This is a genomic window from Oryzomicrobium sp. (assembly GCF_021287045.1).
In the GTDB taxonomy this organism is placed as follows: Bacteria; Pseudomonadota; Gammaproteobacteria; order Burkholderiales; family Rhodocyclaceae; genus Oryzomicrobium.
Genome location: NZ_JAJTBG010000003.1, coordinates 1 through 230,686, shown reverse-complemented (window position 1 = coordinate 230,686; position 230,686 = coordinate 1). Strand labels below are relative to the sequence as shown.

At 68.4% G+C, this 230,686-nt stretch carries 170 protein-coding genes and 2 tRNA genes; 76 read left to right on the top strand and 96 right to left on the bottom strand.

Translation table 11 applies throughout. The features are described 5' to 3' along the window. The first annotated feature begins 26 nt into the window (after positions 1-26). Positions 27-2,036 carry a sigma-54-dependent Fis family transcriptional regulator gene (locus tag LWW89_RS04600; protein ID WP_293261791.1) on the top strand — a complete coding sequence of 670 codons (2,010 nt, stop codon included), beginning with the start codon at positions 27-29 and terminating at the stop codon, positions 2,034-2,036. Positions 2,037-2,186: 150 nt separating this feature from the next. Here LWW89_RS04600 and LWW89_RS04595 read toward each other — a convergent pair. Together LWW89_RS04595 and LWW89_RS04590 are read right to left on the bottom strand one after the other, a co-directional pair. Then, positions 2,187-2,271, bottom strand: a tRNA-Leu gene (locus LWW89_RS04595). Positions 2,272-2,761: 490 nt separating this feature from the next. Then, positions 2,762-2,846: transfer RNA gene (locus LWW89_RS04590), tRNA-Leu, on the bottom strand. Between the two features lie 47 nt (positions 2,847-2,893). On the opposite strand from LWW89_RS04590, the gene rnr reads away from it, so the two are divergent. Then, on the top strand, positions 2,894-5,923 hold the full coding sequence (rnr, locus tag LWW89_RS04585) for a ribonuclease R (RefSeq protein ID WP_293261788.1): 3,030 nt from the start codon (positions 2,894-2,896) through the stop codon (positions 5,921-5,923). A gap of 95 nt (positions 5,924-6,018) precedes the next feature. Further along, positions 6,019-6,771, top strand: a complete 753-nt coding sequence (gene rlmB, locus LWW89_RS04580; protein ID WP_293261785.1) for a 23S rRNA (guanosine(2251)-2'-O)-methyltransferase RlmB — start codon at positions 6,019-6,021, stop codon at positions 6,769-6,771. A 98-nt stretch (positions 6,772-6,869) separates the two neighbouring features. Here the strand turns inward: rlmB and LWW89_RS04575 are convergent, their stop codons facing one another. From LWW89_RS04575 to LWW89_RS04560, 4 genes are all read right to left on the bottom strand, one after another. After that, positions 6,870-7,835 (bottom strand): EAL domain-containing protein, encoded by a 966-nt coding sequence (locus LWW89_RS04575; protein ID WP_293261783.1) that lies wholly within the window; start codon positions 7,833-7,835, stop codon positions 6,870-6,872. A 19-nt stretch (positions 7,836-7,854) separates the two neighbouring features. Continuing rightward, positions 7,855-8,874, bottom strand: coding sequence for a sulfate ABC transporter substrate-binding protein (locus LWW89_RS04570; protein WP_293261780.1), 1,020 nt, complete (start codon positions 8,872-8,874; stop codon positions 7,855-7,857). A gap of 154 nt (positions 8,875-9,028) precedes the next feature. Beyond that, the gene (locus tag LWW89_RS04565) at positions 9,029-9,286 is read right to left on the bottom strand and encodes a hypothetical protein (protein WP_293261777.1); all 258 of its coding nucleotides are present in this window, start codon (positions 9,284-9,286) and stop codon (positions 9,029-9,031) included. Between the two features lie 140 nt (positions 9,287-9,426). Next, positions 9,427-10,365 carry a DMT family transporter gene (locus LWW89_RS04560; protein ID WP_293261774.1) on the bottom strand — a complete coding sequence of 313 codons (939 nt, stop codon included), beginning with the start codon at positions 10,363-10,365 and terminating at the stop codon, positions 9,427-9,429. A 311-nt stretch (positions 10,366-10,676) separates the two neighbouring features. Between LWW89_RS04560 and upp the strand changes: the two genes are divergently transcribed. Both upp and LWW89_RS04550 read left to right on the top strand, forming a co-directional pair. After that, the gene (gene upp / locus LWW89_RS04555) at positions 10,677-11,306 is read left to right on the top strand and encodes a uracil phosphoribosyltransferase (protein WP_293261771.1); all 630 of its coding nucleotides are present in this window, start codon (positions 10,677-10,679) and stop codon (positions 11,304-11,306) included. Between the two features lie 165 nt (positions 11,307-11,471). After that, positions 11,472-12,104 carry a DUF4136 domain-containing protein gene (locus tag LWW89_RS04550; protein ID WP_293261768.1) on the top strand — a complete coding sequence of 211 codons (633 nt, stop codon included), beginning with the start codon at positions 11,472-11,474 and terminating at the stop codon, positions 12,102-12,104. Positions 12,105-12,208: 104 nt separating this feature from the next. Here the strand turns inward: LWW89_RS04550 and LWW89_RS04545 are convergent, their stop codons facing one another. The 8 genes from LWW89_RS04545 to LWW89_RS04510 form a co-directional block, all read right to left on the bottom strand. Beyond that, the gene (locus LWW89_RS04545; RefSeq protein WP_293261765.1) at positions 12,209-13,012 is read right to left on the bottom strand and encodes a MetQ/NlpA family ABC transporter substrate-binding protein; all 804 of its coding nucleotides are present in this window, start codon (positions 13,010-13,012) and stop codon (positions 12,209-12,211) included. Between the two features lie 72 nt (positions 13,013-13,084). Further along, positions 13,085-13,738 carry a methionine ABC transporter permease gene (locus LWW89_RS04540; RefSeq protein WP_293261762.1) on the bottom strand — a complete coding sequence of 218 codons (654 nt, stop codon included), beginning with the start codon at positions 13,736-13,738 and terminating at the stop codon, positions 13,085-13,087. Further along, entirely contained in the window at positions 13,728-14,792 is a 1,065-nt protein-coding gene (locus LWW89_RS04535; RefSeq protein WP_293261759.1) for a methionine ABC transporter ATP-binding protein, read from the bottom strand. Before LWW89_RS04535 ends, LWW89_RS04540 begins: the two co-directional genes overlap by 11 nt. A gap of 180 nt (positions 14,793-14,972) precedes the next feature. Further along, on the bottom strand, positions 14,973-16,307 hold the full coding sequence (locus LWW89_RS04530; RefSeq protein ID WP_293261756.1) for a GTP-binding protein: 1,335 nt from the start codon (positions 16,305-16,307) through the stop codon (positions 14,973-14,975). Beyond that, complete coding sequence (gene cysD, locus LWW89_RS04525; protein ID WP_293261753.1) at positions 16,307-17,215, bottom strand: sulfate adenylyltransferase subunit CysD; 909 nt, start codon at positions 17,213-17,215, stop codon at positions 16,307-16,309. The genes LWW89_RS04530 and cysD overlap by 1 nt, the downstream gene beginning before the upstream one ends. Before the next feature lie 69 nt (positions 17,216-17,284). Beyond that, the gene (locus LWW89_RS04520) at positions 17,285-18,025 is read right to left on the bottom strand and encodes a phosphoadenylyl-sulfate reductase (RefSeq protein ID WP_293261750.1); all 741 of its coding nucleotides are present in this window, start codon (positions 18,023-18,025) and stop codon (positions 17,285-17,287) included. A gap of 10 nt (positions 18,026-18,035) precedes the next feature. Beyond that, positions 18,036-18,644, bottom strand: coding sequence for a DUF934 domain-containing protein (locus LWW89_RS04515; RefSeq protein WP_293261747.1), 609 nt, complete (start codon positions 18,642-18,644; stop codon positions 18,036-18,038). Continuing rightward, positions 18,637-20,352, bottom strand: a complete 1,716-nt coding sequence (locus LWW89_RS04510; protein ID WP_293261744.1) for a nitrite/sulfite reductase — start codon at positions 20,350-20,352, stop codon at positions 18,637-18,639. Before LWW89_RS04510 ends, LWW89_RS04515 begins: the two co-directional genes overlap by 8 nt. A 116-nt stretch (positions 20,353-20,468) precedes the next feature. On the opposite strand from LWW89_RS04510, the gene cysB reads away from it, so the two are divergent. Continuing rightward, complete coding sequence (cysB, locus tag LWW89_RS04505; protein ID WP_293261741.1) at positions 20,469-21,410, top strand: HTH-type transcriptional regulator CysB; 942 nt, start codon at positions 20,469-20,471, stop codon at positions 21,408-21,410. Positions 21,411-21,611: 201 nt separating this feature from the next. Here cysB and LWW89_RS04500 read toward each other — a convergent pair whose 3' ends face one another. The 4 genes from LWW89_RS04500 to LWW89_RS04485 all read right to left on the bottom strand — a co-directional run bounded on the left by LWW89_RS04500 (position 21,612) and on the right by LWW89_RS04485 (position 24,429). Continuing rightward, positions 21,612-22,070 carry an NAD(P)H-dependent oxidoreductase gene (locus tag LWW89_RS04500; RefSeq protein WP_293261738.1) on the bottom strand — a complete coding sequence of 153 codons (459 nt, stop codon included), beginning with the start codon at positions 22,068-22,070 and terminating at the stop codon, positions 21,612-21,614. An 11-nt stretch (positions 22,071-22,081) separates the two neighbouring features. Continuing rightward, on the bottom strand, positions 22,082-22,921 hold the full coding sequence (locus LWW89_RS04495; RefSeq protein WP_293261735.1) for a M90 family metallopeptidase: 840 nt from the start codon (positions 22,919-22,921) through the stop codon (positions 22,082-22,084). A gap of 16 nt (positions 22,922-22,937) precedes the next feature. Continuing rightward, entirely contained in the window at positions 22,938-23,855 is a 918-nt protein-coding gene (locus tag LWW89_RS04490) for a DMT family transporter (RefSeq protein ID WP_293261732.1), read from the bottom strand. A 163-nt stretch (positions 23,856-24,018) separates the two neighbouring features. Continuing rightward, positions 24,019-24,429: a VOC family protein gene (locus LWW89_RS04485; protein ID WP_293261729.1), complete on the bottom strand. Its 411-nt coding sequence runs from the start codon at positions 24,427-24,429 to the stop codon at positions 24,019-24,021. 158 nt (positions 24,430-24,587) lie between these two features. On the opposite strand from LWW89_RS04485, the gene LWW89_RS04480 reads away from it, so the two are divergent. The 4 genes from LWW89_RS04480 (at position 24,588) to minE (ending at position 28,913) form a co-directional block, all read left to right on the top strand. Then, a complete protein-coding gene (locus LWW89_RS04480) occupies positions 24,588-26,792 on the top strand; it encodes a bifunctional (p)ppGpp synthetase/guanosine-3',5'-bis(diphosphate) 3'-pyrophosphohydrolase (RefSeq protein WP_293261726.1) in 2,205 nt (734 codons plus the stop codon). A 102-nt stretch (positions 26,793-26,894) separates the two neighbouring features. Further along, positions 26,895-27,767, top strand: coding sequence for a septum site-determining protein MinC (gene minC, locus LWW89_RS04475; RefSeq protein WP_293261723.1), 873 nt, complete (start codon positions 26,895-26,897; stop codon positions 27,765-27,767). A 61-nt stretch (positions 27,768-27,828) separates the two neighbouring features. After that, positions 27,829-28,641: a septum site-determining protein MinD gene (gene minD / locus LWW89_RS04470; protein ID WP_293261720.1), complete on the top strand. Its 813-nt coding sequence runs from the start codon at positions 27,829-27,831 to the stop codon at positions 28,639-28,641. A 2-nt stretch (positions 28,642-28,643) separates the two neighbouring features. Then, the gene (minE, locus tag LWW89_RS04465; RefSeq protein ID WP_293261717.1) at positions 28,644-28,913 is read left to right on the top strand and encodes a cell division topological specificity factor MinE; all 270 of its coding nucleotides are present in this window, start codon (positions 28,644-28,646) and stop codon (positions 28,911-28,913) included. 115 nt (positions 28,914-29,028) lie between these two features. On the opposite strand, the gene LWW89_RS04460 is transcribed toward minE, so the two are convergent. Both LWW89_RS04460 and ppk1 read right to left on the bottom strand, forming a co-directional pair. After that, a complete protein-coding gene (locus tag LWW89_RS04460) occupies positions 29,029-29,382 on the bottom strand; it encodes a cupin domain-containing protein (protein WP_293261714.1) in 354 nt (117 codons plus the stop codon). Between the two features lie 276 nt (positions 29,383-29,658). Then, the gene (ppk1, locus tag LWW89_RS04455; RefSeq protein WP_293261711.1) at positions 29,659-31,758 is read right to left on the bottom strand and encodes a polyphosphate kinase 1; all 2,100 of its coding nucleotides are present in this window, start codon (positions 31,756-31,758) and stop codon (positions 29,659-29,661) included. 251 nt (positions 31,759-32,009) lie between these two features. Between ppk1 and ppx the strand changes: the two genes are divergently transcribed. The 8 genes from ppx (at position 32,010) to LWW89_RS04415 (ending at position 40,387) form a co-directional block, all read left to right on the top strand. After that, positions 32,010-33,590, top strand: a complete 1,581-nt coding sequence (ppx, locus tag LWW89_RS04450) for an exopolyphosphatase (RefSeq protein WP_365780994.1) — start codon at positions 32,010-32,012, stop codon at positions 33,588-33,590. Continuing rightward, complete coding sequence (locus LWW89_RS04445) at positions 33,591-34,709, top strand: ABC transporter permease (RefSeq protein WP_293261705.1); 1,119 nt, start codon at positions 33,591-33,593, stop codon at positions 34,707-34,709. After that, positions 34,706-35,473: an ATP-binding cassette domain-containing protein gene (locus LWW89_RS04440; protein WP_293261702.1), complete on the top strand. Its 768-nt coding sequence runs from the start codon at positions 34,706-34,708 to the stop codon at positions 35,471-35,473. Before LWW89_RS04445 ends, LWW89_RS04440 begins: the two co-directional genes overlap by 4 nt. A 23-nt stretch (positions 35,474-35,496) precedes the next feature. Further along, positions 35,497-36,432 carry an MlaD family protein gene (locus LWW89_RS04435; RefSeq protein ID WP_293261699.1) on the top strand — a complete coding sequence of 312 codons (936 nt, stop codon included), beginning with the start codon at positions 35,497-35,499 and terminating at the stop codon, positions 36,430-36,432. 231 nt (positions 36,433-36,663) lie between these two features. Beyond that, complete coding sequence (locus LWW89_RS04430; RefSeq protein WP_293261696.1) at positions 36,664-37,155, top strand: ABC-type transport auxiliary lipoprotein family protein; 492 nt, start codon at positions 36,664-36,666, stop codon at positions 37,153-37,155. A 75-nt stretch (positions 37,156-37,230) separates the two neighbouring features. Further along, positions 37,231-38,871: an acyl-CoA synthetase gene (locus LWW89_RS04425; protein WP_293261693.1), complete on the top strand. Its 1,641-nt coding sequence runs from the start codon at positions 37,231-37,233 to the stop codon at positions 38,869-38,871. A gap of 98 nt (positions 38,872-38,969) precedes the next feature. Further along, positions 38,970-39,425, top strand: coding sequence for a hypothetical protein (locus tag LWW89_RS04420; protein WP_293261690.1), 456 nt, complete (start codon positions 38,970-38,972; stop codon positions 39,423-39,425). Between the two features lie 176 nt (positions 39,426-39,601). After that, on the top strand, positions 39,602-40,387 hold the full coding sequence (locus tag LWW89_RS04415; protein WP_293261687.1) for an enoyl-CoA hydratase: 786 nt from the start codon (positions 39,602-39,604) through the stop codon (positions 40,385-40,387). A 367-nt stretch (positions 40,388-40,754) separates the two neighbouring features. Here the strand turns inward: LWW89_RS04415 and LWW89_RS04410 are convergent, their stop codons facing one another. Further along, the gene (locus LWW89_RS04410) at positions 40,755-42,236 is read right to left on the bottom strand and encodes a DHA2 family efflux MFS transporter permease subunit (protein ID WP_293261684.1); all 1,482 of its coding nucleotides are present in this window, start codon (positions 42,234-42,236) and stop codon (positions 40,755-40,757) included. A 322-nt stretch (positions 42,237-42,558) separates the two neighbouring features. On the opposite strand from LWW89_RS04410, the gene LWW89_RS04405 reads away from it, so the two are divergent. Then, positions 42,559-42,996 (top strand): MarR family transcriptional regulator, encoded by a 438-nt coding sequence (locus LWW89_RS04405; RefSeq protein WP_293261681.1) that lies wholly within the window; start codon positions 42,559-42,561, stop codon positions 42,994-42,996. Positions 42,997-43,094: 98 nt separating this feature from the next. Here the strand turns inward: LWW89_RS04405 and LWW89_RS04400 are convergent, their stop codons facing one another. The 3 genes from LWW89_RS04400 to LWW89_RS04390 form a co-directional block, all read right to left on the bottom strand. Further along, on the bottom strand, positions 43,095-44,687 hold the full coding sequence (locus tag LWW89_RS04400; protein ID WP_293261677.1) for a PAS domain-containing methyl-accepting chemotaxis protein: 1,593 nt from the start codon (positions 44,685-44,687) through the stop codon (positions 43,095-43,097). A gap of 317 nt (positions 44,688-45,004) precedes the next feature. After that, positions 45,005-45,601, bottom strand: a complete 597-nt coding sequence (locus LWW89_RS04395; RefSeq protein ID WP_293261674.1) for a TIGR00730 family Rossman fold protein — start codon at positions 45,599-45,601, stop codon at positions 45,005-45,007. Then, positions 45,598-46,221, bottom strand: a complete 624-nt coding sequence (locus LWW89_RS04390) for a TetR/AcrR family transcriptional regulator (protein WP_293261671.1) — start codon at positions 46,219-46,221, stop codon at positions 45,598-45,600. Before LWW89_RS04390 ends, LWW89_RS04395 begins: the two co-directional genes overlap by 4 nt. Before the next feature lie 307 nt (positions 46,222-46,528). On the opposite strand from LWW89_RS04390, the gene LWW89_RS04385 reads away from it, so the two are divergent. The 5 genes from LWW89_RS04385 to LWW89_RS04365 all read left to right on the top strand — a co-directional run bounded on the left by LWW89_RS04385 (position 46,529) and on the right by LWW89_RS04365 (position 52,743). Then, positions 46,529-47,290 carry an electron transfer flavoprotein subunit beta/FixA family protein gene (locus tag LWW89_RS04385; protein WP_293261668.1) on the top strand — a complete coding sequence of 254 codons (762 nt, stop codon included), beginning with the start codon at positions 46,529-46,531 and terminating at the stop codon, positions 47,288-47,290. Further along, entirely contained in the window at positions 47,291-48,226 is a 936-nt protein-coding gene (locus tag LWW89_RS04380) for an FAD-binding protein (RefSeq protein ID WP_293261665.1), read from the top strand. A gap of 17 nt (positions 48,227-48,243) precedes the next feature. Beyond that, entirely contained in the window at positions 48,244-48,909 is a 666-nt protein-coding gene (locus LWW89_RS04375; protein WP_293261662.1) for an energy-coupling factor ABC transporter permease, read from the top strand. Positions 48,910-48,970: 61 nt separating this feature from the next. After that, positions 48,971-50,764 carry an acyl-CoA dehydrogenase gene (locus tag LWW89_RS04370; protein ID WP_293261660.1) on the top strand — a complete coding sequence of 598 codons (1,794 nt, stop codon included), beginning with the start codon at positions 48,971-48,973 and terminating at the stop codon, positions 50,762-50,764. 410 nt (positions 50,765-51,174) lie between these two features. Then, positions 51,175-52,743 carry a PAS domain-containing methyl-accepting chemotaxis protein gene (locus tag LWW89_RS04365; protein WP_293261657.1) on the top strand — a complete coding sequence of 523 codons (1,569 nt, stop codon included), beginning with the start codon at positions 51,175-51,177 and terminating at the stop codon, positions 52,741-52,743. Positions 52,744-52,806: 63 nt separating this feature from the next. Here LWW89_RS04365 and LWW89_RS04360 read toward each other — a convergent pair whose 3' ends face one another. Next, positions 52,807-55,221, bottom strand: a complete 2,415-nt coding sequence (locus LWW89_RS04360; protein WP_293261654.1) for an EAL domain-containing protein — start codon at positions 55,219-55,221, stop codon at positions 52,807-52,809. 500 nt (positions 55,222-55,721) lie between these two features. Here LWW89_RS04360 and LWW89_RS04355 point away from each other — a divergent pair, with 500 nt between their 5' ends. The 12 genes from LWW89_RS04355 to LWW89_RS04300 all read left to right on the top strand — a co-directional run bounded on the left by LWW89_RS04355 (position 55,722) and on the right by LWW89_RS04300 (position 67,495). Beyond that, positions 55,722-56,495: a ferredoxin--NADP reductase gene (locus LWW89_RS04355; protein WP_293261651.1), complete on the top strand. Its 774-nt coding sequence runs from the start codon at positions 55,722-55,724 to the stop codon at positions 56,493-56,495. A 209-nt stretch (positions 56,496-56,704) separates the two neighbouring features. Then, positions 56,705-57,706, top strand: coding sequence for a dialkylrecorsinol condensing enzyme (locus tag LWW89_RS04350; RefSeq protein ID WP_293261648.1), 1,002 nt, complete (start codon positions 56,705-56,707; stop codon positions 57,704-57,706). After that, complete coding sequence (locus tag LWW89_RS04345) at positions 57,696-58,829, top strand: beta-ketoacyl-ACP synthase III (RefSeq protein ID WP_293261645.1); 1,134 nt, start codon at positions 57,696-57,698, stop codon at positions 58,827-58,829. Before LWW89_RS04350 ends, LWW89_RS04345 begins: the two co-directional genes overlap by 11 nt. Then, positions 58,829-59,224 carry a hypothetical protein gene (locus LWW89_RS04340; RefSeq protein ID WP_293261642.1) on the top strand — a complete coding sequence of 132 codons (396 nt, stop codon included), beginning with the start codon at positions 58,829-58,831 and terminating at the stop codon, positions 59,222-59,224. The genes LWW89_RS04345 and LWW89_RS04340 overlap by 1 nt, the downstream gene beginning before the upstream one ends. Then, entirely contained in the window at positions 59,221-60,246 is a 1,026-nt protein-coding gene (locus LWW89_RS04335; protein WP_293261640.1) for a BtrH N-terminal domain-containing protein, read from the top strand. The genes LWW89_RS04340 and LWW89_RS04335 overlap by 4 nt, the downstream gene beginning before the upstream one ends. 20 nt (positions 60,247-60,266) lie before the next feature. Next, positions 60,267-61,196: an ABC transporter ATP-binding protein gene (locus LWW89_RS04330; RefSeq protein ID WP_293261637.1), complete on the top strand. Its 930-nt coding sequence runs from the start codon at positions 60,267-60,269 to the stop codon at positions 61,194-61,196. A gap of 1 nt (position 61,197) precedes the next feature. Continuing rightward, positions 61,198-62,379: an ABC transporter permease gene (locus tag LWW89_RS04325; RefSeq protein WP_293261634.1), complete on the top strand. Its 1,182-nt coding sequence runs from the start codon at positions 61,198-61,200 to the stop codon at positions 62,377-62,379. After that, positions 62,376-62,675 carry an acyl carrier protein gene (locus LWW89_RS04320; RefSeq protein WP_293261631.1) on the top strand — a complete coding sequence of 100 codons (300 nt, stop codon included), beginning with the start codon at positions 62,376-62,378 and terminating at the stop codon, positions 62,673-62,675. Before LWW89_RS04325 ends, LWW89_RS04320 begins: the two co-directional genes overlap by 4 nt. A 22-nt stretch (positions 62,676-62,697) precedes the next feature. Beyond that, positions 62,698-63,912, top strand: a complete 1,215-nt coding sequence (locus LWW89_RS04315; protein ID WP_293261628.1) for a beta-ketoacyl synthase N-terminal-like domain-containing protein — start codon at positions 62,698-62,700, stop codon at positions 63,910-63,912. After that, on the top strand, positions 63,909-64,661 hold the full coding sequence (locus LWW89_RS04310; RefSeq protein WP_293261625.1) for a hypothetical protein: 753 nt from the start codon (positions 63,909-63,911) through the stop codon (positions 64,659-64,661). Before LWW89_RS04315 ends, LWW89_RS04310 begins: the two co-directional genes overlap by 4 nt. Positions 64,662-64,933: 272 nt before the next feature. After that, complete coding sequence (locus LWW89_RS04305) at positions 64,934-65,410, top strand: SRPBCC family protein (protein ID WP_293261623.1); 477 nt, start codon at positions 64,934-64,936, stop codon at positions 65,408-65,410. Between the two features lie 417 nt (positions 65,411-65,827). Then, positions 65,828-67,495, top strand: coding sequence for an ATP-binding cassette domain-containing protein (locus LWW89_RS04300; RefSeq protein WP_293261622.1), 1,668 nt, complete (start codon positions 65,828-65,830; stop codon positions 67,493-67,495). Positions 67,496-67,837: 342 nt separating this feature from the next. Here LWW89_RS04300 and LWW89_RS04295 read toward each other — a convergent pair whose 3' ends face one another. Both LWW89_RS04295 and LWW89_RS04290 read right to left on the bottom strand, forming a co-directional pair. After that, positions 67,838-69,223, bottom strand: a complete 1,386-nt coding sequence (locus LWW89_RS04295; protein ID WP_293261619.1) for a carbohydrate porin — start codon at positions 69,221-69,223, stop codon at positions 67,838-67,840. A 94-nt stretch (positions 69,224-69,317) separates the two neighbouring features. Continuing rightward, on the bottom strand, positions 69,318-70,964 hold the full coding sequence (locus tag LWW89_RS04290; protein WP_293261616.1) for an electron transfer flavoprotein-ubiquinone oxidoreductase: 1,647 nt from the start codon (positions 70,962-70,964) through the stop codon (positions 69,318-69,320). Between the two features lie 206 nt (positions 70,965-71,170). On the opposite strand from LWW89_RS04290, the gene LWW89_RS04285 reads away from it, so the two are divergent. Continuing rightward, the gene (locus LWW89_RS04285; RefSeq protein ID WP_293261614.1) at positions 71,171-71,578 is read left to right on the top strand and encodes a thioesterase family protein; all 408 of its coding nucleotides are present in this window, start codon (positions 71,171-71,173) and stop codon (positions 71,576-71,578) included. A gap of 143 nt (positions 71,579-71,721) precedes the next feature. Continuing rightward, the gene (locus tag LWW89_RS04280; RefSeq protein ID WP_293261611.1) at positions 71,722-73,740 is read left to right on the top strand and encodes an acetoacetate--CoA ligase; all 2,019 of its coding nucleotides are present in this window, start codon (positions 71,722-71,724) and stop codon (positions 73,738-73,740) included. A 168-nt stretch (positions 73,741-73,908) separates the two neighbouring features. Here the strand turns inward: LWW89_RS04280 and LWW89_RS04275 are convergent, their stop codons facing one another. The 3 genes from LWW89_RS04275 to LWW89_RS04265 form a co-directional block, all read right to left on the bottom strand. Beyond that, complete coding sequence (locus tag LWW89_RS04275; protein WP_293261608.1) at positions 73,909-75,588, bottom strand: ATP-dependent helicase; 1,680 nt, start codon at positions 75,586-75,588, stop codon at positions 73,909-73,911. Continuing rightward, positions 75,585-77,519: an AAA family ATPase gene (locus LWW89_RS04270; RefSeq protein ID WP_293261605.1), complete on the bottom strand. Its 1,935-nt coding sequence runs from the start codon at positions 77,517-77,519 to the stop codon at positions 75,585-75,587. Before LWW89_RS04270 ends, LWW89_RS04275 begins: the two co-directional genes overlap by 4 nt. A 185-nt stretch (positions 77,520-77,704) precedes the next feature. Then, entirely contained in the window at positions 77,705-78,616 is a 912-nt protein-coding gene (locus LWW89_RS04265) for a LysR family transcriptional regulator (RefSeq protein WP_293261602.1), read from the bottom strand. 129 nt (positions 78,617-78,745) lie between these two features. Between LWW89_RS04265 and LWW89_RS04260 the strand changes: the two genes are divergently transcribed. Further along, the gene (locus LWW89_RS04260; protein ID WP_293261599.1) at positions 78,746-79,384 is read left to right on the top strand and encodes an NAD(P)-dependent oxidoreductase; all 639 of its coding nucleotides are present in this window, start codon (positions 78,746-78,748) and stop codon (positions 79,382-79,384) included. Positions 79,385-79,541: 157 nt separating this feature from the next. On the opposite strand, the gene LWW89_RS04255 is transcribed toward LWW89_RS04260, so the two are convergent. After that, entirely contained in the window at positions 79,542-80,426 is an 885-nt protein-coding gene (locus LWW89_RS04255; RefSeq protein ID WP_293261596.1) for a LysR substrate-binding domain-containing protein, read from the bottom strand. A 94-nt stretch (positions 80,427-80,520) separates the two neighbouring features. Between LWW89_RS04255 and LWW89_RS04250 the strand changes: the two genes are divergently transcribed. The 6 genes from LWW89_RS04250 to LWW89_RS04225 all read left to right on the top strand — a co-directional run bounded on the left by LWW89_RS04250 (position 80,521) and on the right by LWW89_RS04225 (position 85,416). Further along, the gene (locus tag LWW89_RS04250; protein WP_293261593.1) at positions 80,521-80,973 is read left to right on the top strand and encodes a DMT family transporter; all 453 of its coding nucleotides are present in this window, start codon (positions 80,521-80,523) and stop codon (positions 80,971-80,973) included. Positions 80,974-81,229: 256 nt separating this feature from the next. After that, positions 81,230-81,592 (top strand): arsenate reductase (glutaredoxin), encoded by a 363-nt coding sequence (gene arsC, locus LWW89_RS04245; RefSeq protein WP_293261590.1) that lies wholly within the window; start codon positions 81,230-81,232, stop codon positions 81,590-81,592. A 401-nt stretch (positions 81,593-81,993) separates the two neighbouring features. Continuing rightward, on the top strand, positions 81,994-82,917 hold the full coding sequence (locus LWW89_RS04240; RefSeq protein WP_293261587.1) for an EamA family transporter: 924 nt from the start codon (positions 81,994-81,996) through the stop codon (positions 82,915-82,917). 241 nt (positions 82,918-83,158) lie between these two features. Further along, the gene (locus tag LWW89_RS04235; protein WP_293261584.1) at positions 83,159-83,365 is read left to right on the top strand and encodes a dodecin; all 207 of its coding nucleotides are present in this window, start codon (positions 83,159-83,161) and stop codon (positions 83,363-83,365) included. 343 nt (positions 83,366-83,708) lie between these two features. After that, positions 83,709-84,443, top strand: a complete 735-nt coding sequence (locus LWW89_RS04230; protein ID WP_293261581.1) for a c-type cytochrome — start codon at positions 83,709-83,711, stop codon at positions 84,441-84,443. Between the two features lie 37 nt (positions 84,444-84,480). Beyond that, on the top strand, positions 84,481-85,416 hold the full coding sequence (locus tag LWW89_RS04225; RefSeq protein WP_293261566.1) for a c-type cytochrome: 936 nt from the start codon (positions 84,481-84,483) through the stop codon (positions 85,414-85,416). Between the two features lie 102 nt (positions 85,417-85,518). On the opposite strand, the gene LWW89_RS04220 is transcribed toward LWW89_RS04225, so the two are convergent. Continuing rightward, positions 85,519-85,980: an Lrp/AsnC family transcriptional regulator gene (locus LWW89_RS04220; protein WP_293261563.1), complete on the bottom strand. Its 462-nt coding sequence runs from the start codon at positions 85,978-85,980 to the stop codon at positions 85,519-85,521. Positions 85,981-86,145: 165 nt separating this feature from the next. Between LWW89_RS04220 and LWW89_RS04215 the strand changes: the two genes are divergently transcribed. The 3 genes from LWW89_RS04215 (at position 86,146) to LWW89_RS04205 (ending at position 91,327) form a co-directional block, all read left to right on the top strand. Continuing rightward, positions 86,146-89,742 (top strand): indolepyruvate ferredoxin oxidoreductase family protein, encoded by a 3,597-nt coding sequence (locus LWW89_RS04215; protein WP_293261560.1) that lies wholly within the window; start codon positions 86,146-86,148, stop codon positions 89,740-89,742. Between the two features lie 302 nt (positions 89,743-90,044). Continuing rightward, complete coding sequence (locus LWW89_RS04210) at positions 90,045-91,064, top strand: alpha/beta hydrolase (protein WP_293261557.1); 1,020 nt, start codon at positions 90,045-90,047, stop codon at positions 91,062-91,064. Then, positions 91,061-91,327 carry a hypothetical protein gene (locus LWW89_RS04205; RefSeq protein ID WP_293261555.1) on the top strand — a complete coding sequence of 89 codons (267 nt, stop codon included), beginning with the start codon at positions 91,061-91,063 and terminating at the stop codon, positions 91,325-91,327. Before LWW89_RS04210 ends, LWW89_RS04205 begins: the two co-directional genes overlap by 4 nt. Positions 91,328-91,374: 47 nt before the next feature. Here the strand turns inward: LWW89_RS04205 and LWW89_RS04200 are convergent, their stop codons facing one another. The 8 genes from LWW89_RS04200 to LWW89_RS04165 all read right to left on the bottom strand — a co-directional run bounded on the left by LWW89_RS04200 (position 91,375) and on the right by LWW89_RS04165 (position 106,508). Continuing rightward, positions 91,375-91,704: an SMR family transporter gene (locus LWW89_RS04200; RefSeq protein WP_293261552.1), complete on the bottom strand. Its 330-nt coding sequence runs from the start codon at positions 91,702-91,704 to the stop codon at positions 91,375-91,377. A gap of 26 nt (positions 91,705-91,730) precedes the next feature. Beyond that, positions 91,731-96,242, bottom strand: a complete 4,512-nt coding sequence (locus tag LWW89_RS04195; RefSeq protein WP_293261549.1) for a translocation/assembly module TamB domain-containing protein — start codon at positions 96,240-96,242, stop codon at positions 91,731-91,733. A gap of 52 nt (positions 96,243-96,294) precedes the next feature. Continuing rightward, positions 96,295-98,127, bottom strand: a complete 1,833-nt coding sequence (locus LWW89_RS04190) for an autotransporter assembly complex family protein (protein WP_293261546.1) — start codon at positions 98,125-98,127, stop codon at positions 96,295-96,297. Further along, positions 98,124-98,999 (bottom strand): DMT family transporter, encoded by an 876-nt coding sequence (locus tag LWW89_RS04185; RefSeq protein ID WP_293261543.1) that lies wholly within the window; start codon positions 98,997-98,999, stop codon positions 98,124-98,126. The genes LWW89_RS04190 and LWW89_RS04185 overlap by 4 nt, the downstream gene beginning before the upstream one ends. A gap of 41 nt (positions 99,000-99,040) precedes the next feature. Then, positions 99,041-100,633, bottom strand: coding sequence for an NAD(P)H-hydrate dehydratase (locus tag LWW89_RS04180; RefSeq protein ID WP_293261540.1), 1,593 nt, complete (start codon positions 100,631-100,633; stop codon positions 99,041-99,043). Between the two features lie 110 nt (positions 100,634-100,743). Then, positions 100,744-102,183: an efflux transporter outer membrane subunit gene (locus LWW89_RS04175; protein WP_293261537.1), complete on the bottom strand. Its 1,440-nt coding sequence runs from the start codon at positions 102,181-102,183 to the stop codon at positions 100,744-100,746. Then, complete coding sequence (locus LWW89_RS04170; protein ID WP_293261534.1) at positions 102,180-105,317, bottom strand: multidrug efflux RND transporter permease subunit; 3,138 nt, start codon at positions 105,315-105,317, stop codon at positions 102,180-102,182. Before LWW89_RS04170 ends, LWW89_RS04175 begins: the two co-directional genes overlap by 4 nt. Continuing rightward, a complete protein-coding gene (locus tag LWW89_RS04165) occupies positions 105,318-106,508 on the bottom strand; it encodes a MexX/AxyX family multidrug efflux RND transporter periplasmic adaptor subunit (protein WP_293261531.1) in 1,191 nt (396 codons plus the stop codon). A gap of 378 nt (positions 106,509-106,886) precedes the next feature. Here LWW89_RS04165 and LWW89_RS04160 point away from each other — a divergent pair, with 378 nt between their 5' ends. Next, positions 106,887-107,459, top strand: a complete 573-nt coding sequence (locus LWW89_RS04160; protein ID WP_293261528.1) for a TetR/AcrR family transcriptional regulator — start codon at positions 106,887-106,889, stop codon at positions 107,457-107,459. A gap of 10 nt (positions 107,460-107,469) precedes the next feature. On the opposite strand, the gene LWW89_RS04155 is transcribed toward LWW89_RS04160, so the two are convergent. The 3 genes from LWW89_RS04155 to LWW89_RS04145 form a co-directional block, all read right to left on the bottom strand. Next, positions 107,470-108,378 (bottom strand): histone deacetylase, encoded by a 909-nt coding sequence (locus LWW89_RS04155; protein ID WP_293262169.1) that lies wholly within the window; start codon positions 108,376-108,378, stop codon positions 107,470-107,472. Between the two features lie 46 nt (positions 108,379-108,424). Beyond that, a complete protein-coding gene (locus tag LWW89_RS04150) occupies positions 108,425-109,273 on the bottom strand; it encodes an alpha/beta hydrolase (RefSeq protein WP_293261525.1) in 849 nt (282 codons plus the stop codon). Positions 109,274-109,358: 85 nt separating this feature from the next. Further along, entirely contained in the window at positions 109,359-110,048 is a 690-nt protein-coding gene (locus LWW89_RS04145) for a response regulator transcription factor (RefSeq protein ID WP_293261522.1), read from the bottom strand. Positions 110,049-110,151: 103 nt separating this feature from the next. On the opposite strand from LWW89_RS04145, the gene LWW89_RS04140 reads away from it, so the two are divergent. Both LWW89_RS04140 and LWW89_RS04135 read left to right on the top strand, forming a co-directional pair. Beyond that, a complete protein-coding gene (locus tag LWW89_RS04140; RefSeq protein WP_293261519.1) occupies positions 110,152-112,158 on the top strand; it encodes a sensor histidine kinase in 2,007 nt (668 codons plus the stop codon). A 160-nt stretch (positions 112,159-112,318) separates the two neighbouring features. Next, a complete protein-coding gene (locus LWW89_RS04135) occupies positions 112,319-113,740 on the top strand; it encodes a diguanylate cyclase (RefSeq protein ID WP_293261516.1) in 1,422 nt (473 codons plus the stop codon). A gap of 94 nt (positions 113,741-113,834) precedes the next feature. Here the strand turns inward: LWW89_RS04135 and LWW89_RS04130 are convergent, their stop codons facing one another. After that, positions 113,835-114,320: a WbuC family cupin fold metalloprotein gene (locus tag LWW89_RS04130; RefSeq protein ID WP_293261513.1), complete on the bottom strand. Its 486-nt coding sequence runs from the start codon at positions 114,318-114,320 to the stop codon at positions 113,835-113,837. A gap of 304 nt (positions 114,321-114,624) precedes the next feature. Then, entirely contained in the window at positions 114,625-122,622 is a 7,998-nt protein-coding gene (locus LWW89_RS04125; protein ID WP_293261510.1) for an autotransporter-associated beta strand repeat-containing protein, read from the bottom strand. Between the two features lie 103 nt (positions 122,623-122,725). Between LWW89_RS04125 and LWW89_RS04120 the strand changes: the two genes are divergently transcribed. From LWW89_RS04120 to LWW89_RS04100, 5 genes are all read left to right on the top strand, one after another. Further along, entirely contained in the window at positions 122,726-123,706 is a 981-nt protein-coding gene (locus LWW89_RS04120; protein WP_293261507.1) for a helix-turn-helix domain-containing protein, read from the top strand. Between the two features lie 208 nt (positions 123,707-123,914). After that, positions 123,915-124,724 (top strand): GGDEF domain-containing protein, encoded by an 810-nt coding sequence (locus LWW89_RS04115; RefSeq protein ID WP_293261504.1) that lies wholly within the window; start codon positions 123,915-123,917, stop codon positions 124,722-124,724. Between the two features lie 235 nt (positions 124,725-124,959). Then, a complete protein-coding gene (gene purL / locus LWW89_RS04110; RefSeq protein WP_293261501.1) occupies positions 124,960-128,907 on the top strand; it encodes a phosphoribosylformylglycinamidine synthase in 3,948 nt (1,315 codons plus the stop codon). A 116-nt stretch (positions 128,908-129,023) separates the two neighbouring features. Beyond that, positions 129,024-130,277: a hypothetical protein gene (locus LWW89_RS04105; protein ID WP_293261498.1), complete on the top strand. Its 1,254-nt coding sequence runs from the start codon at positions 129,024-129,026 to the stop codon at positions 130,275-130,277. A gap of 93 nt (positions 130,278-130,370) precedes the next feature. Further along, positions 130,371-131,471 (top strand): phosphoserine transaminase, encoded by a 1,101-nt coding sequence (locus LWW89_RS04100; RefSeq protein ID WP_293261495.1) that lies wholly within the window; start codon positions 130,371-130,373, stop codon positions 131,469-131,471. 452 nt (positions 131,472-131,923) lie between these two features. Here the strand turns inward: LWW89_RS04100 and LWW89_RS04095 are convergent, their stop codons facing one another. Next, a complete protein-coding gene (locus LWW89_RS04095; RefSeq protein ID WP_293261492.1) occupies positions 131,924-134,017 on the bottom strand; it encodes a c-type cytochrome in 2,094 nt (697 codons plus the stop codon). A 338-nt stretch (positions 134,018-134,355) separates the two neighbouring features. Here LWW89_RS04095 and LWW89_RS04090 point away from each other — a divergent pair, with 338 nt between their 5' ends. Continuing rightward, positions 134,356-134,742: a YkgJ family cysteine cluster protein gene (locus LWW89_RS04090; RefSeq protein WP_293261489.1), complete on the top strand. Its 387-nt coding sequence runs from the start codon at positions 134,356-134,358 to the stop codon at positions 134,740-134,742. A gap of 133 nt (positions 134,743-134,875) precedes the next feature. Here the strand turns inward: LWW89_RS04090 and tal are convergent, their stop codons facing one another. After that, complete coding sequence (gene tal / locus LWW89_RS04085) at positions 134,876-135,934, bottom strand: transaldolase (RefSeq protein WP_293261486.1); 1,059 nt, start codon at positions 135,932-135,934, stop codon at positions 134,876-134,878. Between the two features lie 221 nt (positions 135,935-136,155). Here tal and LWW89_RS04080 point away from each other — a divergent pair, with 221 nt between their 5' ends. Beyond that, positions 136,156-136,374 (top strand): RNA-binding S4 domain-containing protein, encoded by a 219-nt coding sequence (locus LWW89_RS04080; protein ID WP_293261483.1) that lies wholly within the window; start codon positions 136,156-136,158, stop codon positions 136,372-136,374. 52 nt (positions 136,375-136,426) lie between these two features. Here LWW89_RS04080 and nfi read toward each other — a convergent pair whose 3' ends face one another. The 4 genes from nfi to lplT are packed head-to-tail and all read right to left on the bottom strand — an operon-like array spanning position 136,427 to position 141,965. Further along, positions 136,427-137,095 (bottom strand): deoxyribonuclease V, encoded by a 669-nt coding sequence (gene nfi, locus LWW89_RS04075; RefSeq protein WP_293261480.1) that lies wholly within the window; start codon positions 137,093-137,095, stop codon positions 136,427-136,429. A gap of 7 nt (positions 137,096-137,102) precedes the next feature. Continuing rightward, a complete protein-coding gene (locus LWW89_RS04070; protein ID WP_293261477.1) occupies positions 137,103-138,326 on the bottom strand; it encodes an alkaline phosphatase family protein in 1,224 nt (407 codons plus the stop codon). A 14-nt stretch (positions 138,327-138,340) separates the two neighbouring features. Continuing rightward, the gene (locus tag LWW89_RS04065; protein ID WP_293261474.1) at positions 138,341-140,659 is read right to left on the bottom strand and encodes a diguanylate cyclase; all 2,319 of its coding nucleotides are present in this window, start codon (positions 140,657-140,659) and stop codon (positions 138,341-138,343) included. 43 nt (positions 140,660-140,702) lie between these two features. Further along, positions 140,703-141,965, bottom strand: a complete 1,263-nt coding sequence (gene lplT, locus LWW89_RS04060) for a lysophospholipid transporter LplT (protein ID WP_293261471.1) — start codon at positions 141,963-141,965, stop codon at positions 140,703-140,705. A 236-nt stretch (positions 141,966-142,201) separates the two neighbouring features. Here lplT and alr point away from each other — a divergent pair, with 236 nt between their 5' ends. From alr to typA, 7 genes are all read left to right on the top strand, one after another. Then, positions 142,202-143,311: an alanine racemase gene (alr, locus tag LWW89_RS04055; protein WP_293261468.1), complete on the top strand. Its 1,110-nt coding sequence runs from the start codon at positions 142,202-142,204 to the stop codon at positions 143,309-143,311. Continuing rightward, positions 143,311-144,672 carry a DNA repair protein RadA gene (gene radA, locus LWW89_RS04050; RefSeq protein WP_293261465.1) on the top strand — a complete coding sequence of 454 codons (1,362 nt, stop codon included), beginning with the start codon at positions 143,311-143,313 and terminating at the stop codon, positions 144,670-144,672. Before alr ends, radA begins: the two co-directional genes overlap by 1 nt. A gap of 49 nt (positions 144,673-144,721) precedes the next feature. Continuing rightward, on the top strand, positions 144,722-147,220 hold the full coding sequence (locus LWW89_RS04045) for an FtsX-like permease family protein (RefSeq protein WP_293261462.1): 2,499 nt from the start codon (positions 144,722-144,724) through the stop codon (positions 147,218-147,220). A gap of 499 nt (positions 147,221-147,719) precedes the next feature. Continuing rightward, on the top strand, positions 147,720-149,879 hold the full coding sequence (locus LWW89_RS04040) for a YgiQ family radical SAM protein (protein ID WP_293262166.1): 2,160 nt from the start codon (positions 147,720-147,722) through the stop codon (positions 149,877-149,879). 86 nt (positions 149,880-149,965) lie between these two features. After that, the gene (locus LWW89_RS04035) at positions 149,966-150,397 is read left to right on the top strand and encodes a group II truncated hemoglobin (RefSeq protein WP_293261459.1); all 432 of its coding nucleotides are present in this window, start codon (positions 149,966-149,968) and stop codon (positions 150,395-150,397) included. Between the two features lie 90 nt (positions 150,398-150,487). Continuing rightward, positions 150,488-151,453: a DUF535 family protein gene (locus tag LWW89_RS04030; RefSeq protein ID WP_293261456.1), complete on the top strand. Its 966-nt coding sequence runs from the start codon at positions 150,488-150,490 to the stop codon at positions 151,451-151,453. 52 nt (positions 151,454-151,505) lie between these two features. Beyond that, positions 151,506-153,356 (top strand): translational GTPase TypA, encoded by a 1,851-nt coding sequence (gene typA, locus LWW89_RS04025; protein ID WP_293261453.1) that lies wholly within the window; start codon positions 151,506-151,508, stop codon positions 153,354-153,356. Positions 153,357-153,441: 85 nt separating this feature from the next. Here typA and LWW89_RS04020 read toward each other — a convergent pair whose 3' ends face one another. The 13 genes from LWW89_RS04020 to LWW89_RS03960 all read right to left on the bottom strand — a co-directional run bounded on the left by LWW89_RS04020 (position 153,442) and on the right by LWW89_RS03960 (position 178,683). Continuing rightward, positions 153,442-156,759 (bottom strand): EAL domain-containing protein, encoded by a 3,318-nt coding sequence (locus LWW89_RS04020; protein ID WP_293261450.1) that lies wholly within the window; start codon positions 156,757-156,759, stop codon positions 153,442-153,444. A gap of 221 nt (positions 156,760-156,980) precedes the next feature. Further along, on the bottom strand, positions 156,981-158,063 hold the full coding sequence (moaA, locus tag LWW89_RS04015; RefSeq protein WP_293261447.1) for a GTP 3',8-cyclase MoaA: 1,083 nt from the start codon (positions 158,061-158,063) through the stop codon (positions 156,981-156,983). Positions 158,064-158,234: 171 nt separating this feature from the next. Next, entirely contained in the window at positions 158,235-158,795 is a 561-nt protein-coding gene (gene efp, locus LWW89_RS04010) for an elongation factor P (RefSeq protein ID WP_293261444.1), read from the bottom strand. A gap of 39 nt (positions 158,796-158,834) precedes the next feature. Beyond that, on the bottom strand, positions 158,835-160,043 hold the full coding sequence (gene earP, locus LWW89_RS04005) for an elongation factor P maturation arginine rhamnosyltransferase EarP (protein ID WP_293261441.1): 1,209 nt from the start codon (positions 160,041-160,043) through the stop codon (positions 158,835-158,837). Positions 160,044-160,105: 62 nt separating this feature from the next. Further along, complete coding sequence (locus LWW89_RS04000; RefSeq protein ID WP_293262163.1) at positions 160,106-161,206, bottom strand: class I SAM-dependent methyltransferase; 1,101 nt, start codon at positions 161,204-161,206, stop codon at positions 160,106-160,108. A gap of 253 nt (positions 161,207-161,459) precedes the next feature. After that, a complete protein-coding gene (locus LWW89_RS03995) occupies positions 161,460-163,586 on the bottom strand; it encodes an HlyD family efflux transporter periplasmic adaptor subunit (RefSeq protein ID WP_293261438.1) in 2,127 nt (708 codons plus the stop codon). After that, the gene (locus LWW89_RS03990; RefSeq protein WP_293261435.1) at positions 163,583-165,187 is read right to left on the bottom strand and encodes an HlyD family efflux transporter periplasmic adaptor subunit; all 1,605 of its coding nucleotides are present in this window, start codon (positions 165,185-165,187) and stop codon (positions 163,583-163,585) included. Before LWW89_RS03990 ends, LWW89_RS03995 begins: the two co-directional genes overlap by 4 nt. A 13-nt stretch (positions 165,188-165,200) precedes the next feature. After that, positions 165,201-165,443 (bottom strand): hypothetical protein, encoded by a 243-nt coding sequence (locus LWW89_RS03985; RefSeq protein ID WP_293261432.1) that lies wholly within the window; start codon positions 165,441-165,443, stop codon positions 165,201-165,203. A 108-nt stretch (positions 165,444-165,551) separates the two neighbouring features. Further along, positions 165,552-173,012 (bottom strand): DUF4347 domain-containing protein, encoded by a 7,461-nt coding sequence (locus tag LWW89_RS03980; RefSeq protein ID WP_293261429.1) that lies wholly within the window; start codon positions 173,010-173,012, stop codon positions 165,552-165,554. 49 nt (positions 173,013-173,061) lie between these two features. Next, the gene (locus LWW89_RS03975) at positions 173,062-173,877 is read right to left on the bottom strand and encodes an efflux RND transporter periplasmic adaptor subunit (protein WP_293261426.1); all 816 of its coding nucleotides are present in this window, start codon (positions 173,875-173,877) and stop codon (positions 173,062-173,064) included. Next, positions 173,874-175,838 carry a TolC family protein gene (locus LWW89_RS03970; protein WP_293261423.1) on the bottom strand — a complete coding sequence of 655 codons (1,965 nt, stop codon included), beginning with the start codon at positions 175,836-175,838 and terminating at the stop codon, positions 173,874-173,876. Before LWW89_RS03970 ends, LWW89_RS03975 begins: the two co-directional genes overlap by 4 nt. A 206-nt stretch (positions 175,839-176,044) precedes the next feature. Next, positions 176,045-176,737 carry a response regulator transcription factor gene (locus LWW89_RS03965; RefSeq protein ID WP_293261420.1) on the bottom strand — a complete coding sequence of 231 codons (693 nt, stop codon included), beginning with the start codon at positions 176,735-176,737 and terminating at the stop codon, positions 176,045-176,047. Then, the gene (locus LWW89_RS03960) at positions 176,734-178,683 is read right to left on the bottom strand and encodes a sensor histidine kinase (protein ID WP_293261417.1); all 1,950 of its coding nucleotides are present in this window, start codon (positions 178,681-178,683) and stop codon (positions 176,734-176,736) included. The genes LWW89_RS03965 and LWW89_RS03960 overlap by 4 nt, the downstream gene beginning before the upstream one ends. A gap of 235 nt (positions 178,684-178,918) precedes the next feature. Here LWW89_RS03960 and lexA point away from each other — a divergent pair, with 235 nt between their 5' ends. The 3 genes from lexA to LWW89_RS03945 all read left to right on the top strand — a co-directional run bounded on the left by lexA (position 178,919) and on the right by LWW89_RS03945 (position 182,957). Beyond that, positions 178,919-179,539, top strand: a complete 621-nt coding sequence (gene lexA / locus LWW89_RS03955; RefSeq protein WP_293261414.1) for a transcriptional repressor LexA — start codon at positions 178,919-178,921, stop codon at positions 179,537-179,539. Positions 179,540-179,775: 236 nt separating this feature from the next. After that, positions 179,776-181,098 carry a hemolysin family protein gene (locus LWW89_RS03950; RefSeq protein ID WP_293261411.1) on the top strand — a complete coding sequence of 441 codons (1,323 nt, stop codon included), beginning with the start codon at positions 179,776-179,778 and terminating at the stop codon, positions 181,096-181,098. A gap of 509 nt (positions 181,099-181,607) precedes the next feature. Then, the gene (locus LWW89_RS03945; RefSeq protein WP_293261408.1) at positions 181,608-182,957 is read left to right on the top strand and encodes an MATE family efflux transporter; all 1,350 of its coding nucleotides are present in this window, start codon (positions 181,608-181,610) and stop codon (positions 182,955-182,957) included. 70 nt (positions 182,958-183,027) lie between these two features. On the opposite strand, the gene LWW89_RS03940 is transcribed toward LWW89_RS03945, so the two are convergent. Beyond that, on the bottom strand, positions 183,028-183,492 hold the full coding sequence (locus LWW89_RS03940) for an acyl-CoA thioesterase (protein ID WP_365780968.1): 465 nt from the start codon (positions 183,490-183,492) through the stop codon (positions 183,028-183,030). Positions 183,493-183,677: 185 nt separating this feature from the next. On the opposite strand from LWW89_RS03940, the gene LWW89_RS03935 reads away from it, so the two are divergent. Continuing rightward, a complete protein-coding gene (locus tag LWW89_RS03935; protein WP_293261402.1) occupies positions 183,678-184,313 on the top strand; it encodes a TetR/AcrR family transcriptional regulator in 636 nt (211 codons plus the stop codon). An 86-nt stretch (positions 184,314-184,399) separates the two neighbouring features. Here LWW89_RS03935 and LWW89_RS03930 read toward each other — a convergent pair whose 3' ends face one another. The 4 genes from LWW89_RS03930 to LWW89_RS03915 all read right to left on the bottom strand — a co-directional run bounded on the left by LWW89_RS03930 (position 184,400) and on the right by LWW89_RS03915 (position 188,891). Then, positions 184,400-185,602 (bottom strand): HPP family protein, encoded by a 1,203-nt coding sequence (locus LWW89_RS03930; RefSeq protein WP_293261399.1) that lies wholly within the window; start codon positions 185,600-185,602, stop codon positions 184,400-184,402. 205 nt (positions 185,603-185,807) lie between these two features. Next, positions 185,808-186,167: a cupin domain-containing protein gene (locus LWW89_RS03925; RefSeq protein ID WP_293261397.1), complete on the bottom strand. Its 360-nt coding sequence runs from the start codon at positions 186,165-186,167 to the stop codon at positions 185,808-185,810. A 420-nt stretch (positions 186,168-186,587) separates the two neighbouring features. Further along, positions 186,588-187,661, bottom strand: a complete 1,074-nt coding sequence (locus LWW89_RS03920) for an asparaginase (protein ID WP_293261394.1) — start codon at positions 187,659-187,661, stop codon at positions 186,588-186,590. Positions 187,662-187,766: 105 nt separating this feature from the next. Beyond that, positions 187,767-188,891 (bottom strand): tartrate dehydrogenase, encoded by a 1,125-nt coding sequence (locus tag LWW89_RS03915; protein WP_293261391.1) that lies wholly within the window; start codon positions 188,889-188,891, stop codon positions 187,767-187,769. A gap of 111 nt (positions 188,892-189,002) precedes the next feature. Here LWW89_RS03915 and LWW89_RS03910 point away from each other — a divergent pair, with 111 nt between their 5' ends. Both LWW89_RS03910 and LWW89_RS03905 read left to right on the top strand, forming a co-directional pair. Next, complete coding sequence (locus LWW89_RS03910; protein ID WP_293261388.1) at positions 189,003-189,911, top strand: LysR substrate-binding domain-containing protein; 909 nt, start codon at positions 189,003-189,005, stop codon at positions 189,909-189,911. 136 nt (positions 189,912-190,047) lie between these two features. Continuing rightward, complete coding sequence (locus LWW89_RS03905; RefSeq protein ID WP_293261385.1) at positions 190,048-190,425, top strand: hypothetical protein; 378 nt, start codon at positions 190,048-190,050, stop codon at positions 190,423-190,425. 142 nt (positions 190,426-190,567) lie between these two features. Here the strand turns inward: LWW89_RS03905 and cueR are convergent, their stop codons facing one another. The 7 genes from cueR to LWW89_RS03870 form a co-directional block, all read right to left on the bottom strand. Continuing rightward, positions 190,568-190,990, bottom strand: a complete 423-nt coding sequence (gene cueR, locus LWW89_RS03900) for a Cu(I)-responsive transcriptional regulator (protein WP_365780965.1) — start codon at positions 190,988-190,990, stop codon at positions 190,568-190,570. A gap of 8 nt (positions 190,991-190,998) precedes the next feature. Continuing rightward, entirely contained in the window at positions 190,999-193,524 is a 2,526-nt protein-coding gene (locus LWW89_RS03895; protein WP_293261383.1) for a heavy metal translocating P-type ATPase, read from the bottom strand. 86 nt (positions 193,525-193,610) lie between these two features. Next, positions 193,611-195,551 carry a GGDEF domain-containing protein gene (locus LWW89_RS03890; RefSeq protein ID WP_293261380.1) on the bottom strand — a complete coding sequence of 647 codons (1,941 nt, stop codon included), beginning with the start codon at positions 195,549-195,551 and terminating at the stop codon, positions 193,611-193,613. A gap of 175 nt (positions 195,552-195,726) precedes the next feature. Next, positions 195,727-196,506: a peptidylprolyl isomerase gene (locus tag LWW89_RS03885; protein ID WP_293261377.1), complete on the bottom strand. Its 780-nt coding sequence runs from the start codon at positions 196,504-196,506 to the stop codon at positions 195,727-195,729. A 90-nt stretch (positions 196,507-196,596) separates the two neighbouring features. Then, positions 196,597-196,881 carry a BolA family protein gene (locus tag LWW89_RS03880; protein ID WP_293261374.1) on the bottom strand — a complete coding sequence of 95 codons (285 nt, stop codon included), beginning with the start codon at positions 196,879-196,881 and terminating at the stop codon, positions 196,597-196,599. A gap of 10 nt (positions 196,882-196,891) precedes the next feature. Next, positions 196,892-197,194, bottom strand: coding sequence for a YciI family protein (locus LWW89_RS03875; protein WP_293262157.1), 303 nt, complete (start codon positions 197,192-197,194; stop codon positions 196,892-196,894). Next, a complete protein-coding gene (locus tag LWW89_RS03870; protein WP_293262154.1) occupies positions 197,194-197,775 on the bottom strand; it encodes a septation protein A in 582 nt (193 codons plus the stop codon). Before LWW89_RS03870 ends, LWW89_RS03875 begins: the two co-directional genes overlap by 1 nt. Positions 197,776-197,995: 220 nt before the next feature. On the opposite strand from LWW89_RS03870, the gene LWW89_RS03865 reads away from it, so the two are divergent. Next, the gene (locus tag LWW89_RS03865; protein ID WP_293261371.1) at positions 197,996-201,277 is read left to right on the top strand and encodes a PAS domain-containing hybrid sensor histidine kinase/response regulator; all 3,282 of its coding nucleotides are present in this window, start codon (positions 197,996-197,998) and stop codon (positions 201,275-201,277) included. A gap of 333 nt (positions 201,278-201,610) precedes the next feature. Here the strand turns inward: LWW89_RS03865 and LWW89_RS03860 are convergent, their stop codons facing one another. From LWW89_RS03860 to LWW89_RS03830, 7 genes are all read right to left on the bottom strand, one after another. Next, the gene (locus LWW89_RS03860) at positions 201,611-202,126 is read right to left on the bottom strand and encodes a DUF411 domain-containing protein (protein WP_293261368.1); all 516 of its coding nucleotides are present in this window, start codon (positions 202,124-202,126) and stop codon (positions 201,611-201,613) included. Positions 202,127-202,278: 152 nt separating this feature from the next. Continuing rightward, positions 202,279-204,546, bottom strand: coding sequence for a TonB-dependent receptor (locus LWW89_RS03855; RefSeq protein WP_293261365.1), 2,268 nt, complete (start codon positions 204,544-204,546; stop codon positions 202,279-202,281). Between the two features lie 294 nt (positions 204,547-204,840). After that, positions 204,841-205,230, bottom strand: coding sequence for a hypothetical protein (locus tag LWW89_RS03850; RefSeq protein WP_293261362.1), 390 nt, complete (start codon positions 205,228-205,230; stop codon positions 204,841-204,843). Positions 205,231-205,253: 23 nt separating this feature from the next. Further along, positions 205,254-208,385 carry an efflux RND transporter permease subunit gene (locus LWW89_RS03845; RefSeq protein ID WP_293261359.1) on the bottom strand — a complete coding sequence of 1,044 codons (3,132 nt, stop codon included), beginning with the start codon at positions 208,383-208,385 and terminating at the stop codon, positions 205,254-205,256. A 3-nt stretch (positions 208,386-208,388) separates the two neighbouring features. Further along, the gene (locus LWW89_RS03840) at positions 208,389-209,561 is read right to left on the bottom strand and encodes an efflux RND transporter periplasmic adaptor subunit (protein WP_293261356.1); all 1,173 of its coding nucleotides are present in this window, start codon (positions 209,559-209,561) and stop codon (positions 208,389-208,391) included. 8 nt (positions 209,562-209,569) lie between these two features. Then, positions 209,570-210,232, bottom strand: coding sequence for a hypothetical protein (locus tag LWW89_RS03835; protein WP_293261353.1), 663 nt, complete (start codon positions 210,230-210,232; stop codon positions 209,570-209,572). Next, positions 210,229-211,701: a TolC family protein gene (locus tag LWW89_RS03830; protein WP_293261350.1), complete on the bottom strand. Its 1,473-nt coding sequence runs from the start codon at positions 211,699-211,701 to the stop codon at positions 210,229-210,231. Before LWW89_RS03830 ends, LWW89_RS03835 begins: the two co-directional genes overlap by 4 nt. Positions 211,702-212,198: 497 nt before the next feature. Between LWW89_RS03830 and LWW89_RS03825 the strand changes: the two genes are divergently transcribed. Next, entirely contained in the window at positions 212,199-212,438 is a 240-nt protein-coding gene (locus LWW89_RS03825; RefSeq protein ID WP_293261347.1) for a hypothetical protein, read from the top strand. Between the two features lie 19 nt (positions 212,439-212,457). Here LWW89_RS03825 and LWW89_RS03820 read toward each other — a convergent pair whose 3' ends face one another. From LWW89_RS03820 to bioA, 13 genes are all read right to left on the bottom strand, one after another. After that, positions 212,458-213,108, bottom strand: coding sequence for a hypothetical protein (locus LWW89_RS03820; protein ID WP_293261344.1), 651 nt, complete (start codon positions 213,106-213,108; stop codon positions 212,458-212,460). A gap of 4 nt (positions 213,109-213,112) precedes the next feature. Then, positions 213,113-213,679, bottom strand: a complete 567-nt coding sequence (locus tag LWW89_RS03815; RefSeq protein ID WP_293261341.1) for an O-acetyl-ADP-ribose deacetylase — start codon at positions 213,677-213,679, stop codon at positions 213,113-213,115. 19 nt (positions 213,680-213,698) lie between these two features. Continuing rightward, complete coding sequence (locus LWW89_RS03810) at positions 213,699-214,007, bottom strand: hypothetical protein (protein WP_293261338.1); 309 nt, start codon at positions 214,005-214,007, stop codon at positions 213,699-213,701. An 82-nt stretch (positions 214,008-214,089) separates the two neighbouring features. Then, complete coding sequence (locus LWW89_RS03805; RefSeq protein ID WP_293261335.1) at positions 214,090-214,323, bottom strand: DUF2789 domain-containing protein; 234 nt, start codon at positions 214,321-214,323, stop codon at positions 214,090-214,092. A gap of 79 nt (positions 214,324-214,402) precedes the next feature. Then, positions 214,403-214,726 (bottom strand): DUF805 domain-containing protein, encoded by a 324-nt coding sequence (locus tag LWW89_RS03800; protein ID WP_293261332.1) that lies wholly within the window; start codon positions 214,724-214,726, stop codon positions 214,403-214,405. Between the two features lie 333 nt (positions 214,727-215,059). Continuing rightward, a complete protein-coding gene (locus LWW89_RS03795; protein ID WP_293261329.1) occupies positions 215,060-215,773 on the bottom strand; it encodes an ABC transporter ATP-binding protein in 714 nt (237 codons plus the stop codon). After that, positions 215,770-217,014 (bottom strand): FtsX-like permease family protein, encoded by a 1,245-nt coding sequence (locus LWW89_RS03790; RefSeq protein ID WP_293261326.1) that lies wholly within the window; start codon positions 217,012-217,014, stop codon positions 215,770-215,772. The genes LWW89_RS03795 and LWW89_RS03790 overlap by 4 nt, the downstream gene beginning before the upstream one ends. A 40-nt stretch (positions 217,015-217,054) precedes the next feature. After that, positions 217,055-218,314, bottom strand: coding sequence for an efflux RND transporter periplasmic adaptor subunit (locus tag LWW89_RS03785; protein ID WP_293261323.1), 1,260 nt, complete (start codon positions 218,312-218,314; stop codon positions 217,055-217,057). 18 nt (positions 218,315-218,332) lie between these two features. Beyond that, positions 218,333-219,040 carry a dethiobiotin synthase gene (gene bioD, locus LWW89_RS03780; RefSeq protein ID WP_293261320.1) on the bottom strand — a complete coding sequence of 236 codons (708 nt, stop codon included), beginning with the start codon at positions 219,038-219,040 and terminating at the stop codon, positions 218,333-218,335. A gap of 54 nt (positions 219,041-219,094) precedes the next feature. Further along, complete coding sequence (gene bioC, locus LWW89_RS03775) at positions 219,095-219,898, bottom strand: malonyl-ACP O-methyltransferase BioC (RefSeq protein ID WP_293261317.1); 804 nt, start codon at positions 219,896-219,898, stop codon at positions 219,095-219,097. After that, complete coding sequence (locus tag LWW89_RS03770) at positions 219,895-220,707, bottom strand: alpha/beta fold hydrolase (protein ID WP_293261314.1); 813 nt, start codon at positions 220,705-220,707, stop codon at positions 219,895-219,897. Before LWW89_RS03770 ends, bioC begins: the two co-directional genes overlap by 4 nt. Beyond that, positions 220,704-221,876, bottom strand: a complete 1,173-nt coding sequence (gene bioF, locus LWW89_RS03765) for an 8-amino-7-oxononanoate synthase (RefSeq protein WP_293261311.1) — start codon at positions 221,874-221,876, stop codon at positions 220,704-220,706. Before bioF ends, LWW89_RS03770 begins: the two co-directional genes overlap by 4 nt. Before the next feature lie 9 nt (positions 221,877-221,885). Then, positions 221,886-223,295: an adenosylmethionine--8-amino-7-oxononanoate transaminase gene (gene bioA, locus LWW89_RS03760; protein WP_293261308.1), complete on the bottom strand. Its 1,410-nt coding sequence runs from the start codon at positions 223,293-223,295 to the stop codon at positions 221,886-221,888. Positions 223,296-223,498: 203 nt separating this feature from the next. Here bioA and LWW89_RS03755 point away from each other — a divergent pair, with 203 nt between their 5' ends. The 3 genes from LWW89_RS03755 to LWW89_RS03745 form a co-directional block, all read left to right on the top strand. Further along, the gene (locus LWW89_RS03755) at positions 223,499-224,995 is read left to right on the top strand and encodes a methyl-accepting chemotaxis protein (RefSeq protein WP_293261305.1); all 1,497 of its coding nucleotides are present in this window, start codon (positions 223,499-223,501) and stop codon (positions 224,993-224,995) included. A 253-nt stretch (positions 224,996-225,248) separates the two neighbouring features. Next, complete coding sequence (locus LWW89_RS03750; RefSeq protein WP_293261302.1) at positions 225,249-226,997, top strand: ShlB/FhaC/HecB family hemolysin secretion/activation protein; 1,749 nt, start codon at positions 225,249-225,251, stop codon at positions 226,995-226,997. A gap of 19 nt (positions 226,998-227,016) precedes the next feature. After that, positions 227,017-230,686, top strand: a 3,670-nt coding sequence (locus tag LWW89_RS03745; RefSeq protein WP_293261299.1) for a filamentous hemagglutinin N-terminal domain-containing protein, incomplete at its 3' end; no start/stop codon positions are given.

Genomic DNA, 230,686 nt, shown 5'->3' with positions numbered 1-230,686 from the left:
GGCAGCAGAGAACAAGGAGGAGGGATATGCGGCAAGCTTTGGTTGCCGAGGATGCGCGTACCCTGCGCATCCTCAAGGCACGACAGTTGTTCTTCCAGCGTGGCGATCTGCCTGGCGAGCTCCTCAGTACCGAGGTGCTGCGCTCATGGCAGCGCTGTCATCGGTCCGGCATCGAGACTGCCGTCCGTGGTGTAGCCGCCGATCCGGTGGCAGAGCAGGTGCTCAAACAGGAGCAGGACCGTAGCCGGTCGCTGATCTCCTATGCCCTGCCCGTGATGGAGCACGTCTACGAGCACATCCACGATTCGGGCTGCGTGGTGGTCCTGGCCGACAGCAACGGCCTGCTGTTGCACAGCCTGGGCGACCCGGATTTCGTTTCCCAGGCCCAGCGCGTCGCCCTCCAGCCCGGTTCCTCCTGGGACGAGTCGGTGCGCGGCACCAACGCCATCGGCACCGCCCTGGTCGAGGAGCGCCCCCTGGAAGTGTTCGGGGCCGAGCACTTCCTCGACCACAACGGCTTTCTCACCTGTAGCTCGGCGCCCCTGCGCGACTCCTACGGCAGCGTCATCGGCGTGCTGGATATTTCGACCGATTTTCGCCGCTATCAGCCCCACACCTTCGGTCTGGTGCGCATGTCCGCCCAGATGGTGGAGCGCCGCCTGTTCGACTTCGAGCAGTCGCGCCAGATTCTGGTGTGCTTCCATTCCCGGGACGATTACCTGGGCACCCTCGGCGAAGGCGTGCTGGCGGTGAACGGCGACGGCTTCATTTCGGCCGTCAACGTCTCGGGCCTGGAGTTGCTCGGCTTGCGCCGCCAGGAGGTGATGAACCGGGATTTCTCGGTGATCTTCGAGGGCGTGCTGGGCCGGCTGGTGGATCAGGCGCGCCGCGAGCCGGAACGGCCTATCGCCCTGCGTACCCGGGAAGGCAAGACCTTCTATGTGCGGCTGCGCGGCAACCTGCCGGCCGTCGGCGCCGGCGGCCGGGTGATCGGTGTGGCGGAGGAACCGATCCGTCCGGTGCGGCTGCCCGAAGTGCAGCCCGCCGAGCCGGCGGAGATCACCCTGGAGTCCCTGTGCACCGGCGACCCGCGCATCCAGGCCGCGGTGGATCGGGCCCGCCGGGTGATCGGCCGGGACATCCCGATCCTCATCCAGGGCGAATCCGGCGCGGGCAAGGAGATTTTCGCCAAGGCCTTCCACAACAGCAGCCCGCGGCGCGACCGCCCCTTCGTGGCGCTCAACTGCGCTGCCATTCCGGAAAACCTGATCGAGTCCGAACTGTTCGGCTACCAGGGCGGCGCCTTCACCGGCGCGCGCAAGGAAGGGGCCGTGGGCAAGATCCAGCAAGCCCACGGTGGCACCCTGTTCCTCGACGAGATCGGCGACATGCCCCTGGCCCTCCAGGCCCGGCTGCTGCGGGTCCTCCAGGAGCGTTGCGTCACCCCCCTGGGCAGCGGCAAGACCATCCCGGTGGATATCGCCCTAGTCTGCGCCACCCACCGCCGCCTGCGCGACGAGGTGGCCCGGGGCGCCTTCCGCGAGGATCTCTATTTCCGCCTCAACGGCCTGAGCGTCACCCTGCCGCCCCTGCGCGAGCGGGCCGACCTGCGCCAGCTGGTGCACAACATCATCGGCGCCGAGGCCGAGGGCCGGGCGGTGCAGGTGTCCGAAAGCACCATGCGCCTGTTCGAGGCTTACCCTTGGCCGGGCAACATCCGGCAACTGACCAGCGTGCTGCGGGTCGCCCTGGCCCTGCTCGACGACGACGAGTCGGAAATCAACGAGTGCCACCTGCTCGAAGACCTGCTCGAAGCCGCGTCCGATGCGCCGATCGTCGCGCCGATGGCGGAAATGCCGGCCTCGGCCGCGATGGTCCGGCCCCTGATGCCGGGCGGCGAGATGGTGAGTCTGGAGGAGATGGAGCGCCAGGCGATTCAGCGCACCCTGGAAGCGGTGGGGGGCAACATCTCGGCGGCGGCGCGCAAGCTGGGCATCAGCCGCAACACCTTGTACCGCCGTCTGGGCCAGCTGTAATCCCCGGCTCGGCGTCTTTTCCGCCGAACGCAAACGGCCATGCCAGAATCGGCATGGCCGTTCGCTTTTTAGGACTTGGGATGGGCGTTGGGACGGGGTTAGGCCCGGAAATGAAAAAAGCCAGCTCGGGAGCTGGCTTTTTTCTACGATTGGTGCCCAGAAGAGGACTCGAACCTCCACGCCTCGCGGCGCTAGTACCTGAAACTAGTGCGTCTACCAATTCCGCCATCTGGGCGATGTGCGAACATCGAATAGGCGCGGATTATAGGGACTTCAGGCCGGGAACGCAAACGTTATTACGCGCCCGCCCTAACCAGGACAATCGGGCCGTGGTCCAGCCTTCGTGGGGATTCGCTGTCGACTCCCCATTTCTCCCGATGAGTCCGTTTTCTTGCACTTTCCGGCCCATTTTCACGGACGAGGCGCGGATCGGCCATTTTGGCGGTTCCGGGGTGTCGGGCCGAGCCATGGCCGGCGCCGGAACGGCCCGGGCGGGGATTTAACTGAAGACATGGCCCGGGGCTGGTATCATCTGCCTGCGTTGCCATGCCGACATGCTGGTACGCACCGATTTTCCGGCCTCCGTGCTGGCCGGCACCAAGGGTGCCGCTGCCGCGGGGGCCACCGCAAACCCAAGGATGCACTGGCTAGAACGTGATGGCGCTGAGAAACTGGCGACGCAGAAATGAAAAAAGCCAGCTCGGAAGCTGGCTTTTTTCTGCGATTGGTGCCCAGAAGAGGACTCGAACCTCCACGCCTCGCGGCGCTAGTACCTGAAACTAGTGCGTCTACCAATTCCGCCATCTGGGCGATGTGCGAACATCGAAGAAGGCCGGATTATAAGGACCCCCAAAAAAGTGTCAACACCCAAACTGTCGAAAGTGCGCCGCCGCGATCCGTTCTTCGAACGGGAGGTACAAAAGTATCCGTCGCCGCTGCCGTCCCGCGAATACATCACCCTGACCCTGGAAGAGCAGGGCCGTCCCGTCAGCGTCGAGCACCTGTGCACCCTGCTCGACATCGCCCCCTTCGAACGCGATCTGTTCGAGCGGCGCCTGCGCGCCATGGAGCGGGAGGGCGAGCTGCTGCGCAACCGCAAGGGCGCCCTGATCCTGCCCGAGAAGGTGGACCTGATCCCCGGCCGGGTGATCGGCCATCCGGACGGCTACGGTTTCCTCGTCACCGACGACCAGTCCGACGACCTGTACCTGGAACCCAAGCAGATGGACCGGGTGCTCCACGGCGACCGGGCCCTGGCCCGGGTCACCGGGGTGGACCGGCGCGGCCGCCGCGAAGGCGCCATCGTCGAGGTGCTGGAACGGGCCAATTCTCTGGTGGTAGGCCGGGTGTTCGAGGAGCACGGCGTGCGCTTCGTCGTCCCCGAGAACCGGCGCATCAACCAGAAGATTCTGCTCGCCCCGGAGGAAAAGGCCGAGGGCGCCAAAAAGGGCAAGAAGCGCGGGGCCGTGCCCGAGATCCGCACCGGCCAGGTGGTGGTGGTCGAGATCATCGAGCAGCCGACCCGCTACACCCAGCCCATCGGCCGGGTGAAAGAGGTGCTGGGCAACTACGCCGACCCGGGCATGGAAATCGAGATCGCCCTGCGCAAGCACGATCTGCCCTTCGATTTCTCGCCGGAAGCCGAGGCCGAGACCAAGGCCATCCCGGACACGGTGCGCAAGGTGGACACCGCCGGCCGCGAGGACCTGACTCATCTGCCCCTGGTGACCATCGACGGCGAGACCGCCCGGGACTTCGACGACGCGGTCTTTGCCGAAAAGGTCGGCCGGGGTTACCGCCTGGTGGTGGCTATCGCCGACGTCTCCCACTACGTCAAGCCGGGCATGGCCCTGGACCACGACGCCTTCTCCCGGGGCAACTCGGTGTACTTCCCGCGCCGGGTGATCCCGATGCTGCCGGAAAAGCTCTCCAACGGCCTGTGCTCCCTCAACCCCGACGTGATCCGCCTGTCCATGGTATGCGACATGCAGATCACCAGCGCCGGGCGGATCAAGGAGTACCGTTTCTACCCGGCGGTGTTCCGCTCCCGGGCCCGCCTCACCTACACCCAGGTGTGGAACTGGATTTCCGGCGCCGCGCAGCCCGAAGCCGACGCCCACGTGGCGGTCCTGCCCCACCTGCAGACCCTCTACAAGCTCTTCCAGGTGCTTTCCAAGGCCCGGGACCAGCGGGCGGCCATCGACTTCGAGACCACCGAGACCCAGATGGTCTTCAACGACCAGGGCAAGATCGACACCATCATCCCGGTCATCCGCAACGACGCCCACAAGCTGATCGAGGAATGCATGCTGGCGGCCAACGTCTGCGCCGCCAACTTCCTCGAAGAGCACAAGCAGACCTGCCTGTACCGGGTGCACCAGGGCCCGACGCCGGAAAAGCTCGAAGCCCTGCGCGACTTCCTCAAGGAATTCGGCCTGTCCATCGGCGGCGGCGATGCCCCGGGCGCCCGGGACTACGCCGAACTGCTCGACAAGGTGAAGGACCGGCCCGACGCGCCGCTGTTGCAGACGGTGATGCTGCGCTCCCTGCGCCAGGCCATCTACAGCCCGGACAACCTGGGCCACTTCGGCCTGGCCTACGAGGCCTACACCCACTTCACCTCGCCGATCCGCCGCTATCCGGACCTGCTGGTGCACCGGGCGATCAAGGCGGTGCTGGCCGGCCAGCGCTACAAGCCCGAGGGCTACCAGGACCTGATCCTGATTCCGGAAAAGCCCTTCAAGCGCAACGGCGCCCAGCAGCGCCCCGCCGAGGCCAAGACCGCCAAGGCACTGCCGGCGGAGACGCCCAAGGACAAGGACCACGCCAACTGGGAATCCATCGGCCTGCACTGCTCGGCCACCGAGCGCCGCGCCGACGAGGCCACCCGGGACGTGGAGAACTGGCTGAAGTGCTTCTACATGAAGGAGCGCATCGGCGAGGTGTTCGACGGCACCATCTCCACGGTGGTGCCCTTCGGCATCTTCGTCGCCCTGGACGAGGTGTACGTGGAAGGCCTGGTGCACGTCTCCGAACTGGGCGAGGACTACTTCCACCACGATCCGGTCAAGCACGCCATGGTCGGTGAGCGCAGCGGCGTTTCCTACCGCCTGGGCGGCCGGGTCAAGGTCAAGCTGGTGCGGGCCGATCTGGAAAGCGGCAAGGTGGACTTCGTCCTGGTCAAGGACGGGGCCGGCGGCCGGGCGGCCCGGCGCAACGAAGCCGCTCCTGCCCGTGACGAGGAGCGGCATGCCGCACCCGTTGCCCCCCGGGGCAAGGGCAGTGGCAAGGGAGGGAAGGGGGGCAAGGCGGCTCCGGTCGTTCGTGCGGAAGCGCGTGGCCCGGTCGCCAAGGCACGTCCGGCGTCCCGGCCCGCACCGCGCCCGGTGGCGGACGAGGATCGGCCCACTACCTATTTCGGCCCGCCCCAGGGCACGGCGTCCGGCGCAGGGGACACGATCCCGGCCGTTCCGGCGCGGCGGCGCAAGGCCCCGGTAGCCGCCCTGCTGGGCGGCGTCCCGCTGCCGCGGGTGGAAGAGGTTCCGGTACCGAGCGCCGCCAAGCGGAGCAAGGATGCCGAAGAGGGGAAACCCGCCAAGGCCAAGCCGGCCAAGCCAGCAACCGCAGCCGCCAAGAAACCTGCGGCAAAGGCCAAGGCCGACGGCAAGGCCAAGAAGGCTGCCCCCGCCCGGGCCAAGCCGGCTGGCAAGGTCAGCGCGAAGGCTGCCAAGCCCGCAAAATCCGTGACCAAGGCGGCACAGCCGGTTGCCAAGGCTGCAGTCCAGGCGACCCCCAAGGCGGCTCCGAAGGCCGCCCGCAAGACGGCGCCCAAAACCGCCGGCAAGGCTGCCGCTAAGCCGGCTGTGAAGCGCACCAAGGCCGGCTGATCGGACAGGTTGCCGGGCGGCGGCGGACGTTTCGCCGCCGCCGCCCGAACCGCTACAATCGCCGCCCTGTTTCCCCATTCCGCAAGGTAGACACCATGGCCGAAAGCCGCTCCCAGACCCGTTCCATCCACGGCTTTCACGCCATCATCGCCAAGCTGCGCCACGATCCGGAGGCGGTGAAGGAAATCTACCTGGATGCCCAGCGCCAGGACGCCCGGGCCAAGGACCTGCTGCGCCATGCCGAAACCCACGGGGTGCGGGTCATCCCGGTGGACGGCAAGCGCCTCGACGGCATGGCCCCCGGCGCCCGCCACCAGGGAGTGATCGCCCTGGTGGACGCCCGCATCCGCCACGTCACCCTGGACGACGTGCTCGACACCCTGGCCGAGCCGGCCCTGCTGCTGGTGCTGGATGGCATCACCGATCCGCGCAACCTGGGGGCCTGCCTGCGGGTGGCCGACGCGGTCGGCGCCCACGCCGTGGTGGCGCCCAAGGACCGGGCGGTGGGGCTTACCGACGTGGCGATCAAGGCCGCCTCCGGTGCCGCCGAAACCGTGCCCTACGTGGTGGTCACCAACCTGGCCCGCAGCCTGCGCGAGATGAAGGAGCGGGACATCTGGGTGGTGGGCACCGCCGGCGAAGCCACCTCCAACCTCTACGAGGCCGACTGGCCCGCCGCCACCGCCTGGGTGCTGGGGGCCGAAGGGGAGGGCCTGCGCCGCCTGACCCGGGAAACCTGCGACACCCTGGTGAGCATCCCTATGCTCGGCAGCGTCGAATCCCTCAACGTCTCGGTGGCCGCTGGGGTCTGCCTGTTCGAAGCCCGGCGCCGTCGCCTGGGCGCCTGAGCCGGCGACGGACGGTCCGCAAAACGCAAAGGCCCCTTTCGGGGCCTTTTTCGTTGGAGGTTTCGTTGAGGGGAAGAGGGAGGCGGCAAGAGGCAAACTCAGGCCGCCAGCTCCTTGGGCTGGGCCGGCGCGGTGCCGGCGTTGGCCGCCTCGCCGAGTTCGGCGAGCAGGGCCTTTAGGGTGTCCAGGGCGGCGCCCAGGGAGGCCCCGCCGTCTCCGTCGCCCTGGCGTAGCTGGGCCAGGGAGGCGGGTTTTCCAAACAGGTAGCCCTGCACCTGGTCGGCGCCGGCGGCGATGGCCAGCTCCAGGTGGCGCGGGGTTTCGATGCCCTCGCATACCGCCACCGCGCCGATGTCGTGGGCGATGGCCACCATGCGGCTGAGGATGCTGGCGTGGCGCCGGTCCTGCTCGGCGGCGTAGATCAGGGTGCCGTCGAGCTTGACGATGTCCGGCGACAGCCAGGCCAGGCGGTGCACGTTGGAGTGAGCGCGGCCGAAGTCGTCCAGGGCGATGCGGTAGCCCCGTTCGCGCCAGCCGGCGATGGCCCGGGCCAGGTGGGCCTCGTAGGATTTGCCGTCACCGCCGCTGCTGTCACCGGTTTCGACGATTTCCAGCACCACCTGGGCGGGGGACAACCCCAGGTGGCGCAGGATGGTTTCGAAGACTTGCCCGTGGCCGCCCTGGACCGCCAGCAGGTGCTGGGGATGGACGTTCAGGTGCAGGTCGCCCCGAGCCCCGTTGGCCAGGAAGTTGAGGGCGTGGAGGGTGCGCACCAGGCGATCCAGGTGCACCATCTCCTCGCTGCCTCCCGGCAGGGAGAACACGTCTTCCGGCGACAGGGGCGTGCCGTCCGGCCCGAAGGCGCGCAGCAGGGCCTCGTGGGCCACGCTGGCCCCGTCCCGCACCGAAATCAGGGGCTGGTAGCGGGATTCCAGGCGCAGGTCGGTGAACAGCCCCTCGACCTGCTGAGGGGTCACGTTCAGGGCCGGCTGGCCGGTGGGGCGGGCGAAGGCGTGGTCGTTGAAGTAGCGGACCACGTCGTGCAGGGCTTCCAGGGCGGTCATGGCGTTGCCTGGGCTCCCGTTAGCGGTTGCCGCCGACCAGGCGGTCGAAGGAGCCGCCGTCGGAGAAGTGGGCCTTGGTGGCCTTTTCCCAGCCGCCGAACACGTCGTTGATGGTGAACAGCTTGACCTTGGGGAACTGGCCGGCGTACTTGGCCGCCACCTTGGCATCCACCGGGCGGTAGTAGTGCTTGCCGGCGATGTCCTGGCCTTCCGGCGAGTACAGGTATTCCAGGTAGGCCTGGGCCACCTTGCGAGTGCCGTGCTTGTCCACGTTCTTGTCCACGAGCGACACCGGCGGCTCGGCCAGGATCGAGGTTTCCGGCGCCACGATGTCGAACTTGTCCTTGCCGATCTCCTTGGTGGCCAGCAGGGCCTCGTTCTCCCAGGCGAGCAGCACGTCGCCCAGGCCGCGTTCGACGAAGCTGATGGTGGCGCCCCGGGCGCCGGTGTCGAACACGGGCACGTTCTTGAGCAGGCGGCCGACGAATTCCTGGGCCTTGTCCTCGCTACCGTACTTCTTCAGGGCGTAGCCCCAGGCCGCCAGGTAGTTCCAGCGGGCGCCGCCGGAGGTCTTGGGGTTGGGGGTGATCACCGAGACGCCCGGCTTGGCCAGGTCTTCCCAGTCCTTGATGTTCTTCGGGTTGCCCTTGCGCACCAGGAATACGATGGTCGAGGTGTAGGGGCTGGCGTTGTGGGGCAGGCGCTTCTGCCAGTCGGCCGGCAGCAGCTTGGCCTTGGCGGCGATCTCGTCGATGTCGTAGGCCAGGGCCAGGGTGACCACGTCGGCTTCCAGGCCGTCGATCACCGAGCGGCCCTGCTTGCCGGAGCCGCCGTGGGACTGGCGGATGGTCACGTTGTCGCCGCTCTTGGCCTTCCAGTACTTGGCGAAGGCGCCGTTGTAGTCCTGGTACAGCTCCCGGGTCGGGTCGTAGGAAACGTTGAGCAGGTTAATGTCGGCCGCGTGGGCCGCGCCGAAGGCGGTGGAGAAGGCCAGGGCCAGGGTGCCGAGCAGGCGGGGCAGGGGTTTGGAGTACGCCATGGTGATCCTCGTGGTGTCGGATGATCGAAAGGGGATGGGCGTACTGTATCGACGGGGCTTTCTGCTGAAAAAGAATAAAATCCTGTAATTTTATTAATTATCGTAATAAGCGATTGGGCCAAAAAAAAGGGGCTCCGGAGAGCCCCTGCCGGGATCAGACGTTGGTCAGGACGGCCGTGATCATGATGCCCACCAAGCCCACCAGGGCCACCCAGGTGGCCTTGTAGACCCGGTCGGTGATGCGGCCGATGGCCCGCACTTCACGCAGCGGGCAGCGGTAGTCGCCGGGGCAATCGTCGAAGGGAGGGGCCGCTGTGCTCGCCGGGCGTTTGCTGGTGAGATGCAGTCTCAGGCATTCGAGGCAGGAGCTGGCTTCGGGAGCGAGCGGTGGACGAGAGTGCGGCGACGTCATGGTTTTTCCCCTTTGCAAAATTGGCCTGAAAAAGGCCTGGTTGCGTTATAGGAAAGGGAAATATTCCGGTGCAATTTAAGATTATGCAAACGAAATTTGTGCGCCGCGCGAAGGGGTACACGATAGGCACCTCGGCGTCATTAATGGCGCTGCGCCGAGCGGACGGCGCGCACGCCGAGCAATACGCCGCAAAGCAGCAAGGTTATGCCAGCTTTCTCGAAAAACGTCGGACCGCGCCCGGCGTACAGGTACAGATAGGCCAGGGCCGCCAGGGTCTCGAAGACGATCAGCTGGCCGGTGAGGGCGGGCGGCAATAGCTGGCTGGCCCGGTTCCACAGCAGGGTGCCGGCCCAGGAGGCGCCCAGTCCCAGCACCGCCATGCCGGCGACGTAGGCCGCCGGGTCGGCGCCGAAGATCCACCCGGCGGGCTGGACGGCCAGCAGCACGGCGAAGCCGGCCACCGCCAGGGGCAGGGTCGCCAGCCCCTGGGCGGTGGACCAGGTGGTGGGCGACAGGCGCGGATGGCGGCGCAGCCAGTCGGCGTTGGCCAGGGGATACCAGGTCCAGCAGGCCACCGCCCCCACGGCCAGGGCAAGGCCGGCGGCAAAGCCGTCCCCCGGAGCCGCGCCCGCCTCCTGGGCGTGGACCAGGGCCAATCCGGTGGCAATGGCCAGCAGCGGCGGCACCAGGCGCCGCCAGGGCAGGTCCGGCGAGGTCAGGTTGGCGCATACAGCGATGACCACCGGCAGGGTGCCGATCAGCAGGGTGGGCAGGGGGCCGCCGGCCTGTTGCAGGGCGGCGGCCAGGCAGCCGTAGTAGATGAAGTTGCCCACCAGGGTGAGGGCGACGGCCCGCTTCCAGTCGGCCCGGGTCAGGGCCGCCAGACGGGGACGGTCGGCGCCGGCCAGGAGCAGGGCCACCAGGCCGAAGGCCAGGTAGCGGCCCAGGGCCAGGGAGGCGGGGGCCACGTCGGCGAAGATCAGCGGGGCGACGAAGACCAGCCCCCAGAGCAGGCCGGCCCCCAGGGCGCACAGCACGCCCAGGGCGAGGGGATGGCGGACGGAGGCGGGGGAGGGCATGGCGGTCGGGCGCCGGGGGCGCAAAAGCCGGCATTATCCCCGCCGCGCAGCCCGGCCGGAACGGGGCGGGGAGAGGGCGCGGCCCCGAGGGGGATTGAAACCCCGCGCCAGTACTCGTTCTCCGGGCATGCGTTGTGGAAAACCACAAGGGGCGCGGCATCCGGCGCTGGCAGGCCGGAAAGGCGCGCTGGGCGCGGGGTTCGCAAGGGCTGGCGGATCGGAGGGCGGCATCGGGCGGTACGCCGCTATTTCGGCCGCCGCCGCGCCGGGCGATAATCGCGCCGTTCAATTTCCTTGCCGCCGAGACCGCCATGCCCTTCACCGTCGTCGACCACCCCCTCGTCCAGCACAAGATCGGTTTGCTGCGGGCCGCGGACATGAGCACCAAGAAATTCCGCGAGCTGACGGCGGAATTGGCCCGGCTGCTGGCCTACGAGGCGTGCCGCGACTTTCCCGTGGAGACGGTGACGGTGGACGGCTGGTGCGGCCCGGTGGAGGTGCAGCAGCTGAAGGGCAAGAAGGTCACCGTGGTGCCAATCCTGCGCGCCGGCCTGGGCATGCTCGACGGGGTGCTCGACCTGATGCCCAGTGCCCGGGTGAGCGTGGTGGGCATCGCCCGCAACGAGACAACACTGATGCCCGAGCCCTATTTCGAAAAGCTGGTGGGCAACCTGGAAGAGCGCATGGCCCTGATCATCGACCCGATGCTGGCCACCGGCGGCTCCCTCAACGCCACCATCGACATGCTCAAGCGCAAGGGCTGTCGCCAGATCCAGGCCCTGGTGCTGGTGGCGGCGCCGGAAGGGGTGAAGGCGGTAAGCGAGGCCCACCCGGACGTGTCGATCCACGCCGCTTCCCTGGACAGCCACCTCAACGCCGACGGCTACATCATCCCCGGCCTGGGGGACGCCGGCGACAAGCTGTTCGGTACCAAGCACTGACCGTGTCGCCCGGATAGCATCCGGGCGGGGTAGCTCGGCGGCGCCGTGGAGGTCGGCGGCGATCGCGCTGGAACGGCGGGGGCGGAGCCGGCGTCTTATTCTTGGAAAGCCGGCGCATCGCCGGAAGATAGCGGAAGATTGCCCATCCATGCTCAGGAGGTCGCCATGTCCCGCCTCGTCACCCTGTTCGTCCAACCCGCCGGCCTGCGCCGGATTCTGGGGCGGCTCGCCCTGCTGGCCGCACCCCTGCTGCTGGCGGCCTGCGCCAGCGGCCCCAACGTGCGCAGCGACTACGATCCCCAGACGGATTTCGCCCGCTACCACACCTTCGCCTTCTTCTCGCCGGCGGGAACCGACCGTTCCGGCTACAGCACCCTGCTGACCGACCGGCTGCGCCGCGCCGCCCGGGCCGAACTGGAGCGTCGCGGTTACGTGTACCGGGAAGCCTCCCCCGACCTGCTGGTGAACTTCAACGCCAAGCTGGAGGAAAAGTATGACGTGGTGCCGACCCCGGCGCCCATGGGCTATTACGGCTACCGGGGCGGTTACTACGGCTCCTGGCCGGGCTACGGCTGGGGTCAGGAGGTGATCCAGTACACCCAGGGTACCCTCAACGTGGACCTGGTGGACGCCCGGCGGCGCCAGCTGGTGTGGGAAGGCGTCGGCGTCGGCACGGTGGACGACATGGCCGCTGCGGTGTCCCAATCCTCCCTGGACAAGGCGGTGGCCGCCATCTTCGCCCGCTATCCCTTCGTCGCCGGCAGCGGCGACCGGGCGGCGCCGGCCGGCGGCAAGTAGGTCAGGCCGCACGGCCGTCATTCCCCAGCCTTGCCACAAAGCAAAACGCCCGGCATCAAGCCGGGCGTCGCCGTTTCAATGGGGCAGAACCCCTGGGGATGCGCTTACCAGGTGGTCAGCACGGAACCCTTGAACTCGGTGTCGATGAACTTCTTGATCTCGGCGCTGTGATAGACCTTGATCAGCTTGTGCACCCAGGCCGCGTCCTTGTTCTTCTCCTGCACCACGATCACGTTGGCGTAGGGGCCCTTGGCCGCTTCCATGGCGATGGCGTCCTTGGTCGGGTTGAGGCCGGCCGGCAGGGCGTAGTTGGTGTTGATGGTGGCGGCGTCCAGGTCGCCCAGGGTGCGCGGCAGCTGGGCGGCGTCGAGTTCCTTGAACTTCAACTTCTTGGGGTTCTCGGCGATGTCCAGGGGCGTGGCCTTGAGGCCCACGCCCGGCTTGATCTTGATCAGGCCCTGCTTTTCCAGCAGCAGCAGGCCGCGGCCGCCGTTGGTCGGGTCGTTGGGCACGCCGATGGTGGCGCCGTTGGCCAGCTCGGCCACGCTCTTCACCTTCTTGGAGTAGAGGCCCATGGGGAAGTTGACCGTGGTGGCCACCGACACCAGCTTGTAGCCCCGGGACTTCACCTGGTCGTCCAGGTAGGGCTGGTGCTGGTAGCTGTTGGCGTCCAGGTCGCCGGCGGCCAGGGCGGCGTTGGGCTGCACGTAGTCGGAGAATTCCACCACCTGGATCTTCAGGCCTTCCTTCTCGGCTAGCTTCTTGACCTGTTCCATCACCTGGGCGTGGGGTCCGGCGGTGACGCCGATCTTGTACACCTTGTCGTCGGCGTGGGCGGCCAGGCTGGTCAGGCTGGCTAGAGCGGTAGCGCCGACCAGCAGGGCGGCGAGGGTTTTGGCGATTTTCATGGGGACTCCTGTTGGCTAAGGGTCGGAAACAAGGGAAAAGGGCGATCCGGCGTCAGCGCTGATTAGCGGTGATCAGCGATGGTTCAGGCGCCGCGACAGCCAGTCGCCACAGGACTGGACCAGCTGGACGAAGACGATCAGCACCAGCACCACCATGCCCATCACCTCGGGCATGAAGCGCTGGTAGCCGTAGCGGATGCCCAGGTCGCCCAGGCCGCCGCCGCCGACGGCGCCGGCCATGGCGGAAAAGCCGATCAGGCTGACCAGCATGATGGTCAGGCCGTTGAGGATGCCAGGCAGGGATTCGGGCACCAGCACCTTGGTGATGATCTGCATCGGCGTGGCCCCCATGGCCTGGGCGGCCTCGATCAGGCCCCCGTCCACCTCGCGCAGGGCGCCTTCCACCAGGCGGCCGACGAAGGGGATGGCGGCGATGGCCAGGGGCACCACGGCGGCGGCGGTGCCGATGGAGGTGCCGGTGATCAGGCGGGTGAAGGGGATGATCGCCACCATCAGGATGATGAAGGGGGTGGAGCGCACCGCGTTCACCACCAGGCCCAGAATCTTGTTGAAGGCCGGCCGGGCCAGGATGTGGCCCGGGGCGGTGACGGCGAGCAGCAGCCCGAGGGGGATGCCGATCAGGGTGGCGATGCCGCCGGACAGGCCGACCATCACCAGGGTTTCGATGAATGAGTCCCAGAGCAGGGAAAGCAGTTCAGGCGACATTGACCACCTCCGTGCGGATGCCTTGTTGATCGAGCCAGGTCAGGGCGCCCTGGCGGTTGGCGACGTCGCCTTCGAGCAGCACCAGCAGGGAGCCGAAGGGCTCGCCCTGGATCTCGTCGATCTGGCCGTGCAGGATGTTCACATCCAGGCCGAACTGGCGGGTCAGGGCCGACATCAGGGGCGCGTCGGCCGAGGCGCCGGTGAAGAACAGCCGCACCACCTGGCCGCCCTTTTGCAGGTGCGGCTGGGCCAGCCGTTCGAGCAGGCCCTCGGGCAGTTCGTGGCCGATCACGTCGGCGATCAGGGTCTTGGTCATGGGCTGGGTGGGGGCGGTGAACACCTCGAACACCCGGCCCGATTCGACGATGCGGCCGTGGTCGAGCACTGCCACCCGGTCGCACAGGTCCTTGATCACCTGCATCTCGTGGGTGATCACCACGATGGTCAGCTTGAGGCGCTGGTTGATGTCGCGCAGCAGGGCCAGGATCGAGCGGGTCGTTTCCGGGTCCAGGGCCGACGTGGCTTCGTCGCAGAGCAGCACCTTGGGCCGGGAGGCCAGGGCCCGGGCGATGCCGACGCGCTGCTTCTGGCCGCCGGACAACTGGCTCGGGTAGCGGTCGCGCTGGGCGGCCAGGCCCACCAGTTCGAGCAGCGGGTCCACCCGGGCGGCGATCTCGGCCCGGGGGATGCCGGCCAGCTCCAGGGGCAGGGCGACGTTGGCGAAGACGGTGCGATTGGCCAGCAGGTTGAAGTGCTGGAAGATCATGCCGATCTCGCGCCGGGCGGCACGCAGCTCGGCGTCGGACAACGCGGTCAGGTCGCGGCCGGCGACGATCACCTGGCCGGCGCTGGGGCGTTCGAGCAGGTTGATGCAGCGGATCAGGGTCGATTTGCCGGCGCCGCTCTTGCCGATGATGCCGAAGATTTCGCCTTCGGCGATGGTCAGGTCGATGTTGCTCAGGGCTTCCACCGCGGCGCTGTCGCGGCTGGGCCCGGGGTAGCGCTTGGCGATCGCGTTGAGCGCGATCATGGGCGCGGTCTGGAGGTTCTCCATGATTCCCGTTGCTGTTCTTTGAATACTTGGATTGGCTCGATGGTGTCGCCAACGGCGGTGTTTCTTCCCACTACCGGCCGGGCCGGCGGTAGGGGCCTGCGGCAGAAAAGAATGCGGCCCGGCCGCTGGTGGGCGGCCGGGCCAAGGGGGCGATTATAGCGCTTCGGATGGGCGGGCGCCTCAGACCACCATGCCGGCGCCTACGGTGTCGAAGGTGGCCTCGTCGATGATGACGAAGGCCCCGGTGGCCCGGTTCTTCGCGTAGGAATCGCAGAACACCGGCTGGGCGAGGCGGAAGCTGACCCGGGCGATGTCGTTCATGGCCAGCTTTTCGGCGCCCTGCTGTTCCAGGGTGTTCACGTCCAGCTTGTAGGCGATCTCGCCCACCGCCGCCCGGGTGCTGCGGGTGGTGTGGCGGATGGTGTACTTGCGGCTGCGGTCGAGCGGCGTCTCGGCGAACCAGCAGACCATGGCGTCGAGCTGCTTGGTCACTTCCGGCACGGCCCCGTCGCCGTTGGCGGCGCTGGCGGTGCTGCCGTTGCTGCCGGCCTTGACCAGCATGTCGCCCCGGGACAGGTCGATCTCGTCTTCGAGCAGCAGGGTCACCGACTGGTCGGCCACCGCCGAGGTCAGGGGCTGGCCGCCGATGTGGATGGCCTTCACCTTGGTCTCGATCCAGGCCGGCAGGGCCAGGATGCGGTCGCCCACCTGGACGGTGCCCGACTCGATGCGGCCGCAGAAGCCGCGGTAGTCGTGCAGCTCCGGGTCGTCGGAGGCCTGGGGGCGGCACACCCACTGGATCGGGAAGCGGAACTGCTCGGCCTTGGCCGCCGCGTCGCCGTGGGCGCCCGGGGCGGTTTCCAGGAGTTCCAGCAGGGTCGGGCCCTCGTACCAGGCCAGGGCTTCGCCCCGGTCCACCACCATGTCGCCGTTGAGGGCGGACATGGGCACGAAGGTGACGTCGTGGGTGGTGTCGGACAGGCCCAGGCCGGCGGCGAAGTCCTGGAAATCGGCGCGGATGCGCTCGAACACAGCCTGGTCGTACTCCACCAGGTCCATCTTGTTCACCGCCACCACCAGGTGGCGGATGCCGAGCAGGTGGCACACCGCGGCGTGGCGGCGGGTCTGCACCGATAGGCCCTTGCGCGCATCCACCAGCAGGATCGCCAGGTCGGCGGTGGAGGCGGCGGTGACCATGTTGCGAGTGTACTGCTCATGGCCCGGGGCGTCGGCGATGATGTACTTGCGCGTGCCGGTGGAGAAGTAGCGGTAGGCTACGTCGATGGTGATGCCCTGCTCGCGCTCGGCGGAGAGGCCGTCGGTGAGCAGGGACAGATCGACGGCGGACAGGCCGCGGCGCTGGGAGGTGCGCTCGATCTGGGCCAGGGTGTCGGTGAGGATCGTCCGGGTGTCGAACAGCAGACGCCCGATCAGGGTGCTCTTGCCGTCGTCCACGCTGCCGCAGGTGAGAAAGCGCAGCAGGCCGTGGTCTTGAATGCGTTCCAGGGCAGCCATCAGAAATACCCTTCCTTCTTGCGTTGTTCCATGGAGGCCTCGCTGGTCTGGTCGTCCAGGCGGGTGGCGCCCCGTTCCGAGACGGCGGTGCTGGCGGTCTCGGCGATGATCTCGTCGATGGTGTCGGCGGTGGATTCCACCGGCGCGGTGCAGGGGATGTCGCCCACGGTGCGGAAGCGCACGTCGATTTCCTCCACCACGTCGCCGTCCTTGGCCGGGGTCAGGTCGGTGACCGGGGCCAGCAGGCCGTTCTTGCGCACGATCTGGCGCTTGTGGGTGAAGTAGATCGAGGGCAGCTCCAGACCTTCCCGGGCGATGTACTGCCACACGTCCAGCTCGGTCCAGTTGGAGATGGGGAAGGCGCGCATGTGCTCGCCCTTGCGCACCCGGGCGTTGTAGAGGTTCCACAGCTCGGGGCGCTGGTTCTTCGGGTCCCACTGGCCGAACTCGTCGCGGAAGCTGAACACCCGCTCCTTGGCCCGGGCCTTTTCCTCGTCGCGGCGGGCGCCGCCGATCAGGCAGTCGAAACCGAATTCCTCGACGGCTTCGAGCAGGGTCACGGACTGGAAGCGGTTGCGCGATTCCAGGGGCGACTTGAGCACGATGGTGCCCCGGGCGATGGAATCCTCCAGGCTGCGCACGATCAGCCGCTCGCCCAGCTCGGCGGCACGGCGGTCGCGGAAGGCGATCACTTCCGGGTAGTTGTGGGCGGTGTCGATGTGCAGCAGGGGGAAGGGGAACTTGCCGGGGCGGAAAGCCTTTTCCGCCAGGCGCAGCAGGCAGATCGAGTCCTTGCCCCCGGAGAACAGGAGGGCCGGGTTCTCGCACTGGCCGGCCACTTCCCGCAGGATGTGGATGGCTTCGGCTTCGAGCCAGTCCAGGTGGGAGAGGGTGACGCGGGTGGTCATGGGTGCACTCATCGCAATAATGAAATCGGTTCGTGGGGAGCGGTCGGCCAGATGGCAATCAGGCCTCAATCAGGCCTGCTTGACGTGGAGCCCGCACTCCTTGCTTTCGGGGTTTTCCCACCACCAGCGGCCGGCGCGCACGTCCTCGCCCGGGGTGATGCTGCGGGTGCAGGGAGCGCAGCCGATGCTCGGGTAGAAGCGGTCGTGGAGGGCGTTGTAGGGCACCTGGAAGTGGCGCAGATAGGCCCACACCTCGGCCTCGCTCCAGTCGGAAAGCGGGTTGTACTTGGGGATGCCCCGGTCGCTGTCGAAGTCTTCCACCGGCAGCTCGGCCCGGGTGGCGGACTGGGCGGCGCGCATGCCGGTGATCCAGGCCGCCTTGCCGGTCAGGGCCTGGTTGAGCGGCGCCACCTTGCGCGCGCCGCAACAGGCCTTGCGCGCTTCCACCGAATCGTAGAAGCCGTTGATGCCGAAGCGCACGACGAAGGTCTGCACGTCCGCCGCCTCGGGAAAGATCACGCTCACCGGGGTGTCCGGGTAGCGCTTGGCGGTCTCGGCCAGCAGGTCGTAGGTTTCCGCCGGCAGGCGGCCGGTGTCCAGGGTGAAGATGCCGATGGGCAGTCTGTCCTTGGCGATCAGGTCGGTGAGCACCATGTCCTCGGCGGACAGGCTGGAGGCCAGGGCGGCGCCGGCGCCATGCTTGGCGGCGATGCCGGCGAGTACGGCGCGCACCGCTTCGGCCTTGGCCAGGGCGCTTTGCAGCGCCTGGGGATTGTCGCCCTTGAGGACGGCGGGGTTGAAGTTGGCCATGGCGTAGCGCTCAGGAAGACTTGCCGGTGTCGAGGCTGGCATCGCCGCGATGCACCCGGCGGAACAGGGGGCGGGGGTCGTCCACCGCCCCGGCGTAGGTGAAGCTGAAGTCGTCGAAGGCCTTCAGGGCGTCGTTCAGATCCTTGCCTTCCTTGAGGGCGAAGGCGTCGATGCCGCAGCGGCGCATCAGGAAGAACTGGTCGCGCAGCACGTCGCCCACGGCGCGAATCTCGCCGCTCCAGCCGAGGCGGCGCAGCAGGGTGGCGCTGGTGTAGCCGCGGCCATCGACGAACTTGGGGAATTCCACGGCGATCAGGGCCAGGTGGGCGAAGTCGCCGGCCAGGGCTTCGGCCTCCTCGCCCGGGGCCAGGCTCACACCGAGCTTGCCGCCTTCGGCATTGCGGGCCAGCAGCTCGTCGCGGCGGGCCTGCCACACGGCCAGGGGGACGATCAGGTTGGGCGCATCGGCGACGGAGGGCAGGACGACGGTGGCGGCGCTCTCGCTGGTTTCCGGGGCGTCGGCGGAGACCGTCAGCACCAGCCGGGCGAAATCGTCGGCGACGATGGCCGGCGCCGGGGCGGAGCGAATGATCTGGGGGCGGCGGATCAGGTCAGGCATGGGTCGATTCCCGGGCGGCGGAGGTGTTGAGGGCGGCGGGGCGGCGGCCGGCATAGACCGCTTCCTTGAAGGGGGCGAGGCCGAGGCGCTCGAAGGTGTCGAGGAAGCGCTCGTCGTCGTGTCGCTGGGCCACGTAGGTGCGCACCAGGGTTTCCACCACCTCGGGCACTTCGGCGGCCGAGAAGGAGGGGCCGATCACCTTGCCCAGGGCGGTTTCCCGGCCCTTGACGCCGTCGGTGTGGCCGCCCAGGGTGACCTGGTACCACTCCTCGCCGTTCTTATCGACGCCGAGGATGCCGATGTGGCCCACGTGGTGGTGGCCGCAGGCGTTCATGCAGCCGGAGATGTTGAGGTCCAGGTCGCCGATGTCGAACAGGTAGTCCAGGTTGGAAAAACGCTCCTGGATGGCTGCGGCGATGGGGATCGACTTGGCGTTGGCCAGGGAGCAGTAGTCACCCCCGGGGCAGCAGATCAGGTCGGTAAGCAGGCCCACGGTGGGGGTGGATAGACCCTTGGCCTTGGCCGCTTCCCAGACTTCGGGCAGGGCGGAAACGGGCACGTCGGGCAGCACCAGGTTCTGCTCGTGGGAGACGCGCAGTTCGCCGAAGCTGAACTGGTCGGCCAATTCGGCCACGGCCTCCATCTGCTCCGAGGTGCAGTCCCCCGGCGGCTGGCGCGGGTCCTTCAGGGAGATGGTGACGGCGGCATAACCCGATTGCTTGTGCGGATGCACGTTGCGCGCCACCCAGCGGGCGAAGGCCGGGTTGGAGGCTTTCAAGGCCTCGATCCGGGCGTCGCTGGCCGGCAGGGCGGCGTAGTCCGGGGCGGTGAAGTGGCGGGCGATGCGCTCCAGCTCCTCGGCGCCGACCGTGCTCGGGCCGTCCTTGAGGTTGGCCCATTCTTCCAGCACTTCCTTGCGGAACTGCTCGGCGCCCAGGGCGTGCACCAGGATCTTGATGCGGGCCTTGTAGGGGTTGTCGCGGCGGCCGTAGGAGTTGTAGACGCGCAGGATGGCCTCGACGAAGGTGAGCAGGTGCTGCCAGGGCAGGAATTCCTCGATCACCTTGGCCAGGATCGGGGTGCGGCCCAGGCCGCCGCCCACCAGCACCTCGAAGCCGATCTCGCCGGCGGCGTTCTTCTTGATGTTGAGGCCGATGTCGTGGGCCAGGGTCACCGCCCGGTCCCGGGTGGAGCCGCTCACGGCGATCTTGAACTTGCGCGGCAGGAAGGCGAATTCGGGCTGGAAGGTGCTCCACTCGCGCAGCAGCTCGGCATAGGGGCGCGGGTCGGCGATCTCGTCCGGGTCGATGCCGGCGAAATGGCTGGTGGTGACGTTGCGCACGCAGTTGCCCGAGGTCTGGATGGCGTGCATTTCCACGTCCGCCAGCTTTTCCAGGATGTCCGGGGTGTCTTCCACCTTGGGCCAGTTGAGTTGCAGGTTGTGCCGGGTGGTGAAGTGGCCGTAGCCCCGGTCGTAGTCCCGGGCCACCTCGGCCAGCTTGCGCAACTGGGTGGACGACAGCAGGCCGTAGGGCACGGCGATGCGGAACATCGGCGCGTGGCGCTGGATGTACAGGCCGTTCTGCAAGCGCAGGGGGCGGAATTCGTCGTCGGTCAGTTCGCCGCTTTTCCAGCGCCGCACCTGGTCGCGGTACTGGGCGACCCGTTGGCGGAGGATGGCGTGATCGTATGCGTCGTAGCGGTACATGGAGGTTCCGTGCAGGCCTGCTAGTTGGGAGTGGCGCTATGGTAAGACCCGGTTATTGATTCAAAAAGAATATCCGGTTAGATTGTTATAGCGTTTTGTTATTTAAAGGAGTCGCCGTGAAGTTGCAGCAATTGCGCTATCTGGTGGAAGTGGCCCGGCGCGGGCTGAACGTTTCCGAAGCGGCGGAAGCCCTGTACACCTCCCAGCCCGGTGTCTCCAAGCAGATCAAGCTGCTGGAGGACGAGTTGGGCATCGTCGTCTTCGAACGCAGCGGCAAGCGCCTGGTGGGCGTCACCGAGCCGGGCAAGGCGGTGCTGGAAATCTCCAGCCGCATACTTAAAGAGGCGGACAATCTGAAACGGGTCGGCGCCGAGTACGCCGGGGGCGACTCCGGCAGCCTGACCATCGCCGCCACCCACACCCAGGCCCGCTACGCCCTGCCGGCGGTGGTCAAGCGCTTCGTGGACAAATACCCCAACGTGCGCTTGTCCCTGCACCAGGGCAGCCCGACCCAGATCGCCGAATGGGTGAGCAGCGGCGAGGCCGACATCGGCATCGCCACCGAGGCCATGGACCAGTATCCCCAACTGGTGATGCTGCCCTGCTACCAGTGGTCCCACGTGGTGATCGCCCCGGAAGGGCATCCCCTGCTGGCCGAGCCGTCCCTGACCCTGCAAGCCCTGGCCCGCTACCCCCTGATCACCTACGACCCGGCCTTCACCGGCCGTTCCCGCATCAACCGGGCCTTCGAGCGGGCCGGCATCACCCCCAACGTGGTGCTGGCGGCCATCGACGCCGACGTGATCAAGACCTACGTCGGCCTGGGGCTGGGGCTGGGGGTGATCGCCGCCATGGCCTTCGACGCCGAGCGGGATACAGGTCTCAAAGCGCTCGACGCCAGCCACCTGTTCGAGCGCAACACCACCCGCATCGGCCTGAAGCGCGGCACCTACCTGCGCCGCTTCGAATACGACTTCATCGAGTATTTCGCCCCGCAACTGACCCGCAAGGCCGTGGAAATGGCCATGGCCGGGGTGGGGGAGTCGTACCAGCTGTAAGCCGGGGGGGCGGCCGGGAGAGAACATGCGGGGAAATTAGCGCCCCGCGAAACCCCGCGCCCATGGCCGATCTTCAGCCATCGTGTTTCTACATCGAGTATTGGCGCCGCTTTCCAGGGTGATGCCGTGGAGGTCGGCCATGGGCGTGGGGTTTGGGGAAGCGGCCTGGATGGCCTCGATGGCGTTGAGCCCGATCCCGGGTCAGAACAGCCCCATCTCCAGCCCGGCGGCCAGCAGGCCGCCGATTTCCCGGCAGGCGTCCAGGTCGGCCGGGGTGGTGGGCTGGCGGGCGATGTGGCCGGGATGGACCGGCTTCCAGCCGTAGCCGGTGGCGATCCGCCCGACTTCGCGCAGGGCCCCCCGGCCGTCGTTGCCGCAGGCCACCAGCACTGCGTAGGGGCGGCCGGTGGTCTGGTTCTCCAGGGGGTAGAAGGTGCGGTCGAACAGATCCTTGATCTGGCCGGCCATGTAGCCGAAGTTCTCCGGAGTGCAGATCAGGTAGCCGTCGGCATTGCGCAGGTCGTCGGCGCCGGTGTCGGCGGCCCGTTGCAGCCGGGTATCCACCGTCGGCGCCGCCTCCCGGGCGCCGGCCAGGGCGGCCTGGGCCAGTTCCTCGGTGCGGCCGGACTGGGTGTGGTAGACGATCAGCAGCCGGGCCATGGCCGGACGCTTCAGCTGCCGCGGAAGGCCGGGGGCACCGCCGGGGCGCAGGCCGCCGGCCGGTCGGCGGCGAGCACCGATTCCGGGTAGGGCTGGCGGGCGGCCGGGTCCTGGCGGTAGAAGCGGGCCAGTTGGTCGTAGAGGGCCGGGTACTCGTCCCGGACCACGTCGGGCCACTCGAAGAAGGTTTCCGACACCACGGCGAAGAATTCGCCGGGATGCTCGGCCCCGTAGGGGTCGATCCAGGTTTCCTCGCCGGCATTGACCCGGTTCCAGAAATTCTCGTAGGCCGTGTCCAGCACCTCGATCCAGCGTTCCCGGTCCATGCCCGGGTGCAGGGGCGGCACCCCGTCGGGCTCGCCCTCGCGCATGTCGAGCTTGTGGGCGAATTCGTGGATGACCACGTTGTAGCCGTCGCCGGCCATCTGCACGTCGCGCCAGGACAGGATCAGGGGCCCGCCGGACCAGGCCTCGCCGGAGGCCACCTCGTCGTACTCGTGCACCACCCCGGTCTCGTCGGCGATCTGGCGCGGGATGACGAATTCGTCCGGATAGATCACCACGCCGCTCCAGTCCTTGTACCAGTGCAGCCCCAGGTTGAGCACGGGCAGGCAGCCCTGGGCCGCCACCGAGACGCAGATGGCGTCGGTCAACTCCAGACCGCCGGCGCCGGTGAACGACTTGTCGGCCAGGAACGCCTCGGCCAGCTGCTTCAGGTTGCCCAGTTCCTCCCGGTTGAGGGCGGCGAGAAAGGGCAGAGCGGCGACGGTGTCGCGCCACAGGGCCTCGGGGATGGCCGGCGGCGGGGCTGAACGGGTCAGCCCCAGGGCGGCGAGCAGGCGGCGGATCATGGTGCGGGCTTCCGGTTCACTTCAGCCGCGGCCCCAGGACGGTGGTCAGGTAGATGCCGGCGAAGATCAGGGCGATGCCGGCATAGTGGTAGAGGTGGGGCACCTCGCCGAGCAGCAGGGCCGAGAGCAGGGTGCCGAACACCGGCATCAGGTGAATGAACAGGCTGGCCTTGTTGGCGCCCACCTCGGCCACTCCCCGATTGTAGAAGACGTAGCCGAGAAAGCCGGGGAACACCGCCACGTAGGCGATGCCCGCCAATGAGCCGGCATGGACGTTGATATGGCGCCCTTCCGCCACCATCTCCCAGGCGTAGGCCGGGGCCAGTGCCAGCACGCCGACCACGGTCATGGCCGCCAGCATGAGCATGGGATCGACTCCGGCCGGGCGCCATTGCAGCCCCACCGTGTACACCGCCCAGACCAGCACGGCGGCGAGCATCCACAGGTCGCCCCGGTTGAGGGTCAGCCCCGCCAGCACATCCAGGTCGCCGCGGCAGATGATGGTGGCCGCGCCGACGAAGGACAGGGCCACGCCCAGCCCCTCGATGGGCCGCAGCCGCTTGCCGAGGAAGGCCCAGGACAGGGCGATGGTGGCGATGGGGATGAACGAGTTGAGCAGCACCCCGTTGGTGGCGGCGGTGTATTGCAGGGCGATGTAGGCGAAGGTGTTGTAGCAGCCCACGCCGAGAACGCCGAGGAGCACCACCGGCTTCCAGCCCTTCCTCAGGATCGGCCACTGGCTACGCAAGTGAGGCAGGGCCAGGGGCAGCACCAGCAGCAAGGCCAGGCTCCAGCGCCAGAAGGCCAGGGCGAAGGGCGGCACGTCGGCGCGGATGGCCCGGCCCAGCACCATGTTGCCGGACCAGAACAGGGCGGTGAGGGTGAGCAGCAGGTAGGGGTGGCGCAGCAGGTGCGCCCGGGACTCGGGGGCCATGGCGGTTTATTGGTTTTTCTGGGGCGGGCTCCGGCGTTGGCCTGACGGCTGCGCCGGGTTGGGGAAGGCGATTATGCCACCCGCGGCCGGGCCGTCGACAGCGCCGGCGGCGGTGTCCGGCTGGAGCGGCGGGAAAGGGAGGGGAATGGCGGAAGCGGTGCCCTTACTCGATCCAGACGAAGGGGTTGTGCGCCACTTCCCAGAGGAAGCCGTCCGGGTCGGCGAAGTAACCGCTGTAGCCGCCCCAGAACACTTCCTCGGCGGGCTTCACCAGTTTGGCGCCGGCTTTCACGGCGTGGGTCAGCACCTCGTCCACCTCGGCCCGGGTACGCAGGTTGTGGGCCAGGGTGAAGCCGGGAAAGGTCCCGGGCGCCGCCGGGCTGGGCGGCAGGCGGGCGTCCTCGGCCAGGGCGTCCCGGGGATAGAGGGCCAGCCACAGCCCGTTCAGGGCGAAGAAGGCGATGCCGTCCTGGCTTTCCGGGCGCAGGGTGAATCCCAGGCCGTCGCGGTAGAAGGCGCGGGAGCGTTCCAGGTCGGAAACGCCCAGGGTAATCAGGCTGATGCGGGGTTCCATAGGAGGCTCCGGATGAAATCGGCCTGCCACGGTAGGCCTTCCCCATGTCGCTGGCAAGGGCGTCGGGCCAGGGGGATTGCCCGCTCCGGCGCGGTTTTCAGCGTAATCTGCGCCGCAATCCCATGCCAGGTGGGGCAAGGCACCGTATAATTGTCACCATGGTTTCCGTCGCTCATTCCGTGGCCGCCCAGGCCGACTTCGATCAGACCCTCGCCACCCTGAGCGAGGGCCTCGGCCCCGAGGATGCCGAGCGGCTGCGCGCCGCCGCCCTGTTCGCCCAGGACGCCTATGGCGACGCCATCCTGGGCAGCGGCGAGGGGGTGTGGTCCCATGCCCTGGGGATGGCCCTGATCCTGGTGGGCCTCAAGCTCGATTGCGACAGCCGCGTCGCCGCCCTGCTGTTCGCCGCCCCCAGCCACCACGAGCACGGCCTAGTCCGCATCGAGAACGATTTCGGCAAGGAAGTGGTGCATCTGGTCAGCGGCATTTCCCGCCTCAACCGGCTGCGCCCCATCACCCGCGACTTCGTCGCCGACACCGAGGCCAACCCCAAGGAGGTGAAGGCCCAGGTCGAGGTGCTGCGCAAGATGCTCCTCTCCATGGTCGAGGACATCCGGGTGGTGCTGCTGCGCCTGGCCTCCCGCACCCAGACCCTGCGCTACTACGCCGCCCATCCCGAGGAACTGCGCGTCCACGTCGCCCGAGAGACCCTGGACCTGTACGCCCCCCTGGCCAACCGCCTGGGGGTGTGGGAGCTGAAGTGGGAACTTGAAGACCTGTCGTTCCGCTTCCTCCACCCGGACACCTACAAGAAGATCGCCAAGATGCTCGACGAGAAGCGCGTCGAGCGGGAGCAGTTCATCGCCGACGCCACCGAGCGGGTGAAGCGGGAAGTGGCGGCGGTGGGCGTGCAGGCCGAGGTCTACGGCCGGCCTAAGCACATCTATTCCATCTGGAACAAGATGCGCAAGAAGGACCTGGAGTTTTCCGAGGTCTACGACATCCGCGCCCTGCGCGTGATCGTCAACGAGGTCAAGGACTGCTACACGGTGCTAGGCATCGTGCACAACATCTGGACGCCGATCCCCAAGGAATTCGACGACTACATCTCCAACCCCAAGGGCAACTACTACCGCTCGCTGCACACCGCGGTGCGCTGCCCCGACGGGCGCAGCCTGGAAGTGCAGATCCGCACCTGGGAGATGCACCGCCACGCCGAGCTGGGCATCGCCGCCCACTGGCGCTACAAGGAAGGCAGCAAGCGCAGCGACGAGGGCTACGACGACAAGATCGCCTGGCTGCGCCAGCTGCTCACCTGGAAGGAAGAAGTCACCGACTCCTCCGACTGGGTCAAGCACTACAAGCAGGCCGCCCTGGACGACACCCTGTACGTGATGACCCCCCAGGGCAAGGTGGTGGATCTGCCCAAGGGCTCCACCCCGGTGGACTTCGCCTACCGGGTGCATACCGACCTGGGCCACCGCTGCCGCGGCGCCAAGGTCAACGGCGCCTTGGTGCCCCTCAACACCGCCTTGCAGACCGGCCAGCAGGTGGAGATCGTCGTCGCCAAGCAGGGCGGCCCGTCCCGGGACTGGCTCAACCCCAGCCTGGGCTACATCGCCACCAAGAGCGCCCGCACCAAGGTGCGCACCTGGTTCTCCAACCTGGCCCTGGAAGAAACCCTGGCCGAAGGCCGCACCATCATCGCCAAGGAGTTGCAGCGCCTGGGCGCCGGCGGGGCCAACCTGGAAGAACTGGCGGGCAAGCTCGGCTTCGCCAAGGCCGACGACCTGTACATTGCCGCCGCCCGGGGCGAGCTGGGCCTGCGCCTGTTCCAGGCCACCGTGCGCGGCCATGAGCCGCCCACGGACGAGCGCGCCGCCGAGCCGGCGCCGCGCAAGCGCAGCAAGGTCGATCCTGCCGACCGGGGCATCCTGATCGTCGGCGTGGACAAGCTGCTCACCCAGTTGGCCCGCTGCTGCAAGCCGGCGCCGCCGGACGAGATCGGCGGTTTCGTCACCCGGGGCAAGGGCGTGTCGATCCACCGCCACGACTGCCCCAACTTCGCCATGCTCTCGGCCCTGCACCCGGAACGGGTGATCGAGGTGGAGTGGGGCGGCCGGCCGGAAGGCATCTTCCCGGTGGACATCGTGGTGGACGCCCACGACCGCCAGGGCCTGCTGCGCGACATCTCGGACATCTTCGCCAAGGAGAAGATCAACGTCATCGGGGTGAACACTCTTTCCAAGCAGGGCAAGGCCCACATGGGGTTCACCGTGGAGATCGGCGAGCTGGCCCAGATGAAGCGGGTGCTCAAGCTGATCCACGACGTGGACGGCGTGGTCGGGGCGCGGCGCGGATGAGCGCGCGCCTGGCCGCCGTTCCGTCCCGCCCGGTGCTCCGCCCCCGGGGCTGCCGTCGCCAGCCTCTGCTAGACTTGCGCCTTTTTTAAGCCCTGGGCCCCGATGAAGTCCGCCCCCATCCTCGAATTCAAGGGTTCCACCCTGTCCCTGACGGTGCTCCACGCCGCCCTGGGCAGCGCCGACGCCGGCGCGGTGGAACGCACCCTGGCCGACCTGTGCGGTCCCGCCCCCGATTTCTTCAGCCACGATCCCACGGTGGTGGACCTGGCCGGCCTGGCGCCCGAGGCGCTGCCCGATTGGGACACCCTGCTGCCCCTGCTGCGCCGCCACCAGCTCACCCCGTTCGCCGTGCGCAACGCCTCTCCGGCCCAGGCCGAGGCCGCCCGGGCTGCCGGCCTGGTGATCGCCGAGGAGGTGGAAACCGCCGCCCGCCCGGCCCGCGCCAGCGATGCTGCGCCGGTGCCGGTGTCCGCGGATGAGCAGCTTCCTGCCGCCGTCGTTGAAGCCGATACCTCCGCCAACGCCATCGGCGACCTGTTCGCCGACGCGGTGCCGCCCGCGCCTGCCGCTGCGTCCGCGCCCGAACCCGTGGCGGCTCCGGTGCCGACTCCCGCCTTCACCGGCACCCTGGTGGTGGACCGGCCCCTGCGTTCGGGCCAGCAGGTCTATGCCCGGGGCGGCGACGTGATCGTGCTGGCCATGGTCAACCCGGGGGCCGAGGTGATCGCCGACGGCAACATCCACGTCTATGCGCCGCTGCGCGGCCGGGCCCTGGCCGGCGCCCTGGGCGATGCCGGGGCGCGCATCTTCACCACCTGTTTCGAAGCCGAGCTGGTCTCGATCGCCGGGGTCTACCGGACCTTCGAGCCCGGTTCGGAAAAAGCCCTCACCGGCCAGCCGGTCCAGGTTCGCCTCGACGGCGGCGCCGACGCGGCGCGCCAGCAGCTGCGGCTGGAGCCGCTCAACCTGCGCTGAGGCCGCCGCTTCCGCTGCATCCGAATCACTACCGAATCACTGATAAATCAGAAGGGGTCCCATGAAAATCATCGTCGTCACTTCCGGCAAGGGTGGTGTGGGCAAGACCACCACCAGCGCCGCCTTCGCGTCGGGCCTAGCGCTGCGCGGCTTCAAGACCGCGGTCATCGACTTCGACGTCGGCCTGCGCAATCTGGACCTGATCATGGGCTGCGAGCGCCGGGTGGTCTATGACCTGGTGAACGTGCTCAACGGCGAGGCCAACCTGTCCCAGGCCCTGATCAAGGACAAGCACGCCGAGAACCTCTTCATCCTGCCGGCCTCCCAGACCCGGGACAAGGACGCGCTGACCGAAGAGGGTGTGGAGAAGGTGCTCAAGGAGCTGGAGCACATGGGCTTCGACTACGCCGTGTGCGATTCCCCGGCCGGCATCGAGCGGGGCGCGGTGATGGCCCTGACCTTCGCCGACGAGGCGGTCGTGGTGACCAACCCGGAAGTGTCCTCGGTGCGCGACTCCGACCGCATCCTGGGCATCGTCCAGTCCAAGTCCCGCCGCGCCAAGGAAGGCAACGAGCCGGTCAAGGAGCACCTGCTGGTGACCCGCTACAGCCCGAAGCGCGTCGAGGACGGCGAGATGCTGTCCTACAAGGACGTGCAGGAACTGCTGCGCATCCCCCTGCTGGGCGTTACCCCCGAATCCGAGATCGTGCTTCAGGCGTCCAACCAGGGCACCCCGGCGATCCACATGGACGGTAGCGACGTGGCCGAAGCCTACAAGGACGTGGTGTCCCGCTTCCTCGGCGAGGACAAGCCCCTGCGCTTCGTCGACTATGAAAAGCCCGGCATCTTGAAGCGCATCTTCGGAGGGAAGTGACCATGTCGCTGCTTTCCATTCTGTTCGGCCAGAAGCCGAAATCCGCCTCGGTGGCCAAGGAGCGCCTGCAACTGATCATCGCCCGGGAACGCACCGACGCGTCCGCCGGCGCGCCGGACTTCCTGCCCAAGCTACAGCAGGAGCTGATCCAGGTTATCTCCAAGTACGTCTCGGTGAACCAGGAAGACATCAAGGTCTCCCTGGAAAAGCAGGGCAACTTCGAGGTGCTGGAAGTCAACATCGTGCTGCCGGACGTCGCCCAGGCCAAGTAAGCGGGGCAGCCTGCGCGCCAGCGCTGGCGCGGGGCTTGGCAGAAGCGTCATGAAAACGGGAAAGGGAGAACCTTTCCCGTTTTTCGTATCCGGACCCGTGCGGAGCCTGGTCCGTCTAGCGATTGACCAGGGGCGTGGGCTTCTGGGAAGAGACGAAGATCACCGCCTCGGACAGGGCCACCACGTCGTGTTCCTCCCCGGGACTGGTGTAGAGGTAGTCGCCGGTTTCGAGCGCCACCCCGTCGATGGCCACCCGCCCGTCGAGCACCAACACCTCCTCGCCGCCCAGGTGAAGGTGGCGGGGGAAATGGGCGCCCTGGGTCAGGCGCACCAGGGACGAGCGCCCGCCTTCCTCGTTGTGGCGGAACAGGCTGCGCTCGATGCCCGGGTAGTGGGTCGCCATCCATTCCCGCTCGCTTGCCTTGTTGATCAACATGGCGCTCTCCTCGCTGTCCAGGTTCGGGGGCATGCCGCATACCGCTGCCCGGCGGCTGCAATCGTTCGGGGCTTGCCAAGGCGGCATCTTGCCTCGCTGCCGATCATACCCCGCGCCGGCGGGGCGGGCCTTCCAGCTTCCCTGGAGGACGCGCGCGCCGATAGCGGCGCCGCGCAAAACGAAGGGGCGGCAGGGACGCCCGGTCTCATGCATCACCCGGCCCGGCGCCGGATTTGGGACTGGGTTGGCCGCCCTGGCGCCAGCCCCGGTGCGGCGCTCAGGGGGGGCGGGTGAGCAGGGCGCGCGCCCTCAGACCCCGCCCAGGGCCGCCATCAGCTCGTTTTGCGCCGACCGGGGCTTGGCCCGGCCCTGGCGCTTGCGGTGGTAGGTGCCGTTGGAATCCATCTCCCAGGCTTGCTGATTGTCCGCCAGGTACATGCGCAGGCCCTCGGCGATGACGCGCTTCTTGAGGCGCGGATCGCGCACCGGGAAGCACAGCTCGATGCGGCGGAAGAAGTTGCGCTCCATCCAGTCGGCGCTGGACAGGTAGACGTTTTCCTCGCCCTCGGCCCAGAAGTAGAAGATGCGGTGGTGTTCGAGCAGGCGGCCGATCACCGAGCGCACCCGGATGTTCTCGGACAGCCCCTTCACCCCCGGGCGCAGGGCGCACACGCCGCGCACGATCAGGTCGATGTCCACCCCGGCCTGGCTGGCCTCGTAGAGGGTGGCGATGGTTTCCGGCTCCAGCAGGGAGTTCATCTTGGCGATGATGCGGCCCTTGCCGCCGGCCTTGGCCACTTCGGTTTCCCGCTTGATCGCGGCGACCACGTTGGAATGCAGGGAGAAGGGCGCCTGCCACAGGTGATGCAGGGCCTGGGCGCGGCCGAGACCGGTGAGCTGCTTGAACACCTCTGACACGTCGGCCCCCATTTCCTCGTTGCTGGTGAGCAGGCCGAAGTCGGTGTACAGCCGGGCGGTGCGCGGGTGGTAGTTGCCGGTGCCCAGGTGCACGTAGCGACGCAGGCGGCTGCGGCCCGCGTCCTCGTCCCGTTCGCGGCGCACGATCATCAGCATCTTGGCGTGGGTCTTGTAGCCCACCACGCCGTAGACCACGTGGGCCCCCACCTCTTCGAGCTTGTTGGCCCAGTTGATGTTGGCCTCTTCGTCGAAGCGGGCCAGCAGTTCCACCACCGCGGTCACGTCCTTGCCGTTCTGGGCGGCGCGGATCAGGGCGTTCATCAGCACCGAGTCGGTGCCGGTGCGGTACACCGTCATCTTGATCGCCACCACCTGGGGATCGTCGGCGGCCTCTTCGAGCAACTGCACCACCGGGGCGAAGCTCTGGTAGGGGTGGTGCAGCAGGATGTCGCCCTCGCGCATGGCGGAAAACACGCTGCGCTTCTTCTGCAAGGCCTTGGGAAAGCCCGAGGCGAAGGCCGGGAACTTCAGGTCGGGGCGGTCCACCCAATCCGGCACCTGCATCAGGCGCACCAGGTTCACCGGGCCGTTGACCCGGTACAGGTCCTGGGGCTCCAGGGCGAACTGGTTGAGCAGGAATTCGGACATGGTGTCCGAGCAGCTGTCGGCCACCTCCAGGCGCACCCCGTCGCCGAAGTGGCGCTGGGGCAGCTCACCCTGAATCTTGGTGCGCAGGTTCTTGACCTCTTCCTCGTCCACGAACAGGTCGGAATTGCGGGTGACGCGGAACTGGTAGCAGCCGCGCACCGTCATGCCGGCGAACAGCTCGCCGACAAAGGCGTGCAGCACCGACGAGAGGAAGACGTAGCCGTACTCGCACCCGGCCAGCTCGGCGGGCAGGCGGATGACCCGGGGCAAGGCCCGGGGGGCCTGGACGATGGCCACGCCGGAATTGCGCCCGAAAGCGTCCCGGCCTTCCAGTTCCACGGCGAAGTTGAGGCTCTTGTTGAGGATGCGCGGGAAGGGGTGGGAGGGGTCGAGGCCGATCGGGGTGAGCACCGGCATCACCTCGCGGAAGAAGTAGTCCCGAATCCATTCCCGCTGGATGTCGGTCCAGGTGGTGCGGCGCAGGAAGCGGATGCCCTCGGCGTCCAGGGCCGGGAGGATCTCCTGGTTGAGCAGGGTGTACTGCTCGGCCACCATGCGGTGCGCCTCATGGCTCACCTGGCGGTACACCTCCCGGGGCGTCTTGCCGTCGGTGGTGCGGGTGGTGGAGCCGAGCTTGAGCTGTTCCTTGAGTCCGGCGACGCGGATTTCGAAGAACTCGTCCAGGTTCGAGGAGACGATGCACAGGAAGCGTAGCCGTTCGAGCAGGGGCATGCGGGCGTCTTCGGCCTGGGCCAGCACCCGGCGGTTGAAGGCGAGCAGCCCCAGTTCGCGGTTCAGGTAATTTTCCGGGGGAAAGCGGCGGGTCAAGGTCATGCGGTTCATGGCGTCGGGGGCTCTGTCGGCGGGCAGTATTCGGTGTTGGGGCGCCAAATTATGTTACAGGGTTGTTGCGCAAAGATGACAGGCGGAATTTTTTCACGGTATGGCTAAGATCTAGTACTGGCGCGGGGTTTGGCCCGGTAGTGCGAAGCGTTTGCAACCCCTTTTCCGCCGTGCCGGGGTGTTAGAATGCCCCGGTTTTCCATCCCGGCCTAGCGCCGCATCGTCGCCTCCCGCCCATCATGCAAAACGAATTGATTGCCGCTGTCGACCTCGGGTCCAACAGCTTTCGCCTCGAAGTCGGGCGGGTGGTGGATGACCAGATTTATACCCTGGATTCCCTCAAGGAGGCGGTCCGGCTGGCCTCGGGGCTGACTGCCGAGCGCTACATGGACGACGCCTCCCAGCGCCGTGCCTTGGACGCCCTGGCCAAGTTCGGCGAGCGCATCCGCGGCTTTCCGCCGGAAAAGGTCCGGGCCGTGGCCACCAACACCCTGCGGGTGGCCAAGAACGCCGGCGAATTCCTGCAACTGGCCGAGGCCGCCCTGGGCTTTCCCATCGAAATCATCGCCGGCCGCGAAGAGGCGCGCCTGATCTACATCGGCGCCGCCCACTCCCTGCCCCAGGTGGCCCACAAGCGACTGGTGGTGGACATCGGCGGCGGCTCCACCGAATTCATCATCGGCAAGCGCTTCGACCCCATGGCCATGGAATCCCTGTACATGGGCTGTGTCAGCTACACCGGGCGCTTCTTTCCGGACGGGCGCATCGACAAGAAGCGCTTCCGCGAGGCCGAGGTGGCCGCCGGCAAGGAAATCCAGACCATCGCCCACGACTACCTGCGCCAGGGCTGGAAAGAGGCCGTGGGCTCCTCCGGCTCGGCCCGGGCCATCGCCGACGTGCTGGAACTGAACGGCCTCAACCCGGGGGGCGCCATCGGCATTACCCGGGCCGGCATGGAGCGCATGAAGGCCCTGCTGATCAAGGCCGGTTCCCTGGAAGCCCTGGACCTGGAAGGCCTCAAGTCCGACCGCCTGCCGGTGATCCCGGGCGGCCTGGCGATCATGATGGCGGTGTTCCAGGAGCTGAACATCGAGCGCATGACCTACGCCGACGGCGCCCTGCGCCTGGGGGTGCTCTACGACCTGCTCGGCCGCTTCCACCACAGCGACATGCGCGACGCCACGGTCACCCAGTTCATGCGCCGCTACCAGGTCGATTCCGCCCAGGCGGGCCGGGTCGAGCAGGTGGCCCTGACCGTGTTCCGCGCCCTCACCCCGGGGCGGCTCGACACCCACCCGGTGGAGCACGTCAACGACGAGCACTTCCTGTGCTGGGCGGCCCGGCTGCACGAGCTGGGCCTGTCGGTGGCCCACAACGGCTACCACAAGCACGGCGCCTACATCCTCACCTTTGCCGACATGCCCGGCTTCTCCAAGAAGGAGCAGGCCCGCCTGGCCATGCTGGTGCTCGGCCACAAGGGCAAGTTGCAGAAGGTGGGGGCGCTGCCCTACGGCGACGTTAACTGGCTGATGGTCTTTGCCCTGCGCCTGGCCACCATCCTGATGCGCTCCCGGGAAAGCCACCCGCCCAGCGAATGGGGCGTGCGTGCTGGCGACAAGGGCTTCCTGCTCGAACTGCCCGGCGATTGGCTGGCCGCCAACCCGCTCACCGCTGCCGCCCTGGACGACGAGGCCGAGGCCTGGCGCGGCGTCGGCCTGACGTTCCGGCTCAAGCCCCGGGGACGGGGCGAGCGCAGCGGCAACGTGGTCGCCCTGCCGGGAGAGGGCGAGGCCCCCCGGGTCGTACCGGGCGCCTTTACCCAAGCCGCCTAAATGCCCGGCGGGGGACTGGTTCTCAAGGAAGAGGGCGGCCGCATCGTCCTGGCCGGCGACTGGACGCTGGCCAACCTGGTCCGCCAGCCCGTGCCCCGCAACGTCCTCGAAGCCCGCCTCGCCGATTTCGCCGCCCGCCGCCTGCCCTGGGACCTGACCGGGGTGGAGCGCCTCGACAGCGCCGCCGCCACCCTGGTGTGGCGGGCCTGGGGCCGGGCCTGGCCCGCCGAGGTGGCCCTCGGTGACGAGGAACGGGTGGCCTTCGCTCGGGCCGCGGCGGTGCCCGAGGCCCTGCCGCCGGCACCGCGCCGGCCTTTCGCCGAGGTGGAGGCCCTGGGCAACCAAGTGCTGCGCGCCGGGCGCAATTTCGTCGAACTCACCGAGTTGCTCGGCCGGCTCGTCCTGGATGCCGTGGGCCTGCTGCGCAACCCGCGCCGGATTCCCTTCCGCGAGTTTTCCGCCACCGTCTACAAGAGCGGTGCCCAGGCCCTGCCGGTGACGGCCCTGGTGGGCTTTCTCGTCGGCGTGGTGATCAGCTACCTGTCTGCCCTGCAACTGCGCAACTTCGGCGCCGAGCCCCTGATCGTCAACGTCATGGGTCTGGCCATCATCCGCGAGCTTGGCCCGGTGCTCGCCGCGGTGCTGGTGGCGGGGCGCTCCGGCTCGGCCATGACCGCCCAGATCGGCGTGATGCGGGTCACCGAGGAGATCGACGCCCTGACCACCATGGGCATTCCCGCCACCCTGCGCCTGGTGCTGCCCCGGGTGGCGGCCCTGACCCTGGCCATGCCGCTGCTGGTGGTGTGGACCTCGGCCATGGGCCTGCTCGGCGGCATGGTCTCGGCCCACCTGCAACTGGGGCTGACCTTCGACTTCCTGCTCCACGGCCTGGCCCGGGCGGTGCCGGTGCCCAACCTGTGGATCGCCCTGACCAAGGGCGCCGTGTTCGGCTTTCTCATCGCCCAGATCGCCTGCCACTTCGGCCTCAAGGTGCGGCCCAATACCGAGAGCCTGTCGGCCCGCACCACCAGTTCGGTGGTCACCGCCATCACCGTGGTGATCCTGGCCGACGCCATCTTCGCCCTGATCACCCGGGAAATCGGGATTCCCGCCCAATGAACGGCCCCTGCGACCCGACCCCGGCGGTGGCCCTGGACCAAGTGTGGTCCCGCTATGGCCGCCACGTCATCCACCAGGGCATTTCCCTGGAGGTGCCGCGGCGCAGCGTGTGCGCCATCGTCGGCGGCTCGGGCAGCGGTAAGACCACCCTGCTGCGCCAGATGGTCGGCCTGCTGCCGCCCTGGCAGGGCCAGGTGCGCCTGTTCGGCGCCGACCTGTACCGGGTGCCCGGGGACGAGCGCCGCGCCCTGAAGCGCCGCCTCGGCGTGCTCTTTCAGCAAGGGGCACTGTTTTCGGCCTTGTCGGTCTATGACAACATCGCTTTTCCGCTGCGCGAACTGAAGTGGTTCGACCCGGACCTAATCCGCGCCCTGGTGTTGCAGAAGCTGGCCCAGGTGGAGCTGGAACCGCGCCACGCCCACCTGATGCCGGCCGAATTGTCCGGCGGCATGGTCAAGCGCGTCGCCCTGGCCCGGGCCCTGGCCCTGGAGCCGGACCTGCTGGTGCTCGACGAGCCCACCTCGGGCCTGGACCCGGACCGCAGCCGCAGTTTCGTGCACTTGATCCGCTGCTTGCAGGAAGCCTTGCACTTCACCGTGGTGATGGTCACCCACGACGTCGAATCCCTCTCGGCTCTCGCCACCCAGGTGGCGGTGCTGGCCGACGGCCAGCTGGTGGCGGTAGGCTCCCCGGAAGCGGTGCGGCGCAGCGGCCACCCCTTCATCCAGGCCTTCTTTGCCGGCGCGCCTGCCCCTCAACCCTGACTTCCTGACGACGACTGCCTGCCGTGGAAAATCGTGCCCATGCCCTTCTTGCCGGCCTGTTCGTGATCCTGCTCGGGATCGCCGCGGCCTTTGCCTTCTGGTGGTTCGGCAACAAGCAGGAGAAGACCCGGGACTACGTGGTCGAGACCCGGGCCAACGTCACCGGCCTCAACCCCCAGGGCCAGGTGCGCTACCGGGGCATCCGGGTCGGCCGGGTGCAGGGCATCGACCTGGACCACCGCGATCCGGCGGTGATCCACATCCGCATCCGCATCCGCGACGACGTGCCGCTCACCCGCGGCACCACCGCCAAGCTCGGCTACCAGGGCATCACCGGCATTGCCTACGTGCAGCTCGAAGAATCGGGCAGCGACCCCACGCCCCTGGTGTCCACGGAACAGGCCCCGGCGGTGATCGCCATGAAGCCCTCCCTGGTGGATGAACTGGCCGATTCCGGCGCCGACGTGCTGCGCCAGGTACGCCAGCTGGTGACCAACCTCAACAAGCTCACCGACGACGACAACCGGGCGCGCATGGCCGCCACCCTGGACCACCTGGAAGCCGCCACCCGGGAACTGCAACCCACCCTGGCCGGCCTGCGCAGCGCCGTCTCGCCCGAGAACGTCGCCGCCCTGCAAAGCACCCTCAAGAACACCGCCGCCGCCACCCAAGAGGCCGCCGGCACCCTGCGCGAGGCCCAGCAGCTGGCGGTGCGCCTGCAATCCGTGGCCGAACGCCTCGACCGGGGCGTGGAAGAATCCGCCGGCAGCGGCTTTGGCGTGCTCTCGCCGCGCTGGGACGAACTGGCCGGCCAGGTGGCCACCGACGTGCGCCAGCTCAACCGGCTGCTCAAGCACCTGGAGCGCAATCCCCAGAGCCTGATCTTCGGCGCCCCACCGGCGGCGCCGGGTCCGGGCGAAGCCGGCTTTGCCGCGCCGGCCGGCGGCACGGCGCCCTGAGGGCCGCCGCTGGTGGCCGGGCTTGCAGGCCACTGAAGCGCTACAACGCTAACGCTGCACCATTTCGAGCGTCCCGACTTTACGAGGCCGTTTATGCCGTTAAAATTACCTTTCACCAAACCCCGCGCCAGTATTGGCTTTCCGGGCATCGTGCTCGGAATCCTTTTGCTGGCGGGCCTCTCCGGGTGTGCTACCCGAAACTCCGCGCCAGTCGCGGCGTTCGACCTGGGGGTGCCCGACGCCGGGGCGCTGCGCCCCTATCCCCTGGCGGTGGAGGTGCGCCTGCCGGGCTGGATGGACAGCGAGGCCATGACCTACCGGCTGGCCTTTGATGACGCCACCCGGCGCCGCGACTACGCCCAGAGCCGTTGGGCGGCGGCGCCATCCCAGTTGCTGGCGGCGCGGTTGCGGCGCCAGCTTGGCGCGGCGGGGCAGGGCGGTTGCCTGGTGCGGGTGGAGGTGGACCTGTTCGAGCAGACCTTCACGGCGCCGGACGCCAGCCAGGCCCGCCTGGCCGGGCGCCTGACGGTGCTCGACGCCCGCCGGCGCCTGGTGGCCGGCCGGGACGTGGCCTACGCGGTGCCGGCGCCCACGCCGGATGCCCGGGGCGGCGTGGCGGCCCAGGCCCAGGCGGCGGACGCCCTGTACCGGGATGCCGCCGTGCTGGTGGCCCGCCTCGACGGCGAAAACGGCGCGGTTTGCCGTGACGCAAGGACGAAGTAAGGAAGGGGCGGTATAGTTCGAAGCTCGCTTCGTAATTAAGTATTCAGAATCCAAATAGGGATCGAAGGATTGCGCATGGCTCAAAACATCTACGAAATCGGCCTGGAAAAGAATCAGGCCAACTACGTTCCGCTGACCCCGCTGACCTTCATCGCCCGTTCGGCGTACATCTACCCGGACCGGCTGTCGGTGATCCACGGCCAGCGCCGCTACACCTGGGGCCAGACCTTCGCCCGGGCCAAGCGCCTGGCCTCGGCGCTGGTCGCCCGGGGCATCAAGAAGGGCGACACCGTGGCGGTGATGCTCAACAACACCCCGGAGATGTACGAGTGCCACTTCGGCGTGCCCGTCACCGGCGCCGTGCTCAACACCCTGAACACCCGCCTCGACCCGGAAGCCGTGGCCTTCATGCTCAACCACGGCGAAGCCAAGATTCTCATCACCGACAAGGAATACTCCCACATCGTCAAGGGCGCCCTGGAAAAGCTCGGCCGCGCCATCACCGTGATCGACGTGGACGATCCTGAATACACCGGCCCGGGCGAGCGCCTCGGCGAGATCGACTACGAGGCCCTGCTGGCCGCCGGTAGCGAAGACTTCGCCTGGCGCGGTGCCGACGACGAGTGGGACGCCATCTCCCTCAACTACACCTCCGGCACCACCGGCAACCCCAAGGGCGTGGTCTACCACCACCGGGGCGCCTACCTCAACGCCGTGTCCAACATCGTCTCCTGGGGCATGCCGCCCCACTCGGTGTACCTGTGGACCCTGCCCATGTTCCACTGCAACGGCTGGTGCTTCCCCTGGACCATGGCCGCCAACGCCGGCACCAGCGTCTGCCTGCGCAAGGTGGATGCCAAGCTGATCCTGACCCTGATGCGCGAGCACAAGGTCACCCACTACTGCGGCGCCCCGATCGTGCACAGCATGATCGCCAACGCCCCGGCCGAATGGCGCGAAGGCATCACCCACGGCGTCTCCGGCCTGGTGGCCGCCGCCCCCCCGCCGGCCTCGATGATCGAGAGCATGGCCAAGATCGGCATCAACATCACCCACGTCTACGGCCTGACCGAAACCTATGGCCCGGCCTCGGTGTGCGCCAAGCATACCGAATGGGACGACCTGCCCCTGGCCGACCAGGTGACCCTCAACGGCCGCCAGGGCGTGCGCTACCACGGCCAGGAAGACGTCACCGTGCTCGACCCCGTCACCATGGCCCCGGTGCCCTGGGACGGCGAGACCATGGGCGAGATCATGTTCCGCGGCAACCTGGTGATGAAGGGCTACCTGAAGAACGAGAAGGCCACGGCCGAATCCTTCGCCGGCGGCTACTACCACACCGGCGACCTGGCGGTGATGCAGCCCGACGGCTACGTCAAGATCAAGGACCGCTCCAAGGACGTGATCATCTCCGGCGGCGAGAACATCTCGTCGATCGAGGTGGAAGACACCCTCTACAAGCACCCGGCGGTACTGGCCGCGGCGGTGGTCGCCACCCCCGACCCGAAGTGGGGCGAAGTGCCCTGCGCCTTCGTCGAACTGCGCGAAGGCAGCAACGCCACGGAAGAAGAGATGATCGAGTTCTGCCGTGAGCACATGGCCCGCTTCAAGGTGCCCAAGCGCGTCATCTTCGGCGCCCTGCCCAAAACCTCCACGGGCAAGATCCAGAAGTTCGTGCTGCGCGATCGGGCGAAGTCGACGGCGTCGTTTGAGTAAACGGTAGCGGCTTGCGAGTAGAAACGCCCCGGGTTTTATTCCCCGGGGCGTTTCATTTTTCTGATGTGCAAATTCTATTGTTGATTGCTGGATGCCTTATGGTTAATTGGCTCAGGTGGTTTTTGATTATTCCAGTAGTCGTTGTTGCTTGGGTGTGTGTTGTTTTTGTGGGTATGATTTCTTATGAATACCTTGATTGGGCTTTATGTCCTAAGGGGGGATTTGTTGGTGATTGTGGTTGTGGTTGTAATAGCCCCGGTTTTAGCGGGCGCTCCGTTATTGTTGATTTAATTCTTCCATTCTTCGCTGGGCTTTCGGCAATTGTGGTTGTTCTGTCGGCTGTTGCTGTCGCTCCATCGAGAAAGCGCTATGTTGCTTTAAGTGTAACTGCTGTAGGTATTCCATTGTCTCTTATTCTAAGTGATGGTGTTTCTGCTTATAGTGTGGCCGCTATTGCGGGGGGCTTTATTGCTACGATGGTGATTTTTGTTTGTGGTTACGCCATGCCAAAACGACTGTTCAATATAAATGAGTCATCTGGCGATAGTAAGTAGATTGGCTAGTGTGTTGTGCCGAGGGTTAGGGGGTGATGGGATTTACGATGATAAAAGAAGTATAATAAAAATTGTTTTTAAAAATGTTAAAGTTCTTTATTATTAGATGTGCCGGTTGCTATCAAGCCTAGATTTTGTAATTGAATTGATCAAGAAATTATTAAAGGAGACAAACCATGACCAACGCCCCCTACGTCCTGCGCCAAGACCGCCCCGACGGCCTGACTACGCTCACCCTCAACCGCGCTAGCCAGTTCAATGCCCTGTCCAAGGAAATGCTCGCCGCTTTACAAGCCGAGCTGGATGCCATCGGCCGGGACTCCAAGGTGCGGGTGGTGGTGATGGCCGGCGATGGCAAGGCCTTCTGCGCCGGGCACGATCTCAAGGAAATGCGTGCCAACCATGACAAGGCCTTCATGCAGGCCCTGTTCAAGGAGTGCACCAAGGTCATGATGACCGTGACCAAGCTGCCCCAGCCGGTGATCGCCCGGGTCCATGGCATCGCCACCGCGGCGGGGTGCCAGCTGGTGTCGATGTGCGACCTGGCGGTGGCGGCCGACGTGGCCAAGTTCGCCGTTTCGGGTATCAACGTGGGGCTGTTCTGCGCCACCCCGGGGGTGGGGCTGTCGCGCAACCTGGGGCGCAAGCAGGCCATGGAGATGCTGCTCACCGGGGAATTCATCTCGGCTGCCGAGGCCAAGGAACGGGGCCTGGTGAACCGGGTGGTGCCCCTGGAGCAGCTCGACGCCGAAATCGACAAGCTGGCCGCCAGCATCATCGCCAAGACCCCGGTGGCCGTGGCCGCCGGCAAGCAGGTGTTCTACCGCCAGCTGGAAATGGGCCTGGAGTCCGCCTACCAGCTGGCCGGCGAGGTGATGGCCTGCAACGCCATGGCCGAGGACGTGGCCGAGGGCATCGACGCCTTCATTGCCAAGCGTCCGGCGGTGTGGAAGGGCTGCTGATCCGGCGTTGACTGCCGGCGCTGCGGGGCCGCTTTCGAGCGGCTGCCCTAAACCCTAGGCCTGGCGGGGACTTTCACGGGGTATGCCTGGAGAGCCGCGCCAATCCTTGCGCTACGGGTAGGGTGCCTGGAGATCAAGCACTGGCGCGGCGTTCCGGCCAGGCCAAAAAAATACGACGTCGATTTTGCCCCGGGGCAACGCCTGGGGCTGGCGGGGCTGAGGGCGGGAGGGGATTCCGTGGGTTCAGGGGATTCCGGAGCAGCACCGGGCCGACAAACGACCGATGGCTGCCATTGGCTGACTCCGCTGACGCCGGCGGAGGGCTGACCCCGGCGCCCCGCCACGCTTCCTGCCCATGCCTTGCCGCTCACTCCGAAACGGTTTCGGGCTGGGCGGTTTTTGCTTTCATGCCCAGGGCGATCACGGTGGCCAGGACGAACAGCGCGCCGATGATCAGGAAGGCTTCGGCAAAGGCCTCGTGCTCGGCACCGTTGCCGCCGCCGAGCATCTGGCTGCGGGTCTCGACGAACACGGCCCCCAGGCTGATGCCCATGGTGCCGCCCACCTGGCGCACGCAGTTGGTCAGGCTGGAGCCTTGGGCCGTCTTGTCCTTGGGCAGGGTGCGCAGCGACCCGATGTTGAGGGCCGGCAGGGTCAGGGCCAGGCCGATGCGGCTGACCACGGCGGCTACCGTCAGGCCGGCGGCCAGCCAGGCCGGATGCTCGCCATAGGCCACGGCGAAGAACATGAAGAAGGCCAAGGCGAACAGGGCCATGCCGGCGGCGGTCTGGCGGTGGGTGGCGAGCTTGTTGGTCAGGTTGCCCGCCACCGGCATCATCAGGGCCAGGGCGATGCCGCTGGGCAGCAGCACCAGGCCGGCGGAGGTGGCGTTGAAGTGCAGCACGGTCTGCATGAACACCGGCAACAGGTAAGTGGAGCCGAACAGGCCCAGGCCGTAAGTGAAGGCCACCACGGTGCCGACGCGCAGCGGCCGGTCGCGGAAGATGCTGGCCTGGATGAGGGCGCCGGGCACGCGCCGCGAATGGCGGACGAACAGGGCCAGGGCCACCGTTGCAATGCCCACCCCGGCCACGGTCGGCAGGGAGGCGAAGCCGTGGGCGTGCAGGCCGCTGGCAGTCTGCAACAGGGCCAGGATGGCGGTGCCGAGCAGGCCCAGGCCCCACCAGTCGAAGCCATGGCGGGGCGGCAGGCCGGAGGGGGTATCCACGTCGCGCAGGGGCATCAGGAAGTGGCCCATGATCAGGGCCGGGATGCAGCCGGGCAGGACGATCAAAAAGATCGGCCGCCAGCCGAAGTGATCCACGAGAAAGCCCCCCAGCACCGGTGCCACCGCCGGGGCCAGGACGATGCCGAAGCCGAGCAGGCCCATGGCCCGGCCCTGGTCTTCGAGGGGGAAGGCGCGCAACACCATCAGGGTGGACATAGGTTGCAGCATGCCGGCGGCCAGCCCTTGCAGGATGCGCATCGCCACCACCACGCCGAAGGCCGGGCTTAGGGCGCCGCCGATGCTGCCGATGCCGAGGATCGCCAGGGCGCCGAGAAAGACGTGGCGGAAGCCGAAGCGGTCGATCAGCCAGGCCGTGGGCAGCATGGCCACGGTCATGGCCGCCATGTAGGCGGTCACCGCCCACTGCACCGCGTCGTGGCCCAGGCCGAAGTCGCGCATCAAGTGGGGCGTGGCCACGTTGAAGATGGTGGCCGACATGACGGACGCCACCATGCCCACGGACATGGCGATGAGCAGGCGCCATTTGTAGGCGTCGCCGTGGCGCTGGCGCAGGGCGGCCAGGGAGCGGGGATGGGGCGGCGGAGTGTGGGGAGCGTTCATGGACGGGAAGAGGGCGCCGGAGCGCGCTGGGGCCGAGTGCCGGCGATCCTTCCTTGCCGGGCTAATGCAAAGATGATAGGGTATCGGAGAAATAATTAGCAAGCTAATTATTGTGACGAAGTTTCAGGAGCGGTTGAGCGCGCAGTTTCGATTGCTGAGTGCCGATTGCCGCGACGAAACTTCACCTGCCCGTTCACCGCCCGATCCGGCGCTGCAACGCTTCGACGCCCACGCCCACGCCCACGCCCACGCCTGCGGCCGTGCCGTCCGGCGCCGCAATACCACATGCCCGGGCGCCATTCCCGTTCCGGAGAGAAGGAACATGGACAACCTGCCGCAACGTTTTGCCTTTCTGCTGCACCGCACCGCCGCCCTCTACCGCCAGGCCCTGGACCAGCGGCTCAAGCCCACCGGCCTGTCCCAGGCCACCTGGCGCACCTTGTTGATCCTGCGCAACCGGGCCGAGCCGATGAACCAGACCGAGCTGGCTGGGCGCCTGGCCATCGAGGGGCCGACCCTGGTGCGCCTGCTCGACCGCCTGGAAGGGCAGGGCTGGGTCGTCCGCAGCACCGATCCCAAGGACCGGCGCAGCAAGCTCCTGACCCTGACCGCCGAAGGATTGATCCTGACCGAAGGCTTGCAACAGGAACTCGATGCCTTCAGCCGGGACCTGCTCGCTGGCATCGACGAGGATGCCCTGGCCCAGGGCACCGAACTGCTCGACCGGGTGTTTCAGCTGCTCCAGTCGCGCAAGGGATAGGCGCCGGGCGTTCGGCCCGCGATCCCATCGCCGGCCGTTCGCTCTACCCATGAATGCAAAGGCCGCCCGCAGGCGGCCCGTGAGGACGCCGGGCGGAATCAGCCCAGCCGGCCTTCCAGGTGGCGCACCAGCTGGTATTGCTCGTCCGCGGTGCGGGTCAGAACCTCCACCGAGGCCCCCACCTTTTCCACGTCCTCCACCCCCTGTTCCAGGTTCTGGCGGAAACGCTCCAGGGTCTGGGCCACGTTCTCCGTCAGGCTGGCCTGCTGCTCCAGCATGGTGCGGATTTCCTCGCTGGCCCGGCGGGCCGATTCGCTGGCCTGGCGGATGGCGGCCAGGCTCTGGTCGCAGCGTTCGATCTGGCTGCCGCTCTGCTCGATCCGGGTGGCGGCTTCGTCCATGGTGTCCAGGGCGGCCTGGGATTCCCGGCCGATATCCACCAGGGTGGCGGCGATGTCGCCGGTGCAATCCCCGGTGCGTTCGGCCAGCTTGCGCACCTCGTCGGCCACCACGGCAAAGCCGCGCCCCGCCTCGCCGGCCCGGGCGGCCTCGATGCTGGCGTTGAGGGCGAGCAGATTGGTCTGGTCGGCGATCTCCCGGATGGTGTTGCTCAGGGAGCCGATCTGGCCCACCGACTGGCCCAGGCGTTCGAGCTGGCCGTGCAGGGAACCGACCACTGCCAGCACCTGGTGTGACAGGGTCCGGGTTTCGGCCATCTGTGCCTGGCCGTGGCCTACCTCGGCCAGGGCCTGTTCCGCCAGGCTGAAGCCGGTGCCGGCGTGGCCGGCGATGTCCGCCGAGGCCACCGCCAGTTGTTCCATGGAGGCGCTCACCGATTCCACGTGGCCGGCCTGTTCCCGGGCCGTGGTGGTGATGCACGCCATCTGGGCCTGGATCGAATGGGCTTCTTCTTCCACCTGCCGGCTATGGGCCAGCACGTCGGCGAAGATGGCGCGCAGATGCACCCGCAGGGATTGCAGGCGCATGGTCAGGCGGTTGAGCTTGAAGCGGTGCTGCGGCGCGAAGGCGGCGTTGAGCCGGCCCTCGCTCAGTTCCCGGATGATGGCGTTGGCCTGCTTGAGGGGCAGGCGCACGTTGCTCAACAGCCAGGCGGCAAAAGCCAGGGCGAGCAGGGTGTTGCCGGCCAGCACGGTGAGCAGCCAGGGGGCCGGCACCTGGGTGGCGGCCAGGGGCAGGGCGATCAAGGCCACGGAAAAGGCCAGCAGGGATTGCTTGATCGACAGGCGGTGGCGCTGCCGGGCGGTGGCGGGCAGGGTGGCCTGCTGGCGGCGCACGGCGTCGTAAAGGCTTTCCGCCGCCCGCACATTCTCGGCGGAAGGGCGGGAGCGCACCGACATGTAGCCGACGGCGTGGCCGTCCTCGGTGATGGGGGTGACGTAGGCGTCGACCCAGTAGTGGTCGCCGTTCTTGCAGCGGTTCTTGACCAGACCCCGCCAGGCCAGGCCGGCCTGGACGGTGCTCCACAGGTCGGCGAAGGCTTCCGGCGGCATGTCTGGGTGGCGCACCACGTTGTGGTTCTGGCCAATCAGTTCGGCGGCGGAAAAGCCGCTGATCTGCACGAAGGCATCGTTGGCGTAGGTGATGCGGCCTTTGGTGTCGGTCTTGGTGACGATCGGGCGCCCGGGGTCGAGCATGCGCTCGACCCCGGTGACGGGGAGGTTGGCCTTCATGGGGTGTTTGTCTCGCGGGGGGTGGGCGGAACGGCGCTGCTTGAGCGTGCCGCTGCTGTCCGGTCATTGCTGCCGGCTCTTATTTTTCAAGCATTTTTATTGATGTTTTCGACAGCTTTGAGGCTGATCTGAAATATCAATGAAATATTATACGCAACAAAATAAATTTGTCGCCATTTTCGCTATGGCGCCGCGCGGATGCTTGCGATCCGGCGGGGGTTACGTATAGAAAAACCGGACAGGTTTGGCCTTTGTTCCCGTTTCGTCCGCCACTGTCAGGGGCGGAATGCGCAGCTGGCGTCGGTTTTCGGCGAGATTCAGGCGAGATTGCGGCGCGAATACCATTTGTCGCCCGCTTCGGGCTGGTAGCTGGCGATCCGGTCGAGCAGGGCGGCCGGATCGGCGCTCACCTGGAGCAGGTCGCGCTGGTGCGGCTTGAGGAAGCGCTCATCCACCTGATGGTCGATGAACTTGAGCAGGTGGTCGTAGTAGCCGGCGGTATTGAGCAGGGCCACGGGCTTGGCGTGAAAGCCCAGTTGCAGCCAGGTCCACACCTCGAACAGCTCTTCCAGGGTGCCGATGCCGCCAGGCAGGGCGATGAAGGCGCCGGCCCGGTTGGCCATCTCCAGCTTGCGCTCGTGCATGTTGGCCACGGTGACCAGTTCGGTCAGCCCCAGGTGGGCCACTTCCTTGTCCACCAGGGCCTGGGGAATGATGCCCTCGACCCGGCCGCCGGCGGCCAGGGTGGTGTCGGCGACGATGCCCATCAGGCCGATGTTGCCACCGCCATAGACCAGGGTCAGGCTCCGCTCGGCCAGCAGGCGGCCCAGCTGCTGGGCGGCCTCGGCGTATTCGGGGCGGGTGCCGGTGTTGGAGCCGCAGTAGACGCAGACGTGGGTGAGGGGCGTGGTCATGATTGGGTGGCCGGAACGGCGTTGCCGGCGGGGAACGCCGGGGGGGTGGGGAGGGTGATGACGTCGGCGATCCAACTTTGCAGGCTGGGCACGTCGGCGTCGTATTGGTCGAACACCATCAGGCTCTGGCCGAAGACGTAGGCGTAGAGCAGCAGGCTGCGGCTCTTGGCTTCCTTTTCCGGCAGGCCGCATTCGATGAACAGGCGGCTGGCGCATTCGAGGCGCCAGCGGTCCACTTCTTCGACCACGGCGGCGGCTTCGGGATCGCGCCGGGCCCAGTCGCGGATCGCCAGCTCGATGTTCATCCCCTTGCGGCTGCGGGCCGCCGAGTACACCTCGATGACGTGGTAGATCTGGGGCAGGGTGCGGCCGGGAGCGGCGGTGGTCTGCTTGATGATGTCCTTGATCCGTCCTTCCTTCCACAGGGTGAGGACGGCGGAAAGCAGGTCCTGGCGGTCCTTGAAGTGCCAGTAGAAGCTGCCCTTGGTGACGCCGAAGGCTTTTGCCAGCACTTCCACGCGCAGGCCGTCCAGGCCCTTGTCGGCCAGGACGTCGAGGGCGGCGTGAATCCAGTCGCTGCGGTCCAGCGAGGTACGGGTTTTGACGCGTTCCTGGGGCATGGCGGGTCCCGAAAGTGTTGGGGGAGGGGGCAGCGCCGTGGCGGTGCGATGCGCTTGGCCGGCCTTGCGCCTGGAAACCCGGGCGGGACGACGGCTTGACGCGTTTTTTTCCATACGGTACCGTATGCGAATCCATACCGCAAGGTATGGGCTTATTGTCCGGGGTGCCCCATTCGCTGTCAAACCGCGGCGGGGCGGGCGCTGCGGAATGCTCCGCCCGGCGGCGGGGCATGCAAAGGGGCGTGCGCCGGCGTAGCATGTGCGCTCATGTTTCCCTCGGACAGAGGACACTTGTGAGGAGAAAGTCTTGAAGATCCTGGTACCAGTCAAGCGAGTGGTGGATTACAACGTCAAGGTGCGGGTCAAGAGCGACGGCACGGGCGTGGATATCGCCAACGTGAAAATGTCGATGAACCCCTTCGACGAAATCGCCGTTGAAGAAGCGGTACGGCTCAAGGAAGCCGGCATCGCCACCGAAGTGGTGGCCGTCTCCGCCGGCGCCGCCGCCTGCCAGGAAACCCTGCGCGCGGCCCTGGCCATCGGTGCCGACCGGGCGATCCTGATCGAAACCAGCGCCGAAGAAGCCGAGACCCTGCAGCCCCTGGCCGTGGCCAAGCTGCTCAAGGCCCTGGCCGACAAGGAACAGCCCCAACTGGTGATCTGCGGCAAGCAGGCCATCGACGACGACGCCAACCAGGTCGGTCAGATGCTCGCCGCCCTGGCCAACTGGCCGCAAGCCACCTTCGCCTCCAAGGTCGTGGTGGCCGGCGACAAGGCCACCGTGACCCGCGAAGTGGACGGCGGCCTGGAAACCCTGGAAGTCAGCCTGCCGGCGGTGATCTCCACCGACCTGCGCCTGAACGAGCCGCGCTACGCCACCCTGCCCAACATCATGAAGGCCAAGAAGAAGCCGCTCGACACCGTCAAGCCGGCCGACCTGGGCGTCGATGTGGCCCCCCGCCTGACCACCGTCAAGGTCGCCGAGCCGGCCAAGCGCCAAGCCGGCGTGATGGTGGCCGACGTGGCCCAGCTGGTGGAAAAGCTCAAGAACGAAGCGAAGGTGATCTAAATGGCCATTCTCGTTATTGCCGAACACGACAACGCCCAACTCAAGGCCGCCACCCGCAATGCGGTGACGGCTGCCGCCAAGATCGGCGGCGACATCCACGTGCTGGTAGCCGGTGCCGGTTGCGCCGCCGTGGCCGACCAGGCCGCCAAGCTGGCCGGCGTGGCCCAGGTGAAGCTGGCCGACGCCGCCCACTACGGCGACCAGACCGCCGAGAACCTGGCCGCCCTGATCGTCGACGTAGCCAAGGCCGGCGGCTACAGCCACGTGCTGGCCCCCGCCACCGCCAACGGCAAGAACGCCCTGCCGCGCGTTGCCGCCCTGCTCGACGTGGCCCAGATCTCCGACATCGTCGGTGTTGAAGGCGCCGACACCTTCGTCCGCCCGATCTACGCCGGCAACGCCCTGGCCACGGTCAAGTCCGCCGACGCGGTGAAGGTCATCACCGTCCGTACCACCGCCTTCGACGCTGCCGCCGACGGCGGTGCCGCCAGCGTGGCGCCGGTGGCCGCTGCTGCCGACTTCGGCAAGAGCAAGCTGGTGGGTCGCGAGATCACCAAGTCCGAGCGCCCCGAGCTGACCGCCGCCAAGGTGATCGTCTCCGGCGGCCGCGGCGTCGGCAACGGCGACAACTACAAGGCCCTGCTCGAGCCCCTGGCCGACAAGCTGGGCGCCGCCCTGGGCGCTTCCCGCGCCGCGGTGGACGCGGGCTTCGTGCCCAACGACTACCAGGTGGGCCAGACCGGCAAGATCGTCGCCCCCGAGCTGTACATCGCCGTCGGCATCTCCGGCGCGATCCAGCACTTGGCCGGCATGAAGGATTCCAAGGTGATCGTGGCGATCAACAAGGATCCGGAAGCGCCGATCTTCCAGGTGGCCGACTACGGTCTGGTGGCCGACCTCTTCGAGGCCGTGCCCCAGCTCACCGCCGCCCTCTGAGCGGCCCGCCCCCGGCCATGAACCTGCCGGACGGCCTTCTCGGCAGCGCCTGGATCGGCGCCGGCTGGGGGCTGTTCGCGCTGATTCTGGCCGGGGCGCTGCGCTGGGCGCCGTGGCGGCGTCTCACCGACGGTGGGTTGAGCAATGTCTGGCTCGGCTCCATCGTCGCCCTGACGCTGTTGTGGAGCCTCAAGGCCGGGGTGCTTCCCGGCCTGTCCCTGCACCTGCTCGGCGCCATGGTGTTCACCCTGGAGGTGGGGCCGAACCTGGCTTTCCTCGGGTTGACCGCGGTGCTGGCGGCGGTGACGCTCAACGGCAGTGCCGGGTGGGAGGCCTTCGGCCTCAATGCGCTGCTCATGGTGGCCCTGCCGGTGGGCCTCAGCTGGGGGCTGTTCCGGCTGGGGGACCGCTACCTGCCCAAAAACGTCTTCGTCTTCATCTTCGCCAACGGATTCTTCGGTTCGGCCCTGGTGGTGTTCCTCACCGGCCTGACCGTCCTGCTGGCCCTCGGCAGTGCGGGGCTCTACCCCTTCGGCACGCTGTTCGAGGATTACCTGCCGTACTTTTTGCTGCTTGGCTTTTCTGAGGGATGGCTGGCCGGGATGGTGGTGACCCTGATGGTGATCTACCGGCCCGAATGGGTGTCGCTGTTCGACGATGCCCAGTACCTGGCCAAAAAATAAAACAGAACGACCGTAGTTCGCTTGCTCAAATCAACGCATCCACCATTAAGGAGAGCTTTCCATGGCTGAATACATCGCCCCCCTTCGCGAAATGCAGTTCGTGATGCAGGAACTGGCCGGTCTGGAGCAGGTTGCCCAGCTGCCCGGCTGCGAAGAAGCGACCGCCGACCTGGCCGATGCCATCCTCGACGAAGCGTCCAAGTTCGCCGGCAATGTCCTGTCGCCCCTCAACTACAGCGGCGACCAGGAAGGCGCCAAATGGGCCAACAACGCCGTGACCATGCCGGCCGGCTTCAAGGCCGCCTACCAGCAGTTCGCCGAGAACGGCTGGACCGCCCTGGCCTGTGACCCCGAATTCGGCGGCCAGGGCCTGCCCAAGATCATCTCCACCCCGGTCAACGAGATGTGGAAGTCGGCCAACATGGCCTTCTCCCTGTGCCCCATGCTCACCCAGGGCGCCATCGAGGCCCTGCTGGTGGCCGGCTCCGACGAGCTCAAGCAGCGCTACGTGCCGAAGATGGTGACCGGCGAATGGACCGGCACCATGAACCTGACCGAGCCCAACGCCGGTTCCGACCTGGCCGCCGTGCGCACCCGCGCTGAGCCCCAGGGCAACGGCACCTACAAGGTGTTCGGCCAGAAGATCTTCATCACCTACGGCGACCACGACATGGTGTCCAACACCGTGCACCTGGTGCTGGCCCGCCTGCCCGACGCCCCCGAAGGCGTGAAGGGCATCTCCCTGTTCGTCGTGCCCAAGTTCATGGTCAACGCCGACGGCAGCCTGGGCGAGCGCAACGACGCCTACTGCGTGTCCATCGAGCACAAGCTCGGCATCCACGCCAGCCCCACCGCCGTGATGGCCTTCGGCGACAACGGCGGCGCCATCGGTTACCTGGTCGGCCAGGAAAACCGTGGTCTGGAATACATGTTCATCATGATGAACGCCGCCCGCTTCGCCGTGGGCATGGAAGGCGTGGCCCTGGCCGAGCGCGCCTACCAGCGCGCCCGCGACTACGCCAAGGAACGCATCCAGGGCACCGAGGTGGGTGTGCGCGGCGGTCCCAAGGTCGCCATCATCAAGCACCCGGACGTGCGCCGCATGCTCATGAACATGCGTTCCCAGACCGAGGCCATGCGCGCCCTGGCCTACGTGGTCGCCGCCGCCATGGATGCCGCCAAGCACCATCCGGACGAGGTCGAGCGGGCCAAGAACCAGGCCTTCGCCGACCTGATGATCCCAGTGGTCAAGGGCTGGAGCACCGAGCAGTCGATCGAGATCGCCTCCACCGGCGTGCAGGTGCACGGCGGCATGGGCTTCATCGAGGAAACCGGCGCCGCCCAGCACCTGCGCGATGCCCGCATCACCGCCATCTACGAAGGCACCACCGCCATCCAGGCCAACGACCTGATCGGCCGCAAGATGGCCCGGGAAGGCGGCGCCACCATGAAGGCCGTGCTCGGTCTGATGCAACAGACCCTGGGCAAGCTGGCCGAGGCCAAGGGCGAGCAGTTCGCTGTGATCCGTGCCCGCCTGGCCGACGGCGTTGCCGCCCTGGCCAAGGCCTCCGAGTACATGGTCGCCACCTACGGCAGCGACATCAAGGCGGCCCACGCCGGCTCGGTACCCTTCCTCAAGCTCACCGGCATCGTCGCCGGCGGCTGGCAGATGGCTCGGGCGGCCCTGATCGCCCAGGCCAAGATCGACGGCGGTGACGCCGATCCGTTCTACGCCGCCAAGGTCATCACCACCCGCTTCTACGCCGACCACATCCTCACCCAGGCCGACGGCCTGGCCGAGAGCATCGTGGCCGGCGCGAGCGGTACGATGGCCCTGGCCGAGGATCAGTTCTAAGCGATCCGCATCGCCCGGCAGTAATGTCTGGAAAGCCCCGGCACCGCAAGGTGCCGGGGCTTTTTCTTGCCCGTTCGCGGGCTGCCCGGAATGGTGCGCGCTATCGGTCAGTTTTCCGGAAGGTCTGTTTCAGGCTTGATTTTGCTCAAAAAATATTTGTAGGGCATGAACTCCAATGCCATTGGCTTGTCCATGACGGCACCAGGGAATTTCTCCTGGAATCGCGGCATGTGTCGGACCCGCAGGCGGCAATGACTGGCCCAGGTGGCAGCAGGAAGGCCATGAAGAGGCGAGAACGGTGGCGCGCAGTACCGGTGCAACGTCTGCCCGGGTCCCCAGAAAGATCGACCGCAACGGATCGACAACCACGCGGACTGATATGGGGGCTACGCATGAAGGTCAATTTACCCGTGACGGCTCATGAGCGTTTCCTTGAGCCGGGCAAGCCGATCGTCACCAAGACCGACCTGAAGGGGCGCATCACCTACGCCAACGCTTCATTCGTCAATATCAGCGGTTTCACCCGGGAAGAACTCCTGGGAGCCAGTCACAACATCGTGCGCCACCCGGACATGCCGCCGGAGGCCTTCGACGACCTGTGGAAGACCCTCAAGGCCGGGCTACCCTGGCGGGGCCTGGTGAAGAACCGCTGCAAGAACGGTGACTTCTACTGGGTCGAGGCCTACGTCACCCCCGTCACCGAAAACGGCGTGCCGGTGGGCTACATGTCAGTGCGCAATACCCCCAGGCGGGAAGAGGTGGCCAAGGCCGACGCCCTCTACTCGGCGATCCGGGGCAAGCAGAGCGCTTTTCCCGTCACCGCCAAGGTGGGGCGGAGCGTGCGCCCGGGGCGGCTGACCTGCGTCCTGAGCGTTCTCAGCGGGCTTTTCGCCCTGGCCGGGGGGTGGCTCGGCGGGTTTCCGGGCCTGGAGCTGGCGGTCGTGGCGGCGGTGCTGTTGGCCGGCCAGATGCTCTGGTTGCGCAGCAACGTCTTTGCGCCCATCCGCTGGGTGCGCCAGGGCATTCTCGCCATTGACGAGGGGCGTCTGCACGAGAGCCTGCTCCATGGCAACGACCGTCTGGGCCTCCAACTACAGCTCGAATCCTTACGCATCCACCTGCGCGCCATGTTTGCCGACGTGCTGCTTTCGTCCCAGGAAGTGGAGGCCCGGGCCGAGGCCCTGGATGCGGAGATGCAAAAGCTGGTGCAGAGCGCCAACGAGCAGAGCGCCAGCGTCGAGGAGATCGGCAGTGCCCTGGAGGAAATGAGCGTCTCCATTCAGGAAGTCTCCGAATTCACCCAGCAGAACGTGGCGGCCACCCAGCAGGCCCAGGAAATCGCCCAGCAGGGCAAGTCCAAGATGGGCCTGAGCATCGAGGGCACCCAGCGCATCGTGGATATCGTGGAACGGGCCCTGGGTGAAATGAACGGCATGCACCAGCATGTGGAGCGCATCGGCCACATCACCACCATCATCAAGGACATCGCCGAACAGACCAACCTGCTGGCCCTCAACGCCGCCATCGAGGCGGCCCGGGCCGGTGAGCATGGGCGGGGCTTCGCCGTGGTGGCGGACGAGGTGCGCAAGCTGTCGGAGCGCACCACCAGCAGCACCGCCGAGATTTCCACGGTGGTGAGCGAGATCACCCAGCGCTCCCACAGTGCGGTCCAGACCATGCAGAACACCGCGGCGGAAGTCACCACGGGCACGGCGGTGATCGAGGAAAGTAGCCGCAGTCTTGATTCCATCGTCATTGCCACCGACAAGTGCCTGGGCATGGCCGACGACGTTTCCCACATGCTCACCCAGCAGTCCCAGGCGTCCCACGACGTGGCGGTGAGCATGGAGCGGATCGCCCAGGCGGCCAACCAGAGCGTGGAATCCACCGACAACGTGGGGGGCGGGGTGCAGCGCCTGTATGCCACCGCCCGGGAACTGAAGGACCTGCTGCGGCACCTGGAGACCGCCCTGCAATAAACGGAATGCCCGGGGAGGCGCCTCCCCGGGCGCTGGCGGGGCGTTCGCCCGGCCGGGCAGCCTTCAGGCTGGCGCGGCCTCCCGACGCAGCAGGGCGGCCAGGGCGCCGATGTTGATGTCGGCCACCAGCGCCCCGTCGAAACGCCCCTGGCCGTCCGCCAGGGGCACGGCCAGGGTCAGGCAGAAATCCTCGCTGGCGGTGGACAGGTAGATGGGCGAGACGAAGGGCCGCCCGGTGTCCCGCACCTCGGCGAAATAGGCCTGGGCGGAGCGGTCGGCGCCCATGCCGCCGGCCTTGATGCGGCCGTACATCTCCGGATTGATCCAGTTGGGGTAGCGCTGCATGCCCGCGCCGTCCAACTCGAACACCATCTCGAAGTAGGGCGAGGTGCGGAAGGCCAGGTCCAGTGCATGGGGGTCCTTGCTCCGGGGCGCCTCCTCCAGGGCGCGGAGGGCTTCCAGGGCCGAGTCGGTCCAGTCGCGCAGGGCGGCGTGGGGGCTCTCCCGGTGCAGGGCGGGCGGGGTGCCGTCCACCACTACCACGCTGCCTTCGGCCACCTTGCCGATCTTCTTCAGGGCGGCGGCCCGCTCGGCGGCGGCCAGGGAACTGGGCAGGGGCGTTCCGTCCGGCCCCAGGCCGGTGACCACCGCCACCGACATGCTGGCGATCGGGTAGGCGCTGCCGTCCTCGGTGACGAAGTGGCCCCGGGCCACGTCGTCGTGGTCGTAGAGGTGGGCGGCGATGGCGTGGAACTGGCTCATGATGTCGAGCAGTTCCGGCACCAGGCCGGCGGGCATGCGTTCCTGGATGAGCACGAAATCATCGCCGCCGATGTGACCGAGCAGGCAATCCTTGCGCTGGCCGAAGCGGTAGCGCAGCAGCTCGGCCAGGGAGCGGATCATGGCGTCGCCGCGGATGAAGCCGTAGCGGTCGTTGTAGGCCTTGAAGTTGTCCAGGTCGATGTACACCAGGCACAGCTCCTGGCCCTGGGCTAGCCGGCTGTCCAGGGTCAGGCGCAGGCTGGGGCCGGTGGGCAGTTGGGAAAGCGGATGCAGGTTGTTGCCGTTCTCGCGCCGCGCCAGCAATTGGGCGATCAGGGTCATGGGGTGGATCATCCCCTGGTAGCGGCCGTCGGGCGAGGTCACCACCCAGGGATCGGCGTCCTTGCGGTCGTGGTACAGCACCCGGGCCAGGGCTGCCGAGGTGAGCCGGCTGGGCAGAGAGCGGGCCAGGGGCTCGGAGAGTTTGCCCAGGGTCTTGCTGGCATGGCTGGAGAGCACCCGGCCGCGCCGCACCAGGCCGATCGGCTGGGCGTCGTCGGTGACCACGGCCAGGGCCAGGGACGGGTTGTCGGCGAACAGGCGGCGCACCGCCTCCAGGGGCTCCTGAATCTCCACCGCCACCCCGGGGTCCATCAGGTCGGTGAGGGCGAAGCGGTCCTTGGCCCGGGACAGGCAGGATTCGTCGAGGCCCGGCAGGGGCGTCACCGCGGTGATGACTTCGGCCCGGGGCGGGGCGAAGTAGTAGCCCTGGGCGTAGCCGATGCCCATGTCGCGCACGAAGGTGATGTCCTCGGCCCGTTCCAGCCCCTCGGCGATGACCGTGGCCCCCAGGCGCTGGGCCATGGAGACGATGGCCTCCAGCAGTACCGAGCGCACCTTGCTGCCCTGGGCGCCGTGCACGATGGCCCGGTCCACCTTGATGAAGTCGGCGCGCACCGCCGCCAGGGTGGACAGGCCGTTGAAGCCCGAGCCCATGTCGTCCAGGGCGATGCGAAACCCCCGGGTGCGCAGGGCGTCGCAGCTTTGCGCCAGCATGGCCGGATCGGCCCGTTCCGATTCCACCACCTCGATCACCACTTGGCGCCGGTCGATGCCCAGATGCTCCAGGGATTCGGACAGGCTGTTCATCCAGCCCTGGTGCATCAGGTTGCGCGGCAGCACGTTGATGAACAGCAGCTTGTCGGCGGGGATGGCGCCGGCCTTGGCGGCCAAGGCCAGGCGCTGGCATTCCAGGTCCAGGTCCGCCTCCCGTTGCAGCTGGGCGGCCAGGCGAAAGGCATCGGCCCCCGAGAGCAGCCGGCCCTGGGGGTCCTGCAACCGGCACAGGGCCTCGAAGGCGAAGATCTCGCCGCCCTGGGCCAGATCCACCAGGGGCTGGAAGTGCATGCGGATGTAGGGGGCCAGATCCCCTTCCAACCAGGAATGAAGGCGCCGGGCATAGAGGGTGTTGAACGGCGTGATGCGCCCGAGCACGTCGCCGGGGGAGGTGGGCGGCGCTCCCGTGCCGTGGATCAGGGCGAAGGTCTGTTGCAGGATGTACTGGTTGGTCTCGGCGGCCAGGGTTTCCATCAGCCCGTCCAGGGAAGGAGCGTCGGGCAGAGTGAAGCGCCAGACGTGGGGGGCGGAATGTTCGGCCCCGAGGGCTTGCCAGAGGGGAGGGGCGTACTGGCCGTCGTATTTGAGCAGGAGGTGCATGGCGTGGTGTCGTGAGTGGGGCACCCTTGGTTTTGCAAGGGGCGTGCCATGGGAAATGCGGCATGGCTGATGGGCGCGCATGGCAGACCTGCGGCGGGATGCGGCCTTGTTTCTGCTGGGTTTTTTCGGGTTCTTGCCTGACGGCGGCCTGAAGCGGTGCTTCCGCCCCGGTTTGGTGCCGGAACTCGGGAACGCACCAGTTTGGCTTGCGCCGCTTCGGGTGAGGCGAGGCGCTGATGGGAGAGGGGGGCATTCGGCAACCGCCGTAACTCGGGGTTTTCGCGCCGCCGGACTGGGGTGGGGACTGGGAATACGCCGGTGGCAATTCCCTGATAAAAATCAATAAACCCCTGAAAAACCTTGGCGTTTACGGGGTTTTCTCTTTTAAGCTCAAAGGCTTGTGGAAAACCGGAGCAGCACGAGGTCAGCAAAAAGTGCTAGACTCGCTGCGAATTTTTCTCATTCGCCTGTATTTGCGGCTTGCTTATTCCTTTTTAGCCATGTCGAACATCTCCACCGAGCGCGTCCTGTCCGTCCATCACTGGAACGATACCCTCTTCAGCTTCACCACCACCCGCGATGCCGGCCTCCGCTTCGAGAACGGCCACTTCGTCATGATCGGCCTCCAGGTCGACGGCAAGCCGCTGATGCGGGCCTACAGCATCGTCAGCGCCAACTACGACGAGCACCTCGAATTCTTCTCCATCAAGGTCCCCAACGGCCCCCTGACCTCCCGCCTGCAACATCTCAAGGTCGGCGACGAAGTGCTGGTCAGCCGCAAGCCCACCGGCACCCTGATCATGGACAACCTGCTGCCAGGCAAGCACCTCTACCTGCTGTCCACCGGCACCGGCCTGGCCCCCTTCATGAGCATCATCAAGGACCCCCAGGTCTACGAGCGCTACGAGAAGGTCATCCTGGTGCACGGCGTGCGCTACGTGAGCGAACTGGCCTACGGCGACTTCATCGACGGCGACCTGCAGCAGAACGAGTTCTTCGGCGAGGAAGTGACCGAGAAGTTGATCTACTACCCCACCGTCACCCGCGAAGAGTTCCGCAACCAGGGCCGTATCACCGACCTGATCGAGACCGGCAAGCTGTTCGAGGACATCGGTCTGCCCCCCATGAACCTAGACGACGACCGGGTCATGCTGTGCGGCAGCCCCGCGATGCTCAAGGACCTGTGCGCCATGCTCGATTCCCGCGGCTTCGAGGAATCGCGCAACAACAACCCGGGCCACTACGTGATCGAGCGCGCCTTCGTCGAGAAGTAAGCGCCCCGGGCCGCGCCGGGTTGCCCTGGCAGCCGGCTGCGGCGCGAATGCCGGAAGTGCTGGCCGGACCGTCGTTTGCGCAGCTTTGATGCGTTTGCGAATGGTTCCCAAAGAGCCGGAAGACAAGCAGAAATGCTAGACTTCCGGCTCTTTTGCGTCGGCGTTCCCAAAATGCCGAAAAAATAACCTTTTCCCATCCTTCATTTTCCGTGGCCGCACTTCCGCCCCATGCTCCTGTCACTCGCCCCGGTCCGGGCGCCCCGCGCAAGCGGGTGCTGGTGGTGGAGTATTCTCAGAGCGGCCAGCTGTCGGCGATCACCCGGCAGATCGTGGCGCCCTTGCTGGAAAACGGCCGTATCGACGTTCATGTGGAAAAACTGCGTCCGGAAGCCGATTACCCGTTTCCCTGGCCGTTTTTCCGCTTTCTCGACGCTTTCCCCGAAAGCGCCCACCAGGTTCCCCCCCGGCTTGCTCCGCTCGGGCTCACCGGCGACGAGGATTTCGACCTGGTGATCCTGCCCTACCAGGTGTGGTTCCTGGCCCCGTCCTTGCCGATCCAAGGTTTTCTCGCCGATCCCCTGGCGGCCCGGCTGCTGGCCGGCAAGCCGGTGGTCACCGTGGTGGCCTGCCGCAACATGTGGCTGCTTGCCCAGGAGAAGATGAAGGCCCGCCTCGCCGCCCTGGGCGCCCGCCTGATCGATCATGTGGCTTTCACCGACCCGGGGCCGACCCTGGCCACCCTCGTTACCACGCCGCGCTGGATGCTCACCGGCCGGCGCGACGCCTGGCTGGGCCTGCCCCCTGCCGGCATCGACGCCGCCACCATCGCCGGGGCCGCCCGCTTCGGCCATGCCCTGGCCGAGGCCCTCGACCGGGATGGGGAGCAGGGCAGGGGGCCGCTGCTTGCCGGCCTGGGGGCGGTGACGGTCGATCCGCGCCTGCTTGCCAGCGAGAAGGTGGGCACCCGCAGCTTCTTCGTCTGGGGCAAACTGCTGCGCTGGATCGGCCCCCCGGGCGCGGCGCGGCGTGTGCCGGCCCTGGCCGCCTACGTGGCCTTCCTGATCGCGGCGATCATCGCCGTGGTGCCCCTCAGCCTGACTGTCCAGACCCTGTTGCGTCCCCTGCTGCGCCGCCGCCTGGGCGCCCTCAAAACCCATTTCGAGCAACCCTCCGGTTCCGGCCGGGAGCGCCTTTCCCTGTATGAGCACTGACGTCTTCATCACCCGCACCGCCGCCTACCTGCCGTTCGATCCGGTGTCCAACGACGAGATCGAGAAGGTGCTCGGCATGGTTGGCGGCAAGCCTTCCCGGGCCCGGCGCGTCGTCTTGCGTAGCAACGGCATCAAGAGCCGCCACTACGCCATCGACCGGGCCACCGGCGAGCCGGCCATGACCAATGCCCAGCTCACCGTGCGCGCCATCGAGGGCCTGGGCGACACGGGGCAGGTGGACGTGCTGGCCACCGGTACCACGCTGCCCGACCAGTTGATGCCCAACCACGGGGTGATGGTGCATGGCGAGCTGAAATGGCCGCGCCTGGAAGTGGTCTCCTGCGCCGGCATCTGCCTGGCCGGCACCGCCGCCCTCAAGCACGCCTGGCTGGCGATCCGCGCCGGCGAGGCGCGCCGTGCCGTGGCCACCGGCTCCGAGCTGGCCTCGCCCCTGCTGCGTGCCCAGCTGTTCGACGCCGAGGCCGAGCACAAGGTGGCGGCCCTGGAAGAGCGCCCCGAGCTGGCCTTCGAAAAGGATTTCCTGCGCTGGATGCTCTCCGACGGTGCCGGCGCCATGCTGTTGGAAAACCAGCCCCGGGGGCCCCTGTCCCTGCGCATCCACTGGATCGACCTGTCGTCGGCGGCCCACCAGCTGCCCGCCTGCATGTACGCCGGCGCCGACAAGACCGCCGACGGCGGCCTCAAGGGCTGGCTGCGCTATTCGGCGGATGCCTGGGGCGCCCAGTCGATCTTCGCCGTGAAGCAGGACGTGCGCCTGCTCAACGACAACATCGGCACCGCCACCTTCGCCGAGCCCCTGGCCGCCATCGCCGCCAAGCGCGGCCTGACGGCGGACGGCATCGACTGGTTCCTGCCCCACATGTCGTCCTGGTTCTTCGCCGACGAACTGGAGCGGCGCCTGGTCGAAATCGGCCTGCCGGTGCCCCGGGAGCGCTGGTTCACCAACCTGTCGGACAAAGGCAACACCGGCTCCGCCTCGCCCTACATCATGCTCGACGAGCTGTTCAAGAGCGGCCGCATCGAAAAGGGGCAGCGCATCCTCATGTACGTGCCGGAAAGCGGCCGCTTCTCCTGCGGTTTCGTGTACCTGGAAGCGGTCTGATGGAATTCGACCAGGTCCCCCAGGAAGGCAACCGCACCCACGCCGGGCTGCGCAAGGCCCTCTACGCCCGGGACGCCCAGGGGCGCATCGTCACCGCCCCGTCGCAAGGCTGGGAAGTAGAAGAGATCGTCACCCTCCAGGCGGTGGACGCCCTGCGCCAGCAGGCCGATGAGGCCCGGGCCAGGGTCGCCGCCGGGACGGCCTCGCCCCTGGAGTACTGGATGTACGCCCGGCGCATGGACCTGGCCCTGCTCGCCCAGGCCAGCGGCCTGTGGCGCTGGCGGGTGCGCCGCCACCTGCGCCCGGCGGTGTTCGCCCGCCTCAAGCCCGCCCTGCTGGCCCGCTACGCCGACGCCCTGGGCCTGACCGTGGACCAACTGACCCGCCTGCCATGAACGCCGCGCTGCCCACCTCCGCCGAATCTTCCGCAGAAACCTCCGCCGCCTTCCAGCACCGCCACGCCGCCCACTGCGAGAGCGGCGCCATCTCGACCCTGGTCAGCCACGCCGGCCTGCCCCTGTCGGAGGCCATGGCCTTCGGCCTGTCCGGCGCCCTGGCCTTCGCCTACCTGCCCTTCGTCAAGCTCCAGGGCCTGCCCCTGATCGCCTACCGCATGCCGCCCCGGGCCATCATCCGCGGCCTGGCCAAGCCCCTGGGGCTGAAGCTCTCTTTCGAGACCTTCCGCCGCCCGGAAGCGGGCCAGGCACGCCTCGACCAGTTGCTCGACGCCGGCGAGGTGGTGGGGCTGCAAACCTCGGTGTTCTGGCTGTCCTACTTCCCCGAGGACATGCGCTTCCACTTCAACGGCCACAACCTGCTGGTGATCGGTCGGGAAGGGGACGACTACCTGATCAGCGACCCGGTATTCGAGACGCCCCAGCGTTGCTCCCGGGCCGATCTGGCCCGGGCCCGCTTCGCCAAGGGCCTGCTGGCGCCCAAGGGCCTGCTCTACCGGGTGCTGGGTGTGGAGCGCGATGGGGTCGATCCCCAGGCCGTGCTCGCCGCCATCCGCCGCACCGCCCGCGCCATGCTGGCGCCGGTGCCCATCGTCGGGGTGCGGGCCATGGGCCTGCTGGCCAAGCGCATCGCCGCCCTCGATCCCCAGGCCCCGGCCAGCGCCGCCTTCGTCGGCCACGTGGTGCGTATGCAGGAAGAGATCGGCACCGGCGGCGCCGGCTTCCGCTTCCTCTACGCCGCTTTCCTCCAGGAAGCCGCCGAGCTGTGCGATAAGCCGGTGCTGGCCGAGTTCTCGGCGCGGCTGCTGACCATCGGCGACCACTGGCGCGTCTTTGCCCTGCGCGCCGCGCGCATGCTCAAGGGCCGGGAAACCCTCGATCCGTCCGCCCTGGCAGCACTGCTGCGCGAGCAGGCGGAACGGGAAACCGCCTTCTTCCGCGACCTGCGCGGCGCCCTCTGAGCGCCGGGGCGAGCCTTCCGATGCCGTCCATGCTGGAAGTCCGCGACCTGGCCTACCGCTATCCCGGCGCTGCCGAGCCGGCTCTGGCCGGGGTGTCCCTGGCCGCCGGGCGGGGCGCGGTGCTGGGCCTGCTCGGCCCCAACGGCGCGGGCAAAACCACCCTGATCTCCCACCTGTCCGGCCAGCTGCCGATCCAGCAGGGGGCGATCGCCATCGACGGCGTGTCCCTTGCCGAGGTGCGCCGCCAGGCCCCCACCCGCATCGCCGTGGCGCCCCAGGAATACGCCTTCTTCCCCGCCCTGACCGTGGCCGAAAACCTGGCCTGCTTCGCCGGTGCCGCCCGCCTGCACGGCGCCAAGGCCCGGGAACGGGCCGCCGCCTGCCTGGCCTTCGCCCAGCTGGAACGCTTCGCCGGCCAACGGGCGGCGCGCCTTTCCGGCGGGCTCAAGCGCCGCCTCAACCTGGCCATTGCCCTGTTGCCCGAGCCGGAGCTGATCGTCCTCGACGAGCCCACCGTCGGCGTGGACCCCCAGTCCCGGGCCTTCCTGCTCGATGCCGTGCGCCGCCTGGCCGACGGCGGCGCGGCGATCATCTACACCTCCCACTACATGGACGAGATCGAGGCTATCGCCGACCGGGTGGTCATCGTCGACCACGGCCGGGTGCTGCGCGACGCCCCCCTGGCCGACCTGCACGCCGAGGGCGCCCGCCAGCTGCGCGTCGAGGCCGACGGCCTGGAACGGACCGCCCTGGCCGCCGTCCTGGCGCCCTTCGGCACGGCGCGGGAAGAGGGGAGCGGCGTGGTGGTGGACCTGCTGGCCGACGGCGACCCGGCCCCGGCCCTGGCCGCCGTGGCCGCTGCCGGCGGTACGGTGCGCCGCGCCCGCTACGGCGAGTGCTCCCTGGAACAGCTGTTCCTCGACCTGACCCAGCGCACCCTGCGCGACTGACATGCTGGCCGCCCTGATCCGCAAGGAATTCCTCGCCCTGAGCCGCGACCTGCACGGCCTGGGGGCCCTGTTCCTGATGCCCCTGGTGTTCATCGTGGTGATGTCCCTGGCCCTCAAGAACGCCTACAACCCGCCAGCCGACACCCTGGCCTACGCCATCGCCCAGCACGACGACGGGCCGGCGGCGACCCGCTTCGTCGAGCGCTGGCAGGAAGAGCACGGCACCCCCCGGCCCTTGCCGGCGGACTGGCGGGTGGCGCTCTCCTCCCAAGGCGGCCAAGGGGCGCCCAACCTCAAGTACGTGCTGGTGCTGGAAGCGGGTTTTTCCGACGCCCTGTCGGCGCCCCAGGCCCCCTCGGCCCCGCCCCTGCGGCTGGTGGTGGAGCCGGGCATGGACGGCGGCGTGCAGCGCGTCACCGCCGCCCAGCTGTCGGCCCTGGTGGGGGAGGTGCGCGCCCTGTTCCTCATGGAGCGCTTCATGGGCCTGGCTCCGGCCGGGGCGGCGGACATCGGGCGCTTCATCGCCAGCGAGCGCAGCGGCGGCCCCCAGGGCCTGCGCCTGTCCGCCGTGCAGCACAACGTGCCGGCCTGGCTGATCTTCGGCATGTTCTTCGTGGTGGCGGCCATGGCCAACCTGCTGGTGCAGGAGCGGAGCGACGGCACCCTGGCGCGCCTGTCCGCCTTGGGGGTGCCGGATGGCGTCCAGGTGGCGGCCAAGGCCATTCCCTATTTCATCGTGAACGGCGTCCAGGCCGCCCTGATGCTGGCCGTGGGGGTATGGCTGATGCCTCTTCTGGGCGGCGATGGCCTGTCCCTGGCCGGGATCGACCCCCTGGCCCTGCTGCTGGTGCTGGCCGCCATCAGCGCCGCCGCCGTGGGCCTGGCCCTGTGCGTCGCCTGCCTGGTGCGCAGCCACGCCCAGGCCAACGCCATCGGCCCGGTCATCAACATCCTCATGGCGGCGGTGGGCGGCATCATGGTGCCCACCTTCATCATGCCCGCCGCCATGCAGCGGGTGGCCGCCCTGTCGCCCATGAACTGGGCCCTGGACGGCCTGGTGGGCGTGCTGGTGCGGGGCGGCGGCCCGGCCCAGGTGCTGCCCCAGGCCGCCATCCTGTTCGCCTTCGCCGCGGCCATGCTGGCGGCGGCGCGCCTGCTCTTCTCCCGGAAGACCCTGTCATGAACGCAGCCCTCATCGACGAACTCAAGACCCTGGTGCTGGACGCCGCGGACAAGGACGAACCCGCCGGCGGCATCGCTTCGGACGAAATCCTGTTCGGCCCGGAATCGCGCCTCCAGCTCGATTCCCTCGACGCCTTGCAGATCTCCATGGCGATCCAGCGCCGCTATGGCGTTCGCATGGCCGACAGCAAGGAAACCCGCCGCGCCCTGGCCTGCCTCGCCACCCTGGCCGAGCACCTCACCGTCCGGCTGGCCGAGGCCCGCCTGGCGGCCGCCCCGGTCGCTCCGGTCGCCTGACCCCGGCCGCGCCTCTTTCCGCATGGCCGCCGCGCTGCCCGATCCTTCCGTTTCCCCCGGCGTTTCCCGCCGCCCCCCGGTGTACCTCGCCGGCCGGGGCCTGGTGTCCTGCCTCGGCGGGAGCCTGGCCGCCGCCCTGGACACCCTGGCCGCCGGTGCTTCCCCCGTGGGGGCGGCCACCGTCCGGGTGACCCTGGGGGAGGGGAGCGACGCCGAATCCTGGCCCTACCGGGGTATCCCGGCCGAGGTGGCGCCTTCCGCGCCCAGCGGCAATATGGAGGCCTGGTACGAACGCGCCCGGGAGCTGGTGCGCCGGGCCGTGGAGCAGGCAGAGAAGCAGGCCGATGCCGGCAACCTCGCCGCCGACCGCTCCGGCCCCCTGTTCGTGGCCTCGTCGTCCAACGACGTGGGGGCGGTGGAGGCCCTGGCCGATTACCCGTCCACCGACTGCACCGATTTCACCCGGCGCATCGCCGCCTGGCTCGACTGGCAGGGGCCGGTGTTCGCGGTATCCACCGCCTGCACCTCGGCGATGAACGCCCTGGCCGCCGCCCGGGACATGCTGACCGACGGCCCCTGGGATTCGGCCCTGGTGCTCGGAGTCGAGCTGTCCAACCGCTTCACCCTGGCCAGCTTTGCCGCCATGCAGCTGCTCTCGCCGGAGGCGGCGCGGCCCTTTGGCGCGGCGCGGGACGGCCTGGTGCTGGGGGAGGCGGTGGCCGCCCTGCGCCTGACCCGCCACGCGCCCCCCGGGGCGCGTTGGGCGGTGGCCGGACTGGCAGGGGTGGTGGATGGCAGCGACCCGGCCGGCGCCGTGGCCCCGGCCATCGCCCGCGCCATTGATACCGCCCTGGCCGAGGCCGGCCGGCAAGCCGCCGACGTCGGCCTGGTCAAGGTCCAGGCCGCCGGCAGTCCGGGCAACGACGCGGTGGAAGCCGCCGTGCTGGCCGAGCGCTTCGCCTCCCTGCCGCCCCTGGTGACCCTCAAGGCCGCCCTGGGCCACACCCTGGGCGCCTCCGGCGCCGCCGAGCTGGCGTTGCTCACGGCCTGCCTGGAAGCGGGCGTGCAGCCCCCCCGGGACTGGTCCCTCGATCCCGCGCTGCGCATGGCCCTGGCCGACGGCACCACGCCCCTGGCGGCGCCGCCGCGCACCGTGCTGGCCCTGATCCTCGGCTTTGGCGGCGGCCACGCTGCTCTGGTGTTGGAAGACTTGGATGGCCGGGAGGCGGCGCAATGAGCGCCAACCGCACGCCTCCCGTCAATCGGCTGTGGCAGGTCACCGGCCGCAGCGTCGGCCTGCCGGCGGATTGGCACGAGCGCCTGGTGGCCCGCCTCGGCCAGCGCCCGCGCCGCCTGGGAACGTGGACCGAACTGGCCCTCTACGGCGCTCTGGAATGCCTGGCGGACGTGGCGAATGGGCTGGATTCGGCAGAGACGGTCCGTGCCACGGCCCAGGACGGCGGCGCTTCGGCCGGCGTCCTGTCGCCGGCATCCCCCGCCCGCCCTCCCGTTTTGCTGCCCCCCGACGCCTGGCTGCGGATCGGCAGCGAGCGTGGCTGCGCCGCGGCCATCGGCGTCGGTTTGGGACAATTCGCCCAAGGCTGGGTGCTGCCCTTCACCTTCATGCAGACCCTGCCCAGCCAGACCCTCGCCGCCCTGGCCCGGACCCTGGGCTGGCAGGGCGACGGCAGCTTCGTCGCCGGCACCGACCCGTTGCAGACCCTGGCGCTGGCCTGTACCGGCGCACCCGCCGCCGGCGTGCTGTGGGGCTGGGTGGACGAACTGCCCGAGCCGCGCAGCCTGTGGCTGCGCCTGGAGCCCCTGTCTGGCGCGGACCGGGGAGCAGAGGGGAGGGAGGCCGCTGGCGCCCTGCCCCTGCCAGCGGTGTGCACGTTCCGCCCGCTGCGTGCCGCCGACCTGGCCGATCCGGCCCTGGCGCTGCTGCGCTGGGGGGCGGCGGGCCTGGAAGGCGGCTTTTCCGACTGACCCGGCCTGGGTCGTCGCCCGCGCTGCCGGGCGGGTGCGGTCAGGGGGCCGCAAAACGGCCGGGGGAGCCGTGGCGCAACGACCCGGATAACGCCATACGACCCGAGGGCCGGGGGGCGCCAGCCGCGCCGGATTTCCGGATCGACCTGGGTCGTCTACCCTGGTCAGACGGGTTCCCGGGTGCCCGCCCCCCGGGGAGGCCGTCTCTGCGCCCGGCCCGGCGATCCGCTTTTGCCTGACGGCGCATCCCTCGACCCCAGGAGGAACCGCCCATGCCTGCCACCAGCAACACTACTAACGCCACCACCACCATCCGCCTGCACCGGGTGCTGCGCGCACCGCCCGAGCGCATCTACCGGGCCTTTCTCGATCCCGCCGCCATGGCCAAGTGGCTGCCGCCCCATGGTTTCACCGGCCAGGTGCACGACATGGATGCCCGGGTCGGCGGCGGCTACCGCATGTCGTTCACCAACTTCGGCAGCGGCAAGAGCCATTCCTTCGCCGGCCGCTACGTGGAGCTGACACCCCCCACCCGGGTGCGCTACACCGACCGCTTCGACGACCCCAACATGCCCGGGGAAATGACGGTGACCATCGACCTGCGGGCGGTGCTCTGCGGCACCGAGGTGAACATCGAACAGGCCGGCGTGCCGGCGGTGATCCCCGCCGAGATGTGCTACCTGGGCTGGCAGGAATCCTTGCAGCAGCTTGCCCAACTGGTGGAGCCGGAAATTCCCGACGAAGGTTAGGACCGCCGCAACTCTAGCCAGGACGCTGCGACCGGGAAGCTGCAACGGCCTGCGCCAATCACAAGGCGGGGCGCCACTTTCCACCGGGTGGGTGTGGAACTCCGCGCCAGTGGCCGATCTCCATAGGGATGGCCTGAAGATCAAGGACTGGCGAGGGGTTTGGCCAGGGGCTCTCCGGTAGCGACGTGTTTTTACCTGGAGCGTGCCGCCTGTGGCAGCGACCAGGGCGGCCAACTGGGTCGACCAACTGGGGCAGCCATCGGAACCAGCCGGCGCAAGTGCGCGGGCCTGTTTTACCCCCGTCCGGCACTGCCCCGATCCGGCGTCCCGGCGGCAAAAAAGCGTGTTTATCGTTGCCGCGCGGGACTGGGCAGGCCAAGGTGGCTATCATGCTCGGCCTTCCCGAATGTTCCGCTCATGATCACCCTCAAGAACGTCACCCTGCGCCGCGGCTCCAAAGTGGTGCTGGACAAGGCCTCCGTCGTCCTCAACCCGGGCGAGAAGGTCGGCCTGGTCGGGCGCAATGGCGCCGGCAAATCGACCCTGTTCGCCCTGCTCAACGGCACCCTGCACGAGGATGGCGGCGACTATGCCATCCCGCGCCAGTGGCGCATGGCCCAGGTGGCCCAGGACATGCCGGAGACCGACCAGGGCGCCACCGACTTCGTCATCGACGGCGACACGGCGCTGCTCGCCGCCCGCAACGAGGTCCAGGCCGCCGAGGCCAGCGAGGACGGCATGCGCATGGCCGAGGCCTACATGGCCCTCTACGACGCCGGCGAGAACGACGCCGAATCCCGCGCCCAGTCCCTCATCCTCGGCCTGGGCTTCAAGGTCTCGGAACTGAACAACCCGGTGGACAGCTTTTCCGGCGGCTGGCGGATGCGCCTGCAACTGGCCCGGGCGCTGATGTGCCCGTCGGACATCCTGCTCCTCGACGAGCCCACCAACCACCTGGACCTGGACGCCCTGGTCTGGCTGGAAGCCTGGCTGAAGCGCTACCCGGGCACCCTGATCATGATCAGCCACGACCGGGAATTCCTCGACGCCATCACCCAGGTCACCCTGCACATCGACAACGCCAAGCTGGTGCGCTACGGCGGCAACTACAGCAAGTTCGAGGACATGCGTGCCGAGCAGATGGTGTTGCAGCAGGCCGCCATGGCCCGCCAGGCGGACAAGATCGCCCACCTGCAATCCTTCATCAACCGCTTCAAGGCCAAGGCCAGCAAGGCCAAGCAGGCCCAGAGCCGGGTCAAGGCCCTGGAGCGCATGGAGAAGATCGCTCCGGTGCTGGCCGATGCCGAATTCACCTTCGAATTCCAGGAGCCGGACAACCTGCCCAACCCGATGCTGTCGATGATCGACACCGTGATCGGCTACCCGCCGCCGGACGACGCCCCGGCCGGCACGCCGCCGACGGTGATCGTGCGCGGCATCAACCGCTCGGTGCACGCCGGTCAGCGCATCGGCATCCTCGGCGCCAACGGCCAGGGCAAGTCCACCCTGGTGAAGACCATCGCCCGGGCCCTGCAACCGATCAGCGGCGAAGTCACCGAAGGCAAGGGCCTCAACATCGGCTACTTCGCCCAGCAGGAACTGGACGTGCTGCGGCCCCAAGACACGCCCCTGGAGCACATGACCCGCCTGGCCAAGGAAGCCATCGCCGCCGGCCGTGGCCCGGTGGCCGGGCGCGAGCAGGAGCTGCGCAACTTCCTCGGCACCTTCAATTTCAGCGGCGACATGGTCAAGCAGGCCGTGGGCACCATGAGCGGCGGCGAAAAGGCCCGCCTGGTGCTGTGCATGCTCGTGTGGCAGCGGCCCAACCTGCTGCTGCTCGACGAACCGACCAACCACCTGGACCTGGCCACCCGGGAGGCCCTCGGCGTTGCCCTCAACGAATTCGAAGGCACGGTGATGCTGGTCAGCCACGACCGGGCTCTGCTGCGCGCCGTGTGCGACGAATTCTGGCTGGTCTCCCGAGGCGGCGTCGGGCCCTTCGACGGCGACCTGGAGGATTACCAGCGCTACCTGCTCGACGAGGCCAAGCGGGCCCGGGAAGAGGCAGCGCAGACGCGCAAGTGATGCCTGCCGGTCCCACGCCCAGCCTTCCCCAACGGCCCCGGCCGGCGCTGTGTGGCGCTGCGTGGCCGGTTGCCGGGCGTGGGGGTGGGGGTGGTATGGGCCGCCAGGGCAGGCGCTGCTGGCAGTGATCGAGCCGGGTAGGGCAGGGGGCTGAACCCTAGACAGGGCGCGGCGCTTCAACGGGTGTCCCTGAAAAGCCGCGCCAGTCGTTGTGTTCCGCCGGCCATGCCTGGAACGCAAGGACTGGCGCGGGGTTTGGCCGGGGCCGGATTTTCTGTGGCCCGTTGGCCGGGCGCCCGCTGGGTGTCCGGAGCGCGCCCGCCTGAGAGCGGGCGTCGCCCCTCAGTATTCGGCGTGGAGGCGGATCGCCGCCACGTTCACCGGGCCCCGGTCGGCGTTGTAGGCCGGGTTGCGGATGTACTGGTAGTTGAGGCTGACGGTAAAGCCCTTGCACAGCTGGGCGGCATAGAAGGTTTCCAGAATCTGCTCGGGCCGGTAGTTGAGGGCCCCGTCGCCGAGGAAGAAGCCCAGGCCGCCGGCGGCCAGGTAATCGCGCCGGTCCCTGGACAGGCCGTTGCGCACCAGGGCCGCGCCGATGCGGTCGTTGGCCCGGCCCCAGCGGTTGCCTTGGAGCACGATGCCGCCGGCGATGGAATTGTCGATCTCGGCGTAGGAGAAGGTTTCCGATTTGCCGTCGGCCCAACTGCCGCGGAAGAAGGCACCCAGCTCGTCGCTGATGGGCTGCTCGATGTTGATGCCGAAGCCGGTCTTGTAGCGGGTCTGCCGGGTCAGGGCCAGGTCCGGCGTGGTGCCGGTGGCGGCGGCCAGGTCGAGGGAGGCGCGGAAGCTGCCCATGCCGGCCTTGTTGCGGAAGGCGAGAAACCTCACCGTGCCGGGCCGCCCGAACAGGCCGTGGTTGATTTCCAGCTCCACCTGGTCGCCGTGCTGGCGGGTCAGGCTGGGGTCCAGGGGCAGGCCGTTCGATTCCTTGGGCATGGCAAAACGGCCGGCGCGGATCGCCCAGCCGGCCGGGTCGAAGTATTCGGCGGCGAAGCCCAGGCTGTAGCCCCGGGCGTCAGCGGCGTAGTCGTAGGCACCGTGGGTGATGATCGCCCAGTTCATGAAATCGTTGCGTGGGTCGTGGGCGTAACGGTTCTCGTCGAAAATGTCGCCCATGGCCACCTTGCCGACGGTGACCACCATCCGCCGGGAAGCGACGTTGCCGGCCAGTTGATTGGCCTCCGAAGCCACGGCGGCGGTTTCGCCGCCCAGGTCGATGGTCTGGCGCAGGAAGGCCCGGGCGTTGTAGCCGACCAGGGTCGGGCCGGTGGTGCGCGCCATCTCGCCGTTGGTCATGCCCCCCAGGCCGAGCAGGCCCGACAGAGGCACGCCCTGGGCCGCCTCCGGGTTGTAGTAGAACTCGGCCCCTTGCCACAGGCGTAGCCCGAGGAAGGCGGTGGCCGTGAAGGAATAGCTCTTTTCGGCGTTGGGACGCAGGCTGTTGGTGCCGCTGTAGGCGGCGGGAAAGGCCCACTTCTTCTGCCAGATGTAGGTGGTCTGGACGTAGGCGTTCCAGGCTTCGGGCACGGCGCTGCTGCCGGCCTCCGGGGACGGCTGGACGACCGGGGCGCGCTGGGCCCAGGCGGGGCCGGCGGCCAGGGCGCCGAGCAGCAAGGTCGGGAAGAGGCGTGCCGGGAGCCGCCGGCAGCGCTGTCGCAGGAGGGTCATCGTCGAAAAAAAAGCCGTCCTCGAAAGGACGGCAATTTTATTGCAGCTCTGTGCCACCCGGGTGACACGGGGTCAGCCCGGGGGCGAAGCCTGCTCACATGTTGGGATAGACCGGCCCTTCGCCGCCCTGGGGGGCGACCCAGGTGATGTTCTGGGTCGGGTCCTTGATGTCGCAGGTCTTGCAGTGCACGCAGTTCTGGGCATTGATCTGCAAGCGCGGATTGGAACCGTCGGCCTCGCGCACGATCTCGTACACCCCGGCCGGACAGTAGCGCTGCTCGGGGGCGTCGTAGAGGGCCAGATTGACCTCGATGGCCACTGCCGGATTGGTCAGGCGCAGGTGGCAGGGCTGGTCTTCCTCGTGGTTGGTGTTGGAGAGGAACACCGAGGACAGCCGGTCGAAGGTCAGCACGCCATCGGGCTTGGGGTAGTCGATCGGCTGGCACTCGGAGGCCTTCTTCAGCTTGGCGTGGTCCGGGCCGCTGTGGTGCAGGGTCCAGGGGGCCTTGCCGCCGAACAGCTTCTGGTCGATGCCGAACAGCAGGGCGCCGGTCCACAGGCCCTTGCTCATGGCCGGCTTGAAGTTGCGGGCGCGGTACAGCTCCTCGTACAGCCAGGACTTCTGGAAGGCTTCCGGGTAGGCGGCCAGCTCGTCGCTGCTGCGGCCGGCGGCCAGGGCCTCGAAGGCGGCTTCGGCGGCCAGGGCGCCGGACTTGATGGCGCAGTGGGAACCCTTGATGCGCGAGCCATTGAGGAAGCCGGCGTCGCAGCCGATCAGGGCGCCGCCCGGGAACACCAGCTTGGGCAGGGATTGTAGGCCGCCGGCGGCGATGGCGCGGGCGCCGTAGGCCACCCGCTTGGCGCCGTCGAAGAAGCCACGGATGGTGGGGTGGGTCTTGAAGCGCTGGAATTCCTCGAAGGGCGACAGGAACGGGTTTTCATAACCCAGGCCGACCACGTAGCCCACCGCCACCTGATTGTTTTCCAGGTGGTAGAGGAAGCCGCCGCCGTAGGTGGCGTTGTCCATGGGCCAGCCGCCGGTGTGCACCACCAGGCCGAGCTGGTGGTTCTCGGGCTTGATCTCCCACAGTTCCTTGATGCCGATGCCGTACTGCTGGGGCTCCACGCCGTCGCGCAGGTTGAACTTGGCTTCCAGTTCCTTGCCCAGTTGGCCGCGGCAGCCCTCGGCAAACAGCACGTACTTGCCGTGCAGTTCCATGCCGGGCTGGTAGGCCGGGCCGTGGGAGCCGTCCTTGAGCACGCCCATGTCGCCGGTGGCCACGCCCTTCACCGAACCGTCGTCGTTGTACACCACCTCGGCGCCGGCGAAGCCCGGGTAGATTTCCACGCCCAGGGCTTCGGCCTGCTGGCCCAGCCAGCGGCACACGTTGGCCAGGGAGATGACGTAGTTGCCCTCGTTATGGAAACAGCCGGGCAGCAGGGAATTGGGCACCTTGGTGGCGCCGGTTTCCGACAGGATGTAGAAGCGGTCTTCCGACACCGGGGCGTTGAGCGGCGCGCCCTGTTCCTTCCAGTCCGGGATCAGCTCGGTCAGGGCCCGGGGGTCCATCACCGCGCCGGAAAGGATGTGGGCGCCGACCTCGGCACCCTTTTCGATCAGACAGACTGAAACGTCCTGGCCCTTTTCGGCGGCCAGTTGCTTGAGACGGATCGCAGCGCCCAGACCCGCCGGGCCGCCCCCCACGATCACGACGTCGAATTCCATCGATTCCCGTTCCATACCTGCTGTCCTTTCCGTGGTGGTGTGTGCGGTGTTGTTCTTAGCGGCCGGTGCGCCCCGGGCTGCTGCCCGGGCTCCCCCTGAAACGCCGCTCAGGCCCCGCCGATTGTGGGTTTTGGTTCAATACGCTATCGTATGGTCGGCCATTATAAACATTTCGCTCCCAAGACCAAGGGGGCGGCTCGACCAAAGGAAAACGCGCCATTATGGAGACTTTGAAGAAACTCGTCCTCACCACCGAGATCCCCATCCGGTGGGGTGACATGGACGCTTATCAGCACGTCAACAACACCATCTACTTCCGCTACATGGAGCAGGCCCGGGTCGAATGGCTCGAAGCCCTGGGCTACAAGGTCCTGCCCAAGGGATCGGCCCCGGTGGTGATCACCGCCAACTGCACCTTCCTCGCCCCGCTCACCTACCCGGGCACCGTGGAGGTCAAACTCTACGCCGGCGACCCGGGCCGCTCCAGCGTCATGACCTGGTACGAACTGCGCATCAAGGGCGATGAAACCCTCTACGCCACCGGCGAATCCAAGGTGGTGTGGATGGATACCGCCACCGGCAAGTCCGCCCCCATTCCCGACGAACTGCGCAATCTGTTTACGGCTTGAGCGCCAAGCCCCGAGTCGCCGGGCGCTTGCGCCGTTGAGCACCCCGGGGCGGCGCGCCGGCCGCCGTCCCCGCCGTTCGCTTATTCCCTGTCGTCGTTTCCGCCGGCCGCAGCACCACACCATAAGAACGTTGGAGACAAGAAATGACCCGGGATGACACCCTTTCAGCCCCCCTGTGGACCCCGACCCCCGCCCGCGTGGCGGGCACCCTGCTGCACCGTTTCCTCACCCCGGCCAGCCAGCGTGCCGGCCGTCCCCTGACCGACTACGACGCCCTGTGGCAATGGTCGGTGGACGAGCCCGCCGCCTTCTGGGACCTGGTGTGGAACGAACTTGGCGTGGTTGGCGACAAGGGCACCGGCCCGGTCCTGGAAAACGGCGACCGCATGCCCGGCGCCCGCTGGTTCCCCACGGCCAAGCTCAACTACGCCGAGAACCTGCTCAACTTCGCCGGCCTGCCCGCTGATGGTGCTGACGCTCTGATCTTCTGGGGCGAATCCAAGGTCCAGCGCCGGGTCAGCCGGATGGAGTTGGTGCGCCAGGTCGCCGCCTTCCAGGCCGGCCTGATCGCCGCCGGCGTCGGCCCCGGCGACCGGGTGGCGGGCTTTTTGCCCAACCTGCCCGAAACCCTGGTGGCCATGCTCGCCACCACCGCCCTGGGCGCCATCTGGTCTTCCGCCTCCCCGGACTTCGGCGTCCAGGGCGTCCTCGACCGCTTCGGCCAGATCGAACCCAAGGTTTTCGTCTGCGTCGACGGCTACTGGTACAACGGCAAGGCCGTGGACTGCCTGGCCAAGAACGCCGAGGTGGCGGCCAAACTGCCCACCGTGGTGAAAACCGTGGTGGTGCCCTACCTCAACCCGGCCCTCGGAGCCGGGGAGGTGGCCGCCATCGCCAATGGCGCCACCCTGGCCGACTTCACCGCCCCCCACGCCGGGGCCACGGTGCCCACCTACCACCGGGTCGGCTTCGATCACCCGCTGTTCATCATGTTCTCCTCGGGCACCACCGGCGTGCCCAAGTGCATCGTCCATTGCCACGGCGGCGCCCTGCTGCAGCATTTGAAGGAACACCAGCTGCAGGGCGACGTGAAGCCCGGCGACCGGGTCTTCTACTTCACCACCTGCGGCTGGATGATGTGGAACTGGCTGGTCTCGGGCCTGGCCTCCGGCGCCACCCTGCTGCTCTTCGACGGCAGCCCCTTCGCTCCGGGTAAGGACGGCAGCGCCGGCACCCTGCTGTTCGACTACGCCCAAGCCGAAGCCATGACCCACTTCGGCACCTCGGCCAAGTTCATCGACGCCATCGCCAAGGCTGGCTTGAAACCCCGGCAGACCCATAAGCTCGATACGCTGAAAGCCATGATGTCCACCGGCAGCCCCCTGGTGGCCGAAGGCTTCGACTACGTGTACCGGGACGTCAAGGAAGACATCCAGCTCGCCTCCATCTCCGGCGGCACCGACATCCTCTCCTGCTTCGTCCTCGGCAACCCCATCGGCCCGGTGTGGCGCGGCGAGATTCAGTGCCGGGGCTTAGGCATGGCGGTGGACGTCCTCGACGACACCGGCGCCCCGATCCGCGAAGAAAAGGGCGAACTGGTCTGCACCAAACCCTTCCCGGCCATGCCCGTCGGCTTCTGGAACGACCCCGACGGCGCCAAGTACCGGGCCGCCTACTTCGAACGCTTCCCCAACACCTGGTGCCACGGCGACTTCGCCGAGATCACCGCCCACGGCGGCCTGATCATCTACGGCCGCTCGGACGCCACCCTCAACCCCGGCGGCGTGCGCATCGGCACCGCCGAAATCTACCGCCAGGTCGAACAACTGCCCGAAGTGCTCGAAGCCCTGGTGATCGGCCAGGACTGGCCGAAAGGCTCCGGCGACGTGCGGGTCGTGCTGTTCGTGCGCCTGAAGGAAGGCACCACTCTGGACGAGGCCCTGATCCAGCGCATCAAGGAGCAGATCCGCAAGAACACCACCCCGCGCCACGTGCCGGCCCGGGTGGTTCAGGTCCAGGACATCCCGCGCACCAAGAGCGGCAAGATCGTGGAACTGGCGGTGCGCAACGTGGTGCATGGGGAGGCGGTGAAGAACGTGGAGGCCCTGGCTAACCCGGAGGCACTGGAGGAGTTCCGGGGGCGGGGTGAGTTGCAGAAGTAGGAGCACCCGGCGTTTTGCTTTGTAAAAGTTGTGCTTACAGGCTGTTATTTGGCCAAAGTAGCCAGTCGTCGATGCAACGGCAACTGGCTGCTTTGCACAGAAATCAAGATACGCCCGATGTACAACTCACCTGGTTTGAGGTGTTCCAGGCTGACGTAGCGTTCAATGTCATCGGCCAGTTTCTTTACTCACAAATGGCATTGCATAACCAAAGTATTCTGTTTGGGGGGTGCGATTGACTCGCCAATTGTTTGCGTTGGCGGGGTGCTCTCGTTGGTTGGCATAGGTAAGAATTAGCTGCCTCTTGGCACGCGAAACCCCGACGAAATAGGCACAGCGACTTTCATCTTGGTTGCCAAAGAAAATTTCGTTTTCCACGGCCATGATGATGACCGAATCAAACTCAAGGCCCTTGCTCTTATGAATGGTCAGAATTCGTACTGCTTGGTCGTCTGAGAAGCGCTCGAGGGCTTTGGGCAAGTCAGGCTCCAGCTTTAGCAATTCCTCGATCCTGGCCTTGGTCTCACGAATCACCTCTTGCAACCGATCGTGCGACTCGTAGTTCGGGGAAAGCGACACCAGTGTTTCGATACTGACTTGCTTCAGGAATGCTCGAACAAACTCCCACCAGCCGGAAAAGGGCTCATCGAACAGCTCGGCAATGACTATTTCTTTTCGTTGCTGCTTGACGAGCCGATCAAGGTCCTTGCGTGCGTTCGACTGAATCTCTTCATCAGCAAACGGGATTAGCTGGTTCATGAGTCGAATCCATGCCTTGGGCTCGCGCTGACCATAGAGGCAGGACAGATAGTCCACGATCAAACGTGCAGCTGGCTCGACCGTGATGTCCTGCATCTGCTGCTCGTTACGGAAGGGAATGCCACGTGCCTCCAGTGCAGCCATCAGATGATCAGCGTACAGGTCGAGCTGATTACGAATCAGGACCGCAATCTCCGCAGGCGGCAACTGCTCGGTCTTTATCCAGCGTTCAATCAAGTCTGCGAGGTAGTCCGCCTCCTTACGACTGTCTTCGAAGCGCCACGCGAACACTTCGCCTTCGTCGCCGGCAAGCAGCTCATCAGGCATGACGGATGAAGGGTCGAGTCTGCGAATGATCTCGTTCTGCAGGCGCAGCAGTCGCGGCTGAGAGCGAAAGTTCCGGTACATATTGAGCGGGGCGGCAGCAAAGTCGGCAACGAAAGCCTGAAAGATGCCGTCCATAGCCCCTGCCCAACCCATGATCTTCTGCTTGGTATCTCCTACAGCAGTAAGTCGAATACTGGTGCCTTGAAATGCGAACTTGAGCAGTTCGTACTGCAGATTGGTGCAGTCCTGGAATTCGTCGAGAAAAACGTCGCTGTAGGTTTGGCGGATGGCGTTCCGCGCCATTGCGGACATCCGTAGAATCTTGATCGCCAACGGCACCAGATCGGAAAACTCGATCGAGGTCCGTGACGAACCAGGCTTCCGATCCACAATTTTGTACCCAACATCCAGCGCATACTCGCCCGTCAGCACAGGACGGAAACGATCGATGATGCGCTTGGCAAATGCGTGGAAGGTATAGCTGTCAAACCGCGTGGCAAGCTCTGAGCCACAGCGCCGCTTGACCCGCTCTTTCAGGTTGCTGCTGGCATCAACCTTGAACGAAATGGCAAGAATTCGTTTGGGATAGCGACAGGTGCCAGTGCGCAGCAGGAAGTCTGCCCGCTGCGCAAGCATTTCAGTTTTTCCCGCACCTGGTCCTGCTGTCAGCGCGAGACTGCGCGCCTGCTCCTTGGCTGCGAGTAGTGCATTCGGTTCCAGGGTCAGCCCATCCGCAGGCTTCCAGGCATCGACCGTAATCACTCCGGCAACTCCGCGAGTTTGGCAATGACGGCATCCGCCAAGCGTCCGAGTGATTCGGGCATATTCGCGAGTAAATCTGCATCGCTGAGCTTGGCGAGTGCTTCAATGTGTGCAGCCGGTTTGCTGCCCAGCTTGAAGCTGCGGTGGTAAGTGCTGAACAGTTGCTGTGCGTCTTCGCTGTATTGGCTTGCGTCGTGATGGCTCTTGCCAAGGACGGCCTTGATCGTTAAATCGTCGGGCCTTTCTCTCTCAACACCATAGGCATCTTGGTACGCAAGCAACATTGCGAAATCCAGATCCATTGGGTAAGAAAAAAAGACACCGCCACGCTCTAAGTTCGCCAAGTGGTTGCAATAAAGAACAGGCAACGTCGGACTCAGCAACTTGTAAGTGTCATTATTCCAATCGGGGATAGAAGCCTGATCCATTCCAGGAAAACTCGATATCCACCTAGGATCGAAGATCTCTTTATTTTTGACTGCGTATTTAATCCTTCCCCAGCCGCCTTGAAAACGTGCTGTATCTAGATCGAGGAGCGTTAGGTATGGAATGCCTAGTGCGGACAGAAGGCGCCAGAAGTGGTTGACGTGCCGCCCCCCCAGGGGCGCGATGGTGACTGCTGACTCATCAACCGACGCTCCTTTCGCTTGAAGAAGACGTGGAAGCACAATTTCTTCACTGTCACCTTCTCCCAGAACTACCAAGCGGGAGAAATAGACTTCTGGAAAGGCCTGCACCGCCTCACGAACAAACTTGTGTGCATCATCCGCGGCATCTGGCAGCTGGATATGCGTGACGCGCGATGTTCGCTCCTGGGCCAGTCGCAGGTAGCGGATACGTTCTGGGGCGACCCGCCGAAGCATCGACGGCGCGTGTGTCGCGATCAGTGCTTGTGCATCGCCATGGCTGGTCATCTCGTTGAGCGCATTGACGATCCGCCCAAGGTAGTGGGGTGAGAGGCTGTTTTCTGGCTCTTCGACCGCCACCACCGTAAACACGGGGGGGCGCAGCTTGTCTGCGTCGAATGAATCGTCATCTTCAGCCAGGACAGCGCGACCGATGGCTTGCGATGACAGCACGAGCGACAGATACAGCATCGACTTCTGGCCGTCGCTCAGTCGCGAGAAATCGACCAGCTGCTCATCATGGCCAGGGGTGAAAGACACCGACATGTGCCGTAACAAGGCCTCGATCTCAGACGCTACAAAAGTGAGCTTTGGGTCGGCAAAGAAGCTGCCTTTATGCAAAGCGCCCCATGCCGTTTTTAAGCTTGTGCTGAACGCATTGATTGACGGGTTGGCCGCCAAGCTGTCGCTGATTTGATCGGTCAGGCCCTTGATGACACTTCGCTCTGCATCCCAGTTCACCGCACGCAGCATTCGCCCAAGCAGAGCATTCGCGCCATATGCAATGTGATCAGCAGGATCACGGCGTGCGGGCAGGTAGTGGACTTGGATATGGTTGCGTTCAGATCGGGGAACTTGAGCGGTAGTCAGTGGCGTGCCATCAGCATTGATGTCCAACACATAGACCATGCTTTCCTCTATGTCCCCATCCAACCCCATGGTGGCGTTGAGGCGGAAACGCACTCGCGGCGTGCCCTCGACTTCGTCGAGGCGCATGTGGCCGAAATGAGGCGCAACCGTGCTGTTGTCTTCGTCGTCGCTAAGTTCCGGGAACAGAAAGTCGGCCTCGATCCATAGTTGACGCTCTGACGGAGGTGCCTTCTCGTTGAATGGGACATGAAAGTCCGAGCGCAGGATTCGGCGCACTGATGGATCAAAGGAGAAGAGCCGACACAAGGCTTGAAGCGCAGCTGTTTTTCCCGATCCATTGGGCCCAATAAGGTAGGTGATGTCTTCAAGCGCGATTTCGGTTGGAGTTTCACCAAAAGACTGGAAGTTCGATAGTCGGATCGTTTGAAGCTTCATTGCTCATCCCAAATGGTTTAGTCGATCAGTTGAAAAACCTGTTGTTATCGTTCTTGCCATTGGAATTGTCTCATTGGTGGCGTTGTAATCGCGCTCCGGTCAGAATATTGAGGGTTGAATTTTTGTGTAAAGCAGTCGTTGTCATTTGCATCAGGGAATGACTGCTTCGGCCGACAAGCCGCCCCTCAAACCTCCCCCCTCCCCACAAACCCCCGATAAAACTCCACAAACGCCCGCACGTACGCGGGCACGTGGGGCCCGGGCGGGAGCACGGCGTACACGCCGCCCGCTGGCAGTGACCAGTCCGGCAGCACCCGCACCAGGCGGCCGTCGCGTAGGGCGTCGGCGGTGCTGAACTGATCCAGCACTGAAACCCCGGCGCCCCGTTGCAGAAGGGCGAGGAGGGCAGCGCTGGAGTCGACGCGGATGCGGGCTTTCATGCGCACGGTGCGGGGTTCGCTGCCGGGGCGGGTGAAGGTCCAGGTGAGCGGTGCGCGCAGCAGGGTGAAGCCGATCCAGTCGTGGTCGGCCAGGTCGTCCGGCGTTTGCGGCGTGCCCTTGCGGGCCAGGTAGTCGGGGGCGGCGACGGCGATCTGGTCGAAGCCGCCGAGGCGGATGGCACGCAGGGACGAGTCCCGCAGTTCGCCGAGGCGGATCGCCAGGTCGATGCCTTCTTCCACCAGATTGAGAACCCGGTCGCCGGTGTACAGCTCGAACTGTAGAGCGGGGTGTAGAGCAGCGAATTCGGCCAGGGCCGGGGCCACGGATTGGGTGGCGTGGCCCACCGGGGCGGTGAGGCGCAGGGTGCCGGAGAGGCCGCCTTCGCTGCTGCCGGCGCCGTGGAAGGCGTCGCCCAGGGTGTCCAGGGCCGGGGCGGTGCGCTCGAAGAGGGCCTGGCCGGCGTCGGTGAGGCGCACCCGGCGGGTGGTGCGGGTGAACAGGGTGGTGCCCAGTTGGGCTTCGAGGCGGCCGATCTGGAGGCTGGCGTGGGCCTTGGTGATGCCGAGCCGTTCGGCGGCGGCGGTGAAGCTGCCGGTTTCGGCGACGGCGGCAAAGACCAGCAGGCGGTCCAGGTTGCCGTGGAGTTCCCGGTTCATAGTCAATTAATCGATAACAATGATTCATCGATTGTAGGATTTATCCGCTCAATCAATCGGTCCATCATGCCGCCATGTCGTTCCGGCGCGGATGCCGGGACCCGGATCAAATCTGACGGAGATACGTTCATGAAAATCGCACTCATCGGCGCCACCGGCTTCATCGGTTCCAACCTGCTCAACGAGGCCCTGGCCCGGGGCCATCAGGTCACCGCCCTGGTGGGCCACCCGGAAAAGCTGGCGCCCAAGGCCAACCTCACCGCCATCAAGGCGGACGTGAACGACACCGCTGCCCTGGCGGGCCTGCTGGCCGGCCACCAGGTGGTGATCAGCGCCTTCAGCGGCCATGCCCAGAGCGACGTCTATGGCTATTACGTGGCGGGGGTGAAGTCCATCGTCGCCGCCGTCAAGCAGGCTGGCGTGCCCCGCTTCCTCATCGTCGGCGGCGCCGGCAGCCTGGAAGTGGCCCCGGGCCTGCAACTACTCGATACCCCGGAATTCCCCGCGCAGTGGAAGGGCACCGCCGAAGGCGCACGGGAAGTGCTCAAGCTGCTGCGCCAGGAACCGGACCTGAACTGGACCATGCTCAGCCCCTCGGCCCTGATCGCCCCGGGCCAGCGCACCGGCAAGTTCCGCCTGGGCACCGACCAGCTGCTGACCAATGCCGAGGGCAAGAGCGAGATTTCGGTGGAGGACTACGCGGTGGCCATGCTCGACGAGGTGGAAACTCCGGCCCATTCGCGCCGCCGTTTTACTGCCGGTTACTGATCGGCCCGGCTCCGGCGGATGCCGGAGCCGGGGCTGCCCGGAATGCCCCGGTATTCACCGGTATTCACCGGGCACGACAATGGACGATGCCTTCAAACCCCGCGCTAGGCGCGGGGTTTGGCATTGGTGGTGCCGGCAACCGTTAGTTGGCGGTAGATCAATCCACCGCCAACTGGATATCGGCAAAGGTCTGCCCGAGCACCGTGGGTTGAAGGGGAAGCACCAGGGCGCACACCGACTGGGCGTCGTCGTCGCTCAATGGGACGTAGGCGATTCCCACACCCCCCAGGGTTGTCATCCGCTCGGGAACGATGGCGATTCCGCGCTTGGCCGCCACGAGATTGAGCATCGAGGTCTTGGGCGAGACGATCCGGGCCGTCTTGGGGACAAATCCCTGCTTCAGGCACAGATCGGTGACGACGCGGGCCAGGCCGCCGTGCTCGCGGTAAACCGCGGAGACGAACAGTTCCTCTTGCAAGCTGGCGACGGTGACGCTCGCCTGCTTCGCCATCGGGTGGTCGTTGGGGCAGGCCACCCACAGCCGCTCGGGCTGCAACTCGACAAAGCGGACCCGCGCATCCCGCCGCAGTACGGGGAGGCGGATCACGCCCACGTCGGCATTGCCGTTGGCGACCAGCGAAACCTGTTCTTCGGACGACGCCCGGTCCAGGTCGATCCGGGCTTTGGGGCAGGCGGCGGCGAACCGGTCGAGCACCGGCATTAGGCTCGTCGCCGGAATCGTGCTGGAGTGCAACAGCCGCAGCACCCCAGATTCGCCACGGGCCAGCTGCTGGCCTTCTTCCGCCGCCGCGGCCAAGGTCTTGGGAATGGTCGCAACCCGGTCCCGGTAAACCGCGCCGGCGGGGGTGAGTCGCACGCCGCGCGGTTCGCGCTCGAACAGGGCGAAACCCAGTTCCTCTTCCAGTTGGGCGATTTGCCGGCTCAATGCGGACTGGGCGATGAATAGCCCGGCCGCCGCCTGGGTGAAGCCGCCCAGGTCGGCCACGGCCAGGAAGTAGTGGATTTGTCGAAAGCTTGGCATGCCGAAACGAGATGGGTGATTGGAAAATATGGCATTTGTCTTATAGCGCGCCGCTCCACAGAATGAAACACCCAACGCCTTTCTGGAGCTGCCGATGTCCCCCCATGTCCTCACCCTGTCCTACCTGCTGGTGGTGCTCGCGGGCGCCAGCGTGGCGTTGCAGCAGGTGCTCAACGCCAACCTCCGCGCCCATCTTGGTTCCCCCTGGTGGGCCGGCTCCGTCAGCTATCTGGTCGGCTTGGTGGCGATGCTCGCAGTCGCCCTCGTCGCCCCCGGGCCGCGCTTCACCGAATCCTTCACCGGCACCGCCCCCTGGACCTCCTGGACCGGCGGCCTGTTCGGCGCGCTCTTCATCGGCATCGCCATCCTCATGGTCCCCCGGCTGGGTGCGGCGACGACCCTGGCCCTGATCGTGGTGGGGCAGATGATCGGCTCCCTGGCGTTCGACCACTTCGGCATTCTGGGCATCCCGCAACAGCCGGCGACCGCGATCCGGATGGCCGGTGCGGCGTGCCTGATCCTTGGCGTGGTTTTGATTCGGGCCTGACGGTGCCCCCATGGGCCGCAGGTACCCCATCCAGCCATCATCAACCGCGATGGCAGTTTTTAGCCCCCTCCAAACTCCGCGCCAGTTCTAGTGTTTAGAAGGGGTCAAAATCAGCCATCGCGGTTGACGATGGCTTGGCCGTTGTTGGCGGGTCATTCACCGGGCATTGGCTCCGGCTTTCCGCCAGAGCCAGGCGTTGTTGGCGCCGGGGGGAACGGGGCCGGCGCCGGCAGGGGCGGGGGTATACTTCCGGCCCATGACTACCTCCGCTACCTCTGTCCTCTACCACAACCCCCGCTGCTCCAAGTCCCGGGGCGCCCTGGAATTGCTCCAGGAGAAGGGCATCGCCCCCCAGGTGGTGGCCTACTTGGAAACTCCGCCCAGCGCCGCCGAGATCGAGACCTTGCTCACCCAGTTGGGCCTGGCCGATCCCCGTGGCCTGATGCGCACCGGCGAGGCCGAATATGCCGAGCTGAACCTGGCCGATCCGTCCCTGTCCCGGGCCCAGTTGGTCGCCGCCCTGGCGGCCCATCCGCGCCTGATCGAGCGGCCTATCTTCGTCCATGGCGGCAAGGCCGTGATCGGCCGCCCGCCGGAGCGGGTGCTGGAACTGCTCTAGGCGCTGCGTCCGGCTTTTTCAGTCCTTCCCTCGCTGCAACCGTTTCTCCCCCTCGCCGCTGCCCGGCGCGACAGGGCGGCGCGGCTGGGAGGCGGCAGGAGGGTAGGGCGGTCCAGTGAGAAAGGGGCAGAGTCCGGCCGCAACGGGGTGGCTGCGGTTTCCGCCCCGCCCGGCTGCCGCCGCTCAACACCTTCCCGCATTGGCTTTACCAACCTGTTTTTTTCCACCGCCGGGTGGTGCGCCCTGTGTCCTGTGCCCTGCATCGTAAGTAGTGCGCCGAGGGCCGTCCCCCGGTGGTTTTCCTGTGTTGCCCGCTCCGTTGCGGCGGCCCTATCCGGGCCGGCGCGGCAGGCGGGCGTGGCACGGCTTTTACCCCTGCCGTGCCTTCCGGATGAAACGTCATGACCTTGCCTCCCTTCCTGCGCCGCTGGCTGCCCACCCTGGCCCTGGCGACCCTGTCCCTGATCTGGGGCTACACCTGGGTGCTCTCCAAGCAGAGCCTGGCTTACGCGCCACCCTTCGCCTTCGCCGCCGAGCGCTGCGTCGGCGGGGCCATCGCCCTGTTCGTGGTGCTCAAGCTGCTGGGCAAGCCGATGAAGCTACAGGCGCCCAAGGCCACCATCGCCATCGCCCTGACCCAGGTGGCCGGCTTCATGGTCTTTCAGACCTGGGCGCTGGTGGAAGGCGGGCCGGGCAAGACGGCGGTGCTGATCTTCACCATGCCGATCTGGACCCTGCTGATGGCCTGGCTGATCCTGGGGGAGCGGGTGCGCGGCGGCCAATGGCTGGCGGCGGCCGCCACTCTCACCGGGCTGATCCTGATCATCGAGCCCTGGGACATGCACACCAGCCTGTTCAGCAAGTTCCTCGGCGTGATGGCGGCCCTGTGCTGGGCTACCGGGTCGATCCTGATCAAGCGCCTGCGCTCCAAGGTGCCGGTGGACCTGTTCACCCTCACCGCCTGGCAGATGGCCCTGGGGGCGATTCCCCTGATCGTCCTGGCCAACCTGGTGCCGGAGCGGGCCACGGCGTGGGAGCCTCACTTCATCGGCCTGCTCGCCTTCATCTCGGTGGTCAGCACCGGCATGTGCTGGTGGCTGTGGAGCTACATCCTGGACCGGGTGCCGGCCTGGGAGGCCAGCCTGTCGGTGCTGGGCACCCCGGTGGTGGCCATCCTCTCGTCCCGGCTCACCCTGGGCGAGGAGTTCAAAGCCCTGGAAGTGACGGGCATCCTGCTCATCGGCGGCGGCCTGCTGCTCCTGTCCCTGCTCGGCTGGGCCGCCAGCAAGCGGGCGGCGGCGGTGGGCAAGGGGCACCGGGCGTAGGCAAGGCGTGACATCCGGCGCCATGGCCGGATAGGCGGAATGGGGGAGGGCGGCCGGCGGGCAGCTTCGGCTCCTTTCAACTCTCGGCGGCGGAGGCAGGCCGAAGGCTTCGCGTCGCGGCCCGGGTTGCAAGCCCCCGGGCGACACCTATGCTGAAAGGGTCGCGGGCGGCCCGGGGCGAAGCGATATGGACCTCGGGCAGCGCCGGCGACCCTTTTCATTCGCCGGAGGAGCGCCCGCCATGACCGCCCATACCTACAAGATCCTCGAAATCGTCGGCTCGTCCCCCACCAGCAGCGACGAGGCCATCCGCAACGCCATTTCTGAGGCGGCCAAGACCCTGCGCCACCTGGACTGGTTCGAGGTGATGGAAACCCGCGGCCACATCCAGGACGGAAAGGTAGGGCACTTCCAGGTACGGGTGAAGATCGGCTTCCGGCTCGAATAGGGCGGCTTGCCGCACCTTCCGAATCGCCGCGGCCGCCGGCTGCCTTTGGGCGCAATGGGATGAAACCCGCCTGGGCGTCTAGCAAGCGCCCGTGGGGCTGGCGCTTGCCGTGGGGGCGATATGGAGGATGCGCGGAGAACGAGCGCGCCCCGGATGATTTGCCGGCAGCTTTCGCAGCACTCCCATTGCCTGGGCTTTTCCCCGGCAGCGACTACCTGTATGTCAGGCTGTGGGCAGGATTGTTTGGCGCGATGCAATGGCTTCTATATAATTATATATCTATAGTCGAGTGATGATTATCGGCTAACCCATTGTTCCGCTAACGCGATCCGGAGTGTCACCCATGCGAGATTTTGGCCCGAGCCGCCGTCTGGCGCTGCTGTGCGGCGTCCTGTTGTCCCTGCCGTTGCCGGCCCTGGCGGCCGATGGCGAGGCGATCATGCAAAAGGGCGGCGCCAATCCGGCGGCCATGCCCTGCATCACCTGCCATGGCGCCGACGGCAAGGGCATGGCCGGGGGCTTTCCCCGCCTGTCCGGCCTGCCCGAGGATTACCTCGCCAAGCAACTGCGCGACTTCAAGTCCGGCAGCCGGCAAAACCCGATCATGCAGCCGATCGCCTCGGCCCTGACCGACGAGGAAGTGGCCGCCGTGGCCAAGGCCTACGCCCAGCGCCCCAAGGTCAACGTCCAGGCCACCCCGGGCGGCCGTCCCGTCGAAGGCAGCGGCGCCTGGATCGCCCTGCGCGGCCTGTGGGACCGCAACGTGCCCGAATGCACCCTGTGCCACGGCCCCGCCGGCGTCGGCGTGGGCAGCCATTTCCCGCCCCTGGCCGGCCAGTCCGCCGAGTACATCGAGGCCCAGCTCAAGGCCTGGCGCGGCGAGAAGGCCGTGGCCGCGACGAAGAAGGCCAAGGCAATCCCCGCCGTGGCGCCCACCCGCCGCAACGACCCGAACGGCCTCATGCAGCACATCGCCGTGGACCTGAGCGATGCCGAGATCAAGGCCGTGGCCGAGTACTTCGGCAGCCTGGGGGACTCGAAAGAGCCCTTCGACGAAACCCAGCACCGCCTGCGCTGAACCGCCCCCGGCCCGTCACCCTGAGGATTTGCATTCCATGACCACGATTTCCGTCCGCCTGGCGGTCCTGCTCCTGCCGCTGCTCATGGCCAGCGGCGCCATGGCCGTCGACACCGCCCGCCTGGATGACCAGACCCAGCTGCCCAAGGCGCCGAAGAAGGTTTCCGGCACCAAGTATTTCCAGCCCCCCGCCGAGGGCGAGATTCCCAATAACGCCTTTGGCGAGCTGGTGCGGCGCGGCCAGGACCTGTTCATGAACACCAAGGCCCTGGCGCCCCAGTACGTCGGCAACGAGATGAACTGCGTCAACTGCCACATCGACCGGGGCCGCAAGGCCAACTCGGCGCCCCTGTGGGCCGCCTACCCGATGTATCCGGCCTACCGCAAGAAGAACAACAAGGTGAACACCTTCGTCGAGCGCATGCAGGGCTGCTTCCAGTTCAGCATGAACGGCAAGCCGCCCGCCGCCGACAGCGAGGTCCTCACCGCCCTGACCGCCTACGCCTACTGGATGTCCACCAACGCCCCCATCGGCAAGGCCCTGCCGGGCCGGGGCTTCGACGAGCCGCCGCCGCCCAAGGGGGGCTACGACATCGGCCGGGGCAAGGTGGTGTACGAGAAGCAGTGCGCCATCTGCCACGGCGACAACGGCGAGGGCAAGAAGGTCGGCGTGACCTCGGTGTTCCCGCCGCTGTGGGGCAAGGATTCCTACAACTGGGGCGCCGGCATGCACCGCATCAACACCGCCGCCGGCTTCATCCAGCACAACATGCCCCTGGGCCGCGGCGAAACCCTCTCGGACCAGGACGCCTGGGACGTGGCCGCCTTCATCAATTCCCACGAGCGCCCCCAGGACCCGCGCCTGGTCAACGGCAGCATCGAGGAAACCCGCAAGCGCTACCACGCCGACGACGGGGTCAACCTCTACGGGGTGACGGTCAACGGCACCCTGCTGGGCCAGGGCGTGAAGTAAGCCTCCCGTCCCGCCCAGGAACAACCGCCCGGCCGCGCAAGCGCCCGGGCGGTTTTGTTTGGCGCCGCTCCGGCAGCGCCGCTGGCAGCAGTCACAAAGCAGTCACAGCGGCGGCGCGTTGCGTTGCAGGATCGACTTGAGGGCGAAGCTCGACTTGATGTGAGCTACGCCGGGGATGCGGGTCAGGGTGCGGGTGAGGAACTGGTGGTAATCGTCCAGGTCGCGCACTACCACCCGCAGGCTGTAGTCGGCGTCGCCGGTCATGAGAAAGCAGCTCATCACCTCGGGGGCCAGGGCGATCTGTTCCTCGAAGCGGCTGATCACGTCCTCGGCCTGGCTGGCCAGGGTCACCGAGACGAAGGCGATCATGCGCCCGGCCAGGCGGCCTTCGTCCAGCCGGGCGGCGTAGCCCTGGATGTAGCCCTCGTCCTCCAGCCGGCGCACCCGGCGCAGGGTCGGGGTGAGGGTCAGGTTGATGCGCTCGGCCAGCTCGCGCCAGCCTAGCCGGCCGTCCTGGGCCAGTTCGCGGAGGATCTTGAGGTCGGTGCGGTCGAGGTCGTTCATGGTGGTGTTTGGCGCCGGTTTGGGCGGAAAAGACTAATGATCCGATAATGGTAGTGCAAACGACCTAAAACTTGTGGTTAGTGCAGTCCGTTTTGGTCGCAAATGCTAACGAGGGAAAACCATAATTCCTCTCCACAACAACACTGACAGTCGTGGAGACACCCCGTGAGCGCGAACGACCAGCCCTTCCGCACCCCCAACCCCATCCCGCGCAGCGTTCCCGCAGCCCTGGACTCCCCTGCCGGCGCAGAACGCCAGTTCCTCACCGGCATCCAGGCCCTGGTGCGCCTGCCCATGCTGCAACGCCAGCTCGACCGGGCCCAGGGGCTGAACACGGCGGGGCTGATCTCTGGCTACCGGGGCTCGCCCCTGGGGGCCTACGACCAGCAGCTGTGGAAGGCCTCGCGCCAGCTCGCCGCCCACGACATCACCTTCCAGCCCGGCCTCAACGAGGATCTGGCCGCCACCGCCCTGTGGGGCGCCCAGATGCACCGGGCCTATGGCCCGACTACCGTCGATGGGGTGTTCGGCCTGTGGTACGGCAAGGGCCCGGGGGTGGATCGCAGCGGCGATGTGTTCCGCACCGCCAACATGCTCGGCACCTCACCCCTGGGCGGCGTGCTGGCCATTTCCGGCGACGACCACGCCGCCCAGTCGTCCATGTACCCGCACCAGACCGACGGCATCTTCCAGTCGGCGTCGATCCCGGTGTTGCAGCCGGCCAGCGTGGCCGAGGTGATTTCCCTGGGGCTGGCCGGCATCGCCCTGTCGCGCTACTGCGGCCTGTGGGTCGGCTTGAAGACCATCGCCGAGGTGATCGAGACCGCCGCCACGGTGGATCTGGGCCCGCTGCCGGCGTTCGTCACTCCCGCCGATTTCACCGTGCCCGCCCACGGCCTCAACTGGGACCCGGCCTTGGCCTGGCCGGCCCAGCGCGCTGAACTGGAGCGCCGCTTGATCGAGGAGCGCCTGCCTGCCGCCCGGGCCTGGGCCCGGGCCAACGGCCTGGACCGGACCGTGGTGGCCGCCCCGGTGCGCCGCCTGGGCATCGTCACCGTCGGCAAGGCCCACCAGGATCTGATGCAGGCCGTGGCCGACCTGGGCCTGACCCCCACCGACCTGGCCGCCCTGGGTGTCTCGCTCTACAAGGTGGCCATGAGCTGGCCCCTGGAAACCGCCGGCCTGTTGGCCTTCGCCGAGGGGCACGAAGAGCTGCTGGTGATCGAGGAAAAGCGGGCCATCGTCGAGGCCCAGATCAAGGAGGCCCTCTACCACCAGCCCGACGGCCGCCGCCCCCGGGTCACCGGCAAACAGGACGACCGGGGCGCGGCCCTGCTCGCGGAAGTGTCCGAATTCACCCCGTTGCAGGTGGCCCGCGCCCTGGCGCGCCGCGCCGCGGCCCTGGCCGGCCAGGGGCCGCTCCTGGCCGAGCGCCTGGCCGCCTGGGAAGCCCGGGTGGCGCCCCCGTCCCTGATCGGTGCGGTGGTGCCCTTGCAGCAGGTGGCTCAGGAAGCGGTGTCGGCCCCGGTGCCGGCCCGCCGTCCGTACTTCTGCTCCGGCTGCCCCCACAACACCTCGACCAAGACGCCGGACGGGTCCATTGCCGGCGGCGGCATCGGCTGCCACGTGATGGCCCTGTCCCAGCCCGAACTCAAGACCCGCACCTTCAGCCAGATGGGCGGAGAGGGGGCCCAGTGGATCGGCGCCGCGCCGTTCTCGGCCACCGGCCACATCTTCCAGAACCTGGGGGACGGTACCTACCAGCACTCGGGCCTGCTGGCGATCCGCGCCGCCGTGGCCGCCGGCACCAACATCACCTACAAGATCCTCTACAACGACGCCGTGGCCATGACCGGCGGCCAGCCCGCCGAGGGCGGCATCGACCCGGCGCGCATCACCCGCCAGCTCCACGCCGAAGGGGTGGGGCGCATCGCCCTGGTGTCCGACGATCCGGCCAGCTGGACCGGCCGCGCCGACCTGGCCCCGGGCGTCAGCGTTCATGGGCGGTACTCTCTGGACGCGGTGCAGCGCGAACTGCGCCAGGTGGCCGGGGTGAGCGCCATCGTCTATGAGCAGACCTGCGCCGCGGAAAAGCGCCGCCGGCGCAAGCGTGGCGACTTCCCCGACCCGGACCGCCGCCTGTTCATCAACCCTCGGGTGTGCGAGGGCTGCGGCGACTGCTCGGTGCAGTCCAACTGCATCGCCGTGGAGCCCCTGGAAACCCCCTTCGGGCGCAAGCGCCAGATCAACCAGAGCGCCTGCAACAAGGATTTCTCCTGCACCAAGGGCTTTTGCCCGAGCTTTGTCGAGATCGAGGGCGTGGCCCTGCGCAAGCCCGACGACGCCCGCCTCCAGGCCATTGAGGCCCAGGCCTTGGCCGGTCTGGGCGAGCCCAGTGTGCCCGCCCTGGGGGCCGATGAGCCGTTCAACATCTACGTCACCGGCATCGGCGGCTCCGGCGTGCTGACCATGGGCGCCATGCTCGGCGCGGCGGCCTTCCTCGACGGGCGCGGTGCCTCGGTGCTCGACTTCACCGGCCTGGCGCAAAAGAACGGCGCCGTGGTCAGCCAGGTGCGCCTCGCCCCGGCGCCTAATGACATCCACGCCGCCCGCATCGGCCCGGCCGCCGCCGACCTGCTGCTCGGGGCCGACCTGGTGGTGTCCGCCGCCGCCGATTCGCTTGAGCGCCTCAGCGCCGGGCGCACCGGGGCGGTGCTCAACCTGGACGGCAACCCCACCGCCGACGTGGTGGCCCAGCGCGACGCCAGCCTGCCCATCGACCTGATGGTCGAGCGGGTGCGCCGCCGCTGCGACCCGGCCCGCTTCCACACGGTGAACGCCGGCACCCTGGCCCAGCGCCTGTTCGGCGACACGGTCACCGCCCACACCCTGATGCTCGGCTTCGCCTGGCAGCGGGGCCTGGTGCCACTGAGCCGGGCGGCCATCGAGGGCGCCATCGAGCGCAACGGCGCCGCCGTGGCCCTCAACAAGCGGGCCTTCGCCTGGGGCCGCATCGCCGCCGCGGCCCCCGAATGGCTGGCGCGTATCGCGGAAGGCGCGGATTCGGCCGATCAGTTGCCCGCCGATCTGGATGCCCTGATCGCCCGCCGCGCCGAAGACCTGGCCGCCTACCAGGACGCTGCCTACGCTGCGCGCTACCAGGCCCTGGTGGCCCGGGTGCGGGCCGCCGAGGAACGCCACGCCCCCGGCCAGGAGGTGCTGACCCGGGCCGTGGCCCAGGGGGCCTACCGGTTGATGGCCTACAAGGACGAGTACGAGGTGGCCCGCCTCTACGCCGATCCGGCCTTCAAGGCCGCCCTGGCGCGCCAGTTCGCCCAGGCCGACAAGGTGTCCCTGTGGCTCGCTCCGCCGCTCTTCTCCCGTCACGACCCGGCCACCGGCCGGCCGCGCAAGCACAAGTTCGGCCCCTGGATGCTCACCGCCATGGGCTGGCTGGCCCGGCTGCGCCGCCTGCGCGGCACCGCCTTCGACCCCTTCGGTTACAGCGCCGAGCGCCGGGCCGAGCGGCGCCTGGCCGAGGACTACGCCGCCATGGTCACGGCCCTGGCCGCCGGCCTGACCCCGGCGCGCCACGGCCTGGCGGTGGAACTGGCAAGCCTGGCCGACGAGGTGCGCGGCTTCGGCCCGGTGAAGGCCGCCGCCATGGCTGCCTACGAGGCCCGCCGCGCCGAGCTGCTGGCCCGTTGGGCAAAATCGGACGAATCGGCGCCGGGAGTCCGGCCGGCCCATACCGCGGTGTGACGCCGATGTGGGCGGCGCTTGCCGGCTCCACTGGGGCTGTCCGGCTGGGTTGATTCGTTCCGCGCTCTTATCGCTCCGCCACATCTGTTGGGTGGGCGGAGCGTTCTCCGATTGCGTTGCCCCTTCTTGCGCCTCACTACGGGGCGCTTCTTTTTGATGCTCCTGGCAAGCCCGGGGCCCGCTTGTCATGACAGGGCGGGGACGGCACCATCCGGAAACATTGTCTTTCGGGGATCGCCATGCCGGCCCGCTCTGTCCATTCCGCACTATTGCCGTGTGCGTCGCCCGGGTTGCGGATGCCCATGTCCGCTCCCCCGGCCCGCCGCCGTTTCCTCCGCCCGGCATTGCGTTCCGCTTCAAGCCGCTTCGCCATCCTCGGCATGGCGTTGGCCCTGGCGCTGCCGGCCGCCGCCGGTCCCCTGCGCGATCGCATCGAGGCCCGCCGTGCCGCCCAGGCCCAGGGGACGGAGGCTCCCACGGACGAACTGAACGGCGACGACGGCCGACCGGCCGGGAATGCCGAGCTGCCGGCAGGCGTGGTACGCATCGCCGACGTGGCCTACGGCCCGGACCCGCGCCAGCGCTTCGACGTCTACCGCCCCGCCCGGGGCGAGGGCGCGCCGGTGCTGGTGATGGTCCATGGCGGCGCCTGGCGGATCGGCGACAAGGGTGCCCGGGGCGTGGTGGCGAACAAGGTGGCCCACTGGGTGCCGAGGGGTTTCGTCTTCGTCTCGGTCAATTACCGCCTGCTGCCCCAGGCCGATCCGTTGCAACAGGCCAGTGACGTGGCCCGGGCCCTGGCGGCGGTGCAGGCCAAGGCCGCCGGCTGGGGCGGCGATCCGGCCAAGGTGGCGCTGATGGGCCATTCCGCCGGCGCCCACCTGGCGGCCCTGCTCGGCGCGGCCCCCGCCCTGGCGGAAAAGGCCGGAGCCCGTCCCTGGCTCGGCACCGTCTCCCTGGACAGCGCCGCGCTGGACGTGGAACGGATCATGGCCGCGCGCCACTACCGCTTCTACGACGCCGCCTTCGGGGCCGATCCGGCCTACTGGCGGGCCGTCTCGCCAACCCAGGCCCTCGTCGCCGGCGCGCCGCCCCTGTTGCTGGTCTGCTCCAGCATCCGCCCGGACCAGCCCTGCGCCCAGGCCCACGACTTCGCCCGCCGCGCCCAGGCCCTCGGAGTGCGAGCCGAGGTGGCGGAACAGGCCAGGAGCCACAAGCAGATCAACGAGGAGCTGGGCACGCCGGGGGACTACACGGCCCGGGTGGATGCTTTCCTTTCCTCGCTGGATGCTGCGGTAGCGAAGCGCTTGGAGTTGCGATGAAGTGGAAAAACTGGTTCGTTCGGGATGGGAACCTGACGAGTGGTTTTGAGGGGTTGCTTGTTCTTTGTGGTTCGGCAATCGCTTGGGCCGGGTTTCATTTCGCCGAGACTTATTTCCTTAAATTGGCTGCTCTCGCAATCGGGTTGCCCATAGCGGCTATTGGAGGTTATTCGGCAAAGGCCGCAGGGCTCGGCTTGAAACCCTTCGATACCGCTCCCTGGCGCCGGGTGCGAAAAACCTACGAGGACAGCCCCGATACCTGATGCGGTCCAGGGGACGACGAACGCGGGAAACCGGCTGGCCTCCTTCTTCAGTGCGGCAGCGTCTTGGAAAACAGGTTGAGCACCAGCACCCCGGCGACGATCAGGCCGATGCCGATCAGGGCCGGGGTATCCAGGGACTGCTTGAAGAACACCGCGCCGACGATGGCGATCAGGGCGATGCCGGCGCCGGACCAGATGGCGTAGATCACGCCGATGGGCAGGGCCTTCAGGGTCAGGGACAGGCAGTAGAAGGCCACTCCGTAGCCCACGGCCACCGCCAGGGACGGCCAGAGGCGGGTGAAGCCCTCCGTTAGGGGCATCAGGGAGGTGGCGATCACCTCGGTGACGATGGCCAGGGCCAAGTACAGGTAGTGCATGGGGCGTTCTTCCGGTGGCTCTGCTCTCAAGGCGTGGCGGGGGCCGGAGTGGCGCCGGCCTCCCGGGCGGCGCGGGCATCCTGGCGGGCCTGGGCCTTGCCGCTGCGGCCGAAGCTGAAGGTGTACTGCAGGTCAAGGGCGTTGTCGGTGCCGGCCCGGGCCACCACCGAGAGGCGCCGGGTCAGCTCAACCGTCAGGCGGATCACACTGCCGGCCTGGGCGGCCACCGACGACATGGATTGCTCGTAGGCCAGGGTGGCGTTGGCGGAAATGCGCTTGCCGACGGTGAGCACCTGGCTGCCGCTGGTGCTGGAACCGGTACCGCTGCCGGAAAAGCCCTGGCCGCCGGCCACCCGACTGGTGGCGGTGGGGCCGCCGCTGCCGTCCAGGGTGCCGTCGCGGAAGGAGATTTCGTCGATGCCGAAGGCTTCCTGGATGCGCTTGGTGGTGCTGTCCTCGCTGCCGAACAGGGCCGAGGCGGCGGACAGCAGCAGGCCCGGGTCGGCCCCGCCGGCCTCTCCCGGCCCCTTGCCCAGGACCATCCAGGAGAGCTTTTCGGCTTCCGGCACTTCCGGCACCGACACCAGCTTGACCAGGGGCCGGTCCACCGTGCCGGTCACGTCCACCCCGGCCTCCACCGGCAGGCCCCGGCGCAGGGCGCGGATGTTGAGGCTGGGCCGGGCCGGCGGGCCCTGGAAGCTGACGATGCCGCGCTCGATGGCCAGCCGGGTGCCGTAGGCATCGAAGATGCCGTCGGCGGTGCGGATGGTGCCGTTGGCGCGCAGGGCGCCGTCGTCCCGGGTGGTGAGGCGCAGTTCCCCGGCCAGCCGGCTTTCCAGCCCGGCGCCCTTGAAGAAGAAGCGCGGCCCCAGGTTCAGCCCCAGGTCGAGATGGGTGAGGCGCAGGCGGGCGTCCGGCGGGGCCTCCTTGCCCTTGATCACCACGTCGTCGGGCAGGCTCGGCGCCCCCAGGTCGGGCAGGCCGAGGAAGGCGCCGTCGGCCTTGATCTCGCCGGCCACCTCCAGCCGGTTGTCGGCCACCCGCACCTGGCCCCGGCCCGAGGCCATCAGCCAGCGGTTGCGCCGTTGCAGCGGGGTGAAGCGGTCCAGGGACCAGGCCACCGACGAGGCGCCGGCCTTGAGGTCCAGGTCGCCGCTCACGTCCACCGCCCCGGGGCGGCCGTCGAACAGTTCCTTGAGGCGCACCTCCCGGGGCGTCTCGCCGGGTAGGGAATCGAAATGCAGCCGGGTCAGGCGCAGGTGGCCCTCGGCCAGCCGGGCGTCCAGGGTGCCGTTGGCCAGATTGAGGCCCAGGTCGGCTAGGCGCAGGCCCAGCTTGTCGCCCCGGGCCTCGCCGGTGAGCAGGGGGGCGGCGGCGCTGCCGGCCAGTTGCAGCCGGGCGCCAAGGGTGCCGCCGGTGGTCAGGCCCGGGTAGGCGACGGGGCCGAGCCAGGCCAGGTCGGGCATCTCCAGCCGGACGTCGCCGGCCAGTGGAGCCTGGCGGGCCAGGGTCCAGCCGGCTAGACCGGGCTGGCCCGCCACATCCGGGCCGCGCAGCAGTTGGGCGCGGACGTCGCCGGCCAGGGTGCCCAGGCGGGCGCCCCGGGCGTCCAGGGTCAGGCGGGCGCGGCCCTGGTCGAGGCGGACGTTGAGCGCCAGGGCGGTGAGGCCCAGGGATTGGGATTGAGCGCCCCGTTCGCCGAACAGCAGGTCCCCCTGTTCCCGGCCCAGGCTCGCCTCGCCGTTGGCGTTCTCCCCCAGGTCCAGGGACCAGCGGCCGCCCAGGGTGAGGGTGGAAGCCCGTCCGGCCTCGGGCAGGAAGAGGCGCACCGGCAGGCCGCGCAGTTCGCCCCGGGTGACGAGGCGGGGCGGGGTGGCACGGCCGTTGCCCCGTCCATTGCCGGCAGCGGAGGCGGCCTGCCAGTCCAGGATGTCGATGGCCAGGCGCCAGGGGGAATCCTTGCCGGCGTCGTTGCCAGTGCCATCACGGCCACCGCCCTGGATGCGGGCGTCGGCCAGCAGCACCCGCTGGGCCGAGAGGTCCAGGCTGGCGTGCTGGGCGAGGCGCAGGGGGACGTCGCCGCCCAGCTCCAGGGCGGTGAGGCGGCCGACCCAGCGCGGGCCGTCCTGGTTCTGCCGGCCTGCGCCATTCTTGTCCGGCGCGGCCAGGCCGCCGCTGGCGGACAGGGCTAAAGTCCGCGCCAGTCCTTGATCTTCGGCCAGGGTGGCGCGCAAGGTCCAATCCTGGCGGCGCTTGGAGCCGGCCACCTGGAGGTCCGCGTCCCGGGCCAGGGCGGCGCTGCCCTGGGTCAGGCGCTTCAACTGGACCCGGGCGCTGGCTTCGCCATCCGGACCGGGGCCCAGGGCCAGGCGGGCGTCCAGGCCGTTCACCGCGATTCCGCCGGGCAGGCCGAGGCGCGGCGTGGCCAGGGCGAGGCGGCCGCCCGGGTCGGCCAGGGTGCCGGTCAGTTCGCCTTGGGCGGTGAGGCTGCCGCTCAAGCCCAGGGCGCCCAGCACCGGGTCGAGGTGGGGGGCGGCCAGGGTGAAGGCGAGGCGGTCGCCGGGGGCGCCGAAGCGGCCCTTGGCGGCCAGGTTGTTGCCCCCCAGGTCCAGGCCCAGGTCGGCATCCATGAGGCGGGCGCCGGCCAGGGACAAGTGGCCTTCGCCGGCGGCGGGCTGGCCGTTGATGCGGCTGTCGGCGAGGTGGTAGGCGAGATCCACCCGGGGCAGGGCCGGGCCGCTGCCGAGCTGGCCGCTGGCCTTGAGGGTGGCGGAAAGACGGGTCGGCGGCGCCTTGGCGAAGCGGGACAGGTCCAAGCCCCGGGTGCGGCCGTCCACCGTGAAGGCGGCGGCGCTTGTAGTGTTGGCAGCGCCCAGATCAAGGCTGCCGCTGGCCTCCAGCAGGGCCTCCTTCGCTCCGGCTTCGCCCAGGCGGGCCTGGTGCAGGGTGAGGCGCTGGCCTTCCCGGGTCAGGTCGGCGTCCAGGGTCACCCGGGGGGCGAGACGGTTTTCCAGGGCGGCCTTGAGGCGCTGCCGGGCGGCATCCGCCGTCACGGCCAGGGTGCCGTCCACCCGGGTGGCCTGGGCGCCGCGGTGCAGGGCGTGGGCATCGACTCCGGCCAGGGCCAGGGTGGCGACCAGGGTGCCGTCCCGCAGGGTGCCCTGGCCGTGGAGCGTGCCCGCCGTTCCTTTCATTCCTTTCTCCGTGCCGCCATCGGCCAGGCGGGCGTCCAGGCTCAGGGCCAGGGGCGGCAGGGGGCTGGCGGCGGCCCGGTCGGAGGGCTTGGCCGGGGCGGTGCCGGCGGATTTGGTGGTCGGGGTGGCCGAGGTGGCCTGAGCAGCCTCGGGACGTACCGTCAGGGTCAGGCCGGCCAGGGGCAGGCGGTCCTGGTCCAGGGGGCCGGGGCGGGCGTTGGCGACGTCGAGCCGGGCGTGGGGGGCGCCGCCTTCACCGGCTTCGCTGCTCACCCGCAATTCCAGGTCCAGGCTGGCCTGGGGGGCGCCGGTGGCCCAGGCGGCCGGGTCCAGGCCGGCGATGCGGGCCTGGGCCGCGGGGACGGGCCAGGGGGCGAAGGGCGCCAGGGTGGCGGCGAGGGTGCCGCGCAGGGGCGCGGTGGCGGGTTTGGCGGTGCGGGTGGTGGCCATGGCCTGGCCGTGGCCGGACTTGGCCGTCTGCCCATTCGTTTGACTGATGTCCGGTACGGCTTGGGCAGCCGCTAGCGCGGCGGCGCTGGCTTGGGCGTTGATCTGGAGGGCGGCGAGGGGGCCCTTGGCCTGGGCCTCCACCTGGAAGTCCCGGCCCTCGGCGCTGCCGCTGGCCCGAAGCGAGGCGAGCACCGCTTCCGCTCCATCCAGGGCGGCGCCGTCGAGGCGGGCCTCGCCGCTGAGGCGGATCTTTTCCCAGGTGGCGGCGAGGCCGTCCAGGCGGTGATGGCGGCCGTCGCTCTCCAGCCGGGCCGCCAGGGCGGACAGGCGCAGGGTTTCGGGCAAGGTGTCGAGGTCCGGGACCGCACTGTTCGCGGGCTGGCCGTCAGCGGCCCCCTGGGGCGCCGGCAGAGTGCGCAGGATCAGCTGATCGACCCGGGCGTCGCCGATGTGCACCGCCAGGGGCAAGCGCAGGTCGGCGGGCGGGGTGGCGGGTTCGTCGCTCGGGGCGCTGGCGATCTGGACCCGGGCCGCCGCCAGGCGGGCGACGTCCAGTCGGCCCGACAGCAGGGCCGCCGGGGTCCAGGCCAGGGCCGCGTCGTCGATGCGGATGCGCGGGCCGGCCGGGCCGGCGTCGATGTCGAGCCGGGCGATGGACAGCTCGTCCCACAGCCGCCCTTGGATGCCCTCGGCCCGGATCATGCCGCCGCTGGCCGTTTCGGCCAGGGCCAGGGCGGCGCGCAGCCCGCTTTCGCTGCCCACCAGCCAGACCGCGGTGCCGCCCAGGCCGGCCAGGGCGGCAGCCATGGCCAGGGCCATCCGGCGCCAGCGGCGCGGCGGCGTGGGGGAGGATGGCGGAGTGGTGGGAGCAGCGGGAGCAGCGGATTCGGTCATGGGACGTTGCGCGTGGTGGGTCGGCAAGAAACGGTCGGCCTCAGAAGGGGCCTCAGAAGGGAATGGCAACGGAGAAGTGCAGCTGGATTTCCTTGGTGCGCTCGCCGTAGGCCAGGTCCACCGCCAGGGGGCCGGCGGGGCTCTTCCAGCGGGCGCCCAGGCCGTAGCCCACCGCCAGGCTGCTCCACTTGGCCGGCTCGTCGCTGGCATTGCCGGCGTCCACGAAGGCGGCGACGCCCCAGGGGCTGTCGTCGATCCAGTGGGTGTATTCCCCCGACACCACGGCCAGGTAGCGGCCGCCCACCACGGCGTTGCCTTCCTTCACCCCCAGGCTCTGGTAGGTGTAGCCGCGCACCGAGCCGGTGCCGCCGGTGCGGAACAGGTAGTCCTGGGGAATGCCGTCCCGGGACGGGGCCAGGGTGGCCCCCAGCTCGCCGCGCAGGGAGAGCACGTCGCGCCGGCCTACCGGGAAGTAGACCGTGGTCCGGCCTTGCAGGCGCAGGAAATTCTGGTCGGCCAGCACCCCCTTGGCGGCGCCCCCCGCCTGGGCCTGGGCCACCAGGCCGGAGCGGGGGTCGAGCAGGTTGTCCACGGTGCGCCAGGTGTACTGGACGTTGGGGGTCAGGGCGTGGAGCTCGGTGGTGGGCTCCCCTTCGATCTTGCGCTGCTCGATCTGGTAGTTGAGGGACAGGCGCATCTCGATGGAGCCGCGCAGCTGGGTGCGCACCACCCCCAGGGCGTCCCGGGTGAGCTTCATGCCCTGGATGTCGGAGGCGTCGTAGACACCGCCCACGCTGTCCCGGGCGCCGTTGTCGTGGGGCGGCAGGAAGACGTCGGCGTAGGCGGTCTGGCGCTTTTCTTCCAGGCGCACGCCGGAGGACAGTTCCCAGGCCCGGGAGAACAGGTCGGCACTGCGGTAGCCCAGTTCCACCCGGGCGCCGGTGTTGGAGCTGTAGCCGGCGCCGGTGCTGATGCGGTGGGCGGCCCGTTCCCGCACCGTCAGGCGCACCGGGGCGGTGACGGTGCCGTCCGCGCCAGTGACGGCCTCGGCGTTGACCAGCTCCACGTTGGCCGAGGAGAAGTAGGGGGTGGACTGGAGGGCGGTCTGCAAGGCGATCAGGTCCGCCTCCCGGTAGGGCTGGCCCGGATGCACGGTGCGGTTGTAGCGGGCGATCAGTGCTTCGTCGTAGCGCTCCAGGCCGTCGATTTGCAGGGGGCCGAGGACGTAGCGCGCCCCCGGGGCCAGGGTCACGGCGAGGCGTGCCGTGGCGGTGTCCGGGTCCACCTCGGCCCGGCTGTCGCGCAACTGGGCCCCGGCGTAGTCCTCGGTGGTGAAGGCGGTGAGCAGGGCGGCCTTGGCCGATTCCCAATCGGCGCTGCGGAAGGGGCGGCCCGCCGGCAGCTTCCAGGCGGCGCGCAGGGCGGTCTGGCGTTCGGGAGGCAGGTCGGCGCCGTCGAAATCGATGCTCACTTCGGCGACTTGGGTACGAGGGCCGGGGTCGAGCACCAGGGCCGGGGCGCCGTCGTCGTCCGCGGTTTGGGCGCCCCCCAGGCGGGGCGAGAAATAACCTTCGGTGGCGAGCAGGCCGGGCAGACGGCGGCGCGCCTCGCGCAGCAGCAGCTCGCGGCGCTCGGCCGGGGCGGCGTCCGCCGGCAGTTCCGGGTCGAAATACTTGTCGAGGAGGGGGCGCAGCACCGCGTCGGCGCTAGCCCGGTCCTCGGCGCTGCCTTCCAGGGTCAGGCGGTAGGCCGGGGCGGCGATGGCCGGGCCGGCCGGAGCCAGGTAAAGCGGCAGGCCCAGCGCCAAACACAAGGCCATGCCCCGGGCGGTCGCCAGGGCCTGGCGGGGGGCGATGCGGCGCGGCCCCATGGCGCGGCGGCTCATGCCCGGGCCGGGCGGCGTTCCGCCAGCCCCAGGGCGACGCCGCTGGCGACGATGACGGCCATGCCGGTGAAGGCCAGGGAATCCGGCAGGTGCCCGAACACGATGGCCCCCAGGGCGGTGGCCCAGAACAGCTGCACGTAGAGGAAGGGCGACAGGGTGGTGGCCGGGGCGTGGCGGAAGGCCGAGATGAGCAGCAGATGGCCGGTGCCGCCCCACATGCCCATGGTCGCCATCAGCCCGGCCTGGCCCGGGGTGGGCAGGGGGCCGCCCCAGAACAGGGGCAGGGCCAGGGTCATGGTCACCGTGCCGGCCAGGGCGGTGTAAAAGAGCATGGTCAGGGTGTTCTCGGTGGGCGAGAGCTGGCGGGTGAGGATCTGGTACACCGCGTAGCAGGCGGCGCAGGCCAGGGCCCAGCCGATGCCCTCGGCGTTGACCGCCGGCCCGGGGCGGGCGATCAGCAGGACGCCGACGAATCCGGCGGCGACGATGGCCCAGCGCCGGGGCGTCATCTTCTCCTTGAGCCAGGGGCCGGCCAAGAGGGCCACCAGCAGCGGGGTGATGAAGATGATGGCGGTGGTTTCGGCCAGGGGCATCACCCGAAAGGCGGCCATGGCGAAGCCGGTGACGCCCACCAGCAGCACGGCGCGGACGATCTGGCGGGCCGGCCGGGTGGTGGCCACCAGGCCCCGGCCCATGCGCGGGCCGAGCACCGCCACCATGAACAGGCAGTGCACCAGGTAGCGAATCCAGACCAGCAGGGGCACCTCGAAGGTCTTGGCCAGGGTCTTGGAGGTGACGTCGAGAAGGGCGAAACAGAGGGTGGCGCAGACCATCAGGGCGATGCCGCGCAGGGGATTGTGGGTTGGGGGCATGGATATCGTTGTTGTTTGTCGTGGCGTGAGCGGGCGCCGGGTCACCCTTCCGGGCGGCCCCGGCGGGCGATCCAGCGGTTGAGCAGGGCCCGGGCGGCGGGGATGGTCTCGCCGGCGGTCAGGCCCACCGGGCCAGTGCCGGCGGCCACCAGGGCGTCGGCGGCGGCGCCGTGCAGGTGCACCGCCGCTTCCACGGCCGGCCCCGGGGGCCAGCCTTGGGCGAGCAGGGCGGTGACGATACCGGTGAGCAGGTCGCCCATGCCGGCGGTGGACATGCCCGGGTTGCCGCTCGGGTTGATCGCCCAAGCGGTGGGTAGGCCGTCCGGGTCTGCGGTGGCGCTGCCGGGCGGATGGGCCAGCACCGTGCCGCAGCCCTTCAGCGCCACATGGGCGTTGAAGCGGGCTGCCAGGTCTCGGGCGGCGGCAATGCGGTCGGCCTGGACGGCGGCGGTGGTGGTGGCAAGTAAACGGGCCGCCTCGGCTGGATGGGGGGTGATGATGGTGGTGGTGGCGCCGGCCCGGGTCGTGGTCCGGCGGGCCAGGTCACCATCCTGGGCGATCAGGTTGAGGGCGTCGGCGTCGAGCACCAGGGGCATGGGCAGGGCCAGGGCGGCCGCCAGGGCGACCCGGGCATCGTCGCTCTGCCCCAGCCCCGGCCCCACGGCCAGGGCCGAGAGGGGTTCGCCGAGCAGGGCCGCGCCCCGGCGCAGCATGAGTTCCGGATGGGCCGGGTCCAGGGCCGGGCCCTGGGGATCGACGATGCCCACCAGGGTCCGTCCGGCGCCGAGGAACAAGGCGGCCCGGCCGGCCAGCAGTGCCGCCCCGACCATGCCCGGGGCGCCCCCCAGGATGCCGGCGTTGCCGTGGCGGCCCTTGTGGCTGTTCTTGTCCCGGGGGAGGAGCCAGGGGGCGAAGTCGGCAGGGGCCAGCAGGCGGCCCGGGGGCAGATCGTGTGCGCTTGCCGGGGCAAGGGCGTCGCCGGTAGGGGCCACGCCCAGGTCCGCCACCCGCACCTCGCCGCCCAGGTCCGGCCCGTCGGCGGTGTGCAGCCCGGGCTTGTCGGCCAGGAAGGTGAGGGTGTGGGTGGCCCGCAGCGCCCCGCCCCAGGCCCGGCCGGTATCGGCATCCAGCCCGGAGGGCACGTCCAGGGCCAGCACCGGGCACCGATCCCGCTCCGCCAGGCGCCGTGCTTCGGCGCTCCAGCAGGCGTAAGGGGCGCCCAGGTCCCGGGCCAGGCCGATGCCGAACAGGCCATCCACGATCAGGCCCCAGGCCGGGCCGGCAGTGTCGGGGGTATTGGCGGGAATGTCGTTGGTGATGGCGCCGCCCGCATCCAGCCAGCCCTGGCGGGCGGCTGAGGCGTCGGGGGACAGCCGGGCGGGATCGGCCCGGGAGACGAGCGTCACTTCGATGTCCGCCTGCTTGAGACGGGTGGCGCAGACGAAGGCGTCGCCCCCGTTGTTGCCGGGGCCGGCCAGCACCAGCACCGGCCGGGCGTCGTCGATGCGCAGGTTCTCGGCCCAGCGGGCGGCAGCCTCACCGGCCCGGACCATCAAGGGCTGGCCGGCGTGGGCGGCTTCCAGCCGGCGCAGGGCGCTGGAAGCGAGCAGGAGGCGGGAGGAGGGGGATGCCATGCCCCGATTCTAAGCCGGGAGCGCCCGGCTGGGGATGGGGGCGTTGCCGCCGACATGGCGCCGGGCACTGGGGTTGGGGCTGGGGCCAGGTTTCGGTGGCGGCCGGGGAATCACCGCTCCGCTGTGGACCATCCGCCCCCCAGGGCGCGGAACAGGGTCACGTCGTTGGCGACGACCAGGCGCCGCACGTCTACCAGGGCCTGCTCGGATTCGAACTGGCTGCGCTGGGCGTCCAGGACTTCCAGGTAGCCGGCCACGCCCTTCTCGTGGCGGCGCTGGGCCAGGCGCAGGCGTTCCCGCTCGCCGGCGGCGATCCGGCGCTGGGCCTGCCATTGCACCGCCAATTGCTCCCGGGCGGCCAGGGCGTCGGCCACCTCACGGAAGGCGGTCTGGATGGCCTGCTCGTAGGCCACCACGGCCATGTCCTTGCGCACCTCGGCCAGGTCCAGGCTGGCCTTGTTGCGGCCGCCGGCGAAGATCGGCAGGGTGATGCGGGGGGCGAAGGACCACAGCCGGGTGCCGGCGTCGAACAGGCCGGCGAAACCAGGGCTGGCGGTGCCGGCCTCGCCGGTGAGCTGGACGCTGGGGAAGAAGGCGGCCCGGGCGGCGCCGATGTTGGCGTTGGCCCCACGCAGGCGCTGTTCGGCCTGGCGGATGTCGGGACGGCGTTCGAGCAGGTCGGCGGGCAGGCCGGCGGCCAGGGGCAGCAGTTTCAGGTCGTCGAGGCGGGCCTGGGGCGCCAGCCGTTCGTCGAAGTCGCCCACCAGCAGTTGCAAGGCGTGCAGGGCCTGGCGGCGCAGCCGCTCCCGCTCGGCCAGGGCGGCCCGGGCGGTTTCCGCCTGGGTCTCGGCGCTGCTCAGTTCGATGGCGCTGGCCAGCCCCCGGGCGTGGCGGGCGCGGGCGATCTTCAGGGCCGCCTCCCGGGATTCCAGGGCCTGACCGGCCAGGTCGGCCTGCTCCGCCAGGGCCAGGTGGCCGGCGTAGACCGTGGCCACTTCGGCCACCAGGGCCACCTGGGCGGCGCGGCGGGCTTCCTCGGTGGCCAGGTATTCGGCCAGCATTGCCTGGTTGAGGCTGCGCACCCGGCCGAAGAAGTCGAGTTCGAAGGCGCTTACCCCGACGGCGGCCCGGTATTCCTGGCCGAAGGCGCTACCGCCGCCCTGGGCAGAGGGCAGGGGCGCCCGGCCTCGGGTCAGGCTGCCGCTGGCGTCGATGGACGGCAGGCTGGCGCTGGCCTGAATGGCGTAGAGGGCGCGGGCCTCCTCGATGCGCAGGGCGGCCAGGCGCAGATCCCGGTTGCGTTCCAGGGCCTTGACTACTAGTTGGCGCAGGCGCGGGTCGAGGAAGGCCTGGCTCCAGTCTTCCGGCGCCCGGGCCCCATTGTCAGCCGTGCCGGCAGCAGTGCTGACAGCGGGGGCGTCCGCCGGATAGGCGGTGGGGATCGGGGCGGCCGGGCGCTCGTACACCGGGGCCAGGGTGCAGGCGCTGGCGAGCAGGGCGGCCGCCAGAACGGCGGCCGGACTCCGGCGGGGAAAAGGTGGGCGCATCATGATTCGGTCTCGGTGGCCGGCTGGGCGGGGGCGGCGCGCTGGCCCTGCCGCCGGGCGATGAGCAGGTTGATCAGGTAGAAGAACAGGGGCACCAGGAACACCGCCAGCACGGTGGCGGTGACGATGCCGCCCAGCACCGCCGTGCCGATGGCCGTCTGGGCGCCGGAGGCGGCCCCCGTGGCCAGAGCCAGCGGGACGACGCCGAAGCCGAAGGCCAGGGAGGTCATGACGATGGGGCGCAGGCGCAGCCTGGCCGCTTTCAGGGACGCTTCGAACAGGCCCATGCCGTCCCGGTAGAGGTCCTTGGCCACTTCGACGATGAGGATGGCGTTCTTGGCCGAGAGGCCCACCGTGGCGATCAGGCCGACCTTGAAGTAGATGTCGTTGGGCATGTCGCGCAGCATCACGGCGAGCAGGGCGCCGATCACCCCCAGGGGTACCACCAGCATCACCGCGGCCGGGATCGCCCAGCTCTCGTAGAGAGCGGCCAAGGCGAGGAACACCACCAGGATGGAGAGGGCGAAGAGCAGCGGCGCCTGCTTGCCGGACTGCACTTCCTCGTAGGACTGGCCGGTCCATTCGAAGCCGACGCCGGCAGGCAATTCACCCACCAGGGCGGCCATGCGCGCCATGGCCTCGCCGCTGCTGTGGCCCGGCGCGGCATTGCCGTTGATGGTGAACGACGGGTAGCCGTTGTAGCGGGTCAACTGGGGCGGCCCCACCCGCCAGGCGAAGCGGATGAAGGTGGACAGGGGCACCAGCTCGCCGGCGGAGTTGCGCACCCGCAGCCGGTTGAGGTCGTCCGGGGAAACACGGTAGCGGCCGTCGGCCTGGACGATCACCTTGCGCACCTGGGAGCCGTGCATGAAGTCGCCCACGTAGTCCGAGCCGAACATGGTGGCCAGGGTGGCGTTCACCTCGTCCAGGCTGATGCCCATGGTTTCCATCTTCTTGCGGTCGATGTCGATGGCCACCTGGGGGATGTCCACCTGGCCGGCGTAGATGACGTTGCTCAGGGCCGGATCGCCGGCGGCGGCCTTGATCAGGGCATTGCGCGCCTCGACCATGGTGTCCCGGCCGACGCCGTTGCGGTCCTGCAGGCGCAGGTCGAAGCCGCCGGACGAGCCTAGTTCCGGCAGGGCCGGGCTGTTCATGGCCAGCACCAGCCGGTCGGGGCGGCCGGCGAAGTGGGCGTTGATGCGGTCGACGATGGCCTGGACCTGGGATTCCTTGCCGCCGCGCTCGCTCCAGTCCTTGAGGGTGACGAAGACCATGCCGCCGCCCGGGCCGGAGCCGAAGTTGTTGAAGCCGCCCAGAGCGAAGGCGTACTTCACCGGTTCCTTTTCCAGCAGGTAGGTTTCGACTTCGCCCAGGGCGTTCATGGCCTCGTACAGGGTGGCGCCCTGGGGCTCGGCCAGCATCACCATGAAGTTGCCCTGGTCCTCGTCGGGCAGGAAGGCGGTGGGCAGCTGCCAGAAGGCCAAGGCCACGGCGGCGACGATGGCGGCATAGGCCGCCATGCCCCGCGCCGGACGGCGCAGGATGCCGCCCACGGCGCGGCCGTAGCGCTCGGTGCCGTGGCGGAAGCTGCGGTTGAACCAGCCGAAGAAGCCGCGCTTCTCCTGGTGTTCCGCATCCACGGGCTTGAGCAGGGTGGCGCACAGGGCCGGGGTCAGCGACAGGGCGAGGAAGGCCGAGAAGCCGATCGACACCGCCAGGGTCACGGCGAACTGGCGGTAGATGTTGCCCACGGCGCCGGGGAAGAAGGCCATGGGCACGAACACGGACACCAGCACCACGGTGATGCCGACGATGGCGCCGCTGATCTGGCCCATGGCCTTGACCGTGGCCCGGTAGGGGGGCAGCCCTTCCTCGACCATGATCCGCTCGGTGTTCTCCACCACCACGATGGCGTCGTCCACCAGGATGCCGATGGCCAGCACCATGCCGAACATGGTCAGCACGTTGATCGAGTAGCCCAGGCCGAACAGCACGGCGAAGGTGCCGAGCAGGGCCACCGGCACCACCAGGGTGGGGATCAGGGTGGCGCGCACGCTCTGCATGAACAGGTACATCACGGCGAACACCAGGGCCACCGCTTCGAGCAGTGTGGTGACTACCTTGCGGATCGAGATCTCGACGAAGGACGAGGTCTCGTAGGGAATCTGGTATTCGACCCCCGGCGGCAGCAGTTTGGCCTGCTCGTCCATGATGCGGCGGATCTCGCCGGCCACCGCCACGGCGTTGGAGCCGGCGGCGAGCTTGATGCCCAGGGCGGTGGCCGGGCGGCCGTTGACCCGGGACGAGAAGGCGTAGTCGCTGGCCCCCAGCTCGACCCGGGCCACGTCGCGCAGCAATACGGCGGAACCGTCGGCCCGCACCCGCAGGGGAATGGCGCCGAAGGCCTCGGGGGTGGTGAGCTGGCTGTCGGATACCAGGCTGGCATTGATCGGCGCCGAGGCCGGGACGTTGTTCGCCCCCAGGTCGCCGACGGTGACCCGGGCGTTGTAGCTGCGGATCTTGGCGGCGATGTCGGAGGCGGTCAGGTCCAGGGCGGTCAGGCGCTCCGGGTCGGGCCAGATGCGCATGGCCTTTTCTGCGCCCCAGAAGGCCACCTGGCCTACCCCGGGCACCCGGCGCAGCACTTGCAGGATCTTGGCCGAGGACAGCTCGCCCAGGTCCACCTCGTCGATGTCGGGGCGGTTGGAGGAAAGGCTGACCACCATCTGGATGTTGTCTGCCGCCCGCTCCACCTGGATGCCGTAGCGGCGCACCGTTTCGGGCAGGCGCGGCTCCACCGACTTGAGGCGGTTCTGCACTTCCACCGCCGCCAGGTCCGGGCTAACTCCCTGGCGGAAAGTCAGGTTGATGTAGGCGCCGCCGCTGCTGCTGGTGGTGGAGGTGTACATCAGCCCCGGGGCGCCGTTCATTTCGCGCTCGATCAGGGTGGTGACGGCTTCTTCCACCACCTTGGCCGAGGCCCCCGGGTAGGTGGCCGAGACGCTGACCACCGGCGGGGCGATGTTGGGGTACTGGGCCACGGGCAGGCCCCGGATCGCCAGCACCCCGGCCAGGGAGATGAGGAGGGCAATGACCCAGGCGAAGACCGGCCGGTCGATGAAGAAATGGGCCATTCAGCGCGCCTCCGCGGTGGAGGCGGCCGGGGACGGCGTGTCCTTGGCCCCCAGGGGGCGGGCGGCGGCCTGGCTGCCCGGGGCGAACTGGGCGGCGTTCTGCACGATCACCCGTTCGCCGCCGCGCAGGCCCTCGGTCACCAGCCAGTCGCGGCCGTCCATGCGCTCGGCCCGCACCGGGACGTCGGCCACCTTGCCCTGGGTGTCCACCGTGCGCACGCTGGCGCCGGTGGCGCCGCGCAGCAGGGCTTCCCGGGGGATGCGTACCACGCCGGGATCGACCGCGCTGCTTAAGTGCACCTCCACGTAGGCGCCGGGCAACAGTTGCCGTTCCGGGTTGGGGAAGAGGGCGCGCATGGCGATGCTGTCGGTGCCCGGGTCCACCGCCAGGTCGGCAAAGAGCAGCTTGCCCTCGTGGCCGTAGGGCCGTCCGTCGGGTAGCACCAGGCGCACCGGCAGGGCGCCGGACTTGTCCGGCCCGGCGATGCGGCCGGCCTGGATATCCCGTTGCAGGGCGAACACCTCGCTGGCGGGTCGGGAGAAATTGACGTAGATCGGATCGATCTGCTCGATGCGGGTCAGGGGCGTCGGCGCGTCCTGGCCCACCAGGGCACCCTCGGTCACCAGGGCGCGACGGGCCCGGCCGGCGATGGGGGCGGTGACGCTGGCGTAGCCCAGGTTGAGCTCGGCGCGGCGCAGTTCGGCCCGGGCCGAGGCCACGTCGGCCCGGCTGCGGGATTCGGCCGCCACGGCTTCGATATGGTCCCGCTCGCTGATCGCCCGTTCCGCCACCAGGTCCTTGTAGCGGGCCAACTGGTCGGAGGCGGCGGCGTGCTCGGCCTCGGCCCGGGCCAGGGCGCCCCGGGCGGCGTCCAGGGTCGCCTGAAGGGGCTTGGGATCGATGCGGAAGAGCACCTCGCCCTCGCGTACGTCCTGGCCTTCCTGGTAGCGCCGCTCGATGACGATGCCTGCCACCCGGGCGCGCACCTCGGCGCTGCGGAAGGCTTCCAGCCGGCCGGGCAACTGGGTGGTCAGGGACTCGGGCCGGGGCGTGGCGACGATCACCACCGCTTCCGGCGCGGGGGGCGGCGCGGCGGGGGGCTCCTTGCCGCAGGCGGCGAGCAGGGGGAGGGCCGCGGCGAGCGCCAGGGCGGCAGGAGAGGAACGGCAGGAGCAGGAGCGGGTCGTCATGAGCGGGGGGCGACGGCCCGGCGCCGTGGATGGGCGGGGCGGTCGTGATCGGTGGTTGTCGTTGGCGCCGGTGGTTGCGCTGCCGCCTGCCTGGGCCGAAAGGGGAAAACCGGCCCTCGTGGGACAATGGCCGGAGTTGGCTCAAGCCCATGCCGGCCTGTGAAGCGGGGGGGACGGTGGCTGCGGATCGGTGGATTCGATCCATGGCGATTCGTCCGGCATGGCTGCGTCGGCACTGGCGGAGGGGCCTTGCCCGGCGCAGGGCAAGGCGGGAATCGTCGGGGACGAGTCCGGCGATTTCAGCACCGCGGCATTGTGCAGAGAGTACGATTATAAATACAACCGTATTTATGTAACCGATTTTGCATGGGAGGAGGGATGGCGCGTTACCAGGCAGTGGACCGGAACAGTGTGCTCGACGCGGCGGAGCTGATCGTCCGCACCAAGGGCATCGCTGCCCTGACTTTCGATGCGGTGGCCAAGGCCGCTGGCATTTCGAAGGGCGGGGTGCAATCGAGCTTCGGCACCAAGGACCGCCTCATCACGGCCATGTACGAGCGCTGGGGCGGTGAGTTCGAGGCCCTGGTGGCCCGGCTGGCCGGCCCGGAGCCGACGCCCGAGGCCCTGGCCCGGGCCCACGTGGAGGGCACCCGGCGCACCGACAAGGCGGAGGGCGACCGGGCGGCGGGGATGATGGCGGCCTTGCTCAATTCGCCCAACCACCTGAAGGGCGTCCAGGCCTGGTACAAGCAGCGCCTCGATGGCATCGACACGGACAGCCCCGAGGGGCGCCGCATTCGCCTGGCCTTCATCGCCTGCGAGGGGGCGTTCATGCTGCGCTACTTCGGCTTCATGAAGATCAGCCAGCGGGAATGGCGCGAGCTGTTCGCCGACATCCTGGCGCTGATGGACGGGGCCGCGCCGGCCATGCCGGCATCCTCCGGGGCCTGAGGGAAGGGCGTCAGGCCCGGGCTGCGTATTCCCGCGCCGTGAACAGGGTGCGGGCGTGGATGGTCACCGTGTCGGCGATGTCCCGGGCGTAGCCACCGGCCATGGCGATGGCCACCGGCACGCCGTGGGCGCGACAGGCGTCCAGTACCCGCCGGTCCCGGGCGGCCAGGCCGTCCATGGTCAAGGACAGGCGACCGAGGCGGTCCCCCGCGTAGGGATCGGCGCCGGCCAGGTAGATGGCCAGGTCGTAGGGGCCGGCGGCGAAGGTGGCGGCCAGGCCCTGTTCCAGAGCGGCCAGGTAGGCGTCGTCGCCGGTGCCGTCGGGCAGCTCGATGTCCAGGTCGCTCACGGCTTTGTCGAAGGGAAAGTTGCGGGCGCCGTGGATCGAGAAGGTGAAGGCGTGGGGATCGCCGGCCAGGATGGTGGCGGTGCCGTTGCCCTGGTGCACGTCGGCGTCGATCACCGCCACCCGGCGCACCGCGCCTTCCGCTGCCAGGACGCGCACCGTCACCGCCGCGTCGTTGAACACGCAGAAGCCTTCGCCCCGGTCGCGGTGGGCGTGGTGGGTGCCGCCGGCCAGGTTGGCCGCCACCTTTCCCCCGGCCAGGGCCGAGCGGGCCGCCGCCAGGGTGGCGCCGGCGGAACGGCGCGAGCGTTCCACCATTTCCGCCGACCAGGGAAAGCCGATCTGTTTCATCTCCGCCGGGGTCAGCTCCCCCGCCGCCACCCGGGCCACGTAGTCCGGGCAGTGAGCCAGGGCCAGCTGGGCGTCGCTGGCCGGCGGTGGCAGGTGAAAATCGCCCGGGGCGAAGGCGCCGGAATCGAGCGCCGCCTGGCGCAGCGGGGCGTACTTGCTCATGGGAAAGCGGTGCCCCTCGGGCAGGGGCAACACGAACACGTCGGTGTAGAAAAGCTGCATGGCGGTGGGGCGGGAACGGGGCGTGGCAACGGCCATTCTGCGCCAATCAGGGGCGGGGTGCGTCCAGGCTGCGCCACAGCCGGGGCCACGCCTCGGCCCAGCAGCAGTGGTGGTCGAAGCCGGGTTCGACGCGCACCTCGGGGCGTTCCACGGGCGGGTAGCGGTCGTAGCGGTCCGCATAAGCGGCGGCGATGGCCGGCGGCATGATCTCGTCCCGGGCGCCGACGAAGTGCCATTGCCGCACGTGGCGCAGGGCAGCGGCGGCGTCGGCCGGGTTGAGGGACCCGGTCAGCGGCGTCACGCGGTGGTGGGTCGTCCAGGCCTGGTGGTCCAGGTTGCCGGCGACCGTGACCAGCCGGTCCACGTCCTGGCGTCGGGCGGCGACCAGGGCGGCGACGGCGCCGCCGCCGGAATAGCCCACCAGGGTGAGCGTCCGGGCGCCGGACTGCCGCTTGAGAACATCCAGGGCGTCGTTGGTTGCGGCCACCACTTCCTCCGCGAAACGCTTGCCGGTCCAGTAGGCGGCGGCGCAGCCCGTTGCCTCGGCATCGACGAACTGGCACGGGCGGGCCAGATAGGCCGCATTGCCCTCGGGTTGCGCCAGTGCCATGGCGAGGACCAGCGGATTCCTCGGCGTCGGGTCGGGGGACGGTTGCGTCGGCGTCAGCCAGGCCAGGCCATCGCCTTCCAGGTAGACGGTGAGCCGACGGCTTTCGGGATCGGGGTAACGGCCGGGCCGCCAGGCGACCAATTCGAATCCGGCCGTGGCGATGCGCTCCAGCCGCCAGCCGCGGGCTTGGGCGAGCCGGTCGTAAGCCTCTTGGCGCTCCGCGCCGGAGGGGATGGTGCTGCACGCGGCGAGCGCGAGCAGAAGGAGCAGGCCGAAACGTCTCATGTGCTTGCCATGCCCGAGCCGATGCGGGAGTGCGTTTGACTTGGCGTCCGCAGAGACATGGATAGCGGCGACGGCTGTCTTTGCATCAAGTCCGGATCGCCACGGCGGCGAAGAAACAGTAGCCGACGTTGCGCACGGTATTGAGGGGCAGGGCAATGCCGGCGGCGTCCTCGACTTTACGGCGCAGGCGGCGCATCTGGGTATCCAGGCGGCGCTGGTCGTAATTGAGGAAATCCTCCCCCAGGGCGGCAACGATGTCCTGCCGGCTGATGGTGTCGCCCTGCCGCGCCATCACCGCGTGCAGCACGATGCAGTCCTGATGGGACAGGTGGATGGGCTGGTGGCCGGGTGGGGTTAGGCGCCGGGACGCCAGTTCCAGCAACCAGGCCGGGGCGTTGGGCTGGATGCCTGCAAGCCGGCGGTCGAGGGCCGAGAGGATGGCGGCGATTTCATCCAGGTCGGACGTCTTGGGCAGGTAGTGGTCGGCGCCGTCGGCCAGGCCGGCCACCCGGTCCGGGATGGCGCTGCGTGCCGTGAGGACGACGATGCCCAGGGGGCTGCCGCCGTCGCGCAGCTCCCGGATCAGGTCCATGCCATCGCCGTCGGGCAGGCCCAGGTCGATGACGGCGATGCGGTGGCGGGCCGCGTCGTAGCACGCCCGGAAGGCGCTCAGGTCGGCGACGGCCTCCACCGTCCAGCCGGCCTGACCGAGAAAGGTGGCAAGCTCGTGCCGCAGGATGTCTTCGTCTTCGAGCAGGATGAGGTGGCCGGTCATGTGCGTGTTTTGCCAGGCGTTTGAGGCCGGCCTTGTACTCGGGCGTTGCCCCGGGGCGGGGAGGGATGGGGTGCTATTCTAACGAGCTATGAGACGTGTCTACATGCTTGTGCTGGCGCTATGGTTGTTCATGCCCCTCGGGGCCCAGGCCCAGCGTCCGTTGCTTCTTGCCGCCGATACGCCCAACGTCTCCGGAACCGGCGCATTGTCGCTTTTTCAGGATGGATCGGGGGAGACAGATCCCGGCCGGGTTCTGGCCGAGGCACCCTGGCAGCCGCTGCCCGGCGAACTCGGCGTGGGCTATACGCCCGATACCCTATGGCTGAAGCTGTTAGTGGTGCGGGACAAGTCGGCCCCCGCCGAGTGGGTGCTCAACCTCGGCAATGCCCTGGTCGACGACGTGGAGCTTTTCCGCCAGGCGCCCGGCGGCGGATGGGAGCGTTCCCGGGCCGGTGAGAACCTGGACCGGGCCGCATGGCCCCTCGATGCCCGCAACGCCGCGTTTCCGCTGATCCTGCCAGCGGGGGAGGCGGTGACGCTGCTGATCCGGATCACCTCGCGCAACGCAATTTCCAGCGCGGTCGATGTCTGGCAGCGCGATGCGTTCGACAGCTTTTCCCGCCGGGAAATGCTGTATTACGGGCTCTACTTCGGCTGCTACCTGCTGCTGATCGTCCTGCACATTTTCTTCTGGCGCATGACGAAGGAGGCCCAGAGCGGCTGGTACCTGCTCTACGTCGCGCTAGCCATCACCATCCAGATGCTGACGGCGGGGATTCCCCAATGGATCTTCCGGATACCGGGGAGCATTTCCGACCCGGTGCTGGCGTGCAGCATCTGCCTCGCCCTCATCGTGGGGACCAAGTTCGCCGTTCTGCAACTTGAGCTGGCCTCGGTCTGGCCGCGCTTTTCCACGGCATTCATCGGCACGGTGACCTTGCTCGGCCTCCTGTTCATGGGGCTCGTCCTCAAGGTGGGCTACGCCGAGGGGGTCGTCCCGGCACAGCTGCTGTCGTTGCTGCTGGTCGTGCTGATGACGGGGCTCAGCGTTTATTTATTGCTGCGCGGCCATCGCCCGGCGCGGTTCTTCCTCTTTGCCTTCGGCATCTACTATGCCGGGATCGGCATCAGCTTCCTGCGCAACCTGTCCGTTTTTCCCTCCAACGTATGGACCGTCAATGCGGCATCCCTGGGAACCCTGATCCACATCCTGGCCATGAGCATGCGGCTGCATGCGCGCTACGACCTGCTGCGCCGGCAGGCGGCCGAGGCCCAGGAGCGGGCCATGCGGGCGGTGCGCAAGCTGAACGAGGGCCTTGAGGAAGAAGTGGCCGTGCGCACGGCCGACCTGGAGCACGAAATCGAGCGGCGCAAGTTACTGGAAAACGAGCTGCGGACGGCGCTGGAGACCGAACGGCGCATCAAGGAAGAGCAGCGCAGTTTCGTCGCCATGGTGTCCCATGAATTCCGCACTCCGCTGGCCATCATCAACGTGACTGCACAGCAGATCGCGCTTAATCCAGGGGCGCCCTGGGACGAGGTGGTGGGCCGCTGCCAGAACCTGCGCAGCACGGTCCGGCGGATGTCGGACTTGGTGGATAACTGCCTGGCGAGCGACCGCATGGACATGGACATGCCCGTCTTCTCCCCGCGGCCGTGCAACCTGCCGGAACTGCTCGGCGAGCTGGTGCAGGAGTGGCCGGAAGGCAGGATCGAGGCCGATTGGCAGGGGGTGCCGGAAGGCTTCTTCTGCGATCCCGGCCTGGTGAAGGTGGCGCTGCGCAACCTGCTGGCCAATGCGGACCGGCATGCTCCCCAGGACGAGACGGTTTCGCTGCGCGCAACGGCGGGTGCCGATGGCGGGGTGCGGGTCGAAATCTGTAACGGCGGCTCGCCCATTCCTGCGGAGGAGGTGCCGCGGCTTTTCCTGAAATATTTCCGGGGACGCCTGTCGCAGCACCGCCCCGGAGCAGGGCTGGGCCTGCATCTGGTCCGGCAGATCGCGGAAATCCACGACGGCTCGGTCTGGCTTGAGCACGGGGGTGAAAGCGATAGAATCCAGTTCAGTTTTTCCATGCCGGTACGGGGGCTGGCGAGCGCAACCCCTTGATGCACGCGGCCGGGCGCGCCCTTGGGGGCCGTCGCCGGCAAGGGCCGCCGGTATTCCGGGCAACACGGCCACCGGCCACCGTTCGCGCGGAGGCGGTTTGGCGTTGCCCGCCCCGGCAAATCCCACGGGGATCCGTCCCCTCTTCGTATTCGAGTCCGCAATGAACCCGTCACCCGCCATCCTCTCTCCCTTGCCGTCCGTCCCTTCCCGCCCGGCGACCCCCGAGGCGGAATGGCTGGACATCGCGGCCCGTACCCCGGATGCCTGCCGTCAGGCCGTGGCGGCGGTGGTGCGCGAGCACGGGCCGGAGCTGGCGGCCCATTTCTACGGGGCCATGATGGCCGACCGCGATGCGGCCCATTTTCTCGACCACACCATCGTCAACGAGCGCCTGCGCGGTTCCATGACCCGCTGGCTGGAAGAGGTCTTCGCCCAGGAGCTGCGCGACGAGGCCCAGGCTGCCGCCGTGGTGGCCCACCAGCGCCACGTTGGCGAGGTCCATGCCCGCATCCGTCTGCCCATCTACCTGGTGGCCCGGGGTGCCCGGGTGCTCAAGGCCGCCATTTATTCCCGCCTGGCGGAGCGGAACCTGTCGCCCCAGGACCACCTGCGCGCCCTGCCTTACGTGGGGCAGGTGATGGATCTGGCGCTGGAACTGATGAGCGCCGCCTTCGTGCGCAACTCGGAGCGCAGCGCCAGGGCCGACGAGGCCTACCGGCTGTTCTCCCTGGGCCAGAACATGTCGGTGGAGCGGGAGCGGCAGCGCTCGGTGCTGCTCGAATGGGGGCAAGAGGTGCTGTTCATGCTGCACCGGCCGAGCAGCCGGGCGGTGCTGCCCAACCTGGCCCATTCCGAGTTCGGCCTGTGGCTCAACCACAAGGCGCGCATGATGTTCGAGGGCTCGGAGGAACTGGGCCAGATCCAGGACATCGTGGAGCGGGTCGACAGCGCCCTGCTGCCCCAGCTGCGGGTGGCCGATCCGGCGGCGCCTCAGCTTAACGCCCTGGTGGGGGAGTTCTACGGCGAACTGGACAGCCTGAAGTTTCTGCTCTCATCCCTGTTCGAGCGCTACCTGGAGGTGGAAAACGGCCGGGACGCCCTGACCCGGCTGCTCAACCGGCGCTTCCTGCCCTCGGTGCTGAGCCGGGAAATCGCCCTGTACCGGGGGGAGAGCCAGGGGTTCGCCCTGCTGCTGCTGGACATCGACCACTTCAAGAACATCAACGACGGCTACGGCCACGACGCCGGGGACGCGGTGCTGCAACAGGCCTCCGCCCTGGTGCTCAACGCCGTGCGCAGCGGCGATTTCGTCTTCCGCTACGGCGGCGAGGAAATCCTGGTGATCCTGGTGGAGGTGAACGCCGATGCCGCCCTGCGCATCGCCGAGGGCATCCGGCAGAAGTTCGATGCCGGCGAATTCCTCATCAGCGACGGGCGGACCCTGCACGTCACCGTTAGCGCTGGCGTGGCCCAGTTCGACGGCCACCCGGACTACCAGTACCTGATCAACCGGGCCGACGCGGCCCTCTACGCTGCCAAGCAGCAGGGTCGCAACCGGGTCTGCCAGGCGACGGCGGGGTAGGGCGGCAAGGGGGCCGCAAGGGGCGGGGCCTTCCGCCCTGTTTCCGCTTTTCCCCTTTTTCCTGGGCTTTTTCCTTTTGCCTGTTCTGGACCGATCAGTCCCGGGGCAGGGTGTCACCCACCTGGGCCGTGGCGTACCAGGCCAGGGTGGCGTTCACCGCATCGGCCGGGGCGTCGGCCGACGGCGACCAGGACGCGTAGTCCGCGTCGAGAATAGGCTGATAGGGCCCGTGCTTGACCTCGAAGATCACCCCGCCCACGTCCAGGGACAGCACCGCGTGCCAGCCGCCGGCGGGCGTTTCCAGGGTCAGGGCGCCCTCACCCAGCACGCTGCGCCGCGTCACCGTGCCGGCCTCGTCGAAATGCAGCACCACGAAGCGGCCGCGCAGGGGGTAGAGCAATTCCCAGGTATGGGGATGGCGGTGGGGGCGGACGTAGGTGTCCGGCTCCATGGCGATGGCCAGGCGCTGGATCGGGTCGTCCAGCTGGGGGTGCAGGTTGAGGTTGGCGCGGCGGCGGGGAGAAGCCTGGGCCTGGGCTGACAGGGCGTCGAGCTGCTGGGGAGTGATCTGTTGCACCATGATTACGCGGGAAGTAGGGGGTGAGGGCGTCGGCGAACGGCGGGGCGCCATTCTGCCCCCGTCCCGGAGCGGCGTGAAGGGCGGGGGCGGCCGGCCCGATGAGTGCCGCAGGTACCGGGACGTGCCAAACCATTTTCCGCCTGCGCCGCAAAGGGCTGATGCGGCGAGGCGGGGAGGCCGGCAGGACCAGGCCCCAGGCAGGTGCGGTCGACGAGACCGACACCCCCCGTTACGCCTCGCGGTGGCCGTGCCGTTGCCGGGGCGGGCGATCATTGCCGAGCCTCCCCAACGCGGCCTGCCCCGATTAGAACTCCATGTTGAAGCCAACCTTCACGCCGTGTTCCCGTGCGCCGGACGCCAGTTGGCCGACATAAGAGGCTCCCAGCGTTGCATTGGACGTGAGCCTGAAATCCAGCCCGGCTTCGAACACTGCGCTATTCCTGGCGATGGGCGTTCCCGCAATGCCGAAGTCGTTGCCGCCGGAAGCGAAGCGCAGCGTCGATTCCGGCGTGGCGCCGCCGAACGCATGGCGCCAGCCGAGGGTGCCGGCCAGCCGGGCCCTGCTCGTGCCGAGCGCGACCTGGGTTGCGGCGCGCAGCCCCAGTGTCGAGAACGTCGCATCGGTGGTCGTCGCGCCGGTCCGCAGTGCCGTCGCGCCACCCCGTTCGGTGAAGCCGTCCGTGCGCAGGTTCGTGTGGGCCAGGTTGGCGAAAGGTTCGAGCACGGCCTGGCGGCCCCGCATCCGATAGCCGAGTTCGCCGAAGACCTGCACCGTGCGGGCACGGTAATCCGCCTTCAGGTTGTCCGTGAAACCGGGGATGGCCACGGTGCGCGAGGTCGAAAGATCGTGCCGGGTCCAGGCCGCGCCGGTGCGGAAGGAAAGGGCGTCCCATTGTGCGCCGCCGTACAGGCCGAGGTGATAGTTGTCACTGTGGCCGTTCGAGCGGCGGTCGCTCGTATCGAAACCCGTGCGGCCGATGCCGGCCACGGCGCCGAAGCGCCAGTCGCCCACCGGGCTGTCGGTACCGATGAAGATTCCCTGACTGTCGTGCTTGAGCCGTGCGGCATTGCCGTCGCCATCGATGCGCCCCCAGGAACCGTAGCCTTGCGTCCAGAGCACCGGACCGGCATGAACGGCGGCGGGCAGCACGGGCACGTCGCCCAGGGCCGCGACCTTGATCGGCTCGGCGGTTTGCGCTCCCAGAATGTCGAAGGCGCCGCGCAGGCGGTCGGTCATGGCGTTCTGCACGTGGCGGCCGTTTTCGATCAGCGCCGACTTTGCCGACGTATGGACCTCGCCCGACAGAAGGTCGAAGGCGGCGCGCGCCTGGTCGGCCGAAAAGCCCACCACCGCGGCGGCGAGCGCATTGTCGGCCCCGAGGCTTTCGACGCCGCTACCCGCAGCAGCCTGGTTGCGCGTGGCGCCGATGGCGGCGAAGGCGGTGGCGTTGCGGGTGAGGGTCAGCGTCACGTCGTTGGTGTCGTAGCTGAGCGTGGGCGTGAGAAAGGCGAAATTGGACGTCACGCCATCGAAGGTGCCGGTGCGCCCGCCTGCGGCGGTGAGGATCGTGTAGGTAGTGGAGGGGGCATAGTCGCCGGCCCCCGCCAGCACCCGCACCGTGCCGCCGTTGATCGTTGCCGTGCCGGCGGCGACGATCTTGTCGGACTGGCCGGCCGCGTTCACTTCGACCTCGTAGATCGAACCGGGATTGAAGTCGACGCTGGCGACGTTGAGGGTGCCGATGGAATTGCCCGGCGCGACGGTGCCGGTGACGACGGTGTCACCGACCGTGCCGTTGCCTTGCAGGCGGCCCGCCGCCAGCACGTTCAATGTCCCGCCGAGCTGGCCGTTGACGGAGAGGGTGCCCTTTTCGACCATGGTCGATCCGGTGAAGCCGCTGGAATCGCCGGTCAGGTTGGTCCGGCCCGAACCGGTCTGCCGAATTGCGCCATTGCCCGAGATCTCGCCGTCGAACGTCAGCATGTCGCTGCGGTTGAACGCCAGGGTGCCGCCGTTCGCCACGTTGCCGACGATGGAGCCGGCGGTGCCGCCGTTGCCGATCTGCAAGGTGCCGCCGGTGATGGCGGTGCCACCGGTGTACGTGTTGGCGCCGGTCAGGACCAGGGTGCCGTCGCCGGCCTTGGTCAGGGATTTGCCGTCCCAGGCGCCGCTGGCATCCTGGTTGCCGAGGGCCGCGCCCAAGGTGAAGCGGTCGCCGGCGCCGGCCAGGGTGAAGGTGCCGGCTGCCTGGTTGCCTGCGTTCCAGGTCAGGTTGTAGGTGGCGAGGTACTGCTTGCCGTCGCCCGACTTCCGGGTGGCGAGGGACAGGTAATCCACGGTTCCGGCGGCGCCGCCGATGGTCACGGTGCCGAAATCGCCGGTGATGCCGGAGGCGGTGTCGATCAGCACCTTGTCGAGCTGGTTGGCATCGTCGATGCCGCTGAGGTTGAAGGCGACGCCGGTGCCGAGGCTGAGGCGGTTGGCGTGTAGCGACGAGCCGCTCGCGGTGGTGGTGATCGCCAGCGCGGTGTTGTCGGCGAAGGTGACGTCCTGGGCGACGCTCACGGTCGCCGGTGTGCGGATGGCGAGCCCGCCGCCGATCACGTCGATCCGGCCGCCGAGGGTGTTGGTGCTGCCTGCCGAGGTGCCATCGCCAAATTGCAGCGTGCCGGCCTCGACCGTCGTGTTGCCGGTGTACGCGTTGCTGCCGGTCAGAACCGTTGTTCCCCCGATCTGGCGGACGGCGCCCGTGCCGGAGATCGCCCCGTCGAGTACCCAAAGGCCGTCACGGTTGAAGGCGAGGGTACCGTTGTTGACGACGTTCCCTGCGAGTAATCCCCAAGGGCCGCCGTTGCCGATCTGCAAGGTGCCGCCGCTGATCGTGGTGCCGCCGCTGTAGGTATTGGTGCCGGTCAGGATTGTCGTGCCGTCGCCGACCTGGTGGACGGCGCCGTTACCGGAGATGGCGCCGGCGAACGTCAGCGCGTCGCTGCGGTTGAAGACAAGGGCGCCGTTGTTGACGACGTCCCCTTTGATCGAACCCGCGGTGCCACCGTTGCCGATCTGCAAGGTGCCGCCGCCGATCGTGGTGCCGCCGGTGTAGGTGTTGTCGTTGGTCAGCGTCGTCGTGCCGCTGCCGCGCTGGTTGACGGCGATGTTGCCCGTGATGAGCGAGGAGAAGGTGATGGCATCCGTCTGGTTGAAGTTCAGCGTGCCGCTGCCGGTGCCGGTTTCAAGTCGGTCCGCAGCCACCGTGCCTGCGGTCGTCGGTGAGGAAAGGTCGTAAGCGCCGATGTTGAGCGTGCCGGTGCTGGAGCCCGCGCCGAAAACCAGCTTGCTGGGGCTGCCCCCCGTCACGAGTTTCCAGGTTCCGCCGTTCGCCACGGTGACGACGGCGGAACTGGACGCGTCGACGCCGAGGAAACCCCAGGTGCTGCTGACCGTGCCGCCGTTTTCGATCGTCAGGGTGCCCTTGCCCGCATTGCCCACCAGCAGCTCGCCGGCATTCGTCCAGGTGGAACCGCTACCCGTCACGGTGACGGCGCCGGTGCCGCTGACGCGGTCGCCGATGATGCCGCCGCTGCTTTCGACCTTGCCCCCCTTCTCGATGACGAGGGTTCCGTGCGCTTCGAGGCCGACCGTAAGGTTCTGCGCATTCCAGGCAGAGCCGCTGCCCGTCACGGTAACGAGGCCGGTGCCGGTGCTGACAGCGCCGACATAGCTGGTGGCGCCGATATAGCTGGCGGCGCTGCCGACCGTACCGCTGTTTTCGATGGTGAGCGTGCCGTTGCCGTGACTGCCGACATACAGATCGCCGTTCGTCCAGGTGGAACCATTGCCTGTCACGACGACACTACCGTTGGCGACGTGGGCGTAGCCGACGATGCCGGTGGCGTTATTGACCTTGCCGCTGTTTTCGATCCTGAGCGTGCCGTTGCCCAAATGACCGACATACAGATTGTCCGCATTCATCCAGGCGGAGCCGGCGCCCGTCACGGTGACGGCGCCGGCGCTGCCGACGGACATGCCTATGTAGCCCCTCTCGCCGCTGACCGCACCGCCGCTTTCGATCCTGAGTGTGCCGTTGCCAAAATTGCCGACATACAGGGCCTTCCCATTCGTCCAGGTGGCGTTGGCGCCTGTCACGGTGACGGCGCCGGTACTGCCGGCGCCTTGGCCGATGCTGCCGAGGAAGTCGTTGACCGTGCCGTTGCGGATGACCAGGGCGGCATTCTCGCCGCTGCTCTCGCCCACGATCAGATCTTTGGTTTGGTGGTCGATGCTACCGCCGTCGATCTCCAGCGTACCGCCCTTGACTGTCGTGCCGCCGGCGTAGGTGTTGGCACCGGTGAGGAGCAGGGTGCCCGCCCCAGACTTGGTCAGCGAACCGCTGCCGGAAATGGAGCCAGCGAATGTCAGCGCATCGCTGCGGTTGAAGGCCAGGGTGCCGTTATTGGCCACATCTCCCACGATGGAGCCGGAGGTGCCGCCATCGCCGATCTGCAAGGTGCCGCCGGTGATGGCGGTGCCGCCGGTGTAGGTGTTGGCGCCGGTCAGGATCAGGGTGCCGGCGCCGGCCTTGGTCAGGGATTTGCCGTCCCAGCCGGTTGCGCTGGCGGCCTGGTCGGCGAGGGCCGCGCCCACGGTGAAGCGGTCGTTGGCGCTGGCCAGGGTGAAGGTGCCGTGGGCCTGGCTGCCGGCGTTCCAGGTCAGTCCATAGGTGGCGAGATACTGCTTGCCGTCCGCCGACTTCCGGGTGGCGAGGGTGACGTAGTCCGCGGCTCCGGCGGCGCCGCCGATGGTCACGGTGCCGAAATCGCCGGCGATGCCGGAGGCGGTGTCGATCACTACTTTGTCGAGCTGGCTGAGGTCGTCGATGCCGCTGAGGTTGAAAAACACGCCAGTGCCGAGACTAAGGCGTTCGGCGCGCAGCGACGGGCCGTTCGTAGTGGTGATGATTCCCAGTTGGGTTTCGTCGGCGAATGCGACGTCTTTGGCAACGGTCACGGTTGCGGGCGTGTAGATGGCGAGCACGCTGCGCCCCCCCACGTCGATCCGACCGCCAAGCGTGTTGGCGCCACCTGCCGAGATGCCGTCACCGAATTGCAGTATGCCGTTCATGATGGTGGTGTCGCCGGTATAAGTGTTGGAGCCGGTCAGGATCGTCGCGCCGTGGATCTGGCGGACGGCGCCCGTGCCGGAGATCGAACCGGCGAGCGTGAGATCATCGTTGTGGTTGAAGGCGAGGGTGCCGTTGTTGACGATGTTTCCTGCGATGTTTCCTGTGATCGAGCCAACGGTGCCGCCGTTGCCGAGCTGCAAGGTGCCGCCGCTGATCGTGGTGCCGCCGGTGTAGGTATTTGTACCGGTGAGGATCGTGGTGCCGGAACCGATCTGGTGGACGGCGCCGGAACCTGAGATGGAACCGGCGAACGTCAGCGTATCGCTGCGGTTGAAGGCGAGGGTGCCGTCGTTGACGACGTTCCCTTGGATCGAACCCGAGGTGCCGCCATTGCCGAGCTGCAAGGTGCCGCCGCTGATAGTGGTGCCTTGCGTGTAGAAATTGTTGTCGGTCAGCGTCGTCGTGCCGCTGCCGCGCTGGTTGACGGCGATGTTGCCCGTGATGAGCGAGGAGAAGGTGATGGCGTCAGTCTGGTTGAAGTTCACCGCGCCGCCGACACCAGTGATGGGGTAGTCCACAATCACCGCGCCTGCAGTCGTCGGCGCGGAAAGGTCGTAAGCACCGATATTGAGTGTGCCTGTGCCCCAGAGGACCAGCCTGCTAACGTTCCAGGTTCCTCCGCTCGCCACGGTAACGACGGCGGAAGCGGAACTGGACGGGTTGGCCCCGATGGTGCCATCGATGCTATTGACCGTGCCGCCGTTTTCGATCGTGAGCGCGCCGTTGCCGGAGGAATTGCCGACATACAGATTGCCCGTATTCGTCCAGGTGGAGCCGCTGCCTGTCACGGTCACGGCGCCGGTGCCGGTGCTGCCGGCTTGGTCGCCGATGGTGCCATCCTGGTTGCGGACCTTGCCGCCGTTTTCGATCCTGAGCGTGCCGTTGCCGGAATTGCCGACATACAGGTTGCCCGTATTCGTCCAGGTAGAGCCGCTGCCCGTCACAGTGACGGCGCCTGTACCGTTGGCTTGGTTACCGATGATGCCGTCCTGGTTGAGGACCTTGCCACCGTTTTCGATCTTGAGCGTGCCGTTGCCGGAACTGCCGATATACAGGTAATCAGCATTCGTCCAGGTGGAGCCGCTGCCCGTCACGGTGACGGCGCCTGTACCGCTGGCTTGGTCACCGATGATGCCGTCCTTGTTCTCGACTCCGCCGCCGCTTTCGATCCTGAGCGTGCCGGCACCGTCGAGGCCGATATGCAGATTGCTACCATAGTTTCTCCAGTAGCCGCGGCTTGCCACGGTGACGACACCGGTGCTGCCCAGGCCTGCGCCGATGGCGCTATCCGTGCCGGCGTTGCCGGCCACGTGACCATAGTTCTCGATGGTGAGCGTGCCGTTGCCCATATCGCCGACGTATAGGGCGCCCTTATTCATCCAGCGGGATTCTGTGCCAGTCACGGTGACGCTGCCGGTACTGCCGGCAGCGTGGCCGATGGCACCGCTGTCGCTGGCGACGGAACCGCCGTCTTCGATCGTCAAGGTGCCATTGCCCTCATTCCCGACCTTCAGGCTGCCTGTGCTTGTCCACCACGAAGTGCGGCCCGTCACGGTGGCGCTGCCGCTACTGCCGGCGTCGGTGCCGATGCTGCCATTGCGGTTTGTGACACGGCCGGAGGCGATGACGAGGCTGGCGTCGCCAACGCTCAGGTCGGCGTCGGCGTGGTTGACCTTGAAGCCGGCGCCTTCGATCTTCAAGGTACCGCCGCTCACCGTGGTGCCGCCGGTGTAGCTGTTGCCGGCGTCGCTGTTATTGCCCGTCAGCGTCACCGTGCCCGTGCCGGTCTTGGTCAGCGAGCCGTCGCCGGAAATGACGCCGCTGTAGCTGCCGTCGAAGGTTTGGTCGAAGACGAGGCCGCGGTTGCCCGGGCCGCTGGCGAAGGTGACGTTTCCCTGGATGCTGTCGGTATCGCCCTTCAACGTGCCGTTGTCCACCGACCAGTTCTGGTTGCCGCTGCCGGTCAGCGTCCAGGTGCTGGCGCCGGTTTTCTCGAAGGCGTTGAAGCCGCGATATTGGGCCGAGTCGCCGATCTGCGACACGTCGAACGCGTCATTGTTTGCGCCGCCCAAGGCCAGCGTGTTGACGCCGCCCGCTGGGACGGACGACACCTGGACGTTGCCGACGATGGTCGAGCCCTGCCGCACTTCCAGCCGGTTGCCGTCGCCGAATAGCGAGATGGCGTCGGCCCGGCCGCCGTTTCCCATGCCGCCCTCGATATGCCCGGAATTGACGATGGTGACGCCGCCACCGGCCGCACCGAGAATGCCGGCGCCGCCGGTTCCGGATGGGGCGAAGCTCGGTTCGCCGGCAAGGTCGAAGCCCATACCGCCGTTCCCGCCGGCGCCGCCCGTCACGCTGCCTGTCACGTTGACGGTGCCCGCAGCCTGCATCGCCACGCCCGCGCCGCCGTTGCCGCCGCTGCCACCGCCTCCGGGGCCGGAGACCGGGGTGGGGGGCATACCGCCCCCACCCGCGCCGCCGTCGCCGCCCTTTACCTCACCCGCCACGTCGAGCGTACCCGTGGCCTGCATCGCCACACCCGCGCCGCCGTTGCCGCCGCCGCCACCGTTGCCGCCGCCGCCGCCGTCGCTCATGAGGGAGGCACTGCCGCCCGCGCCGCCCGCGCCGCCCGTCACGTCGGCCGTCACGGAAGTGCCCGCGGCCTGCATCACCACGCCTGCGCCGCCACCGCCGCCGCCGCCGGTGCCGCTGATGAAGAAGTAATCCCCACCCATACCGCCTTGGCCCCCCGTCATCGGCGATGAGACGTCGCCGTTTGCGACGGCTTCATATCCGCCGCCGCCGCCGCTGCCCAAGAAACCATTGTCGCCGTTCGGCTTACCCGGAGTTCCGGCCGCGCCTCCAGCTTCCCCCGCACTGGAACTGCCGCCGCTCATGCCGGCACTGCCGCCGGCGCCTCCGTTGCCTCCGCCCGCGCCGCCGGCCGCCTGCTGCGCCTGTGCCAGCGGTGTCGCCATACCGAGCGTGAGTGCCAGCGCGGCGGCCACCAGTGCCGTTTTTCCATGGTTGCCCTTGCCGCGTCTGCGGGCGGTTTCGGGGGCAGGGACATAGCGTTGGGTCTGGTCGTTCCAGACGAGCCGGTAGGTGCGGTTCATGTTCTTTTCCCTGGGAGGACAAAGGCATGAATTCTGGGTATCCTGTCCCTCCCCGTCTCGGCTGGCAGCGCACGGCCGATACGACTTTCCGCGCACCCATCCCATGGAATCCGTCTTCACGACTGACGATCTTCCCGAGAGCGAACGCTTCGCCTTCTGGCGCGACGAAGTGCTGCGCCAGACCGGCTGCATGCTCGACGTCGATGCCGAGGGGGCCAGTCTGTTCCACACGGCCCTGCGCACGCGTGTGCTCGGCGACAGCGTGCTCGGCGTGCATCGAACCAGCGCTTCCCGCGTCACCCGGGGCCGGCCGCAGATCGCCCGCTGCGACAACGATACGTGCGCCCTGGTGCTGCAAATGGGCGGGCGTCTCCATTTCCGTCATAACGGGGGCGACCTTTCCGTCGGTCGCGGCGACATGTTCCTGGTGGACAATGCCTCGCCCTGGGATTGCCGGCAGTCCGACGGCAACCGGGGCCTCTGGATCAACTTTCCCCGGGCCGGCCTGGTGTCGCGCCTGCCCCGTCTGCCCTCGATCGCCCGGCTTGGCCGGCAGCAGCGCCTCAACGGACTGCTGGACAGCTTTTTGCGCAGCATGGCCCCGCCGAATCCGCCCCTGCCCGCCGAGCAGGGAAATGCCCTGTCCGGCCATTTCATGGATTTGCTGGCGCTGGCCCTCGGGAATTGCGAAGCCGTCGACGAGGACTCTGGCGAGAGCGTTACGGATGCGCTGAAGGCGGCCCGTCTTCCCGCCATCGACGACTTTGTCGAGGCCCACCTCGGCGACCCCCGCCTGACCCCGGAGAGGGTGGCGGCCCGCTTCGGCATTTCCACCCGCTACCTGCACCGGCTTTTCGAGGAGCGGGGGCTCAGTTTTTCCCGCTGGCTGCTCGGCCGGCGCCTGGAGCGGTGCCGCCGCGATCTGGCTTCCCCATCCCTGGCCTTGCGCAGCATCACGGAAATCGCCTTCCACTGGGGATTCAACGACCTGACCCACTTCGGCCGCCGCTTCCGCGAAGCCTATGGCATGACGCCGCGGGACTGGCGGCAGTCGGCAGCCCAGGATGCCGCCGGGCTGGAGTGAGGGGCCGCGCTGGGATCGATGGACGCCGGCAGTGCCGGACGTTGCCGCGTGTTGCATCCGAAATGAATTTTGTCGCGCTTGGGAGTTCCAATGCCCAAGGCCCCGAGTAGGGGGCGGGAGCGCGGTCATGGGGAATGGGCATCCGGGCCCGGGGGCGATGGCCCTGGGCGAAAGCGGGCAAGGCAGGGCAGGGCGGCGGCCCGGCTGGGTGCCGTCTTGGTTGGCCGGCGCCCTGGCCTGGGTCGAGCCTTTCGCCGCGTTGCCGCCCTGGCTGCGCCGCCGGGGCGCCGTGGCCCTGGGGCTGGGCGTAGCGGCCCTGGCTCTTCTGGCCGGACTGCTGGCCGGCGGCGATGGGTTGGTGCCCGGCGCGGCGCATGCCGTGCTGGCGGCGACCCTGCTGCTGGCGGCCGCTTCCCTGGCGTTGCTCGTGACGGCGCTATTGCGTCAGCAGCACCTGTACCGCGAACTGGCCGGGCGGCTGCGGGAAGCGGGGGGCATGGATCTGCTTACCGGTGTGGCTGGCCGCAGCCGTTTTGCCGAGGCGGTGGAGCGGGAGTACGGCCGCTTTCGCCGTTATGAGCAGCCAGTGGCGGCGATCTGCCTCCAAGTGGATTTTTTCAACCGCCTGGCCGACGCCTATGGCGAGGACATGGCCGACCGGCTGCTGGTGCGGCTTGCGGCCCTGGTGCGGCAGGAATTGCGCGATAGCGACCTGGTGGGGCGCTTGGGGGAATGCGAGTTCGCCGCCTTGCTGCCGGGGGTCGATTCGGACGGCGCGAGTACGCCGGCGACCCGCATCTGCGAAGGGGCGGCCCGTCTCTGCCTGCCTAGCGACCTGGGAGATCTGCGCTTTACCGTGAGCGTCGGCGTCACCCATTTCCAGCACCGTGACCGGGATGGTCAGGCCCTGTTGCGCCGGGCCAAGGTGGCCCTGGGGGCGGCGGTGTTCGCCGGACGCAACCGGGTGGCCCTGTCCGACGGCGTGCTGCTTTTCCCGCAGCGGGAGAAAACGCGGTAGGACTGATGCGCCGCCGCCGTCGCCGGAAGCATGGAAGGGCGATGGCAGTGGCGGGAGTGCAGGAAGCGGCGGTGAAAGCGCGACGGGTACGGCAACGGAAGCGGCGGAAGAGGGCGCCTGGGGCCGAGAGGGGCCCGTTCCTCCGGTATAATCCGGTTTTTGCCCCTGTGGCGTCCGCCCGGCCCCCGTTTTTCCCCGGCCGGCGGCGCCTCGCCGCCTTTCAGTGACATCTCCGATGGCCGACCTTCTCCTCCTGCGCGGTGCCCCCGCCTTCTCCGCTTTCCGCCTGCAACGCCTCAAGGACCGCCTGGCCGCTTCGGTGCCGGCCGTCACCGGCCTCGCCGCCGACTTCTGGCATTTCGTCGAACTGGAAGGGCCCCTGGCCGACGATGGCCGTGGACGCTTGGCCCAGTTGCTCGGCGAGGTGGCGGCGGACGAGCTGCCGGAGCGGGAACTGATCCTGGTCACGCCGCGCATCGGCACCATCTCCCCCTGGTCGTCAAAGGCCACCGACATCGCCCGCAACACCGGCATCGCCGGGGTGAAGCGCATCGAGCGCGGCATCGCCTATCGGGTCAGCGCCCGGGGCAACCTGGATGCCGCCACCCGCCAGCAGGTGGTGGCCCTGTTGCACGACCGCATGACCGAATCGGTGCTAGACGGCTTCGACCATGTGGCCGCCCTGTTCGCCCACGTGGCGCCCAAGCCCCTGGCTACGGTGGACGTGCTGGCCGGCGGCCGGCCCGCCCTGGTGGCGGCCAACGGCAGCCTGGGCCTGGCCCTGTCCGAGGACGAGATCGACTACCTGCTCGACATCTTCACCAAGGCCGGGCGCAACCCGACCGACGTTGAACTGATGATGTTCGCCCAGGCCAACTCGGAACACTGCCGGCACAAGATCTTCAACGCCGCCTGGGTGATCGACGGCGAACAGCGGGACGAGACCCTGTTCGGCATGATCAAGGCCACCCACAAGGCCGCGCCGGAAGGCACGGTGATGGCCTACGCCGACAACGCCTCGATCATCGAGGGGGCCACCATTCCCCGCTTCTATCCCCGGGAAGGTGGCGCCTACGCCTATTCAGAGGAAACGACCCACATCCTGACCAAGGTCGAGACCCACAACCACCCCACCGCCATTTCCCCCTTCCCCGGCGCCGCTACCGGCTCCGGCGGGGAAATCCGCGACGAGGGGGCCACCGGCCGGGGCTCCAAGCCCAAGGCCGGTCTGTGCGGTTTCACCGTGTCCAACCTGAACATCCCCGGCGCTGAACAGCCCTGGGAAGCGGCCACCAGCGCCTATGGCCGCCCCGGCCGCATCGCCAGCGCCCTGGACATCATGATCGAGGGCCCGATCGGCGCCGCCGCCTTCAACAACGAATTCGGCCGCCCCAACCTGACCGGTTATTTCCGCACCTACGAAGAGAAGGTCGGCGGCGAGGTCAAGGGCTACCACAAGCCGATCATGATCGCCGGCGGCCTGGGCAGCATCCAGGCCGAGCAGTCGTTCAAGGCCGAGACCTTCCCGGTGGGCACCCTGTTCGTCCAGCTGGGCGGGCCGGGCATGCTGATCGGCCTGGGCGGCGGCGCCGCCAGCTCGATGAGCGCCGGCGCCAACACCGAAGACCTGGACTTCGCCTCGGTACAGCGCGGCAACCCGGAAATCCAGCGCCGCGCCCAGGAGGTCATCGACCGCTGCTGGCAGATGGGCGGTAACAACCCGATCCTGTCGATCCACGACGTGGGCGCCGGCGGCCTGTCCAACGCTTTCCCCGAACTGGCCCATTCCGGCGGCGTCGGCGCCACCTTCCAGCTGCGCAAGGTGCAGATCGAGGAACCGGGCATGAGCCCGGCGGAAATCTGGAGCAACGAATCCCAGGAACGCTACGTGCTGGCGATCCCGCCGCAGCGTCTGGCCGACTTCGCCGCCCTGTGCGAGCGCGAGCGTTGCCCCTACGCCGTGGTCGGCGAGGCCACCGGCGACGGCCAGCTGAAGGTGGTGGATAGCCACTTCGGCAACAATCCGGTGGACATGGACATGGAGGCGCTGCTCGGCAAGCCGCCGCGTATGACCCGGGACGTGGCCCACGCCGAGGCAGCCGCTACGCCTTTCGATCCCACCGCCATCGACCTCAAGGACGCCGCCTACCGGGTGCTGCGCCTGCCGGCGGTGGCCGACAAGACCTTCCTCATCTCCATCGGCGACCGCACCGTGGGCGGCCTGACCGCCCGGGACCAGATGGTCGGCCCCTGGCAGGTGCCGGTGGCCGACGTGGCCGTCACCCTGATGAGTTTCCAGGGTTACGCCGGCGAAGCCTTCGCCATGGGCGAGCGCACCCCGGTGGCGGTGCTCGACGCTCCCGCCTCGGGCCGCATGGCCATCGGCGAGGCCCTGACCAACCTGGCCGCCGCCGACGTGGGCGAGCTGAAGCGGGTCAAGCTGTCCGCCAACTGGATGGCCGCCTGCGGCGTGGCCGGCGAGGACGCCCGCCTGTTCGATACCGTCCAGGCCGTCTCCGAGTTGTGCCAGTCGGTGGGCGTGTCGATTCCGGTGGGCAAGGATTCCCTGTCCATGCGCACCGCCTGGGAAGACCAGGGCGAGAAGAAACAGGTGGTATCCCCCTTGTCCCTGATCGTCACCGCCTTCGCCCGGGTGGACGACGTGCGCCGTACCCTGACGCCCCAACTCAAACTCGACCAGGGCGAAACCGAACTGCTGCTGCTCGACCTGTCCGCCGGCAAGAACCGCCTGGGCGGTTCGGCCCTGGCCCAGGTGTACAACGCCACCGCCAGCGACGCTCCGGACGTGGATGACCCCCAGCTGCTGCTGACCTTCTTCAACACCATCCAGGCCCTCAGCCGGGACGGCCTGCTGTTGGCCTACCACGACCGCGGCGACGGCGGCCTGTTCGCCACCGTGGCGGAGATGGCCTTCGCCTCCCATTGCGGTGTGACGCTGAACACCGACCTGCTGGCCTATGATCCGCTCATGCACGACGTGGACGGCAACGAGCGCAAGCCCCAGCTGATGGACGGCCGCTCCATGGAAATGCAGGTGCGCGCCCTGTTCGCCGAAGAGCTGGGCGCCGTGGTCCAGATTCGTCGCGCCGACCGGGAAACGGTCACCGCCCGCCTGCGCGAGGCCGGCCTGGGCCAGTGCTACATGCTGATCGGCTACCCCAACGACCGGGACCAGGTCCGGGTGGTGCGCAACGCCAAGCCGATCTTCTCGGAAAACCGGGTGGACCTGCACCGGGCCTGGTCCGAGACCAGCTACCGCCTGCAAAGCCTGCGCGACAACCCGGAATGCGCCCAGTCCGAATACGACCGCATTCTGGACAAGGAAGACACCGGCCTGTTCGTCAAGCTGCCCTTCGACCCGAGCGAGGACGTGGCGGCGCCGTACATCGCCACCGGCGCCCGGCCCCAGATTGCCATCCTGCGCGAGCAGGGGGTGAACGGTCAGGTGGAAATGGCGGCGGCCTTCGACCGCGCCGGTTTTGCCGCGGTGGACGTGCATATGAGCGACATCGTCGCCGGCCGCGTCAACCTGGCCGACTTCAAGGGCCTGGCGGCCTGCGGCGGCTTCTCCTACGGCGACGTGCTGGGTGCGGGACAAGGCTGGGCCAAGACCATCCTGTTCAACGAGCGCTGCCGCGACGAGTTTGCCGCCTTCTTCCACCGGGACGACACCTTCGCCCTGGGCGTGTGCAACGGCTGCCAGATGATGAGCGGGCTGAAGGGCCTGATCCCGGGCGCCGAGCACTGGCCCCTGTTTCACCGCAACCGGGTGGAGCAGTTCGAGGCCCGCTTCGTCACCGTGGAAATCCCCGAATCCCCCTCGATCTTCTTCGCCGACATGGCCGGCACCGTGGCCCCGGTGGTGGTGTCCCACGGCGAAGGCCGGGCGGTGTTCGAGCAAGCCGGCGACCAGGCCAAGGCGCTCACCGCCATGCGCTACGTGGACAGCCGCGGCCAGGTCACCGAGACCTACCCGCTCAACCCCAACGGTTCGCCCGCCGGCATCACCGGGGTGACCACGGCGGACGGCCGCTTCTCGATCATGATGCCGCACCCGGAGCGGGTCTTCCGCACCGTGCAGATGTCCTGGGCGCCGGCCGGTCTGGGCGAGGACGCTCCCTGGATGCGCATGTTCCGCAACGCCCGCAAGTGGGTGGGGTAACGCTCCTACCCGATTTCCCGTCGGGCTTCCCGGGATGACATCCGTTCATTGCAACAACTTGAGGGCAGGCGCCATTTTGGTGCCTGCCCTGTTTTTATCGTGACTACCTCGATTCTGTGACTCCGTCCTCCCAAGCCTCACCCGCCGCTTCCGCCCAGGGGCATACCCCGTTCTACGGCCTGGCCCCCTTCCTGCGCATGAACCTGGCTGCCGCGGACATCGGCCCCATCGCCCAGCAGATGCTGGAACAGGCCCAGCAGGGCGGCGACGATCCCAACCTGCTGATGAACCTGGCCACGGCCCTGTTCTGCCTGGAAAAGCAGGACACCGGCCTGGCCGTGCAGGGGCTGGCCCTGGCGCTCACCCGCCGCTACTTCCTGCCCGCCCTGCGCCAGCCAGCCTGTTTGCGGGTGCTGATGTTGATGGCCCCCGGGGACATCTCGGTCAACACGCCCCTGGATTGCTTGCTCGAAGACTGCGACATCGACATCGAGTACTACTACGTGGCCCTGGACGGCGACCCCCTGCCCGAGCCGGTGCCGGACCACGACCTGCTGGTGGTCGGCGTGGGCCTGTTCGACGCCAGCCGGGCCGCCCTGGAAGCCCTGGAACCCCGCCTGGCCGCCTGGCCCCGGCCGGTGGTGAATCCGCCCCGGGGCATCCTCAATACCGCACGCAATACCGCCAGCGACCTGCTGCAAGGCCTGGACGGAGTGGTCATGCCCCCCACCTGCAACATCGCCCGGGCCGACCTGCTGCCCGCCGCCACGGGCGACAGCGGCCTGGGGGCGGTCCTGCCCGGCTGGGACTACCCGGTGATCCTGCGCCCCCTGGGCTCCCACGCGGGCCACGACCTGGAAAAGATCGAGGATTCCGGCGCCTTGGTGGACTATCTGGTCCGGGTGCGGGACGAGCAGCTGTTCATTTCGCCCTTCGTCGATTACAGCGGCCCGGACGGCCTGTTTCGCAAGTTCCGCATCGCCCTGGTGGATGGGCAGCCCTTCGCCTCCCACATGGCCGTGTCGTCGCGCTGGATGGTCCACTACGTCAATGCCCAGATGTACGAGGACGCGGCCAAGCGCGAGGAAGAGGCGGCGTTCATGGCCAACTTCGCCGATTTCGCCGCCCGTCACCGCACGGCCCTGGAGGCCATCCCCCGGCGGGTCGGGCTCGACTACGTGTGCATCGACTGTGCCGAAGTGGCCGGCGGGCTGCTGGTGTTCGAGGTGGACCACGCCATGGTGGTCCATGCCATGGACCCGGTGGACATGTTCCCCTACAAGCCGGAGACCATCTTCCGCGCCCGGGACGCCATGCGCGACTATCTGGTGCGCCGCGCCGCTGAAGCATTGGCAGCGCCGTCCCGCTGAGCGGGTATTGCCACCGCCTCATTTTTTCGCCGGGATTTTCTTCCCGGCCTTTCCCCTGGGAGGGGCCGACCCTTCCTGCTGCCTCCGCTGTATATGAACCCACGCAATCGCCTCAATTTCTCCGGCGGGCCCGGCGCCCTGCCGCAATCGGTGCTGGAACAGGTGCGGGAGTCCATCGACGCCGTTCCCGGCGTCGGCCTGTCCGTACTCGGCATCAGCCACCGTTCGGACTGGTTCGCCGCGGTGGTGGCCGAGCTGGAGGACAACGTGCGCCGCCTGCTCGGCGTGCCGGCGGGCTACCACATCCTCTTCCTGCAAGGCGGCGCCACCCAGCAGTTCACCATGGTGCCGCTGACCCTGATGCAGGGCAGCCAGGTGCCAGCCGACTACCTACACACCGGCTACTGGAGCGGCAAGGCCATCGCCGAGGCGCGCCGCGAGGGGCCGCTGCGGGTGGTGTGGAGCGGCGAAGGGGAGGGCTTCGGCCGTCTGCCCGGCGATGGCGAGCTGGACTTTGCCGCCGATGCGCCCTACCTGCACTACGTCTCCAACGAGACCGTGGAGGGCCTCCAGTTCCACCGCCTGCTCGGCCGGGACGACGTGCCCCGGGTGTGCGACATGTCCTCGGACTTCCTCTCCCAGCCTTGCCCGGTGGACCAGTTCGCCCTGATCTATGCCCACGCCCAGAAGAATATCGGCCCGGCCGGGGTGACCGTGGTGCTGGTGCGCGACGAGGTGATCGGCAAGGCACCGGAGGATCTGCCCGGATTCCTCGATTACCGCAGCCACGCCCAGGCCCACTCCAACTTCAATACTCCGCCGGTGTTCGCCATTTACGTGGTGCTGCTGGTGACCCGCTGGCTGCTGGGCGAGATCGGCGGCGTCGCCGCCATGGCCGCCATCAACCAGCGCAAGGCCGGGTTGCTCTACGGCGCCCTGGACGGCAGCGACGGCTTCTACCGGGGACGCAGCGCCCCGGCCGACCGCTCGCTGATGAACGTGGCCTTCACCCTGCCCAATGCCTGCCTGGAGCAGGTCTTCCTCGCCGAATCCCAGGCCGCCGGCTTCACCGGCCTGGCCGGGCACCGCTCCATCGGCGGCATCCGCGCCTCGATCTACAACGCCCTGACGGTGGCCGAGGTGGAAGAACTGGCCGGCTTCATGGCCGACTTTCAGCGCCGCCACCGCCGCTAACCTCGTGCGACTCCGCCGCGACCCCGGTGGGCTGGCTCACCCGGGCGACATTGCGCGCTCCTGTTGGGATACATGAAAAAAATTAATGTATCGAGCCGGTGGATAATCGAAGGTCCGCGCCAGTTCTAGAGTTTGGCTATCTCGTCATCCGGAAACATTAAAAAAATTAAAGTATTGAGGCGGGGGCCGAAGCGAGCGCTTTGAGCGCAGAGCGTGCAGAGACGCGGAGGATGCAGGGAAACGCATAAAGATCGACACGAAGATCTCCCGCTTCTCTCCACGTTCCCTGCGTCTCTGCGCTCTCTGCATCGGAAGCGCTTCGCCTTTCCTTGGTGAGCGATTGGCGCCTTGCCGACTAGCGGTGTTGTCTGTGATTCCACAACAAAAAGCCCGGGAGTTTCCTCCCGGGCTTTTTCATTGGGCGGACGGGCCGCGAACGTGCTTTTCAGCGCTCAGTAGCGGGCATCCGCCGGCTTCTTGTCCTTGGGCCAGTCCTTCACCTTTTCGGGGAAGTCCGGGCGGGGCTGGTGGCTGAAGTACTCGGCCACGTCCAGGGCTTCCTGGTCCGACAGGCCGCCCTGGCCCAGGGGGAAGTTGTTGTGGAAGCCGATCGGCATGTTGCGCTTGACGAAGGCGGCGGCGGTGTAGGTGCGGGCCAAGCCGGCGCCGATGTTGAAGGACTCGTCGCCCCACAGCGGCGGATAGACCATCTTGCCGTCGGCGGACTTCAGCCCTTCGCCGTTTTCGCCGTGGCAGATGGCGCACTGGGCGGCATAGACCTTCTTGCCGTTGTCCGGGTCGGGCGTCAAGGAACGATCGATCTTGCCCACTCCCCGGCCGGGCACCTTGTCCTCGGGCTTGGTGGCGCCCTTCATCCAGTCGAAGTAGGCGACCATGGCCTTCATGTCCGGCGAATCCACGGGCAGGGGCTTGCCGTTCATGGAGCGCTTGAAGCAGCCGTTGATGCGGTCCTCCAGGGTGATGACCCGGCCGGCCCGGGGGGCGTAGCTGGGGAACATGGCGGAGACGCCGACGAAGGGCGAGCCGTCGGCCACGGTGCCGGCGTTGAGGTGGCAGCTGGTGCAGTTGAGCTGGTCGCCGACGTTGTTGGGCAGCAGATCGCGGGTTTCCAGATGCAGGCGCATGCCGCGCACCAGCTGGGTGGCGTTGGGCTTGCCCAGCATGTCGGCCAGCCGCGGCGTTTCGAACTTGCTGTTGTCGATGGCCTTGGGGTCTTCCTTGACCACCTCGGTACGCATGTTCTTCACCTGGGAGGCGGTGATCGCCTCGCCGCCGTTGCCCCAGCTGGCCCGGACGAAGGTCAGCAGTTCGGCCAGTTCCTGGTCATTGAGGCGGGCGAAGCCGGGCATGGTGAACACCCGGGGATGGGCCGCCGTGGAGGCGGTCTTCCAGCCGGTCAGGGTGATGTGCAGCAGGGTGGCCGGCTCCTTCGCCGTCACCGCCGGATTGCCGGCCAGGGGCGGGAAGATCTTGCTCACGCCGCCGCCGTCCTGGCGGTGGCAGTCGCCGCAGAACTGCACGTAGGCCAGGCCGCCCCGGGAGGTGAACAAGTTGTCCGGCACCTTGCCCGCCACTTCGCTGCGCGGCACGCTGGGGGCCGCCAGCTCATGCTCGCCCGGGGGCAGGGACTTGAGGTAGGTGGCGATAGCCACCAGGTCATCGTCCTTGACGTGCTGGGTGCTGTGGTGGATCACGTCGGCCATGTTGCCGGAGGCGGTGGCGAAGCGGTTCTGCCCGGTCTTGAGGAACAGGGTGGTGTCCTCCACCGTCCACAGGCCGCGCAGGCTCAGGGCGCGCCAGGATTCCACGGTCTCGCCGGCCAGGTAGTGCTTGCCCTTGCTACCGGCCTCGCTCATGGCCTTCTCCTGGAAGGCGATGCCCCGGGGGGTGTGGCAGGAGCCGCAGTGGCCCAGGCCCTGGACCAGGTAGGCGCCCCGGTTCCACACCGCGTCCTTCTGGGCGTCGGCCTTGAACGGCGTGGCGTCGAGGAAGGCCCAGTTCCACAGCGATAGCCCCCAGCGCATGCTGAAGGGCCACTTCATCTCGCTCTGACGGTTGGCCTGGTCCACCGCCGGCACGCCCTGGCGCAGGTAGGCGAACAGGGCGCGCATGTCCTCCTCGCTCATCTTGGCGTAGGAGGGATAAGGCATGGCCGGGTAGAGGTTGTGCCCGTCGGCGGTGACGCCCTTGCGCATGGCCCGGTCGAACTGCTCGTAGGTGTAGTTGCCGATGCCGGTCTTGGCGTCCGGGGTGATATTGGTCGAGTAGATGGTGCCGAAGGGTGTTTTCAGCTCCAGGCCCCCGGCCATGGGCTTGCCCTGGGGGGCGGTGTGGCAGGCGATGCAGTCGCCCAGGCGGGCCACGTACTCGCCGCGCTTGACCAGATCGGGATCGGCGGCGGAGGTTGGGGCGGTGGTGGCACCGGCCTGGTGGGCCAGCAGGCCGCCCAGGCCGAGGGCTAAAAATGCGAGGCCGGCGACCACCGGGGAGGTGGCGAAACGGCGCAGGTTGAACGGGGTGTCCATGGAACGACGTCCTGTGATGAATACGGTTGTGAGCCTATTCCCATGGACGAAGTGGGGGAATTGCCGGATCAGGCGATGCCAATAGGTACTTTGTCCTATAGCCGGCGGATTGGCGTTATTTGCGCGGCACGCGGCATGGTCCGGAAGGGCTTGATCCTGCCATATTTGCGGTATTGCTATTATTTTTGGGTTTTTTATTGAATTTGACTATTGAAAGTGGCCCGGAAAAACCGGCCCTGCCCAAACAGGGGCCACCTTGCCAGGCAGGGCACCGACCCTGCTGCGCCGGATGGCCGGCTGCTCTACAATTTGCCCCGTTTTTTTCCTGGCTGTCCGCCGTGTCCGATTCCGAATCCCTTTCGTCCGCCATCCTTCCGGATAACCCCTGCCAGCAGTGCGGCGCCTGCTGCGCCGCCTTTCGTGTCGACTTCCACAAGGCCGAGGCCGAAGGCGGGGGGATGGGTTACGCCGGAGGGGTGCCCCGGCACCTGGCCGAGCCCCTGATCGGCTCGTTGCTGCGCATGAAGGGCACCGACGAGCACCTGGGGCGCTGCGCGGCCCTGTGCGGCGAGGTGGGCCAGGCGGTGCAGTGCTCCATCTACGAGCAGCGTCCCAGCCCGTGCCGCGAGTTCAATCCCTTCGCCGCCCTGGGCATCGCCGACGAGGCCTGTGCCCGGGCCCGTCGTCGCCACGGCCTGCCGCCCCTGGCGGGGATGGCGGCGTAGAGGTTCGGGGAGACGTTGGGGCCTGCGTGGGGCTATTTCTCATACCCCGCAGGGTGAAGCGGCGGCTTCCCGCTTCCGCCAAAAGCAAACGCCCGGCCAAGAGCCGGGCGTCCGGAGGGCTGTAGCGTTCTACTCAGGCCACCAGTTCGAGCAGCTTGGCGTAGGCCTCGTCGAACTGGGCCAGGCCGGCCTGTTGCAGCTCGTCGCCGAGCTGGTCCAGGTCGATGCCGGCAGCGGCCACCTTGGACAGCACCTGGCGGGCTTCCACCCAGTGGTCGGTGAGGCGGGCCTCGGCCTCGCCGTGGTCGCGGAAGGCGGCCAGGGTCGCATCCGGCACGGTGTTGATGGTGTGGGGGCCGATCAGCTCTTCCACGTACACCACGTCCCGGTAGGCCGGGTTCTTGGCGGAGGTGGAGGCCCACAGCAGCCACTGGGGCAGGGCGCCCTTCTCGGCCAGGGGGGTGAAGGTGGAGCGCACGTCCTCGATCCAGCGGGCGTAGGCCATCTTGGCGCTGGAAATGGCCGTCTTGCCTTGCAGTTCGGCGGGCAGGCGGCCGTCCACGGCGGCGTCGATGCGGCTGATGAACACGCTTGCCACCGAGGCGATCCCGTTCAGGGCCAGGCCTTCGGCGCGGCGCCGCTCCAGGCCGCGCCGGTGGGCGGCCTGGACCGCCTGGAGCTGCCGGTTGGAGAAGATCAGGGTGACGTTCACATTGATGCCGGCGTGGATCACCGCTTCGATGGCGTCGAGGCCGGCAGCGGTGGCCGGGATCTTGATCATGGCGTTGGGCCGGCCGATCTCCTGCCACAGCCGCTTGGCGGCGGCGACGGTGCCGGCGGCATCGTGGGCCAGCCGCGGCGAGACTTCGAAGCTGACGAAGCCTTGGCTGCCGCCGGAAGCCAGGTAGACGCCCTTGAACAGATCGCAGGCCTGGCGGATGTCGGGCAGGGCCAGGGCCTCGAAGCGGGCCTCCGGATCGGCCAGGCGCGGGCGCAGCTCGGCCAGGGCATTCTGGTAGGCCGGGTCGTTCTTCAGGGCGTTGTAGAAGATGGCCGGGTTGGAGGTCACCCCGGCAATGCCGTCGTCGTCGATGAAGCTGGCCAGTTCGCCGGAATCGAGCAGGCGACGGGTCAGGTTGTCGAGCCAGATCTGCTGGCCGAGATCGGCCACGGGAAGGAGTCGGGAGGACATGATGGCGGTATTTGAAGTCGTCCTGCGCGGGCGCGGAGCGCGGCAGTGGGGATGATCCACGGGCAAGCCCGAAAGTGTAGCGGGGTTTTTTGTCGTCCGTTTGGTTTACATCAAGGCGGGAAGGGGGAGAATCCAGCCCGCGAACCGGCCCGGGCCGTAGTCAGCGCAGTAATCCGGGCCGATTTTTCGTCGATTGTTCATTTTATTCAAAAGGCATTTTCATGATCACGTTTCCGGTGCGCGGCGACTACATCCAGCTCGACCAACTGCTCAAGGCCGCCAGCCTGGTGGACTCCGGCGGTGCCGCCCACGCGGCGGTGGAAGAAGGATTGGTGGAGGTGGACGGCCAGGTCGAAAGCCGCAAGCGGGCCAAGCTGCGACCCGGCCAGCGGGTGCGCTTTGGCGGCGAGGAAATCCTGCTGACCGCCGAGGCGGGCTGAACGGACGGGCCTATGAGGGTTGGGGCCGGAGCCGGCCCCGCTGTGAAGCGGACTAGCCCGAGGCCAGCTTGTGGGCGGCCCGGGTGGTTTCCGGCAGGCGATAACGCCGGGTGCAGGCCAGGGTCAGGGCGATGGCCGTGTCCAGGCAGATGCGGTGGCCCACCGAAATGAACAGGGGCGCCACGCCGGGGCGGGTGCGCAGCACGGCGCCGATGGTCTCGTCCATGTCGCGCAGGGGGGCCCAGTCCCCCTTGTTCGGCCCGGGCTCGGCATGGCTGCCGGTGAGCCGGGTCTTGCCCACGCCCAGGGCCGGCAGGCCGGTGACCACCCCCAGGTGGCAGGCCAGGCCGAAGCGGCGCGGATGGGCGCGCCCCTGGCCATCCACCAGCAGGACTTCTGGCAGGGTGTGGAGCAGGTTGAGGGCGGTGAGCACTGCCGGGGCCTCGCGGAACGACAGCAGCCCCGGGATGTAGGGAAAGCCGGTGGGCAGCCGGGCCACCGCCTGCTCGACGGGTTGCAGGTCCGGGAAGGACAGCACCGCCACCGCCGCCCGGGTGGTTTTACCGCCGTCCTCGAACCCCACGTCCACGCCGGCGACCCGGGTCAGTTCGGCCAGGGCCGGCAGGCGATCCTCGGTTTCGACCCAGGGCGCCTGCTGGCGCTGCCAGGCGACGGCTTCCTTGGGCGTCAGTCCTTGGGGATGGGGGATGAGCAGGTCCATCGCCGTTTCAGCGTCCGGGTGCAGATCGTGGACTGGCGCCTGCGCCAAGGTCGAAGCGGGAAAGGTCGAAACGGCAGAGCGGCACCTCCCGCTCGGCGGTGCTGACGCCGCCGTGCATGCCGGCCAGGCGGTAATCGTCTTCCCCGGGCAGCCGGTCGCGCAGGGTCCAGTCCTCGCGCAGCAGCAGGGTCAGGTCGCCGATGCGGTTGCGCAGGTCCGGGTGGTAGGGGGGCGGGCCGAACCAGCCGTCGGCCAGCAGGTTGTCGCTGTCGACGCACCACAGGGCGTGGCCGTAGCGGGCCTCGATGACGGCGCGGAAAGCTTCGCGGCAACCGGGCTTGAGGTGGGCGTAGGCGGCCCGCCGCTCGCCGGACAGGGGGCACGCCAGCAGGGCGGCCAGCTCCGGGGCGTCGCCCAGGTCGATCAGGCGTTCCGCCGGGGCGGCGATGAAGCCGTGGTCGGCGGTGACCAGCAGGGTGGCGTCCGTTCCCTGGACGCGGCCGAGGAAAGCCGCCAGTTCCCGTTCCAGTTCATGCAGGGCAGCCACCGCCGCCGGGCCGTCGGGGCCCGCGTCGTGGGCCTTGCTGTCGAAGTCGGGCCAGTAGGCGTAGATGTAGCTCGGCTCGGGGACGCGCAGCGCCGTTTCGATGGCCGCGAACATCTCCGGCAGGGCCCGGTAGCCGGTGCGCTTGGCCCGGCCGGAAAGGCGCCGGTTGAAGGGCGAATCCACGATCCAGGCCGGCGACACGATCTCCATGGGGCAGGGCAGGCGGTCGGCCAGGGGTGGGGCGTCGAGCAGCCGTTGCGCCCAGTCCTCGGCTTCCGGCGCCGGGCCGCGGATGCCGCGGCGGGCCAGGGGCAGCACCGCCAGTTGGCTGGCGATGGCCGAGAACCACACGTGCCAGCCGGTCAGGCCGTGCTGGCCCGGCGGCAGGCCGGTGAGAAAGGTGCCGACGGCGCTGGCGGTGGTGCTGGGAAAAACCGACTCCAAGGTGGCGATGCGCGCCCGGTCGAGCAGGCCGCCCGGCAGGTGGGCGCGCAGTTGGGCCTCCCCTACGCCGTCGGCCACCAGCAGCACCAGATGGCGCGCCGGGGCCAGGTCGGCCGGCGGCAGCTCGGGCAGGGGCGGGCAGGGCAGGCCGGCATGGCCCCGGGCGCCGGCCAGGCTGGCCATCAGGTTGGCCAGGCCGTGCCGGAACGAGGGCGGGGGCGGCAGGAGCGAAGCGGTCATGGGGCGGGGACGGATCAGTCGAGCAGCGGCAGGGCCGGATGGGCGGCCGGGCTGGGCAGGCTCAGGGGCGGCGCGCCCACGGCGCGGTTGCGCCCGGCGCCCTTGGCGGCGTAGAGGGCGCGGTCGGCCTGTTGGATGAGGGTCTCGCCGTTGCCGCCGTGCTCCGGGTAGGTGGCCACGCCGAGGGAGACGGTGCAGCGGATGGCGTTGTCGGCCGTACCCTGGCTGGGGCTCGGCGGCAGGGCCAGCTCCGCTACCTGGCGGCGGATCGCCTCGGCCCGTTCCAGGGCGGTGGGCAGGGTGGCGCCGGGGAGGATCAGGGCGAATTCCTCCCCACCGTAGCGGCAGGCCACATCGCTGGCCCGGCAGGCGTCGCGCAGGATCTCGGCGAGCCTTTGCAGCACCGTGTCGCCGGCCTTGTGGCCGTAGCGGTCGTTGAGGCGCTTGAAGTGGTCCATGTCGAGCATGATGACGCTGACCGGGGTGCGTTCCCGGGCGGCCCGGGCCAGTTCCCGCTCCAGGGTCTCGTCCAGGTAGCGGCGGTTGAACAGGCCGGTCAGGCCGTCGCGCAGTGCTTGGTCCTGGAGGGTGGCCTGGAGAGCGCGGATTTCCTCCAGCTGGCGGCGCAGGGTGAGTTCCAGGGCCTTGCGCGCGGTGATGTCGTTGATGCTGATGAGCAGGGCCGGGCCGTCGCTGTAGGAGGACAGCACTGCCGAGAAAATGGCCCAGAAGGTGCGGCCGTGGCGGTCCTTGAGGCGGATTTCCCGGTTGTCCAGGGCGCCTTTTTGCATCAGCTGGGCGATGATCTCGCTACGTTCCTCGGGGTCGGCGTAGAACTCCGGGGTGAAGGCGGTGCCGGCGGGGACGTCGACGCCGAGTAGGCGCTGGGCCTCCCGGTTGGCGAAGATGATCTCGCCGTTTTCGGCCCGGGCGAACACCAGGGCGAAGGGGGCCGTTTCGGCGAGCATGCGGAAACGCTGCTCATTGTCCTGCAATTCCCGTTGCAGGCGCCGCCGGTCTTCCACGTCGCGCACCACCACCACCGCCCCCCGGGGCTGGCCCTGGCCGTCCCGCAGCAGGCGGCCGTTGGCCTCGATCGAGAAGTCGGCGCGCTGGGGGGCGACGGCGGTGAGCTCCAGGGGCGGCGGGGTCCGCCCGGCGATCAGTTCCGAGAGCTGGTTGGCCCACAGAGCCCGGGTGTCCGTGGTGAGGAACTGGCAGAAGGTCAGGCCTTCGAGCAGCACATCCGGGGATAGCCCGAACAGTAGGTTGGCCTGGGGCGAGGCGAAGCTGATGGTGCCTTCCAGATTGGTCACCAGGATGGCATCGGGGCTCGTCTGCACCACGGTTTCGAACACCTGCTCCGAGGTTTGCAGCTTGCGTGACTGCATCTCGACCCGGGCCACCAGGTTGCGGTTGGCCTCGCGCAGGGCCATGGCCGCCCGCTGCCGCTCGGTGGCCATGGCGCCCACCACCAGGGCGACGAAGATCAGCGAGATGGCCATCAGCGCCGTGGTTTCCAGGGGCAGGCTGGCCGGGCCGAAATAGAACACGCCGCGGTGGGCGAGGGCGCCGGCCAGGGCGATGGCGCAGGTGAGGGCGAGCAGGGGCTGGACGAAGCGGGGCGGGTGGCGCCAGGCCAGCCACAGGGCCGGGAAGGTGAGCAGGAAGGGCAGGCCCACCAGGGTGCCGTCCCGCCCCGGCAGAACCAGGAAGAAGAAGGCAGCCAGGGACAGCAGGGCCAGGGCGGCCACCGGCCGTTCCCGGACGAAGCCCTGCCAGTGCCGGATGCCGCCCGGTTCGGGCTGGAGCAGGGCAAGCAGGGCCGGTGCGGCGATCAGGGCGCCGGCCGTGTCGCACAGCCACCAGGACAGCAGGGTGTGAAGCCAGGCGTCCACGCCCTGGCCGGCGGTCACGGCGGTGGCGCCGACCAGGCTGGCCAGCAGGCCGTGCAGCCCGACGCCGCCCAGGGCGAAGGCGGCCACCGTCCGGCGCCGGGCGAAGATGTAGGGAGAGGGGTCGAGGCGGCGCATCGCCCGCCAGCCCAGGTAGGGGGCCATGCTGTTGCCGCAGGCCAGGGCCAGGCAGATGGCGAGGGGCGCGTCCAGCACCAGGCGGTTGAACAGGAAGGTGCCGAGGGCGATGGCCGGCACGGCAGCGCCGCCGCGCAGCATGACGGCTACGATGGCGGCTGCGGCCGGCAGCCAGACGGGAACGGGGAAGGTGCCGTGACCGGCGAAGAAGTGCAGCGTGAGCAGGCCGAGGCCGAAATAGGCCACGGCGATGACGACGCTATCCCTCAGGCGGCGGGGCCAGGGGGGATGTTCGGACAAAGCCAGTCTCCGTGGGGATTCTTGTTTGTCCTAATTCTCCGTCTTAATGCGGCGTGTCGTCCAGATGGGCCACGTCGTCGTGGGCGCGCTGGTTGAGCGTGTGCCGGTAGCGCACCAGGGTCATGGCGGCGGCGACGAACAGGCCGAACACGGCGATCACCGTGAACACCGACAGGTTGGCCCGGATCATCAGGGCATAGATACCGGTCATGACCAGGATCGACAGGTTTTCGTTGAAGTTCTGCACGGCGATCGAATGGCCGGCGCCCATCAGGATGTGGCCCCGGTGCTGGAGCAGGGCGTTCATGGGCACGACGAAGAAGCCGGACAGGGCGCCGATGATCACCAGCAGGGGGACCGCCACCACGACCGAGGTGACGAAGTTCATGACGATGACGATCAACCCCATGGCGATGCCCAGGGGAATCACCTTCACCGACTTGCGCAGGGTCACCCACTTGGCCGCCATGGACGCCCCGGCGGCCACGCCGACAGCCACCACGCCCTGGAGCATGGAGGACTTTGACAGGTCCAGGTGCAGGGCGGCGTCGGCCCACTTGATGACGATGAACTGGAGGGTGGCGCCGGCGCCCCAGAACAGGGTGGTCACCGCCAGGGACACCTGACCCAGGCGGTCGCGCCAGAGCAGGGCCAGGCAATGGCCGAACTCATGGACGAGGAAGAAGGGGTTCTTCTTGAGCGGCTTGTGGTCGACGCCGGTGTCGGGCACGTAGAGGTTGAAGATCGCCGCCACCAGGTAGAGCACCCCCACCACCACCAGGTTCATCTCGGTGACGGTGTCCACCGGCGTGTCGATCAGGGGCATGTCGAAGGACAGCAGGCTTTCGGCGATGGTCGGTTGGATGAGTAGTCCGCCGACCACGGTGCCGAGGATGATGGCCCCGACGGTGAGGCCTTCGATCCAGCCGTTGGCCGCCACCAGCAGGCGGTGGGGGAGGTATTCGGTGAGGATGCCGTACTTTGCCGGCGAGTAGGCCGCGGCGCCCAGGCCCACCACGGCGTAGGCGAGCAGGGGATGGACATGCCAGAACATCAGGCCGCAGCCGAGGATCTTGATGCCGTTGCTGATGAACATCACCCGCCACTTGGGCATGGAATCGGCAAAGGCGCCGACGAAGGCGGCGAGGACGACGTAGGAAACGGTGAAGAACAGCTTCAGTAATGGCTCGTACTCCTGCGGGGCGGACATTTCCCGCAGGGCGTAAATGGCGGCGATCAGGAGGACATTGTCGGCAAGCGCGGAAAAAAACTGCGCAGCCATGATGATGTAGAAGCCGAGCTGCATCGAACGAGCCCGAGGGCGGTTTTTAGTGTGGCCGGTTTATACCACGAACAGTCGCGCCGTGTTGTTGCAGTACGTCAAGGCGCCCGGAGGAGCCAGAGGACGGCGCGGGGCGGGGGCCAGCGCGGATTTGCCCGCATTGCCTCTCGCCCGATGGCGCGCGGCCTGCCACAATCACGCTTTGTCCCGGCGCGGCTCGGACCCGCGACGCGCCGGAACGCCGCTCAAGGATCAGCCTCATGTCCCGCCCCATCCGCGCCCGCATCGACCTTGCGGCGCTGCGTCATAACTTTGCCGTCGCCCGGCGTTATGCCGGCACCACCCGCCTCTTTTCCGTGGTCAAGGCCAACGCCTACGGCCACGGCCTGCTGCCCTGCGCCCAAGCCCTGGCCGGCCTCACCGACGGCTACGCCCTGCTCGACCTGGCCGACGCCGTGGCCCTGCGCGAGGCCGGCATCCGCCAGCCGATCCTGCTGCTCGAAGGCTATTTCGACGCCGAGGAGCTGCCCATCCTGGCCGAATACGGCATCACCCCGGCCCTGCATCGCGCCGATCAACTCGAAGAGATCGAGTTGGCCGGCCTGCCGCGCCGGCTCGACGTCTTCCTCAAGGTCAATTCCGGCATGAACCGGCTAGGCTTCACCGGCGACGCCCTGACCGCCGCGGTGCGCCGCGCCACCGCCTCGCCGGCCTTCGCCGACGTGACCCTGATGACCCACTTCGCCGACGCTGACGGCCCCCGGGGCGTGGCCTGGCAGCTCGACCGCTTCCACACCATGCTGCCCTGCTGGGCCGGCCCCGTGTCCCTGGCCAACTCGGCGGCCCTGCTGCGCTACCCGGAGACCCGGGGCGACTGGGCCCGGCCCGGCATCATGCTCTACGGCGGCAGCCCCTTCGCCGACATCCCGGCGGAGCAACTGGAACTGAAGCCGGTGATGACCCTGGCCTCGCAGATCATCGGCGTCCAGGAGATCGGCCCCGGCGAGCGGGTCGGCTACGGCGGCACCTTTACCGCCGACCGGCCGACCCGGGTGGGCATCGTCGCCTGCGGCTATGCCGACGGCTACCCGCGCCACGCCGGCACCGGGGCGCCGATCCTGGTGGACGGCCGGCGCACCCGGCTGCTCGGCCGGGTGTCCATGGACATGCTGGCCTGCGACTTGACCGGATTGCCCGACTCCGGCGTGGGCAGCCCGGTGACCCTGTGGGGCGAGGGATTGTCCGCCGACGATGTGGCTACCGCGGCCGGCACCATCAGCTACGAGCTCTTCTGCGCCCTGGCGCGGCGGGTTCCGGTGGATTTCGTCGACGGCGAGGCAGGTGGTCGCGGCGGCCGGGAGACCGACTGATGGCCAAGGCCAAGACCCAATACGTCTGCACCGAGTGCGGCGCCGTCTCGCCCAAATGGCAGGGCCAGTGCCCCGGCTGCAATGGTTGGAACACCCTGGTCGAGAGCCTGGTGGAAAAGCCCGGCGCCAGCCGCTTCGAATCCCTGGCGCCGACCACGGCCCGGGTGCAGAAGCTGGGCGACATCGAAACCCGGGAGGCGGCGCGCCTGCCCACCGGCATCGGCGAATTCGATCGCACCCTGGGCGGCGGCCTGGTGGCTGGCGGAGTAGTGCTGATCGGCGGCGATCCGGGCATCGGCAAGAGCACCCTGCTGCTCCAGGCCCTGGCGCTGCTCTCCAATAACCACCCGGTGCTCTACGTCTCCGGTGAGGAATCCGGCGAGCAGGTGGCCCTGCGCGCCAGGCGGCTGTCCCTGGAAACCGACAACCTCAAGCTGCTGGCCGAGATCAACCTGGAGAAGATCGTCGCCGCCCTGGCCCAGGAAGCGCCCCGGGTGGCGGTGGTGGATTCGATCCAGACCCTGTGGTCGGAAGAACTGTCCTCGGCCCCGGGTTCCGTGGCCCAGGTGCGCGAGTGCGCCGCCAAGCTCACCCGCCTGGCCAAGGAGACCGGCACCACGGTGATCCTGGTGGGCCACGTCACCAAGGAAGGTGCCCTGGCCGGCCCCCGGGTGCTGGAGCACATCGTCGATACGGTGCTCTACTTCGAGGGCGATACCCACTCGGCTCACCGCCTGATCCGGGCCTTCAAGAATCGCTTCGGTGCGGTCAACGAGCTGGGGGTGTTCGCCATGACCGACCGGGGGCTGAAGGGGGTGTCCAACCCCTCGGCCCTGTTCCTCTCCCAACACGGCCAGGTGGCTGGCTCCTGCGTCCTGGTGACCCAGGAAGGCACCCGCCCCCTGCTGGTGGAAATCCAGGCCCTGGTGGACACCGCCGTCTCCCCCAGCCCGCGCCGCCTCACCGTGGGCCTGGACCCCCAGCGCCTGGCCATGCTGCTGGCGGTGCTGCACCGCCACGCCGGCATCGTCTGCTTCGATCAGGACGTGTTCGTGAACGCCGTGGGCGGGGTCAAGATCGGCGAGCCGGCGGCGGACCTGGCGGTGTGCCTGGCCATCGTCTCATCCCTGCGCAACCGGGCCCTGCCACAGAAGTTGGTGGTGTTCGGCGAGGTCGGCCTGACCGGCGAGATCCGCCCCGCCCCCCGGGGCCAGGAGCGCCTCAAGGAAGCGGCCAAGCTGGGCTTCACCCACGCCATCGTTCCCCATGCCAACCTGCCGCGCCAGCCCATCGAGGGCCTCACCGTGCTGCCGGTGAAGCTGGTGGGCGAGGCGGTGGAACGGCTGCAATCCCTGGACTGACGAGGGCCGGAACCATTGCCTCAACCGACGTGAGCGACCCCCGACCGCCATGCGCCTGCCCCTGACCCTGCGCCTGCTCTGGCGCGACGCCCGCGCCGGTGAGCTGCGTCTGCTGGCTGCCGCCCTGGTGATCGCCGTGGCGGCCTTTTCGGCGGTGGGCTTCTTCACCGACCGGGTGCGCGAGGCCCTGGGGACCGAGGCCCACCAACTGCTCGGTGCTGATCTGCTGCTGGTGGCCGACCATCCCTGGCCCGACGCGGCCCGGGCCGCCGCCCACCGCCAGGGGCTGACCCTGGCCGAGACGGTGACCTTCCCCAGCATGGTGAGCGCCGGGCAAGGGGAGGGAGCGGTGACCCAGCTGGCCGACATCAAGGCCGCCACCGCCAACTATCCGCTGCGCGGTCGCCTGCGCATCGCCGACGGCCCCGGCCTGCCCGACCGGGAGGCACAGGATGCCCCGGCCCCGGGCAGTGCCTGGGTCGAGGAACGCCTGGCCACCGGCCTGGGGGTGGCAGTCGGCGACACGGTGAGCGTGGGCGAAACCCGCCTGCGCGTGGCGGCCCTGCTCACTCTGGAACCGGACAAGGGCGTCAATTTCTTCGCCCTGGCGCCGCGCCTGCTCATGAGCCAGGCCGATCTGGCCGCCACCGGCTTGCTCCAGGAGGGCAGCCGGGCCTCCTACCGGCTGATGGCGGCGGGGCCGGCGCCCCGAGTGGCCGCCTACCGGGATGCCATGGAATCGCATCTGGGCCGGGGCGAGCGTCTGGAGGATGCCCGCTCAGCCCGGCCGGAAATCCGCTCGGCCCTGGACCGGGCGCAGAAATTCCTCGGCCTGGCGGCCCTGCTGTCGGTGGCCCTGGCTGCCGCCGGGGTCGGCCTGGCAGCGCGCCGCTACGTGCAGCGCCACCTGGACCCCTGTGCCATCCTGCGCTGCCTGGGAGTGACCCAGGGGCGCCTGCTCGCCCTCTACGGCGGCCAGTTGCTCGCCCTGGCGACCCTGGCCTCCCTGGCCGGCGTGGCGCTAGGTTTCGTCGCCCACTACGGGCTGTACCGGGGCCTGGCCGGATTGATGCCGGCAGCGCTGCCGGCGCCGTCCTGGCGGCCCGCCGCCGCCGGGCTGGCCTGTGGCTTCGTCCTGCTGTTCGGTTTTGCCGGCCCGCCGTTGCTGCAGCTGCGCCGGGTGTCCACCCTTCGGGTGATCCGCCGCGAACTGGGCGCGCCGGAAGGCGGCGCCCTGGGCATCGCCCTGGCCGGGCTGGCGGCGCTCTTCGCCCTGATGGTGTGGGTGGCCGGCGAGCTCAAGCTGGCGGCCTTCGTCGCCGGCGGCCTGCTCGGCGCGGTGCTGCTCTTCGCCCTGGCCGCCCGGGGGCTGGTGGCCCTCACAGGCCGGCTCGCCCGGGCCGTGCCCACAGCCGGCTGGGGCTGGCGCCAGGGCCTGGTGTCCCTGGCGCGCCACCGGGGCGCGGTGGTGGTGCAGATCGTCGCTCTGTCCCTCGGGGTGACGGCCTTGCTGCTGCTTTCGGTGACCAGGGCCGACCTGGTGGCCGCCTGGCGCCAGGCGGCGCCGGCGGACGCACCCAACCGCTTCGTGGTGAACATCCAGCCCGAGCAGCGCCGTGAAGTGGCCCGCTTCATGGACCGGGCCGGCCTGGCGGCGGACCTGGCGCCCATGGTGCGCGGCCGGCTCACCGACGTTTCCGGCCGGCCGGTGTCGGCGGCGGACTACGTCGAGGAACGGGCGCAGCGGCTGGTGGAGCGGGAGTTCAACCTTTCCTACGCGGCCGACCTGCCGGCCGGCAACACCGTCACCGCCGGGCGCTGGTTCGCCCCGGGGGAGAAGAAGGTGGCGTCGGTGGAGGAGGGGCTGGCCAAGACCCTGGGGCTGAAGGTGGGGGACGATCTGACCTTCTCCATTGCCGGGGAGCCGGTGACCTTGAAGATCGTCGGTCTGCGCCGTCTCAACTGGGACTCGATGCGGGTCAATTTCTTCGTCCTCACCCCGCCCGGGGTGCTGGAGCCCTACCCGGCCAGCTGGATCACCAGCTTCCACCTGCCGGACGAGGGCGCCAACGCCACGGCGGCCCTGGTACGGGCCTTCCCCAATCTGACGGTGATCGACGTGGGCGCCATCCTGCGCCAGATCCAGTCCATGCTCGACCAGGTGGTTCAGGCGGTGCAATTCGTCTTCCTGTTCACCGTCGCCGCCGGGCTGGTGGTGCTCTACGGTGCCCTGGTGTCGGCCTTCGACGAGCGCCGCCGGGAGCTGGCGGTGATGCGCGCCCTGGGGGCCCGCAGCGCGCAACTGCGGCGCAGCCTGATGGCCGAATTCGCCGCCGTGGGCGCCCTGTCGGGTCTGCTCTCGGCGGTGGCGGCGGAAACCATCGGCTGGGTGGTGGCGCGCCAGGTGTTCGACCTGGACCTGGCGGTGAAGCCTTGGCTGCCCCTGGCGGCCGCCCTGGGCGGCGCGGTCCTGGTGAGCGCCGCGGCCTCCCTGGGCATTTCCCGGCTACTGGAAACGCCGGCGTTGATCGCCCTGCGCAGCGAGTAGCCGGGGCATGGAGCGGCGCTCGTGCGGAGCGCTGCATTCGAACGTGACGGAGCAACTGCCTGAGGGAAACGAGCCATGTCCGGCCGTCTCCGGCTGTGCCTGGCAGTGACTTCGGGTAGAATGGAGGCCATTGATTCGCCTCGCTTTCTTTCCGGCCGGACGGTGCCCGCAGGTTCGTATGTCCGGCCGTCATGCCGCAGGAGAAGGCGGGCGCCTTGAACGCCCCGAATGGGGCGTTGCACATCGTGCGACGTATTTGCCGGGCACTTTTTTGGTGCGGCCCGGTCTCAGGCAGCCAGCCTGGATTTTTCCCGAGTTTTCTATGCCGTCAGTCAAGGCCGATCCGGCCGCCGCTTCCGCCGCCTCCGTGGCGGTGCCTGGTTCTTCCGCTTCCTCCGCTTCCGCCGCTGCGCCTTCAGGCCTGACCGCGTCGCCCAAACCGCTTTTTTCCTACCGGAAATACTGGGCCAGCCGCTTCGGCACCGCCCCCTTCCTGCCCATGAGCCGGGAGGAGATGGACAAGCTGGGCTGGGATTCCTGCGACATCATCCTGCTCACCGGCGATGCCTACATCGACCACCCCAGCTTCGGCATGGCCCTGATCGGCCGGCTGCTGGAGGCCCAGGGCTTCCGCGTCGGCATCATCAGCCAGCCCAACTGGCATTCGGCCGAGGACTTCAAGCGCCTGGGCAAGCCCAACCTGTATTTCGGCGTGACCGCGGGCAACATGGATTCCATGGTGAACCGCTATACCTCGGACCGGAAAATCCGCTCCGACGACGCGTACACCGCCAACGCCGAGCCCAACAAGCGCCCCGACCGGGCGGTCACCGTCTATGCCCAGCGCGCCCGGGAGGCCTATCCGGGCACGCCGATCATCATCGGCTCGATCGAGGCCTCGCTGCGCCGCATCGCCCACTACGACTACTGGAGCGACAAGGTGCGCCGCTCGGTGCTGCCCGACTCCAAGGCCGACCTGCTGCTCTTCGGCAACGCCGAGCGGGCCCTGGTGGAGGTGACCCACCGCCTGGCCAAGGGCGAGCCGGTGGAGTCGATCCGCGACGTGCGCGGTACCGCCTTCATGGTGCCCCGGGGCTGGAAGCCCGGCGCCGACTGGAGCGAGCAGGATTCCCGCACGGTGGACACCCCGGGCAAGGTGGAGGCCCACAAGGACCCCTACGCCATGGAAGAAACCCCGTCCAGCGGCGGCTCCTGCGCCACGGGGGAGGGGAGTGGCACGGCCGCTGTTCAGCCCGTCCGCATCGTCGGCAAGGAAGAGCGCCTCGCCGCCCGCCGCGCCGAGCGGGCCAAGACCGTGCTGCGCCTGCCGTCCTACGAGCAGGTGGTGGACGACCCGGTGCTCTACGCCCACGCCTCGCGCACCTTCCACCTGGAGGCGAACCCGGGCAACGCCCGCTGCCTGGTCCAGGCCCACGGCGAACGGGATGTGTGGCTCAACCCGCCGCCGATTCCGCTGACCATGGCCGAGATGGATGGGGTGTACGGCCTGCCCTACGCGCGCAATCCGCACCCCGGCTACGGCGGGGCCAAGATTCCGGCCTGGGAGATGATCCGCTTCTCGATCAACATCATGCGCGGCTGCTTCGGCGGCTGTACCTTCTGCTCGATCACCGAGCACGAGGGGCGCATCATCCAGAGCCGCTCGGAAGAGTCGATCCTCCACGAGATCGAGGAAATCCGCGACAAGACCGAGGGCTTCACCGGCATCATCTCCGACCTGGGCGGGCCCACCGCCAACATGTACCGGCTGGCCTGCAAGGACAAGAAGATCGAGACGTCGTGCCGGCGCCTGTCCTGCGTCTTCCCCGACGTGTGCGAGAACCTCAACACCGACCACGGCCACCTGATCCAGCTCTACCGCAAGGCCCGGGCCATTCCCGGGGTGAAGAAGATCCTGATCGGCTCGGGCCTGCGCTACGACCTGGCGGTGCGCTCGCCGGAGTACGTAAAGGAACTGGTCACCCACCACGTCGGCGGCTACCTGAAGATCGCCCCGGAGCATACCGAGGAAGGCCCACTCAACAAGATGATGAAGCCGGGCATCGGCACCTACGAGCGCTTCAAGCAGATGTTCGAGAAGTTCTCCAAGGAGGCGGGCAAGGAGCAGTACCTGATCCCGTATTTCATCGCCGCCCACCCGGGCACCCGGGACGAGGACATGCTCAACCTGGCCCTGTGGCTCAAGCGCAACAACTTCCGCCTCGACCAGGTGCAGACCTTCCTGCCCACGCCCTTGGCCATTGCCACCGCCATGTGGCACACGGAAAAGAACCCGCTGCGCAAGGTCGGCCAGGACAGCGAGACGGTGCCCATCGTGCGCACCGGCCGCCAGCGCCGCCTGCACAAGGCCTTTTTGCGCTACCACGATCCGGAGAACTGGCCGATGCTGCGGGAAGCCCTCAAGGACATGGGCCGGGCCGACCTGATCGGCAACGGCAAGAAGCACCTGATCCCACTCTTCCAGCCTGCCGGCACCGGTCTGGGCAAAGGCGGTTGCGGCCGCGGCGGCGTCGGCCGGGGGCCGGCCAAGCCGGGTATGTCCCGCTCCGCGCCCCGGGGCAGTTCACCGGCCGCTCCCCGCAACGCCAAGCCTGGCGTGGCTTTCGGCAAGGGGCCTGTGAAGAGTCGCGCCAAATAAGGCGCTGCGGGCACACCTTGTGAAAGTGCCCGTCCCTATTGGGTTTCCAGCCATCCATTTTTTGACCAACCGAATCCGTTGATCCGATGAGCGACACCAGCGCAGCCACCCAGACCCCGCAACGCGACGACAGCGCAGAGGTCACGCCCTACGACATGATCGGTGGCGAGGCCGCAGTCCGTGCCCTGACCGACCGCTTTTACGACCTGATGGACCTGGAGCCGCGCTTCGCCGAGCTGCGCGCCATGCATCCGGAAGACATGGCCGGCGCCCGGGACAACCTGTTCTGGTTCCTCTCCGGCTGGCTGGGCGGCCCCCAGCTGTTCGTCGAGCGTAAGGGCCATCCCATGCTCCGCCGCCGCCACATGCCGTTTTCCATCGGCGAGAAGGAGCGGGACCAGTGGGTCCAGTGCATGGTCCAGGCCATGGAGGAGGAGGGCGTCGATGAAGCCCTGCGCACCCGCCTGGCGGTGTCCTTCTTCCAGACGGCGGATTTCATGCGCAACCGGGAGGGGTGAGCGCGTCTGACAGGAAGTCAGGGTTTGTCAGCTTTTTGGGAGAAAGTTGTTGATACAATTTGAAACAACTTTTTCCAGGTTTCGACGAAATTGATTTTTCATAGAAAAGTCAGGGAGTTATACCCATCGGGTACGCTCCAGGGCTGGCGCAACCGCATCAAGCTGAGCGCCCGCCGCCTGTTCAATTATTCCCGGACTGCGGCCTGGTGGGCGTTTCTCGACCAGCCGGCCATGCGGCCGATCGCCAAGCAGCACTTCACCCTGTTCGAAGTCATCCACCGGCCCTACCTGCATCGGGGCTGGTCGGGGGCGCAGCGCTATGTCGCGGTCCTGGGGCACTACCGGCTGGTGGAATCGTTGCGCGACTTCTCCTTCTACGATGCCCACCTGCGTCCTGTCAGCCTGTGGACCGACGAGATCGAGGGGCGGCGCGTCGAACTGGCGCTGCACAAGGACCGCCGCTTCTGCCGCGAGGGCGAATTGGCCCTGAGCCTCTTCGTGGACGGCCAGCGCCAGCTGTCCCTGGCCTTCCTCCTGGCCGAGCTGGAATCGCGCCGGGTGATCTATGTCGGTTGCCTGCAAGGCACCAGCGCGCCGGATTGCAAGGAAACCCTGGCGGCCTGCACCCGGGCCATGCACGGCCTGCGCCCCCGGGATCTGCTGCTCTGGGCGCTGCGCCAGATCGGGCAGGAAATCGACGCCCAGGACATCTACGCCATTTCCCACCGCTTCCAACAGTACGCGAGCTGGCATTACACCTTCGGCGGCGGCAAGACCATCCAGGCCAATTACGACGATGCCTGGACCGAAGCCGGCGGCGTGGCCCTGTCCAACGGTTTCTTCCACCTGCCGATGCAGGTGGAGGAGCGCCCCCTGTCCGAGGTCAAGTCGTCCAAGCGCGCCATGTACCGGCGGCGCTACGAGATGCTCGCCGCCATGCGGCAGGAGATCCTTGTCAGCCTGCGCTGCCGGCTCGGCCCGGTGGCGGAGGGGGCTTCCCCTGTAATGCAATCCCGGGCCGCGATGCCGCCCCGTGTGTTTCTGTCAAGTTGTTGACTCCCGCTTCTGCTATGATTCAGCCCTTTTGATTTTCGGCTGAACCCTCTCCATGTCCTCCGTCCGTCCCATCCGCAACGTCGCCATCATCGCTCACGTCGACCATGGCAAAACCACCCTCGTCGACAAGCTCCTCCAGCAGGCCGGTACCTTCCGCGCCAACCAGCAGGTGGAAGAGCGGGTCATGGACTCCAACGACCTGGAAAAGGAGCGGGGCATCACCATCCTCGCCAAGAACACCTCGGTGGATTACGAAGGTGTGCACATCAACATCGTGGACACCCCGGGCCACGCCGACTTCGGCGGCGAAGTGGAGCGGGTGCTGGGCATGGTGGACGGCGTGGTGCTGCTGGTGGACGCGGTCGAAGGCCCCATGCCGCAGACCCGCTTCGTCACCAAGAAGGCTCTGGCCCTGGGCCTCAAGCCCATCGTCGTGGTGAACAAGGTGGACCGGGACGGCGCCACCCCCGACAACGCTGTGGACCTGACTTTCGACCTGTTCGACAAGCTGGGCGCCACCGACGAGCAGCTGGACTTCCCCATCGTCTACGCCTCCGGCCTGAACGGCTGGGCCGCCATGTCCCTGGACGCGCCGCGCGAAGACATGCGCCCCCTGTTCGAGACCATCCTGAGCCACGTGCCGGCTCCCGATGCCGACCTCGACGGCCCCCTGCAATTCCAGATTTCCGCCCTCGACTACTCCAGCTACGTGGGCCGCATCGGCATCGGTCGCATCAAGCGCGGCCGGGTCAAGCCGGGCCAGCAGGTGGTGGTGATGTTCGGCACCGAAGAAGAGGCTGCCGCCCACGAGCGCAGCACCATCAAGGCCAAGATCAACCAGGTGTTCGGCTACAAGGGCCTGAATAAGGTGGAGCTGGACGAAGGCCATGCCGGCGACATCGTCCAGGTGACCGGCATCGAGGACCTGGTGCTGGGCTGCACCATCGCCGACCCGGACCAGCCGGAAACCCTGCCCCTGCTCAAGATCGACGAGCCGACCCTGTCCATGCAGTTCATGGTGAACACCTCGCCCCTGGCCGGTACCGAAGGCAAGTTCGTCACCAGCCGCCAGATCCGCGACCGCCTGCACAAGGAACTGCTCACCGACATGGCGCTGCGCGTCGACGACACTGCCAACGCCGACGTGTTCGACGTGTGCGGCCGTGGCGAACTGCACCTGTCGATCCTGCTCGAGAACATGCGCCGCGAAGGCTTCGAAATGGCCGTGGGCCGTCCCCGCGTGGTGACCAAGACCATCGACGGCGTGGTGTACGAGCCGTACGAGATGCTCTCGGTGGACGTGGAAGAGCAGCACCAGGGCGGCGTCATGGAATCCCTCGGCCTGCGCCGCGGCGACATGCAGGACATGGTGCCGGACGGCCGCGGCCGGGTGCGCATCGAATACCGCATTCCCGCCCGGGGCTTGATCGGCTTCCAGGGCGAATTCATGAACCTGACCCGCGGCACCGGCCTGATGAGCCACGTGTTCGACGAGTACGCCCCCACCAAGGAAGGCCAGGTGGCCGAGCGTCGCAACGGCGTGCTGATCTCCCAGGACGACGGCGAGGCCGTGGCCTACGCCCTGTGGAAGCTGCAGGATCGCGGCCGCATGTTCGTCAATCCGGGCGACAAGCTGTACGAAGGCATGATCATCGGCATCCACAGCCGCGACAACGATTTGGTGGTGAACCCGATCAAGGGCAAGCAGCTGACCAACGTGCGCGCCTCCGGCACCGACGAAGCGGTGCGCCTGGTGCCGCCGATCCAGCTGACCCTGGAGTCCGCCATCGAATTCATCGCCGACGACGAACTGGTGGAAATCACGCCCAAATCCCTGCGTATCCGCAAGCGCCACCTCAAGGAGCACGATCGCAAGCGTGCCTTCCGCGAAGGCAACAACTAAGCGCACTGCACTAGGCGCACGAACAACGGGCGGGTCTTCGGACCCGCCCGTTGTCGTTTAGAGCCGGTAAAAAAGGGATGGGCGGTCAGGCGGTCTTGCCCGTGGGGGTGCGGGAAGCCGCGTACTCGGTGACGAAGGTTTCGAATTCGCTCACCGGCAACGGAGGGCTGAACAGGTAGCCCTGCATGACGTGACAGCCGATCCCGGCGACGAAATCCCGCTGGGCCGGGGTCTCCACACCCTCGGCCACCACGGTTAGCCCCAGGCTGCGGCCCAGGGAGAGGGTGGCGGCGGTGATGGCGGCATCCTCAGCGTCGCCGGGCAGGTCCTGGATGAAGGAGCGGTCGATCTTCAGCTGGTCCAGGGGGTAGCGCTTCAGGTAGGCCAGGTTCGAGTAACCGGTGCCGAAATCGTCCAGGGACAGGCTCAGCCCCAGTTCCTTGAGGCTGGCGAGCTGGCGCTCGATGTCGCCGGTGGGCTCCATCAGGGCGCTTTCAGTCAGTTCCAGTTCCAAGCCAGCCGGGTCGGCGCCGGTCTGGGTGAGGGTGCGCCGGACCAGGGTGACGAAGCCGGAGCGGCGGAACTGGAGGGCCGAGATGTTGACCGCGATGCGCGGCACCGGCAGGCCGCTCTTGCGCCAGGCCACCTGCTGGCGGCAGGCCTCGGCGAGCACCCAGTTGCCGAGCTCGACGATCAGGCCGGACTCCTCGGCAAGGGGAATGAACTGGGCCGGCGGCACCAGCCCCTTTTCTGGATGGCGCCAGCGGACCAGGGCTTCGGCGCCGATGATGCGGCCGCTGCCGGCGGCGATTTGGGGCTGGTAGTAAAGGGCCAGCTCGTTGCGTTCCACGGCGCGGCGCAATTGGTTTTCCATGAGCAGGCGCTCGTAGGCCCGGGCGTCCATTTCCGCGGTGAAGAACTGGAAGGTGTTGCGGCCGCTTTCCTTGGCGCTGAACATGGCCGTATCGGCGTGCTTGACCAAGGTGTCGAAATCGGTGCCGTCCTCGGGGAAGACGGCGATGCCGATGCTGGCCGTCACGGTCAGTTCGTGCTGGTCGATGATGAACGGCTGGGAAAACTGCTCGACGATCTTGCGCGCAACGATGGCGGCCTGGGCCGGGAAGTCGATGTGGGGCAGCAGCAGCATGAACTCGTCACCGCCGATCCGGGCCATGGTGTCCTCGTCCCGAATGCAACTGCGCAGCCGCTCGGCGGCCACGCCCAGGAGGCGGTCACCGATGGGGTGGCCCAGGGTGTCGTTCACCTTCTTGAAGCGGTCCAGGTCGATGAACAGCAGGGCCATGGGATGGCTCTGGCGCTGGGCGGCGGCCAGGGACTGGTTGACCCGGTCGCGCAGCAGGGAGCGGTTGGGCAGCCCGGTCAGGGTGTCGTAGTGGGCCAGGTAGTGGATGTGGGCCTCGGTTTCCCGGCTGCTGGTGACGTCCTGCAAGGTGCCAAGCAGCTTGACCAGCACGTCGTTACGGTGGCGTGCCTCGATCTCCAGGTGCACCAGGCGGATGCGCCCCTCGGCATCGGTGATGCGGGTGTCCAGGGTGGTTGAGGCGCGGCCGGCGCGCAGTTCGGCCAGGGTGGCTTCCCAGCCCGCCCGCTCGTCGGGGAGGAAGCGGGAGGCAAGCAATTCCAGGGTGGGCGGCGCCTGCCCCGGCTCCAGTCCCAGGATGCGGTACATCTCGTCCGACCAGATCATGTCGGGTACGGCGTTCGCCTCCCAGGACCAACTGCCCAGGCGGGCGATCTGCTGGGCATAGGCCAGGGATGCCCGGTTGGTCTCAAGCACGGTCTTGGCCTGGCTCAGTTCGGCGGTACGCTGCTCCACCAGCAGGTGGATGCGCTGGGCGTGGGCCGTGGTAATGAGCAGGAAGGCGCCCAGCAGGGTCATCAGCAGCAAGGCGCCCAGCAGCAAGGTCCAGGGTTCCCAGCTGCGGTGGGTGGCCAGGTAATCTGGACTGGCGGTGAAGCGGATTTCCCACTGCCGCCCGGCGAAGGGGAACAGGGTCTCGTAGACGAAGGGCGAACCGGGGGCCGCCGTTCCGCAGCCCGGCGCCCCGGCCAGGTGCTGGGGCGAGGCGATGACGGTGCGGTCGGTCAGGCACAGGGCCACCCCGGCGGGAAGGGCGGCCACTAGGTTCGCCAGGGTGTCGTCGAGCCGGAAGGCGGTGTAGACGACGCCGACGAAGCGGGGACGGCTGAACTTGGGGCGCTGGAATACCCCCTGGTAGACCACCACGCTCAGCTTCTGCTCCGGGTCCTGGACCAGGCGCAGGGCGGCGGAGGCCTGGGGTTCACCATTCAGCCGGGTATTGGCGATGGCCTGGCTGGCCGGAGCGATGGACAGGAGGTTGAGCCCCACGGCCCGAGTGTTGAACGGGGTGGGTTCGGCGTACAGCACGGGCAGGTATTCGTCGGCCGATGCCGGGGTATGGGGCTCGGTATCGCGACTGCCACGGTCGTATAGACGGAACTGGGGATGCTCGACGAGCATGCGCCGTTCCAGCGCCGGCAGGCTGGCCGCGGAGGTAAGTTCCGCCCAGCCGATCACCGCCATGCCGGGGTAGTGCTCGAACCAGGGAGCGGTGAACATGTGGAAGGAATCCCGGGAGACTTCCGGGCTGGTGGTGAGGTGGCGTTCCACCGAGCGCAGTACCGTGATCTGCTCGGTGAACCGGGAACGCAGCAGTTGGGCCTGGACCCGGGTGTCCCGCTCGAACTGGGCGTACAGGTTGTCCACTTCCCGGCTGGTGGCCTGAAGCAGGGCCAGGGTCATGAAGAAACCGGCCAGCAGGAAGGGCAGGACGATGCCCAGGCGGCGCCGGTCCCAGTCCGCCGACCGGGGGCTGAGCAGGGCGATCAGGATCGGGGCGGCGATCACGGTGCCCATGGCATCGCCGATCCACCAGTTCCACCAGGCGAACGGCGCTTCCGCCTTCGGCAGGATGCCCAGGCCCAGGAGCCAGCCGACGGACCAGGAAGGATTCAGCAGACAGCCGGCCAGGCAGCCCAGCAACAAGAAGCGCAGGATCGTCCCCACCTGTTCCAGGGTACTGGGAAAGCCCACGTAGCGGCGCACCAGGGCGGCCCCCAGCCGGGCCTGGAGTGTGGCGCCGACGGCGATGGCAAAGGGGGCGAGCCATTGCGTTCCCGCGTAGCCGTGTTCCCAACCCAGGAGCAGGTTGAGCAGGAGCGAACCGAGGCCGGCCGCCAGGGCCAGCCGGTTGCCGTAGAGCAGCACCGCCGCCAGGGCGATGCCGGCGGAGGGAAAGAGGGGAGAGACGATTTCCGGGCGGGCGGTCAGCCGCACCGCCAGCCAGCCCGCCACGGCATAGGCGAGCGCTGTGCCCAGGAGCAGGGGAAGCGAAGGACGGCGTGCAGCGAGGGGCGGCATGGGCGATGGGAACGGTGGAGAGTGGCCGGTTCCGGAAAATACCCGATGGGGCGTGCCTGCAAGCAGGGCGGATTCACGATGGACACCGTGCCAGCCGATGGTATCCCGGAGGCCCTGGGAAAATTAATTTTTTTTGTGCATTTTTGCCCATTGCCCGCTATCTGCCGGGCGGCAGCCGGGGCAACGGGAATGGGCGCCGGCGCGGTGCCCGGAGGCGGGCTTCAGCCGCCGGTCATGGACATGAAGCGCACCACCCGGGGGGCGTCCATCTGGGTGGTGAAGTCGTGGGCCTTGGGTTTGATGCCCATCACGCCGCGGATCGCCTCGGTGAGGGGCTGGCGGTCGTCCGGATGGGCGCGCAGCAGGGGCAGCAGCTGGACGGCGTCGTTGTGCCCCAGGCAGGGGTAGAGCTCGCCCTTGGCGGTGATGCGCACCCGGTTGCAGGTGTCGCAGAAATTGTGGCTGTGGGGAGAGATGAAGCCCACCCGGGTCTCCGACCCGGGAATGCGCCAATAGCGGGCCGGTCCGCCGGAGGATTCGTCGCTGGCTTCCAGGGTGAAGTGGCGGCCGAGCAGTTCCAGGGCCTCGTCGCTGGAAAAATAGGTGGCGGTACGGCCATGGCCGATGTCGCCCAGGGGCATTTCCTCGATGAAGGAGATGTCCACGCCCCGGTCCATGGCGTAGCGCACCAGGTCCGGAAATTCATGGTCGTTCACGCCGCGCATCATCACCGTGTTCAGTTTCACCCGGGAAAACCCGGCGGCCACGGCGGTGTCGATGCCGCGCAGCACCTTGGCGATGTCGCCGGTGCGGGTGATCTCATGGAAGCGCAGCGGGTCCAGGGTGTCCAGGCTGACGTTGATGCGCTTGACGCCCGCGGCGCGCAGGTCGGGAGCGAAACGCTCCAGCTGGGAGCCGTTGGTGGTCAGCACCAGTTCGCGGATGCCGGGCACCTGGCCGATCTGGCGGAGCAGCCAGAGGGCGTTCTTGCGCACCAGGGGTTCGCCGCCGGTGATGCGCACCTTGTGGACGCCGAGCTCGGCGAAGGCGCGCACGATCTCCAGGCACTCCTCCAGGCTCAGCACTTCGCTGCGCGGCAGGAAGGTCATGTCCTCGGACATGCAGTAGTGACAGCGGAAGTCGCAGCGGTCGGTGATGGACAGACGGATGTAGGTGATGCGGCGCCCGTACTTGTCCAGCAGGGTTCCGGCGGCGTGGCGCGAGGTGTCGGCGCGGGGGGGGACGAAGGCCGAACCCGGGGTGGCGGAACCAGAATCGTTGCTGTGGAGCGTTTCGTTGTGCATGAAGAGAGTGTCCGCTGGCTGCTGGCGCCAGAATCGCCCGGAGCGCTTCGGGCGCCCATGACCGAGGTCAAAAACACTGACAGCGGGCTGCCGGATGAATTCCCGGGATTATGGCGCGAGGCCAAGAAAAAAGGCAGCCGAGGCTGCCTTTTTCCGGCGCGGGGGCAAGGCTTACTTGACCCGGTTGCGGTACTCGTCGGTGCGGGTGTCGATTTCGATCTTGTCACCGATTTCGACGAAGGCCGGCACCGGCAGCTCGAAGCCGCTGGGCTTGATGCGGGCGGGCTTCATGACCTTGCCGGAGGTGTCGCCCTTGACGGCGGGCTCGGTGTATTCGACTTCGCGCACCACGGAGGTGGGCAGTTCCACGGAGATGGCCTTGCCGTTGTAGAAGACCACTTCACAGGCCAGGCCGTCGTCCAGGTACTTGAGGGCGTCTTCCATGTTCTCGGCTTCCACCTCGAACTGGTTGTACTCGGCGTCCATGAACACGTACATGGGATCGGCGAAGTAGGAGTAGGTCACTTCCTTGCGGTCGAGCATCACCTGCTCGAATTTTTCGTCGGCCTTGTAGACGGATTCGCTGGCGGAACCGGTGAGCAGGTTCTTCAGCTTCATCTTCACCACGGCGGCGTTGCGGCCGGACTTGTTGTATTCGGCCTTTTGCACCACCAGCGGGTCGTTGCCGACCATGATCACGTTACCGGCGCGGAGTTCCTGTGCGGTCTTCATCGTTGCGTTCCTGGGTAGATCGGAGGAAATAAAAACCCGCTATTTTAACCTGTTAGCGCAAAACCGCACCAGCGCCGCCGCCAGATTTTCCTGGTTGGCCAGCCGGTCGCACCACGCCTCGGCATGAGCCGCGAGGGCGGGCAGTGCCGTGCTGAAGGCGGCCCAGGCGCCGGCCAGGCCGGCGTCGCCCGGCGCCGCGTCGTTCCAGGCTCGCCAGAAGCCGGTCAGGGCATCCGCGGCGGCAGTGGGCAGGCCGGCGCGGTAGCGTTCCAGAAAGGCTTCCAGCTTGATGCGGTGGGCCTCTTCGTCCTGGGGGTAGATCTGCCAGACGAAGGGCCGGGCCGCCCACTGGGCGCGCACGAAGGAATCCTCGCCGCGCACCAGGTTGAGGTCGGCGCTCCACAGCAGCCGGTCGAAGCCGTCCTGGGGCAGGAAGGGCAGGGGATGCAGGGTCAGGGCGCCCACCCGCAGGGGCCGGCCTTCGTTGAGCGCCTCGCCGCTCCAGGCCGAGGCCGCTTCCCGGGCGTGGCGGTCGAGCAGCAGCAGGCGCGTGGGGGGCGCATCGTGGCCGTTCATGGCCTGGAACAGGTCGGCCAAGCGGGGGCTGGCGTAGGCGAAGAGATTGACCAGCTGCTCGCCAGGAGCCAGGTCGATGCCCTGGGCGGCGAGAAAGGCCTGGCGCTCGCCGCTGCCCGGGGCCTGGAAGCGGCAGCGCGCCTCGATCAGGTCGGCTTCGCGCAGCAGCCCGCCGGTGCGCGGCGTGAAGCCGGGAAAGAAGAAGTGCTTGTCCAGACCGAGGCGCGGGTGGCGCGAAACCATCCGGTGGCAATCCTCCACCCAGGCTTCGGCAGACAGGTATTCCAGGTTGAGCCAGACCGGGGGCGGCGACTGGCGGGCCATGGCGGCCTCGGCCTCGTCGGGCAGCGGGCAAGCGAAGGCTTCCACCACCACCTGACCCAGGTCGGCGGGCACGGCAAAGGGGCTGCCTTGGCGGGGCCAGTGATGCACGGTAACGCCGTTCAGGCTCTGCCGTTCCCGGCCCGAATCCAGTCCGGGGGCGAGGCGGGAGAAGGCGCTCAGGTCGTCCACCCACAGGCGCACCTGCTGGCCGTAGTCGTGGGCCAGCTGCCGGGCCAGGCGCCAGCAGACGCCGATGTCGCCGTAGTTGTCCACCACGGCGCAAAAGATTTCCCAGCGCAGGACGGGGAAATCGTTCCGGGACGCGTCGGGAGGTGCGGTATCGGGCATGGCGGTGGTAGGGACAAAAAGCGGAGGCACCCCGGATGGTGGCCGGGGGGAGGTTCAGCGCCTCAGTCCGGCAGCAGGGTGCGGAAGACGGGGGGCAGCAGGCAATTTTGCAGGCTACGCTGGCCGAAGATGTAGCGGCCGTCGCAGACGAAGCCCAGTTCGTCCCAGTCCACGGCGGTGTTGAGCAGCTCGACGGCCCGTGCCAGGTCGATGCCCGGATGGCGGGGGAAGAGACCGAGCAGGGCGCCGTCGAAGTTGGGGCAGGCGTGGAGGAAGAAGGGCGCCTTGCGCCTGGTCCGGCCGTTCACGTAGATGCGCGGGCCGCTCAGGGCGGGCAGGCCCCGGCCCCATTGCCACCAGTTGGTTTCGTCGAAGCGCTTGATGCGCCGGGTGATGAGCCGGCCCTTGTGGGGTTCCAGGTGGGGGTGGCGCACGTCGAACAGCATGCGCCGGGTTTCGCCGGTTTCGGCGGTCTTGGAGCAGACGAACTCCAGGTTGCCGTCGGGGTGCTCGAACAGGTCGTCGGCGCCGGAGACCGCGCCCACCTTGACTTCGAACAGGGCCGAGAAGGGCAGGCGCTGCTCCTGGTCGCCGCTGGCGAGAAAGAGCAGTTGCCCGTCGGCCAGGGTGAAGGTCCGGCCGTCGTGCAGGCGGCGGTCGAAGCGCCCCTTCTCGAAGCGGAAGATGGCACAGTTGGGCACCGCACCCTCGAAGATGCGCGCATCGCCGGTTTCGAGGAAATCGGTGATGGTGCCCTGGGCGAACAGCCAGGTATTGAGGCGCCGGGCAGCAGTGAGCTTGAGGAAGTCCCGGGGCACGATGAAGATCAGCTCGCCGCCGTGCTCAAGATGCTGCACCGCCTTCTCGATGAAGAACAGGAAGAGGTTGGAGCGGGCATCGAACAGGTCGTGGGGCAGGCGCCGTCGCGTGGCCGGGCGGATGTCCTGGTAGCGCACGTAGGGCGGGTTGCCGATCACCGTGGCGAACTTCTCCCGCACCGGATAGGCGAAGAAGTCGCCGACGATGGCGCCGGGCGGTGCCACTCGAGGGTCGATCTCGATGGCCACGCACTCGCCCCCCTCCGCGGCGATGGCCCGGCTGAAGGCGCCGTCGCCAGCCGAGGGTTCCAGGGTGCGACCCCGGTTGCGGCGCAGGTCGAGCATCGCCTGCACCACGTCGGGCGGGGTAAATACCTGGCCCAGGCCGGCGACATTGCGGCCGGCGGCGGCGGGGGAGGGACGGCGGGGGGCGGGCACGGGAATGGGCGGGTGTGGTGCGGAAAGCGGCGGTGAAAAATCGGTGGACGACGATCTCGGCAGGCGTCAGCCGGCGCGGATTATCGCACTGTTGGCGCCCCGGCTGCAGGAAGCATGGCACGGGGCCGTGCCGGTGCCGCCCGGGGCGGGAGGCCGCCTGCTACCAGCCCGATTCCCGTACCAGCACGGCCAGGGCGGTGCGCAGGAAGTCGCCGAGCAGGGTCTTGGGAGTGCCGTAGATCACCAGATGGCCGCGCTGAACCTTGTCGGCCTCCCGGGCACCGGCGGCATCCTCGACCCGCAACACCACCCGGTAGACCGCATGGTCGGGCACCAATTGGCCCTTGCGTTCGCGCACGATCAGCTCGCCGCCGTGGCTGTTGGCCAGGATGGGGTCGGACAGGGCACGGGTGGCATCCCGGTCCACGCTGGCCACGCGCAGGCCCAAGGTGGGCAGCCCGCGGGTTTCGGGATAGAAGCGCCCGCCGTCGCCGACCTGGATGCGGGCCACCTCGCTCTCGCTCAGGTAGGTTTCCACCTGCCACTGGCCGGGGTCGGTGAGCACCGCCAGGGGCTCGATGCGGCTGACCCAATCGCCGGGCCGCAGGTCCGGCTGGAGGTCGCGCAGCACGCCGTCGAAGGGGGCGGTCAGAACGTAGCGGCCCCGCTCCCGCTCGGCGCCATCCTGTTCGCTGACGGCGGTGGCCAGTTCTTCCTGGGTGATCAACTGGCGGGCGCGCAGGGTGTCGTCGAAGCCTGCCACGTCCACCTGCCAGCCGAGGCGCTCGACCCGCTGGGTGGATTGCCGGGACCGGTATTCGGCATCGGGCGATTCCAGCACCACCAGCGGCGTGCCGGCGGCGACCCGGGTGCCGGCGGGCACCGGCAGGGACACCACCCGGGCGCTGCCGGGGGCGAACAGGGGGTAATGGCGGGCGGTGCGCAGCACACCCTGGCTGCCCACCTGGAAGTTCCACGGTACCAGGCCCACCAGGACGATGGCGGCGGCGATCCAGGCGCTGCGCCGGGCTCGGGGGCTTTGCCGGATACGGGGCCAGCGTTCCCGCCATTCCTTGATCTCGTTCCACAGGGGCTTGAGCACGAACCAGCCGATCTCCACGGCGAAGAGGAACAACCCCAGGGCCTTGAAGAACATGTAATAGACCATGGCGGCGATGCCGAGGAACAGGGTCAGGCGGTAGATCCACACTCCCCAGGCGAACAGGATCAGGCTGCGCTGGCGGGCGGGCGGCAGGTGCTCGGGTACAGGCTCGCCCAGGGCGAACAGGCGTTCGCGCATGTCCCAGCGGGCCAGGGCGAAGGCCCGGCTGTGCAGGTTGGGGAAATCGAGCCAGTCCGACAGGAGGAAATAGCCGTCGAAGCGCATGAACGGGCTGGCGTTGATCGCCAGGGTCGAAATCCAGGTGGTAGTGGCGAGCATGAAGGCCACGCCGCGCAGGGTGCCGTCGGGCAGCAGGGCCCAGGCCAGGGTGGCCCAGGCGGCCACCACCGATTCGGTGACGATGCCGGCGGCGCCTACGGCGAGGCGGTCGCGCCGCCGGGTGAGCTTCCAGGCTTCGTTGACGTCGGTGTAGGCCACCGGCCACATCACCAGGAAGGCCAGGCCCATGGCCGGAACCCGGCAGCCCAGGCGGCGGGCGGTGAAGCCGTGCCCCAGTTCGTGCAGGATCTTGACGAATACCAGGGCCACGGCATAGCCGGCGGCGCCTTTCCAGCTCAGGGTGTCCACCAGGGTGGCGGAAAAGGTTTCCCACTGCCGGTAGACCTCCACCAGCCCGAGCAGCAGGACGAGGCCGGTGAGGCGGAAGAAGCCGCGGCCGTAGAACATCTCGACCTTGGGCAGCATCCGCTTCAGCCAGGCGTCGGGGCGTACCAGGGGCAGGCGGAAGAACAGGTAGTGGTGCAGCAGCCACTGGGTGACGGTGCTGTGGGTGGCCTTTTCCCGCTCCACCAGCCAGGCCGTGCCGCCGGGGCCGTCCACCCGGCACAGCTGGTTTTCCTGGAGAAAGCGCATCACCGCCAGCACCTCGTCGCTTTCCAGGTGCAGGGTGGTGGCCGCGCCGACGGCTTCGGCGATGGCCTCGGCCGTGCCCAGGTGCCAGTGGGAGAGGATTTCGAAGGTGGGCCAGTCGATGCGGAAAAAAGCGTTGCGCACCGGGTCCTGGAGGCTCCAGGTGGGGGCGCCGTCGGCGGCTGCCGGTCCGGGGTGCAGGGTCAGTTCTTCGCGCAGCGGGAGCAGGGGCGTGCTGGCCGGGGTGACGCTCATAGGCCGGTCACCTGTCGCAGGATGGCCAGGGGACGACGTAGCACCCAGTAGGACAGGGGCACCCAGGGGCCGCGAATCTTGGTGGTGCCCTTCATGCCTACCCGGGGCGGGGTCTCACCGGGTTCGAGGCGGGCGCGCAGCCGGTAGGCGTAGCTGGAATCGGGGCGGGGCACCGCCTCGTGGGCGTAGTAGCGCACCCGGGCTGAAACGGGGGAGAGGGGGGCCGCGTTGAGGTAGAGGGTCACCGCCGCATCCTCGGGAAGGGCAATGCCGTCCCCCAGGGTGATCCAGGCTTCCACCTCCACGTCGTGCTCGTCGGCCACGGTCATGATGCGTTCGCCGGTGTTCACCGGCTTGCCCACCCATTCGCTCGGGTCGTCCATCAAGGCGATGCCATCCAGGGGGGCGGTCACCTGGGCGCGGGCCAGTTGGGATTCCAGGTACTCGGCCTCGGTCCGACGCTCGGCGATGCGCCCCTGGAGCAAGGCCAGTTGGGCCTTGCTCTTGGCTTCGAACACGGCCTGCTGGGCCGACTGGCGGTATTCGGCCTCGGCCGTGGCCAGGCCCTGGCGGGCGACCTGGAGGCGCGATTCCAAGGTGGTCAGGTCGAGCTGGAAGAGGGCATCGCCGGCCTTAACCCGGCTGTTGGGCGATACGAAGAACTTATCCACCGTGCCTTCCAGGGGCGCCCGGATCACTGCCGGATGGGCCGGCACCAATTCGCCGGGGGCCAGGATGGTGAGGCGCACGGGAAAACACAGGAAAAGCAGGGCCAGGGCCGTGTAGCGGCGGCGGGGGCGTCGCCAGGTGGTCCGGCAGCCGTTCATCAGGGCCTGGCCGGCACGGCGCAGGGGGGCGCCCCAGCGCCAGGGGCGGACCAGGGTCAGGGTCAGGTCGCGCCAGGGCAGGCGTGCGAACCGTCCGGCTGCTGCCGAGATACCGTGCCACCAAGCCCGGGGGCTGCGCAGCGTATGCCAGAGGGCACGCATCTGTTCGCTGCTGGGCAAGGTTTCGGCCAGCCGGGTGCGCAGTTGCCGCAGGCGCGAGGCCGTGGACGGCCGGCGCAGATCGGCCCAGCGGTGGGCGCAGATGTCGGCCCATTCGGCCAGCAGGCCGGCTTCACCGGAACTCCATTCACCGTCCCGGGCCAACAGCAGGGCGCCATGCTGCGGCACTTCATCCTGACGGCGGGATGCGGTCACGGCCGGCAGGGGAAGCCACAGGGCGTGGCTGGGCAGCCATTCCTGCCATTCGGCGGCGAGCTCGGGGGGGAGCTGGCGGGCGTCCACCGCCCGGGGACCTTTTCCCTCGGCGGCATCGAAGGCGGCGCACACCCGTTCCAGCCATTGCACGTAAGGAGCGTTGGCTTCTGGGGAGACCACTCCGGACAGGCTGGCCACTCCCCGGTCGGCGAACCAGAGGACGCCCTGGCGGTAGGCTGCCAGGGCGTTGGTTTCGTTGACCATGATGAAGCCCAGTTCCGTCGGGGCCGTGGCATGGCGGGCCCGGCGGGCCAGGTGGAGCAGGGTGCCGAGGGCCAGGGCTTCGACGTTGGGGGCTTCGCCCTCGGGGGCGGTTGGGGCGGAATGGTGCGGCGTCATGGCAGGCGGACGTTCAGTCCGATGGGGCGGTGCGGTGGCGGGGTGGTCGCGGAGCGGTGGCGGCCGCTTTTACGTTGGCGCCGGGGGGGCGCTCTCCGGCGTGGGAGGTATCCGGAATCTTGGTTGGAGTGGGCTGCTCCACCGCCATGGCCTCGGCTTTCCCGCGGAATCCCCCCAGGCCGGGTACCGCGGCGGGCAGCGAGAGGTTCTGGGTCAGAGCCAGGCCGAACAGGGAGGTCAGGACAAGGCGCCGCATCCAGCGGGGACGCGGTGCGAGAAAGAGAAATTGCTTTCTGGCCACTTCGATGCTCAAAAAAATTGCCGGGAAGCCAAGGCCTCCCGGCGTGAGGTGATTGATTCGGGCTCAGGCGGCGCGCTTGGCTACCGTGGCCGCCCGGGCCAGTTTGACCAGGTTCAGCCGCTCGGCGTGGCGGGCGTGGCTGCCCGCGCTGCGCAGCTGCTCGCTTAGCGCGGCCTTGCCGACCGTGGCGTCGCCGACGCGGATGCGGAAGCGCTGGGTAGCCACGTTGCCGTTGCTGTCCCGGGCGGTGATGACGACTTCCAGGTCGCCTTCGTAGCCCAGGGGCGGCGTGCCGCGGAACACCCCCTTGCCGCCGTCGAACTCGACCCATGGGGGCAGCGGGGTGCCGTCCGACAGGGTGGCGTGGAGGGTGATCACCGCATCGGTCTTGGTGTGGACGAAGGCATCCACCGGCACACTGACCTTGAACAGCTTGTTGATCGGCAGGTCCTGGTCGTCCAGGGTACGGCCCGGCCGCAGGGACTGGGCATCGCTTTCGTTGCCGCTGCGCACCAGAATCTGGAAGCCTTCGGCCCGGGTCAGGCCTTCCTGGTTGCCCAGGCCGGCCACGGTCCGGTTGCCCGCCGATGCGGAGGAACCCGCCAAACCATTGCTGCCCTGGCCGTTGCCACCAGATTCGTTCTGGCCGCGGCCATTGCCGGCACCCGTACCTGTGCCGGCGTTGCTGCCAGCCCCGGTACCCGTGCTGGTCCCAGTGCCGGTACCCGTTTCGCCACCCAAGCCACCGCCGCCGCCCGGTCGTTCTCCGGGAATGCCGCCGGTGGTTCCCGGCGGGTTGTAACCCGGAATGCCGCCGTGGCCCGGCAGCTCGATGACCGGGGGCAGACCGCCCGGGGAGCCCGGGATGGTGCTCGGTTCGCCGGGGTGGCCGCCGGTGCCGCCGCCCGTGCCCGGGATGCCCGGGTGCCCCGGACCGTCGCCGGGAACGCCGGGCAGGCCCGGCGGCACGCCGGTGGTGCCGGGATGAGTGGGGGGCGTACCGCCAGGCTGGCCGCCGCCACCTGGGGTGGCGGGGGCTTCTGGCCGGACCGGGGGAACGCCGACGACGCGCAGGGTGAAGGTGGCCGAGGCGGGATGGTAGCCGCCGTCGGTGGCCGTCACCTTGATCGACAGGTCGCCGATGTCGCCGCCCTCGGGTGTTCCGGAGAAGGTCCGGGTGGCGGGGTCGAAGTGGAGCCAGGTGGGCAGGGGGCTGCCGTCGGCCCGGGTGGCCCGGTAGGTCAGGGTGTCGCCGTCGCTGTCGGTGAAGGTGTTCGCCGGCAGCGTGACGTTGAAGGGCACCGATTCGGTGGCCGCGGGCAGCACAGGCGGGTTGGCCAGCACCGGGTCGGCGTTGGTCACCTGCTTGAAGGCGGAGTAGGCGGGCTGGGAATCGAGCTCGCCGTCGTTGGCGATGACCTTGATCCGGACGAACTTGCCGATGTCGGCGCCGCTGACCTTGTACTGGGCCAGGGTGGCGCCGTCGATGTCGCGCAGGTTGGTGCCGCTGGCGTCGTCGGCGATCTGCCACTGGTAACGGTAGGTCAGCTCCGACAGGGGGGTATCAACGTCGTTCCAGGTGCCGTGTCCGGTCACCGTGCCGTTCTGGCGCAGGGTGCCATCCTCGCGCAGGTCGCCGCTCAGTGCGGGCGGCGTGACGTTGACCGGGGCATCGTTCACCGGAGTGATGAAGATGCGGATCTGGGCCATTTCGGACGACTGCTGCGAGTTCTGGAAGTAGTAGTGGAAGGTCTCGAACCCGTTCCAGTCCGGGTCGGGGGTGTAGACGAACTTGCCCTGGTCGAGGGTGGTGCCGGGCTGCAGCATCAGGTTGCCGTGGGCCAGGCGGTAACCCGCCAGGTTGCCATTGCCATCCAGAATTGCTTCGTCGGGCCCGAAGTTCTTCATCAGATCCGGCATGCCGGGTACTGGCGTTCCCAGGAAGTAATGTGCGTTGGTCAGGTTGAGGTCCACCACCAGACGGGACAGGTCGACGCTGATCGCCCTGCTGTCTTCCTCGGCCACGTAGTTCTGGCTGTGGGCGGTGGGAGCGCCGGGAATGACGAGGATGTCGCCGCTGCGTGTGGCGTTGAGGCCGCCGCTGTCGGTCACCGACAGGGTGAGCCGGTCGTTGCCGGTTTCCACCGAATCCCGGGCCAGACCCGGGGTATAGGCGACCCCGTTGGAGGCACCCAAGGTGGCGTTGATCTGGGCCAGGGTGCCGCGCAGGGTCACCTGGCCGGTGCCGTTGCCGGTGATGTCGGTGGCGCGCAGGCCGCCGGCGATGGTGGTATCCAGGGTGAAGCTGCCGTAGCGGTTGCCGCCCCCCAGGTCGCGGCTGGACAGCACCACGGTCATCACGCCGGTTTCGTCCACGTCGGTCACCGACAGGCCGCGGATGTAGGTGGTGGCACTCGGGTCGGCGTTGGTCCGTTCCGTGACCATGGCCGTGCCGGGCAGGCCCGCCACCGGCGGGTCGTTGACCGGCACCACGTCCATGTGGGCCTGCTTGGTCGCCTGGCTGATGCTGTCGCTCAGGGTGAACTGGATGGTGCGCTGGGCCGCGCTCGGGTTGTTCGAGGTGGACGCGAAACCGATGCTGCGGGCCAGGGCCTGGACCGATTCGACGTTGGCCGCGCCATTCAGGCGGATGCGCAGGGGCTGGCCGCCCAGGCCGTTCTCGGTGGGGTCGATGGTGCCGATGACGGTGCCGTTGTAGGTGACGTTGTTGCCGCTGATGTTGATCAGGTTGTCGGCGTTGCCCACCACCGTCAGCTTGTCCGTGGCCTCGCCGTTGCCGTTGAGGGCCACCTGCAGGTAACCGCCGTTGAAGTTGTTCTCCGGCGCGAGCAGGCGGATGTTGCCGTCGATGATCGTCGGCGCGGCTTTTTCGGTGTAGCTGTTGCGGGCGCCGTTGCTGTCGAACCAGACCGGCTCGTAGACGTTCTCTACGTCGATGACGAAGGTCTGGTCGAAGGTCAGGCCGCCTTTGTCGGTCGTGCGGATGGTGACCGTATGGGTGCGCGCCGTCTCGTAGTCGATGTTGGCGCCGGGCTTGACGATCAGACGGTTGCCGGAGATGGCGAACTTGTCCATGTCGCCGCCGACGATGCTGTAGGTGTGGGCATCGCCCGCATCCTGGTCGGTGGTGCCCAGGGTGCCGATGATGGTGCCGCCTGCACTGTTTTCCACCACCGTGTGCCCCGACAGGGAAATGGCGCTGGGCGCTTCGTTGACGTCGATCACCGGAATGGTGAAGGTCTTTTCGAATGACAGCTCGTGGCCCGGCCCTTCGCCGCCGCCGCTGTCGGTGACGCGCAGGGTGACGGTGTGGGACTGGGCCGTTTCGTAGTCGAAGTTGGCTCCAGGGGCGACCTGCAGTTCCCAGGTGCCGGCCGCGTTCTTCACCACCTTGAAGTAGCCGTCGCTGTCACCATAGGTGCCGTCGGCGCGCTTGATCTGGTAGGTGAAGTTGGTGTCGTCCACGTCGGCGGTGGACAGGGGGGTGATGACCGTTCCCGGGGGGCTGTTCTCGGTGACGGCGACCCCGGCGGTGCGCACGCCGCCGTCCCGCACCTGCCAGAGGAAGACGCCGGCCTGGCCGATGTTGCTCATGCTCGCCAGGTTGCTCATCTGGGAGGTCATGGACCCTTCGATTTCCGAATAGGTCTTGCGGTCGCCGGCCGACCAGCCGGCCGAGGTCCAGGCGCCATGCTGGGCCCAGCCCACCTGCTCGTAGCGGAACTCGATGTCGAAGTCGCCGTTGCCCTTGTCCCAGAGGCGGATCTGGAAGGCATTGGCCACGTTGGTCCGGTTGCTGTATTCGCCCACGTCGTCGAAGGTGATGGTGACCACCTTCTTGACCGGGTCCTTGGCGACGTAGATGCGGTTCGACCCGGTGGAATTGCCGCCGTCGGCTCCCCAGTTGGCGGTGGACTTACCGCCCCGGGTGTCGAAGTCGAGGAACATCGGGGCGATGATAGGCACGGTGGATTGGCTGATGCCGCTCGGCGTGTAGGAGGTCATCCCTTGGCCGAAGGTGACGTAGCCGTTCCAGCCGACGTAGAACTGGCCGCCGGTGTAGGTCTTGCCGCAGAAGTTGAAGCCGTCCGGGAACACGTCCGAGACGTTGATGGCGGTGAAACCGTCGTCGCCGATGGGAATGAGGATGTTGCCGAAATCGGCGTTGGTGTAGCGGCCGTCGGCGTTTTCACCCGGGGTGACGGTCGGGTGGCCCAGGCCAGTGACGAGGTTGTGGCCGGGCGCGACGTTGGTGGTGCCCCAGGCCCCGTTACCGGCGCTGTTGCCGAAGACGATATCGGTAGGCGCGTTGTTGGTGGGCTCGACATGCACCGTGTAATCGACGCTGCCCACGGCGACGCCGCCATTAGCCGTGCCGCCGCCGTCGTTCAGGCTCAGGTGCAGGTTGCGGTCGCCGACCACCGGGTTCTGGGAGGTATTGAAGAACTGCAGGTTCTTCATCACCGCTTCGACGGCCTGCCGGGTCACGTTGGCCGGGTTGACCACCGGCGGCACGCTGCTGGCGAAGGTGATGGTGATGCTCTTGCCTTCGTTGGTGGAGGAAAAGACGCCGACGACGACGCCGCCATAGGTGATGGCGCCGGTGCTCTGGTTGATGGAAAACCCCACCTGGCCAGGGCCGGTGCCTTCGTTGCGCAGGGTCAGCTGGTCGCCGGCCTGGCCGTTGGTGATGTTCACCGTCAGCACCGAGCCGCCCAGGTTGCCGTTGAACAGGTCATCGGAGAGGGTGATGCCGGGGGCGACGAGCACCGGGGTGTTGGCGGCGTTTTCCTTGTAGGTGACGTCGGGGCCGCTGCTGAGGATGGGGGCTTCGTTGACGTTGATGATGTTCAGCACCACCGCCTTGGTCGCGCTGAGTTCCCCGTCGGAAACCACCACGTTGAAGCTGTAGCTAGCCTTGGTTTCGTAGTCCGGGCTGCCCTTGATGGTGACGACACCGGTATGGGCGTCGATGTCGAGCAGGGCGGCGTCCGCGCCGCTCAGACTGTAGGTGAGAGTCGTCCCCGCATCCGGGTCGGTGGCGGTGGCGTGGTACACCACGGTGCCCGGAGCGACGTTTTCCAGCACGCTGGCGCTGCCTCCCGACGTGAACACCGGCGGCTCATTGACGTCGGTAATGGTGATGGTGACGGCCTTGGTAACGGTCGCCGTGCCATCGGAAACCGTCACGTTGAAGGTGTAGCTGGACTTGGTTTCGAAGTCCGGGCTGGCCTTGAAGGTTACGGCACCGGTCGAGGCGTTGATGTTGAAGGCGCTGGCGTCGGTACCGCTCAGGCCATAGGTCAGGGTGTCGCCGACGTCCACGTCGTAGGCCGTGGCCTGGTAGACCACGGTGCTGGTCGAGATATTTTCCGGAACGGTGGCGGAGGAGCCGGAGGTGATGACAGGCGGGTCGTTGACCGGGGTCACGGTCAGGTTGGCGTCGGCGGCGTTGGCGCTGAAGTGGCCGCCACCGGTGCCGTTGGCATCGGCAGTACCACCGGAGGTGTAACCGCCGCCGTCCCAGGTCCGGTAGCTGAGCTTGGCGGTACCGTTCCAGTCAGCGTCGGGGACGAAACGCACCAGATCGGTGTTGGAGAGCAGACGGGCCGAGGAGGCGATGTTCACCACGCTACCCGTGGTGTTGCTGAAGTTGTTCCAGGTGGTGCCGTCGCTGGAGTACTGCCAAGTGCCGTGGGTGTTGTCCACGGAGGTCACGGCGATGGGCGAGCCGAAAACCGTGCTCACCGCCTGGCCCGGGTTGCTCGTCGGGTCTTCGGGAATAGGGGTGAATGCCTTGTTATCCGCAGATGCAATTTCACTGAGGATGGTGGCGATGTCCCGGTTGTCGAGGGAGGTGTAGTAGGTGAAGGTGACCGACTGGCCCACCGCCAGGGTGCCCACGTCGAAGGCGATGGAAATGTAGGAGTCTTCGGTCAGCGAACTACCTTTGGCAGGAACGGAGCTATAGACGTTGCTGTCGTAGATGCCGGCGGCGGGGGAAAGCCCGGAAGTGCCATAGGAAACCCGGGCCCGGTTGTCGCTGGAGTAGTAGAGGATGGTGGCCTGCTTGTTGCCGGCAGCAGTGTAGTAGGCATCGCCGACTGCGCTACGGGCGCTGACCACGGCGACCGAATCGCCCGCCTGGAAGGAGCGCTCGATGGTCTGGGTGGTGGTGAAGCCGCTGGCGCCGGCGATGTCCTCGGTGTTGTCCGGGTCGAAGCTGCGCATGAAGCGCACCGCATCGAGGATGCTGCCGCTGACGTTGGTCAGGGTGACGGTGTTCTTGAAGAAACGGTCGTCCTTGTTGAAGGAAATGACCTGCTCGACCTTGAGGTTGCCGCCGATGGTGCCCGTGACCTTGGCCGAGAGGGTGTCCCCCGAGGACTGGTCCACCACCGTCTGGCCGAAATTCTTGCCTTCCGTGGCAACCCCACCGATCTTGTAACCGGCGTAGAAGCCTTCTTCGGGGGTGCCGGGCAGGAAGTAGTCGATGCGCAGGTCGGCACCCGTGCCGAAACCGTCAGCATCGCCGACCATGCCGATCCCCGGGAGCGAATCCTTGCGGCCGGCAAAATTGCCCGGCTTGTCGTTGGTACCGAACTTGCCGATCTGGTCTCCGGTACGGATGCCCAGCTCGATGTAGTTGCCGCCGAGGAATATGCCGGTGGCGGTGCTGCCGGTATGGGCGCCGGGCAAGGCCAGGGTGTCGGCGTAGGCGTCCAGGGCATCGGGACGGAGCAGGGCCGCGGTTTCGATGGCGCCGGTGCGGGCTTCCAGGGTCCAGTTACCGCCCCGGGCGCTGGCGCCGGTGGTGTCGGTGGAGGCCGCCACATCCGCGCCGGTCGCCTGAGACAACTCGCCGATGAAACTGAGGCCGCCGCTGTCTTTGGCGATGTCGCAACCGTAGAGGAGAAGGTCGGCACCCGGATTGAGGGCGGCGCCGATGGCGCTCAGGGCGCCTTGATAGGCGCCGATCGTGGTGTGATCCAGGTGGGCCGTGCCCAGAACCGCCATGCCCGATTCACCGTGGCTGACCAGGTGGATCGCATCGATGCCGGTACGACCCTGGAGGTAGTCGGCGATCTGCTGCACCCCGTCCCGGCTGGAATCGAGCAGGACGATCTCCAGGCCGGCATGCATGCTCGACACCAGGGTCTGCCACCCGGGGACCGCCGAATCCACGAAAACGATTTCCCGCCGTCCGCCGTTGGCCGAAGGGTCGCCCAGGGCGATGAGGCGGGGGCCGCCGCTCCTGGCCGTCTCGCCGACAGCCTTGTCGGCCTCGGTTGCCTGGGCTGTCTGGGTTACCTGATTTTGGCGCTCGGCGTTTGCCGCGCTTTCCTTGGCCGCCGCCTCCTGGGCGGCGCGCTCGGCGGCGGCAACAGCGGCGGCGGCCGTGTCCACGGCGGCGCCGTCGAACATCACGCGGGGTTCCAGGGCCATGGGGGCGGGAGCCCGGCGGGCGAGGCGGCGTTGGGAGGTGGAAGCGGCGGTTTTCATGGCGATCTCCGGAGTGGGGACGTCAATGCGGTATGGAGGCGGGCGCGGCTCAGGGATTGCCGGCGGGCGGAACGAGCTGGATCTTGCCGCTCATGCCGGCGATCAGTTCGGGGAAGTTGCCGTCGATGACGGCGGCGGCCTTGACCGACTGGCTGACCGGGTCGACCCGGGCGCCGATGCGGGTGATCTTGGCCGGGTATTCCCGGGCGGTCTCGTCGATGCGGACCTTGAAGCCGGTGCCGGGCTTGAGCCAGGACAGCCACTTGGAGGGGATGATGAATTCCAGTTCCAGAGTGCTGTCGTCGAGGATGTCGAGGAGAGCCTGGCCGGGCTGGACGAACTGCTGCTCGCGCACCTTCTGCTCGGCGACGCGGCCGGAGAAGGGGGCGGCCAGGGAACACTTGGACAGGGTGGCGTTCATCAGGTTGACGTCGGCCCGGGCCTTGGCCACTTCGGCCTCGGAGGTTTCCAATTCCACCTTGCCCACGGAGTTGAGTTCCGCCAGGCGGCGGTTGGCCGAGTAGGTCTTGTCAGCGGCGGCCATGGCCGCCTTGGCGCGCTGCAACTGGGCGCTTTGCAGCGAGCAGTCGAAGCTCACCAGCACCTGGCCGGCCTTGAAGCGTTCGCCTTCCTTGACGGTGATGCGGTTGATCTTCGCGCCCAGTTCGGCGCCCAGGGTGGTGTAGCGGCGCGGCGAAAGCTGGGCGCGGATCTCCTGGCGTTCCAGGGTCTGCTTGGCTGGTGCCGTTGCAGGGGCGCCGCCCGCCGCGGGGGCGGCGGGTTGGGCCAGGGCGAGGGGCGTCGCGGCCAGCAGGGGAAGCAGAAACGCCCCCCCGAAGCGACGGGGTGTGCGCAGCGGCATCATTGCGGGTACTGGGCCGAGGCCAGGGCGGCGGTGGCGCCGCTCTTGAGGGCCTGCCACTCGGCGGCGGTGGCGGGTTTGGACAGCTGGCCGACGTGGCGCACCTGGCCGAGGGGGCGGCCGGTGGTGTCGCTGACCGTCCACTCGATCACCGCTTCGCGCTTGCCCTGGCGGGGGACTCCCAGAACCAGGCGGCCGTTGGCGATGGCGGTGGCTTCGCCAGCGGAGGCGACCCAGGCGAAGTCGGCCTGGCTCACCGTCTGCCAGTTGAGGCTGGGAGCCCGGGCCGGCAGGGAGAACGAGGCGAGGAAGAAACGCTGGGCCGCCGCGTTGGCATCGCCTGGTTGGGCGGGCTCTGCGGCCGGCGCGATCGCTGCCGCAGTAACGGCGACGGGGGGCGCTGCGGCCACGGACGGGGCGGCCGGCGCGGCTGCTGCGGGAGGCGGTGCGACGGGCGCCTGGAGGGCCTGGCTCCACTGGTTCATCGACTGTTCCAGCTGGGGGGTCAGCTGGGTCAGGGTCAGGGTGTTCAGGTCACCGACCTGGGGTTCCAGGCCGAGGGTGGCCTGGACCTTGCCATTGGCGGCATAGACCTGGGCCAGGGCCTGGTAGCGGCGCAGCAGGCTGACGATGGCGGCGGTGTTGTTGGAGATGCGCTCCAGCTTGCTCTGGGTCTGGGCTTCTTCCCGGTTGGCGCTGTGTTCGAAGATGCGCTGGTCCACCGACCAGATGGCGTCGGCGCGCTGGAACAGGCGGTAGGCGTTCTCGTACTGCTGGCGGGCCAGGTGCACCTGGGCCAGCACGGCCATCTGCACGGTCATGCGCTTTTGCTCGGCCAGCTTCTCGTTGGCTTCGGACAGGCGGGCGTTGGCCGGGGCGGACAGCAGGTTGAAGAGGTTCCAGCTGAGCTGGACGCCGGTTTCTTCCCAGCTCTTGTTGATCAGGTAGCTGTTCGAATCGTGCTTGCCGGTGTAGCTAAAGCTCAGGCCAGGGAACATCTTGAGCATGGACTTCTTGGTCTCGGCCACGGTGATGCGCACGTTGTAGAACTGTTCGCGCAGATCGGCGTTGTTGGCCACCGCGGCTTCTTCCATGGCCTCGACGGGCAGGTCCTGGTAGGTCGGGGCGAGTTCCTTGCCGCCCGGCTCGGCCAGGCGGAAGGCGCTGCCCGGGGGCAGGTTGATCAGGGCGGCCAGTTCGATGCGGGCGGCGGACAGTTCCTGCTGGATGCTCTCGAGGATGCGCAGGTTTTCCAGCACGGTGCGCTGGTAGCGCAGGGCATCCATCGGGTTGCGCAGCTTCTCGCCTTCGGCCTTGCGGGAGTCGTCCAGGGCCGCTTCGGCCATGGCAATGGTCTGGCGCAGCTCGCCTTCCAGCTTCTGGGCGCAGGCGGCGCGCCAGTAGGCGCTGCGCACGTCCTGGATCAGGTTGTGCATGGCCTTGCGCCGGCGTTCGGAGGCGATCAGCACCCGGTCGGCATTTTGCTTGGCGTTGAAGTAGCTGACACCGAAGTCGAGGATGTTCCAGCTCAGCCCCAGGTCGGTGGTGGTGTGGGACTTGTCCGAGGATATGTAGGGGTTGGCCAGGGAGGGCTTGCCGGTAACCGAATCCTTGGCCCGGGAGATGCTCTCGTTGTTGCGGCCGGAATAGCCGGCGGAAGCCACCAGCTTGGGCAGCATGTCATAACGGCTGACGTCGAGCTGCCCCATGGCCACGGCCTGCTCCATGAGCCGGTTGCGGTGGTCCAGGTTGTACTTGAGGGCCCGGGCCATGGCTTCGGCCAGGGTCAGGGGATGGTCCAGGGGCTCGACGTCGGCCTGGGAGGCTTGCCGGTCGGCACTGGTGATCTGTTTTTGCTCGTCCTGGGCAAGCGGCTGAGGCAGGGTCGAGCAGCCGGCCAGGACGGCGCCGAGGGTGAGCGGGAAAAGAACGGTACGGACAGAGCGGAACGGCTTTTTCGCCATTTTTTCATTCTCCAAGGCAGACGCCCCCAGCGGTGGGGAGGATTGCGGAGAATGGTAAGAAAAAGCGCTTGCCGTTAGCTGGCGAAAACTGGCATTTGCTAGCTTTTGCTGGAAAAGACGAAAAAAATCACGATTAGCCCCCTGTTTTGTCAGGAATCGCCAGCCATGGGCGTCATGTTTCCAGGAAAAACAGCGGGAAAACCCCCTCAGCCCTCGATGAGAATCGGGTCGATGAAGGCGTAACCGATGCCGCGGGCCGCCTTGAGTGGCGATTTGCCCGACGGAACGTGGGGGTCGAGCTTGCGGCGCATGCGGCTGACGATGGATTCCAGGTGGCGGAAATCAAAATCCAGGCCGGTTTTGCCCTGGGCGGTCACCAGTTCCTGGCGCGAGACCGTCTCGCCGCCCGCTTCGGCCAGGGCGTGGAGCACCCGGTTTTCCGACGAGGTGAGGGGCAGCAGGGTGCCGTTGGGGGCGCGCAGTTGCCAGCGGGTGGGATAGAGCACCCAGGCGCCGGCAGCGAGGGCGGTGGGGAAGTGCAGACGGCGCAGCACGCTTTCCACCACGGCCGCCAGTTCGCGCATGTCCACGGGCTTGACCAAGTAATTGTCGGCGCCGGCCAGCAGGCCCTGCACCCGGTCGTCCAGGCTGCCCCGGGCGGTGAGCATGACGAGGCCCAGGTTGGGCCGCTGTTGCAGCTTTCGCGCGACTTCCAGGCCGTCCTCGTCGGGCAGGCCCAGATCCAGGATCACCAGGTCGGCGCCTTCCGTGTCCAGCAGGGCGTAGAGGCTGCGGGCATCGCCGGCGCCGCTGATCTGGTGGCCGGTCTGGTGACGCAGGTGGAAGACGACTTCATCCAGGAGGTCTGCATTGTCTTCGACGACGATGATCCGTTTCATACCGTTTTGCGTGAGGCGATGTCGGGAGGGGTGAGGGGAAGCCAGCAGCGGAAGCAGGCGCCGCCCCGGTAGTCCGGGTCGGCGTCGAGCCAGCCGCCATGGGATTGCACGATGCGGCGCGACAGGTAGAGGCCGAGCCCGAGGCCGGGCTTGGCGCTGTTTTCGCCGCCGCGAGTGTATTTGTCGAAGACCTTGCGTGCCAGCTCCGGCGCGAGGCCCGGCCCGTGGTCGATGATGCGCCACAGCACCCCGGGGCGCTTTTCATGGGTGCTGGCTTCGATGCTGATGTCGATGGACCCTGGAGCTGGGGCGTACTTGAGGGCGTTGTCGAGCAGGTTGCGCAGGACGACCACGAGCAGGGCCTGTTCGCCTTCCACCGCCGGCGGGTTGCCGATCCGGGTCATGCAGGTGCGGCGCCGTGCCTCGTCGCCGCTTTCGTCGATCAGCTCCAGGGTCAGGCGATCCAGTTCGATCCGCTCGACCTTGGTGAGCCAGCGGCCGGTCATGATCCGGTCTTCGGTCAGGCAAGCCTGCAAGGTGGTATCCATGCGCCGCACCGAGCCCTCGATGCGCTGGTAGCGGATCTGGCGCGGTTCCCCGGGCTGGGGGTCGAGCAGCCGCAGGCTCTGCATGGCGGCCGACACCACCGCGATGGGGGTGCGCAGCTCGTGGGCGATCATGGCCAGGAAACGGGTCTGGTCGTCCCGTATCAGGCGTTCCCGCTCGACGGCCTCCTGGGCCTGGATGCGCAGCTGGTTGGCCTCGGCGACACGCATGTGCACGCTGAAGTTGAACAGCAGCAGGTAGATCAGCGTCATCAGCTGGTTGCCGTTCAGCACCCACAGCAGGAAGGGCCCCAGCCCCACCAGCCCGGCCACGTTGAGGGTGCTGACGCCGACGTACATGCCCAGGGCGGCCACGTCGATCCAGCCGCTGCGGCCCCGCTGGCGCAGCAGGCGGCGAAAGACGAAGGGCAGGAACAGGTAGGTGGGCAGGGGCAGGAACATCAAGATCGGCGCCGTGTAGGAATAGAGCCCGAAGGGCACGCTGGCGGCGGTGATGAAGCCCAGGGCGACGCCGATCAGCATCACCACGTTGAGTATCGGGTGGTAGCGGGGGATTTCCAGCAATTCCCGCAGAAAGAAGAAGATCATGCCAGTGCTCAACCCCACCAGCACGCCGACCATGGAGCCCGCCAGCTCGGGATCGTCGGGCAGCAGGTATTGGGCGGTGAAACCATGCAGAGTCAGGGCGAGCAACTGCACCAGCAGGACCATGACGCCGAACTGCAGGTGCAGGGGTTCCCGGATCGCCAGCCAGGTGATCAGGCTGAGCAGAGCGCAGGCGAACAGCAGGCCCGATTGCAGCCCGAAGAACAGGTATTCCCGCTGCACCGCCGGGGCGAAGTCCGCTTCCTGCCAGAGTTGCAGGATGGCGGCCATGGAACTGGTGGAGCGCAGGCGCAGGTAATAGACGGAGGTGCCCTCGGGCACGGTGAGGCGGAAGGCGAAGCCCCGGTATTCCACCTCCCGGGTGGAAAAGGGCAGCAGGTCGCCGGAACGGTGCTCGCGCATCTCGCCGTGCCCGTCGGGCTCGTAGAGGCGCAGGTCGTCCAAGTAGGTGGGCAGCACATCGAGAATCCACTCGACCGGCGCCGTACCGCTCCGGTCCAGAGTGAAGCGCAGCCAGTACACGTCCCGCACGTAGCCAGCTCCCAGGTTGCCGGGCAGGGGGGCGAATTTTTCCTGGGTCTCGGGGGCGGCCACTTGGCCGATGTCCAGCTTGCCCCCCTTGTCCACCAGGAACGACAGTTGTCCGCTGTCCAGGCTGAAGTGGCGGGTCTTGCCGTCCAGCACCAGCGATTGCGGCCCGGCGGCTGCCAGCAGTGCGCCGGGGCACGACAGGCAGAGGAGCAGGGCGAACAGGATGCGGGCGAACGGGACCATGGGGCGGCGATTATACCCATGGGTTGGCATGACGCCGGCGGCATCATGCCGCGGGAGTGCGCTGGAGTGGCACCGGGTTGTTATTTTTGCCTGGCTGTATAAAAATACAGTAATGGGTGAAAGCGCCGCCAACGCCGCAGCCAACCAATGCTGCAATGCCGCTGCCGGCGCCTGTACCCGGCCGCATCAGCCGATTCCCGCCCTGTCTTGCCCGTCCCTGCCGGAGTGCCCGCCCATGAAGCTCACCCCCCGCCAACAGGAAATCCTCGATTTCATCCGCAACACCCTGGAAATCCTCGGGGCGCCGCCGACCCGGGCGGAAATCGCCAGCGCCTTCGGCTTCGCCTCGCCCAACGCCGCCGAGGACCACCTCAAGGCCCTGGCCAAGAAGGGCGTGCTGGTGCTCGAACCCGGCGCCGCCCGGGGCATCCGCCTGGTGCAGCAGCTTGGCCTGCCCCTGGTGGGCAACGTGGCCGCCGGCAGCCCGATCCTGGCCGAGGAGCACATCCAGGGGCGCTACCAGATTGATCCCGGCATGTTCTCGCCTAGGGCGGATTTCCTGCTCAAGGTGCGGGGCCTGTCGATGCGCGACGTGGGCATCATGGAAGGGGACCTGCTCGCTGTGCACCGCACCGGTGAGGCCCGGGATGGCCAGATCGTGGTGGCCCGGGTGGGGGACGAGGTCACCGTCAAGCGCTTCAAGCACCGCGGCCTGCCGGCAGGGGTGGTGCACCTGTTGCCGGAAAACCCGGAGTTCGAGCCCATCGTCGTCGATACCGAGCATGAATCCCTGGCCATCGAGGGCATTGCCGTGGGTCTGATCCGCAACGGCAGCCAGACCGGCGGCCTGACCTGATCCGCCACGGCGGTCGTGCTTCCCGCGCCATAGGCGCAATGCAGGCGCGCGGTGGGCACGATGGGGTACGACAAGACGTCGATGCCCGCCGGATATGGCTTTAACGGCCGGGTTCGACGGCCGTATCATGACGTTGCCAGGGGGACGGGGCGGCAAAATTCCGGCAGAATACGGCCCTCTTTGTGCCGAGAAAGGACAGGGACGGCCCGTGACAGCGGTACGGCGCGGTCCCGCTCATGGGTAGTAACCTGTTGTTGATCGTCGCAGCCCTGCTTCTGGTGCTGCTCAATGGTTTCTTTGTGGCCGCCGAGTTCGGCCTGGTCAAGTTGCGCGGCACCCGGGTGCGCGCCCTGGCCAAGAACCGGGGGTGGCGCGGCCGCTTCCTGCTCCGGGTGCACAGCGACCTGGACGCCTATCTGTCGGCCTGCCAGCTCGGCATCACCCTGGCCTCCCTGGGCCTGGGTTGGATCGGCGAGCCGGCCTTCGCCCGGGTGGTGGAGCCCCTGCTTGCCGCCCTGGGCCTGGACAGCGCACAGCTGATCCACGGTATCTCCTTCTTCTTCGCCTTCTTCACCATCTCCTACCTGCACATCGTGGTGGGGGAACTGGCACCCAAGTCCCTGGCCATTCGCCGCTCCGAGGCCATCGCGGTGTGGACCGCGCCGCCGCTCTACGCCTTCTACTGGGGCATGTACCCGGCCATCTGGGTGCTCAACCACAGCGCCGCCACGGTGCTGCGGGTGCTCGGCCTGGGCGGTTCGGCCAAGGGGCAGGACAGCCAGTATTCGGCCGACGAACTGAAGCTGATCCTGCGTTCCTCCGGGTCCGAGGGCCACTACACCAAGGCCGAATGGCGGGTGCTGGCCCAGGCCCTGGACTTCGGCGACCTGGACGTGGCCGACCTGATGCGGCCCTTCAGCGAAGTGGTGGCCCTGCGCCGGGACGATCCGGTGGCCGACAACCTGGACCGCATCGTGCAGCAGCGCTACAGCCGCTACCCCTACCTGGACGAGGACGGGCTGGTGATCGGCGTGCTGCACCTCAAGGACATCTTCATCGCCCTCCAACGCCGCGAGGACCTGACCAGCCTGGACGACCTGGTGCGGCCGGTGCAGCTCGTCTCGCCCAACGAGTCGGCCATGGCCTTGTTCCGCCGTTTTCGCGAAGGGGCGCCGCACTTCGCCGTGGTGGCCTACCAGGACAAGCGCCCCCTGGGCTTCGTCACCCTGGACAACCTGCTCGGCGCCCTGGTGGGCGAGATCCGCGACGAGTTCCGCCAGTCCCAGAACGAATGGACCCGCCTCGACGACGGCTCCCTGATGGGCAAGGGCAGCCTGCCCATCTTCACCCTGGAGCGGGCCCTGGGCATCGACATCGAAGAGGCCGGCGTCGATTCGGTGGGCGGCCTGATCCTGCAAAAGCTCGGCGACCTGCCCCACGAGGGCCAGCGCATCGGCTTCGGCGCCTTCGACGTGGTGGTCAAGCGCATGGTCGGCCCGCGCATCGTGCTGGTGCGGGTCTACCCCAACGAGCCGGGCGAGGACGACGACGAGTTGTAAGGCGGTGCACCGGGGCGGGCTTCGTGCCAGCCGCCAGCCGCGTTCCGGCAGTCACCCTCTGTAAACCCCGCGCCGATAAAGGATCTCCAAGGGGTGCCATTGGAGATCGAGGACTGGCGCGGCGATCCGAAGCAGGTGTCTGGAGATGCCCGTCCCGCCTGGGGTTTAGACGGATATAAGTTGCGCTTGGTTGCCGCCGGCGCTGCCCGTCATCCGCTGTCGATCTTGCGGTTGCTCTTGTCGTTGCGCGCCCTGTCGCCCCGGTCACCCGGCACCCCGTCAAACCCCGCGCCAGTCCTTGTTCTTCACGGGGTGTGCCGGGAGTGCCAGTCTGGGCGCGGGTTTTCAGGGGTGTTGCTCGAAAGTCCGCGCTCTGCCTTGGTTTCCACGCGGTGCATGATTTTCCAGGGCCACGGGTCGGGCTGGGCGCTGTGCCGATTCCCCGGGCCAAGGTACCGCTAATTTTGTACCATTCGCCCCTTCCGTTTTTTACCCTGTCCCGTCTTCCCATGCTTCGCACCACCCGGCCCCTGGCCTGGCAGATCGCCCAACTGGCCTGGCCCGTCCTGATCGCCCAACTCGCCTCCATCGGCATGATGGTGGCCGACACCGTCATTGTCGGCCGCGCCGGCACCGAGGACCTGGCCGCCGTGGCGGTGGGGTCGGGCATCTACGTCTCGGTGGCCCTGGCCCTGGCCGGGGTGGTCCAGGCCCTGTCGCCGGTGGTGGCCCACCTGGTGGGGGCGCAGAAGGGGGATGAGATCGGCCCCATGGTGCGCCAGGGGGTCTGGCTGGTGCTGCTGCTCGCCGTGGTCGGCGCCCTGGTGCTGCACTTTCCCGGGCCGCTGCTCGGCTGGGCCGAGCTGGCGCCGGAGATCGAGGCCAAGGCCCGGGCCTACATGAACGTGCTGATCCTGGCCCTGCCGGCCGGCCTGGGCTACCGGGCCTTCGCCTCGGTGGCCAACGCCGTGGGTCGGCCCAAGCCGTTGATGGTCATCGCCCTGGTGGAAACCGTCAGCCACGCGCTGCTCGCCTGGCTGCTGGTGGGCGGCCACCTGACCGGCACGCCCCTGGGGGCGGTGGGGGCGGCCATTTCCCAGGCGATCTGCGTCTGGGTCGCCCTGGGCGCCTCGCTGCTGGTCATGCTCAAGGGCGAGGTCTATCGGCCCTACAACATCTTCCGCCGCCTGGAGGGCATCCATTGGAGGCGCCAGGCCGAACTGCTGCGCCTGGGCGTGCCCATGGGCTTTTCCTACCTGGTGGAAATTTCCGCCTTCACCCTGATGGCGGTGTTCGTCGCCCGGTTGGGGGCCGAGACGGTGGCCGGCCACCGCATCGTCGCCAACCTGTCGGCACTCACCTACATGTTGCCGTTATCCCTGGCCATCGCCACCTCGGCCCTGGTCGGCCAGGCCGTCGGCGCCCGGGACGAAACCCGGGCCCGGCGCACCGCCATGGCCGGCCTGTGGCTGGCCTGCGGCCTGTCGGTGCTGATGGGCGGCGCCCTGTGGCTGGCCCGGGAGGCGGTGGTGGCGCCGGTGAGCAGCGATCCGGCGGTGCGTGCCGTGGCCGTCGGACTGGTGATCTACATCGCCGTCTACCAATTCTGCGACGCCGCCCAGACCATCGCCGCCTTTGCCCTGCGCGGCTACAAGGTCACTTTCGTGCCGTTGCTGATGCACATCACCTGCTTCTGGCTGATCGGCCTGGGGGGCGGCTACTGGCTGGCCTTCCACGCCCCGGTGCCGCAAGGCGTGGCCGGCTTCTGGCAGGCGGCGGTGGCCGCCACCGTGGCCGCCAGCGTGCTCCTCGGCGGCCTGCTGCTGTGGGTGATCCGCAACCGGCGGCGCGGCGTCTAGCGGTGAGGCCGGGGCCGTTCGCTTCGGCCCGCCCTGTCCGCCCCGCATATCAGGTGCCCGGCGTGGTCCTTTATGCCTGGGTCGCCTTGCGGTTGCTGGGGACGATCTCGCTGAAATCCGGGCTGCGCTCCAGGCCGGTCAGCACCTCGGCCAAGGCTGGCGGCGGGGCGCTCAATTTGCGCTCGCCCAGGTCCAGCCAGGCGCCAAGGATCTCGTGGGTGGCCGCCACCTGACCGTCGGGCTTGATGACGTGATGGCGGAAGCGGAAACGCCCGTTGTCGGCGCTCGCTCCGGCCAGTTCCACGTCCACCGTGATCCGCTCGCCCAGATGCACCTCCCGGTAGTATTCGGTTTCCTCGCGGAAGATGATCGGGCCGAAACCCAGTTCGATGAAACGTTCCGGCGGAAAGCCCATGGCCGTCAGCCATTCGACCCGCACATGGGTGCAGAAGTCGGCGTAGGCGCTGTGGCGGACGTGGCGGTTCATGTCGATGTCGGACCAGCGCACTTCCACCGTCTTGTTGAATTTGGCCATGTCGGGCTCCTGTAAAAAATCGATAAATAAACGAACGATCGTGCTATTTTTAGTGGAAACGATGGCCCTGTGCAAGTCCTTGCGCGCAGCTGGGCTGCCGCAGGTGCAGCAGTTGCCGCAATTGTCGATTCCCAGGCCCACAGGCCGGCAGCGGGGCGCGCCATCGATATCCGGAAGGGAAGACCATGGGAAAAGGTGAACAAACCCGGGCCCTGATCCTCGGCGAGGCCGTGGCCCTGGCCAGCCAGGTGGGCATCGAGGGGCTGACCATCGGCGTTCTGGCCGAGCGGCTGAAGCTGTCCAAGAGCGGCCTGTTCGCCCACTTCGGCTCCCGGGAAGGCTTGCAGCTGGCGGTAGTGGAGGCGGCCCAGGAGGACTTCGTCGCCCGGGCGATCAAGCCCGCCCTGACCGAGCCCCGGGGACTGCCCCGGCTGCGCCGGCTGTTCGAGCTGTGGCTGGCCAACCTGGACCTGCCCGAGCGCCCCGGCGGCTGCCCGCTTCTGGCGGCGGCGGTGGAATTCGACGACCAGCCCGGGCCGATCCGGGACCGACTGGCGGCGGGCCACCGCCATCTGCTCGCCACTCTGGCCCGGGCGTCCGCCCAGGCGGTGGAATGCGGCCATCTGGCGGCGGACAGCGACACCGAGCAACTGGCGTTCGAACTCTTCGGCCTGGTACTGGCGGCCCACCATCACCTGCGTTTGCTCGGTGACACTACGGCGCTGGAGCGGGCGCGGCGCGGCTTTGCAGAGCGGATTGAGCGCTGCCAAGGGCCGGCGGCGTCGCTCGGCCCGGCCGACGCGGCCGGGGCGATTGCTTAGGCGGTTGCGGTCCCGGGTATTCCGGTGCCTGAGGGCGGCATCAGGAAATCAAACGGGCCTGGTTCAATGGCGCTTGCCTGGCCGGGTCATGAATTGGGCGAGCCGGATCGAGCGTCCCCGGCATCCGGCCCGGCGGCCCGTTCCAGGGCCAACTGGTGGAAGAGGGCGGCCACCAGATCGGTCTGGCTGAGGATGCCGGTAAGGCGCCCGTCGCCATCCACCACTGGGATCGCCCGGGGATGGCCGCGCACCGCCAGGGCGGCGGCCACAGCCCCCAGGTCATCGTCCTCCCGGGCCGTCAGCACCCCTTCCTCCATGATCTGGCCGACCACTTCCGGCTTGTGGGCGTACATCCCCGGCGTGGGGCGCAGCAGGGCGCGGATGTTGTCGCCCACCGGGCGGCGGGCGTCGGCGGCCACGTGGGCGAGAAAATCCTCCACCCCCACCAGGCCGATCACCCGCCGGGCCCGGTCTACCACCGGCAGGGCCTTGATGTGGTGCCGGCGCAGGCGGCCCCAGGCGTCGTTGAGCTCGGTGGAAAACTCGGCGGTCACCGGCGCCGGAGTCATGATGTCCTTGCAGCGCAGGGTGACGTGACGGCGGAAGGCGCTCTCGGCGGCCAGGTTGTAGACCGCCACCAGGTCGTCCTCGCTGATGTCGAGGAAGGTGTCGAGCCGCCCCAAAGCGTATTGCAGATCCTCGTGGGCGACGCCCGGCCGGGCCAGGGGCGGCGGGGAATCCGCCGCCGGGGCGTGGCTGGTGACGCACTGGGGATAGCGGCGCCCCGGAATCAGGTTGTTGACCGCCACCACGGCGATCAGGGTGGCCAGAACGTTGGCGCCCACCACCGCCATTTCCACCCCTACGGCCGGGGGCGCCAGGGCCAGGGTCAAGGCCAGGGCGCCCCCGGGCGGGTGGAGGCAGCGCAGGCGGGCCATCAGCCAGATCGCCAGGGCGATCGACAAGGCCCCCGCCAGGGCCGGCCAGGGCACCCAGCGTCCGCACGCCAGCCCGGCCAGGGCGGATACCACCAGCCCGCCGGCCACCGACCAAGGCTGGCCCAGGGGGCTGTGGGGCAAGGTGTACAGGATCACCGCCGTGGCCCCCAGGGGCAGCAGCAGATGCCGGGTTTCCGTCGTCGCGGGCAGGACGGCGAGCACTCCCTCGGTGATCAGGAAGCCGAACAGGGCGGCCAGGGCGGAGCGCCAGCGCTCGGCGGCGGACAGGGGCGCGGCGTCGGCCACCAGGTGGCGCAGGGCGAAGTTGCGCAGGGTCAGGGCGGGATTCATTCCGGGGCGGCAGGGACGGCTGGGGGACGTTATTTTCCCGATGCCGGTTGGTACTGCCTATCGTCACAAGTGAGGGGGGATGGGGCGATTTAAGTGTTCTCGCGCTACCCGCTTTTTCCCGGGGCCGAATGGCAAAGCCCCTTGAGTTTCAAGGGGCTTGATGGTGTGAAACGATCAGGTGGCTGCCTGTCTGCCTCTCCTGGGGTTAGTGGGCTTTGGCGTAATCCACCATGCCCTGGAAGTCTACGACGATGGCGACTTCATCGCCCACCACCCAGGCATCGTGCCCTGACGGGAGCAGGGAAACATCGCCGGGGTGGCATTCGAGCACCGCGCCGCCGTCCATGACCACCTTGAGCACGCCCGCCACATGGTATTGAAAGTGGGGCGCCTCGCAGCTTTTGGTTTGGGCAATAGGCTGTACCGAGGTTGCCCACCGCCATCCGGGTTCGAAAATGGCACGTCCGACGGTGGCACCGCCGATCTTCACCACTTCCAGCCGTCCTTTGGGGAATTCCCGCACCTCGTCGGGTTTCCCAAAGCTCCGTAGTTCCGCCTTTCCCATTGCAAACCTCCTTCGTGAAGTTGATGGGAGGTGCCCGGCGCATTCAAGGTGACAGCCAATATGGACCGAGAACGCTCAAGCGCTAGGCAAGGGCGATTGATGATGGGCTCACCGATGATTTGGTTCTAGGCGGCGGGGAGCGGCAACGCAAGAGGCTTCTTGGTAGGGGCGGCGGGGCCCGGTTTTGGCTGCCCGGCTGGCGGGTACGGCCACCTTCCAGGCTGTTTCGGCCGGCTTGCCGCGGCGGCCCGCTAGGTGGCGTCGTCCTGGCCGGGGAAGTCCAGCATCACGACGCCGGACCAGATCGCCCCCATGGGGTTGGCGATGCTCTTGTCGTAGATTTGCGGATAAAAAACGGGCACCCGCAGGTGCCCGCGACCAGGCCGGAGGGCCTGGTGGTAACAGTCGTATCCCGGTCGTTTAGCGGTCGAAGTACTTCTGCAGTTCGTCGCGCTTCTGGGTGTGCTGCAAGGCCAGCATCAGCAGGATGCGAGCTTTGTGCGGCGGCAGGTTGTCGGCAGAGATGGTGCCCAGATCCTGCAGCGTCTTGCCGCCGCCCTGGAAGCCGTACACCGGCAGCACCCGGCCGTTGGGCACCCGGGTGGACACCACCACCGGCACGCCTTGGGCGATGGCCTCCTTGATGGCCTCGTACATGGGGATGTTGACGTTGCCCCAGCCCAGGCCCTGGATCACGATGCCCTTGGCGCCGCCGGCGATGGCTGCCTTGATCAGGCTGCCGTCGGCACCGCCGAACATGGGGATGATCTCGACCTTGGCCAGGTTGTCGCTGATGAGCGGCACGTGCTGGCGGCGCAGGGGGGTGCGGTAAAAAATCACCCGGTCATTGTCCACGTTGCCGAGGAAGCCGTAGTCGCCGGACTTGAAGGTCTCCACATCGGAGGTGTGGGCCTTGATCACTTCCCGGGCGGCGTTGATCTGGTTGTTGAGCACCAGCATGGCGCCCTTGCCCTTGGCTTCGGGGGTGACGCAGACCCGGGCGGCGCCGAGCAGGTTGCGCGGGCCGTCGAAGTCCTTCTCGGAAGCGTTGCGCTGGGCGCCGATGAGGATCACCGGCTTGTCACTCTTGACCGTCAGGTCGAGGAAGTAGCCGGTCTCTTCGAGGGTGTCGGTGCCGTGGGAGACGATCACCCCGGCCACTTCCTTGCGTGCCAGGGCCTTGTCCACGGCTTTCTGCAAGGCCACCCAGCGGGGCGGGTCCATGTAGTCGGAAGGCACGTTGGACTGGTTGAGCACCTCGACGCGGGCGTAGTCGGCGATCTCCGGCACGGTGGCGAGCAGGTCTTCGCCGGAAATGGCCGGCACCGGGGCCTTCTTCACCGGGTCGATCTTCATGGCGATGGTGCCGCCGGTGGCGATCAGCTCGCACACCGGCTTGGCCGATTGGGCCTGGGCGGCACCGGCGGTCAGGAGACTGGTGGCGAGGCCAGCCAGGGCGAGACAGAGGGCGGAACGCTTGAAGCGCTGGATCATGGTTGTCTCTCTTTCGTTATGGTTGTCGGGGTTGGGGGCCTCCCGGCGCTGCCCGGCCCACGCCGCCCGGGAGGCACGGCGGCGTGGCGGTAAGGGATGGGGTGCTTAGATCGCCGCGGCGACGGCCTGGCCCAGTTCCGCGGTGCTGGCCTTGCCGCCCAGGTCCGGGGTGCGCGGGCCGTGCTCCAGCACCTGCTCGATGGCCTTCAGGATGGCGTCGTGGGCGGCCCGGTAGGTGGCGTCGCCCTGGCCGAGGAAGTCCAGCATCAGGGCGCCGGACCAGATCATGCCCATAGGGTTGGCGATGCCCTTGCCGTAGATGTCCGGGGCCGAGCCGTGCACCGGCTCGAATAGGGAAGGAAAGGTGCGTTCCGGGTTGATGTTGGCCGAGGGGGCGATGCCGATGGTGCCGGTGCAGGCCGGGCCCAGGTCGGAGAGGATGTCGCCGAACAGGTTGGAGGCCACCACTACGTCGAAGCGCTCGGGCTGGAGGACGAAGCGGGCGCACAGGATGTCGATGTGCTGCTTGTCCCAGCCGATCTGCGGGTACTCGGCGGCCACGGCGGCGAGGCGCTCGTCCCAGTAGGGCATGCTGATGGCGATGCCGTTGGACTTGGTGGCGGAGGTGACGTGGCGCTTGGGCCGGTCGGCTCGGGCGGTGTTGCGGGCCAGTTCGAAGGCGTAGCGCAGGATGCGGTCCACGCCGTGGCGGGTGAATACCGATTCTTGCAGCACCAGCTCCCGGTCGGTGCCTTCGAACATCTTGCCGCCCACGGACGAATATTCGCCCTCGGTGTTCTCGCGGATGATGGTGAAGTCGATCTGGCCCGCCTCCTTGTTGGCCAGGGGGCAGGGCAGGCCGCGCATCAGGCGCACCGGGCGCTGGTTCACATACTGGTCGAAGCGGCGGCGGAATTGCAGCAGGGAGCCCCACAGGGAAACGTGGTCCGGCACCTTGTCCGGCCAGCCCACGGCGCCGAAGTAGATGGCCTCGAAGCCGGAGAGCTGCTCGAACCAGTCGTCCGGCATCATCTTGCCGTGGGCCAGATAGTAGTCGCAGTGGGCCCAGTCGAACTCCACGAATTCCAGGCCGATGCCGAACTTGCCGGCGGCCGCCTCCAGCGCGCGCAGCCCCTCGGGCATGACTTCGCGGCCGATGCCGTCGCCGGCGATGACGGCGATGCGATGGACGGGGCGGGCAGATGTAGCGGCGGGGGCGGGGGACGGCATGGTGGCTCCGGGCGGGTGAGAAAGAAGAGCCCTCACTTTACCCGTGCTGTTTTGTGAAAAAATACCGTTTCTGTGAATTGATTAACCACGATTCGTGGTGATTGACGTCCCATGCAGCTACCTGCCGCCTACCCCCAACTCGACGACCTGCGCCTCTTTTGCGAAGTGGTGCGCGGCGGCAGCCTGGCCGCCGCGGCCGCCGCCCTGTCGGCCTCGCCCTCCTACGTCAGCAAGCGCCTGGGCATCCTGGAGCAGCAGCTCGGCGTGCGCCTTCTCCATCGCACCACCCGGCGCCTGGCGGTGACCGAGGACGGCGAGACGGTGCTGCGCTGGGCCCGGCGTCTGCTCGCCGACGTCGAGGAAATGGCCTTGGAGGTCAAAGCCAGCAGGGCCGAGCCGGAAGGGCTGCTGCGCATCACCGCCAGCTTCGGCTTCGGCCGCTGCCACGTGGCGCCAGTGGTGTCGGAGTTCGCCGCCCGCCACCCCCTGGTGGAAGTGCGCCTGGACATCCTGGACCGGCCCATCGACCCGGTAGCCGAGCAGGTGGATGTGGACGTGCGCCTGGGCGGCCCCCTGGAGCCCCACCTGGTGGCCCAGAAGGTGGCCGACAACCACCGGGTGCTGTGCGCCGCTCCGGCCTACCTGACGGCCCACGGTACGCCCCAGCGCCTCGACGACCTGGCCCGCCACCGCTGCCTGGTGATCCGCGAGCGGGACCACGTCTTCGGCATCTGGCGTCTGGCCGGCCCGGGCGGGGAAGAGACGGTCAAGGTGCGCGGCACCCTGTCCGCCAACCACGGCGAGATCGTCCACCGCTGGGCCCTGGACGGCCACGGCATCATGCTGCGCTCGCGCTGGGACGTGGATGAAGAATTGGCCAGCGGCCAGCTGGTGCGGGTGTTGCCCGCCTACCGGCAGCAGGCCGACATCTGGGCGGTGATGCCTTATCGGCCGGCCCAGCCCCCCAAGGTGAGGCTGTTCGTGGAGTTTTTGCGGGAGCGGATGGGAAAGCGGGCTTGAACTGGAGTGGGCAGTGAAGGCGGGATTGCCCGGACGGCAAAGCCAGCCTCACGGGGTGATCATTTGTTGCAATGCATATGCCGGAGGCACAACGGCGTAAAATGGCCCCGATTTCCGTCAAAAGGGGCCTCACCGCATGAACCTCCGTTCCCTCCTGGCGCCCGGCGCCCTGTCTCTTTCCCTGATCCTGGCTGCCTGCGGCACGGCCCCGTCGGCGCCGCCCGCCGCCCAGAGCGGGCAGCAGCTCGAATTCAAGCTGGCCAGCGGCACCTACAACTGCGAGAACCAGGTGCGCGTACGCGTCGACCGGGAAATTCGCAACCAGGTCAATTCCGGCATCAGCCTCAACTGGAACGGCGGCAGCTACCGCCTGGTGCGCGACGCCTCCTCTTCCGGCCTGCCGCGCTTCGAGGACCGGGCCAGCGGCCTGGTGTGGATCGACCTGCCGTGGAAGAGCCTGCTGCTCGACGGCAAGACCAACACCCCCCTGATCAACGAGTGCCGGCCGGCCTGAGCGCGCTCCGCCTCAGCCGCATGATCCGGTGCCGCCTGGAGCGGCACGCAAAAAAGGGCGCTTCCCGTGGAAGCGCCCTTTTTCATCGGCTGGCGAATGACGGCCGATACCGACGGCCGATACCGATTGGCCGTCATGTCGGTCACTCCGCCGGCGCGGCCCGGTGGCCGATGCCTTCCAGGATCGGGCAGTCGGGCCGGTTGTCGCCGTGGCAGCAGGCCGACAGGGTGCGCAGGGCGCCGATCATGGCGTTCAGCTCGGCCACCTTGGCTTCCAGGGTGGCGATGTGGCGCTCGGCCAGGGCCTTCACGTCCCGGCTGGCGCGCTGCTGGTTGCGCCACAGGGAGAGCAGCTCGCCGATCGCGTCCAGGCCGAAGCCCAGGTCCCGGGCGGACCGGATGAAGCGCAGGGTCTCCACGTCCCGGCCCTGGTACTCCCGGTAGCCGGAATCCCGCCGGGGCGCCGCCGGCAGCAGGCCGATGGTTTCGTAGTGGCGGATCATCTTGGCGCTGACGCCGCTTTCCTGGGCCGCTTCGCCGATCTTCATGGTGCTGTCTCCATCCATTTTCTCCGTCAGGCCGCCCGGGGGCCCGGGGCCACGTCGCCCGCTTCCCGGGCGAGGGGATCGGGCTCGACCGCCCGGGGCAGACCGGTGGGCCGCCAGCGCTTGAGCAGCAGGGCATTGGTCAGCACCGAGACGCTGGACATGGCCATGGCCGCCCCGGCGAACACCGGGTTGAGCAGGCCCAAGGCCGCCAGGGGAATGCCCACCACGTTGTAGATGAAGGCCCAGAACAGATTCTGGCGAATCTTGCGCACGGTCATGCGCGATAGGGCGATGGCGGCGGCCACCAGGCGCGGGTCGCCGCGCATCAAGGTGATGCCGGCGGCGTGCATGGCCACGTCGGTACCGCTGCCCATGGCGATGCCCACGTCGGCGGCGGCCAGGGCCGGGGCGTCGTTGATGCCGTCGCCGACCATGGCCACCACGTTGCCGCCCTTGCCGCTAGCCTTCAGCCGGGCAATGGTGGCGGCCTTGTCGGCGGGCAGCACCTCGGCCTCCACCTGGTCGAGGCCAAGCTGGCCGGCCACGGCCTGGGCGGCGCCCCGGTTGTCGCCGGTCACCAGCACGGTGCGGATGCCCTGGCGATGCAGGGTGGCGATGGCCTCCGCCGATTCGGGCTTGAGCGGGTCGCCATAGGCGAACAGGCCGAGCAGGCGCGGCGCCGCCGGCTCGCTCGCGTCCGCCAGCCAGGCCAGGCTACACCCTTGGGCGGTGAGGCGCTGCTGGTCGGCGGCGAAGGCGGCCAGGGCGCCGTCCAGGCCCAGTTCGCTCATCAGGCGGGTGCTGCCCAGGCGCAGGGCGCGGCCTGCGACCTCACCGGCCATGCCCCGGCCGGGCAGGGCTTCGATGGCGTGGGCGGCGGGCAGCGTCCCATTGCTGCCATTGCCTGCGCCCGCATTGGCCTCGGCCTTGGCGGCGGCCACGGTGGCCTTGGCCAGAGGGTGTTCGCTGCCGCTCTGCACGGCGGCGGCCCAGGCCAGCACCGGCACGTCCACGCCCGGCGCGGCACGCTGGAACACCAGGCCGGGCTGGCCCCGGGTCAGGGTGCCGGTCTTGTCGAAGGCCACCAGGCGGATCTGCTGGGCCAGCTCCAGGGCTTCGGCGTCCTTGATGAGAATGCCGTGGCGGGCGCCGACCCCGGTGCCGGCCATGATCGCCGCCGGTGTGGCCAGCCCCAGGGCGCAGGGGCAGGCGATCACCAGCACGGTCACGGCGTTGATCAGGGCGGTTTCCCACTGGCCGGTGCCCAGGCCCCAGGCGAGCAGGGTGGCGAAGGCGATGACCAGCACCACCGGGACGAAGACAGCGGCTACCTTGTCCACCAGCTTCTGGATCGGTGCCTTGGCGCCCTGGGCGTCTTCCACCAGGCGGATGATGCGGGCCAGCACGGTTTCGTTGCCCACGGCGCCGACCACCACCCGCAGCAGGCCGTTGCCGTTGATGGCCCCGCCGGTGACCGGGTCGCCGGGATTCTTGTCCACCGGCAGGCTCTCTCCGGTGATGAGGGATTCGTCCACGCTGGAGGCGCCGGTGCGGATCTTGCCGTCCAGGGGGATCCGCTCGCCGGGGCGCACCACCATCAGGTCGCCGAGGCGCACCTGGGCCACCGGCAGCTCGGTTTCCTCGCCGCCGCGCACCACCCGGGCGGTGTCCGGGCGCAGGGCTTGGAGGGCGCGGATGGCTTCGGTGGTCTGGCGCTTGGCCCGGGATTCGAGCCACTTGCCCAGGCGCACCAGCACGATCACCACGGCGGCGGCCTCGAAATACAGGTGGGGCTCGTCCAGGGCCAGCCACTGGTACAGGGACAGGCCGTAGGCGGCGCTGGTGCCCAGGCTGACGAGCAGGTCCATGTTGCCGCTGCGGGCCTTCACCGCCCCCCAGCCGGCCTTGTAAAAACGAGCGCCGAGGCCGAACTGGACCGGAGTGGCGAGCAGGAACTGGACGAAGGCCGGCAGCATCCAGTGGATGCCCAGGGGCTGCAACACCATGGGCAGCACCAGGGGCAGGGAGAGCAGGGCGCCGCCGGCCACCAGCAGCCCCTCGCGGCGCTCCTGGCGGGCCCGGGTGCGCTCGGCGGTTTCGGCCGCCGCGGCGCCGGTTTCCGCCGAAGGGGGTAGGGCGGCGCCGTAGCCGGCGGCTTCCACCGCGGCGATCAGGGCATAGGGGTCGGCGCCGGGGCCGACGCCATCGATGTCGGCGGTCTCGGCGGCTAGGTTGACCTGGGCCGAGATCACGCCGGGCACGGCGGCCAGAGCCTGCTCGATGCGGCCGGCGCAGGTGGCGCAGCTCATGCCGGTGACGGTCAGGCGGGTGGCCTGGCTCGCCACCCGGTAGCCAGCGTCGGCCACGGCCCGGGCCAGGCGGGCCACGGGAAGGTCCGCATCGCCGGCGGCGGGCACGACGCGCACGGTGTCGCTGGCCAGGTTGACCTGGGCGCTGCCGACGCCGGGCACGGCGGCCAGGGCCTTTTCGACCCGGCCGGCGCAGGCGGCGCAGCTCATGCCGGCCACGGGAAGGGTGAGTTCGCTGCTCATGGTGTCATTCCTTGTTGAGGGAATGACTCTAGCTTGGACCTTCCCATCGTGGGAAGGTCAACCCACGGTGCCGGGGGCTTGAACGCTCAGGGGAGGAAGGGTTCGACGAGTTCGTTGCCGTCGGATTGCGGGGATTCCCCGGACCCGTCGATTTCTTCGAGCCCGATTCCGCCCGCGGGAGAAAGGATGGGCCGGCGGCGCTCAATGAACAGGCTGCTGCCGGGCTGTTTCTTGGCCTGTTTCTTGGCACCGGCGCAGACCGCCGAAATCTCGTGGTGGGTGTGAAACTGGCCGGGCTGGACGCGCACCGCGCCAATGGACAGGGAGGGCAGGGGGTTGAACACCGGCCGGCCCTTGCGGTCCTCGCCGGCGAAACCGCCGCGCCGCAGGTCCTCGGGTTCCACCAGGTTGAGGATTTGCTCGTCGAACTGGCGCAGGGCCTTGGCGCAGCGTTCTTCCCAGTCATCGCTCTGGAAGAGGATGACGAAATCGTCGCCGCCGACGTGGCCGACGAAGTCGCGTCGGTTGTCGGCCACCCCCACCAGCAGCCGGCCGAGCAGTTGGATCACGTCGTCGCCGCGGCGGTAGCCGTAGGCGTCGTTGAAGGGCTTGAAGTTGTCGATGTCGAAGTAGCAGGCGGCAAAGGCGGCCCCGCCGGTGCTCTGGCTTTCCAGCAGCCGGTCGGTGTGCTCGTTGAGGGGCACGTTGCCCGGCAACTGGGTGAGGGGGTTGGCGTAGCGGGCGGCGGAAATCTGCAGTTCGGTGATCAGCGCCATCAGCGCCTGGCCGCTGCCCACGCCGGCGTAGCGGCCGTTCTCGGTGATGACGAAGCCATCCTGCAAGTAGTGGCTGGAGGCCCGGGACACCATGCGGCTGACCTCCTGCACCGGCAGCTGGTGGTCCACCACCAGGGGCGCCGGGTCCATGAACATGGTGCAGGGCTTCTTGCCGTACAGCTCGCGGCGGAAGGGGCGGGCGAAGCGGTCGATCAGGTTGTGCCGGTTGATCAGCCCCACCGGCGTGCCGCCGTCGTCCACCACCGGCAGCACCTGGATCTCCGGGTCCATCTCGAAGCGCTCGTAGACCTTGTCGTTGGGCGCCAGGGGCGAGATGGGGGTGATGTACTGGAGCAGGTTGCGCGCCGTGGCCATGCCGCTGCCGGCGCTGGCGTTGGGGAAGACCATGATCTGCCCGGCGGCCAGGGCCGACAGGGCGGTCTTTTCCGGCTGGATCGGCGGCTTGGCGGTGGGGCGGGCGATGAAGTAGCCCTGGCCGCAGGCGATGCCCAGATCGCGGATGGTGGTGAAGTCGGCTTCCCGCTCGATGCCTTCGGCGATGATGAAGGCGCCGCTGGTCTCGGCGATGTCGTGCATCGAGCGCACCAGCTGGAACTTGAGGGGGTCGTCGGCGATGCCGTGGACGAAGTGCCGGTCGATCTTGACGAACTCGGGGCGCAGCTCGGACCACATGCGCAGGTTGGAAAAGCCTTCGCCCAGATCGTCGATGGCGATGCGGTAGCCCAGGCCCCGGTAGTGCAGCAGGGCGTCGCGCAGGGCGGGAAAATCGTCGATCTGCTGGTTCTCGGTGACTTCGATGACGATCCGGCTGGGGGTCAGCCCCAGGTCCCGCAGCAGGTCCATGGTGGTGCCGTTGCGGAAGGCCGGGTCGCGCAGCGAGGTGGGGCTGGAATTGACGAACAGGTGCCCGGGCAGGTGCTGCTCGGCGAAGGCCTTGAAGATGGTTTCCCGGCAGGAACGTTCCAGTTCGAGCAGGCGGTCGGCCTCCCGGGCGGCGGCGAACAGCTGGAGCGGAAATTCCAGGGGCGAACCCTCCGGACCCCGGATCAATCCCTCGAAACCCAGGTAGGCCCGGCCGCGCAGGTCGAGAATGGGCTGGAACACCGCCCGCAGTTGCTGCCCGGCGAGAATGCCTTCCAGCTCCCGGAAGGCAGCGGAATCCGGCGGCGCAGCCGTTTCGGCGTCCGGGCGGGGGATCAGGGCAAGGTGCGGCGGGTGGGTATGGGGCATGTCGTTTTCGTTGTCGTGAGAAGTAACCCGGGAATGACCCAAAGCGCCGCGCACTGTACCGGCGCGGCGTGACGCCTTCGTGACAACGCTTGCCCCTGCCCATGCCGCGCGCCCATGAAAAACGGGGCGCCGGTTTCCCGGGCGCCCCGCTGGCGGTACGGCAGGCTGGCGGTGCTTATTCGACCTTGGCCTTGGCGCGCAGGTCGCCGATCAGCTTGTCCACCATCTTCTGCTCGATGCGCTGGCTCAGCTGGGGCTTGACCTGGTCGAAGGGCGGGGCGGACAGGGGACGGGATTCCTCGAGCAGGATCACGTGCCAGCCGAAGTCGGACTTCACCGGGGCGTCGGTGTACTGGCCCTTGTCCAGCTTCACCAGGGCGTCGGCGAAGGGCTTCACGTAGGCGTTGGGAGGAGCCCAGCCCAGGTCGCCGCCATTGTCCTTGGAACCCGGGTCCTTGGAATCCTTGGCCAGGTCGGCGAACTTCTCGCCCTTCTTCAGCTTGGCGATGATGTCCTTGGCCTGGTCTTCGCTCTCCACCAGGATGTGGCGGGCGTGGTATTCGTTGCCGCTCATCTGGGCCTTGATGGCGTCGTATTCCTGCTTGAGCTGGGCGTCGGTCACCGGGTTGGACTGGACGTAGTTCTGCAGGAAGGCGCGGATCAGCACGGACTGGCGGGCCAGTTCCATCTGGGCGGAGACTTCGGGCTTCTTGTCCAGACCCTTCTTCTTGGCTTCCTGGACCAGCACTTCGCGGCGTACCAGCTCTTCCTTCACGGCGGCGCGCAGCTCGGCATTGTCCGAGGCGCCCTTGGCCTTCTGTTCGTTCACGATGGCGTCGGCCAGGGGCTTGGCGATGGACACACCATTGACCTTTGCCACGGACTGGGCGAAAGCGGGGGCGCTGATGACGGAAGCGGCAACCAGCGAGAGGGCCAGTTTGGACAGCGTATGCATATATGAGTCCTTGGTGGGGGAAAGCGTTGCGTTGATGACGAAGGGATTATACGGCGGAGAAAGGGCGGGTGAGGCGGGCGAAGAACGGCGTCAGGCCTCTTCCTCCGGGGTATGGGTGGTCAGCGCCAGGGCATGGATCGGGCCGCGCATCAGGTCGCCGGCGGCGACATAGACCTGGCGGTGGCGGGCCACCGTGGACTTGCCGGCGAAGGCCGCCGAGACGATCCGCACCCGGAAGTGCCGGCCGCCACCCCGGGCCCCGGCATGGCCAGCGTGGTGGTGGCTGTCGTCCTCGACGGTCAGCCGGACGGGGGCGAGGGACGCCTCCAGGCGCTGGCGCAGCTCCGCGATCAGGGCTTCGGCGGTGTAGACCATGGCGACGGACTTAGGCGGGCAAGGCCTTCTTGAAGGGCTTGACCACGACCTTGGCATAGACGCCGGCGGCCACGTAGGGGTCGGCATCGGCCCAGGCCCGGGCATCGTCCAGGCTGGGGAATTCGGCCACGATCAGGCTGCCCGAGAAGCCGGCAGGGCCGGGGTCGGGGGAGTCGATGGCGGGAAAGGGGCCGGCCAGCAGCAGGCGGCCTTCGGCCTGCAAGGCCTGGAGCCGGGCCAGGTGGGCCGGGCGGGCAGCCAGGCGCTGCTCCAGGGAGCCGGAAACGTCTTCACCGACGATGGCGTACCACATCATTGTTTTTCCTCCAGGCCGGCCTCGGAAGGGCGGGCGTCGGTTTGTTGGGAAGGATCGCTCATGTAGCGGGCCAGGATCAGGCCCTGGGCGATCATGAAGGCCAGCAGCATGCCGGTGGCGCCGAACAGCTTGAAATTGACCCAGGCGTCGAGGGAATAGCTGAAGGCCACGTACAGGTTGGTCAGCCCCATCACCACGAAGAAGCCGGCCCAGGCCAGGTTGAGCTTGTGCCAGATCGGCTCCGGCAGGCTGATCTGGGCGCCTAGCATGGAGCGGATGAGGTTCTTGCGGAAGAAGATGGAGGCCCCCAGCAGCACCGTGGAGAACAGCCAGTAGAGCACCGTGGGCTTCCACTTGATGAAGGTCTCGTCGTGGAGCAGCAAGGTGGCGCCGCCAAACACGGAGACGATGGCCAGGCTGGCCCAGAGCATGGTGTCCACCTTGCGGTGGCGGTGCCAGACCCAGGCGATCTGGGCGACGGTGGCGGCGATGGCCACGGCGGTGGCGGCGAAGATGCCGGCCGTCTTGAAGGCCACGAAAAACAGGATGACGGGGAGCAGGTCGAAGAGGAACTTCATCGGCAGCTGGGTGTAGGGCGGAAAGGCAGGAAAGCGCGGCAAAAGTCCGTCGATTATGGGCTGTCCCGAGGGGGAATGTCCATGCAATCGCCGCATCTTTGGTGACAATATGTAATCCGCCACAGCAGGGGGGCTGCGGTGCCGCGCTATACTCGCCGCTCGCCGCCGCGAGGCCGTTGCCGCGGATGCCCAGCTGCCGGACCCCATTCCCCCCTTCGCCATGGCCTCTTCGTTCCGCCTGCCCCCCTTCTGGTCGCGCTGGCTGCCCCGCCATCTCGGTGCCCAGCTCACCCTGCTGGTGTCCCTGCTCTTTGCCGGCACGGTGCTTGTCTACACCTGGGCCACGGCGTCGGCGGACATGGCCCTGGCCGAAAATCTGGTGATCAATCAATCCCGCACCCTGGCGCGGGGCGTGGCGGATGCGGTGGACAGCCATCTGGTGACGGGCAACGGCGCCGGGCTGGAATACGCCCTGCTGCATGCCAACGAGGCCACCGAGGTGCTTGCCCTGACCGTCACCGACCCGGCCGGCAAGGTGCTGGCCGCCACCCGGCGCAATGTGGATAGCCTTGGCAGCGGTGGCAACGGTGGCAGCGGAGAAGGATCGAAGAGCGACGTCCAGGCGGTCTATGGCCTGGAGCCCCTGGCGGTACCCCAGGAAACGGCGGCTATCTACGAACTGCTGCCCCGGCGGCAGGCATCGTCGTCCTCCAGCGCCCGGCTGATCCTGTGGCACCCCATCGAGCGGGGCCGCCTGGAAGGCTGGCTGCGCATGGAAGTGGGGCTGGACGCCCTCGACCAGGCCTGGCACCAGACCTGGCGCACCAGCCTGCTCATCGCCCTGGTTTCGGTGGCGGTCAGCGCCGCCGTCCTGCTGGTCTTCCTCGCCCGTCCCCTGGAGGCGCTGCGCCAGGCGACCCGCTTTGCCGCCGAACTGGACCTGCGCCGCGGCGAGACCCTGCCGGCCTATGCCGGCGACCAGGAAACCGGCGAGCTGGTGGGGGCCCTCAACCGGGCATCGCTGCAACTGGCCGCCCACGAGGCGGTGATCGCCGAGCACACCCGCTTTCTCAAGAGCCTCACCGATGCCCTGGGCGAAGGGGTGGTGGCCACCGACGCCCTGGGCCGGGTCACCTTCGTCAATGCCGAGGCGGAGCGCCTGCTCGGCTACACCCGGGCCGAACTCGAAGGCGAGTACCTGCACGACCGCATCCACCCCTGCACCCTGAGCGGCCAGCCGGTGGCCCGGGACGAGTGCCCGATGCACGCCCCGGCGGTGTTGCGCCACGTCTTCCGCTCCGACTACGACGCCTTCGTGTGCAAGGACGGCAGCCTGCTGCCGGTGTCCGTGGTGCAGGTGCCCCTGCTCGAAGGCCCGCGCCTGACCGGTACCGTGGCCGCCTTCCAGGACATCACCGAGCGCAAGCGCGACGAGGAATACCTGCTCGCCACCACCTCCCGCCTCACCGCCCTGATCGAAAGCCTCCAGGCCGGCATCCTGGTGGAGGACGAGCACCGCCAGATCCTGCTGGTGAACCAGGCCATGCCGGCGGCCCTGGGCCTGGATTCGTCCCTGGCCGAAAGCTATATCGGCCAGGACTGCCGCGACGTCCTGGCCAGCCACCTGCCTCTGATGGAAAACGCCGAAGAGCTGCGGGACTGGGTAGAAGGCCGAGTGCTGGAGCGGGAGCACGCCGAGGGCCAGGAAATGCGGCTGAAGGACGGCCGGGTGCTGGAAATCGACTACGTGCCGATCTTCCTCTTCCCCGACGCCCCGGACCCGGAGGGCTACCGGGGCCACCTGTGGCTGTTCCGCGACGTGACCGAGCGCAAGCAGGCGGAACGGGACCTGGAGCAGGCCCGGGCGGCGGCGGAGGAGGCCAACCGGGCCAAGAGCGTGTTCCTCGCCAGCATGAGCCACGAAATCCGCACCCCGATGAACGGCATCCTGGGCATGACCGACCTAGCCCTGGAAACCGACCTGGACCCGGTGCAGCGGGACTACCTGGAAACGGTCAAGGTTTCCGCCGAATCCCTGCTGGTGATCATCAACGACATCCTCGACTTCTCCAAGATCGAAGCCGGCCGGATGGACCTGGAGTCCATCGCCTTCGCCCCGCGCCGCCTGGTGCGCGAAGTGGTCAAGCTCCTGGCCCTGCGCGCCCGGCAGAAGGGCCTGACCCTGGAATCGGTGGTCACCGAGGATGTGCCCGAGCGGCTGGTGGGGGACCCGGGGCGCCTCAAGCAGGTGCTGATCAACCTGATCGGCAACGCCATCAAATTCACCGAGCGCGGCGGCGTCACCCTGACCCTGACCGGGGGCGGGAGCGGAGCCCCGGGGCACCTGCGGGTGGCGGTGAGCGACACCGGGGTGGGCATCCCGGCGGAAAAGCAGCAGCTCATCTTCGACGCCTTCTCCCAGGCCGATAGCAGCATCGCCCGCCGTTTCGGCGGCACCGGCTTGGGCCTGGCCATCTGCAACCGGCTGGTGGGGCTGATGGGCGGCCGGATCGGCGTGGACAGCCGGCCCGGCCAGGGCGCCACCTTCCATTTCGACGTGCACCTGGGCCTGGTGGAGAGCGCCGTGGCGGTGCCGTCCGGCGCGGCGGACGAGGAGGAGGGCCGGGACGCCGGAGAGCGGGAAACCGTGCTCCAGCCCCTCTCCCTGCTGCTCGCCGAAGACCACCCGGTCAACCGCAAGCTGGCCCTGGCCCTGCTCAACGGCCGGGGCCACCGGGTGACGGTGGCGGAAAACGGCCGCCAGGCCCTGGACCGCTGGGCCGCCGATCCGGAAGCCTTCGACGCGGTGCTGATGGACGTGCACATGCCGGAAATGGACGGCCTGACCGCCACCCGGGCGATCCGGACGGCGGAAGCGGCCCGGGGCCTGGCCCGGGCCATCCCCATCGTCGCCATGACCGCCAGCGTGCTGGACGGCGACCGGGAAGCCTGCCTCCAGTCCGGCATGAACGGCTACGTGGCCAAGCCGGTGGTGGCGGAAAAACTGTTCGCCGAACTGGGCCGCTGCCTGCCCGGGGCGGTGCTGGCCGGTCCGGCGGCGGCCGCCGCCGTGGCCGAAGCCGCGCCGGTGGCGGCCGGCGGGCCGCTCCTCGACCGGGCCGAAACCCTGGCGCGCATGGGGGACGACCCGGCCCTGGTGGCGACCCTGGCGGACATGTTCCGCACCGAACTGCCGCGCCACCGCAGCAACCTGGCACCGCCGGGAAGCGAGGAGGGCACCGTCTGGGTGAAGCGCATCGCCGAGGAAGCCCACACCCTGAAGAGCCTGTTCGCCACCTTCTCCGCCCCCGCCGCCACCGCCCAGGCCCTGGGGCTGGAACAGGCCGCCAAGGAAGTGCTCAAGGCCTGCGCGGCGGGGCAGGCCGGGCAGTTGAGCCAGCCCGGCGGGGCCGAACTCACGGCCTTGCAGCAGCGGGTCGGCGAACTGCTCGCCACCCTGGATGCGGTGGACGGCGAACTGGCAGGCTGGCTGGCCGCCTGACGCGGCGCCGTCGTCGAGCATCCGGAGCGGTCCTGCGGCCGGAGTGCGGCCGGATGCGGCGCCGTCCAGGGTGGAGTGGCCAGATGGGCCGGATTGGCGAGCGCCCCCAATCCCCCTTGGATGCCATAGAAAAACTACGGCATGAATCCGGGAGTTGGCCAAAAGTCCGCGCCGATATTCGAGCTTGGCGGCTCGCCCGGTAAAAGGCATAGAAAAACTATAGCGTGCCGAGTCACGCCGACTCCCACCAAATTCAGCCGCCTTCCGCCTTCCGCCTTCCGCCTCCCGCCGGTAGCGGCGGGAGGCCAGACCCGTTCAGGCTCGTTGCGCCGCTCAGTGCCGGGCGAACACGCTGATCTTCTCGCGCCCGTCCTCCCGGCTCACCAGCAGGGTGTCGTAGGGCTGGGGCTTGGGTACTTCCATGCCCGGGGCGCCCTGGGGCATGCCGGGCACGGCCAGGCCGACCGCCTTGGGCTTTTCCACCAGCAGGCGGCGGATGTCCTGGGCCGGCACGTGGCCCTCGATGGCGTAGCCGCCGACCTTGGCGGTGTGGCACGAAGCCAGGGAATCGGGCATGCCGGCGGCGGCCCGGGCGGCCTGGGTGTCGTCCACGTTGTGCACCTTCACGGCAAAGCCGGCGGCCTGCATGTGCTTGACCCAGTCGGTGCAGCAGCCGCAGTAGGGGCTCTTGAACACCTCCACGGTGGGCAGGGCCGCCTGGGCCAGGGCACCGGCGGCGCCGAGGGCCAGGACCAGGGTTGCGGCGCCGCGGAGAATGCGACGGGAAATGGCACTGGGAATGGCACTGGGAATGGCGGAGGTGCGGATTTCCTGAAGGGTTGGCTGCATGGTCATCTCCCGTAAAGGTGCCGGGGAATTCCCCGGCGTGGTGCCGGCCGGCATTGCCTGAAAAGGCGCCGGCCGACGAGGTTCGAGGGTGGTGATTGCCAGGGGTCGGACCGCATTCCGCGTCGAATCGCGCCGTCGCGATTCCTGGCGCCTTAGATCCGGATCTCCAGCCGGGCCGAGAACACCCGGTAGGTGCGGGCGCTGCTCTGCACCGACTGCTCGCCGGTGCCGGTCAGGTAGGCGGTGCCAGTGGCGTAGTCGGCGTGCAGCAGGTTGGCGGCGGAAAAGCGGACCCGGGTGTCCCGGTCCACCTGCCACAGGGCATACACGTCGTACACCCGCTTCAACTGCTGGGTGTAGGTCTGGGTGGTGCTCTGCTGCACGGTGAAGGCCGGGGTCCAGTTGAGGTTGCCGCCCACGGTCAGGGGCAGGCTGCGCAGGCGGTAGTCGGCTCCCAGGTTGGCGGTGTAAGTGGGCTGCTGGTCGAGCCGGTTGTTGGGGCCGTCGATGCCGTCCACCTTGGACCAGAAGCGGCTGACGTTGGCCCGGATGTCCAGGGGCGGGGCGCCGGCCATCAGTTCGGCGAGGCGGAACTTGGCTTCCAGCTCGATGCCCCGGGTGACGGCGCTGCCGATGTTCTGGGGCGTGGTCACCCAGCGCTGGGTCGGCGACCAGCCGACGTTCTGCAACGAGGTGACGTTGCGGATCAGGTTGTCGATGTTGCGCTGGAACAGGCTGGCGCTGAGGATGCCGCCCTCCGCCAGGTAGTGCTCGTAGGCCAGGTCCAGGCCCCAGGCCAGTTCCGGCTTGAGGTTGGGGTTGCCGGCGCTGTCCGGCTTGTCCACCGTGTTCGGCACGCTGGTGGGATAGGTGCTGGACAAGGTGGGGCGGGGCACCAGCTGGCCGAGGGTGGGGGATTTGTAGCTGCGGGTCAGGCCCAGGCGGATCTGGTCCTTGCTCTCCTCGGTGAAGCGCCAGACGCTGTGGAAGAGGGGGCTGGCCACGCTGCTGTCATTGCTGGCCGAGCCGGACGCCCAGTCGCTGCGGGTATGGATCGCTTCCCAGCGCAGGCCGCCGTAGACCGACCACAGGGGCGAGATTTCCCACTCGTCCTGGCCGAAGGCCGCCAGGCGGGTGGTGCTGGCCTCCAGGTCGCTGCCGAACTGGGCCAGTTGCAGGGCGCCGTCCTGGATAGTGGTGGCGGTCTCCTTGCGCTGACCCCGCTCCAGCTCCCAGCCCACCGCCAGGCTATGGCCCCGGGCCACCGGGTTGGACAGCTTGCCGGCGGTGCTGAAGGTGGTGTCGCGGATCTGGGTGTTGCTCCAACTGGTGTGGGCCAGGGCGCCGCCGCCGTCGTACTCGCGACGGTCGGTGGTGCTGTCGCTGCTCGCCAGGCCGGCGTTGAAGCGGATGTCGAGGCGCGAGCCGCTTTCCAGGCGGTGCTTCCAGTTGCCCATCACCCGCAGCAGGGTGCTCTCGTTCTCGGTGCGCCACTGGGCGGTGCTGTAGGGCGCGACGCCGATGCTTTCGGTGAGCCGGCTGTCCCCGGTGGTGACGCCCCGGTTGACGGCGAGGAAGGGGTTGAGGGCCAGGCTGTCGCCGCCGTCGAGCTTCCAGTTGAGGCGCGACGACAGGTGCAGACCGTCGCTGACGGTGTTGCTGCGGCTCTGCTCGTCCCGTTGCAGGGTGGCCAGGCCGGTGCCCAGGTCCCGGGCGCTGGTGGTGGTGTCCACCTGGCTGGCCTGGTTGCGATGCATCACGTTGGCGTTGAGGTTGTAGCCGAAGCTGCCGTCGCTGTCGCTGCGCTGCAATGAGACGAAGGATTGCAGCCGGCCGTTTTCCAGGCTGGCCGAGGGGCGGAAGTCGTTTTGCTTGCGGGCGAAATCCTCGCGCAGAACGATGTTGATGATGCCGGCGATGGCCCGGGTGCTGTGCTCGGCCACCGGCGCCCGCATCACCTCGATCCGCTCCACCTGGTCGGGCGGAATGCTGTCCAGGGAAAAGCCCCGGGGCGCCGGCTCGCCGTTGAGCAGGATCTGGGTATAGCCGTTGCCCAGGCCGCGCATGCGGATGTCGCCGCCGCGTCCCGGGGTGCCGGAGATGGTGACGCTGGGCAGGCGCTTCAGCACGTCGCCCAGGGAGGTGTCGCCGTAGCGGTCCAGTTCCTCCCGGCCGAACACCATCTTGGCGGCAGTGGAGTAGCGGCGCTGCTCAGTGTCGTCCAGGCGGTTGGCCGAGACCACCACCTCGTTCAGGGTGCGGTTGTCCTTGCTTGGTGCCGCCCGTTTTTCCGCCGGGGCGGTATCGGCCGTTTCAGCCGTGTCGGCGGCAGCGGCGCCCAGGGAAACGGTGGATAGGGTGGACAGGGCCAGGGAAAGTAGACGAGGCAGGGGCAGGGGAGGACGTGACAGCGCCAGCATGACGGGACTCTCGCAGAAAAGGGGAACGGCCCGCGGGATGCGGACCGGATCTGGGTCTTTTGCGTGCTGGGTGGCTGAAGGGGCTTGAGCAAGCCTGGCTGCCTGGCGGGCGCGAGTATACGGGCAGCCTACCGGCAGGGTTGTTTCAGGTTGTAAGGCGGATTTCAAGGCGAATCCGCCCCTCGCGTCCGGCAAGGGGCATCGTGAAGCTAATGGCATTGCTGCAAGCATTCCTGAAATCCTGGCGGGGCTGTTCGCTGCGCCCCGGGCGGCCGAACCACCCGGGGCTTGGCTTTACTTGATGGCGAAGCGCACCGTGGCCGGGGCCTGGCCGGGCAGGGCCACCACCGCCACGGCGGTGGCCGGGGCCTTGAAGTCGCCCTTGGCGGCGAGCTTGTTGTCCCCGGCCGGGGCCAGCAGGGCCTCGCTCTTCTTGCCGCCGGCCAGCCAGGTGAGCTTGCCGGTGGCGCCCTGGGCGGCGATGGGCTGGCCGTGCTGGGTCAGATAGACGGTGGCGCCGCCTTCGGCCATGGTCAGCTCGGCCTGGAAGATGCCGGCCTCGGCGAAGACGCCGCCGTACTGGGGCTGGCCGTGGGTCTCGTGGGCCAGGGCCGGAGTGGCGAGGCCGGCGCCCAGGGCTAGGGCGAGGGCGGACGTGCGCAGGAAGTTGGCAATGGTTTTCATGGGGTTTCTCCGGAAAGGAAGGCTTAGAAGGTTTCGTCGCTGCTGTCGGCCAGCAGGCGTTCGAGGGGCGCCCGGCCGTAGCGGGCGAAGAGCAGGGGGGTGACGAAGCTGTCGAGCAGGGTCGAGGAGATCAGCCCGGCGAAGATCACCACCGCTACCGGGTGGAGGATCTCGGTGCCCGGCTGGTCGGCCTCGAACAGCAGGGGCGCCAGGGCGAAGGCCGCCACCAGGGCGGTCATCAGCACCGGGGTGAGGCGTTCCAGGGAGCCGCGCAGGATCATGGCCGGACCGAAGGTCTCGCCCTCGAAGCGGCACAGGTTCACGTAGTGGCTGACCTTGAGGATGCCGTTGCGGGTGGCGATGCCGGCCAGGGTGATGAAGCCGATCAGGGTGGCGATCGACAGGGGCTGGCCCGCCAGCCACAGGCCGGCCACGCTGCCCACCAGGGCCAGGGGCACGTTGGCGATGATGAGCAGGGCCAGGGCGGTGGAGCGGTAGCGCGAGTAGAGCACCACGAAGATCAGGGCCAGGGACACCAGGGACAGGCCGGCGATCAGGCGGCTGGCTTCCTCCTGGGCCTTGAACTGGCCGTCCAGGGCGAAGAAGTAGCCCTCGGGCAGGGGCGTGGCGTCGAGCGTGCGGCGGATGTCCTCCACTACCGCCGACAGGGGCCGGCCTTGGGCGTTGGCCGAGAGCACGATGCGCCGCCGGCCGTTGTCGCGGCTGATCTGGTTGGGGCCGTCGCCGTCCTCGATGCTGGCCAGCCGGGCCAGGGGCACCCGGCCCCCGGGGGTCTCGATCAGCAGGTTGGACAGCCCCTCGACGCTGCGCGCCGACTCGGGCAGACGCAGCACCAGGGCGAAGCGGCGGTTGCCCTCGATCACCTGGCTGATCCTTTCGCCGTCGGTGAGGGTCTGCAACTGGGCCAGCAGCACCGCCGGGGAGACGCCGTACTGGCTGGCCCGGTCGTAGTCGATGCGCACCTTGATCTGGGGCGCCAGCACCTGCTTCTCGATCTCCAGGTCGGCGATGCCGGGAATGGCCGCCAGCTTGCCGCGCAGACGGGCCGCCTCGCCGCGCAGCACGTCCAGGTCGTCGCCGACGATGCGCAGGGCGATCTGGGCGCGCACCCCGGAGAGCATGTGGTCGATGCGGTGGGAGATGGGCTGGCCCAGGCTCACCGCCGCCGGCAGCACCGCCAGCTTGTCGCGGATCGCCGCCGACACCTGGCGGGTGTCGGCGTCCGGGGCCAGCTTCACGTCCAGCTCCGAGACATGGACGCCTTCGGCGTGCTCGTCCAGCTCGGCCCGGCCGGAGCGGCGCCCGACGTGCTCGATGCCGGGCAGGCCGCGCACCAGGTCCTCGGCCTGGCGGGCGATGCGCACCGATTCGGTCAGGGTGGTGCCCGGGTTGAGGCGCAGCCCCACCAGCAGCGACCCTTCGTTGAAGGGCGGCAGGAAGGTGGTGGGGAAGAAGGGCACCGAGGCCGCCGCCAGCAGCACCGCCGCCGCCGTACCTGCCAGCACCGCCTTGGGCTTTTCCAGCCCCCGGGCGAGCAGGCGGGCGTAGTGGCGCTTCAACCAGACCACCAGCCGGGTGTCGTCGTGGCCGGCGCCGGCGCTCTGTTCGGCCACCTTGGGCAGCAGCCAGGCCGACAGCACCGGGGTGACGGTGATCGACACCGCCAGGCTGGCCAGGATCGAGGTCAGGTAGGCCGCGCCGAGGGGCACGAACAGCCGCCCTTCCAGCCCGGGCAGGGCGAACAGGGGGACGAACACCAGGACGATGATGAAGGTGGCGTAGAGGATGGCCGAGCGCACCTCCAGGGTGGCGTCGAGCACCACCTTGCCCACCGCCTGGGGCGCGGCGCTGGCCCGGTTGAGCTTGAGCCGGCGCAGCACGTTCTCCACCCCCACCACCGCATCGTCCACCAGCTCGCCGATGGCGATGGCCAGGCCCCCCAGGGTCATGGTGTTGATCGACAGCCCGAAAGCCTGGAAGACCAGGGCAGTGACCAGCAGCGACAGGGGGATGGCCGCCAGGGAAATGACCGTGGTGCGCCAGTTGCCGAGGAACAGGAAGAGGATCGCGGCGACGAACACCCCGGCCGCCAGCAGCTTGGTCTTGAGGTTGCCGATGGACGACTCGATGAAGCTGGCCTGGCGGAAGGTCACCTGGGGCGCCGCCATGCCCGGGGGCAGGGATTTGCCCAGCTCGTCCAGGGCCGCCTCGATCCGCCCGGTGAGGGCGATGGTGTCGGCGGCGGGTTGCTTCTGCACCGCCAGGATCACCGCCGGCTGGCCGTTGAAGCCCGCGTCGCCGCGACGGATGGCCGGGGCGAAGCCGACGCTGGCGATCTGTTCGAGCAGGATCGGCTGGCCGTTGCGGGCGGTCAGGGCCAGGCGTTTCAGGTCCTCCAGGCGGTTGGTGCGGCCCAGGTGGCGGATCAGGTATTCCCGCCCGTTCAGCTCCAGGAAGCCGCCGCTGGTATTGGCGGCAAAGCCGCGCAGGGCGGTTTCCACCTGGTCCAGGGTGATGCCCAGGGCGGCCATGCGCGCTGAATCCGGCTGCACCTGGAACTGGCGCACCTCGCCGCCGATGGGGATCACCTGGGACACCCCGGGGAGGGTCAGAAGGCGCGGGCGCAGCACCCAGTCGGCGTACTCGCGCACCGCCATGGCGCTGATCTTGGCTTCATCGACCGGCAGGGCGATCAGCATCACCTCGCCCATGATCGACGACACCGGCCCCATGCGCGGCACCACCCCGGCGGGCAGTTGCTCCTGCACCAGGGACAGCCGCTCGTTGACCATCTGCCGGGCCCGGTAGATGTCGCCACCGCCCGATCCACCCATATCCCAATCGAACTGGACATAGACGAAGGACAGGCCGGCGGAGGACACGGAACGCACCGCGCTCACCCCGGGCATGCCGTTCATGGCCGTTTCCAGGGGGAAGGTGATGAGGGTTTCCACCTCCTCCGGGGCCATGCCGCCGGCCTCGGTCATGAGAGTGACGGTGGGTTTGTTGAGGTCGGGAAAGACGTCCACCGGGGTGCGGCTGGCGACGAAGGCGCCGTAGAGCATCAGGGCGCCGGCGGTGGCCAGCACCAGCAGGCGGTTGGCCAGGCTCTTCTGTACGAGGGTGGCGAACATGGGTCACCTCACCTGGTTGAGCAGGGGCGCCCCCTGCACCACCACCCGCTCGCCGGCCGCGACGCCGTCGGTGAGGGTCACCCGGGCGCCGTCCAGGGGGACGAAGCGCACCGGCCGGGGCACGAAGCGCTCGGCGCTGGCCTTCACCCACACCACGTCCTGGTTGGCCGGATTCTTGACCAGGGCGGCAGCGGGCACCGGGGCGCCGCTCACCGTGTCCCGGGTCTGGGCCAGCACCGTCACCGTCTGGCCCAGGGCCAGGGTGCCGCCGCCGTCTTGGGCCGCCTGGGCGTCCACCTGGAAGTGCAGGGGGATGGCCTGCTCGCGCAGGGCCCGGCCGGCGCCGACGAAGCGCAGGGCCAGGGATTCCCCCGGCGCGGCGCTGGCCCGGGCGGCGGCGATGCGCGCCGCCAGGCGCGGGTCGAAGGTCAGGGCCTCGATGCGCAGCCCGGCCGGATCGACGATCTCGAACAGGGTTTCCCGGGCGTCCACCACCTGGCCGGCGATGGCGTTGGCGGTGGCCACCACCCCGGCCACCGGGGCGCGCAGCTCCTCGTGGTAGCGCAGGCTGCCAGACAGGGTGGCGAGCCGGTCCTTGAGGCTCTGTACCTCGGCCTCGGCCTGCTCGATGTCCTTGCGCGCCACGGTGGCTTCCAGGGACTGGAGGCGGGCCAGGCGCTTTTCCGCCACCTTCAGCTGGGCACGGAAGTCCGCCGCCTGGGCGGCCTGGTTGCCCAGTTCCAGGGCCGAGGCCGAGGGGTGGATGGCGGCCAGCAGCTGGCCGCGCCGCACTTTCTCGCCCAGGGCCGGCAGGCCGCCGGCGGGGGACTCGATGCGCCCGGCGATCATGGCCTGGACCCGGCCGCCGGTGCTGGGATCGAGCACCACCCGGCCAGGCAGCTCCACGCTCTGGGGCTGGGCCGAGGGCTGGGCCACGACGGTGCGCAGTTCCAACTGGCGCTGGGAGGTCTTGGGCAGAAAGACGCTGCCGTCGGGCAGGCGCTGGGGTGCGTCGCCACGCACTGCCGGGGGCGGGGCGTCGTCATGGCCCTCGTGGGCCTGGGCGGTGGCGGGCAGCAGAGCGGCCAGGGCTAGAGCGAGCGCGGCGGCAAGGGGGGCGAGGGTGGCGAGGGGGGCAGTGGGATAAGCCCGGGCACGGCCAGGGCGATGGGGCATGGGTCGGATCATGAGGCGCTCCCGGAACGGGGGGCTCGGCGGCGCAGGCGCCGCGCGGCGAAGGCGAGAAGGGCGGCCAGTGCCAGGGTCGCGGCGGCGATGCCGAGGCGGGCGGCCCAGGGGCTGGCGGCGGCGGGCACGGCGTCCGCCGCCACGTCGAAGTCGGCAGCGAGCAGGTCGGCCTGGTCCCCGGCGGTCACCGTCAGGGTCAGGGCATACTCGCCGGGGGCCGCCAGGGCCCGGGCGAAGGCGGTGGGCAGGGCGTAGGTGCCGTCGGGCCGGGCCTCGGCCTGGGCCTTGAGTGGCGCGCCGTCCTTGCCGCCCTTGTCGCCGTTTGCCTGGCTGGCCTCGATCTCGATGCTGGCGCCGGCCACCGGCTCGCCGCTGGCCCAGCGGTCGAGCCACAGGATCAGGCGAGGTTCGCCGTGGCCGTCGGCGGCGGTTTGCAGGCGGCCCACCACCTCGAACAGGTCGGAGTGGGCCTCGAAGGCCGGGGAGGCGCCACGGCTGGCGGGGGCCGCCGGGGCGTCGTGGCCCTCGTGGGCCAGGGCCGGCATGGCGGCCAGGGTAAGGCCGACCGTGAGAGCGAGCAGGGGCGCGGCTTTTCCGGCCGGTTGCCCGGAGATCGAGCACTGGCGCGGCTTTCCGAAGAGGGGGGTAGGGAAGGTCATGGCAGGAGTCCCAGGGATTGGTTGTGCCGGGCGACGGCCCGGGCGGCCTCGATGCGGGCCCGGGCGGCGGCCAGTTCGGCGTCGAAGCGGTCGAATTCGATGCGCAGGCGCTGGGGCAAGTCGATGTTGCCGAGCTGGAAGGCCCGGGCGTATTCGCGCTGGGTTTCCACCGCCAAGGCCAGGCGCTGCTCGGCCCGGGCCAGGGCGACGGCGGATTGCTCCACCTCCCGGGCGCTGGCGTCCTGCTCGGCGGCGAGCCGGGCCCGTTCCAGGGGCAGGGTGGCCTCGGCCTCGGTCAGCTCGGCGCTGGCGGCGGCGATGCGCGGCCGGTTGCGGGCGCCGGTGGAGAGGGGGATGCGCACCCCGACGGTGGCCGAGTTGAGCCAGGGGCCGTCGAAGCTGTCCCGCTCGCGGCGCACGCCCACGGTCAGCTCCGGTGCGTCGCGCACGTTTCCCCGGGCCAGGGCCAGGCGGGAGCGGGCCGCCTCGATGGCCCGTACCAGGGGTGAGAGGGCCGGATGGGCGGCCTCCCGCTCGTCGAGGGGGGCGTCGAAACCGGCGTCGTCCGCGGCCAGGGGGACACTTGCGGTGGAGGGCACTGCGGGCGCCAGGGCCGGAGTTGAGACGGCCGATTCCCGGGCGGCGCTTTCCTCGGGCAGGGCGCCAAGGCCGGTGAGGGCGGAAAAGGCGCGGCGCGCCCGGTGGGCCCGGGCTTCACCGTCGGCCTGGGCCGCCAGGGCGGCCTGTTCCGCGCCCCGGGCCTGGTTCAGGTCCATGGGGGCCAGTTCGCCGGCGGCGACGCGGCGGCGCACGTCCTCGCTCAGGCGGGCGGCGTCCTCGGCGCGGCGGTTGGCGACGATCCGCTCGTTCTCGGCCAGGCGGGCCAGCCAGTAGGCTTCCCGCACCTCGCCGGCGAGGCGCCAGCGGGCCTGGTCCACCAGGGCCGCGAAGGCGCCGCGTTCGGATTCCACCAGAGCCAGGGTGCGGGACTGGTAGCCGGGCAGCCACAGGGGCAGGGCCAGGGACACGTCCCATTCGGCGACGCCGGCGTTGCGGTTGAGCTTGTCGCTGCGGTTGCTCGCCGCCAGGGAGGGCGATTCCGCCAGCAGGCTGGCGGCCGCATCCTCCCGGGCGGCAAAGGCGTCGAGCCGGGCGCTCAGGGCCCGGGCGGCGGGATGGCGCTGCCAGGCGGCGGCGAGTGCATCGGCCAGGCCGATGGCGCGGCGCGGCGCGGCGGTGCCGGGCTGGCCGATGGAAGGGGAAGGTGAAGGGGCGGCGGCCACCGGTGCGGGCGGCGGCGCCAGCGGCGGGGCGGCCAGTAAAGGGGTGGCCGCACCGCCCGCCAGCAGGGGCAGGGCGGCCAGGGCCAGCCGGACAATGCGCGCGATGCGGATCGGGCGCTCTGGCATGGCCGGGGCAGCCAGGCCGGGGGGGCGGCTGCCGGGTCGGGGTGATACGTTCCAACGCATCGGATTCTCCAAAAGCAAAACGGGGAGGAGGAATCCGGCGGGGGAAAACGCGGGGCGCGTGGGGCGCCAGGGGGCTGCGGCTAGTCGGTTGCGTACCGTCCATTCCGCTTGGCCGGCCCGCACGCGGCATGGGCCGGCGCGCAAGACGGGCGAGCGGGGCTGGACGGCGTGGAACCGGGGCCGGGGACGGTCAGGCCGTCGCGCCGGTCAGCGCAGGGGAAGGTGCGTTCGGGTCCCGCCGGTCAGACGGCGGGAGCCCAGTTGGGCCGTTCGGGCCCGTCGGGAACGGCGGAGAGGAAGGCAGGGACCGCCCGTGGCGGCGGGGTCGAGCCCGTGCCCAGAGCGGGCAGGGGCGGAGGGAGGAGAACCAGGCTGAGGCAGCTCAGGTGGCAGGTGCCGCAATCGCCGTCGAAGCCGTTGCCGGATGCACTACCGCTTGCGTGGCCGGTGCCAGCTGCGGCATGGTCGGCCGGCGTGCCGTCGTGGCCGTGGCTACCATGGCCGGCCTTGTCGTGGGGGCAGGCGGCGAAGGCCGCATCGGCCATGACCTGGCTGGCATCGTCGGCGCCGATGCCAGCCGCTTACCGGTGCTGGTGGGCGTGGTGGCCGAGATGCTGCTGGGCGGTGCGTCCCGCTTCGTGCTGGCAAAGGCTGCCCACCGCGGCCCAGACGGACTGCAGCGGGAAGATCACCATCAGGAAGAGGACGAGAAGGCGGCGCATGGGGGCGAAGCATAGCCCAGGGGCCGCTTTCCCTTCAACCTTGCTGGCGTAACAGGGATTCGGCCTGGGCCGGGGTGAGGCGCCGCCAGGGGCGGGGAACAAAGGCCGGGACGCAGGCCCGGTAGTGCCGGTAGATGTCGCCATGGCGGGCGATCAGCTTGCGCTCTTCGAGGCGTGAGCCGGCGACGAAGTAGAAGGTGGCGAGCAGGGCGGTGAGCAACATGCCGGCGTCCATGGGGCGGGTCCACAGCAGCACCAGGGCCAGGGCGTACCAGGGATGGCGCACCCAGCGGTGCAGGGGCGAGAGGCACAGACGTTCCTGGTCCTCGGCCTGGCGCACCCGGCCGCGCCATTGGCGCAGGCCGAGGAATTCCTGCCCGTCGTAGTAGCGCAGGGACCAGGCGAAGCCCGCCACGGCGGCCAGGGCCAGGCCGTCGGCCAGCCAGGCGCCAACGCCCTGCCAGCGCCACAGCGGCGGCCAGGGCGTGCCGTAGAGCAGCCCCAGGGGCAAGGCCAGGGTGACCAGGGCCACCAGGTTGAAGCCGAGCCGGTAGGCGGGCATGGCCCCGGGCCGATGCCGGGCGACCCAGCCCTTGACCGGCAGGGAGGCGAGCAGGGAATGGAGGGCGAAGTAGGCGAGCCAGGCCAGGGCCAGCAGCGCCAGGCGGAAAACCAGGTCGGGCATGGCGCTAGAAACGCTGGTGGTCGAGGAAGGCCGCCGCCGCCTCGGCGGAGAAGAATACCAGGCGGACTTCGGCCACGGCGGCCAGGGTCGTGCGCCCAGGTTGTTCCGTCAGGGCGTCGCGCAGGGCGGTGGAGACCACCTGGGCCGCCTCGTCCCCCGGATAGCCGTAGACGCCGGTGGAGATGGCCGGAAAGGCCAGGCTGGCAAGACCGTTGCCTGCCGCCAGGGCCAGGGCGTTGCGGTAGCAGTTGGCGAGCAGTTCCGGCTCCCGTCCGTCGTGGCGGCCGTAGACCGGCCCGACGGTATGGATGACGTAGCGCGCCGCCAGGTTGCCGCCGGGGGTGATCACCGCCTCGCCGGTGGGCAGGCCGTCGGGCCAGCGATTGGCGCGGATGGCCCGGCAGGCCTCCAGGATGGCCGGCCCGCCGGCCCGGTGGATGGCGCCGTCCACGCCGCCGCCGCCGAGCAGGGTGGCGTTGGCGGCATTGACCAGGGCATCGACGTCGTGGCGCGTCAGGTCGCCGACGTGAATGGCGATGCGGCCGTCGAGGAAGGTGGCGATGAGGGGCATGGCGAAGGGCCAGGTTAAATCAGGGGCCGGCCGGTTTGCAGCACATCACGTGGGCGTACCAGCCGTCGAGCAGCAGGGCGGCGAGACGGTATTCGGCCACCACCACGCCGGCGCACAGGATGAGCCACAGGGTCAGGCGGAATTCGGCCCACTGGTCTTCCCAGTAGCGGTTCATGATCAGCGACAGCAAGTCGGGGAGAGCCCAGTAGCCCAGGGCCTGGGCGAGGCCGCTGGCATCGCCGAAGAAGAACTGCATGAGGCGGGTGTAGATCGGCCAGTTGGCGATCAGGACGACCGTCAGCAGGACGGGGTAGTCGGGGAATGGCATTGCCGGCCGGGCGCGGGTTCAGCGGCTCGGAGGTTCAGCGGCTCGGAGGTTCAACGGCTCGGAGGTTCAACGGCTCGGAGGTTCAACGGCTCAACCGGGCCGCCAGTTCGTCCACCAGTTCGGCCCAGTCGGCGTCGTCTCCCAGTTCTTCGCGCAGGAACTGGGCCTGGGCGGGATTCCAGAAGGGCGCGTCGGCCAGGGGCGTGCCGGCGGGGAGGGGGCGGTGGGCGGCGATGAAGGCGTCGATGGATTCCGCGTCGTCGGCCAGGCCGAGCTGGCGGAACAGGTCGCTGAGTTTGTGGATGGCGTTTTCCATGGCAAGGGCTCTATGGGGATGGGGGGCGCCGGCGCCGGAAGCGCCGGCGGCTTCCTTCAAGCTAGCATGGCGCACCGGGTCATGCCGTGCCGAAACGGTTGGGTTCCCGGGCCGGCTGGAGGCACCAGTAGACCATCACCAGCCAGCCGATCACCGGGATGATGCCCACCAGCTGCCACCAGCCGCTGCGGTCGATGTCGTGGAGGCGGCGGGCGGTGACCGCCAGGCCGGGCAGCAGCACCGCCAGGGAGAACAGGTTGCCCAACAGGTGGTGGATGAGGGTGGTGACCAGGCTGGCCAGGAAGACGAAGAGCACCCACCACCAGAATTCGGACCGGGAGGCCCGGCCCTCGAAATTGAGGTAGTTGGTGAAGCCGCTTTTGATCGCATCGACGAAGGTCATGGTCGCTCCTGGATGAAATGGCACGGCACCCCGGATTGGGCCGGGAACGCCGTGAGCATAACGGCCGGGGTGAGGCGCCGTCCATGTCCGAGCCATTTCCTACCATTGCCTCGCGGCGGGGAAGGCGGCGCTTGCCCACAGTTTCTGTGCGTCAGTCTGTGGATAAGGTGAAAAATCCCTGGTGGTTCAGCCATATGACGAACCGCCCGGATAATGAGCATTGGCGCGGTTTTCGGCGATGGGTGGCTGGAGATCGGCCATGGTGGCCGACCTTGGCGGCATGTGCCCGGAAAGCCAAGCCTGGCGCCGACTTTCACGAAGGGGCGGGATGGCTCAGGCGGTGAGGCGGCCGTCCACTAGCTCGATCACCCGGTCGCAGCGGGCGGCCAGGCGCGGGTCGTGGGTGACGATCAGGCAGGCGCTGCCTTGTTCCCGGTTGAAGTGGCGCATCAACTCGAAGATGTCGTCGGCGGTCTTGGTGTCCAGGTTGCCGGTGGGCTCGTCGGCGAGCAGCAGGCGCGGGTGGGTGGACAGGGCCCGGGCGATGGCCACCCGCTGCTGCATGCCGCCGGACAGTTCCCCCGGCTTCTTGTGTCCGGCCCCGGCCAGGCCCACGGCGGCGAGCAGTTCCTCGGCCCGGGCGGTGGCCTCGTCGGTGGCGATGCCCTGGTGGATGATGGCCGGCATCATCACGTTCTCCAGGGCCGAAAAGGCCGGCAGCAGGTGGTGGAACTGGAAGACGAAGCCGATGGCGCGGCCGCGCAGCCGGGTCAGGGCAGCGTCGTCGAGGACGGTGGTTTCGTCCCCGGCGATGCGCAGGGCCCCCTGGGTGGGCGTCTCCAGCAGGCCGATCAGGTTGAGCAGGGTCGATTTGCCCGAGCCGGAGGGGCCGGTCAGGGCGACGAACTCGTGCTCGCCCAGGGTCAGGTCGATGCCATGCAGCACCTCGGTCTCCACCGGCGTGCCGATGCCGTAGGACTTGCGGATGCCGCGCAGTTCCAGGATCGGCGCGCCGGCGTCGGCGGTGGCGGTTGTATCCGGGGTCATACGCGGATCGCCTGGACCGGGTCGAGGCGGGAGGCGCGCCGCGCCGGCAGGGCGGCGGCGGCCACCCCCACCGCCGTGGCCAGCCCGCAGGCGGCCAGGGCGAGCATTGGGTCGAGCTGGGCGGAGAACAGCTGGGAGCCGTCCGGCGCCTTGTAGATGTGGGAGAACAGGTGCAGCAGGCCGAAGGCCAGGGCCGTGCCGGCCACCGAGCCGATGGCGCCGACGATGCCGCCCTGGAGCAGGAACACGGTGAGAATGCGCTGCCGGCTGGTGCCCATGGCCCGCAGGATGCCGATCTCCTTCTGCTTCTGCACCACCGACACCACCAGCACGCTGGAGATGCCCAGGGCGACGATGAGGATGACGAAGGTGCGGATCAGGTTGTTGGAAACGCTCTGGTTGGTCAGCGCCGTGAGCAGGCCCGAGTTGGTCAGCATCCAGGATTCCACCGTCAGCCCGGTCTGGTTGCCGAGCCGGGCCGCCACCTGGTCGGCGACGAAGATGTCGGTGACGGTGAGGTCGATGTTGGATACCGAGCCGGGCAGGTCGAGCAGGGTCTGGGCCAGCTTGAGGGTGATGAACACCCAGCGCCGGTTGATGTCCCGGCTGCCCATGTCGAACAGGCCGGTGACGGTGAGGGTCTCGTCCCGGCCGTCGGCGGCCAGCACCCGCAGCTTGTCGCCCAGGCCCACCCCCAGATCCTTGGCCAGGTCGACGCCGATCAGGGCGTTGGTGCCGGAAACGTCGAAGCGCCCCTGGGTCATGTAGTCGTCCATCTTCACCACCCGGCGGTACTGCTCCGGGATCATGCCGATCAGGGCCACCGACTTGTTGGCGCCGCCGCGGATGGCGAAAGCCGGCCCGCTGGCCACCGGCGAAACGGCCACCACGTTGGGGGTGGCCTCGGCCAGGCGGGCCACCGCCTCCCACTGGTCCAGGGGGCGCAGCCGCTGGGCCCGGGGTTGCACCGTGGCCGCCACCGGCGCGTCGGCGGGCAGGGCGCGGCGGGTCAGGTCGTCCAAGGGCTTGATCACCACGTGGGCCTGGGAGCCCAGCACCTTATCGATGATGGTGCCCTGGAGCTGGTTGATCAGCTGGGTGAGGAAAATCACCACCGCCACCCCGCCGGTGACCCCGGCCAGGATCAGGAAGGTCTGCATCCGCCCCTCGCGCAGAAAGCGCAGGGCCACCAGCCACTCGAAGGGCAGGTGCAGGGGGCCGGGGCGGATCAGGCGGGCCATGGCGGCGTATCCAGGATTGGTGGGACCGATGGAGCGGCGCTCAACGCGACAGACCCGGCACGTCGAAATTGCGCCGGGGGCCGACGGCCCGGGGCTGGGCGCTGACCCGGTCGCCGGGGCCGGCGGCGGCCTGGGCCACCACCAGGATGTCGCCGGCCTGGACGCCGCCGACGATCTCGCTGCTGCCCACGCCCTTGAGGCCGAGCTTGACCGGCACCTTCACCGCCCGGCCGTCCTGCACCGCCAGCACCCAGGGTTCCTGGGTGTCGGCGCCCCGCACCGCGTCGGAGGCCACCACCAGGGCGTCGTCCTTGCGCCCGGTGACCATCTCCACCGACACGGTCATGTCCGGCCGCAGGTAGGCGGGGGGCTTGGGCACCGTCAGGCGTACCTCCACCGTGCCCTTCTTCGGGTCGATGGACGGGGCCACGTAATACACCCGGGCGTCGAAGCGTTCCCCCGGGTAGGCGTCGGCCACGCCGAGCGCCGTGGCGCCGGGGGCCAGGTAGCGCAGGTTCTTCTCGTCCACGTCAACGTAGATGCGGGTCTCGCCCTGGTCGGCCAGGGTCAGCAATACCTTGCCCGGCTGGGCGATGGTGCCGGGCTCCACCGTGCGGGTCAGTACCCGGGCGGCCTCGCCCAGGGTTTCCGGAGCGGTCAGGCGCTGGTTGTCGAGGCGGGCCTGGGCGGCCTTCAGCGCTGCTTCGGCCTGGACCAGGCGGGCGTTCGCCAGGGCGCGCTCGGCGCCGCCCTTGGCGTTGCCCTCGGCCTGGGCCCGGGCCGAGAGCAGGGCGGCCCGGGCGGTGTCCAGGTTGCGTGCCGCGTCGTCGGCCTTGGAGCCGCTGTAAAAGCCCTGGGCCACCAGGGCTTGGGCGCGCTGGTACTCGGCTTCGGCCACCCGCAGGTTGGCTTCGGCCTGGCGCACCGCCTGATCGGCCATGGGCTGGGCTACCCGGTCGAGCTGGGTGATGCGCGCCCGGGCTTCCACCAGGGACGCCTGGGCCTGGACCTGGGCGGCCCGGGCTTCGTCGTCGCGCAGGGTGACGAGCAGCTGGCCGGGCTTGACCAGGTCGCCCTCGCGCACGGTGACGGTTTCCACCGTGCCGGTGACTTGAGCGCCGATCTCGATGCGGGTCGGGGTGGTCACCCGGCCGGTGGCCACCACCGACTGGACGATGGGGCCCCGCGCCACGGTCACGGTTTCCACCGGCTTGGCCCGGGGCCAGAAGATCAGCACGACAACGGCTACGGCGACGAGGGCGATGAGCAGGCGCTGGCGGGTGAGCTTGAGGCTGGGCATGGGGTGGACGGGACGTAGTCAGGGCTGGCCGGGCAGGCGCAGGGTGCGGGCGATGATGTCGAGCCGGGCTTCCCGGGCTGGGCCGGCGGGTTCGGCCAGGTGGGGCGCCAGCCCCAGGCAGGGCAGGCCGAACGCATTATGCAGGCGGTCTCGCAGGTAGCGCACGTTGTCCTCCTGGCGAGCCATGGCCGGGTCCACGTGGTTGCCGATCCAGCCGGCCAGGGGCAGCCCCCGGGCGGCGATGGCCTCGGCGGTGAGCAGGGCGTGGTTGAGGCAGCCCAGGCGCAGGCCCACCACCAGGATCACCGGCAGGCCCAGGGCCCGGGCCAGGTCGGCGCCGTCTTGCGTGTCGGAGAGGGGCGCCAGAAAGCCGCCCACGCCTTCCACCAGCACCAGGTCGGCCTGGGCAGCGAGGCGCCGGTAGGCGGCCGCGATCATTGCCAGATCCACCGGCCGTCCTTCGTCCCGGGCGGCAATGTGGGGCGACACCGGGGCCCGGTAGAGAAAGGGATTCACGTCGTCCCGGGGGGGCTGGAAGCTGCTGGCGGCGAGGATGGCTTCCACGTCGTCGTTGCGGCCGTTGGCATCCACCCCGGCGGCCACCGGCTTCATGCCCAGGGCGGTGAGGCCGGCCAGGCGGGCGCTGCGCAGCAGCAGGGCGGTGGTGAAGGTCTTGCCGATCTCGGTGTCGGTGCCGGCGATGAAGAAGGAGCGGGGGGCGTTCATGACTGTCGGGAAATAGGAGTGAAGGCGCCGGGCCCGTTGTGTCGGCCGCCCGGTTCAGGTCCGGGACAGGGCGTAGACCACCCGGTAGCTCAGGGGCAGGCCCTGCGGCGTGCGCAGGGCTTCGTAGGCTTCGGTGAGGCGGGCCAGACCGGCCCGGCCCAGGGGCGCGGTGCGCCGGCCGGGACCCACCTGGTTGGCGCCCACGGCCTTGATGGCGGCGAGCAGGCTGGGCAGGTCCGGGTAATGGACGGTGAGGGTTTCGCTCTCCAGGTGCGGGTCGGCAAAGCCGGCGGCGGCGATGGCGGCGGCGATGGCGGCCCCGTCGTCGAAGGCGAGCACGTGGCGGTGCCGATCCACCGCAGCGAAGGCTTGGGCCAGTTCGGCAAAGGTGCCGGGGCCCAGGGTGGCGATGGCCAGCACCCCGCCCGGGCGCAGCAGGCGCCTGGCTTCGGCCAGGGCCGTGGGCAGGTGGCACCACTGCAAGGCCAGGCTCGACCAGTATAGGCCCAGGCTGGCGTCGGTCAGGGGCAGGGCCTCCAGGTCGGCGCACAGGGCTTGGCTTGGGGCGTTCAGCGCAGCCAGGGCCTTGCGGCTGGCGTCCACCATGGCCGGGGCCAGGTCGGCGGCGATCAGGGATTGGCCGGGGTAGCGCGCGGCCAGCAGGGGCAGGGCATAGCCGGTGCCGCAGCCGGCGTCGAGCAGGGGGCCGGCGAGGGCGGGGGCTGCGGCCTCCAGGCGTGCCAGCAGGCCGGCCACGGCCCGGCGTTGCAGGATGGCGGCCCCGTCGTAGGTGCGCGCCGCCCGGTCGAAGGCGGCCCGCACCCGATGCTTGGCGGGACGGTCGGAATCCGGGCTCATGCAGCCGTGGCGGTGCCGGTGTCGGCGGCGGCGCCGGCCGTGGCGAAGCGGGCGATGGCGGCGGCGCAGCCGGCGGGGTCGTGCAGGAAGGGCGTGTGGGCGGCCTCCGGCAGGGTTAGCAGCTCGGCCCGGGGCAGGTGCCCGACCAGCCACTGGCCGGCCTCACAGGGGATCAGGCCGTCCTTGGCGCCGTGGATGACCAGGGCGGGCTGGGCGATGGTGGCCGCCAGGGGGCGCAGGTCCAGTTCCCCCAGCCAGGCCAGTCCGGCGAGCAGGCCGGCTTTTTCCGGCAGAGGCTCCTGGGTGAGGGGCTTGATCAGGCGGTTGATGTCCCGGGCGCGGCTGTCGCCCTGGTTGATCAGGGTGGCGAAGCGGGGCACCACGGCGGCGGGCAGGGCACGGATGCCGGCGGTGAAAGTGGCGAGCAGGGCCGGGGACTGGCCGGCTTCGAAACCCTCGCGCTTGACGAAGCTGGGAGTGGTGCCGAGCAGCACCAGCCGGGCGATGGGGCTATTCGGCCGGACCGCCGCCATCTGGGCGAGCATGCCACCCAGGGACCAGCCGGCCAGGATGCAGCCGGGGGGCAACTGCTCGGCCAGTTGCCGGGCCACATCGGCAGCGTTCTCGCCGGCGTAGGGCGTGCCGTGGTAGCCGGGCAGGTCCACGCGCAGCAGGGGCAGATCAGGCGCCAGGGTGGCGAGGTGGGGCAGCAGATCGTCCCAGATGCGGCCGTCCAGGCCCCAGCCGTGCAGCAGGGCGAGAGATGGGCGCGCGGGGGCCACGGGGGCGTTGAGGGGCGTGATGTTCATGGGGCAAGGGCAGCAACGGCGGCCAGGGCGGCGGTCAGGCGGTCCACGTCGTCCAGGCTATGGGCGGCGGACAGGGACACCCGCAGCCGGGCGGAACCGGCGGGCACCGTGGGCGGGCGGATGGCCGGCACCCACAGGCCCTGGTCGAGCAGGGCCTGGGCCACGGCGAGGACGGCGTGGTTGTCGCCGACCACGATGGGTTGGATGGCGGTGTCGGAATGCAGCAGGTGCCAGGGCGTGTCGGCCAGGCCGGCGCGCAGCCGGGCGATCAGGGTTTGCAGGTGGGCGCGGCGGGCGTCGCCGTCCGGGCCGGCCAGCGTGTCCAGGGCGGCGAGCAGGCCGCAGGCCACGGCAGGGCTAGCGGCGGTGGTGAAGATGTAGGGCCGGGCGGTCTGCATCAGCCACTCGATCACCGATTCCGCGCCGGCGACGAAGGCGCCGGAGACCCCGGCTGCCTTGCCCAGGGTGCCCATCAGCAGGCGGCGCGGGGAGGCGGGCAGGCCCAGGTGGGCCAGGCTGCCCCGGCCCTGGGGGCCGAGCACGCCGAAGCCGTGGGCGTCGTCCACCACCAGCCAGGCGTCGAAACGCTCGGCCAGGGCGAAGAGTTCGGCCAGGGGCGCCAGGTCGCCGTCCATGCTGAACACGGCGTCGGTGAGGATCAGCTTTTTGCGGGCGGTGGATTTTTCCAGCAGGCGCTCCAGGGCCGCCACGTCGTTGTGCGGGTAGCGCACATGGTCGGCCCGGGATAGCTGCACCGCGTCGATCAGGGAGGCGTGGTTGAGCTTGTCGGCGAACACCGCGTCGCCCCGGCCCACCAGGGAGGGAACGATGGCCAGGTTGGCCATGTAGCCGGTGGAAAAGGTCAGGGCCCGGGCAAAGCCGGTGAAGGCGGCGAGCCGGTCTTCGAGCTGCTGGAAGGGTTCCAGGTGGCCGGACACCAGGTGGGAGGCGCCGGAGCCGGCGCCCCAGCGGCGGGCGCCCTCGGCCATGGCGTTGGCAACAGCGGGGTCGGCGGCCAGCCCCAGGTAGTCGTTGCTGCAAAAGGCCAGCAACGGCCGGCCGTCCACGATGGCGTGGGGGCCGGCGGGGGATTGCAGGGTGCGCCGGGTGCGCAGCAGGCCCTGGTCGCGGCGCTTGGCCAGTTCGAGGTCGAGGTCGTCCCAGATCATGGATGTGGTTCAGGCGGCGAAGGTGGGCGAGGCCGGACCGCCGGGCTGCGCCGCGTCGCCGGCGGCCAGGGCCGCTTCCAGGGCCTGGAGCGCCCGTTGGGCGAGGAAGGCCAGATCGGCTTCCGTGGCGATGTAGGGGGGCATGAAGTACAGGGTGTTGCCCAGGGGGCGCAGCAGCACTTCCCGGGCCAGGGCCTCGCGGTAGAAACGGCGGCCGAAGCTCGGGTCGGCGGTGTCGATGTCGGCGGCCCAGATCATGCCGCGCTGGCGGAAGTGGCGCACCCGGGGATGCTCGGCCAGGGGCCGCAGCAATTCGCTGAAGGCGGCGGCGGTGGCCCGGTTGGCGGCGATCACGTCGTCGCTGGCGAAGATGTCCAGGGTGGCCAGGGCCGCCCGGCAGGCCAGGGGGTTGCCGGTGTAGGAGTGGGAATGGAGGAAACCCCGGGCCAGCCGCTCGTCAAGGAAGGCCTGGTAGATGGCGTCGGTGCTCAAGACCACCGACAGGGGCAGGTAGCCGGCGGTGATGCCCTTCGATAGGCAGAGAAAGTCCGGGCGGATCGGCGCGCCGGCCACGGTGGCCTGCTCATGAGCGAAGAAGGTGCCGGTGCGGCCGAAGCCCACGGCGATCTCGTCGCAGATCAGGTGCACCTGGTAGCGGTCGCACAGGGCGCGGGCCTGCACCAGGTACTCCGGATCGTGCATGGCCATGCCGCCGGCGCACTGGATGAGGGGTTCGACGATCAGGGCGGCGATCTGCTCGTGCTCTTCGGCCAACAGGGCCTCCAGCCCCTGGGCGGCGCGGCGGGCCACGTCGGCGGCGCTCTCGCCGTCCCGGGCGAGGCGGGCGTCCGGGCTGGGCACCACGTAGGCCGGGTGGGTGAGGGGGCCGTAGGCGTCCTTGAACAGGGCCACGTCGGTGACCGCCAGGGCGCCCACGGTTTCGCCGTGGTAGCTGCCGGCGACGCAGACGTAGCGGCGCTTGGCCGGGTGCCCGGTGTTCTGCCAGTAGTGGTAGGACATCTTCAGGGCGATCTCGGTGGCCGAGGCACCGTCGGAGGCATAGAAGGCGTGGCCCAGGGCGCCGCCGGCGAGGGCGGAGAGGCGTTCAGACAGTTCCACTACCGGCTCATGGGTGAAGCCGGCCAGGATGACGTGTTCGAGCGTTTCCAGCTGGTCGCGCAGCGCCGCGTTGATGCGTGGGTTGCCGTGGCCGAACAGGTTCACCCACCAGGAACTGATGCCGTCGAGAAAGCGCCGGCCCGAATCGTCGTACAGCCACAGGCCCTGGCCGCGCACGATGGGGATTAGGGGCAGGGCGTTGGCGCCGGACTCCAGATGGTGGCGCATCTGGGTGCAGGGGTGCCAGACGGCGGCCAGGCTGCGGTCGAGCAGGGAAGACGAGGCGGGAACGTGGGGCATGGGAGGGGGCAGGAGCTATCCACGGCGTCGCGCCGGGCGCCTCATGGAGTGCGCGGGCGCGTGTAAAACGCGGCTGGGATATTGCAGATTCCGACAAAGGCCGACATTCTACCGCCTGCACTTCCGGGCGCGTTGGCCCGGAGTCCCGCCAACGAGGAAGCGACACGGCCGCCAACCGCCGGCCGGCAAGGGGAAAAACGATAATGAAGAACCTGAAACTGGGCTGGAAACTGACCCTTTTGGTGGCCCTGGCCGCCCTGGGCATCGTTGCCAGCATCGCCATGGGCCTGGCCCAGCTGCGCGACAACCTGCTGGAAGACCGCAAGTTCAAGACCCGCCACGTGGTCGAAACGGTCCACGGCCTGGTGTCCCACTACTACGCCCTGCAGACCAGCGGCGCCCTGGGCGAGGACGAGGCCAAGGCCGCCGCCATCGCCGCGGTGCGCCGGCTGCGCTACGGCGGCGACGAATATTTCTTTCTCAACGATTTCGACGCCGGATCGGTGATGCACCCGATCAAGCCCGAGCTGGAGGGCAAGAACCTGTCCGACGCCAAGGACGCCAACGGCGTGCATCTCTTCCGTGAAATGTCGGAAGTGGCCAAGGCCAAGGGCGAGGGCTTCGTCAGTTACGTCTGGCCCAAGCCGGGCAGCGACGTGCCGGTGGAAAAGATCTCCTACGTGAAGGCCTTCCCCGCCTGGGGCTGGGTGGTCGGTTCGGGCATCTACGTGGACGACGTGGATCAGGTGTTCCGCGAGAACGTGGTCCGCCAGGGCGGCGTGGCGGCGGTGGTCCTGGTGCTGCTGGTGGCCCTGTCATGGTGGGTGGTGCGCGGCATCCTCGCCCCGGTGAAACAGGTCCAGAACGTGCTCGAAGCCCTGGCCGAAGGCGACATGACGGTGCATGCCGAGGCCGACGGCAAGGACGAGATCGCCCAGATGATGCGCTCCGCCGACAAGATGATCAGCCGCAACAAGGCCGCCATGCTGGAAGTGCGCGCCAGCGCCGAGGCCCTGGCCAGCGCCTCCGACCAGGTCAGCAGCACCTCCCACTCTCTGTCCCAGTCCGCTTCCGAACAGGCGGCCAGCGTGGATGAAACCACCGCCGCCGTGGAGCAGATGGCCAGCAGCATCGAGCAGAACAAGGACAACGCCCGGGCCACCGAAACCATCGCCGTGCGTGCCGCTGAGGATGCCGGCGCCGGCGGCGAGGCGGTGCGGGCCACGGTGGAGGCTATGCAGCGCATCGCCGACAAGATCGGCATCGTGGACGAGATCGCCTACCAGACCAACCTGCTGGCCCTGAACGCCGCCATCGAAGCGGCCCGGGCCGGCGAGGCGGGCCGGGGCTTCGCCGTGGTGGCCGGCGAGGTGCGCAAGCTGGCCGAGCGCTCCCAGAAAGCCGCCCAGGAAATCGGCGAACTGGCCACCGGCAGCGTCGCCCTGGCGGAAAAGGCCGGCGGCCTGTTCGGCCAGATGCAGCCCAACATCGAAAAGACCGCCGCCCTGGTCAAGGAAATCGTCCTGGCCTCGGAGGAACAGGCCACCGGCGCCGGCCAGATTTCCACCGCCATCGTCCAGGTCAGCCAGGCCACCCAGCACAACGCCAGCGCCTCCGAAGAACTCTCGGCCACGGCCCAGGAGCTGCACGGCCAGGCAGTTCGCTTGCAGGAGACGATTGGGTTCTTCAAGCTGGATTGAACCCAGTAACGGCTTACGTCGCACCTAGAAAACCGCTCCTTTGAGGAGCGGTTTTTTTATGCCTTAAAAATATATTTAAGCAAATTGGTTATGTATTTTGTTTATGCCATGTAGTAGTCTGACGCGCTTCTGACGCAAGCGATGGTGGCGTTGGGATACATAACAACATGATGCCAATGGGAAAAATATCCCTGGCCATTGCACCTCCCCTCCAGAGCACTGACAACAATGCCCAGAACAGTCTCAGGAATCGATGTACAAGCCCGCTTCGGCGAATCATTTGAAGGGATGCCATTCCCGTCGCCAACTCATGGTGGCCGTTATTGCGGCCGTTTTCACGAATGCAGCACTCGCTGCTGACCCTCCCGTCAATACGGATCCCGGTGCCCAGGAAATAATCCGCCAGCAGGAGCGCGAGCGTCTGCTGCGCCAGCAGCAGGAAACGACTCCTGATGTCAGGTTGGAGCGCCCTCAGGAAATCGATGAGCGGATTCCCGACGGTGAAAGCCCGTGTTTCACCATTCAGAGGATTGAGCTGACAGGTGCCGACGCTAGGCGTTTTCAGTGGGCGCTGGGGGCTGCGGAGCGGGAGGATGATCCTGTCATCGGGCGTTGCCTGGGTGGCGGCGGCATCAATCTGGTGATGAGGCGGATCCAGAACGTCATTGTCGCCAGGGGCTATGTCACTACCCGCATTCTGGCGGAGCCCCAGGATCTGAAGAGCGGGACGCTCAGATTGACCGTGATCCCGGGACGCATCCGCAACATTCGCTTCGAGGATGGCGGGGATGTGCGCGGCACGAAATGGAACGCGGTGCCGGCCAGTCCCGGCGATCTCCTCAGTCTCCGCGACATCGAGCAGGGCCTGGAGAACTTCAAGCGTGTTCCCACGGCAGACGCCGATATCCAGATCACCCCAGCAGAGGGGGAGGGCGCTCTCCCGGGTGAGAGCGATCTCGTCATCAAATACCGCCAGGAATTCCCCTTCCGCCTGACCGCGACGTTGGACGATGGCGGTTCCAAGGCCACGGGCAAATACCAGGCGGGGCTCACCTTCTCGTTCGACAACATGTTGACGCTGAACGACCTGTTCTACTTCAGCGCCAACCAGAACATTTCGACCACAGATCCTGGCAGCAAGGGGACCGCTGGCCACACCGTCCACTATTCGCTGCCGTTCGGCTACTGGTCTCTTGGTTTTACGGCGAGCAGTAACCGCTATCACCAGAAGGTAGCGGGGGCCAACCAAAGCTACATCTATCGAGGAACCAGCGACAACAGCGAAATCCGGCTGACGCGGCTGCTCTACCGGGATGGCACCCGCAAGACCTCAGGTTGGCTCCGGGGGTGGATGCGTTCTTCGAATAACTACATCGACGACACCGAAATCGAAGTCCAGCGCAGGCGTATGGCGGGAGGGGAGGTGGGTATCAGCCACCGTGAGTTCCTCTCATCGGGCAGCCTGGACGTCAATCTCGCTTACCGGTGGGGTACGGGTGCCATGGGTTCGCTGCCCGCTCCGGAAGAAAAGTTCGGTGAAGGGACGTCGCGGCCAAGGCTGGTGACGGCCGATACCCAGTTCAATTGGCAGTTCGCCGTCGGACAGCAAAAGCTCCGCTATACCGGCGTCCTGCGCGGCCAATGGAACGATACGCCCCTGGTCCCCCAGGATCGCTTCTCGATCGGGGGGCGCTATACGGTGCGCGGCTTCGATGGCGAAAGCGTTCTGTCGGCGGAGCGGGGCTTGCTGATTCGCAACGACCTGGGGATGCCCTTGGGCGCCAGCGGCCAGGAAATCTACCTTGGGGCCGACTACGGCGAAGTCGATGGACCTTCCAGCACCTATCTCGTGGGCAAGTACCTGGTTGGCGCGGTAGTGGGATTGCGCGGTGGGTACCGCAATGTGAGTTACGACGTATTCGTCGGCCAGCCGATCAAGCGTCCGGAACACTTCAAGACCGCCAGCACCACGGCGGGCTTTTTCCTAAGTCTTCAATTCTGACGGGTTTTCAGGGGGCAACATGAACAAGAACCTTTATCGGATCATCTTCAACCAGTCCCGTGGCCTCTTGATGGCCGTTGCCGAGTACGTTCCGACACGTAGCGGAAGCGGTGCGCGGCCACAAATCGGAAATCGCGCCCACCGCTGGGCGACCCTGCGCCCCGTCTGTTTTGCGCTGCTGGGTGCTTTCGGATCTGTTGCCTGGATCGGGTCGGCAACGGCCCAAATCGTTGCCGATCCCGGTGCGCCGAAGAACCAACAACCGAACATCGGCGTCTCGGCAAACGGTGTCCCTCTCGTCAATATTCAAGCGCCGAGTGCCGCCGGCGTTTCCCGCAACACTTATTCCCAGTTCGACGTGAACGGGCAGGGGGCGATCCTCAACAATGCCCGGAGCAACACCCAGACTCAACTGGGGGGCTGGGTACAGGCCAACCCGTGGCTGGCGGGCGGCTCCGCCCGGGTCATCCTCAACGAAGTCAATTCCAGCAATCCCAGCCAACTGCGAGGCTATGTCGAAGTCGCCGGTGACCGGGCCCAGGTCGTCATCGCCAACCCGTCGGGCGTCACCTGTGATGGTTGCGGCTTCATCAATGCCAATCGCGCCACGCTGACCACGGGCACGCCGATCATGAATGGCGGCGTCCTCGAAGGCTACCGGGTGCAGGGTGGGATGGTCACCATCCAGGGAGCGGGCCTGGATGGGCGAAGCGCGGACTATACCGACATCATCGCCCGCTCCATCCAGATCAATGCCGGACTCTGGGCCCAGAACCTCAAGGTCGTAGCAGGCGCGAACACCGTCAGCACAGACCTGAGTCAAGTCACTCCCATTGTGGCCAGCGGCACTGCACCCGCCTTCGCCATCGACGTGGCCCAACTCGGCGGCATGTATGCCGGAAAGATCGCCCTGGTGGGAACCGAGGCGGGGGTAGGCGTCCGCAATGCCGGGCAAATCGGCGCCAGTGTGGGCGAAGTGGTCGTGACGCTCGATGGGCGGTTGGAAAACAGCGGCCGCATTCTGGGCGCCACCAGCCTGCGAGTCGACACCACTGGCGCCATCGAGAACACCGGTACTGTCTACTCTCAGGGCGATGCCCAATTGACCAGCCAGGCCGCGCTCAAGAACAGGGGCACCCTCGCCGCCGCCGGCAGCCTGGCGGCAAGCGCCACGGAAGTGGATAACGACGGCGCCACCCTGGGAGCGATCGGGGGCGACCTGGTCATTACGGCGACGGCCGGACGTTTCAGCAACAACGCCGGTTGGGCAGAGGCGGGGCAGCGCCTCCAATTGGCCAGCCTCGGCGTATCGAACCTGGGCGGGGTGCTGACTGGACAAGACATTGTCGTGCGCAGTGCCGGCCATGGCTTCGACAACAGCCAAGGTTCGCTTTCCGCCCGGGGCAGCATCGACATCCTCAGCGGTGCGCTGATCAACGATGCCGGCCTGATCCAGGCCGGGGGCGCTCTGGATATCGATACCCAGAACCAGAAACTGACGAACACCAATTCCGGCTCGTCGGGGGGAATTCTTGGTCAGGGGGATGTCACGCTCAAGACCGGCGACCTGGACAACACCGCAGGCTACGTTGGTGCCCAAGGGGCACTTGCCATCACCAGCCAGGCGGTGACCAACAGCGGAAAATTGGTGAGTGAATCCTCCGCTTCGCTGCGGGCATCACGGCTCGATAACCGCGGCGGGCAGATTCAAGGCCAAGGGGATGTCTCCGTCGACGTGGGTCCCGGCGACGTGGACAACACCGGGGCGAACGGCTCCAGCCTGGTGCGATCCGGCGGGAATCTGACGATCCAGGCCGGCCGCCTCATCAACACCGATACCAAGGGAACGGATCAGGGCATCGAGGGCAAGACGGTAGCCATTACCGCAGGTAGCCTGGACAACGTGCGGGGGGCTATCCGGGCCGACGAGTCGCTCGGCGTGACCAGCAGCGGTACCGTGGACAACACCCAGGGTTTACTGTCGGCAGGCAAGCACGGCACCATCGCCGATGGGGCGGGGGCGTCAGCGGCCAGGACCCTGGCGATTTCCAACGAGCAAGGCACGATCATTGCCGGGGAAACCCTTACCGTCAAAAGCGCAACCCTCACCGGGGCTGGCAAGTTGCTCAGCCAGGGTGACCTGAGCGTAGGCCTTGTCGGTGACTACACCAACAGCAACGACATCCAGGCGAGCGGCAATCTTGCGCTGGATACCAGCGGGAAATTGACCAACAATGCCAAGATACTCGGCGGTACCAGCGTCAACGTGCATGGTGCCGAGATCGACAACGCTGCCCAGGGCGAAATCAGTGCCGGCGATACCAAGGTCCGGTCCGACGGTTTGTTGACCAACCGGGGCCTGATCGATGGCGGCACCAGCCTGGTCAAGGCAACCCGGTTCGACAACCTGGGGACCGGCCGCGTGTATGGCGATCACGTGTCCATCGAGGCGGCGACGCTGAACAACCTGGCGGAAGGGGCCAGCGCGCCCGTCATCGCTGCCCGCGAGCGTCTCGATATCGGCGTTCAGAACCTTTCCAACCAGGAACACGCCCTCATCTTCAGTGCTGGCGACATGGCTATCGGCGGCAGTCTGGATGCGGACAACAAGGCCACAGGCAGCGCTGCGACCGTGGACAACGCCAGTGCGACCATCGAAGCCAAGGGGCGGCTCGACCTTGCCGCCAGCACCATCACCAACCGGAACCTGCATTTCGCCACCCAGGAAGTGGTCGTCTCGTCGGTCTTCATTCAGGAATACCAAGGCTACGGTTCGGCGAACCGCTACCTGCCCAACCAGATTTCCCTGCCAACCGTCCGTGATAGGTTCTATCAGCTGAGCGCCCCGGACGGTCGGTTCGACAAGTTCTACCGATACGACTACACCCGCACCATCAAGGAAACCCAGGTGGTGAGCTCCGACCCGGGCAAGATCCTGGCCGGGCAGAACCTCAAGATTGATGCCGACAGTCTCCTCAACGACAAGAGCCAGATCATTGCCGGCGGAGCCTTGCTAGTTGCGGCGACCAACCTGGTCAATACGGAAGTTGCCGGGCAGCGGATTGTGACCGATGCTGGAACCGCCTATTTCCATATCGACCATCAACCTCCTGGCAAAGGTAACGACTCTACCGAAGTCGTCGCCTATGGCTATTACCCGGCGTCGACCGTCACTGGCCTCAACCTTACCCCGACCGAATATACCGAGCACACTCAACCCGGTGCGAGCGGCAGCGGCACCCAGGTGTCTGCCCTTGCCATCAACCGGGTCAGCCAAAACGCTTCTGGTACCGGCGGTTCGGTGGTCAGCGTGGCCAACCCGGCGGCCCTGTCCGGCAGCCTGAATTCAAGCAGCCTGTTCCGCACCAATCCCAATGCCCAGGGCGGCTACCTGATCGAAACCGATCCACGCTTCACCAATTATCGAAACTGGTTGAGTTCGGACTACATGCTCCAGCAACTCGCCATGGACCCGAGCACGGTGCAAAAGCGCCTGGGCGACGGCTACTACGAGCAGCAACTGATACGCGACCAGGTGGCCCAGCTCACCGGGCGTCGCTTCCTCGACAGCTACGCCAGCGACGAAGCCCAATACCGCGGACTCATCGACCAAGGGGTGACATTCGCCAAGGCACACCAACTCATTCCCGGGGTGGCCCTTACCGAAGCCCTGATTGCCCAGTTGACCA

Coding starts and splice junctions, on each gene's coding strand:
- LWW89_RS03850 (WP_293261362.1), bottom strand. CDS start 205,230: ATGAAAACCATTGCCAACTTCCTGCGCACGTCCGCCCTCGCCCTAGCC.
- LWW89_RS04600 (WP_293261791.1), top strand. CDS start 27: ATGCGGCAAGCTTTGGTTGCCGAGGATGCGCGTACCCTGCGCATCCTC.
- LWW89_RS04040 (WP_293262166.1), top strand. CDS start 147,720: ATGAGCCGGGAGGAGATGGACAAGCTGGGCTGGGATTCCTGCGACATC.
- alr (WP_293261468.1), top strand. CDS start 142,202: ATGTCCCGCCCCATCCGCGCCCGCATCGACCTTGCGGCGCTGCGTCAT.
- LWW89_RS03910 (WP_293261388.1), top strand. CDS start 189,003: ATGCAGCTACCTGCCGCCTACCCCCAACTCGACGACCTGCGCCTCTTT.
- LWW89_RS04100 (WP_293261495.1), top strand. CDS start 130,371: ATGAACCCACGCAATCGCCTCAATTTCTCCGGCGGGCCCGGCGCCCTG.
- LWW89_RS04300 (WP_293261622.1), top strand. CDS start 65,828: ATGATCACCCTCAAGAACGTCACCCTGCGCCGCGGCTCCAAAGTGGTG.
- LWW89_RS04235 (WP_293261584.1), top strand. CDS start 83,159: ATGACCGCCCATACCTACAAGATCCTCGAAATCGTCGGCTCGTCCCCC.
- LWW89_RS04510 (WP_293261744.1), bottom strand. CDS start 20,352: ATGTACCGCTACGACGCATACGATCACGCCATCCTCCGCCAACGGGTC.
- LWW89_RS04425 (WP_293261693.1), top strand. CDS start 37,231: ATGGCTCAAAACATCTACGAAATCGGCCTGGAAAAGAATCAGGCCAAC.
- efp (WP_293261444.1), bottom strand. CDS start 158,795: ATGAAGACCGCACAGGAACTCCGCGCCGGTAACGTGATCATGGTCGGC.
- LWW89_RS04400 (WP_293261677.1), bottom strand. CDS start 44,687: ATGAAGGCCAACCTCCCCGTCACCGGGGTCGAGCGCATGCTCGACCCC.
- LWW89_RS04515 (WP_293261747.1), bottom strand. CDS start 18,644: ATGCCTGACCTGATCCGCCGCCCCCAGATCATTCGCTCCGCCCCGGCG.
- LWW89_RS04480 (WP_293261726.1), top strand. CDS start 24,588: ATGGTTTCCGTCGCTCATTCCGTGGCCGCCCAGGCCGACTTCGATCAG.
- upp (WP_293261771.1), top strand. CDS start 10,677: ATGCCCTTCACCGTCGTCGACCACCCCCTCGTCCAGCACAAGATCGGT.
- LWW89_RS03935 (WP_293261402.1), top strand. CDS start 183,678: ATGGGAAAAGGTGAACAAACCCGGGCCCTGATCCTCGGCGAGGCCGTG.
- LWW89_RS03995 (WP_293261438.1), bottom strand. CDS start 163,586: ATGAGCGTCACCCCGGCCAGCACGCCCCTGCTCCCGCTGCGCGAAGAA.
- LWW89_RS04295 (WP_293261619.1), bottom strand. CDS start 69,223: ATGACCCTCCTGCGACAGCGCTGCCGGCGGCTCCCGGCACGCCTCTTC.
- LWW89_RS04285 (WP_293261614.1), top strand. CDS start 71,171: ATGGAGACTTTGAAGAAACTCGTCCTCACCACCGAGATCCCCATCCGG.
- LWW89_RS03855 (WP_293261365.1), bottom strand. CDS start 204,546: ATGCTGGCGCTGTCACGTCCTCCCCTGCCCCTGCCTCGTCTACTTTCC.
- typA (WP_293261453.1), top strand. CDS start 151,506: ATGTCCTCCGTCCGTCCCATCCGCAACGTCGCCATCATCGCTCACGTC.
- cueR (WP_365780965.1), bottom strand. CDS start 190,990: ATGGATGGAGACAGCACCATGAAGATCGGCGAAGCGGCCCAGGAAAGC.
- rlmB (WP_293261785.1), top strand. CDS start 6,019: ATGGCCGAAAGCCGCTCCCAGACCCGTTCCATCCACGGCTTTCACGCC.
- LWW89_RS03925 (WP_293261397.1), bottom strand. CDS start 186,167: ATGGGAAAGGCGGAACTACGGAGCTTTGGGAAACCCGACGAGGTGCGG.
- LWW89_RS03965 (WP_293261420.1), bottom strand. CDS start 176,737: ATGAAACGGATCATCGTCGTCGAAGACAATGCAGACCTCCTGGATGAA.
- LWW89_RS04520 (WP_293261750.1), bottom strand. CDS start 18,025: ATGGCCAACTTCAACCCCGCCGTCCTCAAGGGCGACAATCCCCAGGCG.
- LWW89_RS04305 (WP_293261623.1), top strand. CDS start 64,934: ATGCCTGCCACCAGCAACACTACTAACGCCACCACCACCATCCGCCTG.
- LWW89_RS04540 (WP_293261762.1), bottom strand. CDS start 13,738: ATGTCGCCTGAACTGCTTTCCCTGCTCTGGGACTCATTCATCGAAACC.
- purL (WP_293261501.1), top strand. CDS start 124,960: ATGGCCGACCTTCTCCTCCTGCGCGGTGCCCCCGCCTTCTCCGCTTTC.
- LWW89_RS03940 (WP_365780968.1), bottom strand. CDS start 183,492: ATGGCCAAATTCAACAAGACGGTGGAAGTGCGCTGGTCCGACATCGAC.
- lexA (WP_293261414.1), top strand. CDS start 178,919: ATGAAGCTCACCCCCCGCCAACAGGAAATCCTCGATTTCATCCGCAAC.
- LWW89_RS04000 (WP_293262163.1), bottom strand. CDS start 161,206: ATGCTCGACCTGCGCCGCAACCGGGGTCGCACCCTGGAACCCTCGGCT.
- LWW89_RS03945 (WP_293261408.1), top strand. CDS start 181,608: ATGCTTCGCACCACCCGGCCCCTGGCCTGGCAGATCGCCCAACTGGCC.
- LWW89_RS03880 (WP_293261374.1), bottom strand. CDS start 196,881: ATGGTCTACACCGCCGAAGCCCTGATCGCGGAGCTGCGCCAGCGCCTG.
- LWW89_RS04560 (WP_293261774.1), bottom strand. CDS start 10,365: ATGCCCTCCCCCGCCTCCGTCCGCCATCCCCTCGCCCTGGGCGTGCTG.
- LWW89_RS03785 (WP_293261323.1), bottom strand. CDS start 218,314: ATGCCCAGCCTCAAGCTCACCCGCCAGCGCCTGCTCATCGCCCTCGTC.
- LWW89_RS03920 (WP_293261394.1), bottom strand. CDS start 187,661: ATGATCCAGCGCTTCAAGCGTTCCGCCCTCTGTCTCGCCCTGGCTGGC.
- LWW89_RS04530 (WP_293261756.1), bottom strand. CDS start 16,307: ATGGCTGCCCTGGAACGCATTCAAGACCACGGCCTGCTGCGCTTTCTC.
- LWW89_RS04185 (WP_293261543.1), bottom strand. CDS start 98,999: ATGCCCCCAACCCACAATCCCCTGCGCGGCATCGCCCTGATGGTCTGC.
- LWW89_RS04490 (WP_293261732.1), bottom strand. CDS start 23,855: ATGGCCCCCGAGTCCCGGGCGCACCTGCTGCGCCACCCCTACCTGCTG.
- LWW89_RS04345 (WP_293261645.1), top strand. CDS start 57,696: ATGAGCACTGACGTCTTCATCACCCGCACCGCCGCCTACCTGCCGTTC.
- LWW89_RS03795 (WP_293261329.1), bottom strand. CDS start 215,773: ATGACCCCGGATACAACCGCCACCGCCGACGCCGGCGCGCCGATCCTG.
- LWW89_RS04160 (WP_293261528.1), top strand. CDS start 106,887: ATGGCGCGTTACCAGGCAGTGGACCGGAACAGTGTGCTCGACGCGGCG.
- LWW89_RS03830 (WP_293261350.1), bottom strand. CDS start 211,701: ATGCGTTGGAACGTATCACCCCGACCCGGCAGCCGCCCCCCCGGCCTG.
- LWW89_RS04325 (WP_293261634.1), top strand. CDS start 61,198: ATGCTGGCCGCCCTGATCCGCAAGGAATTCCTCGCCCTGAGCCGCGAC.
- LWW89_RS03905 (WP_293261385.1), top strand. CDS start 190,048: ATGAACCTCCGTTCCCTCCTGGCGCCCGGCGCCCTGTCTCTTTCCCTG.
- LWW89_RS03980 (WP_293261429.1), bottom strand. CDS start 173,012: ATGAAAACCGCCGCTTCCACCTCCCAACGCCGCCTCGCCCGCCGGGCT.
- LWW89_RS04155 (WP_293262169.1), bottom strand. CDS start 108,378: ATGCAGCTTTTCTACACCGACGTGTTCGTGTTGCCCCTGCCCGAGGGG.
- LWW89_RS04460 (WP_293261714.1), bottom strand. CDS start 29,382: ATGCCCCCGAACCTGGACAGCGAGGAGAGCGCCATGTTGATCAACAAG.
- LWW89_RS03930 (WP_293261399.1), bottom strand. CDS start 185,602: ATGAATCCCGCCCTGACCCTGCGCAACTTCGCCCTGCGCCACCTGGTG.
- LWW89_RS04240 (WP_293261587.1), top strand. CDS start 81,994: ATGACCTTGCCTCCCTTCCTGCGCCGCTGGCTGCCCACCCTGGCCCTG.
- LWW89_RS04270 (WP_293261605.1), bottom strand. CDS start 77,519: ATGAAGCTTCAAACGATCCGACTATCGAACTTCCAGTCTTTTGGTGAA.
- LWW89_RS04360 (WP_293261654.1), bottom strand. CDS start 55,221: ATGCACCTCCTGCTCAAATACGACGGCCAGTACGCCCCTCCCCTCTGG.
- LWW89_RS03970 (WP_293261423.1), bottom strand. CDS start 175,838: ATGGCGAAAAAGCCGTTCCGCTCTGTCCGTACCGTTCTTTTCCCGCTC.
- cysD (WP_293261753.1), bottom strand. CDS start 17,215: ATGACCACCCGCGTCACCCTCTCCCACCTGGACTGGCTCGAAGCCGAA.
- LWW89_RS04405 (WP_293261681.1), top strand. CDS start 42,559: ATGGACAACCTGCCGCAACGTTTTGCCTTTCTGCTGCACCGCACCGCC.
- moaA (WP_293261447.1), bottom strand. CDS start 158,063: ATGCACAACGAAACGCTCCACAGCAACGATTCTGGTTCCGCCACCCCG.
- LWW89_RS03805 (WP_293261335.1), bottom strand. CDS start 214,323: ATGGAAAACGCCATCCACAAACTCAGCGACCTGTTCCGCCAGCTCGGC.
- LWW89_RS03950 (WP_293261411.1), top strand. CDS start 179,776: ATGGGTAGTAACCTGTTGTTGATCGTCGCAGCCCTGCTTCTGGTGCTG.
- LWW89_RS04140 (WP_293261519.1), top strand. CDS start 110,152: ATGCTTGTGCTGGCGCTATGGTTGTTCATGCCCCTCGGGGCCCAGGCC.
- LWW89_RS03825 (WP_293261347.1), top strand. CDS start 212,199: ATGGCCGGCCTTGTCGTGGGGGCAGGCGGCGAAGGCCGCATCGGCCAT.
- LWW89_RS04190 (WP_293261546.1), bottom strand. CDS start 98,127: ATGAGCCGCCGCGCCATGGGGCCGCGCCGCATCGCCCCCCGCCAGGCC.
- LWW89_RS04410 (WP_293261684.1), bottom strand. CDS start 42,236: ATGAACGCTCCCCACACTCCGCCGCCCCATCCCCGCTCCCTGGCCGCC.
- LWW89_RS04330 (WP_293261637.1), top strand. CDS start 60,267: ATGCCGTCCATGCTGGAAGTCCGCGACCTGGCCTACCGCTATCCCGGC.
- LWW89_RS04355 (WP_293261651.1), top strand. CDS start 55,722: ATGTCGAACATCTCCACCGAGCGCGTCCTGTCCGTCCATCACTGGAAC.
- LWW89_RS04310 (WP_293261625.1), top strand. CDS start 63,909: ATGAGCGCCAACCGCACGCCTCCCGTCAATCGGCTGTGGCAGGTCACC.
- LWW89_RS03815 (WP_293261341.1), bottom strand. CDS start 213,679: ATGCCCCTCATCGCCACCTTCCTCGACGGCCGCATCGCCATTCACGTC.
- LWW89_RS03840 (WP_293261356.1), bottom strand. CDS start 209,561: ATGCCCCATCGCCCTGGCCGTGCCCGGGCTTATCCCACTGCCCCCCTC.
- LWW89_RS04145 (WP_293261522.1), bottom strand. CDS start 110,048: ATGACCGGCCACCTCATCCTGCTCGAAGACGAAGACATCCTGCGGCAC.
- LWW89_RS04485 (WP_293261729.1), bottom strand. CDS start 24,429: ATGGAACCCCGCATCAGCCTGATTACCCTGGGCGTTTCCGACCTGGAA.
- LWW89_RS04445 (WP_293261705.1), top strand. CDS start 33,591: ATGCCCGGCGGGGGACTGGTTCTCAAGGAAGAGGGCGGCCGCATCGTC.
- LWW89_RS03865 (WP_293261371.1), top strand. CDS start 197,996: ATGGCCTCTTCGTTCCGCCTGCCCCCCTTCTGGTCGCGCTGGCTGCCC.
- LWW89_RS03810 (WP_293261338.1), bottom strand. CDS start 214,007: ATGCCATTCCCCGACTACCCCGTCCTGCTGACGGTCGTCCTGATCGCC.
- LWW89_RS04165 (WP_293261531.1), bottom strand. CDS start 106,508: ATGACGACCCGCTCCTGCTCCTGCCGTTCCTCTCCTGCCGCCCTGGCG.
- minC (WP_293261723.1), top strand. CDS start 26,895: ATGAAGTCCGCCCCCATCCTCGAATTCAAGGGTTCCACCCTGTCCCTG.
- LWW89_RS04495 (WP_293261735.1), bottom strand. CDS start 22,921: ATGATCCGCCGCCTGCTCGCCGCCCTGGGGCTGACCCGTTCAGCCCCG.
- bioA (WP_293261308.1), bottom strand. CDS start 223,295: ATGCCCCACGTTCCCGCCTCGTCTTCCCTGCTCGACCGCAGCCTGGCC.
- LWW89_RS04550 (WP_293261768.1), top strand. CDS start 11,472: ATGTCCCGCCTCGTCACCCTGTTCGTCCAACCCGCCGGCCTGCGCCGG.
- bioF (WP_293261311.1), bottom strand. CDS start 221,876: ATGATCTGGGACGACCTCGACCTCGAACTGGCCAAGCGCCGCGACCAG.
- LWW89_RS04095 (WP_293261492.1), bottom strand. CDS start 134,017: ATGGACACCCCGTTCAACCTGCGCCGTTTCGCCACCTCCCCGGTGGTC.
- LWW89_RS04035 (WP_293261459.1), top strand. CDS start 149,966: ATGAGCGACACCAGCGCAGCCACCCAGACCCCGCAACGCGACGACAGC.
- LWW89_RS03985 (WP_293261432.1), bottom strand. CDS start 165,443: ATGCGGCGCCTTGTCCTGACCTCCCTGTTCGGCCTGGCTCTGACCCAG.
- LWW89_RS04120 (WP_293261507.1), top strand. CDS start 122,726: ATGGAATCCGTCTTCACGACTGACGATCTTCCCGAGAGCGAACGCTTC.
- LWW89_RS04130 (WP_293261513.1), bottom strand. CDS start 114,320: ATGGTGCAACAGATCACTCCCCAGCAGCTCGACGCCCTGTCAGCCCAG.
- LWW89_RS03875 (WP_293262157.1), bottom strand. CDS start 197,194: ATGTGGTACGCCATCGTCGGTGAAGACGTTTCCGGCTCCCTGGAGCAG.
- LWW89_RS03835 (WP_293261353.1), bottom strand. CDS start 210,232: ATGACCTTCCCTACCCCCCTCTTCGGAAAGCCGCGCCAGTGCTCGATC.
- LWW89_RS04260 (WP_293261599.1), top strand. CDS start 78,746: ATGAAAATCGCACTCATCGGCGCCACCGGCTTCATCGGTTCCAACCTG.
- LWW89_RS04570 (WP_293261780.1), bottom strand. CDS start 8,874: ATGGCGTACTCCAAACCCCTGCCCCGCCTGCTCGGCACCCTGGCCCTG.
- minE (WP_293261717.1), top strand. CDS start 28,644: ATGTCGCTGCTTTCCATTCTGTTCGGCCAGAAGCCGAAATCCGCCTCG.
- LWW89_RS04340 (WP_293261642.1), top strand. CDS start 58,829: ATGGAATTCGACCAGGTCCCCCAGGAAGGCAACCGCACCCACGCCGGG.
- LWW89_RS04045 (WP_293261462.1), top strand. CDS start 144,722: ATGCGCCTGCCCCTGACCCTGCGCCTGCTCTGGCGCGACGCCCGCGCC.
- LWW89_RS04440 (WP_293261702.1), top strand. CDS start 34,706: ATGAACGGCCCCTGCGACCCGACCCCGGCGGTGGCCCTGGACCAAGTG.
- LWW89_RS04335 (WP_293261640.1), top strand. CDS start 59,221: ATGAACGCCGCGCTGCCCACCTCCGCCGAATCTTCCGCAGAAACCTCC.
- LWW89_RS03915 (WP_293261391.1), bottom strand. CDS start 188,891: ATGCCGTCCCCCGCCCCCGCCGCTACATCTGCCCGCCCCGTCCATCGC.
- LWW89_RS04535 (WP_293261759.1), bottom strand. CDS start 14,792: ATGGAGAACCTCCAGACCGCGCCCATGATCGCGCTCAACGCGATCGCC.
- LWW89_RS03885 (WP_293261377.1), bottom strand. CDS start 196,506: ATGCATACGCTGTCCAAACTGGCCCTCTCGCTGGTTGCCGCTTCCGTC.
- LWW89_RS04250 (WP_293261593.1), top strand. CDS start 80,521: ATGTCCCCCCATGTCCTCACCCTGTCCTACCTGCTGGTGGTGCTCGCG.
- LWW89_RS04380 (WP_293261665.1), top strand. CDS start 47,291: ATGGCCATTCTCGTTATTGCCGAACACGACAACGCCCAACTCAAGGCC.
- LWW89_RS03800 (WP_293261332.1), bottom strand. CDS start 214,726: ATGACCTTCGTCGATGCGATCAAAAGCGGCTTCACCAACTACCTCAAT.
- LWW89_RS04390 (WP_293261671.1), bottom strand. CDS start 46,221: ATGCCCCAGGAACGCGTCAAAACCCGTACCTCGCTGGACCGCAGCGAC.
- ppk1 (WP_293261711.1), bottom strand. CDS start 31,758: ATGAACCGCATGACCTTGACCCGCCGCTTTCCCCCGGAAAATTACCTG.
- bioD (WP_293261320.1), bottom strand. CDS start 219,040: ATGAACGCCCCCCGCTCCTTCTTCATCGCCGGCACCGACACCGAGATC.
- LWW89_RS04290 (WP_293261616.1), bottom strand. CDS start 70,964: ATGGAACGGGAATCGATGGAATTCGACGTCGTGATCGTGGGGGGCGGC.
- LWW89_RS03860 (WP_293261368.1), bottom strand. CDS start 202,126: ATGCAGCCAACCCTTCAGGAAATCCGCACCTCCGCCATTCCCAGTGCC.
- radA (WP_293261465.1), top strand. CDS start 143,311: ATGGCCAAGGCCAAGACCCAATACGTCTGCACCGAGTGCGGCGCCGTC.
- LWW89_RS04080 (WP_293261483.1), top strand. CDS start 136,156: ATGATCACGTTTCCGGTGCGCGGCGACTACATCCAGCTCGACCAACTG.
- nfi (WP_293261480.1), bottom strand. CDS start 137,095: ATGGACCTGCTCATCCCCCATCCCCAAGGACTGACGCCCAAGGAAGCC.
- LWW89_RS04230 (WP_293261581.1), top strand. CDS start 83,709: ATGCGAGATTTTGGCCCGAGCCGCCGTCTGGCGCTGCTGTGCGGCGTC.
- lplT (WP_293261471.1), bottom strand. CDS start 141,965: ATGCAGCTCGGCTTCTACATCATCATGGCTGCGCAGTTTTTTTCCGCG.
- LWW89_RS04575 (WP_293261783.1), bottom strand. CDS start 7,835: ATGACCGCCCTGGAAGCCCTGCACGACGTGGTCCGCTACTTCAACGAC.
- LWW89_RS03750 (WP_293261302.1), top strand. CDS start 225,249: ATGTACAAGCCCGCTTCGGCGAATCATTTGAAGGGATGCCATTCCCGT.
- LWW89_RS04280 (WP_293261611.1), top strand. CDS start 71,722: ATGACCCGGGATGACACCCTTTCAGCCCCCCTGTGGACCCCGACCCCC.
- LWW89_RS04375 (WP_293261662.1), top strand. CDS start 48,244: ATGAACCTGCCGGACGGCCTTCTCGGCAGCGCCTGGATCGGCGCCGGC.
- LWW89_RS04205 (WP_293261555.1), top strand. CDS start 91,061: ATGAAGTGGAAAAACTGGTTCGTTCGGGATGGGAACCTGACGAGTGGT.
- LWW89_RS03990 (WP_293261435.1), bottom strand. CDS start 165,187: ATGACGCCGCACCATTCCGCCCCAACCGCCCCCGAGGGCGAAGCCCCC.
- LWW89_RS04220 (WP_293261563.1), bottom strand. CDS start 85,980: ATGAACGACCTCGACCGCACCGACCTCAAGATCCTCCGCGAACTGGCC.
- LWW89_RS03895 (WP_293261383.1), bottom strand. CDS start 193,524: ATGAGCAGCGAACTCACCCTTCCCGTGGCCGGCATGAGCTGCGCCGCC.
- LWW89_RS04315 (WP_293261628.1), top strand. CDS start 62,698: ATGGCCGCCGCGCTGCCCGATCCTTCCGTTTCCCCCGGCGTTTCCCGC.
- LWW89_RS03960 (WP_293261417.1), bottom strand. CDS start 178,683: ATGGTCCCGTTCGCCCGCATCCTGTTCGCCCTGCTCCTCTGCCTGTCG.
- LWW89_RS04135 (WP_293261516.1), top strand. CDS start 112,319: ATGAACCCGTCACCCGCCATCCTCTCTCCCTTGCCGTCCGTCCCTTCC.
- LWW89_RS04545 (WP_293261765.1), bottom strand. CDS start 13,012: ATGAAAATCGCCAAAACCCTCGCCGCCCTGCTGGTCGGCGCTACCGCT.
- LWW89_RS03820 (WP_293261344.1), bottom strand. CDS start 213,108: ATGCCCGACCTGGTTTTCCGCCTGGCGCTGCTGGCCCTGGCCTGGCTC.
- LWW89_RS04420 (WP_293261690.1), top strand. CDS start 38,970: ATGGTTAATTGGCTCAGGTGGTTTTTGATTATTCCAGTAGTCGTTGTT.
- LWW89_RS03755 (WP_293261305.1), top strand. CDS start 223,499: ATGAAGAACCTGAAACTGGGCTGGAAACTGACCCTTTTGGTGGCCCTG.
- LWW89_RS03975 (WP_293261426.1), bottom strand. CDS start 173,877: ATGATGCCGCTGCGCACACCCCGTCGCTTCGGGGGGGCGTTTCTGCTT.
- LWW89_RS04565 (WP_293261777.1), bottom strand. CDS start 9,286: ATGACGTCGCCGCACTCTCGTCCACCGCTCGCTCCCGAAGCCAGCTCC.
- LWW89_RS04200 (WP_293261552.1), bottom strand. CDS start 91,704: ATGCACTACCTGTACTTGGCCCTGGCCATCGTCACCGAGGTGATCGCC.
- tal (WP_293261486.1), bottom strand. CDS start 135,934: ATGTCCTCCCGACTCCTTCCCGTGGCCGATCTCGGCCAGCAGATCTGG.
- LWW89_RS04415 (WP_293261687.1), top strand. CDS start 39,602: ATGACCAACGCCCCCTACGTCCTGCGCCAAGACCGCCCCGACGGCCTG.
- LWW89_RS04225 (WP_293261566.1), top strand. CDS start 84,481: ATGACCACGATTTCCGTCCGCCTGGCGGTCCTGCTCCTGCCGCTGCTC.
- LWW89_RS04320 (WP_293261631.1), top strand. CDS start 62,376: ATGAACGCAGCCCTCATCGACGAACTCAAGACCCTGGTGCTGGACGCC.
- LWW89_RS04175 (WP_293261537.1), bottom strand. CDS start 102,183: ATGATGCGCCCACCTTTTCCCCGCCGGAGTCCGGCCGCCGTTCTGGCG.
- bioC (WP_293261317.1), bottom strand. CDS start 219,898: ATGAGCCCGGATTCCGACCGTCCCGCCAAGCATCGGGTGCGGGCCGCC.
- LWW89_RS03890 (WP_293261380.1), bottom strand. CDS start 195,551: ATGCCCCATACCCACCCGCCGCACCTTGCCCTGATCCCCCGCCCGGAC.
- LWW89_RS04150 (WP_293261525.1), bottom strand. CDS start 109,273: ATGAGACGTTTCGGCCTGCTCCTTCTGCTCGCGCTCGCCGCGTGCAGC.
- LWW89_RS04195 (WP_293261549.1), bottom strand. CDS start 96,242: ATGACCGAATCCGCTGCTCCCGCTGCTCCCACCACTCCGCCATCCTCC.
- LWW89_RS04265 (WP_293261602.1), bottom strand. CDS start 78,616: ATGAACCGGGAACTCCACGGCAACCTGGACCGCCTGCTGGTCTTTGCC.
- LWW89_RS04255 (WP_293261596.1), bottom strand. CDS start 80,426: ATGCCAAGCTTTCGACAAATCCACTACTTCCTGGCCGTGGCCGACCTG.
- LWW89_RS04070 (WP_293261477.1), bottom strand. CDS start 138,326: ATGACCGCTTCGCTCCTGCCGCCCCCGCCCTCGTTCCGGCACGGCCTG.
- LWW89_RS04020 (WP_293261450.1), bottom strand. CDS start 156,759: ATGCCGCCCCTCGCTGCACGCCGTCCTTCGCTTCCCCTGCTCCTGGGC.
- LWW89_RS04210 (WP_293261557.1), top strand. CDS start 90,045: ATGTCCGCTCCCCCGGCCCGCCGCCGTTTCCTCCGCCCGGCATTGCGT.
- LWW89_RS04500 (WP_293261738.1), bottom strand. CDS start 22,070: ATGGCCCGGCTGCTGATCGTCTACCACACCCAGTCCGGCCGCACCGAG.
- LWW89_RS03770 (WP_293261314.1), bottom strand. CDS start 220,707: ATGAACATCACGCCCCTCAACGCCCCCGTGGCCCCCGCGCGCCCATCT.
- LWW89_RS03790 (WP_293261326.1), bottom strand. CDS start 217,014: ATGGCCCGCCTGATCCGCCCCGGCCCCCTGCACCTGCCCTTCGAGTGG.
- minD (WP_293261720.1), top strand. CDS start 27,829: ATGAAAATCATCGTCGTCACTTCCGGCAAGGGTGGTGTGGGCAAGACC.
- LWW89_RS03845 (WP_293261359.1), bottom strand. CDS start 208,385: ATGTTCGCCACCCTCGTACAGAAGAGCCTGGCCAACCGCCTGCTGGTG.
- LWW89_RS04125 (WP_293261510.1), bottom strand. CDS start 122,622: ATGAACCGCACCTACCGGCTCGTCTGGAACGACCAGACCCAACGCTAT.
- earP (WP_293261441.1), bottom strand. CDS start 160,043: ATGCCCGATACCGCACCTCCCGACGCGTCCCGGAACGATTTCCCCGTC.
- LWW89_RS04370 (WP_293261660.1), top strand. CDS start 48,971: ATGGCTGAATACATCGCCCCCCTTCGCGAAATGCAGTTCGTGATGCAG.
- LWW89_RS04395 (WP_293261674.1), bottom strand. CDS start 45,601: ATGACCACGCCCCTCACCCACGTCTGCGTCTACTGCGGCTCCAACACC.
- LWW89_RS04180 (WP_293261540.1), bottom strand. CDS start 100,633: ATGGCATCCCCCTCCTCCCGCCTCCTGCTCGCTTCCAGCGCCCTGCGC.
- LWW89_RS04170 (WP_293261534.1), bottom strand. CDS start 105,317: ATGGCCCATTTCTTCATCGACCGGCCGGTCTTCGCCTGGGTCATTGCC.
- LWW89_RS03870 (WP_293262154.1), bottom strand. CDS start 197,775: ATGAAGTTCCTCTTCGACCTGCTCCCCGTCATCCTGTTTTTCGTGGCC.
- arsC (WP_293261590.1), top strand. CDS start 81,230: ATGACTACCTCCGCTACCTCTGTCCTCTACCACAACCCCCGCTGCTCC.